We start from the raw sequence: 225,968 nt of genomic DNA, 5'->3' as shown, positions 1-225,968 counted from the left end.
CTGAAGGCCTCTCCACGGCCGAGATCGGACGGCGCCTCGGAATTTCAAAGAATGCTGTTGTCGGCAAGGCCCATCGCCTCGACCTGTCACCGCGCCCCTCGCCGATCCGCCGCACGGACCGCCCGCAAGGCGCCCAAGCACCCGCCCCGCGCGTGACCGGCCCGACGCTGGCACCGCTGCCGTCTGGCCCCCAGACGATTGCAGCCCCGACTGCGCCGGCCGCGACGACGGTATCGCCCGTGGCCATCAAGCCCGTCGCGCCGCGCCGCCTGGCGGCCGTGGCCCCGGCCGCGGTCGCCCGCGTCTCGGCCTGCTGCTGGCCGGTGGGCGAGCCCGGCAAGCCGGGCTTTCATTTCTGCGATGGCGCCGCCGTTGCCGGCAAGCCTTACTGCGCCGAGCATGCGCAGCTCGCTTATGTGAAGATCCGCGACCGCCGCGAAGACGCAGCCTGATCGCCTGCAAGGGCGGCCGTAGCGGTCGCCCTTCTCCTGCCTGACCCTTTGGGGTAACAAAGTGTAGACGCGGCGCCTCCATCGCCCGACTTCCGGTTCTGTCATTATCCGTCCTTCCGATGGAGAGACGTCCCACCAGGGTGACATGGATAATGGCTGAAAGCCTGGACTTTCTATGGGCAGACCCAGCGGCAGCCCTGCCCTCGCCCGATAGTCCGTCCTGCCCGAACTGCGGCTCCTCCCATCCGAAATCCCTGATCTGCCGCTCGCTGCCTGGCCGCGATCCCGTCTGGGCGCTGTTGCGCTGCCCGGACTGCACCGCCGGCTTCTACGAAGATCAGACCGTGAGCGATTATGCCGACGAAGGCATGACCGCCGAGTCGACAACCTATTTCTTGCAGCAGGGCGCGGCTGTCAGCATTTTCGCCGATATCCTGGCCCATATCCAAAAAGCGCCCGGCGCCGCCTATGTCGAAATCGGCTGTGGCTTCGGTTTCGGGCTCGACGTTGCGCATCATGCCATGGGCTGGTCCGCGCGCGGCATGGACCCGGCGGACCTCTCGGCCGTCGGCCGCCGCCTGCTGGGGGTCGACATCACCCCTGCCTATTTCGATCCGACGACCGTGCCGTCCGGCAGCTGCGATGTCGTTATGGCGACCGAAGTGTTGGAACATCTGCCGGACCCCGGCGGTTTCCTGCGCGAAATCCGCCGCGGCCTGAAGCCCGACGGTATTGCCGTATTGACGACGCCGGATATCGCCGCCGTGCGCCCGGCCATTGCGAAACCGGTCTTGAGCGCCACGCTGACGGTCGGGCTGCATCTGGTTCTGCAAAGCGCGGCCAGCCTCGATTTCCTGTTGCGGCAGGCGGGGTTCACGCATGTTCTGGTGCAAAGCGATGGCTGGAAGCTGACCGCTTTCGCCGCAACGACACCGCTGGCACTTCGTGAAGACAAGGCGGCCCGTCAGGCAATCGCCATCCGCTACCTGACCGAAAGAGCGGAATCCCGCAGCCAGGACGACGACCTTTATTTCGGTTTCGCCGGACGAGCGTATTTCGAAGCGGTCTCGGCCCAGGACCAGGCTGCGGCAGAGCGCGTGTGGAAAGACCTTGGCCCAAGGCTCCAGCATCGATACCAAATCGATATCGACACGATCACCTCGCCCCTTCCGCAGACGACGGAGACCGTGAGCCGCGATATTTCCGCTGTCATGCCGCTCAATCTCGCGGCCATCATGCTGGCCCGCGCCTATCAGCGACTACAGGCCGTTGAAGCCCGCGCCGGGCTTTTGCCGCGGTTTGCGGCCATCAATGCCGTTTGCGCGCCGCTCTGGTCCTGGCTGAACGCCTTGCAGATCGGCGATATGCAGACAAGACAGATCCTTTGGGTGGCGCAGGCGGAGGTAGCGCTCTGCGTGGCCGCGCAAGGACGGCGGGCTGTTCTGCCGATGATGGCGAAGCTCGCCGAGTCGCCGACCGGGTCCGGACGCGAGGCAATCGTCCGCAGGTCCATCGAATTGCTGATCCATGGCGAAAAACCCTATCTCGCAACAAAGCTTGCGCGACAGGAATCGCTTCCCCACATGCGTGTAACAGGGGACACATTGGTTACAGCTCTGTTACGCTCGTTCCTGCGGGAATTGTTTTATCGGTCGAGGCAAGCGCTTCGTGGCTGAGGAGAGGAAGATCAGCGATATATCGCCGCGAGGCGCCCTCGGGGAACCGATGACATGGCGCGTTCTGGTCAGGCGCTTCCGTGACGCCGAGAACCGGCCGCTCGCGGCGCGTAACCTGGCGCGGCATGCCTTGCGGGCTGCCTATGCCCGAATGCTGCGCCTTTATCACCCCATGCGGAGCGCCGCTCGCGAATGCTCGGTGCAGCTGCGCATCGCTGCAGCCTGGCCATTGGGCTTCCTGCATTCCACCCATCAAGTGGTGGAACGATATGACGATCCCGAACAGCTTTTGGGCGCAGATGTCGCGCTCTTCGTCCATTTTGATGCCGAGGGGCGTGTGCTGCCGGCAACGCGCGCTTTCTTGAGCGGCCTGGCGCAGACCGGCCTTTCCATCGTGTTCGTGACGAATTCCGGCTTCATCCTGGAAGAGGATAAGGCCTTCCTGCGGGAACATTGCCGGTCCATTCTGATCCGGCGCAATCTTGGCTATGATTTCGGCGCCTGGCGCGATGCCCTGGATACGCTCGGCCTGCCGCGCGCGGATACGCGGGCGGTCTATCTCGTCAATGACAGCGTCTATGGCCCCTTCACCGATCTGGCGCCGCTGCTGGCGACAATCGATTTCGACCAGGCCGATATCTGGGGCGTGACCGAAAGCTGGCAGCACCACTATCACCTGCAATCCTTCTTCCTCGCCTGCGGCGAGACCGCGATCCGCAGCCAGTCCTGGCGACGCTTCTGGGCGTCCGTCAGGCCTATCCCCTGCAAGGACTGGGTCATCCGCCATTGCGAAATCGGGTTTACGCGCGCCTTGGCGAAAGGCGGCATTACGACAGCCGCGCTTTTTCCGAACGAGTCGCTGCTGGACCGCGCCGAATTGGACCGGCTGGAACAGGTGGTCGCGGCCGACGATGAGGCCGATGGCCAGAATGCGCGGCTCAGGGCCGAGGCCGTTCACGCCGAACGCATCCTGTTCTACGCCCAGCGCGAACCGGTGCCGCTCAACCCCTCCATCGATCTCTGGCGCCAACTTCTGCAAGCCGGCTATCCCTTCCTCAAGCGCGAGTTGCTTTTGCGGAACCCGACCAGAGTGGCTGATGTCTTCGAATGGGAAGAAGTCGTCAGCCAGTCGCTGCACGCCGACCCTCAGCCCTTGGCCGACGAAATCCGGCAGTCGCTCGGCACCCGTCTGGCTGAGGTCTGGAACGACCCCGCCGGCATTCGGCCGAAGGATGCCGCCTAAAGAAGGTTACGGCGTCTGCCAGCGCGCGGCGGCACTGTCATCGGCGTTGCGTGCTTCGACCCAGATATCGGTGCCGTCCGCCAGATGCTCCTTCTTCCAGAAGGGCGCCGCGACCTTCAGCCAGTCGATGAGATAGGCGGTCGCGTCCAAAGCTGCCTGACGATGTCCGCAAGCCGTCATCACCAGTACGATCTGCCCGCCCAGCGGAATACGCCCGGTGCGATGAATGACGCGGCAGGCGGATAGCGCAAACCGCGTCTCGGCCTCGGCCGCCATGCTGGCAATCGCGCGCTCCGTCATGCCGGGATAATGTTCCAGGGTCATGGCCGTCATCGGCGCAGCCGCGCCCCCACGCACGATGCCGATGAAAGAGGCGACGGCCCCGATATCACCGGCTGCCGCGCGCAGCGCCGCCATCTCGGTGCCGAGATCGAAATCTTCCGGCCCCACGCGAATGAAGGCCATGCTCAGCCCCCGGTGATGGGTGGAAACAGGGCGATCTCGTCACCCGCGCGAATGGGCGTGGCGTCGGACGCGAAATCCTGATTGACGGCGCTGCGGATACGGGCGGTCTCGGTCAGCACCGCGGCATAGGCGCCCCCGCGTCCGCGCAGCCAGCCGAGCAGGTCGCCGACCGTCCCGATGCCCGGCGGCAGGGCGACTTCTTCCTCGGCGCAGCCCAGCCTTTCCCGCAGCCAGGCGAAATACAATAGCCGCACAACCATCATAAAACCTTCCGCGAACGGGGCTGCCGCGCCGCGGACCCGGCCATCAGTGCGGGCTGGGAACGCTGCTGATCGTCCCGTTCGGCATCACCAGCGTGCTGGTGCCATTGCCGTTCGGGATCAGGATGGCGCCGGACTGGCCATTGATCGGCGCCAGCGTCTGGTAATTGGCGGTGCCGCCGATGATCGTCGTGCTGCCCTGCGGCGTCGCGATGGCCGTGCCGAGCTTAGGCATGGTCAAAGCCGGGGGCGCTGCGGTCGCGTTCATATTCGACAGCGGCGCGGTGGTGCTCAAGGGATTGGTCACGGCCGGCGGGCGTACCGCACCACCGGATACCGGAGCCGAGGACGTGCCGCCCTGCATGCCCGGCAGCGTGCCGAGGCTGGGGATCTGGCCCGGCGTGGCCGGCACCGGACCAAGCTGCGGCGATGCGCTGCCGCTCAGGTCCATCTGCTTCTGAATATCGGCGAGCGTCGGCATCGCCGGGATGGCGGTCGGCCAGACCTGCCCGCTTTCCGGGACAAGGGTCGGCGCCAGACCGGCCTTACCGTCAGCGCGCTGCATCGACAGGCTGTCATTGCCCGTCGGCTTGTTGGGGTTGCTCGCAACCGTATGCGTCTGGCCAATGAAATGGCCGAAACCGGTGCAGCCTGAAAGGAGAAGCAGCCCGGTCAAAGCAATCCGCCGCATGAAGGTCGCATCCTTGATCTTGCCCGAGGGTAGGGCCGGTCGCGGGCCGGGCTATCCCGTCACGCTTCGCTGCCTTGATGGCATGGCTGAGGGGGAGCCATCAAGGAAGCCGCAACGGATATTCTTATGATCGACTTAGCTTCACGCCTTCAAATCGTTACGCCCGGTGCCGAGCTCGGCGTGGCGGATGCCGGCGGTCAGATAATCCCACCCCGTAATGATCGTCAGAATGGCCGAAATCCACAGAAGAACGATTCCGATCAGCCAGACCGGCAGCCATTGGATATGCAGAAGCAGCGCCGTGCCGTTGCCTGCGATCAGAAAGCCGAGCGCGCCGATCTGGAAAGTAGTCTTCCACTTGGCCAGGCGCGTCACCGGCAGGCCGATCCGGATTTCGGCCAGAAACTCCCGCAATCCGCTGACCAGAATTTCGCGGCACATGATGATGATGGCGGGATAAAGACCCCAGGGGCCAAGCCGCCCGTCGCCGGCCAGCATGATCAGCACCGCCCCGACCAGCAGCTTGTCGGCAATCGGATCGAGCATGCGACCCAGATCGGAAAACTGCTGTCGGCTGCGCGCCAGCTTGCCATCCAGATAATCGGTGATGCCGGCAAAGGCGAAAACCAGGCAGGCGGCCAGGTCGCCCGCCGGCAGCCGTAGCGACGCCAGCACGATCAGCACCGGAATCGCGGCGATGCGCGACAGGGTCAGCACATTGGGAAGGTCTGTTAGCATGCGGACCTCGAATCAAGCGGGCTTCGCCGTCAGGAAACGCCTTCCATCCGGACGCCGGGGTGAAAATGCGCATAGACGCGCTTCGCTGTCTCCCGATTAATTCCGGGTACAGCTGCGAGATCATTGAGACCCGCCTGCTTGACGCCACGGGCCGAGCCGAAATGATGCAGCAAGGCCCGTTTCCGCGCAGCGCCGATCCCCGCGATCTCGTCCAGTTCGCTGCGCGTAATGTCCCGCGACCGGCCTGACCGATGGGTGGTGATGGCGAAACGATGCGCCTCGTCCCGCAGGCGCTGCAAGAAATACAGCACCGGATCGCGCGGCGGCAGCTGAAAGGGCTCATGGCCCTCGCGGTGAAACCACTCCCGCCCGGCATTGCGGTCCGGTCCCTTGGCGATGGCGACGAGCGGAATATCGCCCACGCCCATTTCCTCCATCACCGCGCGGGCGGCCGAGAGCTGACCGGCGCCGCCATCGATGATGACCAGATCGGGCCAATGCGGGTCGTCACGATCCGCATGTTCCTTCAGCGCCCGGCCGAAACGGCGCAGCAGGACTTCGCGCATCATCCCGAAATCGTCGCCGGGAGCCACCGGCCCCTTGATGGAAAATTTGCGGTAGGCCTGTTTCATCAACCCGTCCGGCCCCGCCACAACCATGACGCCATAGGCATTGCTACCCATGATATGGCTGTTGTCGTAGGTCTCGATCCGCTCCAGCGGTGCCGGCAGGCCGAACAGTTCGGCCGTCGCGTCGAGCAGCTTGCCCTGCCCCGCCGTCTCGGCCAGCTTGCGCTCCAGGCTTTCGCGGGCATTGAGCTCGGCATGGGCGACGACGGCGCGCTTCTCGCCCCGCTGCGGCACGCTGATGGTGACGACACGACCGGCTTTCAGCGTCAGCGCCTCGGCGATCAGCGCTTCCTCTTCCAGCGGATGGTTGAGCAGCAGAAGCGGCGGCGGCGGCTTATCCTCGTAAAACTGCGCCACAAAGGCCGCGAGCACCTCGGCCAGTTCCTCGCCCTTGGTATGCAACGGATAGAAGGCGCGGTTGCCGTTGTTGTGTCCGCCACGCACGAAGAAGACCTGCACGCAGGTTTGCCCGGCGATCTGCCAGGCGGCAATGACATCGGCATCATTGAGGCTGGCGGGGTTGATGACGCCGGTGCCCTGGACATGGGACAGGCCCCGGATGCGGTCGCGGATCGTCGCCGCCCGCTCGAATTCCATGGCGGTCGAGGCCTGTTCCATCTCGGCCGCTAATTGCTGCTGGATATTGGCCGCCTTGCCGCTGAGGAAGGCTTTCGCCTGCGCCACCAGACCCGCGTAATCCTCCTTCGAGATGTGGTCGACGCAGGGGGCCGAACAGCGCTTGATCTGGAACAGCAGACAGGGCCGGCTGCGATTGGCGAAGACGCTGTCGGTGCAGGAGCGGAGCAGAAACAGCCGCTCCAGCGCCGTCAGGCTCTGATTGACCGACCAGGCGGAGGCGAAAGGCCCCCAATACGTCCCCTTCCGCGTCTGCGCGCCGCGATGCTTCACGACCTGCGGAAAGTCATGATCCTCGGCCAGCATGATCCAGGGGTAGCTCTTGTCGTCGCGCAGCACGATATTGAAGCGCGGCTTGAGGCGCTTGATGAGATTGGCCTCAAGCAGCAGCGCTTCGGCCTCGGTATGGGTGGTGACGATCTCCATCGAAATCGTCTCGGCCACCATCCGGCGCAGACGCTCCGGCAGGCGGGCGATCTGGGTATAGGAATGGACGCGCTTCTTCAGGCTGCGCGCCTTGCCGACATAGAGCGCGTCGCCCTTGCCATCCAGCATCCGGTAGACGCCGGGAACCAGCGGCATGGTCTCCAGCGTGCGCTCGATCACCGCGACGCCATTGGCAATCGAGACCGGGCGGCCCGGTGCCGGCACCGTCACGTCGACGGCCGCATCGGCAGGCACGGCCATAGGTTCGGTGTCGGGACTTTGGCTATCGCTCATCATGGTCATCTTAGCGGAAATCTTCTCCCCAAGCCGGATCACCCCTGTGGATAACACTGTGGAGCAAACTGCGGCGATCAGGGTTCTATTGGGAATCGGCCTTGAGCCGATCTGTGGATGTTTTTGCGAACGACTTCAGTAAGTTATTGATATAATTCAAATTAATACCAAAGTTCAGGATTTTGTGATCTTTGGACTGAAACGAAGCTGTAACTTTCTCCGCTTCAGGCAGCTGGTGGAAAAACCTGATCCCGCAGGCGCAGAATCTCGACCCCGGCCGATGTGGCATCCGCAAAAACTGAAAGTTTTTCAACGGATACGCGCGTGGACAACACGCGCGGATCCTGAAGGGTCAGACGCGCGATCTCCTCCGCCATCGTCTCCACCAGTTCGACATGCGCCCGGTTGATATAGGAGCGGATGCGCTGGGACAGGCCGTCGTAATCCACCACCCGCGTCACGATATCCGGCCCCACGCCACCGGGGTGGTCCAGCCCGTCATCCCGCATTTCGAAGGAGATATTGATCCGCACCGGCTGCTTGCGCCCCTTTTCGGACGCATAGACCCCGATCCGGGCCCCCAGTTGCAGATCGCGGATGAAAACCCGGCGCAGGCCGTAGGTCGGGCTCTCCGTCATTCCAGAACCTCCGTGGCCGATGCCGGCGCCCATTGCAGATGCTGCGCGCCATCCAGCGCGATCATCTGCCCGGTAAAGGACGGCATCGCGAGCACGGCGAGCGCAGTCTGGGCGACTTCCTCGGGCGAGGTGCCATGGCCCAGCGGCACGGAGGCCGCCTGGCGGTCGAAATCCGCCTGGGCTTGGCGTGGACTCGGCATCGCGGGACCAGGACCGATGCCGACGACGCGGATGCGGGGCGCGAGCGCCAGCGCCATGGTCTGGGTCAACGTCCACAGCGCCGCCTTCGACAGGGTATAGGACATGAAATGCGGGGTCAGCGACCAAACGCGCTGATCGAGCAGGTTGATGACAACACCCTTCGCGTCATCCGGCAGCGCCCGCGCCATATCCTGGATCAGCACGAAAGGCGCGCGCAGATTGGGCTCGATATGCCGGTCCCAGCTTTCGCGCGTCGCGTCATGCCATTCGTCGCGCTCGAAGGTGCTGGCATTATTGACCAGCACACCAACCGGTCCCAGCCGCTCCGTCGCCTGAGCAATCAGAGTCCCGACCTCAGCCTCCTGGCCCAGATCGGCTTGCAGTGTGATGGCGCGCACGCCCTCATCCCGCAGAGCCCTCGCCAGCTGCTCTGCCTCGTCACCGCTGGAATTATAGTGAATAGCGACCGAAAAGCCGCTCGCCGCCAAAGCTTCGGTGACAGCACGGCCAAGCCGCTTGGCGCCCCCGGTGATAAGGGCTGCACGCGGGATACGCGGATCGATGGTCATCGCTTTGTCCGTCCTGCTCCGCGGCCCGTGGGAGACTTGCCGCCACGACGGCTGTTACCACGCCGCTTCTCAGGATCGTAGCCGCCGCCGCCAGGCCCCAAAGGTTCCGGCATATAGTCCTGCCTCTGTCTCACACCACTCGACGGCGGCGGCTCGATGCCGAGTTCCAGCGCTTCCAGCCGCTTGAGTTCGTCGCGCAGTCTTGCTGCCTCCTCGAATTCCAGATCGGCGGCGGCAGCACGCATCCGCTTCTCGATTTCAGCGATGGAACTGCGCAGATCCTTGCCGACGAAATCGGAGATGCCGCCATTCTTGACCGGCGCGACCGTCACATAATCCTGCTCGAAGACGGATTCGAGCACTTCACTGATTTGCTTGCGCACCGAAATCGGCGTGATGCCATGCGCCGTGTTCCAGGCCTGCTGCTTTTCGCGGCGCCGGTCGGTTTCCCCAATCGCCGCTTCCAGGCTGCGGGTCATGTGATCGGCGTAGCAGATGACGCGGCCGTCCACATTACGCGCGGCGCGGCCGATGGTCTGGATGAGACTGGTCTGGCTACGCAGAAAGCCTTCCTTATCCGCATCCAGAATGGCGACGAGCATGCATTCGGGAATATCCAAACCCTCACGCAGCAGGTTGATGCCGATCAGCACATCGAAAACGCCCAGGCGCAGATTGCGGATGATCTCGATCCGCTCCAGCGTGTCGACGTCGGAATGCAGATAGCGCACGCGCACGCCCTGTTCCGTCAGATATTCGGTGAGGTCTTCGGCCATGCGCTTGGTCAGCGTGGTCACCAGAGACCGGCCGCCGCGATCGCGCACCAGCCGCACTTCCGCCAGCAGATCGTCGACCTGACTGCCGACAGGACGGATCTCGACCACCGGGTCGATCAGGCCCGTCGGCCGGATGACCTGCTCGGCGAAGCTGCCGCCGGTGCGCTCCATCTCCCACGGCCCCGGGGTTGCGCTAACAAAGACAGTCTGCGGACGGAAGCGTTCCCATTCATCGAAGGTCAACGGCCTATTGTCCGCGCAACTCGGCAGGCGGAAACCGAATTCGGACAGCACGGTCTTGCGCGCGGCGTCGCCACGCGACATGCCGCCGATCTGCGGCACGGTGACATGGCTTTCATCGACGATCAGCAAAGAGTTCTCGGGCAGGTATTCGAAGAATGTCGGCGGCGGGTCACCCGGCGCGCGACCCGTGAGGTAGCGCGAGTAATTCTCGATGCCCTTGCAAGACCCTGTCGTCTCCATCATCTCGATATCGAAGGTGGTGCGCTGGTTGAGGCGCTCGACTTCCAGCAGTTTGCCCTCGGCTTCCAGTTCCGCCAGCCGATCCTTCAACTCCTGCTTGATGCGGATGATGGCCTGGGTCAGCGTCGGGCGCGGCGTCACGTAATGGCTATTCGCATAGACCGTGACGGCATCGATCGTGCCGGTGACATTGCCGGTCAGCGGATCGAATTCGGAAATGCTTTCGATATCGTCGCCGAACAGCGACACGCGCCAGGCGCGGTCCTCGTAATGGCTGGGATAGATATCGACCACTTCCCCGCGCAGGCGGAAGGTGCCACGGGCGAAAGCGGCATCGTTGCGGCGATACTGCAATTCCACCAGCGCCTTGGCCAGCTTGTCACGATCGATGCTGCCGCCGACTTCCAGCTTGACCACCATCTTGGCATAGGTCTCGACCGACCCGATACCGTAGATGCAGGAGACCGAGGCGACGACAATGACGTCATTGCGCTCCAGAATGGCCTGGGTCGCGGAATGGCGCATGCGATCGATCTGCTCGTTGACCTGCGCATCCTTCTCCACATAGGTGTCGGTGCGCGGCACATAGGCTTCCGGCTGGTAGTAATCGTAGTAGCTGACGAAATACTCCACCGCATTGTCGGGGAAAAAGCTCTTCATCTCGGCATAGAGCTGCGCCGCCAGCGTCTTGTTCGGCGCCAGGATCAGCGTCGGGCGCTGAATCTTTTCGATCACCTTGGCCATGGTGAAGGTCTTGCCCGAGCCGGTGACGCCGAGCAGCACCTGGTCGCGCTCCTCGGCATCTGTGCCGGCGACCAATTGGCGAATGGCCGTGGGCTGGTCGCCGTTCGGCTCGAATTCCGAGACCACCCTGAACGGCGTCTTGGCCGGCCGTGGCGGCTGCTTCTCTGGCATGAAGGCCAAGGGAAGATCGGTAAGCGCTGTGGATCGGGTGGCTGCCTGGGACATATCGGGAACATAGTCCCTCGTGTGGCGATTTGGAAATTCGCAGTCGCTCGCGGCATGCGAGGTGCGAAATTTCCAAATCAGAGCCACACGAGCAAATATATGATTCCAGTGTGCTTTTTGAATTTGAAGTTCGCTCCAGCAGAGCCGCAACTGTTTGCGAACTTCAAATTCAGCACACTGGCAGTTAGATTATCGAGAGGGCCTAATGCGGCAAATGGCCTTGCGCATGGCAGAACCGATCAGAATCCGTCGCGCTGCCATTTCTCGATCTCGTAGCCCAGCTGGGCGCGTGAGACGCCGATATCTGACAGCATGCGCGGGTCCATGGTCGCCAATTCGCGCTTGAGGCGGTTCGCTTTGGCAAGCCGCGCATAACGGTCGCGAAATCCCTGCCACAGACGGGCGGGTGTGGCGAAAACGGAGCGGCTGGCGGTCTTTCGTCCGAGGGTGAGTGACATGGCCTTGTCCCATTCGGGGTTTGTGATGGGCTCAAGGTGATCTCGCGCGCGTAATAAGAAAAACGAATTGTTTTGATCATCTGAATCAAATATGTTGATGGCCATGCTGCGCCCCGCAACGCTCGACCCCGATCTTCTGCGTGCCTTCGTGCTGATCGCCGAGGAACGCAGTTTCACGCGCGCCGCTCAAATGGTCGGCCGCACGCAATCGGCCGTATCCATGCAGGTGCAGCGGCTGGAAGGCATTCTTGGCCAGCAATTGTTCCATCGCGGTCGCGGCGGCCAAGTCGACCAGACCCGGCACGGCCAGTTCCTGCTGGACCGTGCGCGCGAAATGCTGGCGCTGAACGACGATATCTGGCGCACCTTCCACCAGCCTTCGGTCAGTGGGCAGGTTCGCCTGGGCGTGCCGGACGACTACGCCCTGCGCTTTCTGCCGCGCGTGCTGATGCGTTTCGCGGAAGTGCATCCTGATGTCGAAGTCGATGTCGTCTGCGCTCCGTCCAAGGAGCTGATCCCCCGCCTGCGCACGGGGGAGTTGGATCTGGCGCTGGTCTCGGAAGGGGATACGGCGGCGGGCATGGGCGGCGAACCGCTCTGGACCGGGCCTCTGGTCTGGATCGGCTCGGATCGGCACGCGACGCACAAAATGGATCCGCTTCCCCTCGCCCTGTCCGATCCCAGTTGCTGCTGGCGGCTCAGCGCGATCCAGGCTCTGGAGACGACAGGACGACGGTTTCGCGTGGCCTATACGTCATCGGCGCAGACCGGCACTTTGGCGCCGGTCATGGCTGGGCTCGCCATCACCATGTCACCCGCCACGGCCTTGCCGGAAGGTGTGCGTGTTCTGGGGCCGGAGGACGGATTGCCGCCTCTCCCAAACTTTCAGGTGTTGATGCTCAGGGCGCGAGAGGCGCGGCAGCCTGTCACCGATGCCTTGGCCGATTATATTTCCGAAACTTTCGCGCGCGAGGCCGTCAAGAGCAGCCAGGCCGCGTGAAACCGCCCCTGATGGCCCTCAGCTTGAGGCGACGGAAAGCGACTTCACCAGGTCCAGCACACGGCGGCGGACGTCGGGGTCGCTGATCCGGGTGAAGGCCGTCAGCAATTCGGTCTGATCTGCGGAAAGCGGCTCGGGGCCGTCCGTCAGGCCAGCCGGTTCTTCCGCCAGAGAAAAGCTGAGACTGACGGGGGCGGCAGAGGGAAGCGGCATCGGCCGCGCCTCGAAGTCGGACAGCCCGTCGAAGAAATAATCCGGCGAGACTTTGAAGACCCGGCACAGGTCATAAAGCCGGGATGCGCCGACGCGATTGACGCCACGCTCGTATTTCTGGATTTGCTGGAAGGTCAGCTGCAAAGCATCGCCCAGCTTTTCCTGCGACATGCCGAGAGCGGTTCGGCGCAGCCGAATGCGGGCGCCGACATGAATGTCGATCGGACTTGGCGCTGACTCGCCGTCACTGCCCGCACGCTTACCCATGAGGTCTTAAGGCCAGCCGAAAAAGGGTCGAAACATATCTCGGCGCATCAGTCTCTCTGGACGGTGTGAAAAGGGCAGCAAACGAAAGGAGGCAAGGATTTTTGATCTGTCCCGCCCCTGCATCTGACGCCGAAATGCCTGAAACGTTCCATTACCCAATTTTGGTAACAGTTTAGGCTGGCCGATTCCTTAACAAAATCGGCTGTAACATGGGCAATATGCCAATGTTAGGCAAAAATTTACGTTTTGCGAAACAGCCGCCGCCGCACGCCTAACACTACGCCCAGCAGCGCGGTGCAGATGCCGAGGATGGACGGCGCCCAAAGGCCCCAATAGGCGAAAAGCGTCGGCGGCAGCCGCCCCGGCAGCGGCGCCACCAGAACCCCCTGACGGCCATGGCCGATACGCATCTCCTCGCGCCCGGAGGCATCGAAAATCGCGGAAATGCCGGTATTGGCGGCGCGCGCCAAGGGCAGGCCTTCCTCCACCGCACGCATTCGCCCGGCCGCCAGATGCTGGCGCGGGCCGCTGCTATTGCCGAACCAGGCGTCATTGGTCGCGAGCGCGATCCAGTCCGGCCGGTCGCTTTCCTTGATGATCTGTCCGGAAAAGACCGATTCGTAGCAAATGATGGGCCCAACCGGCGGAATGCCCGGCACATGCAGCGTGGTCGGTCCCGTCCCGCGGCTGAAACCCTCCCCTGGCAATATCTGCATCGGCAGCCAGGCCGGCTGATATTCACCGAAGGGCACCAGATGCCATTTGTCATAGGTCGCCAGCAGCGGCCCCGGCCCACGTACGACGCCCAGGCTGTTGTAGATCGACTGGCCATCCGCCCCGAAACGGAGCATCCCCGCAATGACCGTCACATCCGGTCCGACTGTGTCGGCGATCGCCTGACGCGCGCCAACATCGGTCTGCAACATGAAGGGCGAGGCTGTTTCCGGCCAAAGCAGCACGATGGGCAGATTATGCGGATTAGTCGCCCTTGCCTTGGCGACGGCATCGGCGCTGAGCCGCAGGTAGCGGCGGAACAAGGCTATGGCTGCCGTCCGGTCGGACGCGAATTCGGCCGTGCCGTCCCCCTGGATCACGCCGACGATGGCGGCAGGCGTTGCCGGTCTGGCGCGCGACAGGCGCAGGCCACCGACCACTGCCCAGGCGACCATCAGGGCGATAGACGCCGCGAAACCGCGCAGGCCCAGCGACGGCAGGGATGCGACGAAGACGATGCACAGCGTCAGGCCCAGCACGCCGATCCAGGCGGCGGGCTGGATCAGCACCGTGCCGATCAGGCCGGGTATGGCGACATCGGTGCCCCAAAAATTCCAGGGAAACCCGGTGAAGACGAATTGCAGCGCGAGATCGGCAATCGTCCAGGTGCCAGCCAGAACCAGCAGCCGGGGCAGGCCGGGCGGCGCGAACCAGCACAGCGCGGCCGGCACGGCAGTAAAGACGCCGACCGCCAGCGCCAGCCCCGGCACGGCGAAAGGCACCAGCCACCAGAATTGCGCCGCCTCGATCAGGATCGGCTCGGTGATCCAGTAAAGGCCCACGACATTCAAGCCAAAACCGAAGGCGAGGCCGATTACACCGGCCTGTCTCCAGCTTTTGGCCCGCCCGATCAGCCAAATGAGCCCGGGCAGGCTGACCCATAGCGCCGGAAGGAGGTAGACAGGTGGCAAGGCCAAAGCCGCCACTATCCCAAAGATCAGTGCGAGAATGAGAGTCTTGCGCATGCAAAGGCGGCTATAGATGCGGATTGACCTTGGCAAGCCGCAGCCGTGTGGCTTTGTGTAACAGTTACAGGACGTTCCGCTTTGACCACCCCCGGCTTTCTCATCCTGGCGATCGACGCCGCCGCCAGCCTCTGTTCCACGGTCCTGTGGGAAAGCACAGCCGGCGCGACAGGCGGTCAGGTACGGGCGACTGTCGAGCGCCAGGGACCGACCGGAGAAGCCGCCTATCTGCCGCGCATGGTGGCGGATCTTCTGGCGGAAGCAGGCATAGCCGCCGTCGATCTTACAGCAATCGCGGTCAATGTCGGACCCGGCAGTTTCACCGGCCTGCGCGCTAGCATCGCCTTCGCGCAAGGCTTGGCCCTGGGGCTTGGCCTGCCGGTCATCGCTGTGACCGTCGCCGAAGCGCTCCGTGAAGCCGCTGGCGTCCATGACGCGGCCATGCCGCTTTGGTGCGCACTCGACGCGCGCCAAGGCCGGCTGTTTTTGCATCAGGGCGGTGACCCGGCGGCCTGGTCCGTCACCCAATTGTCCGATCCACCTATGCCGGCCGGATCGGTCCTGCTGACGGGTGACGCCGCGACCGCGCTTGGCGCGGTCCTGGCGGATGCCGGGGTCAAAGCCGAAGTGAGCAGCGCCGCTGAAAGCCATGCAAGCGACGTCGCGCCGGCCGCGATGAAGCGGCTGGCCGGACAATTGCCGCCACTGGCCGCCGTGCCGCTTTACATCGACCCGCCACGCGCCCTTTTGCCGCGCGGCGGGCTGCGGCCGCCGCCGCAAGGCTGGAGCGCCGAAGCGTGAGCGGTCTTGCCGCCCCGATCCAGAGCGTCGGACCGGCCTATGCTGCCGTGCTGGCTGCCATCCATGCGGCGGCCTTCCCGAACGAGCCCTGGGGTGCGGCCGCCTTCCAGACCCAGCTCGAAATGCACGGCGTCGTCGGCCTGCTCGACCAGCGCGGCGGATTGCTGATGCTGCGCGTGACGGCAGACGAGGCCGACATCCTGACCATCGGCGTCCTGCCCAATCTGCGCCGGCGCGGTCTGGGCCAAGGATTGCTGCAAAAGGGCATCGCCAAGGCCCGCGAGATCGGCGCTGCCTCCATTTTCCTGGAAGTCGATCAGGGCAATCGCGCGGCCCAGGCCCTTTATGCCGCCGCCGGATTCACCGAGGTCGGCCGCCGCAAGCGCTATTACGCCAATGGCGCGGATGCGCTGGTCCTGCGCCTGGACCTCTCCCCTGCCGCATCCGCGTGACTTGCCAGCAGGCATGCCAGACGCCAGTCTTGGTGCATGCGCATTCATATCCAGAACAATCCGAAGCAACCCGAAGTCTTCAACGTCTCACCCGAACAATGGGGGGAGGCCCTGATCCGGGCCGGCAGATCGCCCACCGGCTATCAGGTCAGTTTCGGTGAGACGGACGGCGAATTCACCGCCGTCGGTCCCGATGTTGAGATCCTGATTTCTGGTCCCGGCACCATCAAGCATCTGCTGCCCGAATTGCAGCCGGACCGCGCGCCGAAGCTGAAATTCATCTTCGCGGTGGCGGCGGGCGTGGACCATATGCCGGCGGACAGAATGCCGCCCGTCCCTTATCTAAATAACCGTGGCACGCACGCCGAGAAGGCTGGCGAATTCGTCGCCATGGCGCTGCTGATGCTGGCCGCCGAGATGCCGGCGATGATCGCCGATCAGCAGAACAAGGTCTGGGGCCAGCGCTTCACGCAAGGTCTGCGCGGCCGTCGCGCGACCATCCTCGGCCTCGGCGCCATGGGCGGTGCTGCCGCCGAACAGGCCAAGCATTTCGGAATGACGGTGACAGGTCTACGCACGCGGCCCGAACCGCATCCGGCCTGCGACCGCGTTCTGCCGACCGATCAGCTCGACGCGGTACTGCCGGAGACGGATTTCCTTATCATCTCCGCGCCGCTGACGCCCGCGACGCGCAAGATTTTGAACAAGGAGCGCATCGCGCTGCTGCCGAAAGGGTCTTTCGTCATCAATATCGGCCGTGGCCCGCTGATCGACCAGGAGGCGCTTTGCGACGCACTCGACGACGGCACTCTGGCCGGTGCCGTGCTGGATGTTTTCGATCCGGAACCCGTCAAGGCGGATGACCGCGTCTGGACCACGCGCAACATGATCATGACGCCGCATGTCTCGGTCGATGATGCCGTCAGCTATATCCCGCGCTCGCTGGATATCTTCTTCGCCAATCTCGCGGCTTTCGAAACCGGCGCGCCGCTGCTGACGCCGGTCGATTTTTCGAAGGGTTACTGACGACGCGGTCTCCGGCGGTCAGCGGCCGCCGGAGACCGTGACAACCGTGCCGGTAACATAGGACGAAGCCGGAGAAATCAGCCACAGCACGGCCTGGGCGATTTCCTCGGCCTCACCGACGCGGCCCATGGGAATGCCGCTGCGCTGCGCCTGTTCGCGCATTTCGGGGGTGGTCATGTCGGTCGCCGTCATGCCCGGGGCCACGACATTCACGCGGATACCCTCGCGCGCCACCTCGTTCGACAAGCCTTTGCTGAAACTCTCGACCGCGCCCTTGGTCGCGGCATAGGGCACGACGCCGTTTAACCCGCCGAGACGGGCGGCGACGGAGGAGACATTGACGATGGAGCCGCCCTGCCCGCCTTGCGCGGTCGACATGCGGCGCACGGCTTCCTGCGCGCAATAGATGGTGCCGAAAACATTGACGGCAAAAAGCCGTTCCAAATCGGCGGGCGTCTGCTTTTCGACGCGCGCCGCGGTACCGATCAGCCCGGCATTGTTGACCAGGCCGCCAATGGGGCCGAGCGCCGCTTCGGCAGCCGTGAACATCGCAGCCACCGCGGCCGGGTCCGCGACATCGCCACCGACCGCGACGGCCTGCCCGCCCGCTGCTTTGATGTCGGAAACCACGGCCTCAGCCGCATCCGCCCGGCTGGTGTAATTCACCGCGACCGGATAGCCCTGCGCCGCGAGTTGCCGGCATATGGCGGCGCCGATGCCCCGGCTGCCACCTGTCACAAGAACGGCTGCAAGCTGGGTCATCGGAACCTCCTTTAGAGAGACGGATTAAACTTTCGCCACGTGAACCATATTGGTGCCGCCGGACTGACGGAAGGGCACGCCGGCGACGACGATGATCTTCTCGCCCGGCTGCGCCATGTTTTCCTTCCGGGCTTCCTCGCGCGCCTGATCGGTCGCTTCGGTGAAGGAATCGATTTCCTGGCCGACAACCGCATGCACGCCCCAAACGACGGCCAAGCGGCGCGCCGTCTCATCACGCGGCGTCAGGCCCAGGATCGGGCAATCGGGACGCTCGCGGGCCACGCGCAGCGCCGTCATGCCGGTATCGGTGAAGGCTGCGATGGCCGGCGCCTTGATCGTATGGGCCACCTGACGGGCAGCCGAGGCGATAGCGTCCGACGCGGACCCTTCCGGCTCCGGCCGGGCGGCGTCCGTGATCTGGCGCCAACCGGCATCCTGCTCCACGCGGGCGACGATACGGTCCATGATATTGACCGCCTCGAAGGGATACTGCCCGGCGGCGGTTTCAGCCGAAAGCATCACGGCGTCCGCGCCGTCGAACACGGCGGTCGCGACGTCGGAGGCTTCGGCGCGGGTCGGCGCCGGGGCGGTGATCATGCTTTCCAGCATCTGGGTGGCGACCACGACCGGCTTGCCCATCTGGCGGGCGGTGCGGACGATGCGCTTCTGAGCCAGCGGCACTTCCTCGGGCGGCAGTTCGACGCCGAGATCGCCACGGGCGACCATAACGGCATCGGACAGGCGGATGATCTCATCCAGATTGTCCAGCGCCTGCGGCTTTTCGATCTTGACCATGATCCAGGCGCGACCGGCGGCGATTTCCTTCGCCTCGATCACGTCTTCCGGGCGTTGCACGAAGGACAGTCCGATATAGTCGACGCCGGCTTTCAAGGCGAAGTCGAGGTCGATGCGATCCTTTTCGGTCAGCGCCGGGATCGGTAGGATGACGTCGGGGACGTTCACGCCCTTACGGTCGGACAGCGGGCCACCGAAGATGACTTCGGTTTCCAGATGATCGTCGCGCTTATGCGTCACGCGCAGGCGCAGCTTCCCGTCATCCAGCAGCAGATGGCTGTTGATGGCGGCGGCCGCGATGATTTCGGGATGCGGCAGATTGACCCGGCGGGCGTCGCCCGGCGTCGGGTTGAGGTCGAGACGGAAGGCCTGGCCGGTCTGCAAATGCACCTTGCCGCCGGCAAAACGGCCAACGCGCAGCTTCGGTCCCTGGACATCGGCCAGGATGCCGATGGGACGATCGAAGCGCTTCTCGATCTCGCGGATGGACGCGATACGCGCCGCGTGATCTTCATGGCTGCCATGGCTGAAATTCAGCCGGAAGACATCGGCGCCGGTCTGGAACAGGCGTGTGATGATTTCGGTGGTCGAGCTTGCCGGCCCGAGGGTCGCGATGATCTTCGTGCGGCGGTGGCGGCGCAGCCGCTGTGAAGCGATCGGCGTACGAGAGAGCGACATTCCGGGCGTCCCAGCTTGATGATGCGGGGCAACGGCCCCTGACTAATAAAATCCGCCCAAAAGTCGGGAGCGATCCCAAATTCTCGGCGTCGGGCGCCATCAGCCATGAGAGGGGGGCGCGAATCAACCCCCTGCGCAAGCAACCCAATGCTCGAGCTTTGCGATAATCGCAGGGCCATCCCCTTCTATGAATAATATTTTAAATCGAGCGGTCTCACCGGACCTGATGGAAATGCTGCCTTTTCGCAGGTGCAGCATCTCCGCCAGATAAGCGATCAGAGCCTTGTTCGCGGCGCCCTCCACGGGCGGCGCCAAAAGCCGTATTTGCAGTACCGGCCTGCCATCTGTCCCTTGCACGATGCCGTCGATTCCGTTGCGGCTGGCGCGCGGCACCAGGCGGACAGCCAACCGCACGCCGTCTTTGTCCAGGGCAAAAGGCATGGCCGGTTCGGTCAAAGACAAGCCTCAGTCAAAACTGCGCGCATATTGGATGAAGCCTGAACGACGCGCGACTTTATTGTAGAGCGCCTGAGCCGTGCTATTGGTTTCATGCGTATGCCAATAGACGCTTTCACAACCCGCATCTTTTGCCGCAGTGCAGCAATGATTTATCAATGCACGACCAATACCCTTTCCGCGCATCTCCGGCAGGGCGAACAGATCGTTAAGATAGCAGACGTCACCGACCGTCCAGGTATTGCGGTGATACAGGAAATGGACGAGTCCGACCGCCGTTTCACCGTTCCAGGCGAGAGCGCCGAAAACAGGCTCCCGCGCGTTCAGCATTCTGGACCATAGCGTATCGGTCACGACCTCCGGCAGGTCCACCTCATAGAAGGTTTGATAGCCGCGCCAGAGCGGCATCCAGGCGTCCCGATCCCCTGACCGCAGGGCCAGTATCTGCATTGCGCTCATCCGCTGCCGTCCTTCTCGTTGCTGCTTTTGCGAGCTTAGGGCGCGTTTGGCGGTGACTGAAGGGAAAGCATCGACAGCCAGACGAATAGTTATTATTTCTAATTCGAATTGAAATATCATGAGGCTGTCGTGGACGGAGACTGTAGCTGTGGCAGCGGGCTGAGATGGCAGCGCTGCTGCGGCTGGCGCCCCGTCGACCGCACTGGCCCGCGCGCCCTTGCCCGTTTGCAGCCCCTGACCGACGAGGCAGCGCGCCTGATCGCGGCAGGACAAAGCGCCGAGGGCGAGGCGCTGCTGCTGGATGCGCTGGACCTCGGCCCCGACCATCTGCCCGCTTTGCTGCATCTGGCGGCCCTGCGGCTGGCCCAGCAACAAGCACCGGCAGCCGAGATGCTGTGGCAGCGCGTGCTGCGGCTGACCCCCAACCATCTGGCTGCCACGCTCTCGCTCGGAACCAGTCTGCTCGGGCGTGGCAAACTGGCCGAGGCGGAAGCCCAGGCGCGCAACGCCATCCGCATCGCGCCGGAAAGCCCCGCCGCCCATAACCTGATGGGCATGATCCTGACGGAAGACAATCGCCCGCAAATCGGGGAATATCACTACCGTCGCGTGCTGGCGCTGTCGGCCGCGCGCGACCCCATCCTGCTCGCCAATCTCGCCTGGAACTTGAAGGCGCAGGGCCGGATGGAGGAAGCGCGCAGGCTGTATCGCGACTCTCTGGGCATGGCGCCGACCGTGCGGCAGACGCTGCTGGGTTTCGCGCGGCTGGAAGAGGCGGATCGGCAGTTTGACGCGGCGCGAGCCGTGCTGGACGTCAGCGATATTGCCTATCCGAACGATCCGCAGGTCCGGCTGGCGCGCGCCGTGCTTCTGGGCCGCACGGGCCAGCGGGAGGAGGCGATTGCCCTGATCGACCGTCTGGCCGAAGGCGCGGGCCTCGGTCCCGCCGAACTGCTCGAAAAAGGCAGGCTACTCGACAAGCTTGGTCGCTTTGAGGATGCCTGGGCCGCTTTCGCGGCCGGGCAAGCAGCGGGCCATGACGCTATCCGGCCAGACCTATCAGGACGCGGCGGCGGCGGGGATGATCGCGCGTCTGCTGGGATTTTTCACGGCCTCCCGCCTCAGCCTTCTGCCCAGGGCCGGCCTGCGCGCGGGCGAAGCGCAGCCGATCTTCATTCTCGGCTTCCCTCGGTCCGGCACGACGCTGGTGGAACAGAGCCTGTCGGCCCATCCCATGATCGCCGCCGGTGACGAATTGCCGCTGATCCATGACCTGACGGAGACATTGCCCCGGCTGCTGGGCAGCCCGCTGGCCTATCCCGAAGCGCTATCCGAACTCTGGATGGGCGATCAACGCGAGGGGCTGGACCTGCTGCGCGACGTCTATCTACAGCGCAGCCGGCAGATGGGCATCGGCCAGGCGCCCGGCACCCATTATTTCACCGACAAGATGCCGCTGAACGAAACCCATCTCGGCCTGATCGCGCTGATGTTTCCGGCCTCGCCGCTGATCCATGTCATCCGCCACCCGTTGGACATCATGGTTTCAGCCTTCTCGAATCATTTCACCCATGGCTTTTGCTGTGCGACGGCTTTGGAAACGGCGGCCCTGCACTACGCCCGCATCTTCGACCTCGTCGCGCATTATCGCGCGGAGATGCCGGGCATCCGCTACCGCGCCATTCGCTACGAGGACATCGTCCTGCGGCAGGAGGAAAGCCTGCGCGGCCTGTTTGACGTCATCGGGGTGGATTTCGACCCTGCCTGCCTCACCTTCCACAGCAACCGCCGCTACGCCCGCACGGCGAGCTATGCCCAGGTGACGGAGCCGCTCTATGACCGCTCGGTCGGCCGCTGGCGGCAGTATCGCCGCCATCTGGAGCCGGTCCTGCCTATTCTGGCGCCCGCCATGGCGCAGCTCGGCTACGACGTTTCCTGACCGGCTGGCCGACTAACCTGATCAAGTCATGACGGCCCCGCTTGCGCAGCATGAGGGTGAGAGGGCATCACTCTCTGCATTCAGGGTAAATTACGGCGGATTGGACGGGGTCGGACAGGCTATGCAGCGCGAATCGATGGAATTCGACACGGTGATCGTCGGCGCTGGGCCGGCAGGGCTTGCGGCGGCCATCCGCCTGAAGCAGCTGGAACCCGATGCCTCGGTCTGCGTCGTGGAAAAAGGCAGTGAGGTCGGCGCCCATATCCTGTCGGGCGCGGTCATTGAGCCGCGCGCCCTGGAAGAACTGCTGCCGAACTGGCGCGAGCTGGACAGCCCATTGCAGACGGAAGCGAAGGACGACCGCTTTTACTTCCTGACCGAGACGAAGGCCTTCCGTCTGCCGACGCCGCCGCAGATGCATAACCATGGCAATTACATCGTCTCTCTCGGCGACGTCGTGCGCTGGCTTGGCGCGCAGGCGGAAGCGCTGGGCGTCGAAATCTATCCCGGCTTCGCAGCGGCCGAGATTCTGGAAGAGAACGGCCGCATCGTCGGCATCGCGACCGGCGACATGGGCATCGGCAAAACCGGCGACGCCGGTCCCAATCATCAGCCCGGCATGGAATTGCGCGCGCCCTACACGCTCTTCGCGGAAGGATGCCGCGGCAGCCTGACGAAGCAGCTCATGGCCCGCTTCAGCCTGCGCGACGGTGTCGACCCGCAGACCTACGGCCTCGGCATCAAGGAGCTCTGGGAAATCCCGAATGCCAAGCATCAGAAGGGGTTGATTGAACATACCTTCGGCTGGCCGATGGATAACGAGACCTATGGCGGCTCCTGGCTGTACCATCTGGGCGACAATCTCGTCTCTTACGGCTTCGTCATCGGGTTGGACTACAAAAACACCTGGATCTCCCCTTTCGAGGAAATGCAGCGCCTGAAGGCGCATCCGCATGTGGCGAAGCATTTCGAGGGTGGGCGCCGCATCGCCTATGGCGCGCGCGCGCTCAGCGAAGGCGGATTGCAGTCGATTCCGCGCCTCACCTTCCCCGGCGGCGCGCTGCTGGGCGACGCCGCCGGCTTCCTCAATGTGCCCAAGATCAAGGGCACCCATGCCGCCATGAAATCCGGCATGATGGCGGCGGAAGCGGTGGCGGAAGCGCGGGCGGCGTCCAAGGCCGAACCCGCAACCTTCACCGACAAGCTGAAAGCGAGCTGGCTGCATACGGAACTGTCCGCCGTGCGCAATATCCGCCCGTCCTTTGCGAAGTTCGGCAATTTCGGTGGCTTCCTCTATTCCGCCGTCGATACCATGCTGTTCCGTGGCAAGGCGCCCTGGACCCTGCATCACACCCATAGCGACAACGAAGTGCTGCAACCGGCCTCCGAAGATCGCCGTATCGCCTATCCCAAGCCGGATGGTGTGCTGACCTTCGACCGCCTGTCCTCGGTCTTCATGAGCAATACCAACCACGAGGAAGACCAGCCGGTGCATCTGCGCCTGCGCGATGCCTCGAAATGGCTGACCGAGAATTGGGAGAAGTATCAGAGCCCGGAAAGCCGCTACTGCCCGGCCGGGGTCTATGAAGCCGTCGGCATCGCCGAAGGCCGGCCGCATCTGCAAATCAATGCGCAAAACTGCGTGCATTGCAAAACCTGCGACATCAAGGATCCGACGCAGAATATCGACTGGGCCGTGCCGGAAGGCGCCGGCGGCCCCAATTACCCCGGCGGCATGTGACCGTTTTGTCAGGAGGCGAGGCTGTGGACGACAATACCCGTATTTCGCTGGAGGCCGCCGCCTTCCGCAGCCTGATCGAGCATCTTCAGACCCGCACGGATGTGCAGAATATCGACCTGATGACGCTTGCCGGCTTTTGCCGCAATTGCCTGTCGCGCTGGTATCGGGAAGCGGCGGAGGCGCGCGGCCTGCCGCTGACGGATGCCACCGCGCGCGAGCATATCTACGGCATGCCTTATAAGGAATGGCAGGAGAAGTATCAGACGCCGGCCACGGATGCGCAGAAGGCTGCCTTCGCCGCCGCCGAGCTCAAGAAACCGTCCGCGTGACATGTTCAAACGCGAGCAAGCGCTTTGATCGGATTAACGATGACCAGTCAAGCCCGGCCTGCCGCCGCGCCGCCGTTATGGCATAATGGCCGCCGCCCGCATGGCGGATGCCAGACAATCGTGATCCGTTACCCTGATTGACCCCGGGCCGCTCGACGGGTTACGTCGCCCGCCCGGATTAGACTATCTGCATTCCAAGGAGTTCGCCCATGGCGTTCGATGCCACTGAAACCACCGACGCCGCTTCCCAGGGCAATATCGCGGCCGACCGCCTGCGCAGCATCATCGAGCGGATCGAGCGGCTGGAAGAGGAACGCAAGGCTCTCGCCAGCGATATCAAGGACATCTACGCCGAGGCGAAGTCCGCCGGCTTCGATGTGGCCGTGCTGCGCCAGCTGATCCGCATCCGCAAGCAGGAGCCGGCCGAGGTCGAGGAGCAGGAGACCCTGCTGGACGTCTATCGCCGCGCGCTGGGCATGTAAGGTCTCGGCCAGGGCGGCTGCCCTGGCCTTACCTTTCTGCCGCTCAGAGCGCCGCCAGGACCGTCTCGGCCTTGCTCGCCTCGAAGGCACCGCCTTCTTCGACGCCAAGATGGGTCACAACCCCGTTCTTGGCGATCAGCGCATAGCGCTGCGAGCGCACGCCCATGCCGCGTGCGACCAGATCCAGCTCCAGGCCCACGGCCTTCGCGAAGTCGCCCGAGCCGTCGGCCAGCATGACAACCTTGCCTTCGACGCCCTGGTCCTTGCCCCAGGCCCCCATCACGAAGGCATCGTTCACGGCGATGCAGGCGATGGTGTCGACGCCCTTGTCGAAGAAGGCCTGGGCATTTTCGACGAAGCCCGGCAGATGGCGCGCGCTGCAGGTCGGCGTGAAGGCGCCCGGCACCGCGAAGAGCACAACCGTCTTGCCAGCGAAAATCGCATTGGTCGTGGTCTGCTCGGGGCCGCCGGCCGTGGCAGCCGTGACCGTGACGTCCGGGATGGTGTCACCGACTTTGATCATGCGTGGCGTCCTTTATGGAAGAGGAGACGACAGCTCTAGTCCTGGCAGGCTGGCCTGTCACCTGCGCGGCAATTGCCCCGCCCGCTTGCGTAGGCGGGCCGAAAGGCCAAATACTGCTGCATGAGCAGACGCCCCCCATCGAAAGCCGCGACCGGGCCCGCCACCGGCCTGGCCGATAACAGCCAAGTCCCCGCTGATCTGGCGCATCGGGCAGCCGACCGTCTGGCTGGCCAGATTTTGATCGCCATGCCGAGCCTGGCCGACCCAAATTTCAATCAAACGGTCATCCTTGTCTGTGCGCATGGCGAGGACGGGGCCATGGGCCTGATCCTCAACCGCTCGGTCGAAAAGCCGAATTTCAGCGGTTTGATGAAGCAGTTGGATATTCAGCCCAATCCCCCGGCGCGCGAAATTCGGCTCTGTGCTGGTGGTCCGGTCGAGAATGTCCGCGGCTTCGTGCTGCATACCGCCGACTGGATGGCGGAGAACAGCCTGGCCGTCGACGGCGGCTATGGGCTGACCACAAGCCTTGACGTGCTGAAGGCCATCGCCGAGGGCGACGGTCCGCGACAGGGACTGCTGGCGCTCGGCTATGCCGGCTGGGGCCCTGGTCAGCTGGAGGCTGAACTCGGCGACAATGCCTGGCTATCGGTCGCGGCCGATGAGGGCCTGATCTTCGACGCCGATAATGCATCCCGCTGGCGGCGCGCCATGGGCAAGCTGCATATCGATCCCCTGCTGCTGTCGCCCACGGCCGGTCACGCCTGACAGCCCAAACGGCCGAACCATCGCCCACCACAACAAACGCCCGGCCAAACAGGCCGGGCGTTTTCTTTGAAGGCTGGTTCTTTAAAGGCTGGCAGGTTGAGTAGACCTTAGTCTGCCGAAGCGATTACTCGCTGGCGGCAGCCTTCGTACGGCGCGTGCCTTTCGGTGCCGCGTCCGTCAGCCCTGCGGCAGCCTTGGACAACGACGTCAGCAGGCTGATCAGCATATCCACCTGCTTGGGCGAAAACTCCGCCAGCAGCTGTTCCTCGCGCGCTATCGCCGCCTGGGCGATGCGGTCATGCAAGCGGCGCCCCTTCGCCGTCAGCGCGGTCGCCCGCGAGCGGCCGCTGGTGTCGCGCGACAGGACAAGGCCCTGCTCTTCCATGCGCGCGAGGCTGCGGCTGACCGCTGCCTTATCAAGGCCCGCATTCTTGCAGAGAATCGGCGACGTGATCCAAGGATCCGCAGCGAGCGCCACCAGAATATGCCATTCCGATAGCCCAATGGTGTAGTGCTTTCGATAGAAGCGCGATGCGCCGCCCTCAAGCTTGTTGGCAACTGCACGCACCAGACCCGGCACATAACGGTCAGCCGCGATCACCGGCCCCGCAGAAGCCTTGGCCGCAGCAGTCGATTCTGTCGTGCGAGACGTTTCCGCCCGCTTCGTTTTAGTCGTTTGGCGATCAACCATGAGCTATTCCCCCTCATTTTGCACTGCTCTCCCGGAAAACCGTCCGAGAGATATTAAACCGCATGACTCCCAACCTGCCGCTAGGGCGAAAGCCATCTCATCCGTTAGACCTAATCTAAGACAGTAGATCTTTGCGCTTAGCTGACACAGCAAGTGCGTGTCCCGAGAAGCCTTCATACTCGGCCAAAGCCTTTGCGTGTTGAGCGAGTACATCATAGCCGGATTTCGTTACATAACCAACAGAAGATCGTTTCATATAGTCGAAGACCGAAAGTGGCGACGCCGTGCGCGCCGCCCCACCCGTCGGCAACACCGCATTTGGCCCCAGGAGATAATTTCCAAGGGTAACCGGCGTATAAGAACCCAAGAGTACCTCGCCCGCGTTTCTGATACGTCCGAGAATAGACATTGGTTGTTCTGTCAGAATCTCCAGGTGCTCGGGCGCATAGGCGTTAACGAAATCAATCGCCTGGTCCAGATCGCGCGTCAGGACGACGCCGCCACGTGGACCGGTCAGCACCGCGCGGGAGAAAGCAACGCGCCCCGGCTCCATATCCGCCCAATGACCGGGCAGGGCCGCAATCGCTTCCTGTGCGACGCGCGCGCTGGACGTCACCAACCAGGCTGAGGAATCGGGGCCGTGTTCGGATTCAATGATCAGATCAAGGGCTGCCAAGGCACCGCTGACGCTGTCATCCGTCAGAATGATGGACTCGCTCGGCCCAGCCGGAACGCCGGGATCGATCCGCGTCGAGAGCAACCGCTTTGCGGCCACAACCCAAGGACTGCCCGGACCCACGATCTTGTTACAGCGCGGCACCGTCTCCGTGCCGAAGGCGACCGCCGCCACCCCCTGCGCGCCGCCGCACTTATAGATCTCCCGGATGCCGGCGAGCTTGGCCGCGACCAGCGTTCCGGCGTCCACCTCTCCATCGGGACCGGGCGGCGTGATGATGATCGGGCGCGCAACGCCGGCGACCACAGCAGGTACTGCGGTCATAACCGTCACGCTCGGAAAAGAGCCTTTGCCGCGCGGCACATAGCAGGCAACCGATTCGATCGGCAGAAATCGATCCCCCGCCCAGGCGCCGGGATGCATTTCCTTCAGCCACATTTCCTCGGGGCGCTGCGCTTCATGGAATCGCCTGACGGCATCAATCGCAACTTCGATTGCACGAACGACGGGCTGCGGAACTTTGTTGAAGGCATCCTCAATATCCGCATCCGTCGCGCGCAGAGATGCGAGGTCTCCCTCAACTTTGTCGAATTCCCGCGCAAAACGGCGCAGCGCGGCGTCACCCTCGGTGCGCACAGCTTCGATAATATGCGCGGCGCCATCAAGAAAGCGCGTCAGATCGGCTTCCGTGCGTGCCAAAAGCTCCGCCGGTATAGAATCGCGATCGGAGATATCGTGGAAATTAACCGGTTCCGATGTCAAACCAACCTCACTATTAAACCGAACAATGCAACCCTGGGGCTGCGCTTATCCCTCAGATTCTGTCCACTCGCCCATATCGCATTAATGCCTAATCCTAGACATGAAAGCACGGCAAGTTTTCCGCCTTAGCGCTTTTTAACCGCGTTGCGTTTCCACGTCCCTGCTCAAACAACCGAGGCAAGCTGCCATGAAATGCCCCAGCTTCTCACTTGATAACCAAACGGCCCTGGTGACAGGCGCGGCACGCGGCATCGGCCAGGCGATTGCCATAGCCCTTGCCCAGGCTGGCGCCGATGTCATTGTCGCTGCGCGTGACAGGAGCAAGCTTGATGAGACGGAATCCCTGATCGCCGCGGTCGGCGGCCGGTCGCAATCCGTCACCCTGGATGTATGCGACAACGAAAGCATCAAAACCTGTTTCGAAAAACTGTCTCCGCGACTTAACATTCTCGTCAACAACGCCGGAATCGAGGAAGTTCGCGAATCCCTGGATGTAGATCTAATACTTTGGGATAGGATTTTGCAGACCAATCTCAGGGGCAGTTTCTTTTGCGCCCAGGCGGCCGCCCGCCGGATGATCACTGAAAATGGTGAAACGCACGGTGGCAGTATTCTCAATCTTTGTTCTCTCACCTCGGAAGTCGGCATTCCGGGGGCGGTTCCATACGGTGCATCCAAAAGCGGCCTGCAAGGCATGACTCGCGCTCTCGCGGCAGAATGGGGACCAATGGGTATCCGCGTCAACGGTATCGGACCCGGGTATTTCCAGACGGCGATGACTGCGCCCTTTTACGCCGACGCCAACTGGCAAGAACGCATGCGCGGCAAAATTCCGCTCGGCCGCTTCGGTCGCATGGAGGATTTGATGGGGACCGCGGTCTTTCTCTGTTCCGATGCCGCCGCCTATATCACGGGGCAGGTACTCTATGTTGATGGCGGAACGCTCGCGGCGCTCTAGCCCATATCACGATCGAAGAAGCTTGAGGCTTCCCTCGCATATTTTCGCTATCAAAATCTCATTTCCATCATCAGCAATAATGGCGTCGTTGTTTTTAATTAATCAGATTATTGATCTGTCTACCAAAATGACGATGCCTGGGCAGAGTACGATGCCAATACAAATCTCTTTGCCCAAGCCCCTTATTGTCTGATCGCATTGACCGGAATCGGCGCTGACGGCGCATAGCCGGCCCAGGCTTGCGCCATCAGGACTCCAGGCATGACGGCGCCCAGATGCCTCCAGGCGCCGAGCAGAGGGCGTTCGCAAGCCCGCATCGTCTCCAGAACAGGTGGCGCTTGGCCCGTCGCGGGCGTCCGCGCGCGGGACAAAACGAAAAGGCCGCCCGGCGGATTGCACGGGCGGCCTTTCGGCAGATTTCGATAGGAATAGAAGGACGGTTTAGCCGGCTGTATCGGCCTCACGGTCCAAGTCCCGCACCACTTCCGGCCGATGCAGCAGGGTATTCACCTCCATCGCATAGTCGATCGAGGTATCGGCCATGAAGGAAATCTCTGGCGCCACGCGAAGACGCAGAGACTTGGCCAGCTGGCCGCGCAGGAAGGGCGCTACCCGCTTAAGCGCGGGCAGCAGCTTATCGACGTCGCTGCGCCCCAGGCGGGTGACATAGGCGGTCGCCTTGCGCAGATCGGGGCTGATACGGACTTCCGTCACGGTAATGACGATGCCGGTCAGCTCATGATCCCGAATGGTATCGCGGGCGAAGATGTCCGCCAGAAGATGGCGGACTTCTTCAGCAACGCGAAGCTGCCGTTGAGACGGAGCAGCCGAGGAACGGGATGCTGCCTTCACGCCGGCACCAGTTCCCGCTCATAGCATTCCACCATGTCGCCTTCGCGCAGGTCCTGGAAGCCCGCGAAGGACAGACCGCATTCATAGCTGCGGGCCACTTCCTTCACATCGTCCTTGAAGCGCTTGAGCTGGGACAGCTCGCCCTCGTGGATGACCACATTGTCGCGCAGCAGGCGAACGCCGGCGCCACGACGGACCACACCTTCGGTGACCATACAGCCTGCGACCTTGCCCGACTTGGTGATGTCGAAAACCTTGCGGATCTCGGCATAGCCCAGGAAGTTTTCGCGCACCTTCGGTGCCATCCGGCCACGAACCAGCTTTTCGACGTCGTCCGCCACATCATAGATGATGCTGTAGTAGCGGATATCGACGCCTTCGCGCTGGGCCAGTTCGCGCGCCTGGCTGGTCGCACGGACATTGAAGGCCACGATGACAGCGCTGGACGCCTTGGCGAGCTGGATGTCGCTTTCCGAGATCTGGCCGACACCGGCCAGCAGCACGCGCACCTTCACTTCCTCATTGGCGAGCTTGAGCACCGTCGCCTGAAGGGCTTCGGAGCTACCCTGCACATCGGCCTTGATGACGACGCCCACTTCCTTCTGCACGCCAGCCTGAATGCGAGCGAGCATCTGATCGAGCGTGCCGCGACCCGCCATGGCACCGGCAGCCGCCTTGTCGCGCAGCTTGCGCTGGCGGAATTCGGCGACTTCACGGGCACGCGGTTCGTCGTCGACGACGGTAAAGGTCTCGCCAGCGGCCGGGACCGCCGAAAGACCCAGAACTTCCACCGGCACGGAAGGACCGGCCGTCTTCACGTTCTGGCCGTTCCAGTCGATCAGCGCGCGGACACGGCCGTATTCGGCACCGGCGACGAGAATATCGCCCGTCCACAGCGTGCCTTTCTGCACCAGAACCGTCGCAACCGGGCCACGGCCGCGATCGAGTCGGCTTTCGATGACCACGCCTTCGGCGTCACGCGTCGGATTGGCCTTTAGGTCGAGAACTTCAGCCTGGACCAGAATGGCATCCTCAAGCGCCTCGAGACCGGTGCGCTTCAGCGCGGAGACGTGAATCTCCTGCGTGTCGCCGCCCAGGCTTTCGACCACGATCTCATGCTGCAACAGCTCGTTGCGCACGCGATCGGGGTTGGCACCCGGCTTATCCATCTTATTGATGGCCACGATCATCGGCACATTGGCAGCCTTGGCATGGCTGATCGCCTCGATCGTCTGCGGCATGACGCCGTCATCGGCCGCCACCACCAGCACCACGATATCGGTGACGCTCGCGCCGCGAGAACGCATGGCCGTGAAGGCCGCATGGCCCGGCGTATCGATGAAGGTGATCTTCTGGCCACGCGCCGTCGTGATCTGATAGGCGCCGATATGCTGAGTGATGCCACCCGCCTCGCCCGCCGCGACATCCGTATGCCGGAGCGCATCGAGAAGGCTGGTCTTGCCGTGATCGACATGGCCCATGATGGTCACGACCGGCGGCCGCACCATCAGATCTTCTTCGTCATCGACCTCGCCTTCGAGACCGATTTCGACATCGCTCTCGGACACGCGCTTCACGCGATGGCCGAATTCCTGAACGATCAGTTCAGCGGTATCGGCATCGATCGACTGGGTGATCGTCGCCATGACACCCATTTTCATGAGCGCCTTGACCACATCGCCGGCCCGGGCGGCCATACGGCTCGCCAGTTCCTGAACGGTGATCATTTCCGGCAGCACGACGTCGCGCACGACCTTCACCTGATCGGCACGCAGACGCTCCAGCTCGGCCTGACGGCGCTCGCGGTCACGCTGGCGGCGGACCGAGGCGATGCTGCGCACGCGCTCGTCATCACCTTCGATTGCAGCCTGAACGTTGATCTTGCCGGTACGGCGGCGATCATCCGTGCCCTTCTTGGGGGCGACGACGGGCGGCTTGCGGGCCGGCAGCACGCTGCCACCGGGACGGCGAACCGGGCGGGATTCTTCATCCTCCTCACCGGCACGGCCGGCGGGCTTCAGACGCAGAGTCTCGGCCGGAGCGCGCGGCGGTTGAGCCGGCGCACGAGCGGCAGGTGCGCCGCCTGTCGGATTCGGAACCTGACGGGCGGGAGACGGCGATGCCTGCTGGGCGCCGCCGGCCGCAACCGGACGACGCGCCGGCTGATCGTCCGCCGGCTTGCGTTCGATCTGCTCGGCAACCCGACGGTCCGCCTCTTCGGCTGCCTTGCGGCCTGCCTCTTCCTTCTCAAGACGGGCCTCTTCCTCGGCCGCCTTGCGGGCTTCTTCCTCACGGCGGCGCGCTTCTTCGGCAGCCGAGAGGATCATGATTTTTTCGCGTTCGCGGGCTTCCGCCTCTCGCTTCGCGGCGTCGCGCTTCTGATCTTCCAGCACGCGCTGGCGGATCGCGAGTTCGCTCGCGGTCAGGGCACGCCCTGTCCCACTCGAACCCTGCCGGCCACCGCCCTGAGGACGGCCACCGCCGCCGGAGGCTGCCGGACCGGGAGAAGGAGAGGCCGGCGGCGGAGCGCCAGGCGCCCTCTTTTTCCGCACTTCGACCTGTACTACCTTGGAACGGCCGTGGCTGAAGCTCTGGCGCACGGAACCCGCGTCCACGGTCCGCCCCAGTTCCAAACGACCCGCAGGTCGCAGGGACAATCTAGCCTTGCCGTCTTGGTCTTTCGTATCGCTCAATGTCATCCGCCCGGTTGATCAGCATCGGCCCTGGTGCGGCTCATACCGGCCAGGCGCTCACTCTCAGTCAGCAGCATCGTCGCCAGCCGCCCAGCTGATACCGCTATATGCACGGCGTGGTCTCGCCCGAAAATCTGCCCCAATGCCGCAGCCGGCAAGGGAGTGACGACGGGAACCACGCGTCCATTCAATAATCTGGCCCTTTCGTCGGCGCTGCCGTCAGAAGCCTGAACGACAACCGCCGCGCGATCCGCGACCAGCCACTCTCGCGCTTTGGTAAATCCACTCACGGCCTGACCAGCGCGCCGGGTCATGCCTAAAACCTCAATCACTCTTCGCTTGAGCGCTGCCTCGATGATGGACGGCAATTCGACCGGCACCAGCACCTCCGCACGTGCAGCACGTGCGAAAGCTTTTCGAGCGAGAGCGGTATCTAACACATCTCGGCGCGCGCTCAACCACATTCCCCGTCCGGGCAGCTTTGCCGAGAGGTCAGGGACAATCGTGCGGTCGGGGCCCAAAACGAATCGGATCATCACGGCCGGGGATTGGCGTTCCCGCGTCACGATGCAGCGACGGAGGGGCCCACGCTCCTCCATCATGTCCGCATCATCGTCTTCCACGTCATCGACAGGCACCGACATTTCGGCACCCATCGACTCCCGCGGACATTCGCCGGCAGGCGTCGTCAGACGATCAAGATACTCATTCTGCGTCGGGCTCAGAGCTGCCGTCCTCCGGAAACCAATGCGCCCGCGCCTGCATGATGATTTCGTTCGCCGTTTCCTCATCAAGGCCGGTGCCGACGATTTCCATCAGTTCGTCAGACGCGAGATCGGCAAGATCGTCGAGCGTCTTCACGCCCTTCTCACCGAGCGCGACCAGGGTCTGCGCGCTGAAGATTTCGAAGGACGCGACATCGTCGGTCACACCCAGCGCCACGCGCTTGTCTTCCAGCTCGCGGTCACGGCGGGTGATGAATTCCTCGGCACGGCGAATAAGTTCGCCACCGACATTCTCGTCGAACCCTTCGATGGAGGCGATTTCCTCGATCGGCGTATAGGCAAGTTCTTCCAGCGTGGTGAAGCCTTCGGTCACCAGCAGGCCAGCGATAACGTCGTCGACGTCCAGCGCCTCGACGAAGAGGCCCGAGCGGCGGCGGAATTCTTCCTGGCGGCGCTCGCTTTCCTCGGCTTCGGTCAGGATGTCGATATCCCAACGCGTCAGCTGGCTGGCGAGACGCACATTCTGGCCACGGCGGCCGATGGCCAGCGAGAGCTGGGTATCGGGCACCACAACTTCAACGCGCCCGGTTTCCTCTTCCATCACCACCTTGGTGACTTCGGCCGGCGCCAGCGCATTCACGACGAAGGTCGCGGCCTGCGGGCTCCACGGAATAATGTCGATCTTCTCGCCCTGCAGTTCCTGCACCACGGCCTGAACGCGGCTGCCGCGCATGCCGACGCAGGCGCCGACCGGATCGATCGAGGCGTCACGGCTGATCACCGCCATCTTGGCGCGGCTGCCCGGGTCACGGGCAACGGCCTTGATTTCGATGATGCCGTCATAGATTTCCGGCACCTCCTGCGCGAAGAGCTTGGCCAGGAAGCCGGGATGGGTGCGGCTGAGGAAGATCTGCGGGCCGCGCGGCTCTTCACGCACATCATAGATGAAGGCCCGGACGCGGTCGCCGTTGCGGAAGCTTTCACGCGCAATCAGCTCGTCGCGGCGCAGCAGCGCCTCGGCGCGGCCGAGATCGACCATGAGGTTGCCGTATTCGGTGCGCTTGACGACGCCGTTGACGATTTCGCCGACGCGGTCCTTGAATTCCGAGAACTGGCGGCGGCGCTCATATTCGCGCACGCGCTGCACGATGACCTGCTTCGCCGTCTGGGCCGCGATACGGCCGAAATCGATCGGCGGCAGCGGGTCGATGATGAATTCGCCGAGGCTGATCTCGGGCTTGAACTTCAGCGCGATATGCAGCGGAATCTGGGTGTCTTCGTTCTCGGCCGTCTCGACCACTTCCGTCCAGCGCGAGAGGCGCACATCGCCGGTCTTGCGGTCGATGGTGGCGCGAATGTCCTTCTCGTGCCCGTATTTCGCGCGGCCGGCCTTCTGGATCGCCTGTTCCATGGCTTCCAGAACTTCGTCGCGGTCGATGGATTTTTCACGCGCGACGGCGTCGGCAACCAATAGAAGCTCAGGACGGGCTATCGCGGTATCCATGGGCGGGGCCTCTCAGAAACGTCTAAAGCTATATCCGGCCTGGCGACATCGGCGCCGGATCGGTCGGTAAAAGCAATCAGGGCAGATCGTCAGTGCAAATCGGGCGCAGCGGACTTGGCGGTCGCTTCGATCAGCGCGTCGGTCAGAACCAGCCTGGCGGTCTTGATATCGATCAGCGGAAAAATCACTTCGCTGCCGTCTTCAAGACGAAGCCGTGCCTGCCCTTCCGTCGCACCCAGAACGACACCGGAAAAGCGACGGCGCCCATCCAGGGTCGGCACCGACATTTCCACCTTCGCGGCGTGGCCGGAAAAGCGATTCCAGTCGCGCGCCCGCGTCAGCGGCCGGTCGATGCCAGCGGAGCTTACCTCTAAAGTCCAAGCGCCGGGCACAATATCTTCAACGTCCAGCACGGCGCCGATCTGGTGACTGATCGTCTCGCAGTCTTCGACCGTGATCAGCGCACCATCGGCGCGGTCAGCCATGATCTGAACGGTGGGACGCTCGCGACCCAGCATGCGGACGCGGACCAGTTCAAAGCCCATCGCCGCAAGGCGGGGCAGGATAATATCCGCCAGACGCGCATCAAAGCCCGTGTGGTGCGGCGTGTTATCAGGGGTCATCACGACATCGGTCACAGCAAAACAGGCGGCCTTTTGGGCCACCCCCGTCCAAACCAGCGGTAAAGGGAAGAATAGCGATATAGGGGGCATGGTTCGGCGGTGCAAGCCAGAAGCGGGTTCTGCAGGGCAGACCCAGGCTCAACGCGCCCTGCACGGCTCTTGCCAAGCCTGGGCTGCCGCCGCTAAACGGCTGCCCACAAACAATAAAAAAGGCGGCCACAAGGCCACCCTTTCAGTTTCTTGGATGTTATCCCCAACTTTGCGCCGGAGTTATTGTTGCGTGAAGGATAGCCCGCAACGCAGGACCCTGCCAATGACTTTGCGCATTCTGGGCCACCGCCTCCCGCGAAGCCGCCATGCGGCGAAATCATTGCTGCTTTGCACCATTACCTTGGCCCTGGCTGTCGTTCTCGCCCCGCAAAGCCAGGCGGCGACTGAACATTTTGCCCTGACGAGCCCGACGATCCACTCCGGCTCCGTGATGCCAGATGAAAATGTCGGCCTGCGCGACGATTGTCATGGCGGCAATCGCTCGCCCGCTCTCGCCTGGTCGCACGCGCCGGAGGGCACCGCGAGCTATGCCATCAGCATGGCCGATCTGGACGCCAAAGTCGGCGTCGTCTGGCTGTGGATGATGTTCAATCTGCCGCCGACGACGACATCGCTGCCGGCGAATGCAGCGGCGGATGCGACCCTGCTGCCGGCGGGTGCCGCGCAATCGCGCAATGGATTCGATACGGTGGGCTATAGCGGCCCTTGCCCCCGCAAGGGCAAAATCCCGCATCATTATCTGATCACGGTTTGGGCGCTGAATGCCGGGCATCTGACCTTCAAAAACGGCACGCCCGCCCAGACGGTTGCGATCTTCCTGCGCCGCCACGCGCTCGGCCATGCCAGCCTGACGCCGTTTTACGGCACTCACTGACCGCATCGCACATCTAGGGTCCGTCAGAGTTAGATCGAATCATCGCAAAAGTAGTCATGCCGCGGGCGGCCCAGCCCGGCCCCCGAGCCGGGCATCCAGACCTTGTGGCGCCTAAATATGGATCGCCAGGTCAAGCCCGGCGATGACGAAGATAAGGCTGCTTCTGCTAAAACCTGACAGGCTATAGCCAAGCCGGCTTGAATTTCATAACGTAATCGTTACGTTGTGAAGGAAACGCCATGGCCGGTCGATTGCTGGCGCTGGACGGGCTGCGCGGCACACTGGCGCTTTATGTCCTCGCGGGGCATACGCTGCCTTTCCTCGCTCTGCCGCCGAGGCTGGGCGGCCTGCGCCCTGCCTTCTCCCACGGTCATGCGGCGGTCGCGCTTTTCTTCATGCTCAGCGGACTTGTCATCCTCGGTTCTGTCGAGCGGGCCTTGTCCCAGCCGCAACCGATCACGCGCTTTCTGTTGGCGCGCGCTGGCCGGTTGCTGCCGGTCTATGGCGCGGCGCTGGCTCTGGCCGTGGTCGCGCTTAGCCTGGGCAACCCTTTCACGGCCATGCCTTGGCTGCCCACCGGCAGCGCCGCGCGCGACATGATGGAAAGCGCTTGGCCGGCAGACTGGCCCTTGCATCTCGCTGGCCATGCTCTGCTGCTGCAAGGCCTTCTGCCCCCCGCGCTGCTGCCCGATGCGACGTTTTCGATTCTCGGCCCCGCGTGGAGCCTCAGCACGGAGTGGCAATTCTATGCCCTGGAGGCGCTGGCGATGGCAGCGCTGGGAGAACGGGCTACCGATCCCTGGGCTTTGCCCGCCTGGGTCATCGTGCTGCTGCTGCTGGGCGTGATCGGATTAGCCAGCGCCGACCTGCCGTCATCCTGGCAATGCGGTCGTGGTTTCCTGCCAAAGGAATCCTGGTTCTTCGCACTCGGCATCGCCAGCTTTGCGCTGCAACGCCAGCCCACCGCCGCATCGGCCCGCATCCTCATGGCCGTCACACTGGTCGCCGCCTGCGTGATGAGCGGAATTGAGACAAAACCGGCGGCGGCCCTGGCGCCTCTGGTCTGGCTCCTGTGCTTCGCCTGCCAGAGTCCGGCATCGACGCCGCCCTTCGCCCGCTCTGCGGTCGCTCTTGGATACCGGTTGCTGACCGCGCCGGTGCTGCTGTGGACAGGGCGGATATCCTACCCGCTCTATCTCAGCCACGCGCCGATGCAGCGTTTGCTGATGCTATGGCTGGCGCCCCGCGCCGAAGGCGACTGGCATCGCTTCACTTGGTCCTTTGCAGGACCGGCCATCGCGCTGCCGCTGCTGGTGGCGCTGATTCTGCATCACGGCCTGGAAAAGCCGCTGCGACTCAGACTGTCGCTTTACGCGTCAGCGTCCAATACATCGGCTGCCGGCCCTCTCTGAGCGCCTTGGCCTCATAGCGCGTCGGCGGCCAGCCGTCCGGCCGCTCCAGCGCTGGCGCCGCGACCTCGAACTGATCCTGCGCCGCCATCACCTCGGTCGTCCAATTCTGGTAGGTCGGATCGTCCGTCGCGATGCGCCAGATACCACCGGGCCGGATCACCCGCGCCGCGACCGCGATATTGGCCGGATGCACGAAGCGCCGCTTGGCATGACGCGCCTTCGGCCAAGGGTCAGGAAACATCAGGTAGAGGCGGGACAGCACGCCATCCGGCAACTGAGTCAGCAAATGCCGCGCATCCTCAGCCCAGATCCGCAGATTGGCGGGAAGGTCCGGCACAGCCTCTGTCCCGTCATCCGGCACCAGGGCCGAGAGCATCGAGCAGATACCATTCTCGAAGACTTCGCAGGCGATCAGCCCAGTCTGCGGATTGGCCTCAGCCAAGGCGCGCGCATGCTCGCCGCCGCCGAAACCGACCTCGAACCAGATTTCTTCGGGATTATTCGTAAAAGCGCGTTCCGGGGCAGCGAAAGCCGCCTCCGGCACACCCAAACGCGGCAGGACCTGCTCCATGAGCCAGACCTGCCGCGGGCGCAGGGCGTGTCCGCGCTGCCGGCCGTAAAGACGGTCCGGCTGAGGCTTCGTGTCGATCAGCGGTTGAAAGCGGACTTCAGCGCCGGGACAAGATCGGTCTTTTCCCAGGTGAAGGTGCCCTTTTCCTCGTCCGGCGTGCGGCCGAAATGGCCATAGGCAGAAGTCGGCGCATAAATCGCGCGGTTGAGGTGCAGATGCTCGCGGATACCGCGCGGCGACAGGTTCACCAGCTCGCGCAGGGTCTTTTCCAGCTTCAGTTCGTTCACGTCGCGGCCCGTGCCATGCAGATCGACATAGACGGACAGCGGATGCGACACGCCGATGGCGTAAGAGATCTGTAGCGTGCACTTCTCGGCCAGACCGGCGGCGACGACGTTCTTCGCCAGATAGCGGCAGACATAGGCGGCCGAACGGTCAACCTTGGTTGGGTCTTTGCCCGAGAAGGCGCCGCCGCCATGCGGGGCCGCACCGCCGTAGGTGTCGACGATGATCTTGCGGCCGGTCAGGCCGCAATCGCCGTCCGGACCGCCAACGACGAAGGTGCCGGTCGGGTTGATGTAGATCTCGTCCTCGGACGGCATCCAGCCTTCCGGCAGGCTCGACCGGATGATCGGCAGCAGCATGTCACGGACGCGGCCGAGGCTGACGTCAGCGTCATGCTGGGTGGAGACGACGACGGAGGTCGCGCCGACGGGCTTGCCGTCGACATAGCGCAGCGTCACCTGGCTCTTGGCGTCGGGCTGTAGGCCGGCGACCGAGATGTCCTTGTTGCGGCGCAGTTCGCTGACGCGGCGCAGGATGAGATGCGAATAATACAGCGGCGCCGGCATCAGGTCTTCGGTCTCGCGGCAGGCGTAGCCGAACATGATGCCCTGGTCGCCCGCGCCTTCGTCCTTGTTGCCGGCGGCATCGACGCCGACCGCGATATCGGCGGACTGCGCATGCAGATGCACGGCCACCTCGGCATTGCGCCAGGAGAAGCCTTCCTGATCGTAACCGATATCATGCACGGCGAGACGCGCGAGATGCGCGAGATATTCGTGCGTGACGGTGTCGGGGCCACGGGTTTCGCCGGCCAGAATGATGCGGTTGGTCGTCACCATCGTTTCGCAGGCCACGCGGGCATAGGGGTCCGCCGCCAGGAACGCGTCCAGCACGGTATCGCTGATCCGGTCGGCAACCTTATCGGGATGGCCTTCGGAAACCGATTCTGACGTGAAAAGATACTCGCCGGTGTCGCGCATAAGATGCTCCGTGCTGACAGGAGGAGAATCCTCACCGACAGGCGAGGGAGTGGCGGTTTCGCCTAAAGTGGCAGGCGGGTCAACCCTTTCGGCGCTCAGCCCAGACCTAGAACATGCTTCATGGAATAGAGGCCGGGCGCTCTGTCGCGGACCCAATGCGCTGCCCTGACAGCGCCCGTGGCGAAGGTCCTGCGATCAAAAGCCCTATGTGTAAGAACGATTTGCTCGTCGGCGCCCGCGAAGAGCAGGCTATGCTCCCCAACGATCTGCCCACCCCGCAAAGCCGCGAAGCCGATGGCCCCGGTGGGGCGGGCGCCGGTATGCCCGTCCCGCCCGCTCTGCATGACGTCGCTGAGATCGACGCGCCGGCCGGCCGCGACCGCGCGACCGATGCCGATGGCCGTGCCGGATGGCGCATCCACCTTCTGGCGGTGATGCATTTCAACGATTTCGGCATCGTATTGCTCAGCCGGCAGCGCTGCCGCCATCTGTTCAGCGAGCGCCAGAACCAGTGTCACGCCGGGCGAGAAGTTCGACGCATAGACGACAGGAATCCAGCGCGCGGCCTGGGCCACCGCCGCTTCCTCCTGCGCGGAAAGCCCGGACGTGCCCAAGATCCAGGGCGTGCCGGCCGCGATCAGCACCTCGGCATGCGCTTCCGCCAGACCGGCGCGGGTGAAGTCGATCACCACGTCGCTGGCTTCGGCCAGTGCCGCGACATTCGGGAAAAGTGGCACGAGCGATTCCGCCGGCGTCGAATACCGCGTGCCGCCGACAAGGGCGGCACCGGCCGTCGCTACCTCTTCCACCAGCATCTGACCCATCCGGCCCGAAATGCCGGCAATTCCAATTCGCAAAGACATAAAGATATAAGTATCCGTTGATCAGTACATATGCTGGCCACCGTTGATCGACAGCGTCGATCCGGTGATGAAACCGCTTTCATCCGCCGTCAGGAAGACGACGCCGCGTGCGATATCCTCGGCCTGGCCCAGGCGGCCGACGGGAATGCGCGCGATGATCTTGCCGAGCACATCTTCCGGCACCGCGCGCACCATATCCGTATCGACATAGCCGGGTGCGATGGCATTGACGGTGATGCCGAAGCGCGCGCCTTCCTGAGCCAGCGCCTTGGTGAAGCCATGGATGCCGGATTTGGCGGCGGCATAGTTGACCTGCCCATATTGGCCGGCCTGGCCGTTGATGCTGCCGATATTGACGACGCGGCCGAATTTCTTGGTCTTCATGCCGTCGAAGGTCAGTTTGCAGAGGTTGAAGCAGGATCCGAGATTGGTATCGATCACCGCATCCCACATGTCGCGCGTCATGCGCGCCATGGTGCCGTCCCGGGTAATGCCGGCATTATTGACCAGAATTTCGATAGGCCCCTGCTCGGCCGAGATCTGGGCGACCGCCGCCTCGCATTCCGCGAAATCGCCGGCATCGAATTTCAGTGTCTGGATTCCCGTGGCTGCAGAGAAAGCCTCCGCCTTTTCGACATTGCCGGCATAGCTGGCAACGACCGTGCGGCCGGCTTCCTGCAAGGCGATGCTGATGGCGGCGCCAATACCGCGCGTGCCGCCGGTTACGAGTGCAACTTTCGACATGCTATTCCCCCTCGCCTCATTTTTGGCGCCCGCCGGACGAAGGTCCACGGACGCTTCAGCCTGGAGACAAGTCTAGGCGGAAACGGCGTGGATGCCAGCCGTCATTTCGAGATCGTGGCGGACATATCAATGTGACCAGCGGCCGACATCGGCACGCTTGGCGCGATAGACGACATAAAGGGTCCAAAGGACGGGCGGAATCAGCGGCACCGGCACGATCATCGGCTTGTAATGAGACGGAACAGCCAGAAAAACCCAGGCGGCGGCGGCGCCGAACAGCGTGAACCCCCAGTAAATCAGGGTGATGGCCCAGGCCGGCAGGCCGGACCGATGGGCGATCTGAAACAGATGCCCGCGATGGGCCTGGGTGATGTTCTCGCCACGCAGCAAACGGCGCACCAGGGTGAAAGCGACATCATACAGCGCGCCGGTCAGCATCATCGGCACCAGCACGAAGGAGAGTTCTGTACTTTCGAAGCGGGAGGAGGCGACGGCCAGCATGGCCAGCACGAAGCCGCAGAACTGGCTGCCGACATCCCCCATGAAGATGCGCGCGCGGGGATAGTTGAAGGGAATGAAGCCCAACACGCCGGCGGCCAGCAAGGCCGCCGCGAAATAGGTGAACCAGCCATTGGCATGGGCCGCGAAGAGGCTAAGGAAGACGCAGGTGATGAAGGTGATGCCCGAGGCCAGCCCGTTCAGCCCGTCGATGAAATTCATCGCGTTGGTCGCGAAGAGAATCCAGAACAGCGTGAAGGGAATGGCGAAAGGCCCGACATCGACGCCGCCGATATAGGGCAGATGGTAGGCCACGACATAAAGCCCGGTCAGCACCGCCGTCAGGGCGGCGGCCACCTGGGCCGCCAATTTCACGATGAAGCGGTAGTCGTAGATATCGTCCAGCAGCGCCACGAAGGCGATGGCGAAGGCCGACAGGATCATGCCCCGGAAATACGGGTCGGCCAGGCGCGCGAACCCGGCGAAGCGGTACAGGACCAGAATGCCGACCAGATAGGCCAGCACGATGCCGACGCCGCCGAGCTTGGGCGTCGGCGCTTCATGCGCCTTGCGCCCCTCGGGGTGGTCCATGACGCCAAAGGCGATCATGGCCCGGACACCGCCGGCGGACAGAACGGCCAGGCCGGCCAGAAAGATGAGGTGAAGGAGAATGGCGTGGGGGGTCATCGGACGCGGTTCTGAACGGCGGCGGACCATGACGGAAGGCCCTGCCCAGGGCAAGACGCCAGGAGATGGCATTTTCGTCATTCTTCCCAGTATTATAAGGCGCCTGCCGGAAACGGGCGGGCGGCATGCGCATAGGAAAGCTTGCCTCTGCCCGCCGCATCCGCTAAACGCCCGCCCCTGACGTCGGCACCCCTGGAGGCCGGCGTTTTATGCATTTGCAAGGAGCGAGTTATGGCCAATTTCACGTCTATTCCGGCCGAACTGCGCGAGCGGGCAGGTAAGGGGGCAGCACGCGCGACACGCCGGGCGGGGAAAGTTCCCGCCGTTATTTACGGTGCGAAGCAAGAGCCGACCCTGATTGCCCTCGAGCCGCGCGCGGTTATCAAGGAGCTGCATCGCGGTGGCTGGCGGTCCCGCCTGTATGAAGTCGATCTCGGCACCGACAAGGCCCGTGCGCTGATCCGCGACGTTCAGTTCCACCCCGTCACCGACCAGCCCGAGCATGTCGACTTTCAGCGCCTCGCCCCCGGCGAGATGATCCGCGTTGCGGTTGCCGTGTCCTTCGAAGGCGATGCGGTTTCCCCCGGCCTGAAGCGCGGCGGTGTCCTGAACGTCGTGCGTCACACGGTTGAAGTCTATGCCGACCCGGAGACGGTGCCCGAGCATTTCGTGGCCGACCTGACCGAGCTCGACATCAACGACAACGTTCGCTACTCGGACCTCAAAGGCACCGAAGGCACGCGTCCGACCATTCTCGACCGTGACTTCGTCATCGCCAGCATCGCCTCGGTTCAGCAGAACGCGGCCGACGCCGCCGAAGACGCCGCCAAGGCCGAAGCCGCTGCCGCCGCAGCCGCCGCCAAGGGTGGCAAGGGCGCTGCCAAGCCGGCCGCGAAGAAGAAGTAAGTCACGCTACGCTAACCTGAACGGGAGCCGGGTCTTCCCATGCTGCTTTGGGTCGGACTCGGCAACCCTGAGCCAGCGATGGCTCGACAGCGCCATAATATCGGCTTCATGGCGCTGGATGTGATTGCGCACCGCCACGGCTTCACGCCGTGGCGGCCGCGTTTCAAAGGCCTATTGGCCGAGGGGCGCGTGGGCGGTCAGAAAGTGCTCGCCCTCAAGCCGATGACCTATATGAATCTCTCCGGACAATCGGTGCAGCAGGCGCTCTCCTTCTTCAAGATCGAGCCCGCTGACCTGACCGTCTTTCACGACGAACTCGACCTCATCCCCGGCAAGCTGCGCGTGAAGCGGGGCGGCGGGGCGGCCGGCCATAACGGCCTGCGCAGCATCGACCAGTTGATCGGCACGCCGGAATACGGGCGCGTGCGCCTTGGCATCGGCCATCCCGGTCACAAGGATCGCGTTCACGGCTATGTTCTGGGCGATTTCGCCAAAGCCGACCAAAGCTGGCTTTTGCCCTTCCTGGATGCCGTCGCCGATAGCGCCGGTCTTCTCGCGGACGGCGAGCCGGAAAAATTCATGACCAGCGTTTCCGAAGACATGCGGAAGGTACAGTAATGGGCTTCAATTGCGGCATCGTCGGCCTGCCCAATGTCGGCAAGTCCACGCTTTTCAACGCCCTGACGGCGACCGCCGCCGCGCAGGCCGCGAATTACCCTTTCTGCACGATCGAGCCGAATGTCGGCCGCGTCGCGGTGCCCGATAAGCGCCTGCAGCCGCTGGCCACCATCGGCAAGTCGCAGAAGATTCTGCCGACCAGCCTGGAATTCGTCGATATCGCCGGCCTCGTGCGCGGTGCCTCCAAGGGCGAGGGCCTGGGCAACCAGTTCCTGGCCAATATCCGCGAGACGGATGCCATCATCCATGTCCTGCGCTGCTTCGAGGATAGCGACATCACCCATGTCGAGGGTGACATCGACCCGGTGCGCGACGCCGAGGTGGTCGAGACCGAGCTGATGCTGGCCGATCTGGAAAGCCTGGAAAAACGCCTGAACGGCTTGCAGAAGCGGGCGCGCGGCGGCGACAAGGAAAGTGCGACCCAACTCGCTCTGGTGGAGCCGATCATCGCCGCGCTGACCGAAGGCAAGCCTGCCCGCACGGCGATCCCCCTGGCCGACCGCAAGATGGCGGAACGGCTGCAACTGCTGACCGCGAAACCTGTCCTCTATGTCTGCAATGTCGAGGAAGCCTCGGCCGCGACCGGCAATGCCTTTTCGGCGAAAGTCGCGGAGATGGCGGCGCGCAACGGCGCCGCGCATGTGGTGGTCTCCGCCGCCATCGAAGCGGAAGTCAGCCAGCTGCCGGAAGAGGATCAGGGCGAATATCTGGAAGGCCTGGGCCTGACGGAAAGCGGCCTGGCCCGCGTCATCGCCGCCGGCTACGGGCTGCTGGGCCTGGCCACCTATTTCACCGTCGGGCCGAAGGAAACGCGGGCCTGGACGATTGAAAAAGGCATGAAGGCGCCGCAGGCCGCCGGCGTCATCCATGGCGATTTCGAGCGCGGCTTCATCGCCTGCGAAACCACGGCCTATGACGACTATATCGCCTATAAGGGCGAGGCCGGCGCGCGCGAAGCCGGCAAGCTGCGCATCGAAGGCAAAGAATATGTGGTGAAGGACGGCGACGTCCTGCTGTTCCGCTTTAACGTCTAACACCCGTCATGCCCGGCCTTGTGCCGGGCACCTACCCGTCGCGGCGCCCAATCGGGTAGGTCCGCGCAACAAGTGCGCGGACGACCAATACTCAGTACAGCGTCGCCTTGGTCCGCTCCGGCAGGTCGCGGTCATAGGCCGCGCCGTCGAAGGCGCCTTGGGAAATATGCTGCAAAATCTGCCCGGCGCTCGGCAGTTTTGACCGCTCCACATGCCGCGCCGGATCCCACAGGGCCGAACGCACGAAGGCTTTCGCGCAGTGGAAATAGACGCTCTCGATCGTCACCAGGATTACCGTCTTCGGCAGCTTGCCGCCGACGGAAAATCGCGAGAGCAGTTCTTCATCGTTTGAAATAACCGCACGGCCGTTGACGCGCAGGGTCTCGCCCACGCCGGGGATGATGAACAGCAGCGATATGCGCGGATCGCGGATGATATTGCGCAGATTGTCGATGCGGTTATTGCCCGGCCGATCCGGGATCGCGAGCGTCTCGTCATCCAGAATCTGCACGAAGCCCGGCGCATCGCCCTTGGGTGAGCAATCAAGCCCCTCGGGCCCCGCCGTCGCCACCATGATCATCGGCGACGCTTCGACGAAGGCGCGGTAGTCGGGGTTGAGGCGGGGAATTTCCTTTTGTAGCGAGCGCGGATTGGCCGGTCCGTAGATCGCCTCCAAAGCCTCTATCGTCTCGATCATCGCGATGATCCTCAGGGTTCCTTGGGCGAGGTATAGGACGGATCATGCGCGAAAGGCAGCGGGGCGCCGGATCGCAAAGCCGTGAGCACGCCCGCGAAATCCGTCCTCGGCCGGAAGCCCAGGTGGCGTTCGGCGGCGGATGCGTCATAGACCCTCCCGATCGAGACCGGCAGGCGCCAGCCGCGCGCGGCATAGAGCGCCGATGCTTCCGGGTAGTAGCGGGCGATGACGGCGGCGGCGTCCCGCTTCAGCGCCTCCGCGTCTGCCCGCGCGAAGGGCGTCGGTGCGGAGATGACATAGGTGCCGAAGCCGATCTCCCCTGCTTTGTCCAAAGCCGCGACATGCGCTTCCGCCGCGTCTTCCACTGTCAGGCGCCGATGCAGGAACTCATTCGCCTTCATGTTCTCGCCCGTCAGGTCGCGATGGGTGTCGTCATCCTCGGGGAAGAAACGGCCCGTACGCAGGACGATGCAGGCCAGCCCGTGCTCCAGATGATGCAGGCGACACAGGCCCTCGGCCGCCAGCTTGGTGACGCCGTAGATATTGCGCGGTGCCAGCGGGCCAGTGCTTTCATCCAGCCAGACGGCATGGCCGGCCGTTTCCCGCCGGATGGCGTCCGAAATCATCAGCGAGGTGGTGGAGGTAAAGATGAAGCGGTCATGCCCGGCGGCGACTGCCGCTTCCAGCAAGTTCAGCGTGCCGGTAACATTGGTGTCGATAAAGGCCTGTGCCGGGTAGCGGATGATATCGGGCTTGTGCAAAGCCCCGGCATGGATCACTGCCTGGGGCAGATGCGCGGCGAAAACCCGATCGACCAGCGCGCGGTCGGCGACCGAGCCCAGCACCTGGGTGTCCGCGCCAACTGCGACATCAAGGCCAATGACCTCATGACCCAGGGCGCGCAGGCGCGGCGCCAGAAAACGGCCGAGCCAGCCGGAAGACCCCGTCAGCAGAAGGCGCATCTGTCCTCATCGGTGTTCGGGATCAGTGTTTAGGCGCCAATTGCACCCGGAAGAAAGCAAGGATGGCATGGTCCATAGCGGCATGGAATGCCACACGGTCAAAGCCTGGGCGGTCGGTGCAGACGACAGGCGCCAGTTTCGCCAGCGCGGCCCCGCAGGGTGCCAGGAAGGCAAAATGCTCCGCGCCCCTTACGCGGTGCAGATCAGGGGGGACCGGCAGGCTGTTTGCCATCGTCGCCACCTCCCCCGGCACCACGCCATCACCACCGTATTCCGAGGCCCAGATCTGCGTCGGCACGCGAATATCGGCGAGACCTGCGGGCAGAAAAATCCGGCTCAGTACAGGGTCGGCGAGGACCGCCGCGCGGATGCGCGGGTCATGCGGCAGCGGCTCCGCCAGGCGCTCGCCGGCCTTCAATTGCTGGCAGGTCTGAAGTTTGGCGTAGTCCTTGCAGATAGCCGCCAGTCTCTCCTGGTCCGGATTGCCGCCGATCAGCACAAGCCCGGTAAAGCCACCGCGCGAGAAGCCATAGAAGCCGATACGCGCCGGATCGATCAGGTCGTGGCCGGGCCAGACAGTGAGCATATAGTCGATCAGACGGCGGATATCCGCCGGGCGCTGGCGCCAGACCTGCAAGGCATCCGCCCGGCTGCGGTCCTTAATGCGGCCGCCATCCTCGGGGTGGTCGATCGCGGCGACCACGAATCCGGCATCGGCCAAAGTCTCCGCCACATCGTGATGCCCTAAGGACCAGCCGCCAACCCCATGGGAGATGACAACCAGCGGCAGATTGCGGCCCAGAACGGGACAATCCTTGGTGCCCGGAACGGTGATGCCGAAACCGACCGTCACCGCGCCCGGTTTCGCGGCGCAAGGCGTCCAGACCGCACCAGTCATGGCGGGTCCTGCGGCAGCAGGGGGGACGTCTATGAATTGCAAACCGGCCGCATGGGCGGTCAGCGGCAAGGACGCGAAGAGAAGAAGAAACAGAATACGCATGAGGGCTGATCCGGTTTGTGGCTCCGGTAATCCAAGCCAAGCCACCGGTTTTGACGACCGCGATCCGGTTTTAGGTCGTCCAAGATTGCGATCTCGGCCATAAATCCTATCCATGCCGCTGGTGCCGCTTCCCTTCGTCGTTGCCTTTCTCCTCAGCATCCTGCTGGTCCGTCTGCTGCGAGGCGATCAGGCCCGGGCAAGCCGCTGGTTTGCAACAATGGTGGGCGCCTATGCGGCGCAGGCCGTGCTTCTCGGCTTACATTGGGGATATGGGCTTCGCGGCGTGCTTCCAGCTCAGAGCATTCTGGCGGGTGGCCTGGCCCCGCTGTCCTGGCTCGGCTTCCGCAGCTTCGTGACCGTGAACCAGCGTGCTGCGCTGCACATGCTGCCGCCACTGTTGATCGCCGGCCTCTGGGTTTTCGCGCCGTGGTTCATCGATCTGGCCCTTGCCCTGATCTTCCTTGGCTATGGTATCGCGTTGCTCCGGCTCGCCTATCGTGGACCGGATGCACTCGGTCGGGCGACACTCGACGGCGCCATTTCGGTATCACATGCATTATGGGTTACCGGCTTTACGGTCATCGCCTCACCGATCGCCGACCTTGCCATCAACCTGGACCTGATGCGCGACCAAGGTCGTGATGCAGGCCTCATTTCCGGCGTATCGAGCCTGATCTCCATCGCTCTTCTTGGCTGGGTCGCGACTGTTGTCGGCAAGAGCGCTCCCGTTCTCACTTTGCCTTCCGCGCCCGAGCCATCAGCGGTGCCGGAAACAGCACCGCCGGCCGCTGGCGATATAGAGATCGTCGATGCCCTGGATGCTTTAATGCGCGAGCGCGCACCGTATCACGATCCGAATCTGAGTCTCGAGCGGCTGGCCTGGCGCATGGCTTTGCCCGCCCGCAGCCTGTCAGGCGCCATCAACCGCGCGCGGGGAATGAGCGTGTCGCAATACGTCAACCAGCACCGCGTAGCGGATGCATGCCGCTTGCTGGCTGAGACCAAAAAAACCGTCACCCATATTTTTCTCGAAGTCGGATTCCAGACGAAATCCAATTTCAACCGGGAATTCCTGCGCATCACGGGCGCAAGCCCCAGTGCCTGGCGGCAACAGGCCGACGGGTCTGCGTCACCGTCCAATGGACAGAAAAACGCGGGCTGTTAGAGAGTTGCGCGGTAGACGGGCTATGCTCCTTTGCTGCATCACAGACGCTGATCGGGAGTCGCATCTTGCCGGACACCAGCCCCGCCTCACCACGCTTCACCGCTCTGATCTTCATGGGCGTTTCCGGCAGCGGCAAATCGACCGTCGCGGGCGATGTCGCGCGGCGCGCGGGCCTGCCGATGATCGAGGGGGACGAGATGCATCCCGCTGGCAATATCGCGAAGATGAGCCAGGGCATTCCGCTGACCGACGCCGACCGCGAACCCTGGCTGGAAGCCATCGCCGCCCGGATCGACGTCTGGCGGCAGGCGGGCCAGCAGGGCGTCATCACCTGCTCCTCCCTCAAACGCGCCTATCGCGACATCCTGCGCAGCGGCCATACCGACGTGCATTTCGTCTATCTCAAGGGCAGCTACGAGCTGCTGCTGGACCGCATGCAGCACCGGAAGGGGCATTTCATGCCGGCCTCCCTGCTGCGCAGCCAGTTCGACACTCTGGAAGAGCCCGGCCCCGACGAGGCGACCGCCGTTTCGATCGACCAGCCGGAAGCGGCAATCGTGGAAGACGCGCTGAAGCAATTGAACCTGGGCTGAGGAGTATCAGCATGTCATCCAAGCGTGCCTTGATCGTCGTCGATATGCAGAATGACTTTATGCCCGGCGGGCCTTTGGGCGTGACCGGCGGGGACGAGATTATCCCCGTGATCAACCGGCTGGCCCGACGGTTCGAGAATGTGGTGCTGACACAGGACTGGCATTGCCCGGGCCATACCTCCTTCGCCTCCAGCCACGCAGGACAGGATGTCTTCGACACCTTCGACGCTTTCTATGGCCCGCAGGTGCTGTGGCCCGACCATTGCGTCATGGGCAGCAAGGGCGCCGAGTTTCACCCCCAGCTCGACATTCCCCATGCCGGTCTGATCCTGCGCAAGGGCTATCACCGCGACGTCGACAGCTATTCCGCCTTCCTGGAAGCCGACCGCAAGACCCGCACCGGGTTGGACGGCTGGCTGGCCAGCCGTGGCATCACCGAAATCGTGGTCTGCGGCGTCGCGACCGATTTCTGCGTCGGCTGGACGGCCTGCGACGCGCGGCATTTCAACCTTTCCGTCGCCATGGTGGATGAGGCCAGCCGGGGCATCGATCTGGAAGGATCTCTGGACCGCGCGCATCGAAACATGGACATCGCCGGGGTCGATATCGTAACGATATCGCAATTAGTCGACTAGGCTTGGCGGCAGGTTCGGCGGCACCGCTCAGACCGGAGTTGCTAAATTGTTCTTATTCGCGCAGAGTCCGCCGATGATCGGCTGGGGCTCGAGTCGCGGCGCCCGGATCGCTTGCTCGCCACCTGCCTAGACGATGCCCTGAGAGGGACGATTATGGAAAAGACCAAGGCTTTAGACGCGGCTCTCGTTCAGATCGAGCGGGCCTTCGGCAAGGGCTCCATCATGCGGATGGGGTCCAAGGGCACGGATGAGCAGATCGAGGTTATCCCGTCGGGCTCGCTCGGGCTTGACCTGGCACTCGGCATCGGCGGCCTGCCCCGCGGCCGCATGGTCGAGATCTACGGCCCCGAAAGCTCGGGCAAGACCACGCTGGCCCTGCATGTGATCGCCGAAGCGCAGAAGCGCGGCGGCACCTGCGCCTTCATCGACGCCGAACATGCGCTGGACCCGATCTATGCGCGCAAGCTGGGCGTGGATGTGGACAACCTGCTGATCAGCCAGCCCGATGCCGGCGAGCAGGCGCTGGAAATCGCCGATACGCTGGTCCGCTCCGGCGCGATCGACGTTCTGGTCATCGACAGCGTGGCGGCCCTGGTGCCGCGCGCCGAATTGGAAGGCGAAATGGGCGACAGCCATGTCGGCCTGCATGCCCGCCTGATGAGCCAGGCGCTGCGCAAGCTGACGGGCTCGGTTTCCAAATCCAAGACGACTTTCATCTTCCTCAACCAGATCCGTCTCAAGATCGGCGTCATGTTCGGCAATCCGGAAACGACGACGGGCGGCAATGCGCTGAAATTCTATGCCTCCATCCGCCTCGATATCCGCCGCATCGGCCAGATCAAGGAAAAGGAAGACGTCGTCGGCAACCAGACCCGCGTGAAGGTTGTGAAGAACAAGCTGGCGCCCCCCTTCCGTCAGGTTGAGTTCGACATCATGTATGGCGAGGGCATCAGCAAGATGGGCGAGCTGATCGACCTCGGCGTGAAGGCCGGCCTGGTTGAGAAGTCGGGCTCCTGGTTCAGCTTCGACAATCAGCGCATCGGCCAGGGGCGGAACAATGCCCGCCAGTTCCTGCTCGATAATTCCGCACTCGCGGAAACGCTGGAATTGAAGATTCGCGAACAGGCGGGCATCGTGGTGAATGCCATGATGACCGATCCTACGGGAGACGAGCTTGAGGCTGCAGAATGAAGCCGCGGAACCGGCTGAGCCTGAGATTCCCGTCGAGACACTGACGGACGAAGACCACGATCTGATCGCGGCGGCTCGTGCCGTTCTGGTCAAGCATTACCGGCCCTTCTGGCATATGGTCTCGGCTGCCATCCGCAGCCGGGACGGCCGCATTTGGACCGGCATCCATCTAGGTGCGACCGTCGGCCGCATGCAGATCTGCGCCGAGCCTATCGCGCTGGGCCGCGCCATTCTGGACGGCGACGGCACGATTGAAAGCGCGGTCGCCATCCGCCACCCGAAGGCCGAGGAAATCGACCAGAGCCTCGCCATCGTCTCCCCCTGCGGCGCCTGTCGGGAGATGATCCTGGACTATGACCCCGATGCCTGCGTCATCGTGCCGGGCATCATGGCGCCGATCAAAATGCCCATCCGCTCACTGCTGCCTTTGCCTTACCGGCGGTGAGGGTTTCCCGCGCCTTGACGCTTGGAAATCTGCCACGCCATGCGCGCTGGGCGCTGGCGAAGCCCTCTTCTTTACGATAGCTGAGACGGATGCGTTATTTCTCGACACGCGGCCAAGCCGAGCCGCGAGACTTCGGTGGTGTTCTGCTCGCGGGCCTCGCGGAGGATGGCGGGCTCTTCATGCCCGAAAGCTGGCCCGAGCGGTCGGCCGCCGAATGGCGCGCCTTGCGCGATCTGCCTTACGCGGAACTCGCCGCCCAGGTGATGCACCCCTTCGTCGGCGAGACGATCAGCCTGGATGTGCTGCGCGGGCTCTGCGAACGCGCCTATGCCGGCTTCAACCACCCGGCCCGCGTTCCCATGGTGCAGCTGGACAGCGGCCTTTGGGTGCAGGAGCTGTTTCACGGTCCCACCCTCGCCTTTAAAGACATGGCGCTTCAGCTTCTCGGTCAGTTGTTCGAGCATGTGCTGACCGAGCGGAACGAGACTGTCACCATCGTGGGCGCGACGTCCGGCGATACCGGCTCGGCCGCCATCGAAGCCTGCCGCGACCGCAGCCGGATCAAAATCGCTATCCTGCATCCCGAAGGCCGCACCAGCGAAGTGCAGCGCCGGCAGATGACGACCGTCGATGCCAGCAATGTCTTCAATATCGCGGTCGACGGCACCTTCGACGATTGCCAGGACATGGTGAAGGGCCTGTTTGCCGACACCGCCTTCCGTGGCGATATGAAGCTGACGGCCGTCAATTCCATCAACTGGGCGCGTATCGCGGCGCAGATTCCCTATTACGTCGCCGCCGCGCTCGCCATGGGCGCACCGGACCGCGAAGTCGCCTTCGCCGTGCCCACCGGCAATTTCGGCAATGTGCTGGCCGCCTGGGCCGCGCGCCGCATGGGGCTGCCGGTATCGAAGCTGATCATCGGCTCCAACCGCAACGACATCCTGACCCGCTTCCTGGCCGCTAATGACATGACGGCCAAGGGCGTGGCGCCCAGCCTGTCACCCAGCATGGACATTCAGGTCAGCTCCAATTTCGAGCGCTTGCTGTTCGAACTGGTCGATCGCGACCCAACCGTCACCGCGCAGCTGATGCAGGATTTCCGCAAGACCGGCCATATGCCGGTGCCCGACGCCGCCTGGAAAAAGGCGACCGCCCTGTTCCAGGGCCTGGCGCTGAGCGACGCGGAAACCTCGGCCGCCATCCGCCAGATTCATGACACGACCGGCTATCTGGCGGACCCGCATAGCGCCATCGGCATCGCCGCTGGCCAGGCGGCCAAGCTGCCGGCGCCCGCGCCGGTCATCGCCATGGCGACGGCGCATCCGGCGAAATTCCCCGATGCGGTGGAAGCCGCGACGGGCATCCGCCCTTCCCTGCCGCCGCATCTTGCCCATCTGATGACAGGCGAGGAGCGCCTGACCCGCGCGCCCAACGATCTCGCTTCCGTCGAAAGCCTGATACGTGCCTTCGTCGGCCGTAACGACCAGCTTTAAGGACTGCCCCATGAGCGACGCCATCCGCGTGGAGACTCTCCCCTCCGGCCTTACTGTCGTGACGGAAGAGATGCCGCGCGTCGAAACCGTGTCCTTCGGCGCCTATGTCGCCGCCGGCACACGGCATGAGGAAGCTGCCGAGAACGGCGTTTCCCACTTCCTGGAGCACATGGCCTTCAAGGGTACGGAAACGCGCTCGGCTGTGCAGATTGCGGAAGAGATCGAGGCGGTCGGCGGCCATATCAACGCCTATACCGCCCGCGAGCAGACTGCCTATTACGTGAAGCTGCTGAAGGAAGACATCGCGCTCGGCGCCGATATCATCGGCGACATCCTGACCCATAGCAGTTTCGAACCGGAAGAGCTGGAGCGCGAGCGCGGCGTCATCCTTCAGGAAATCGGCCAAGCGAATGATACGCCGGACGACATCATCTTCGACCATTTCCAGGAAGCCGCCTTCCCCAACCAGCCCATGGGCCGCCCGACTTTGGGCACGGAAGACGTCATCCGCTCCATGCCGCGCCACGCACTGACCAATTACATGCGCGCCCATTACGGCACGCGGAATGTCGTTGTCGCCGCCACCGGCAAGCTGAAACATGACGAGGTGGTGCGGCTGACGGAAAAGCATTTCGCCGATCTGCCGACCTCGCCGGTGCCGGGGGCTGCCCCCTCCGACTATCGCGGCGGTGAGTTCCGCGAGGCGCGCGACCTCGATCAGGTCCATATCGTGCTTGGCTTTCCGTCCGTCTCCTATACCGACCCGGATTTCTACGCATCGATGATGCTGTCGACGCTGCTGGGCGGTGGCATGTCCTCCCGCCTGTTTCAGGAAATCCGTGAAAAGCGCGGGCTGGTCTATTCCGTCTATGCCTTCACGGCCCCTGCCGCCGATTCCGGCCTTTTCGGCATCTATGCCGGAACGGGCGAGAGCGAGGCGGAGGAGCTGATGCCGGTGACGCTGGAAGAACTCCGCCGCGTGCAGCATGACGTGACCGAGGTCGAGTTGCAGCGCGCCCGCGCCCAGGCCAAGGCCAGCATCCTGATGTCGCTGGAAAGCACCGGCAGCCGCTGCGAGCAGCTGGCCCGCCAGTTGCAGGTCTATGGCCGCATCGTACCCGTGCAGGAAATGGTGGACCAGATCACCGCCGTGCGGACGGAAGACGTCTGCCGCGCCGCCGCCCGCATCTTCCGCGCCAAGCCGACCCTCGCGGTGCTTGGGCCAGGCGGCAAAGTGCCGGGCCTGCCCACCATTACGGAAACCCTCGCGGCATGAGTACCGACACCGACAAGCTCGCCGATCTTTTGGCGGTCGCCCGCAGCAAAGGCGCTGACGAAGCCGATGCCGTCTATTTCGCCGGCACCTCGCTGTCCGTCAGCCGCCGCCTCGGCAAGATCGAGCATGTCGAACGCTCGGAAGGCCGTGACCTTGGCTTGCGCGTCTTCGTGGGCGAGCGTTCCGCCATCGTCTCGGCGCCCGGCCTCGACCCGGCGAAATTCGCGGATATCGCCGAACGCGCCATTGCCATGGCGAAGCTGGTGCCGGCTGACCCGCTGAGCGGGCTGCTGGATATCGGGCCGATCCCGGCGCTGGACCTCGACATGGCCGATAGCGCCGAACCTGACGCCGCGACGCTCGGCCTGCGCGCCGGTGAAGCCGAGGATGCGGCGCTGTCCGTCGCCGGCATCACCAATAGCGAAGGCGCGGATGCCAGCTACAGCCGCAGCGAAGCGGTGCTGGTGACCAGCCGTGGCTTCGCCGGCACCTATCAGCGCACCGGCTATTCGGTCTCGGCCACCGCGCTGGCTGGCAGCGGCACCGAGATGCAGCGCGACTACGATTATACCAGCGCAGTGCATCAGGCCGATCTGGATGACCCTACGCGCATCGGCCGCAGCGCCGGCGAGCGCGCGCTGGCGCGCCTCAACCCGACGCGGCCGAAAACCGCGAAACTGCCCGTCATCTATGACCCGCGCGTCTCCCCCAGCCTCGTCGGCCATCTGGCCGGTGCGGTGAACGGTGCGGGCATCGCGCGCGGCACCAGCTTCCTGCGGGAAAAGATGGGCCAGCAGATCTTCGCGCGCGGCATCACCATTCGCGACGATCCGCATCGCGTGCGCGGCCTGCGGTCCCGCCCCTTCGACGGCGAAGGCCAGCCGACCGCGCCGCTCGACCTTATCGCCGACGGCGTGCTGATGACCTGGGTGCTGGACGGCCGCAGCGCAAAGCAACTGGGTCTGAAGACGACCGGCAATGCGGCGCGCGGCACCTCCGGCCCGCCCGGCCCTTCGACCTCGAACCTCTATCTGACGGCAGGGCAATTGAGCCCGGCCGAGCTGATAGCGGATATCAGGGAAGGGCTGTACGTCACCGAGCTGATCGGCTCCGGCATCAACGGCCTGACCGGCGATTACAGCCGGGGTGCCGCCGGCTTCATGATCCGCGACGGGCAATTGGCCGAAGCGGTGGCCGAGATCACCATCGCCGACAATCTGATCGACATGTTCGCGCGCCTGGTGCCGGCCAATGACCTGCGCTTCCTGCGCGGGACGGACGCACCGACCATCCGGATCGATGACATGATGATGGCGGGGTCTTAACCTTCCTGCCACTGGCAATGTTGGTGAGACTCACCATATCGTGAGTCTCACTGTCATGGAGTTTGTGCGCGTCATGCGCCGCTTTTTTATTCTATTCGCTGCCCTTCTACCGCTCATGGGCGGCATCGCGGTCGACCATGCCGATGCCCGTCTTGGTGGTGGCCATTCCATGGGCAGCCGCGGCAGCTTCAGCTATCGCCCGCCACGGCCGACTTCGATCGCGCCTGGGGCTGCGCCCTTTGAGCGTAGTCAGGCGCCCGCTGCCGGCTATGCCAATCGCGGCTTGGGTACAGGCGGCAATTTTGCCCAGCGCCGGCCCTTCATGACCGGGCTGCTGGGCGGCTTCATCGGTGCCGGCATCTTCGGCCTGCTGTTCGGCGGCGGCTTCATGCATATGGGCCTGGGTTTCGGCGGCCTCTTCGGCGTGCTGATCCAGCTGATCATCCTGTTCTTCATCCTCCGCTGGCTGTTCCGGCTTTTCACCCGCCGGTCCGGCCAGCCGTCCATCTTCGGCGGCGGACAGGCACCGGGCCGGCAATATGGCGGCATCGGACCAGGGCAACAGGCAATGGGACCGAGCGTGCAGCCTTTGCAACTGACCTCCGCCGACCGCCAGGCCTTCGCCCAGTGCCTCGCCTATGTGCAGCAGGCCTGGGGCGCGGGTGATCTGCGCGCCATTTCCCAGGCGGCGACGCCGGAACTGATGGGCTATTTCCAGGATCAGCTGAACACGCTCAGCCGGCAGGGCCTGCGCAACCGCGTCTCGGACGTGCAGATGGACAATATGGAATTGTCCGAAGCCTGGAGCGAGGGCGATACCGATTATGCCACCGTCGCCATGCGCTTCTCGATGATCGACGTTACCGAAGACCGCACGGGGCGGATTGTGGACGGCGATCCCAATGTCCGCGCGCTGGTCAGCGAAGTCTGGACCTTCACGCGCCGTCGCGGCAGTCACTGGATTCTGGCCGCCATCCAGCAGACGAACTGACAGCGTGTTTTCCATGGCGGTTAGGGGAAACTCTGGCCGCCATGATGGCGCAACGGCCTGATCTGCCATAAGAATTCGGCTTCGCAATCAAACGGAGCCTATCCCCATGTCCGGTTTCGGCCTCTCTCCCACCCTGCCCAAGCCCGGCAGCGCGCCCGCCGACCGCTGGGGCTGGTTCGTTGCCCTCGGCATCGTTCAGATCATCGTCGGCGTGCTGTGCTGGATCGACGTGACGGCCGCCAGCATCGCGGGCGTCGTCATCCTGGGCGTGCTGCTGCTCATCGGCGGTGTCTTCCAGATCGTCCACGCCTTTACCATGCGCGGCTGGAGTGGCTTCCTGCTCTATGTCCTGATCGGCATCCTTTATGTCATCGGCGGATTGCTGCTGATGGAAGAGCCCCTGCGCGGCTCGCTGATCATCACCATCGTCATTGCGGTGATGCTGATCGTCAGCGGGATCGCCCGTCTGATCGTGGCAGCAACGCACCGGCATATGCAGGGACTGTGGCTGGTCATTCTCAGCGGTCTCGTCAGCTTTGCGGTCGGCATCATGCTCTATGCCAGCCTGCCCTGGTCCAGCCTGTGGGTTCTGGGCACGCTGATCGCTATCGAATTGGTTTTCCACGGAATTGCCTGGCTGCAATTCGGCTTCGCGCTGAAGCGCAGCCATAGGGCGTGACCCGCTTTAACACGATACAAAATCGGTCAATGATCTAAACCCTTTCGTCATACGGGGATGTTTCCTATATCTTCGAGCTATTGAGGCGATAGGAGCTTTCCCGTCATGACGAGCAAGGGTGCGATTTCTTCCGGCGCACCGCCGGCGACCGAGACCGATGTGCTGTGGTTTCTGCCGACGCATGGCGACGGCCGCTATCTGGCGTCCGATATCGGCGCCCGCCATGTGACCATCAAATATCTGAGCCAGATCGCCCGCGCGGCCGACGAGCTCGGCTATTTCGGCGTTCTGCTGCCCACCGGCCGGTCCTGCGAAGATTCCTGGGTCGTCGCCTCTTCCATGATTCCGCTGACAGAGCGGCTGCGCTTCCTGGTCGCCGTCCGCCCCGGCCTGTCGGAACCCTCCATGACCGCGCGCATGGCCGCGACCCTGGACCGTTTGTCTGGCGGCCGCCTGCTCATCAATGTCGTTGCCGGCGGCGACCCATCCGAGTTGAAAGGCGACGGCGTCTGGCTGGACCATACGGCCCGCTACGAGGCGACGGAGGAATACCTCACCGTCTGGCGCCGTATGCTGGCGGGGGAGACCTTCGACTTCACCGGCAAGCATATCAAGGTGGAAGGCGCCAAGCTGCTGTTTCCGCCGGTACAGGCGCCGCATCCGCCGCTGTATTTCGGTGGGTCTTCCGGTCCCGGCCAAGCGGTTGCGGCGAAGCATGCCGATGTCTACCTCACCTGGGGTGAGCCGCCGGCCGAGGTTGCCGCCAAGATCGCGGATGCGCGGGAAGCCGCCGCACGCGAAGGCCGCACCATGAGCTTCGGCATCCGCCTGCATGTGGTCGTGCGCGAGACTGAGGAAGAGGCCTGGGCAGCGGCGGATGACCTCATCCGCTATGTCGATGACCACAAGGTCGAGACGGCGCAGAAGGCTTTCGCGCGTTTCGATTCGGTGGGCCAGCGCCGGATGCAGGACCTGGTGAAAGGCCGCCGCCGCGAAGATCTCATCATCAGCCCCAATCTCTGGGCGGGCGTCGGTCTGGTACGTGGCGGCGCCGGCACGGCACTCGTCGGCAATCCTCAGCAGGTCGCCGACCGGATGAAGGAATATATGGCGCTCGGCATCGACCGCTTCATCCTGTCCGGCTATCCGCATCTGGAAGAATGCTACCGCTTCGCGGAACTGGTCTTTCCGCTGCTGCCGCTGAAGAAAACGACCGGCACCGACCTGGCCGCCGCCCGCAATGCCGGGCCTTTCGGCGAGGTCATCGCGAATGTCGCGGCACCGTCACGCCTCGCGGCGGCAAGCTAAGCTTTTGGTCATCTGTGCAAGCCGCTAACGAGGCCAGACAGGTTTAGGTTTTGAATGAAGTACCTCTCCAACCGTCATGCCCGTGAAAGCGGGCATCTTCTGCGCCTCGTCGCGGTGCCAAAGTAAGAAGATCCCCGCTGTCGCGGGGATGACGCCGCTTCAATAAAAAGCTCAAACGCTCTTGTGGCGCAGAACCACCCGTTAAGCTGCGCACGACCATGAGACTGAAAAAGGCTGCCGAGGTTTCCCTCAGCAGCCTTTTTTGATTCACGGGAAACGCGGTGAGGACGATTATTCGACCTCTTCCGGTTCCTTCTCGGTGCCACCCTCTTCGCTGCCGGGGCGGCCGGCGATGGGCGCCGGTGCTTCCGTCATGTCGAAGTCGAGCTTGCCGTCCTTCATGCCAACCTTGACCGATCCACCCTTGGCAAGGCGACCGAACAGCAGCTCCTCCGCCAGAGGCTTCTTGATATATTCCTGGATCACGCGGGCCAGCGGCCGCGCGCCATACAGCTTGTCGTAGCCACGCTCGGCCAGCCATTCCTTGGCGCCGGAGGAGAGCTCGATCGTGACATTGCGGTCGGCGAGCTGCGCCTCGAGCTGCATCACGAACTTCTCGACCACACGGGCCACCACTTCCTGGCCCAGAGACGCGAAGGGAATGACCGCGTCCAGACGGTTGCGGAATTCCGGGGTGAACATGCGCTTGATGGCATCCTCATCCTCGCCTTCCCGCATGTCACGGCCGAAGCCGATTGCGGCCTTGGCCATGTCGGAGGCACCGGCATTGGTCGTCATGATCAGGATGACGTTGCGGAAATCGACCGTCTTGCCGTTGTGGTCGGTCAGCTTCCCGTGATCCATCACTTGCAGCAGGATGTTGTAGAGATCGGGATGCGCCTTCTCGATCTCATCCAGCAGCAGCACGCAATGCGGATGCTGATCGATGGCGTCCGTCAGCATGCCGCCCTGATCGAAGCCGACATAGCCCGGCGGCGCGCCGATAAGACGCGAGATGGAGTGACGCTCCATATATTCGCTCATGTCGAAGCGCACGAGTTCGATGCCGAGCACGCTGGCGAGCTGGCGGGCGACTTCCGTCTTGCCGACGCCGGTCGGACCGCTGAACAGATAATTGCCGATCGGCTTTTCCTGCTCGCGCAGCCCGGCGCGGGACAGCTTGATGGCAGCCGACAGCGCGTCGATCGCCTGATCCTGCCCGAAGACCATCGAGCGCAGGTCGCGTTCCAGATGCCGCAAGGTTTCCTTGTCATCGGCAGACACGGATTTGGGCGGAATGCGCGCGATCTTGGCGACGATCTCCTCGACATCGCGCAGCGTCACCGTCTTGCGGCGCTTATGCTCGGGCAGCAGCATCCGGCTGGCGCCGACTTCGTCGATCACGTCGATCGCCTTGTCCGGCAGCTTGCGGTCATGGATGTATTTCGCCGAGAGGTCGACGGCCGCGCGGATCGCCTCGTCCGTGTAGCGGACCTTGTGATGCTTCTCGTAGACGGTCTTCAGGCCGCGCAGGATACGTACCGCGTCGTCGGACGAGGGCTCCGGCACATCGATCTTCTGGAAACGCCGGACAAGGGCGCGATCCTTTTCGAAGTAGTTCCGGAACTCCTTATAGGTCGTGCTGCCGATGCAGCGCATCGTGCCGGCGGCCAGAGCAGGCTTCAGCAGGTTGGACGCGTCCATGGCGCCGCCGCTGGTGGCACCCGCCCCGATCACGGTGTGGATTTCATCGATGAACAAAACCGCGCCGGGCTGGGCTTCCAGCTCCGTCACCACGGCCTTCAGCCGTTCCTCGAAATCGCCGCGATAGCGGGTGCCGGCCAGCAGCGCGCCCATGTCGAGCGAGAAGATGATCGACTTGGCAAGCACTTCCGGCACGTCGCCGTCGACAATGCGCTTGGCCAGGCCTTCCGCGATGGCTGTCTTGCCGACGCCCGGGTCACCCACATAAAGCGGGTTGTTCTTGGTGCGGCGGCACAGAATCTGAATCGTGCGTTCGATCTCGTTCTCGCGCCCGATCAGCGGATCGATCTTGCCCGACTGCGCCTTCTTGTTGAGGTTGACGCAGTAGTTGGAGAGCGCGTCCTGGCCGCGGCGCGCCGTCTTCTCTTCCGGATCGGGCGTATCCGAGGCCGCAGCCTTTTCCTGGCGCGGCGCGCTTTTGCCGGGGGACTTGGCGATGCCGTGGCTGATGAAGTTGACGGCGTCCAGACGCGTCATGTCCTGCAACTGCAGGAAGTAGACGGCATGGCTTTCGCGTTCGCTGAAGAGCGCAACCAGAACATTCGCGCCGGTGACTTCATCGCGGCCGGAGGATTGCACATGAATAGCGGCGCGTTGCACCACGCGCTGGAAGCCCGCCGTGGGCTTCGGATCGCCGGGGCGGTCGGTCGCCAGACCGGCCAGATCCTTGTCGAGAAACTCCGTCAGGTCGGCGCGCAGCTTGTCGAGATCGACGCCGCAGGCGCGCAGGACGGTGGCGGCATCGGTGTCCTCGGTCAGCCCGAGAAGCAGATGCTCAAGAGTTGCGTATTCGTGTTTGCGCTCGCTGGCGAGGGAGAGCGCGCGGTGGAGAGTCTGCTCGAGGTTACGGGACAACATGCCGACGCTCCTTTTATCTAGTCGTCACTCCCATCCGAGGATCTGCCAGGGGGCCTGCCGGGACATAAGCCTAAGGAGGGCAACGGAAGTCTCTCATCTGCGTCGGGGTTTCACTTGCTCAAAAGCCCAGCGAACCGGTCGACGTAATATCCTGCACCAATAATTTGCGCAGACGCATTAACTTTTGCTCAGAGTCACTCTTTTTCGATGGTGCATTGGAGCGGGTGCTGATTCTGCCGCGCCAGGTCCATGACCTGCGTCACCTTGGTCTCGGCGACTTCATAGGTGAAGACGCCGCAAACGCCGACACCCCGCCTGTGAACATGCAGCATGATCCGAGTCGCCTCGTCGCGGGTCTTTTGAAAGAACCGCTCCAGCACGTGCACCACGAATTCCATGGGCGTGTAATCGTCATTCAGCATCAGAACTTTGTACATGGCCGGCTTGCGGGTCTTGGTGCGGCTTTTAACCACTACCCCCGTGCCGGGACCGTCCCGTCCGCCATTGCGCCTGTCGCTATCGCTCATCGCGCCTTCGCCAATCCTTCATAATCTAATACGAACCCTACTGCCGCGACCGCGCGTCACCAAGTATGCCGACCCGCCGTCACAGGCAGGTCAGGTTCGTTCAAGAACCATAGAAGCATGATGCGCCGTCGGAAAAGAGGGACATTGTTGCGCGCCACAGGGTTTTGAAGACCATCAGGGGTTGCGTTTCGCCAGCCCTGCAAGCGAAGCGGGGCTCGCTGACCTTCCTGCCAATACAAAAGGGGTCCGGACATCATGTCCGAACCCCTTTTGTCCGACGCAATTCCGGCAAAAGAGCCGGCGTATCAGACCGTCTTGCCGAACTTTTCGGCGGCCATCGTCATACGGCCGGAGATCGGCGCAATCGCCTGCTCTGCCAGTTTGAAAGAGGCATCGGTATATTTGTTGGATTCGGCGACGCTCTTTTCCATCGCGGAGCGGGCGAGACCGACCTGGAGGTCAACCGCTTCCTTGAGGGACTTCACGCTCGTCAGCGCCTTGAAGGCGGCCATGGCCTCCTCATAGGAAGACTGGGCGGAGCTGGCCATCTGCTTGGAGATGTCCTGCAGACCGGCGGACCAGATCTGACCGGACTTGATGAAAGCTTCGACATTGCCCTGGCTGAAAGCCAGCATTTCCTCGGCCGTCTTCATGGTATTCGTCATCCCTTGATTGAACTTCAGCTTCGTATCCTCGACATGCGAGGAGATTTCGGCCGCACTGTCTTTGGCGGCATCCATGACCTGTTTCACGGCCTCGTCCACAGCCTGCCGCGTTTCCTCGGCAGTCTCGGACGCTACGGCCGCCACATCTGATGCCGCGGCCTCTGCCTCATCAGGCAAGGCTTCCGTCACGGCCTGAACCGTCTCCTGCACAGGGTCACCCGCCTCTGCCGTGATCGCATTCGCGGCGGTTGATCGTCTGGCCATGCTCGACACTCCCTCGGCTTTTTCCCGAACAAGACCTTGATGGCCCTTGGACACCGGAAATTGCCCGTGTTGCGTTGCAGCATTTTCCATTTAGACCTGCTCCTGTCAGGGTTCAAGGCTTTTGTGCGCTGCACAACAATTCTTAGTCGGAACAAATGTTACGGCGGATCGTGCGTCATCTCAGATTCATCGTCTAACTATTTGCAATTCCGACAGAACTCAGCCAAAGCAGAGGCTTGATACCGAGTGGTGGCGGTATCGCTGGATAGCGGCAGGAAGCGCGTATGAATCGCAAGCAAGGGTTTTTGAAGGCTCGCCTAGCAAGGGTTGTCTTGTTGGGTTGCAGCTTGGCCATGCTTGCCGCTGGCATCGTCCCTGCGCGTGCCCAGGGGCTGCCGCCGATGAGCGCCATCCTGATCGACGCGCGCACCGGCCAGCAGCTTTACGCCCAGAATGCGAACGAGCCCCGCTACCCCGCCAGCCTGACCAAACTCATGACCCTGTATCTGCTGTTCGAGGCCCTGCGCGATCACCGCATCACCTTCGATCAGATGATGCCCGTCTCCGTCCACGCCGCTTCGGTCGAGCCGGTCAAGCTCGGCGCCCTGCCCGGCTCGCGCATCACGGTGCAGGAAGCGATCCTCGGCATGGTGACGCTGTCGGCCAATGATGCCGCGACCATCGCGGGCGAGTTTCTGGCCGGGGGCGACGAAACCCGATTCGCCGCGCTGATGACGCTGAAGGCGCATACGCTCGGCATGAACGACACGGTGTTCCGCAATGCCTCGGGCCTGCCCAACCCCAATCAGGTGACGACGGCGCATGACCTGTCGATCCTCGCCCGGCGTCTGATCATCGATTTCCCGGACGACTATCACTTTTTCTCGACCGCGAGCTTCCTGTTCCATGGCCGCGTGATCTTCAATCACGACCATCTCCTGAAATCCTATCCCGGCGCTGACGGCATGAAGACCGGCTATACCAATGCCGCCGGCCATAACCTCGTCACCAGCGCCGTGCGCGGCGGCGTCCGTCTGATCGGCGTCATCATGGCAGCCCCGTCCAATTACGCGCGCGACCGCACCATGGCCGCGATGCTGGATCAGGGCTTCGCTCAGGAACTGGGCGGCAGCGCCAAGATGGCGGCGCTTCAGGCAACGCAGGCTGCCCGCCAGGCACAGGATCAGGGGCCGGTCGTGCCCGCAACCGCACCGGTCGCGACCAGCAACCCGCGCGCCGTTGCCGCCAATGGCGGTTATGGCGGCCGCAGCGACTGGAGCCTCGATCTCGGCAGCTATAACAGCAAGGCGGCGGCCTATAAGGCACTGCGCATCGGCCAGCGCGAAGCGCGTGGCGGCGTCGTGCATCTCGCCATCGCCCGTGGCAAGACGAAGCACCCAGGCTATCATGCCTGGATCGCGTCGGTCAGCGAAGCGCATGCCCGCGCCGCCTGCATCGCCATGAATCATTACGGCCGCCCCTGCGCCCCCGTGCACCCGTCGGGTGCGCGGAGCCGCGAACTCGCCGAGCGTTAACCCGCCGCGTCTTCCGCGTTTTTCGCTGGAAAAATCACGCGCGGATTGAGCCGGCCCGCGGGATCAAGCGCTGACTTGATCCGCCGCATCAGATCCAACTCCACCCCGCCGCGCCAGCTTTGCATCATGCCGGTTTTCAGCCGGCCGACGCCGTGTTCGGCCGAAAAGCTGCCGGACAGCCGCCGCACGACCTCCCCGACCGCTTCCATCAAAGGCTCGGACTGCGCCAGAAAGGCCGCGCCGCCCGCACCTGTCGGCTGCACGAGATTGAAGTGGATATTGCCGTCGCCCAGATGGCCGAAAGGCGCGATGCGGATGCCCGGCACCAGAGCGCGGCAGGCCGCCGCCGCCGCGTCCATCAGCTCCGGCAAAGCCGCCAGCGGCACCGAAATATCGTTCTTGATCGAGGCGCCGGCGCGCTTCTGCGCTTCCGCATGTTCTTCTCGTATCTTCCAGAAAGCCAGACGCTGCGCTTCGTTCTGAGCCAGAGCCGCGTCCGTCAATTCGCCCGCTTCCAGGGCCGCGCCCAGAACATCTTCCAGCCTATCCTGCAACGCCTGCGCCGCCCCCTCAGGACCGCTGGCCGCGCAATCGACCAGGACATAATGCGCCGCCGCTTCGACCGGCCGCGCAACGCCCTCGATATGCGCCAGAACCAGATCGACCGAGCCGCCGCTCATATATTCGAAGGCATGCAGCGCACCGGCATCCCGCGCGCGCAGGCGCGCCAGCAAGGCCAGTGCCTGTTCGACGGAGGGTAAGGCGCAGAAGGCACTGGCCCGCGCCGTCACTCCGGGCTGCAACCGCAGCACGGCGGCGGTGATGATGCCGAGCGTGCCTTCCGAGCCAACGAAGACCTGCCGCAGGGCGTAGCCGGTATTGTCCTTATGAAGATGCCGCAGGCCGTGCCAGACCTGCCCATCCGCCAGCACCACTTCCAGGCCTAGGACGAGGTCGCGGGCATTGCCGAAGCGGAGCGTGTTATTGCCGCCGGCATTGGTTGCCAGCACGCCGCCGATCTGGGCGCTGCCCTCGGAACTGATGGACAGCGGCAGCAGCATCCCTTGCTCGGCCGCCATGGCTTGGGCTGCCGCCAAGGTCACCCCGGCCTCGACCGTCATGGTGAGGTCAACCGGGTCGATCGCCCGCAAGGCGCGCAAGCGCTCCAGGCTGAGCACGATCTCGGTTCCGTCCACCGAAGGCACCGCCCCGCCGACCATGGAGGTATTGCCACCCTGCGGGATAATCGCCACGCCAGCCTTGGCGCAGAGCGTCACGGCGCGCACGACCTGATCCGTGCTGCTCGGCCGGATGACCGCGAGCGGCAGCCCGGAATAAAGGCGCCGCCAGTCGCTGGAATAGCCGGCGGTCTCAGCCGGATCGGTCAGGACCGCACGATCGCCCAAGGCCGCGCGCAGATCGTCAAGCAGAGACATCACCCCAGTCTCCGTCAGGCGGCGTCGCTATGCACCCGTTCGGTCCCGGAATAGGGATCGAGCCCCAGCACGGCCGCCAGCCGGCCGAGTTTGCGAATGATGCTTTCGCCCGCGAAGACGCCGGCATCTTCGCGGAGGTTGAGGATCAGCTTGCCGCTGTCGATGATCAGTTCCGTGCTGGCCAGCAGATCGGGCGTGCCGCCCGACAGCGTATAGGCCAACTGCAAAGCGGCCCCCAGCACTTCGGCCTGCTGGACCGAGGTCATATCCAGCAGCATGCGCGCGGGCGCCAGGAAGGGCGCATCGGGCTCGGCCTCGTAGCGCATGGCGATGGCGAGAGCCAGATAGGCGCGGGCATGATGGTCGATCGCGATGCCGGGCTGGCGCAATACGCGCAAAAAGCCCTGCTCGGCCCGATATTCGGGATGATCGTGGCTGGCGATGTCCGAGAACCAGCAGGCCGCCTCGCGCAGCAGCCGCTGTTCCGGGCTTTCGCCTACCATCAGCGGCGCCGTCCAGGCGATCAGAGCGGGGGCCAGGCGCGGGTCGCGGCTGAAAAGCGTCGCCATGTCGCGGGCGGCGGCGGTGATCGGCTCGGCCGCACGCACGTCGGGCGGCAGGATATGCATCAGCCAGCCTTCGCGCAGGCCATTGGCGCTGAAGACGACGCGGGACGCGCCGGTCACGCGCAGCAGCCGCCGCAGCACAACGGCGGCGAAGGGCAGATCATCGATGCGGCGGCGCGGCAGACCGGGCAGACGTTCCAGCGCGCGGCGGCTGGCGCCGGCGACGACGCCCGCCAGGTCGCGCGCCTCGTCACGGGCAATGGTGTAGTGGTGCAGCATATTGAGCGGGTAGCTCGTCTGCGTCATGTGGATGCGCGCCAGCGCGCGGAAGGCGCCGCCGACCAGATAAAGATCCTGTCCGGCGCCATCCCCCAGCCAGGGAACCCGCGCGGTATCTTCCTCGACGATGATGCGCGCCCGCGTCAGGTCGCCGGCGGCACGGTCAGCCAGGCGGATAACCCCCAGCCGCATCGTCTCGCTTTCCACGGCGCGGCCACCGACCAGTTTGACGGCTTCCAGCGAGCCGCCGCCGATATCGAGCAGAATGCCTTCGGCGGTCGGAATGCCGCAGAGCACGCCGGCGGCGGAATAGGACGCCTCCTCCTTACCCGACAGGATGCGGATCGGCACGCCGGGCATGATGGATTGCAGCCCTGCCACGAATTCCGGGCCGTTGGAGGCATCGCGCACGGCCGCCGTCGCCAGCACTTCGAAGGGATTGGCGCCCATGGCGCGCGCCACCGCATGGTAGCGGTTCATCACCATCAGCGCCTGCTGGACGCCTTCCTCATTCAGCCGTCCGGTCTGCTGCAAGCCACGGCCGAGCCGCAGCACCGCCTTCTCGTTGAAGATGGTGACGGGATTGCGGGACAATCCCTCGAAGACCACGAGCCGGACTGAATTCGAGCCCAGATCGACGACAGCGGAGCGGGGTAAGGACAGTGGTCAGTCCCTCATGCCATGGGGTTTGCGGCCGACATGCTGTAGCAGCGCGGGGCCATGGAGGGCAGAGCCCCGGCCCGAAAGCGAGGGATTGGTCATGAAATAATTATGGGCGGAGATCGGCTTGCGGCCGCTTTGCACACGACGCCAGCTCATGTCCGGACCCAATTCCCAGGACTGCATATTGTCCTTGAGATCGACGACCATGATCTGGTCCAGGATCTGGGCATGAACCGTCGGGTTGCGGATCGGCACCAGGGTTTCGACCCGCATGTCGAGATTGCGGGCCATCCAGTCGGCACTGCTGATGAAGACCCGCGCATGCCGGTTGGGCAGTGCGTGCCCATTGGCGAAGGCTATGACGCGCGCATGTTCCAAAAAGCGCCCGACGATGGATTTCACCCGGATATTCTCGGACAGGCCCGGCACGCCCGGCCGCAGGCAGCAGATGCCGCGCACGACGCATTTCACCGAGACACCGGCGGCCGATGCCTCATACAGCAGATCGATCATCCGCTCATCGACCAGGGCATTGACCTTGAGCCAGATGCCGCTTGGCTTGCCGTCGCGCGCCGCCTGAATTTCATCCTGGATCAGATGCGTCAGCCGCTTGCGCGTGGTGAGCGGACTATAGGCGATGGCGTCCATCTTCTCGGGCTTGGCATAGCCGGTCATGAAGTTGAACAGCCGCGCCGCGTCACGCGTCAGGTCCGGATCGCAGGTGAAGAAGCTGAGATCGGTGTAAATGCGGGCCGTGATCGGGTGGTAATTGCCGGTGCCGAAATGTGCGTAGGACCGTACGCCGCCCGATTCGCGCCGCACGACCAGTGACAGCTTGGCGTGGGTCTTCAGCTCGGTAAATCCGAAGACGACCTGCACGCCGGCAGCTTCCAGCGTGCGCGACAGGCGGATATTCGCCTCCTCGTCGAAACGGGCGCGCAGTTCCACCATGGCGGTAACGGATTTACCGGCCTCCGCCGCCTCGATCAGCGCCTTGACGATCGGGCTGTCCTTGCTGGTGCGATACAGCGTCTGCTTGACCGCGACGACCGCCGGGTCCTGTGCCGCCTGACGCAGGAACTGCACCACGACGTCGAAGCTTTCGAACGGGTGATGGACGATGATGTCCTTGGCGCGGATGGCGGCGAAGCAATCCCCGCCGAAATCGCGGATGCGCTCCGGAAAACGCGGCGTATAGGGCGTGAAGAGCAGGTCCGGACGGTCGTCAACGATCAACTGCTTGAGGTCGACGGTGCCGAGAATGCCCCCTTCCTCGAAGACTTCCTCGGGCGGCGCGGCCACGGCATCGCGCACCAGCTGCTTCAGCTCCTCGGGCATCGAGGCTTGCAGCGTGAGGTTGATGGCCACACCCCGGCGGCGGCGCTTCAGCGCCGTTTCATAGGACAGAACCAGATCGGCGGCCTCATCCTCGAATTCGACATCGGTGTCGCGAATGACGCGGAACAGGCCATGAGCCTCCCGCGCATAGCCGGGGAAAAGATGTTCCAGGAACATCCCCACCACATGCTCCAGCATGACGAAGCGAATCGGCCCGCCGGCCTCGGTCGCCGGCAGGCGGATGAACCGCTCCACCTGTCCCGGCAGCGGAATCAGCGCGCGCATGACATGGCGGTCGTGGTTCGAGACCAGAAGCAGCGCCAGAACCAGGCCCATATTCGGGATGAAGGGGAAAGGATGCGCGGGGTCGACCGCCAGCGGCGTCAGCACCGGAAAGATGCGATCCATGAAGAAGGCGTCCAGCCAGGCGCGGTCGGCATCCGTCAGGGCGCCGATATCCGCGACCACCAGCCCGGCCACCGCCAGTTCCGCCCGCACCTTGTTCCAGGCGCGCTGCTGATCGGCGATCAGCCGCCGGGCGCGGGTATTGATCTGCGCCAGTTGCTGGGCCGGCGTCAGCCCGTCCGGCGAGGTTTTGACCACGCCGGCCTTGGCCTGGCCGACAAGGCCGGCCACGCGCACGGAATAGAATTCGTCGAGATTGGAGCCGCTGATGGAGATGAAGCGCAGCCGCTCCAGCAGCGGGTGGTGGCGATTCTCCGCCTCTTCCACGACACGATGATTGAAATCGAGCCAGGACAATTCGCGGTTGATGAAGCGGTCCGGCGAGTCGAGGGCGATCGTCTCAGCCACGGACGCCTCCGCGGGTTCAGGCGCGACAGGCGTCACGTCCGCAACGAGGGTGGCATTCAGCTCTGCGTCATCAGGGGTCATCATGACAGTCTAAAGTAGAACGCGATCGTTTGGGGAGTGTTCCTGAAATGACTTATTCGATAAGTCACATCCCTCCTCGGCGCCATTTTCCTCGATCGTCTCCACCAGGGACGCCGCCATGGCGCGGGTGACGCGCCCGCCGGCCGCCAGGGCCTGACGGTCCAGCCGGGCGGCGGCCTCGCGAAGCGCCGCCGGATGGCGCGGCAGGCGGGCCAGCAGCCAGTCCTGTAGGCTTTCCCCCAGTACCAATTGCCGATCGGACAGCAGCCGCGCCAGGAGCGCGCGCAGCAGCGGGTCCTCCGCCGGCTTGACGGCGACCGCCGTCATGGCGCGCAGGCGGCTGGCCAGATCCGGCAGGGTCACCCGCCAGCGGGCGGGTGGCGTACGGCCGACCAGCAGCAGCGGCCGGCGCATCTCGGCCGCCAGATTCATCAGATGCAGCAGCGTCGTCTCATCCGGCGCGGCATCGGCGTCGTCGATTGCGATGGCAGGCGAGCCGGCAAGCTCGGGCAGGCGGCGCAGCAAGGGGCCGTCCAGCAGCAGCGCGCCGTTCCGTTCCGCCCAAAGCTGAAGCAGATGCGTCTTGCCGCAGCCGGCCTCGCCGTAGAGCGCGAGGCGCCCGGCCGGCCAATGCGCCGTCCGCGCGAGCCAGGCCTGCGCCTCCTCGTTGGACGGGGCGGCAATGAAATCCTCCACGCGGAAGCGCGGAACATAGGCAAAGGGCAGAGCGAGCTGCCGTGTGGAACCATCGCCCTCGGCGGTCATGGCTTAAACCTATCGTCGCCGGGCGGCGGATCAAGATACAGAGGGCTCACCAGATACCGCCTGATCCAGAAGCGCGCCAGTACGCCCAGCGCCGCCGTCACGGGTACGGCCAGCAGGACGCCCAGGAAGCCGAAGGCGGCACCGCCCGCCAGCAGGGCGAAAATCACCAGAACGTCGTGCAATTCCACCCGATTGCCGAGCAGCCGGGGATAGATGACATAGCCCTCCAGCACCTGACCCAGCACGAAAACCGCCATCACCAGAACGACGCCGCTCCAGTCCGGGAATTGCGCGACCGCCAGGCCGAAGGAGGTCACTGCCCCGGTGATGGTGCCGACATAGGGGATGAAGGACAGCAGCCCGGCCGTCAGGCCCACGATCAGCCCGAGATCGAGTCCGACCAGGGTGAGCCCCAGCGCATAGAAGGCAGCCAGCATGAGGCAGCACAGCAATTGGCCGCGCAGCCAGGCCGACAGGATGCGGTCCACTTCCAGCACCTGTAGCCGGATGATGCCGGCATAGCGCAGCGGCAGCAGGGCGTCGGCCTTGGTGACGAGGCGCGGCCAGTCGCGCAGCAGGTAGAAGGCGGCGATCGGCGTCACCACGATCAGCGTCAGCGCATTGACGATGGCGAATCCGCCGCCGATGACCCGGCTGAGCGCGCCGACCGCGAAGGGGATCATGGCCCCGGCATGGGTCGCCACGATTTCGCGGATCTTGCTGTCCACGAAATCGGCGCCGAGGTGCTTCTGGAGATGCGACAGCGTGCCATTGGCCCAGGCCTGCACCTCGACCACATATTCCGGCACGCGCTGTAGCAGCAGACCGATCTGCGACAGGATGATGGGATAGAGCAGCAGCACGAAGGTCAACGCGCCTGCGATCAGGGCCAGAACCAGCAGCACCGCCGCCATCCAGCGCGGCAGTCCGGCGCGGGCCATGCGGGTCGCCACGGGATCGAGGAAATAGGCGATGCCGAGTGCGGCGACGAAGGGCAGCAGGATGGCCGAAAACAGGTAAAAAAACAGGGCCAGCAGCAGAAGCAGGCCGATTACAAGGGTAATGCGCTGGTTGCGGGCGGTCCGTTCCTCCTGCGCGGAACGCGGCGGCACGGCCGGCGGCAGGTGCGTCATCGGCTCTTGCCCTCTCTGGTACGCGTTCCCGCCATAGCGCTTGCGCGGAAAGCCTTGGTTGCGTCACGAAGACGGCTGTGTTTGTTTCCGCGCCTCGTCACACGACTTTCCCGAATTGTTCGGCACCGCGCCGCCCGTCGCGGCATTGCCCGAGCACAAACGCCTAGCGCATCGAGGGCCTGAATGACCATAGCGGCAAATCCCGGCAACGGCGTGACCTACGCGGACGCGGGCGTCGACATCGAAGCCGGCGACGCGCTGGTGGACGCCATCAAGCCGCTGGCCAAGGCGACCAACCGCACGGGCGTCATGGGAGGCCTCGGCGGCTTCGGCGCGCTGTTCGACCTTAAGGCCGCCGGCTTCCGCGATCCCGTTCTGATCTCCTCCACCGACGGCGTCGGCACCAAGCTGAAGATCGCCATCGACCACGGTCTGCATGACACGGTCGGCATCGACCTCGTCGCCATGTGCGTCAACGACCTCGTGGTGCAGGGCGCGGAGCCGCTGTTCTTCCTCGATTATTTCGCGACCGGCGCGTTGGATGTGGCCTCGGCGAAGCGCGTCATTGCCGGTATCGCCGAAGGCTGCCGCCTGTCGGGCTGCGCGCTGGTGGGCGGTGAGACGGCCGAGATGCCGGGCATGTATCAGGCCGGCGATTACGATCTGGCCGGCTTCACGGTTGGCGCGGCGGAGCGTGAAAACCTTCTGCCGCGTGACGTAGCGCCGGGCGACGTGGTGCTGGGCCTGGCCAGTTCCGGCGTGCATTCCAACGGTTTTTCCCTCGTCCGCCGCGTGGTGGACGTGATCGGCGCCGATATGAACGGCCCCTGCCCCTTCGCGGACGGCGGCACGCTGGCCGAAGTGCTGATGGCGCCGACGAAGCTTTATGTTCTGTCGCTGCTGGCTCTGCACAAGAAGGGCCTGCTGAAAGCGGCGGCGCATATCACGGGTGGCGGCCTGCCGGGCAATCTGCCGCGCGCCCTGCCCGAAGGCACGCTGGCGCGGATCGATGCCGGGGCCTGGGCCCTGCCGCCGGTCTTCCCTTGGCTCGCCAAAGCCGGCGGCGTCGCACCGGAAGAGATGCTGCGCGTCTTCAACTGCGGCATCGGCATGACCGTCATCGTCGCGGCTGACAAGGTCGCCGAAGCCCGCGCCATTCTGGAGGCCGAGGGCGAGCAGGTCTTCGAAATCGGCGCGATCGAAGCGGCCGATGGCGAAGCGCGGACCGAAATCGCCATTCCCGCCGGCTGGCCCGTCTGAGAATGACCGCCCGTCGCCGCGCGGCCGTGTTCATCAGCGGCCGTGGCTCGAATATGGTGTCGTTGATCGAAGCCGCCCGCGCACCGGATTTTCCGGCCGAGATCGTGCTGGTTCTGTCGAACAACCCGGATGCCGGAGGGTTGGCGACGGCGACCGCCGCCGGCATCGCGGCGGTTGCGATCGATCATCGCCCCTTCGGCAAAGACCGCGCGGGTCATGAGGCTGAGATCGACGCGGCTTTGCGGGCGGCCGGCGTCGAGATCATCTGCCTGGCCGGCTATATGCGCCTGCTGACGCCGTATCTGGTGTCGCGCTGGGACGGCCGGATGCTCAATATCCACCCGAGCCTGCTGCCCGATTTCAAAGGGCTGCACACGCATGAACGCGCCATCGAAGCTGGCGTCAGCGAAGCCGGCTGCACGGTGCATGTGGTGACGGAAGATCTGGACGCAGGCCCCATCGTCGCCCAGGCGCGGGTGCCGGTGCTGGGAGGCGACACGCCGGACGCGCTCGCCGCACGGGTGCTGGTGGAGGAACATAAGCTCTATCCCGAGGCGCTCCGGCAGTTTGCGCTGTCTCTCGCAGCACCGCAGTCGAAACCATAAACTCTGTCATGCCAGGGCTTGACCCTGGCATCCAGCAGAACCCAGGCGTTACGTCTGTTTATGGTCTGAGTTTCTGGGACGTCTGCGGCTGAGCAAGGATAGCACGCCTAAAACGCTCGCATTTTCCATTGCGTTTCTGCATCGTATTGCAATGGCTGCGTGGGTCTATATCGTTACCAATCAACGGAACGGCACGCTCTATATTGGCGTGACCGCTCACTTGGCCACGCGCATCCAACAGCACAAATCGCAAGATAAGCCTGGATTCACACAGCGACACAAGCTCACGAAGCTCGTCTATGCTGAACGGCACGATGAGATTGTGCGGGCCATACAGCGTGAGAAATCTCTGAAACGCTGGCCGCGTGATTGGAAGCTGGCGCTGATCGAAGAGCTCAATCCCGAATGGGACGATCTGTTCGGATCACTATCGATTGAAAATTGACGCCGTCGTCCCCGGGCTTGGCAAGCCGCGCTTGACCCGGGGATCCAGACTCCGAGCAAGCGTTATGCCCGGGGCCGGCTGGATGCCCGGGTCAAGCCCGGGCATGACGACTTAGAGAGCCGCGACGCAAAAAACGTCGAAACTTACGCGACGATTTCGGTCTCGGCGAAGAAGTAGGAAATCTCGGTCTTCGCATTCTCGAGGCTGTCCGAACCATGCACGGAATTCGCTTCGATGCTTTCGGCGAATTCGGCGCGGATGGTGCCGGCATCGGCCTTCTTCGGGTCGGTCGCGCCCATCAGTTCACGATTCCTGGCCATCGCATTCTCGCCCTGCAGAACCTGCAGCACGACCGGGCCGGAGATCATGAAGCTGACCAGCTCGCCGAAGAAGGAACGCTCCTTATGCACGGCGTAGAAGCCTTCGGCCTGCGCCTGGGTCAGCTGAACGCGCTTCTGGGCGACGATGGAGAGGCCGTTCTTCTCGAAGACCGCGTTGATGGCGCCGGTCAGGTTGCGGCGGGTCGCGTCGGGCTTCAGGATGGAGAAGGTGCGCTCAATAGCCATGGGACTGTCTTTCTTTTCTGGGTAAGCAAAGTCTGTGCGCGGGCGTTTAGAGGTTAAGCCTGTGGCCTGCAAGCCACGCCGTTCCTTCTGCCGCCATTTGCCGCTAGATGACCCGATATGAGCCTCCTGACCATTCGCAATCTCTCGATCTCCATCAAAGGCCGCCCGCTGCTGGAGAATGCCGACCTGACCGTCGATCCCGGACGGCGCATCGGCCTGATCGGCCGCAACGGCGCCGGCAAGTCGACGCTGATGCGGGCGATTTCCGGCGATCTGGCGGTGGACGGCGGCGATATCCGCCTCGCCAATCGTGCCAAGATGGGCGCCGTGGCGCAGGAAGCGCCGGGTGGCAGCGTCACCCCCATCGAAGTCGTGCTGGCGGCCGACAAGGAACGCACGGCCCTGCTGGCCGAGGCGGAAGCGCCGGACACCGACGCTCTGCGCCTGGCGGAAGTGCATGAACGTTTGCGGACAATCGAATCCGACAGCGCCCCGGCCCGCGCCGGCGCCATTCTCAGCGGTCTCGGCTTCAGTCTGGAACGCCAGGAAGGACCGATGAGTGCGCTCTCGGGCGGCTGGCGGATGCGCGTGGCGCTGGCCTCCGCGCTGTTCGGCAATCCGGACCTGCTGCTGCTGGACGAACCGACCAACCATCTCGACCTCGAAGCCTCGCTTTGGCTGGAAGGCTGGCTCGCGAAATTCTCTGGCGCCGCGCTGATCGTCTCGCATGATCGCGGGCTGCTGGATCGCTCGGTCGAAGCCATCGCCCATCTCGATCGCGGCAAGATCACGCTGACCACCGGCGGCTTCGCGGAATTCCTGCGCCTGCGGGCGGAACGCAGCGCCCAGCAGAAGCGCATGGCCGAAAAGGTATCGGCCGAGCGCGACCGCATTCAGGCTTTCGTGGACCGGTTCCGCGCCAAGGCCACCAAGGCCCGTCAGGCGCAAAGCCGGTTGAAGGCGCTGGAACGGCTGCCGCCCGTGGAAAACGTCATCGAGGACGCGCCGACCCGCTTCTCCTTCCCCGATCCGTCGCGCATCGCACCGCCCATTCTGACGCTGGACCGCGTCTCCATCGGCTATGGCGGCAAGCCCATCCTGCGCAATATCTCGCTCAGCCTGGATACCGATGACCGCGTGGCGCTGCTGGGCGCCAATGGCAACGGCAAGTCCACCCTCGCCAAGCTGATCGCGGGCTCGATGGAACCGCTGGCAGGCGAGATGCGCCGCGCCGCCGGGCTGAAGGTCGGCTATTTCGCCCAGGATCAGGCGGAAGCGCTGATCCCGTCGGAAACGCCGGTCGATCATATGGCCCGCGCCCTGCCGCGTGCTTTGCCGCCGCAAGTGCGCGCCCAGCTGGCGCGCTTCGGGCTGGACGCCGACCGCGCCGATACCAAGGTCTCGGAACTCTCGGGCGGCGAGAAAGGCCGCCTACTCCTGGCGCTGGCCACGCGCGATGCGCCGCATCTGCTGATTTTGGACGAACCGACCAACCATCTGGATATCGACGCCAAGGAAGCGCTGATCCGGGCGCTGGCGGATTACACCGGCGCGGTGGTCCTCATCACCCATGATCCGCATCTGGTGGAGTTGGTGGCGGACCGGCTGTGGCTGGTGGCCGATGGTGCGGCCGTGCAGTTCGACGGCGATATGGACGATTACCGGCAGCGCCTGGCCGGGCTTGCCGGCGGTCCCGCGAAGCTGGACACCGCGCCCACGCGTCAGGACGACCGGCGAGAACGCGCCGAAGCCCGCGCGGCCCTCGCTCCCTTGCGGAAAATCGCCCAGGACGCGGAAAAGCGCATCGCCAAGCTGACGGCGGATAAGGAGAAGATCGAAGGCATCCTCGCCGACCCCGGCTTTTACGAAAAGCATGGCGGGGCCGAGATTACGCGCGGACAGCAGAAGCTGGCCGCCATCGCGCGGGATATCGAAGCCGCCGAGGAAGCCTGGCTGGAAGCCCAGGGCGCGCTGGAAGAGGCTGGCTGACGCGTTTGCGCTGCAGCACTGCGCCAGTTAACGGCCGGGCTGGACCTTGCTAGTGTCGGTGTCATGGAATTCCGCTCGCTCTACGCTCACGGCTTCGCCCGTGTCGCTGCCTGCACCATCCTGAGCCGTCCGGGCGACCCGGCCGCCAATGCGCGGGCGATTTTGGACGAGGCCCAGCTCTGCCACGATGATGGCGCAGTTCTCTGCGTCTTCCCGGAGCTTTCCGTTTCGGCCTATGCCATCGACGACCTGCTGTTGCAGGACGTGCTGTTGGATGCCGTGCATGAGGCGATTGCCACGATCGTGGAGGGCAGCCGTGACCTGACGCCGATCCTGCTGGTCGGCGCACCGCTGGCCCACGGCGCGCGGCTCTATAACACCGCCGTCGTCATCCATCGCGGCCGCATCCTGGGCGTTGTACCCAAGACCCATCTGCCGAATTACCGCGAATTCTACGAAAAGCGGCATTTCGCCTCCGGCATGGGTACGGAAGGCCGCAGCATCACGCTGGGCGGGGAAGAAATTCCCTTCGGACCGGATTTGATCTTCGCGGCCGAGGATTTGCCCGGCTTCGTGCTGCATGTGGAAATCTGCGAAGACGTCTGGGTGCCGGTGCCGCCCAGCTCTCACGGCGCGCTGGCGGGGGCCACGATTCTGGCCAATCTCTCGGCCAGCAATATCACCATCGGCAAGGCCGAGACGCGGACGCAGCTGTCCATCAGCCAATCCGCCCGCTGCCACGCGGCCTATCTCTATGCCGCCGCCGGGGCCGGCGAATCGACCACCGATCTCGCCTGGGACGGTCAGGCCTCGATCTTCGAAATGGGCGAGACCCTGGCCGAAACCGAGCGCTTTCCGCTCGGCGCGCAGCGGGCGATGGCCGATGTCGATCTTGACCGGCTGCGCCAGGAACGCCTGCGCATGGGCAGTTTCGAGGACAACGGCCGTGCCATCGGCGTCGAGCCGGAACAGTTCCGGCGCATTGCGCTGACCTTGGCGCCACCCGACCGCGATCTGGGTTTGAAACGCCCGTTGCAGCGCTTTCCCTTTGTGCCGGCCGACGCCGCGCGCCTGCACCAGGATTGCTACGAGGCCTATAACATCCAGATTTCGGGTCTGGTGCAGCGCCTGCGCGGCATCGGCCTGCCGAAGATCGTCATCGGTGTCTCAGGCGGCCTCGATTCGACACAGGCGCTGATCGTCGCCGCCCGCGCCGTCGACCGGCTGGACCTGCCGCGTAGCCATATCCTGGCCTATACGATGCCGGGCTTCGCCACCAGCGACGAGACCAAGACCAATGCCATCCGCCTGATGGACAGTCTGGGCGTCACCTGGAAGGAACTCGATATCCGTCCGGCCGCGACGCAGATGCTGGCCGATATGGGCCATCCCTTCGGTCAGGGCGAACCGGTCTATGACGTCACGTTTGAGAATGTACAGGCGGGATTGCGCACCGACTATCTGTTCCGCCTTGCCAATCACCAGGGTGCCATCGTGCTCGGCACCGGCGATCTGTCGGAGCTCGCTTTGGGCTGGTGCACCTATGGCGTCGGCGACCAGATGTCCCATTACAACGTCAATGGCGGCATCCCGAAGACGCTGATCCAACACCTCATCCGCTGGGTCATCCAGTCCGGCCAGTTCCCGGAGGATGTTGGGGTGACGCTTGCCGCCATTCTGGACACGGAAATTTCACCGGAACTGGTGCCGGCTAAACCGGGCGAAAAGCCGCAGAGCACGGAAGCCAAGATCGGCCCCTATGCCTTGCAGGATTTCACACTGTTTCACGTGCTGCGCTACGGATTCCGCCCCTCCAAGATCGCGTTCCTGGCGATGATGGCCTGGGAGGATGCGGCACGCGGCGCCTGGCCGCCGGGCTTTCCGGACGACCGCCGGCCGGCCTATCCGCTGCCCGAGATCAAGCATTGGATGCGCGTCTTTCTGCAACGCTTCTTCGCCTTCAGCCAGTTCAAGCGCTCGGCCATGCCGAACGGGCCGAAGGTCAGCGCGGGGGGCAGCCTGTCCCCGCGCGGAGACTGGCGCGCACCGTCGGACGGCAATGCCAGCGCCTGGCTGCAAGAGCTGGAAACGACGGTGCCGGATAAGCCGTAAGGCTAGGCCAAGCTCTCTTGCCATAAAACGCGCGGTCTGTTGGAAGACAGGGTATGGACCAAGAATCACGATTGTCCGGCCTGCGCGTTCTCGTTCTTGAGGACGAGGCTCTGCTGGCCATGCTGCTGGAAGATGTTCTGGACGATTTCGGCTGCGTGGTCATCGGGCCGTTCAGCCAGAATGACGAAGCCCTGGCTTTCCTGGCCGCAGAGCCCGGCGGCTGCGATATGGCCATTCTGGACGTCAACGTCGCCGGCCATCGCAGCGATGCGGTCGCGGCCGTCATGGACCAGCTGGGCCTGCCTTTCGTCTTCAGCACCGGCTACGACGAATCGGGGCTGGATGAGCGCTGGCGCGACAAGCCCTGCCTGAGAAAGCCCTTCCGCCCCGCCGATGTGGAACAGCTGCTGCTGGACAGCCTGCCGGGTTAAAGCTTGCTAGACGTCATGCCCGCGCAGGCGGGCATCTTTTCCTCGTGACAGCGCCTCAGTCAGAAGATTCCCGCTTTCGCGGGAATGACGATGTTTCAATCAAACCTGTCGACCCTACTCGTCCTCGTCATGGGTGCGGCGGACCAGCACCTCGCGCTTGCCGACATGATTGGCGGGCCCCACGATCCCGTCCTTCTCCATCTGCTCGATGAGGCGCGCGGCGCGGTTGTAGCCGATCTGCAGATGGCGCTGGATGAAGCTGGTGCTGGCCTTGCCTTCGCGGGCGACAAGCGCGACGGCCTGATCGAACAGGCCCTTCTCGCCTTCGCTGGCGCCCGGCATGGCCGGACCGCCGCCACCGCCACCACCGCCCGTCTCTTCCTGCGCTTCGGTGACTTCCTCCAGATAGGCCGGTTCGCCCTGCTCGCGCAGGAAGGCCACCGCATCCTCGACCTCGCGGTCGGTCACGAAGGGACCATGCACGCGAGTAATGCGCCCGCCGCCGGCCATGTACAGCATGTCGCCCTGGCCCAGCAGCTGTTCCGATCCCTGCTCGCCCAAAATGGTGCGGCTGTCGAACTTACTGATGACCTGGAAGCTGATGCGGGTCGGGAAATTCGCCTTGATGGTGCCGGTGATGACGTCGACCGACGGCCTCTGGGTCGCCATGATGACATGGATGCCAGCGGCACGCGCCATCTGCGCCAGGCGCTGCACGGCGGCCTCGATCTCCTTGCCGGCGACCATCATGAGGTCAGCCATTTCGTCGATGACAACGACGAGGAAGGGCAGCGGCTCCAGCGCCAGGGCCTGTTCCTCGAAAATCGGCCGTCCGGTCTCGGCGTCGAAACCCGTCTGCACGCGGCGGGTGACGACCTCGCCGCGCGACTGCGCTTCCGCCACGCGCTCATTATAGCCGCCGACATTGCGGACGCTGAGCTGGCTCATGGCGCGATAGCGCCGTTCCATCTCGCGCACCGTCCATTTCAGGGCGGTCACCGCCTTGGCGGGCTCAGTGACGACGGGGGCCATCAGATGCGGAATACCGTCATAGACGGAGAGTTCCAGCATCTTCGGATCGATCAGGATCAGGCGGCATTCTTCCGGTGACAGTCGGAAGAGCAGCGACAGGATCATGGCATTGATGCCGACGGATTTGCCCGAGCCGGTGGTGCCGGCGACGAGCAGATGCGGCATCCGCGCCAAATCGACGATGACCGGCGAACCACCGATATCCTTGCCTAGGGCCAAAGGCAGCCGGCCGGCATGGCTGCCCCATTCCTCGACCGACATCAGCTCGCGCAGAAACACCGTCTCACGCTTCGCATTCGGCACTTCGATGCCGATAACGTTGCGGCCGGGCACGGTCGCGATACGCACGGCGGTGACGGAGAGGCTGCGGGCGACGTCATCGGCCAGACCGATGACGCGGGCGGAGCGGATGCCGGGCGCGGGTTCCAGCTCGTACAGCGTAACGACCGGGCCGGGACGGATTTCGACGATACTGCCCTGAACGCCGTAATCGGAGAGCACCGTCTCCAGCAGCCGCGCATTGGCCTGCAAGGCTTCCGGGGAGATGCCGACTTCATGCTGGGCCGGCGGATCCTTCAGCAGTTCGATCGGGGGCAGTTTCCAGCCGGCATGGCTGACGGGCGGGCCAGGATCGGGCCGGGCCGGGGCACGCGGCTTTTCGCGCGCCGTGCGGATGCGCGTATCGCCGGCATTGGCGGGCGCGGCGGCGGCCGCGCCAAGGCCGAAACCGGCGGCGGTCAGCTTGCCGCTCGGGGCCGTGCGGGCAGCGGCGCTCGCGATGACGGGCTCACGCCGGGCACCGGCCGGGCGATCGTCGTCATCCGGGTCCATCGGCGGCAGATTGAAGACCGGATGCGGCGAACTGTCTTCGGAAGGCTGCGACCGGCCCCAGTCGGGGCGCCCCCAATCCGGCAGGCGGGAGAACATGCCGCTGAGACGGCCGGTAATGGACGACAGGCCGAAGCCGCCGCCGCCGCGCTCTTGCTCATGGTCAGTGCTGCGCCCCTGACCGACGGAGCGCATCGAGCGCATGGAGAGCGAGGCCGCGCCCATGGCGCCGGACCGGGCGCGAGACCCGGCGGCGCGCCACTCCATGGCCGTCAGGCCGAAGCCGAAAGCCGTCAATCCGACGCCGATCAGCATCTCGATCACCCAGGCAATCGCCGCGCCCAGCGCACCGAAAGCCGAATGCGCCGATCCGATGATGACATGGCCGACGCCGTAACCCAGCGCGCCGCCCCACCCGGCGGCCAGCCAGGCAGAACTGCCGCTGCCCGGAATCGGCAGATTGGCGATGCCGCCGGCCAGCAAGGGCATGGCGGCGATCAGCGCCAGAATACGGAAGGAGATATGGGTCAGGCGCCGGTTTTCAGCGATCCGCCAGCCCCAGAGCAGCATGACCCAGACCGGCAATGTGCCGACGACGCCGAAACCCTGCCAGGACAGATCGGCGACGACCGCCCCGGTCGGACCGGCCAGATTGCGGACGACCGTGCCGGCCGTGTCGAAGGAGGCGTCGGACGGATGGTAGGAGGCAAGCGCCACGCCGAGCCCGATACCGAGGATGCCCAGCAGCAGTCCCACCAGCGAGGCCAGGCGGCGGCGCAGAACCGCCAGCATGGTCGGTGAGATAAACCGGCGGGCTTCAGCGATGGCGGCCATCGGTATCCTTTCCAGTGATGCCAGGGGGCCCCGGACAACACGAATCGAGGCCCGGCCATGGTATCAGAAGGCTGTGCCGGCGCAGGATTTTCTGCCGGCCCATATAGGAAGAGGGTCGTTCAGCCTTGCGGCCGCACTCCCCTCCCCTTCACGCAGACGACAGAGGCGACGTTCAGAAAATGCTGGCGATGCCGTGCCCGATATTGCCGAAGAAGCTCCGCTTCGGCTTACCGTCGGGACCGGTACGGGCAACCGCCGTCTGCTCCTTGGCACCGGAAGTGCCGCCGCCGACCGGGGCCACGACCTGAACCAGGGTGGGGTGGTAGATGTCGTGATGCGGCAGGCCGCAGATGTCGTAGTTCACCGGCTGGACCATCGGCTTGTCATTGGCGAAATCCAGCAGTTCCTTGGGGGTCTTCAGCGCCAGAACCTCACCGAACAGCGCCACATTCTGCTGGCAGAACAGCGTGCCCTGCTTGATGGAGGCGTCGGACTGCACATTGGCGAGCTGCGTGATGTAGTCGTCATGCTCGGCGCGCCAGCTGCGGCCGTAGTGATGCGAGAAGTAGCTGTTCAGCGCCGTGTCCTCTTTCATGAGGGTCGGGCGGAAATTCATCACGAAGCTGTTGTAGCGATCGCGCGTATCGCAGGCGAGCGCCGTCACCATGAGCTGGCTCTTGAGGCCGGCGACGTTCATCGCCGTTCCCTCAATGGGTTTCAGACAGGCGGCGGAGGCGATGCCGGGGGCAAAAACAGATGCTGCCACAAAGGCAGCGAAGAGGCGGCGCATGGTTAACTCCGGGCCAAGGATAATCGGTCTGATACGGTTACGAGATCGACAGAGCGTGTGAGGTAAAGCCTGTATTCCTCAGATTTGCAAATAAATTTGTGCGACACAGGCCTCGCATGCCGATGGTTTTCGGTCGTGAATTTTGCGCTGTACCGGGCCGCCGAAGGACTGGCAGGACAACGACAAACCGCTTATAGCCGAAGAACGGCCCCATGAACGCAGAGGTGGTTAAGATTTCTGAGGATCTCTTTCTGGACTGCGTGCCAGGGCTTTATGTCAGTGAGCTCGCAACCGACCGTCCCGGAGATAACGGCGCCGCACAGATCGTGCGAAACCGATTAAGTGCCATCGGGCTGGATGGGCTGCGGGCCCGGGCGAAAGCCGCAGAAAACGACCTCATGAGCCTGGGCGTGACCTTCACGGTCTATTCCGACGCCACCGCGATCGACCGTATCCTCCCCTTCGACTGCATTCCCCGCATCATCACCGCCGCCGAATGGCGCAAGCTGGAAACCGGCGTGCAGCAGCGGGTCGCGGCCATCAACGCCTTCCTGCATGACATCTATCACGACCGCAAAATCCTGCGGGACGGCATCGTTCCTGCCGAACTCGTGCTCGGCAATGCCAATTACCGGCCGGAAATGGAGAATTTTCCAGTCCGCTTCGGCACCTATGTCCATATCTGCGGCATCGATATCATTCGCGACCAGTTCGGCGACTTCCGCGTGCTGGAAGACAATGCCCGCACGCCCTCCGGCGTGTCCTATGTCGTCGAGAATCGCCATCTGATGCGGCGCGCCTTCCCCGACCTGCTGGCCGGCATGTCCTTGATGCCGGTGGACGACTACGGCCGCCGGCTGCGCGAGGCGCTGACCGAAATCGCGCCCGAAGGCGTGGACGACCCGCAGGTGGTCCTGCTCTCCCCCGGCATCTATAACTCCGCCTATTTCGAGCATGTCTTCCTGGCGCGCGAAATGGGCGTGCCACTGGTGGAAGGCCAGGACCTGGTCGTCGAAGACGACCGGGTCTTCATGAAAACCACCGCCGGTCTGCGCGCTGTCCATTCCATCTACCGGCGCCTGGGCGACGATTTCCTGGATCCGACCGTCTTTCGGCCGGAAAGCATGCTGGGCGTGCCGGGGCTGATCCGCGCCTGGCGGAAGGGCAATGTGGCGCTGGCGAATGCCGTCGGCACCGGCGTGGCCGACGACAAGGCGGTCTATGCCTATATGCCGCGCATCATCAAATACTACCTGGATCAGGATCCGATCCTGGCCAATGTCGAGACCAATATCTGTCGCGAAGCCGAAGGCCTGGCCTATACGCTGGCCAATCTCGACAAGCTTGTCACCAAGCCGGTCGGCGAATCGGGCGGCTACGGCATCACCATCGGGCCGCGCGCGACGAAGGAAGAGCTTGAAGCCTCCCGCGCCGCGCTGATCGCCAATCCCTCCAACTGGATCAGCCAGCCGGTCATCGGCCTGTCCACCTGCCCGACCCTGACTGACGAGGGCATCCGCGAACGCCATCTGGACCTGCGGCCCTTCGCGGTCACCGGCCGCAGCACCTGGGTTCTGCCCGGCGGCCTCTCGCGCGTGGCGCTGAAAGCCGGCAGCCTGATCGTCAATTCCTCGCAAGGCGGCGGATCGAAGGACACCTGGGTTCTGGCCGAGGAGAGCCGGCGATGACCCAGCAGATGCCGCTTCTGGCCCGCTACGCGGAAAGCCTGTTCTGGATGGCCCGCTATATGGAGCGGCTGGAGAATCTGGCCCGCCTTATCGACGTCACCCAGACCTTCGAAAGCCCGGGGCTGGAAAACGAGGCCTGGGATTCGCTCGTCCGCATCTATGCCGACGAAAGCCATTACGCCGAGACCTGCGGCGCGATCGAGCCGGATGTCGTCAAGCGCTACTATCTGCTTGAGCGGTCCAATCCGAATTCCATCGTCAGTTCGATCGAGGCGGCGCGGGTCAATGCGCGGATGCTGCGTCCGCTGATCAGCACTGAAATGTGGAAGCATCTGAACGTCTTCCATCGCGATCTGCTGCAAATCGCCGATCACGAGTTGCAGGGCGACAACCTGTCGCGCCTCTGCTCGCGCATTAAGGAAGCCGTGCAGGCCCATACCGGCATTACCGAAGGCACGCTGTTCCGCGACCAGGGCTGGCATTTCTACGAAATCGGCCGGCTGATCGAACGAGCCGACCAGACCACGCGGCTGCTGGACATCAAGTTCCATCGCATGCTGCCCAAAGGCCCCGAGGACCGGCGGCTGGAAGAACGCACGCAATGGGGCGGCGTGCTGCGCGCCGTCGCCGGCTATCACGCTTTCCGCCGCATCGCGCCGGTGGAGTTTCAGCCCAGCGATGTCGTCGCCTTCCTGCTGACCGATCCGTGCTTTCCCCGCAGCGTGCTGCTGTGCCTCAGCCAGACCGAATGGCATCTGACGCAGCTGCGCACCAGCTACGGTTTGCGCGGTACGCTGACGCCTTTGGAACAGATCGAGGATATGCGGGCAGCTTTGCTGGATCGATCGGCAGAACAGATCATTTCAATCGGTTTACATGATTTCCTGGACGGGATGCAGCGCGATTTGATCGGCCTGGCCGCCGCGACCGGCGACGCTTTCTTTCGCGACTGGAAGCCAAACTTGAAGCAAAATCAGTCGCAAAGCCAATCTTCGGCGCAACTGTAGCGGCGCTGAGGCCAAGACGGGCGCGCCAGCCGCGCGGATTACTGACGCGCAATTCACGCAAGGTTGCAGGTAAATGGCCGCCGCAAGGCGGCCATTCTCTTGTCCGGGCCGTGAAAAACCTTTTTATGACGACATGGTCCCGATCTCTCTTGATCCGCGGGCGCTGAACCTTGGTCTGGCGGGCCATGGCCCAGCGGCTTTGCGACGCTGGCAGTTGCTTGCCGCAGGCGGCGCGATGCGCGCGCTCTGCTTCGCGGACGAACCGGATGCCGCCTTGCAGGCGGAGGCCGGTGACGCTTTTCGGATCGGCCTGCCGGATGACGAAACGCTCAGCCAGCTCGATGTCCTTTGGATCGTCGGCATGCCTGACAGTGACGCGGCGGCGCTTGGCGAAAAGGCACGCCGCCACAAGGTTCTGGTCAATGTCGAGGACCGGCGCGACCATTGCAGCTTCCACAATGCCGCCGAGGTTCGTCGGGGTGATTTGCTGCTGACGGTATCGACTGACGGACGCAGTCCGGGCCTGGCCCAGCGCATCCGTGGCTTCCTGGCCCAGACCTTCGGCCCCGAATGGGGCGGCAGGCTTGAAACGCTTGGCAACCAGCGCGACGCATGGCGCAGCCAGGGCGACGACATGCCGACCCTGGCCGCCAAAACGGAAAATTTTCTGCAGCAGACAGGCTGGCTCGCAGAGCTCATGCCGCATCGAAAGTGACGATCAAGACCATGGCAAGTCTGCCCCTTCTGCCAAGCTCCGCCCCCTTCCGCCCTGAGGAGATCGCGGCGCTGAATGGCGTGATCACCAAAACCTCGCCCGAGCAGCGCGCCTGGCTGAGCGGCTTTCTGGCCGGCTTCCAAGCCGGCACGGGTGGCGCGCAAACCGCTGCCACCGCACCGCAGGCCCCGGCCAAGAAGGTGCCGCTGCTGATCCTGTTCGCGACCGAATCCGGCAATGCCGAAACGCTGGCCGCGCAGACCCGCAAGGCCGCCCAGAAGCTCGGCTTCGCCGCGAAAGTGTCCGACGTCGCCGATATCGCCCTCGCCGATATGGCGAAGGCCGAGAACGTGCTGATCATCGTCAGCACCTGGGGCGAAGGTGACCCGCCGCAGCGCGCGATGGATTTCTATAACGGTCTGCTGGCCGAGGATGCGCCGCGTTTCGACAAGACGCGCTTCAGCCTGCTGGCGCTGGGCGACCGCGCCTATGTCAATTTCTGCATGACCGGACACATCATCGACGAACGTCTGGTCGCGCTCGGCGCCAAGCGCTTCGCCCCGCTGGTCGAATGCGACGTCGATTTCGCCAAGCCCGCCGCCGGATGGATCGCGTCCACGCTCGACGTGCTGCAAAAGGAAACGGCTGACGAGCACGCTGTCATCCATGTCGATTTCGCCCGCACGGTGCCCGCCGCTGCGGAAGACGACGAAGATGCCGAGCCGCTCTACACGCGCGACCGGCCTTTCGAGGCTGAGATCAGCGAGCTGATCAATCTCAACGGCACCGGCTCCTCGGCCGAGACCTGGCACACCGAAATCTCGGTCGAAGGCTCTGGCCTGGTGCATGTGCCGGGTGACGCGCTTGGCATCGTGCCGGTGAACGATCCCGCTTTGGTCGAGGATATCCTGAGCGTCAGCGGCCTGACCGGCGATGCCGCCGTGCGCGAAGCGCTGTCGGAAGCGCAGGACATCACGACGCTGACGCGCCCGCAGGTGGAAGCCTATGCCAAGCTGACGGACAGCGCCGCGTTGAAGGCGCTGGCGGCCGACCCGAATGCCCTGACTGCCTGGTTGCAGGGCCGTCAGGTGATCGACCTGCTGGAAGCCGCCCCCGCCAAGCTGGACGCGGCGACGCTGACCGGCCTGCTGCGCCCCCTGCCCGGCCGGCTCTATTCCATCGCCTCCAGCGCGAAAGCCGCCGAGGACGAGGTGCATCTGCTGGTCTCCGCCGTGCGCTATCAGACGCATGGCCGCAAACGGTCGGGTGTCGCTTCGGTCGATATCGCCGAGCGCCGCAAGAAGGGTGGCTCGCTGAAGGTCTACCTGAAGGCGAACCCGCATTTCCGCCTGCCGGCGGACCCCAGCCGCGCCGTGATCATGATCGGGCCAGGCACGGGCGTGGCACCCTTCCGCGCCTTCATGCAGGAGCGCGAGGCGATCGGCGCGACGGGCCGCAATTGGCTGTTCTTCGGCAACCGCCATTTCACCAATGATTTCCTCTACCAGCTCGAATGGCAGGACTGGAAAAAGAGCGGTCTGCTGACGCGCATCGACACCGCCTTCTCCCGCGATCAGCGCGAAAAGGTCTATGTCCAGAACCGCATCTGGGAACAGCGCCGCGAGCTTTATCGCTGGATGCAGGACGGTGCGGCGATCTATGTCTGCGGTGATGCCAATGCCATGGCGAAGGACGTCAATCACGCCCTGATCCGCGTCATCGCCGACCAGGCCGGTATCGACGAGACCGCTGCCGCCGCCAAGCTCGACACCATCCGCCGCGATGGCCGCTATCTGCGCGACGTCTATTAATTCAACTGATTTTGGCACTTTGCTGTTATGATTGCGTCCACTCAGTTTCGAGCGGCTCGGTCATCGAGAGGAGAAAAGCATGGCGAAAGATAGGGTGATTACCTCCTATACGCTCGCTAACGGGCGGAAAATATCTGCGCTCCGCCCCGAAGTGCTCCGCACAGCAGTTGATGCCGCTATGAGAACCGCCCATGAGAAAACGGGGATTGGATCATTGTCGACCTCCATCGAACGGCGGTCGAGTGCATCAGGTGGAACCTCGGAAGTGAGACAAACGCTTGTCCCAAAGCGGTAGCAATCCGCCGTCTCATAGCCAGGCCTTTGAGAGACTGGTCGAGAATGGGCAGGACTTAACCGGCTTGCTTGCCTATGCGCTTTACAAGCAAGCCATACGGGAAGCTGCCCTTCAGGGCGCTGCCGTTCATCGCTCGGAGCACCGCAGCCCCGTTCCGGTCGAAATTACGGCCTATCGAAGCACAGCGGACAATATGCTGACGGCCTTCGCAGGCTCGATCATTGAGCAGTCTCGCGAGGACATCGAGGAAAGTGCTCGGCGCAGCTACATGGCTGCGATGGAAGAGAGACTAAACACAGAATTCCGTAAGGCAACGAACTGGCGCAGCGCAATCGCCGTGAACTTGATTGCTTGGCTGTTGTCTATTGCGATCACATTCCTGATCGCCGTCTCCGGCGTTCCGCATTGGATCGCTGTTATCGCTCATTCTGTGGGCGGCTAAGCCCACCATCCGCACCCCGCTCAGACCATAGAGATTTCGCCCGATGGCCGACATAACTGACGAAAAAAAGCCCCTTTCCCGCAATGAAGGCATCAAATCCGCCAGCCGCGGCCTGCGCGGCGGTATTGCGGAAGGCCTGACCGATGTCATCACCGGTCAGTTGGACGAAGACGATACCCAGCTGACAAAGTTCCACGGCATCTATCAGCAGGATGATCGCGACATCCGCGCCGAGCGTGGCCGCAAGAAGATGGAAAAGGCCTTCAGCTTCATGGCGCGCGTGCGCGTGCCCGGCGGCCAGATGACGCCGGCGCAGTGGCTGGCGCTGGACGATATCGCCGACGAGCGCGCCAATGGCACGCTGCGCGTGACGACGCGCCAGGCGATCCAGTTCCATGGCATCATCAAAAGCAATCTGCGGCCTGCCATCGCCACCATCAACAAGGCGCTGCTGGACACGCTGGCCGCCTGCGGCGACGTCAACCGCAACGTCATGTGCGCGGTCAACCCGTATGAAAGCGCGGTCCACGCCCAGGCGTTAAAGCTGGCGCAGGATATGAGCGATCATCTGTCGCCGCGCACCACGGCCTATCATGAGATCTGGATCGACGGCGAAAACGTCGTCGAAAGTGCCGGCAACGCGAAAGAGGAGGACGAGCCGATCTACGGCAAGACCTATCTGCCGCGTAAGTTCAAGGCGACCGTCGCGGTACCGCCGCAGAACGATGTCGACGTCTATGCCCATGACCTCTCCTTCGTTGCCGTATTGAAGGACGACACGCTGATCGGCTGGGACGTGCTGGTGGGCGGCGGCATGGGCATGACCCATGGCGAGACCGATACCTTTCCGCGCACCGCCGACGTGCTGGGCTTCTGCACGCCCGAACAGGCTGTGGATGTGGCCGAGAAGGTCGTCATCGTGCAGCGCGATTTCGGCGACCGCTCGGTGCGCAAGCACGCCCGCCTGAAATACACGATCGAGAATCGCGGCATCGACTGGTTCCGCGCCGAGGTCGAGACGCGCCTGGGCTATAAGCTTGGCCCCGTCCATGTGCCGGAGTTTAAAAGCCGGGGCGACCGCTATGGCTGGGTGCAGGGCGATAACGGCCTGTGGCATGTCACGCTGTTCCTGGAAAGCGGCCGCGTGAAGGACTGGCCCGAGAAGAAATTGCAGACCGGCATGCGGGAAATCGCGCGCATGCTGGATGGTGGCGTCATCATCCTGACACCCAACCAGAACCTGACCATCGCCAATATCTCGGCCGAGCAGAAGCCCGCCGTGGAAGCCCTGCTCGCCGAGCATAACATGGCGATCACGGCGGATAGCGGACTGCGCCGCAACTCCATGGCCTGCGTCGCCCTGCCGACCTGCGGCCTGGCGCTTGCCGAAAGCGAACGCTACATGCCGGACCTGCTGACGGCGCTGGAAAGCGAACTGGCCTTGGCCGGCCTGACGGAAGACGAAATCACCATCCGCATGACGGGCTGCCCCAATGGCTGCGCCCGGCCGTACCTGGCCGAAATCGCCTTCGTCGGCCGTGGTCCCGGCACCTATAATCTCTATCTCGGCGGCAGCCTGGAGGGTGAGCGTCTCAACAAGCTCTACCGCCAGGATATCGGCGAAGCTGCGATCCTCGCCGAACTCGGCCCGCTGCTGCGCCAATACGCGACGGAACGGAAGACGGCCGAGAGCTTCGGCGATTTCGTTATCCGCACCGGCCATATCGCGGCGACGACGGCGGGGAATAACTTCCACGCCAATCTGAAACTTGCTTGATCAATCATTGTAGACGTGTCGCCCGCGGGCTTGTCCCGCGGGTCTACCCGCTCAGGCGCCCCGACGCCGTCATGGCACCCCAGCGGGTAGATGCGCGGCATGAAGCCGCGCATGACGATCGTTTTATCGCGTGCATTCATGCTGCGCGGCATAACGGGCTTCTATGATCCTCTGCACCTGCCTCATCGTTGTCCTGGCGACAGCCGGGGTCATCATCCGCCCATGGCGCATCCCCGAAGCCATCTGGGCCGTGCTGGGTGCGCTGCTGCTGACGCTCACCGGCCTCATCCCCTGGCATGACGCCATCGCCGCTGTCGGGCGTGGTGGGGATGTCTATCTCTTCCTGATCGGCATGATGCTGCTGAGCGAAGTGGCGCGGCGGGAAGGCCTGTTCGACTGGCTGGCGGCCTTCGCCGTGCGTCATGCGCGCGGGTCGTCACGCAAACTCTTTCTGCTCATCTACGGCGTCGGCACCATCGTCACTGCCTTTCTGTCCAATGACGCGACGGCGGTGGTGATGACGCCGGCGGTTTTCGCCGCCGCCCGTGCGGCCCGCGCCGAGCCCCTGCCCTATCTGTTCGTCTGCGCCTTCATCGCCAATGCCGCGAGTTTTCTGCTGCCCATTTCCAACCCCGCCAATCTCGTTCTCTACGGCAATCACATGCCGCCGCTGCTGGCTTGGCTCGCGCATTTCCTGCTGCCCTCCGCACTTGCCATTGGTGCCACGCTCGGCGCCCTGCTGATCATCGAACGCAAGCATCTGGCCGCGCCCATCCAGTCCGAGATTCCGCAGCCCGTTCTGTCACCGGGTGGTCTCGCAGCCGCCATCGGCATTCTGCTGACGGCCGTGGTGCTGCTGACGGCCTCGGCCGCCGATAGGCCGCTCGGCCTGCCGACCGCCATTGCGGGGGGGCTGACGACCGCCTTCGTGCTGTGGCGCAAGCGTGAAGCGCCCTGGGGCGTGCTGCGCGGCGTGTCCTGGCTTGTTCTGCCCCTGGTCGCGGGGCTTTTCGTCCTGGTGGAAGGCCTGCGCCAGACCGGCGCTCTGGCCGCGCTGGCGACCTGGCTGCATCACGCGGCCGACCATTCGGTGCAGACGACCGCCTGGGGGTCCGGCATCGTCCTGGCCTTGGTCTGCAATATCATGAACAACCTGCCGGCCGGGCTGATCGCCAGTTCCACCATCGCCGCCGGCCATCTGCCGCAGAGCGTGACGGATTCCCTGCTGATCGGCGTCGATATCGGCCCCAATCTGTCCATTACCGGGTCGCTCGCGACCATCCTGTGGCTGACGGCCATCCGGCGCGAAGGTGAGGACGTGACCTTCAAAACCTTCCTTCTGCGCGGCGCCCTCGTTATGCCGCCCGCTTTGCTGCTGGCGCTCGCCGGGTTGCTGCTGCAATAGAGATTGCGATTTCACAATAAGAATGGCATTGCGTGTTCAACCGCAGAAGGCCATTCCGGATGAACCGCATGCGCGACATGCTGCCTTTTCTGGCAGCCGTCTTCATCGACCTCTTTTCCTTCGGGTTGATGTATCCGGTCATCGTCATCCTGTTCCGCGATCTGGGCGCGGCCCACGCCTATGCGCCCGCGACGCTGAACCTGCTGCTGTCGCTGACCTTCTCGCTCTTTCCGCTCGGCATGTTCTTCGGGGCTTCGCTGCTGGGCGATCTGTCGGACGCGCTCGGGCGCAGGCGAACGCTGCTGATCTGCATGACGGGGCTCGGCCTCGCCTATACGCTGATGTTCCTGGGCGTGGAGACGCGGATCGTCGGCTTCCTGCTGGCGGGCCGCCTGCTGTCCGGCCTGATGGCGGGGGCCGCGCCCATCGCCCAGGCCGCGATGATGGACCACAGCACGCCGGAGCGGCGCGGGCATGACATGTCCCGCGTCGTGCTGGTCAATTGCCTGGCGCTCGCCTCCGCGCCTGCCGCTGGCGGCGTGCTGACAGATCTCTGGCTGCCATTGCCGCTGCTGGTGACCATGGGCCTCTGCGCGGCGGTTTTCGTGCTGATCTATCACGCGCGGTTCGCGGAGGCAGCGCCCCGCGCGGCGCTGGCGCTGAGCTGGCGGCGGCCGTTCACCAATTTCGTGCTCGCCGCCCAGCATCCGCGCATTCGCTGGCTGGCGCTGGCCTTCTTCCTGTTCCAGTTCGGCTTCGCCATCTACTACGTCTATGTCATCGTGCTGATGGGCAATGTCTATCGGCTGGAACCGAGCCTGCTGGGTCTTTTCACGGGCACCATGGGCGTCGGTTTCGTCGTGGGGTCAACGCTCGGCTATCCGGTGCTGGCCAAGCTGATCCCGGGCGAGGCGCGCATCTGCGGCCTGTCGCTGATCCTGTGCGGCGTCTTCATCCTGCTCGCGGCGGATGCGGGAGAGGCCTGGCAATGGCCGCTGGTGTTCCTGGCCGCCGTCGCCAATTGCGCGGCCTATATCACGCTGCTGTCGCTGATCAGCGGCGCCGCCGCGGCGGATGCGCAGGGCTGGGCCATGGGCATCGGTTCGGCGGCCGTGGCGCTCGCCTTTTTTCTGTCCGGCCTCATCGCCAATGGGCTGACCGTCATCCCGCTGCCGGCGATCATCGCCCTCGGCGGCGCCATTGTCGTGGCAGCCGCCCTGCCGCTGTGGCGGCTGCGTCAGACGAGCGCGGCTTAGGGTCTTTCAGGTTCTCGCTCAAACGACGTCATTCCCGCGAAGGCGGGAATCTTCTCACTTTGGCACTGCGACCGGGCTTAGAAGATGACCGCTTTCGCGGGCATGACGGTTGGGGAGGCGCTTCCGTGAAAGACTGACAGAGAAGACCCTAGCCGCGACGCAGCTTGGCCGCCGTCAGCGTATTGCGCAGCAGGCAGGCGATGGTCATCGGCCCGACGCCGCCCGGCACCGGCGTGATACGCCCTGCAACCTCGACCGCCTCGGCGAAGGCGACGTCACCCACCAGCTTGGTCTTGCCGGCATCCGTCGGGATACGGTTGATGCCGACATCGATGACGGTTGCACCGGGCTTGATCCAGTCGCTGCGCACCATTTCCGGACGGCCGACGGCGGCCACCAGAATATCGGCCTCGCGGCAGACGGCTTCCAGATCCTGGGTGCGGGAATGGGCGATGGTCACGGTGCAGCTTTCGGCCAGCAGCAAAGCGGCCATCGGCTTGCCGACGATATTGGACCGGCCCAGCACCACGGCGCGGAGGCCGGACAGGTTGCCCAGTTCCGCCTTCAGCATCAGCAGGCAGCCCAGCGGCGTGCAGGGCACCAGACCCGGCAGGCCGGTCGCTAAGCGCCCGGCATTGATGACATGGAAACCGTCCACGTCCTTGTCCGGGGAAATGGCGTCCAGCACGCGGGCGCTGTTGATATGCGACGGCAGCGGCAATTGCACCAGAATGCCGTCCACCGCTTCGTCGTCATTCAGCTCGGCGATCAGGCTGAGCAGCGCCTGCTCGGTCGTCTCCACCTCCAGCCGGAATTCGAAGGATTCCATGCCGGATTCCTTCGTCGTCCTGGCCTTGTTCCGCACATAGACCTGGCTCGCTGGGTCTTCACCGACCAGCACGACGGCCAGACCCGGCGCCCGTCCGCCCGCCGCACGGATGGCGGTGACCTCGGCCGCCACCTCCGCCACGATACCGGCCGCGAAAGCCTTTCCGTCGATGATCTGTGCGGTCATGCAGCTTATTCCGAGAAGACGACGGTCTTGCCGCCATTGAGGATGACGCGACCATCCAGATGGTAGCGCACGGCCCGCGCCAGCACCCGGCGCTCGATATCGCGACCCTTGCGGACGAGATCGTCAGGCGTATCGCCATGGCTGATCCGCTCGACATCCTGCTCGATGATCGGGCCTTCGTCGAGATCGCTGGTGACGTAATGGGCCGTTGCGCCGATCAGCTTCACACCACGTTCATGTGCCTGATGGTAGGGCTTCGCGCCCTTGAAGCCGGGCAGGAAGGAGTGGTGGATATTGATGCAGCGGCCGTTCAGCTTGGCCGTCAGCCCGTCCGACAGAACCTGCATATAGCGGGCTAGCACGACGAGTTCGGTCTTGGTCTCTCGCACCAGATCCCACAGCTCCGTCTCCTGCTCCATCTTCGTCTGCTTGGTAATGGGCAGGTGATGGAAGCGGAGCCCCGCGAAATCGACGCCGGCATAGGTCTCGCGCGGGTGATTGGCGACGATGGCGGTAATCTCCATCGGCAATTCGCCGTTCCGCCAGCGATAGAGAAGATCGACCATGCAATGGTCGAACTTGGACACCAGGATCATCACGCGGCGCTTTTCGGCGCGGTCGCGCAGGGTCCATTCCATGCCGAAGCGTTCGGCTATGGCCGCGAAATCATCGCGGAAGCGCTCGGCGAAACCGGTTTCCTGGCTGTCGATCGCAAAGACCACGCGCATGAAGAAGCGCTTGCTCTGCAGATCGTCGAATTGCTGGGCTTCCAGAATATTGCCGCCGGCCTCGAACAGAAAGGTGGTGACGGCGGCAACGATACCCGGACGGTCTGGGCAAGCGATGCTGAGGACGAATTGCGTCTGAAGGCTGGATGGCGATGCCATGGCGGTCTTCCGGGTCAAAGTCAGGCAGTGGATGAGACGGGCAGGATGCGCGATCCGGCCCCATGAGCGGGTGGACGCTTGCGACCTGCGATTTGGCTTTTTGCGCCCAGGGCTATCCCACAGGCGCGGTGGTACCGGCGCCTTCTTCACCCTGCCCTGCCGCAGCATTCATCAAAGCCAGCGGATTGAGCAGATGATGATGCCGGAGCTTCGCCTGCAGATAGGCGCGGTTCACATCCGTCACATAGACGCCCGTGCGGCTGGTTTCCGCGACATCGATGCCGGATTCCTTCAGCTTGGCGATCTTGTCCGGATTGTTGGTCAGCAGCCGGATGCGGGTGACGCCGATGGCCTGCAGCATGCGCGCGCCGATCGTGTAATCCCGCGCATCCTCAGGCAGATGCAGCAGGCGGTTCGCCTCATAGGTATCTGCGCCTTGATCTTGCAGACGGTAGGCGTCGAGCTTGGCGTAAAGGCCGATGCCCCGGCCTTCCTGGCGCAAATACAGCAGCACGCCGCCTTCCTCCGCCAGCATGGCGATCGCCTCATGCAACTGCTCGCCGCAATCGCAGCGGCGGGAGGAGAAGACGTCGCCGGTCAGGCATTCGGAATGCAGCCGCACCAGGGTCGGCCGCTTAGGGTCCGGATTGCGGCCGGCGAAGCGGATGGCGATATGCTCAAGCCCGTCGAGCCCGTCGAAACCGATGAATTCGGCGGGAATACCATCCGGGCCAAGCGGGATCATCACGGAGGGTCGCGGCTTGCAGGCCATCGGCTCACCCGGTCGGGCGATGGGCTTGAGATGGGTCATGCAAGGCTTTCAGCGGCGATGTCACGCGGATAGGCACGCGACAGGATGTCATAGGTTTCCAGCACGTCGTCTTCATACTCCTGCCGCGCCAAAAATCGCAGGCGAATTGCGTCTGCCAGCCTTTCGATGCCAAGACCTTGAAGGGCCGGCAAGCCGGAATCGCCAAGCAGAATGGGCGCGCGGTGCCAGGCGAGCCGATCCACCAGCCCCGCGCGCAGCAGCGCGCCGGCCAATTGGCTGCCGCCTTCGTTCAGGATGGAGGTCAGGCCGACGCCCTTCAGGGCGCGCATCGCGGCCGTCAAATCCAGCGTTCCCCCCGCGTCACGCGCCACCGTCAGCACCGTTACCCCGTCACCCTGCAAGGCTTTCGCCCGGTCGGCCGGCGCATCTGAGGCCGCCAGCAGGATGAGCGGATGGGTGGCGGCATTGCGGACCAGCTGGCTGTCCAGCGGCGTGCGCAGGTAGCTGTCGGCCACCACGCGCCAGCGCGGCCGATCCTCGAAACCCGGCAAAGCCGAACGCAGGCCCGGATCATCCGCCAGAACCGTGCCGATGCCGACCAGGATGGCGTCATGCTCGGCGCGCATCCGCTGCACGACCTTCCGCGCCCCAGGACCGGTGATCCAGCGGCTTTCGCCACCCTTGGTCGCGATGCAGCCGTCCAGGGTCACGCCAAGCTTCACTGTGATCCAGGGCAGGCCGTGGGTCACGGTTTTGACGAAGCCCGCGACGATGGCCTGCGCGTCATGCTCCATCAGCCCGGTCTCGACCGCAATCCCCGCCGCGCGCAGCCGCGCGGTGCCGCGCCCCTGCACGCGCGGGTCCGGGTCATGCGCGAAGGCAATCACCACGCGCGCAACGCCGGCCTCGATCAGCGCATCGGCGCAGGGCGGCGTGCGGCCGTGATGCGAACAGGGTTCCAGCGTGACATAGGCGGTGGCGCCCTGCGCCGCCGCGCCGGCATCGCGCAGCGCCATGACCTCCGCATGGGGCCGGCCGCCCGGCTGGGTGGCGCCCTGTCCCACGATCCGGTCGCCCTGGGCGATGACGCAGCCGACCGCCGGATTGGGGGCGGTCGTGCCCAAAGCGCCCCGGGCGAGGTTGAGGGCGGCCATCATCATCCGCCGGTCGGTTGAGGTCCATTCGGTCATCGCGCCGGACGATCCTCTGTCGGGAAAGGAAGCGCAAGGGTCGCGCGTCCGGTCAGGAAACCCAGCAGGCCGCCGGCCAGGACATCGCCCAGGAAATGGACGGTGCCGGCGACAAGCCCAAAGGCCGTCAGGCCGACCAGCAGCGCCCAGAGCCAGCGCAGATGCGGCAAGCGCCACCACAACACGCCAGCGACAGCCGCGATTGCCGTCGTATGGCCGGACGGAAAGGACGACCAGCCTTCCCCGCCGTGAAAGGGCCAGAAGCCATAAACACCGTCATGGATCAGGGACGGATTGTGATGGGTCCAGGTTTCCGGCCAGGTGCGGCCGAAAGCCTGTTTCAGCAAATCCTTGAGCGTGATGGCGATGGTCACAGCCAGCGCGACGGCGATCCAGGTCCAGCCGCGCCCGCGCGGACGCCAGCCCCACCAGCCGGCAATGGCCGCGACAACCAGACCCGGTGCGGCGAAGCTCAATGGAATTTGGCCGATGGCGGCCAGGCCCAGAAACCAGGGGCTATGATGAAACAACCGGTGCATCAACAGCGCCAGCGGCCGGTCGATGACAAGGATGCAGACAAGGATCAGGCAAAGCAGGGTGAGCGAGAGGCCCAGGCCTCCCCTCCATCCGCGCCTCATCCCTTGTTGCGCATCAGCCGCGCCTTGTCGCGCTGCCAGTCCCGCGCCGCGACGGCATGACGCTTGTCGGCCTTCTGCCGGCCTTCGCCCAGGCCCAGCAGCACCTTCGCCCGCCCGCGATCGTTGAAATGAATTTGCAGCGGCACCAGGGTGATGCCGTTGCGGGCGACCGCCGCCGCCAACTGGTTGATCTGCTTATGTTTCAGCAAAAGCTTGCGTGGCGCGCGCGGCTCGAAGCGCGACAGCACGCCGCCCTGATATTCGGGGATATAGGCGTTGAACAGCCATAGCTCGCCGTCACGCTCGCCCGCCCAGGCTTCGGTCAGCGTGGCGCGGCCGTGGCGAAGGGACTTCACCTCCGCCCCTTTCAGCACCAGACCGGCCTCGACCGTTTCCTTGATGGCATAGTCGAAGCGCGCCTTGCGGTTCTGCGAGGCGATGCCGTGCGAAATCAGCCCTGACTTGGATTTGGATTCTTTGAGTTCGGCCATGTCAGTTGAGAAGACCGACCTCAACCAGGGCCGCGCGCACCTGATTGCGCGTCGCCTCGGTGACGGGCGCCAGCGGCAGGCGGCAATCCGGCGCGCCGAAGCCGAGCAGATGGGCCGCGTATTTCACCGGGCCGGGATTGGTTTCCACGAACATCGCGTCATGCAGCGGCAGCAGGCGCTGCTGGATGGCCATGGCCTCCGCCACGTCTCCGCGCTGCCAGGCCATATGCATTTCGGAAATCAGGCGCGGCGCCACATTGCCGGAGACGGAAATGCAGCCGACGCCGCCCGAGGCCAGATGCGCGACAGCGGTGTGATCCTCGCCCGAGAGCTGGCAGAAATCCGGCCCGCAGGCGCGCAGCGTCTGCAAGGGGCGGGCAAGATTGGCGGTCGCGTCCTTCACGCCGACGATATTCGGCAGCTTCGCCAGACGGGCCATGGTCTCGACGCTCATATCCACGACGCTGCGCGGCGGCACGTTATAGACGATGACGGGAATATCGGCGCTTTCGGCGACCGTCTTGAAATGCAGGTACAGGCCTTCCTGCGTCGGCTTGTTGTAATAGGGCGTGACAACAAGGGCGGCGGCGGCACCGGCCTTCTTGGCGTGGCGGGCGAGGTCTACCGCCTCGGCCGTGCTGTTGGACCCTGCCCCCGCGATCACCGGCACACGGCCCCCGGCGACCGCGATGGTAATCTCCACCACGCGGCGATGCTCCTCATGGCTCAGCGTCGGCGTCTCGCCCGTCGTGCCGACCGGCACCAGACCATGCGTGCCTTCCGTGATTTGCCAATCGACGAACCGCTCCAGCGCTTTTTCGTCGACAGCGCCAGCCTCGGTCATCGGCGTAATGAGGGCAACGAGCGAGCCCTTGAACATGGCGGCTATCCTTGGCTGAGCACGACGAAGGGTTGATGCGGAAAGGGCGGAACGTAGGACTGGCCGCTGTTCATCGCAAGCCATGGCAGGCCGCGCGCCGCTCGGCTGCGACATGCGGAAATGGTAGATGGCAAAAGCGTCATGCTTGCACCGTCTCTCTCGGCTTTGCGAAGCGCCGCGCATGCGCAATGATGCGCGGGATTAACCGAAGGTTTGCGGGCTTCCATGCGTCTACTTCCCCTATTGGGCTGCGCCAGCCTTCTGGCCTTCCATGTGTCCACCGCATCGGCCCAGGGCGTGCAGACGCCGATGGATGCGGTCGCCGCGCGCAATTGGGACCAGGCCAATGCCATGGCCGCGCAATATGCCGACCCGGTGGCCGTGAAACTGGTCACCTATTACCGGATGCTGACGCCCGGCCAGGCGAGTGCGGCGGAAATCCGCGCCTTCATGACGGGCAATCCGGACTGGCCGCAGCAGGCCTTGCTGGAAACGCGGTGGGAAGCCGCGCTGGTGGCAGAGCCCGATCAGGCGACTGCCTTGGCCCAGTGTCAGGCTCATATGCCGCACGGGGCGCAGGCGCTGCTGCGCTGTGCCACGGCCTTTCAGGCCGCGAGTGACGCGGCGGATGCGACGAAAGCCGTGCGCGCGGCCTGGACCGGCACCGGCATGACCGATCCCAGCGACGTCTCGGCCTTTCTCAGCCAATGGGGCAGCTTGCTGACGCCCGAGGATGAATTGCCGCGCTTCGTGGCGCTGGCGCGCATCGGCTCCCCGGCAGCGGCGGCGCAAATCAGCCGCCTGCCGGCTGGCCAGCAGACCATGGCCACAACCTGGGTGGCGCTGAATACGGCGCAGAGCGACGCTGCCACGAGCTTGCAGGCGCTGCCTGCGTCGGACCAGGAAAACCCCGGCCTGTTCCTGGCCGGCGCGCGCTATTTGCGAAAGAATGCCGGCGATCCGGTTGCTTTGCAGTTCTGGCAGGGCCATGGCTATGCCGCCTTCCAGGCCGGCGACGCCATCCAGCAACATGCGCTGTGGCATGAAGCGGCCTATCTGGCCCGCGACCTGATTTCCGACAATGACGGACAGGATGCCTATGCGCTGGTGAAGCTGATTCAGCCCAGCGCCCCTGCGGACGCCGCCGACCAGCAATTCCTGGCCGGTTTCATCGCGCTCAGGGTTTTGCACAATGCCAATAAGGCCGAGCCGTTCTTCCGCAATCTGACGACGCTGTCCGCCGCTGCCATTACCCAGTCCCGCGCGCATTACTGGCTGGGCCGGACATTGGCCGCCGAAGGCAGCACCATGCAGGCGGCGAACGAATACAAGCTGGCCGCCGCCTATCCCACGACCTTCTACGGCCAGATCGCGGCCCTTGCGCTGGGCGATACGCCGGCCGCGCTCAACGCCCGTATTATGGCGGCACCCGAACCCGCCTGGAATGCGAATGACGCGCTCGGCTTCGCCGGGCGGGAAACGGCGCGCGCCGCCGCCTTCCTGGTCGCCTGGAACCAGCCGCGCCGAGCCTATGGCTTCCTGCTCGATGTCGCCGCCATCGCGCCCGACCCAGCGGATTACGCCATGGCGGCAGAATTGGCCGTTGGGTTCCAGATTCCCTATGCCGGCGTCGGCCTCGCCCGCGTCGCCGGCCTGCACGGCACCATGCTGCTGAATGCCGGCTGGCCTATCCCCTTCCAGCCGACAGCCAATGCCGGCATCGAACCGGCCGTGACGCTCGGCCTCATCCGTCAGGAAAGCAGTTTCGATGTCGGCGCCGTCAGCCCGGCCGGCGCGTTGGGCCTGATGCAGCTGATGCCGGCAACCGCCCGGCTACAGGCGCGTCAGGACGGCACCACGGTCTCCAACTGGCAGCTGACGTCAGCGCCGGATGTGAACATGACGCTGGGCAATGCCTATTTCTCCGGCCTCATGGCGCGTTTCGACAATTGCCTGCCGCTGTCGATCGCAAGCTACAATGCGGGCCCCAATCGCGTCGACCAGTGGCTGGCGCAGAACGGCGACTTCCGCACGCCCGGCGGCCCGGATGTGCTGGACTGGATCGAAATGATCCCCTTCGACGAGACCCGCAATTACGTGCAGCGGGTGACGGAGGGCATTGCCATCTATCGCGCCCGCGAGGGCGTGGTGACGCCCTACCCGCTGGCGCAGTGGCTGCATTGAACTCGTTCTGATTGTGATTGAACCGTCCTCAACCGTCATGCCCGCGAATGCGGGCATCTTCTCGTCGCCGGTCACAGCAAAGAAGATTCCCGCTTTCGCGGGAATGACGCTGCTGCAATTTCAACTTGAAACGCTCTAGGCGGGGACTGGCGACCATGACCTTCAGCCGCATTATCGCCAGTGCCGGTGGCGCCGGGTTCTTCCCGAAAGCCCCCGGCACCGTGGGCTCGCTCGTCGGGCTCGTCCTCGGCTGCGCCATCCTGGGCCTGGCCGGGCATTGGGTACTGCTCGTATTGGCCGTCATGGCGACCATCGGCGGCATCCTGGCCATCCGCGCCGCGCAGGCGAAGGACGATCCGGGCTGGGTGGTGATCGACGAGGTCGCCGGGCAATGGCTGACCCTGCTGGGCCTGTTTCACGTCACCTGGATCGGCGCGATCGTCGCCTTCGCGCTGTTCCGACTGCTGGACATCACCAAGCCCGGACCGATCGGCTGGGCCGACCGCATGCATTCGCCCACGGGCGTGATGCTGGATGACGTGATTGCCGGCCTCATCGGCGCTGTCCTGATCCGTCTGGTGCTGCTGTGGCACCCGGCCCTTTTCGGCTGAGGAGCCGCCATGTTCCCGCATGATCTTCTGGCCGAGGCCGAAACCCTGCTGGCGGAAGCCCGCGCGCGCGGCTGGCACATCGCCACCGCCGAAAGCTGCACCGGCGGGCTGATCGCCGGGCTGCTGACGGCTATCGTCGGGTCATCCGATGTCGTGGACGGCGGTGCCGTCACCTATTCCAACGCCGCCAAGACGCGGATGCTGGGCGTGCCGGCGGAGATGATCGCGGCGCATGGCGCGGTCAGCGAGCCCGTGGCCCGCGCCATGGCGGAGGGAGCGCAAAAAACGGCCGGAACGGAACTCGCCATCGCCGTCACGGGTGTCGCGGGGCCGGGCGGCGGCACGCCAGAAAAGCCGGTCGGGCTGGTCTGGTTCGGCCTCGCCTCGCCAGTTGGAGTCGTCGCGGACCACCGGATTTTTCCGGGGGACCGGACGGCGGTACGGATGGCGACCGTGCGCCATGCGATCAGCCTATTGCGGGCGGCCCTGGACACCGGCCGCCGCTTCGCGTGAGCGGTACAGTCAGCCGGCGTTTTGCATCAGATGAATATCGGCCTGGGCCAGGACGTGCTTCGCCTTTTCCATGAAGCTTTTCAGCGCCGGAGCTTCGCCATGGGCATCAAGCGCCGCCTGATCCTGCCATTTTTCGATGACGACAATCGTATCCGCACCGAATTTGGATGTGGAATAGGCCAGATCGACCACAGGGCGGTATTCGAGGCAGCCCGGCTCGGCCCGCACATCGTCCACGACCGCGTTCAGCGCTGCCAGCAGGGACGCCCGATGGCCGATCTTGGCGGTCAAAACGGCAACCACGTGAATCATTGTCTTTCTCCATCGCTTACTCGGCCCTGCCAAACCAGCGGCCGAACAACCATGGCCTTGCCTAGCATTCCTTAAGCGACCTGTCGCCGCATGGCTCCGTGACGAATCATGATGCAGCGGTCAGACATCAGGCGAGGCTCAGCGCCTTGCCGTCCAGGTAGTCCAGCAGCGCCGCGCGATAGGGCAGCAGGCTTTTATAGCGCTCCATCTCCGGCGGCAGGCCGCGCACGGCCGAAGCAAGCTTCCCCGCCTCCCCGGCAATCTCAACCACTTGCGCCAGCGGCGTCACATGCATGCCGATACCGAAGGCGACGACACCGCTTTCCGGCAGCAGCCGGAAGGTCTGGCGCTCCACCCGCAGCCAAAGCATCTCGCCCGCATTCGCCGCCGTGATCGCGGCATTATGGCCGGCCAATCCATGACCCTTGGGCTGAAACAGGGTCGCGTCATCCATGATCGACCAGTTGAAGCGGCTGGCGAGACGCCCGGCCTTGATCGAGGCCAGGAAGCGATCGACCGGCTTGCCCAGCGCCTCCTTATAGCCCGGCACTGGCACATGAATGGCGATCATGGGCTTGCCGATCTTGTCGGCCAGACGCCAGCGGCTGGGGAAGCACAGAATGGCGGCGATCAGCACCGCGCCCTCCGGCCCCGGCTTCATCAGGCAGAAATCCTCGACCGCCCAGGGGCAGACGCTGGCCAAAGGATGCTCATCCGCATCCCAGTCCGGCCGTTTCCAGCCGGGCCGATGCGCTTCCAGATGACCCGCCAGCACGTCCCGCAATTCGGCGCAGGCGGCCTCAGACCCTGGCGTATCGGCCAGAACCTCGGCCCTACGCTCCGCCAGCAGCCGTTGACGTTCCGCAATCTGAAGCGGAGCGCGGGAATCCCATTCCAGCCAGTCCGGCTCCTGCACAGCCCCCAGTCCCATCACCATGCGCTGCTCGCCCGCCTCATAGGGCAGATAAAGCGGCGCGGGCGGCAGGACATCGTCACGCATGGGCAGCGGCTGATCCATCCAGAGGGAAATGGCAGGCGACGGAGCGATTGTCGCCCAGGGCGCGCAGCAACGGAACCTCTGCCGAGCAACGCGCCTCGGCGACCGGGCAGCGCGTGTGGAAACGGCAGCCGGAGGGCGGATTGGTGGGGCTCGGCGGCTCCCCGCGCAGGATGGTGCGGGCCTTGATATTGCCCTGCGGATCGGGCTCCGGCACCGCCGAAATCAATGCGGCGGTATAGGGATGCGCCGGCCGGTGCAGCACGCGGTCGGTCTCGCCCAGTTCCACGATGCCGCCCAGATACATGACCGCCGTGCGCGTCGCGATCTGCCGCACGACCGACAGGTCATGCGCGATGAAGACATAGGTCAGGCCAAGCTTTTCTTGCAGATCCATGAACAGGTTGACGATCTGCGCCTGCACCGACACGTCCAGTGCCGAAACCGGCTCATCCGCCACGATCAGGCTGGGTGACAACGCAATGGCGCGCGCGATGCCGATGCGCTGGCGCTGGCCGCCCGAGAATTCATGCGGAAAACGCGTGAGAAAATCCGGCGACAGATTCACCAGTTCCATCAGCTCGCGCAGCCGCGCCTGGACGTCGCTGGCGGAATGCTTGCCGTGGACGCGCAAAGGTTCGGCGATCAGATCCCCCACCCGCCTGCGCGGATTGAGGGAGGAGTAAGGGTCTTGAAAGACCATCTGCATATCGGCGCGCAGCGGGCGGAGTTCGCGCTGGCTGAGGCCCGTTATGTCGCGGTCCTTGAAGGTGATGCGCCCGTCATCGACATCGTAAAGGCGCAGCAGGCAGCGGCCGAGGGTGGACTTGCCGCAACCGGATTCGCCGACGAGCCCCACGATTTCACCGGGATAGACCTCGAGCGAGACATCGCTCAGCGCATGCAGATGCTGAATGCCGCCCGCGCGGAAACGGCTGCCGACCTTGAAGGTCTTGTGAAGGCTCTCGGCCTTCAACATGGGCTTGGAAGGGATTGTCATGCGGCTTCTCCCGCGGCGCGGATGGCCCGCTCATGCGCCCAATCGGGCATACCCTTCTCCGCCAGCCAGCAGGAGGCTTCCTGCATGCCGTTGCGGAACAGCGGCGGGCGGGAGGCGCAGGCATCCATGCGGAATTCGCAGCGCGGCTGGAACGGGCAACCGGCAGGCCGGCCCATCGGCGCCGGCGGACTGCCCGGGATGGACGGCAGGCGATGCGGCTTTTCCCCATGCATCGGCGGAATCGAATGCAGCAGACCCAGCGTATAGGGATGGGTCGGCCCGCCCAGCACATCTGGCTTGGGTCCGCGTTCCGCGATGATGCCCGAATACATGACCATGACGCGGTCGGAGACGGTGGCGACCACGCCCATGTCATGCGTGATCAACATCACCGACGACCCGAAGTCCGTGCGCAGGCGCAGCAGCAGTTCCAGAATCTGCGCCTGCACCGTCACGTCCAAGGCGGTTGTCGGCTCATCCGCGATCAGCAGTGACGGATTGCAGGACAAAGCCATGGCGATCATCGCGCGTTGGCGCAGACCGCCCGACAGCTGATGCGGAAAGCGGCCGGCGGCCTTGGCTGGGGCCGGCACGCCCATCTCTCCCAGCAGTTCCACCGCACGGGCCCGCGCGGCACGGCGGGACAAGTTTTGATGCGCGCGCAACTGCTCCTCGATCTGCCAGCCGATCGTATAGACCGGCGTCATCGCCGTCATCGGATCCTGGAAGATCATCGCGATTTCGCGGCCGCGCAGCGCGCGCATCTCCTTGGGCGAAAGCTTCAGCAGGTCGCGACCCTTATAGGTGATCGACCCGGTGATGATGGCATTGGGATCGGTGATCAGCCGCATGACGGCCAGCGAGGTCATGCTTTTGCCCGAGCCGGATTCGCCCACGATGCTCAGGATTTCGCGCTCACGCACGGTGAAGGACACGTTTTCCAGAATACGGATGATGCCGCGTTCGGACCGGAAGGAGACGCAAAGATCACGGACGTCGAGCAGCGTCCCGTCAGGATTTGCGGTCATGAGATCAGCGGGCATCGCGCACCCTCGGGTCAAGCCAGGCATAGGCGATGTCGACCACGGCATTGGCGACAACGACGAAGAAGGAGGAATACATGACCGTCGCCATGATGAAGGGCAGGTCCAGGCTTTGCAGCGCCACATAGGTCAGCCGCCCGACGCCGGGCAGGTTGAAGACGACCTCTGTCAGCAATGCGCCACCGCCGACGAGGGCGCCGAAATCCAGCCCGAACATGGAGACGAAGGTGATGAGCGAGGTGCGCAGTGCATGGCGGACCATGATCCGCCGTTCCGACAGGCCCTTGGCGCGGGCCGTGCGGATGAAATCCTCCTGATAGGCTTCCACCAGATTGGCGCGCAGCACGCGGCCATAGAGGCCGATATAGAGGATCGCGAGGGTGATCCAGGGGATCACGAGCTGCTTGAACCACATGCCGGGATTTTGGGTCAGCGGCGTATAGCCAAGGCCCGGCACCCAGCTGAACAGAAAGGTATGATGGAAGCGCGACTGGGTGATGAGATTGGCGACCGATCCGACCCAGAAGACCGGCATGGATATGCCGACAAGGCCCAGGAACATCAGCAATCGATCCGGTATGCCGCCACGGGTGGCCGCCGCGATCATGCCCATGATGATCGCGAAGACAACCCAGATGACGGCGGCGCCAAAGACGAGAGACAGCGTCACCGGCGTCGATTCGACCACCGCCGGAATCACCTTCTCGCCGCGATTGACGAAGGAGGTGAGGTCACGGGAGATGAAGAGCTTTTCCATCACCTTCACATATTGCACGGGCAGCGGCTCATCGAAGCCGAAGGAATGGCGCACCTGGGCCAGCACTTCCGGCGTCGCATTGCGGCCGGCGATGCGCGCGGCGGGGTCCGCGCCTGGTGTTGCGAAAAAGATGCCGAAGACGACGACACTGATGCCGAACATGACAAACAGCATTTCGGCCAGACGCCGAAGGATGGGAAGCAGCATCGGCGTCAGTCCTTCTTCACGCGCAGCTTGGCGCGCGGATCGAAGGCATCGCGCACGCCGTCACCGAGGAAGTTCAGCGCCAGCACGGTGATGATGATGGCCAGGCCCGGCGCGATGGCGACCATGGGCTGAGTATAGAGCAGATCCTCACCATCCAGGATGATGGTGCCCCAACTGGCATTGGGCGGCTGCACGCCGATGGACAGGAAGGAGAGCGCCGATTCCGTCAGCATATTCAGCGCCATCATCAGCGGCGCGAAGACGATCAGCGTCGTCGTCACATTGGGCAGGATGTCGCGGACCAGAATGCGGAAGGAGGGCACGCCGAGGCAGCGGGCGGCGAGCACGAAGTCGCTGCGTGTGAGCGACATCACCTGCCCGCGAATGGGCCGCGCCACATAGGGCACATAGACGATGCCGATGATCATGATCGGCAGGATCAGACTATTGGACGGAATGGTGAAAGGGCCGATCTGAATGCCCTTCGAAATGAAGACGATCGAGAGCGAAATCGCGAGCAGATAGACGGGAAAGGCCCAGAGCACGTCGAGAAGACGCGCGAGCACGGTATCCGTCAGCCCCCCGATGAAGCCCGCGATGGTGCCGATGATCGCGGCCAGCACCAGCGTCACGACGGTCGCGAAAAAGGAAATCAAAAGCGAATTCTGGCCGCCGTAGAGCATGCGGGCCGCGACGTCGCGTCCCTGGTTATCGGCGCCGAAGAAATATTGTCCGTGCCAGGTCGGGCCGATGGGTGTCACACCCAGGCCGAGACCGGCGGTATCCGCTTGCATGATATCGACCGAATTGCCGTCGAGCGTGATGGAACCGTCGAGATTCGACTGGAACGGATCGCTCTGCGACACGTATTTGGCGTAAAGCGGCGCGGCGCAGCAGGCCAGCACGATCAGCACCAGAACGATAATGGCACCAACCGCCGTGCGGTCACGGAACAGCTTGCGCAGCGCCACGCGCCAGGGGCCTTCCGGCGTTTCGGCGGCAGCGGTCTTGGGCAGGGTCGCGTCGGTCGTGGCGTCAGACATTGCGCATCGCCTCCCGCAGCGGGAAGTCAGTCAGATCATGCATAGGGTAGAGCCTCATAAGGCGGGCCGCAGCGGGCCGAAGAAAGCGGAGCGGCATGACGCCGCCCCACCTTCTGCCTGAACATCCGAACAAAGGGATGCCATAGTCGGAACAGGTCGCGGGTCGATTACTGAACCCAGACCTGGGAGTAGATCATGTGGAACTGATCGCTGAAGGTAAAGTTCTTCAGGCGAGCAGACACGAAGTCGAGCTGCTTCGGCGTGAACATCGTGGCCCAGGGTGCCTGGTCCACCAGTTCCGCGTCGATCTTGCCCCATTCGGCGTTAGCGGCCTTCTGGTCCGTCACCGCCGTGATCAGGTTCTTGTTGATCTCGGCATCGATCCCCTTGTCGCAGAAGCCCGAAATATTGATCGAGGCATCCGAACCCGGATGGAAGGAGCCGCAGGACAGCAGCACGTTGATGAAGTCAGAGGCGGCCGGATAATCTTGGTACCACTGGCTGATGCTGATCTGGACGTTGTTCTTGGTGTTCTGGATATAGGTGAACTGGATGTTGGCCGAGATCACCTTCAGCGTCGCCTTGAAGCCGAGTTCGTTCAGCACGCTGACGAGATAGGTGCCGAGCGCCGGGTCGACGTTCTGGTCATCGGCGATCACCGTCACCGGCTGGCCGATCTGGCCGGAGGCCTTCATCAGGGCCTTGGCCTTGACCATGTCAGGAGCGGACCACTTGCTGCCCGGGTTCTTGGTGTACGGGCAATAGGCCTTGTACCCGGGGAAGCCCGGCGGCAGAACCTGGCAGTTCGGCACGGCCAGACGCGGGCCGCCATAGATATTCACGGCCGACTTGCGGTTCAGCGCGTAGTTCACCGCCAGACGCGCGTCCTTGTTGTTGAAGGGCGCGATATTGACGTTCATCGGCGCGTAGTAGATCGCGAAGAGCGGATTGATATGGATGGAGTTCGGGAACTTCGAAGCCATTTCCGGCAGGCGGTCGGACGGCGGGCTGTCGAACATCCAATCCTGCTGGCCGTTCTCGATCGCCGTCACTTCGTCTTCCGGCTTGGGGCCGAAGGTGTAGTTGATGGTATCGACATAGCCGGCCGGCTGAGCGTCCTTGCTCCATTCCTTATAGTAAGGATTCCGCTTCAGAATCATGTTCTTCTGCGGATCGTAGCTGGTGATCATGTAAGGGCCGGTCGCCGGGGCCGGGCTGGTGCCCAGATCCTTGGCGGCGGTATCGGCCGGCACGATGTCGCCGAAGGGGGTCGCCAGCTTGTAGAAGAATTCGGAATCCGGCTGGGTCAGATGGAAGGTGACGGTATTGGCCGCGTCATCCGCCACGACACCGCCTGCCAGCGTGCAGGTGGCCGGGGTCTTCAAGCAGGCATCGGCACCAACGATGACATTATACCAGGAACCGGCATTCGGGTTGCTGACCTTGAAGATGCGCTGGAAGGTCGCGACCACATCGTCCGGCGTCACATCCTTGCCGTTCGAGAACTTCACGCCCTTGCGGATGGTGAAGACATAGGTCTTGCCACCGTCCTGCGGCGCCGGAATGGCGGTCGCCAGATCCGGAACCACATCGTTCGAGCTTTCGCCGGAGACGTGCTTGAAGGCGACGAGACCATCATTGGTGATGAACAGAACGGACCAGAACTGGCTCGTATAGTTGATCTGCGGGTCGATCGTGCCGGCAGCCGACGCGCCCGTCAGGTTGAGCGTGCCGCCCATGTGATCAGCCGCCTGGGCCGTCACCGCCGTGGCGGCGGCAAGGCCGCTGGCCGCAATCAGGGCCAGGGCGGAGCTATGGAGCCATCGTCGTAAAGTCATGGGTCTCTCCGGTTCTCTCGGTCGAGGGTTTGACGAAGGAAGTCTACGCGTCGAGGAAAGCGGCGACGGCCGCGAGGCACGCCTCTTTTTCCTCGACATGCGGCATGTGGCTGGAATTCTCGAAGATCGTCCAGCGGACATCGGGGATATGGTCGGCATAGGGCTGCACGCAGAGTGGCGTTGCCTCATCATACCGGCCGGAAATCAGAAACGTCGGCACAGTAATGGTGTGCAGGCGGCTTTCGATGGTCCAGTTCTTCATGCTGCCGATGACATGGAACTCGGTCGGGCCGTTCATCGTGTGATAGACGGTCGGGTCTGTCGCGATGGCGTCGAAGGTGCGGCGGACCTCGGGCGGCATCGGCACGACGCGGCAGACGTGAAGCGCGTAGAAAGCGTCGGACGCTGCCTGATACTCGGCGCTGTCGATGGTGCCGGCTTCTTCGTTGCGTGTCAGCGCATCCTGAATATCCTGCGGCATGTCGCGGCGCAGGCGGTTCGCTTCCTCCACCCAGGTCTTCAAAGATGCCGGGGAATTGGCGATGACAAGGCGACGCAGGCCTTTGGGCTGGCGGACCGCGTGCTCGGCGCCCAGCATGCCGCCCCAGGACTGGCCCAGCACGTCATAGCTGCCGGCAATGCCAAGATGAGCGGTCAGCCGGTTCAGCTCGTCGTTGAAAAGATCGACGGTCCAGAAATCACCGTCCCCTTTGCGTTCCGGCAGATGGGTCGAGCGGCCATTGCCCAGCTGGTCGTAATGGATGACCGCGCGACCGGTGGCCGCCAAATCCTTGAAGCTGTCCACATAATCATGCGTGCAGCCCGGACCGCCATGCAGGATGACCAGCGGGGTCTTGGCCGAGCCGAGATCCCCGGTGACACGATACCAAGTGCGCCCATACGGGCCTTCGACATAGCCTTCGGTGAAATCCATGGGACCTCTGTTACGCAAAAAGGCGCCCCTGTGGCGTCTGGCCGGGGTCTATGCACGTCGTCGCCATCCGGAAGCAAGACCTGTTCCACCAGCTGTCACAATTTGAGCAACGCGGCCATCCAGGATCTTTCCCCCCTGCATCGGCCGAGTGCGCTCTTATGTCCCGGTAGACGGCAACCAGATAAAGGCGAACGTTTCCATGCAAAAAAGACAGCTTGGTCAATCCGCTATCAGTATTCCCCCGCTCGTCTTCGGCGGCAATGTTTTTGGCTGGTCGGCCGACGAAGCCGTATCGTTCCGGCTGCTGGATCAGCTGGCGGAGGCCGGGCTGACTGCCATCGATACGGCCGATATGTACTCGGTTTGGGCAGATGGGCATCAAGGCGGCGAATCGGAAACGATCATTGGCAAATGGCTGGCCAGCCGTGGCGGCCGCGACACCTATACCATCATGACCAAGGTCGGCATGGACATGCCGGACGGCCGCGGCCTCTCGGCCGCCTGGATCAAGACATCGGTGGAACGCTCGCTCAAGCGCCTTCAGACGGATGTCATCGACCTGTACCAGGCCCATAAGGATGACGAAGAAACGCCGCTGGAAGAGACGCTCGGCGCTTTCGCGGCATTGATCAAGGAAGGCAAGGTCCGCGCGATCGGCGCCTCCAACTACAGCGCCCCACGTTTGGCGGAAGCCCTGAAGGTCAGCGACGCCAATGGCTTGCCGCGCTACGTGTCGCTGCAGCCACATTATAATCTGGTCGAGCGGCCGCTATTCGAGGCTGAGCTGGAGCCCCTCTGCCTTGCCGAAAATCTCGGCGTGATTCCTTACTACTCCCTCGCCGCCGGCTTCCTGACCGGCAAATACCGCAGCAAGGACGATCTGGGCAAAAGCGCCGCCCGTGGTGGCGGTGTCGCCAAATACCTGGACGGCATTGGCCCGAAAGTTCTGACGGCGCTTGACGCCGTCGCCGGTGAGACGGGTGCCACGCCGACGCAGGTGGCCTTGGCCTGGCTGATCGCCCGGCCCTCGATCACCGCGCCGATTGCCAGCGCCTCCAAGCCCGAACAGATGGGCGACCTAGTGAAAGCCTGCGCCTTGTCGCTTACCCCCAGCCAGATCGCCGCGCTGGACCAGGCAAGCGCCTAGGATAAGCGATAGCGCGCCGGCCATACGTCACGATTGCGGAACTTCTGGAATTCGGGGCCGGAATGGCGTATATATCGTGACGGTACACACGGGCATACAGCACACCTTCTGACGAAAGACCCCCGCCTGTTGGTAGCAGGCGGGGGTCCTAGTCAAGGCTAGTGGAGTTGAGCGATGGCCAGGATGACTAGAATCAAGGTCATCACCAGCATCGCAACCCGGTACACAATCTCAGGCATTTGCCTGCACCTCCTTCGGCCGCCCTGGATTAGACAGCACCGCTCATTCTCGGTGCTGTCCGAGCGGCAGGTCATGGATACAGGCCGCAGGCATGGTCTCGCCAGAGATTCCGATTTAATTTCGAAATAAAAAATCCCCGAAATCCCGCCGAAACACGGGTGCATGACGGCGTCTCGGCCAGAGTTCTTGACTCACGCGGCGGGGAAGCGCAGAAGCCCCGCGATCTAAGACGTCGCTCCGCGAGTGTTCGCGCAGCGGCGCGCTTTGTTTTGGGAAGTCGGATGTTCGAAAGCCTCTCCAATCGACTCTCCTCAGTCTTCGACCGGCTGCGTGGCCGGGGTGCGCTGAGCGAGACGGACGTTCTGGAGGCCATGCGCGAAGTGCGCCTGGCACTGCTGGAGGCCGACGTCGCCCTGCCGGTGGTGAAGGACTTCGTCACCAAGGTGCGGGACCGCGCGGTAGGCGTGGAAGTGCTGCGCGCCGTCTCCCCCGGCCAGCAGGTCATCAAGATCGTCAATGACGTCCTGATCGAACAGCTGGGCGGCGAAGGCGCCGTTCCGCTCAATATCAATGTCCCGGCCCCGGTACCCGTCCTCATGGTCGGCCTGCAGGGCTCCGGCAAAACCACGACCGCCGGCAAGATCGCGCTGATGCTCCGCACCAAGGAGCGCAAGCGCGTGCTGCTGGCCAGCCTCGATACGCAGCGCCCGGCCGCCCAGCTACAGCTGGCGCAGCTGGCCGAACGTGCCGAAGTGTCCTCGCTGCCCATCGTCCAGGGCCAGACGCCGGTGCAGATCGCCACGCGCGCCATGGATGCCGGCCGCCGCGAAGGCTTCGACATCGTTATCCTCGATACCGCCGGTCGCCTGTCGATCGACGAAGAGCTGATGGATGAGGTCAAAGCGATCCGCGCGGCCACCAACCCGGCCGAGACGCTGCTGGTGGTCGATGCCATGACCGGCCAGGACGCGGTGAATACCGCCCGCGCCTTTAACGAGGCTTTGGGCGTCACCGGCATCGTCATGACCCGCATGGACGGCGATGCCCGCGGCGGTGCCGCGCTGTCCATGCGCGCCATTACCGGCGCGCCGATCAAGCTGACGGGTTCCGGCGAAAAGCTCGACGCGATGGAGCCCTTCCATCCGGAACGTATCGCCAGCCGCATCCTGGGCATGGGCGATATCGTCAGCCTGGTCGAAAAAGCGGCCGAAACGATCGACCGCGAAGAGGCCGAAAAGCTTGCCGTCAAGATGGCGAAGGGCAAGTTCGACCTGGAAGACTATGCCAGCCAGTTAAAGCAGATCGGCAAGATGGGCTCGATCTCGGGCATCCTCGGCATGCTGCCGGGCATGGGCAAGATCAAGGAACAGCTCAACGGCGCCAATCTCGATACCAAAATCCTGAAGCGGCAGGCCGCGATCATAAGCTCGATGACCGTCGCCGAGCGCCGCGATCCCGACATCATCAAGGCCAGCCGCAAGAAGCGAATCGCGGCCGGCTGCGGCATGACGGTTCAGGAAGTGAACCAGCTTCTGAAGCAGTTCGAGCAGATGTCGACGATGATGAAGCGCATGAACAAGCTCGGCCAGAAGGGCATGATGCGCGGCGGCCTTGGCGCCCTGATGGGCGGTATGGGCGGTGGCGGCATGGGCAAGCCCGGCGGCCGGCGGCCCTTCTAAAAACAGTTTCAACCTTTGCCCCACCGGCCAGATGCCGGGCAGGCAGTACCAACCACCAGTGGAGACCGACTTACTATGTCCGTGAAGATCAGGCTGGCCCGCGCCGGCGCCCACAAGCGCCCCTTCTATCACATCGTGATCGCCGACAGCCGCAGCCCCCGCGACGGCCGTTTCATCGAGAAGGTGGGCAGCTACAACCCGATGCTGCCGGCCGACCATGCTGAGCGCGTGCGCCTGAAGGATGACCGCATCACGCATTGGCTGAGCAACGGCGCGACCGCCACCGACCGCGTTGCCCGCTTCCTGGGCAAGGCCGGCCTGGCGCCGATGCCGGCCTATACCGAGCAGCCGCAGCAGTCCGCGCCGAAGAAGAAGGCCCAGGAGCGCGCCAAGGCTGCCGCCGCCGCCGCTGCCGCCGTCTCCGGGGCTTAAGACCCTAACCGGACCGAGGCAGATCGTTCTTGTCTGACGAGCGCATCTTGATGGGCGTCATCGGCCGGCCGCACGGCGTGCGGGGGCTTGTGCATGTCCAGAGCTATACGGCCGATCCCGACGACCTCGCCGATTACGGGGTGCTGTCGGATGATCGCGGCCGTGAGTTTAAGCTCGCCTGGGAGCGGGAAGGCGTTGCTCGCCTGTTCCAGCGCGTGAACGGCCGCGACGTTCCGGTCTCCGACCGGGAAGCCGCGGCTGCGCTCACCAATACCCGCCTTTATGTGTCGCGCGACGCTTTGCCGCCGGCGGATGAGGACGAGTATTACCTGACCGATCTGATCGGTCTGAAGGCAGAGGATCAGTCCGGCCGCGTGATCGGCACCGTCGCCCTCGTCCATGACTATGGCGCGGGCACCAGCCTGGAAATCACGCTGACGCGGGGCGCCCCGCTGATCATTCCCTTCACGGCACGCGCTGTGCCGGTGGTCGATGTCCGGGGAGGCCGCATCGTGGTCGATCCGCCGGAAGCGACCGATGGGGAAGAACAGAACGGCGCAGCCCAGGGCGGAAACGCCGAGGTGGACGCATGACGTGGCATGCGACCGTCCTGACCCTGTTTCCGGAGATGTTTCCCGGTCCGCTCGGCCTGTCCTTGGCCGGGCGCGCGCGGGACGAGGGTCTCTGGAACCTGGACGCGCATGACATCCGTGCCCATGGCCTCGGCCGTCATCGCAATGTCGACGACACGCCCTTCGGCGGTGGCGCCGGCATGGTGATGCGCCCGGATGTGATCGCCGACGCCATCGCGTCCCACCGGCCAGCCGGTGATCCGCGCCCGTTGGTTTATCTGACGCCGCGCGGCCGCCTGTTTACCCAGGCGGATGCCGAGCGCTTTGCCGCCGGTCCCGGTCTGATGCTGCTCTGTGGGCGGTATGAAGGTCTGGACCAGCGGATCATCGAAGCGTCCGGTGCCGAGGAAATCAGCGTCGGCGACTATGTGCTGTCGGGTGGAGAGCCGGCTGCACTGGTGTTGCTGGACGCCTGCCTGCGTCTTCTGCCCGGCGTGATGGGTGGGGCCGAGAGCGCCGAGGAAGAAAGCTTCGCCGGCGGTCTGCTGGAATACCCGCATTATACGCGGCCGGCCGAGTGGGATGGCCGCCCCGTGCCCCCCGTTCTGCTCTCAGGCGATCATGGCGCGATCCGCGCCTGGCGCCGGACGCAGGCGGAGGACGCGACCCGATTGCGCCGCCCCGATTTATGGGCGGCCCATCTCTCCCGACGCATATCTGGGCGCCAATCCCCCCAGGACATGACTGGATCTGTTGCAACGGCCTCGGCCGGACCCTAAAAGCCGCTTTACGAGAGGATTTTTCCCATGAACCTTATTCAGACCATTGAGGCAGAGCAGGTTGCTCGCCTCGCCGCCGCCCGTGCCGTGCCGGAATTCGAAGCTGGTGACACGCTGCGCGTTTCCGTCCGCGTTGTGGAAGGCGAGCGTACCCGCACCCAGGCTTTCGAAGGCGTCTGCATCGCGCGTTCGAACAAGGGCCTGAACAGCAACTTCACCGTGCGCAAGATCAGCTACGGCGAAGGTGTTGAGCGCGTGTTCCCGCTCTATTCCCCGGCCATCGCCGAAATCGCCGTCGTCCGTCGCGGCAAGGTCCGCCGCGCGAAGCTGTATTACCTCCGTGATCGTAGCGGCAAGTCCGCCCGTATCGCCGAGCGCCCGCGTGATCTGACCGCCACCGCGAAGTCCGAGGACAAGGCGGCTAGCGCCAGCTGATTAAAAGCCGGCCTGCCCTCAGAGCAGGCCGGCCCTGACGTTCACGGTCCTGGCAGATTCGGGCGCGCTGTCCCATTAATTACCGGGCGCGCCCGTTGGCGCGTCCGGTTCTTTCCCAGAACCGAGATTTAGGAGAGTGAATATGTCTGCCATCCGCCCTCGCACGCTATTCGACAAGATCTGGGCTGATCATGTCGTCGAGCAGCTCGAGGATGGCACCGCTCTCCTTTATATCGACCGGCACCTCGTCCATGAGGTTACCAGCCCGCAGGCTTTCGAAGGCCTGCGCGCGGCTGGCCGCCGCGTTCATGCGCCCGGCAATACCATTGCGACCGTCGACCATAACGTGCCGACCAGCGGGCGCCGTGAAGGCATCAAGGAGCCGGAAAGCCGCCTGCAGGTCGAGACGTTGCAGGACAACGTGCGCGAATTCGGCGTGCCCTTCTTCGATATTCTGGATGAACGCCAGGGCATCGTGCATATCGTCGGCCCCGAGCAGGGCATCAGCCTGCCGGGCATGACCATCGTCTGCGGCGACAGCCATACCTCCACCCATGGCGCCATGGGTGCCTGGGCCGTCGGCATCGGCACCTCCGAAGTCGAGCATGTGCTGGCCACCCAGACGCTGCTGCAAAAGCCGGCCAAGAACATGCTGGTGGAAGTGAACGGCACCCTGCCCGCCGGCTGCACGGCGAAGGATGTGGTGCTCGCCATTATCGGTAAAATCGGCACCGCCGGCGGCACCGGTCATGTCATCGAATTCGCAGGCGAGGTTATCCGCAATCTCGACATGGCGGGCCGCCTGACCGTCTGCAATATGTCGATCGAGGGCGGCGCCCGCGCCGGCCTCATCGCGCCGGACGAGACCACCTTCGCCTATATCAAGGGCCGTCCCTTCGCCCCCCAGGGCGAGGATTTCGACCGCGCGGTGGCCTATTGGAAGACCCTGCCCTCCGACCCCGGCGCGCATTACGACACGGTTGTGCGGATCGACGGCGCCGAGATTCAGCCCATGGTGACATGGGGCACCAATCCCGAGGCCGTGCTGCCCATCACCGGCATCGTCCCCAACCCGGACGAAGTGCAGGACGAGGCCGAGCGCGTGCAGATGCAGCGGGCGCTGGACTATATGGGCCTGACGGCCGGCACCAAGCTGACCGACATCCCCGTCGACGTGGTTTTCATCGGCAGCTGCACCAATGCCCGCATCGAGGATATGCGCGCGGCCGCCGCCGTTGCCCGTGGCCGTCATGTGGCCCCCAATGTCCGTGCCCTCGTCGTGCCAGGCTCCGGTCTGGTCAAAACACAGGCGGAAGCGGAGGGTCTGGCCGAAGTCTTCCTGGAGGCCGGTTTCGAATGGCGTGAACCCGGCTGCTCCATGTGCCTGGCCATGAACCCGGACAAGCTGCAACCCGGCGAACGCTGCGCCAGCACGTCCAACCGCAATTTCGAGGGCCGACAGGGCAAGGGCGGGCGCACGCACCTGCTCTCCCCGGCAATGGCCGCTGCCGCTGCCGTCACCGGCCGCCTGACCGATATCCGGGAGCTTGTCTAAGATGCAGCCCTTTACCGTTCTGACCGCCATCGCGGCACCCCTGCCGATGGCCAATGTCGATACCGACCAGATCATTCCCGCGCGCTTCCTCAAGACCATCAAGCGCTCGGGCCTGGGCAAGCACCTGCTTGCCGGCCACCGCTATGACGACCAGGACCAGGAGCGGCCGGATTTCGTGCTGAACCGCGAACCCTACCGCGCCGCCGAGATCATGATCGCACATGAGAATTTCGGCTGCGGATCGTCGCGCGAACATGCGCCCTGGGCCTTGCTCGATTTCGGCATCCGCTCGGTCATCGCGCCGAGCTTCGCCGATATCTTCCACGGCAATTGCTTCAAGAACGGCATCCTGCCCGTGGTCCTGCCGCGCTCGGTCTGCGATCAGCTGATGGAGGACGCCAAGCTTGGCGCCAATGCCCGCATCACGGTCGATCTGGAGCGGCAGGTCGTTGTCCGTCCGTCCGGCGCGGAGATTCCCTTCTCCGTCGATCACTTCCGCCGCCACATGCTGCTGAACGGTCTGGATGAGATCGGCCAGACTCTGGCGCGCACGGCTGAGATCGCGACCTATGAGACGGCGCGCCACACGGCGAAGCCCTGGATGCCGTCCATCAGCCTCTGACGCCTGCCCCACCCCGGCCCATCGCGGCCGGGGTTTTCGTTGGCGCACCGCGCCATTCTTCCCGATCCGACAGAGAGGCGCACCATGCCCGCCAATAAAAAACTCCTGCTGCTGCCTGGTGACGGCATCGGCCCCGAGGTCATGCAGGAAGTGACGAAGGTTCTTGAATTCTTCGACAAGAAGCGCATCGCCAGCTTTGACATGAGCGAAGGCCTGGTCGGCGGCGCGTCCATCGACGCGACCGGCCTGCCGATCACGCCCGACGTCGTGGCCCGCGCCAAGGGCAGCGATGCGGTGCTGTTCGGCGCCGTCGGCGGCCCGAAATGGGACAAGGTCGGCTTCGACGTGCGCCCCGAGGTCGCGATCCTGACGCTGCGCCGCGAGCTTGGCCTTTTCGCCAATCTGCGCCCGGCGACGGTGCTGGACCCGCTGATCGAGGCCAGCACGCTGAAGCCCGATGTGGTGCGCGGCCTCGACATCATGATCGTGCGCGAAGCCACGGGCGGCATCTATTTCGGCGAGCCGCGCGGCATCGAAACCCTGCCGGATGGGCAGAAGCGCGGCATCAATACCGAAGTCTACACGACGAGCGAGATCGAGCGGGTGGCCCGCGTCGCCTTCGACCTCGCGCGCCAGCGCCAGGGCCGGGTCTGCAGCGTGGAGAAGGCCAATGTCATGGAGAGCGGCCTGCTGTGGCGCCAAACCGTGACGGCGCTAGGCGCGGCGGAATACGCCGATGTCGCCCTGTCCCATATGTATGCCGATAACTGCGCCATGCAGCTGGTGCGCAACCCGCGGCAGTTCGATGTCATCGTCACCGGCAATCTCTTCGGCGATCTGCTGTCCGATCTGGCCTCGATGTGCACGGGCTCTCTGGGCATGCTGCCATCGGCGACTCTCGGGGCGCCGGACAGTTCCGGCCGCCGCCTGTCGCTGTATGAGCCCATCCACGGCTCGGCCCCGGATATCGCCGGCAAAGGCGTCGCCAATCCGCTGGCCCAAACCTTCAGCCTGGCCATGCTGCTGCGCTATTCCTTCGATATGAAGGAAGAGGCGGCGCTGGTCGAAAAAGCCTGCCTGTCGGTGCTGGAACAGGGGCTGCGCACGCCGGATATCATGCAGGACGGTAAGACGCGCGTGACGACGCAGGAGATGGGGACGGCCGTTATGCGCGAGCTGGAAAGGCTGGCGGCCTGACCTGCGTCTGGTGGGGGTCTTTTTTATGACACTGGGGGTTGCAGGACCCCCGCCCTTTCGGTAAATCCCCGCCCACGGCAGTTGCACCCGTAGCTCAATTGGATAGAGCACCAGACTACGAATCTGGGGGTTAGAGGTTCGAGTCCTCTCGGGTGCGCCACCTTTCTGAAAATTTGAATGTGGCATGGCACAGCAGGGTCGATCAGACCCTGTCTATCATTGCCTTATGCAAAGGATGGCGCGGCGCGTCACGGCCATGATCTGCCGCGACGCGATACGATAGCCGCTTCAGACCTTTCGCAAAAATTCCGCGCGCAGCATGACGCCACCGGCTTCCACCGCATGGTCACCGCTGCCGACGCGAATATTCTTGAGCTTGGTTCCGACCTTCAGCACCGTCGACGCCCCTTTGACCTTGAGGTCCTTGATGACGGTGACGGTATCGCCACTGGCGAGGGCGACGCCATTGGCGTCCCGCACCACCTCGTCGCCGGCGCCCTCCTCAGCCCTCTCGAAGGGCCATTCATAGCCGCAAGTGTCGCAGACATGGTACGCACCCTGCCGATGGATCTCGGTCATTGTGCATTGGGGGCAAGCGTCGGGTTGAGTGCTCATGCGGCGGACTTAGACCTTTGGCACAGGCCCCACAATCCGCCACCGGTGACTCTTAAGGCGAAGCAGCCCGGATCGGCGGGACGCAATTGGTCCTGCCCTGCATCGCACAATCCTGCAAAGCGTCCGTCGCCCTCAGGGCCGTGATGATATGCAGGCTGATGAAGATCAGCGCCGCCAGCAGGATCAGCGCCGCCAGGATGCCACGCCCACTGACCGAATTCTCATCCGGTCCGCCATCAGGGTCAGACCGCCAGGGCAGGAACACCTGCCCGACCAGCCAGAGACAATCCAGCATCGTCAGCACCACCGACCTCCGCCCTCGCCCGATGATCGCTTGGCCGCCTAGTAAAGCGGCGGGGTGATCACCCACAACACAAGCGTCATACCATCGGATGCGCTCTCAAACCGATGTGGTGTCGTACTTTTGAAGCGGAAACTGTCTCCCTCGCGGAGCAGGAAGCTTTCCTCATCAATCCAGATCTGCATGGCGCCGCTGATGACGTAGCCGCATTCCTCGCCCTTATGGGTATAGAGCTCGTTGCCGGATTTACCGCCGGGCGCGATTTCCACCAGCAGCATTTCCAGCTCTCCCGACAGATCGGGCGTCATCAGCCATTTCGCGACGCCATTGCCGGAAAGCCGCAGCTGACGCCCCTTGCCGCGGCGGACGATGCGGCCGATTTCGGCTGGCGGCGGTGGCGTTTCCTGATGGAAGAACCGGGCCGGCGTGACGCCCAGCGCTTCGCTGAGCTGGCGTAACGAGCGGATGGACGGCGAGGTCAGCCCGCGTTCGATCTGGCTGAGCAGCCCGACCGACAGGCCGGATTTGTCGGCCAGATGCTGCAGGGAGAAGCGATTGGTTTTCCGCAGGTCGCGAATCTGCATGCCAAGCCAGAGATCAGCCGCTTCCGTCACTGAACCACCGTCCTTGCTGCCAAATCGCGCCGCCGCCAAATATCGCGCATTGTGCGGATGATTGAAATTTAAGTCAAATTTTCAATAAAATGAATAATTTTCTCCAAAATCGCACATTCCACTAAAAATAATTTTGACATTTTCAAAAGAGTGAAAGAAGCTTTTGCCGAAGGCCGGGCCAAGCCGCCTTTCGAGGAAGCGAAGAATGCGCCGCCGCAGCCCTTTTGAATATTGGGTCAATCTCCCCGCCGGCCTGATCGCTTTGACCGGCGTGCTGTTCGCGCTCGGCCTGGTTCTGGTCATGAGCCTGCGCGTCAATGACGGCGATCTTCTGGCCGCTGCCTTCACCACCAGCAATTTCACCGATGCTTTGACCGATCCCCTGTTCTTCAAGATTTTTCTGCGCTCGATCGTCATCGCCGGGCTTGCGGCGGCGGCCACCGTCGGTCTTGCCTATCCGGCCGCCTATTTCATCACCTTCTTCGGTGGCGCGCATCGCAGTCTTTGGCTGACCCTGATTACCCTTCCGTTTTGGACAAGCTATCTGCTGCGGGTTTTCGCTTGGCGTGTCATCCTGGGCTATAATGGCATTCTGAATTCCGGCCTGATGGCGATCCATTTCCCCGGCGCGCCCTTCACCAGCCTGCTCTATAATCCGAAGGCCGTGGTGATAACCCTGTCCCACGCCTATGCCGCCTTCGCCATCCTGCCGATCTATGTGAGCCTGTCGGCCATCGACAAAAAACTGGCTGAAGCCGGGCTAGACCTGGGCGCTGCGCCCTTCACCGTCTTTCGGCGCATTATCCTGCCCCTGTCTTTGCCTGGCGTGATCGCCGCCTTCGTTCTCGTCTTCGTGCCGACATTAGGTGACTACGCAACACCCATTCTGGTCGGCGGCCCGTCCAGCACCATGCTTGGCAATCTCATCCAGGACCAGTTCGGAGAGGCCGCGAACTGGCCCGGCGGCGCCGCCATGGCCGTCATCGTCATGGCGACGCTGGGCCTCGTCTACGGTCTGAGCCGCTTTGGACGCCGTCTGTGGATCAAGCGCGCATGATGGACAAGCAGCCGAGACTTCTGAAGGCCTATGCGCTTCTCTATCTGTGCTTTCTCTATGCACCGATCCTGATGCTGCCGCTGTTTTCCTTGAACAATGCGGTCGCCGTCGCTTTCCCGCTGCGGGGCTTCACGCTCCATTGGTATAAACAGTTGTTCCAAGACCGGAGCCTGCATGCAGCGCTGTTCAACAGCCTACAGGTGGCGATCATCGCCTCCGTCGCCGCGACCTCGGCCGGCACGCTGACAGCCTATGCGCTAACCCGCGGACGCGGCTTTCTGACGCGGCCTGTCACCGGCCTTGCCGTGCTGCCGCTGTTCATTCCCGGCATCATCCTCGGCATCGCCTTGCTCATGGTCGTCAATCTCATCGGCATCGGTCCGTCGCTCACCGCCGTCACCATCGGCCATATCGCCGTCTGCCTGCCTCTGACCATCGTGATCATGCGTGGCCGCTTTGCCAGCACAAGCGCGTCGATCGACGAAGCCGCGATGGACCTGGGCGCCACGCCCTGGACGACGTTCCGCCGCGTCTCCCTGCCCCTGGCTTTGCCCGGCTTCCTCTCCTGCCTGATCCTGAGCTTCACGACCTCGATCGACGAATTCATCGTCAGCTTCTTCCTAGTCGGCACGCAGGAAACCCTGCCTCTTTATATTTGGGACCATCTCCGCTTTCCGGAACAGCTGCCGCAGCTCTTAGGCCTCGGCACCCTGATCCTGATCTGCTCGGGCGCGCTTGTCCTCTGCGCCGAGTTCCTTCGCCGCCGCGGTGCGGCGCAATCCGCCTGACACCCCATTACATAAAAGGAGATTGCGTATGAGAAACATCCTCGCCCGATCCTTCCGCCGCGGATTGCTCGGCACTTTGGCGCTGGCCGGCCTCTGCACGGCGGCCCTGCTGGCGCCGCAGCGCGCGCAGGCACAGGACAAGATCACCTATTACACCTGGGACGGTTACGAGCTTCCGGCCTTCCACGAAGCCTATCTGAAGGAACATCCCGAGGGGCTGAACATCAGCGTCTTCGGCGACGATGACGAGGCTTTCGCCAAGGTCCGCGCCGGCTTCCACCCGGATATCGCGCATCCCTGCGTGGACAAGCTGCCGCAGTGGCGGAAGGCGGGCCTGCTGCAACCGATCGATACCAGCCGCATTCCGAACTGGGACAAGATCTATCCGATCTTCCGCAATATGCCGGGGGTGCAAGCAGACGGTAAAGTCTGGATGGTGCCGTGGGACTGGGGCAATACCTCCATCCTCTACCGCACCGATCTGGTGAAGAATCCCGACATGAGCTGGGGCCTGCTGTGGGACAAGGCCTATTCCGGCAAGCTTGCGACCATCGACGCCGTGCATGACACCTGGATCGTCGGCGCCATCATGGCGGGTGTCGATCCGTTCAACGAAAGTGCCGCCGATATCAAGAAGGTTTCGGCCAAGCTGCGCGAACAGCGCCCGCTCATGCGCATGTATACGACAGACATGACCTCAGTCGAACAGGCTTTGGCGTCGGGCGAGCTGGTCGCCGCCATGACCTGGAACGCCTCCTACGCCGATCTGATCAAGCAGCATGTGCCGGTCGCCTTCATGCATCCGAAGGAAAAGATGCTGACCTGGGCCTGCGGCATGGTCGTGCTGAAAGGCGCCCATGACATGGACAAGGTCTATGACTTCATCAATGCCCGCCTGGCGGACGACGCCGGCGAAGCCCTGGTGACGAACTATTCCTACGGCACCGCCAATTCGGAAGCCTATGACAAGGTGCCGGCCGACGTGAAGGCGAAGTTCGCGCTGCCGGCCGACCCTGCGACGGAGCTGAAAGACACCGTCTTCACCTCGGCGATGAAGAACCCGCAGGCGATTGCCGCGGCCTATGCCCGGGTCAAGGAAGGTGGCTGACGGCATGCTCGTTCCGTCCGCCAGCGACGCCGCGCCGATTATCGAACTGCGCGGCGTCGAAAAATTCTACGGCGCGTCACGTGCGGTTCAGACCATGGATCTGTCGGTCCGGCAGGGCGAGTTTCTCGCTCTGCTCGGCCCCTCCGGCTGCGGCAAGACGACGACGCTCCGCATGATCGCCGGCTTCGAGGCGCCGACCAAAGGCGACATTCTTCTGCACGGGCGAGACATCAAAGCGGACCCGCCCTATCGCCGGCCGGTGAATACGGTCTTCCAGGATTATGCGCTGTTTCCGCATATGACCGTCGCCGAGAATGTCGGCTTCGGCCTGTCCGTCGCGCGCCGTCCGCGCGCCGAAATCAAGACCCGTGTGACTGAGCTGCTGACCATGGTGGGCCTGGGCGACAAGGCCGGTCGCAGCCCGGCCCAGCTGTCCGGCGGCCAGCGCCAGCGCGTGGCGCTCGCCCGTGCCCTGGCGCGCGCGCCGGAAGTGCTGCTGCTGGACGAACCGCTGTCGGCGCTGGACGCCCATCTGCGCCAGCAGATGCAGATCGAGCTGAAGCAGATCCAGGCGCGGCTTGGCCTCACTTTCATCATCGTGACGCATGACCAGTCCGAAGCGCTGACGCTCGCAGACCGTATCGTCGTCATGAACCACGGCGTCATCGCGCAGATCGGCACGCCCGCAGAGCTTTACGACAGCCCCGCCTCGCCTTTCGTGGCGCGCTTTCTGGGGGCGGCGAATCTCATTCCCTGCCGCCTGGCCGAGCGCCGCGATCATGCGGTGACGCTCGCTATCGGTGGAACCAGCCTGTCGTTGGATATCGCGGGTGGCAGCGTGCCGGCCACGCAGAACCTTCTGCTCTGCGTGCGCCCCGAGCGGCTGCTGCTGTTGCCCGAGGCCAAGCCCGGTCACTCCCTCCCGGCCCGCGTGGAAAGCCGGATTTTTCTTGGTCTTGTGGAGCGGCTTCAGCTGCGCCTGCCGGATGACACGATCGTCAATCTCGATCTGCCGCATCGCGGCGCGATGCCGCCCGCTTTGGGTGAAACGATCCATCTGGGATTTGAGCCCGGCACGACCAGGCTTTTCGTCGCCGAAACCAATGACGACTCCGGCGCAGACTAGTTTGCGCTTCATTACCGTCTGTTGAGAAAAACCCAAATTCTGACGACAAATATTCAGAAAGCGCGCGGCCGGTCTAAAAATGTGAAGTCTGCGCCTATCGCTTTATCATTTCCGTAACTTGCCAAAGCGGAGCGGAGCGGCGCAATCTTGATGCTGAGGCTGGCCGTTCAAGAGCCGGCCCAGGGGGATAGGCCCATGTATCAGATCAAGGCCTTTTGGGACGCCGATAGTCGCATGTGGCATGGCGGCAGCGATGAACTGCCGCAGTTGGCCGTTCAAGCGCCGACGATGGAAGATTTGATTGCCGATGTGCGGCAGCGCATCGTGGACGTGCTGCCGATGGACCAGCACGGACATCGGCACGGTGACCCGATTGCGATTTCCTTCATCGCCAGCCGCTCGGAACACGTCCAGCGCCGCTATTGAGCGGCGCCGGAGTTTTCAGTCCAGAGAATGATGGAGCATCACGCGGCCAGCCCGCTCATATGCATGAGCACAAAGGCGATGAAGCCGCTGATGGCTGCAATGGACGCGACATAAATCCAGCGTTTGGTTGTACGCATTTCCGGCTCAGAGCTTGTTTGTCCAGATCCACACGACAGCGCCGCCGATAAAAACGGCGAGTGGCGCCAGCAGCAGCATCGTCCTGACATCCATTCAGAAATAGACCTTCTGTCAGCATCGACGCAGCCCATCGCCACATGCGGTCGGGTGTCACGACTGATCTAGTTACCTCTGAGAGCGGCGAAACCCCCATTGGGCGCATGGAAGCATGGAGTTTTCTAAAACCGCCATTCATCCGTAACAAAGCCTTGAATTAATTGATTTTTTAACCCGAAACGCGCCGGAAGCAGGGCTTCCATGTGCGGCTTTGCTTCTCCGTTCGGGGAAGCATTCTGCAACCGATAAGTCGGCGGTGGCGATCCTTAGGCACTTTAACTTCGGAGACCTGCCTTTGCCCATGCCGCAGCGTGCGTAAGCTCTTCGGACCGCTACAGTTAGGGAGGATCGCCTTGTGTTGGGCCGCCCTGCCCAAACTGGAGGAATGGCCTCTCCCGAGAGATAAGGGATCTTGGGCTGAGCCTTCAGCCTTCAACAAGCAATTCCATCTTATAACAATCATGCGGCCTGCGATCCGAACCCGTACCAAGCCGCGCCAATTGCCCTAAGCAGCGGAGAAATCTGCCAAAACCACGCAAACGCGGCCTGGAGCCACTGACCGGCCACACAGCATCGTGATGGGCCACTTGTATCTCTCGATAATGCGCAAAATTTACCGAACAGAAGACAACAGCGCCGTCTCTGACGGAAGCGCGGGAGCGCTCGGCGAAAAACCAGCCAGGCCATCTCATCAAGACGATGACAGATGCATTGCATCCAGTCGTTTCGAATGATTGACTAAAGCTGACGGAGAACGACGTCTTTGGTGAAGAGAACCGTGCGCGGCCCAAATGTCTGGTCGGGCCTATCACGCGCCAGCCGCAGGCTCCTGCTGTCCGGCGCGGTTCTTTTGCTTGCCATGACGGCCATGATCGGCTTTGCCATTGTCAGCATGCGCTATTCCACGCTCGACGAACAACGCCATGATATGGCGCGGATCAGCTTCGTCGTCGGCGACCAATTGACCAGTGGGCTTCAAGGGGTCGATCTGATCCTGACGAATCTGCGCAATGAGATTACGAATCGGCATTTAATCGACTCACGGCCGGCTCCGACGCTCCAAAATCCGCATTCGCAAATTCAAAGTGATTTACGGGATGATGCCCTTCCCCAAACCGATGGATTTGCCATCATCGACGCGCAGGGCGCCATCCTCGATCATACCCAAAACTGGCCGGCCGGAATAAAGCCTGGTCAGGATGGACGCCTAGCTTATTTGCGCACCAATAACGACGATCATATGTTCATTGGTGCGCCATTCTGGAATGATCACGCTCAGGACTGGGTGATGTATGCGGCGCATCGCATCAACGACGACCGCGGCGCCTATAAGGGAGCCGTAGTCGCCATCGTCAGCCTCGGCTATTTCCAAAATTTCTACCGCTCGCTGGTCGATCAGGATCGTTTTGCGGTAACCCTGCTCAATCGGCAGGGCATCGTCCTGGCAAGCTACCCCGTGCCGCTTGCCATTGGCCAAAGACCCGCCCGCCTGGGCAAAGTATGGGATCGGATCGTCTTCAGCGGAAACGCGCATACCTTCGATGGCCCGGGACTGACCTATCCGGGCCTCAGGCTCGTCGCCGTTCGCCCTGTCGCAGCCTATCCGGTGGTCGTGAATGTCAGCATCGCCAAATCGGCCGCGCTGGCCGCCTGGCGGACACAGGCGCTTTTGGCCCTTGCCGGTGCCCTCTGCGCCATCCTCTGCACGCTTCTTCTGCTACGCGCCGTCATGCTGCAACTGAAGCGATTGGAGCAGTCGGAAATTCTTCTGTCGGAACAATCAGCGCGCCTATCCACCACGCTCGATCACATCACCGACGGCGTCGTCATGATCGACCCCAGGGATCACGTCCTGGTCTGCAACCAGCGCGCCCTTGAACTCCTCGATCTGCCGGCCGGGCTGATGGCATCCCGCCCCGCACTTGAAACGGTCCTGGCCTATCACCGCAGCATCGGCGAGTATCCCGACGAGGCCGACGCCAATCGCCTACTGCAACAATTACGGGCCAGAATACCGAGCCTTGTCGAGCGATACCGGCCCAATGGCATCATCCTGGAGGTGCAGACGCTGCCGCTGCCGGATGGCGGGCTGATTCGCACCTATTCCGACATCACCGAGCGTCGCCGCTCCGAAGCGCGGATCCGCTATCTCGCTCACCATGATCCTTTGACCCATCTCGCCAATCGCGCCTTGTTCCGTGAGAGGCTGGAGCGCGATATCGCGCGGGCCGATGCGACCGGGCATCGGCTGGCCTTGCTGTATATCGATCTCGATCGTTTCAAATTCATCAATGACATGCGCGGCCACGAGGCCGGCGACAAACTCCTGGTCGAAGTCGGGCGCCGCATGCGCGCCATTACCAGCGCCGCTGAGACGGTGGCGCGCATGGGCGGCGACGAATTTGCCGTCATCCTGCCGCTGGATAAGACCCAGCGCAAAGCTTCCGACCTCGCGAAGGATATTCTGCTCGCCCTGCAGCGGCCGATGGACATGATCGCCTCAGGCTTCCATGTCAGCCTGTCGATCGGCATCGCGCATTATCCCGACCACGCCCGCAACGCCGAAGAATTGCTGCGCAACGCCGATATCGCGCTTTACCAGGCGAAGACAGACGGTATCGGCTTGTGGCGGGTTTTTGACGCGACCATGCAGGCGCATCAGGCCCTGCTCTTCGAGCGCGAGCAAGACCTGCGTGTGGCGCTGCGGCTCAATCAATTCACGCTGGCCTACCAGCCCATTCTGGACTCCTGGACAGGGCAGGTGGTGGGTTGCGAAGCGCTGCTGCGGTGGACCCACCCAGTCCAAGGTGCCATCCCACCGATCGACTTCGTGGGCATGATGGAAAAGCTGGGCCTGGTCGTGCCGATCGGCCGCTGGGTGCTGGAAACGGCCTGCGCGGAAGCCGTGAATTGGCCGGCAAGCACGCATGTCGCGGTCAATCTTTCACCCATTCAGATGAATGACGAGGAGCTGGTCACCGAAGTCAGAGCCATCCTCAGCCGCACCGGACTGCCGGCCAATCGGCTGACGCTGGAAGTGACCGAAACCAGTTTGCTTGAGGATAACCCGACGGTACGCCGCACCATGGACGCGCTGCGCGCTATCGGCATCCGCTTCAGCCTGGATGATTTCGGCACCGGCCATTCAGGCCTCGGCTATCTGCGCCGTTTTCCCTTCGACGGCATCAAGATCGACAAGCTTTTCGTGCAGGACATGGTGGAGCAGCCTGACGCCGCCGCCATTGTCACGGCGCTATTGGCCGTCAGCACGGCCCTGCATCTGGATGTGGTCGCCGAAGGCGTGGAGACCGCTGCCCAATATGAAGCGCTACGCCGCAAGCAATGCCAGTTCGTGCAGGGTCATTACTTCTCGAAACCGCTGCGCAACGACGAGGTCCGGCTGTTCATCGCGTCGCGCAGCCCAGCGGCGTTGCAGCTCTAGCGCTGCGCCCAGCCGCGCGGTCAGAGGCCCAGCGGCGGTTCCGGAATGCCCAGTTCCTCCCGCAGATGGCCGAAACGGTCGGGGTCCAGATAGCGTCCGTCCTCGTAAAGCAGCTTGAGCGCGGCCAGACCCGTCTGGGTGAAATAGGCGCGCTGGCCAAGGTCTTCCGGCGGCAGATCTATCAGCCCGCGCTCGATCATGGCTGCCAGCACCGGCGGAATCTTAGGCTCGCCCCGCCGCGCGCCGCTCGTCCAGAGATTGATGCGGATGCCTTTCGACAGCGACGGCCGCACGCCGAAGGCCGCCCCCAATTCGTGGCGAATGAAGCTGCGCTCTGCGGCCGTGAAAGGAACGGCGCCGGGCTCGTGTCGTTCAGTCATCAAGCGATATCACCTATCAGAAGCGCGACCAGCCCGGTCCAGCCGGTTTGGTGCGAAGCACCAAGACCGCGCCCGGTATCGCCATCGAAATATTCGTAGAACAGGGACAGATCGCGGAAATGCGGATCCGTCTGCTCCTGCTCGGATTCGCCGACCGCTGCACGGCGGCCGGTCTTGTCGGCCAGGAACAGGCCCGCCACGCGGCGGGCCAGCTCGTCGGCAATGTCGGCCAGTGTCAGCTGAATGCCCGAACCGACCGGACATTCAACTTTAAATTCATCCCCGTAATAGGCATGGAACAGCCGCAGACTATCGATGATGAGATAGTTCATCTGCGTCCAGATCGGACCGCGCCAGTTGGAATTGCCGCCGAACAGGCCGGAATGGGATTCGGCCGGCCAATAGGGTAGCGAGAATTCCTGCCCGCCCCAGGCAAAGACATAGGGTTTCTTCTCATGCGCGCGGGAGACGGAGCGCACGCCGTAGGGCGACAGAAACTCATCCTCCGCCAGCATGCGGCGCAGCAGGCATTTCATACGATGACCGCGCAACATGGAAAGCAAGGATACGCTTTGATAGCCCGGCGTCTCCCAATTTGAGACGAGCGCCGCCAGATCAGGGCGATGTTCCAGGAACCACTTCATCCGCGCGACCATTTCCGGCAGACGCGGCTGGTCCGAATGGCGCACGACTTCCACGGCGAACAGCGGAATCAGCCCGACGATGGTGCGGGCGCGGATGGGAATTTCCTGCCCGTCGCCCAGTTCCAGGCGGTCATAGAAGAACTCGTCCTGCTCGTCCCAAAGGCCGCCATGCTTGGCGGCAGCTTCAACGATATACAGGAAATGTTCAAAATATTTGATCGCCATGTCCTGATAGGAGCTGTCGACGAGCGCGACTTCGATCGATATCCGCATCAGGTTCAGCGCCGACATGGCCATCCAGGCGGTGGCATCCGACTGGCTGAGCGTGCCGCCCATCGGCACCGGCGATGACCGGTCAAAGATGCCGATATTGTCGAGGCCGAGGAATCCGCCCTGGAAAATATTGCGGCCGCCGGCATCCCGCCGGTTCACCCACCAGGTGAAATTGAGCATGAGCTTGTTCAGCATGCGTTTTAGGAAAGTGTAATCCGCGATGCCGGTCATCTCGCGGTCGATCGAAAAGACACGCCAGGTTGCCCAGGCATGGATCGGCGGATTGGCGTCGCCGAAGGCATATTCGTAAGCCGGCAGCTGGCCGTTAGGATGCATGTAATTGTCGCCGACAAGCAGCAGCAACTGCTCCTTGGCGAATTCCGGATCGATCTTCGCCAGCGGCAGACTGTGAAAGGCCAGATCCCAGGACGCGTACCACGGGTATTCCCACTTGTCCGGCATCGAGACGATATCGGCGTTATACATATGGACCCAATCGGCGTTGCGGCCCTGCCAGCGGCTTTGCGGCGGCTTGGGTTCGGCCGGGTCGCCCATCAGCCAGGCGCGCACGTCGTAATGGTAGAACTGCTTCGACCACAGCATGCCGGCGAAAGCCTGACGCTGCACGCGCCGCAGTTCCGGGTCGGTCACCTTGCCATGGACGGCATTGTAGAATTCGTCGGCCTCGGCACGGCGCGCGGCAAAGATAGCGTCGAAATCCACGAAGGCGCTTGCCGCTGCATTGTCTGCGGGGCGGAAGCGCAGGCGCAGCACCCGCTCCTCCCCGGCCGGCACCGTCATTTCATGATGGGCCGCGCATTTCGTGCCCCAGCCTTCGGCCCGCACGGAATCCGTCAGACCGCCGATGACATAATCATGAAAGCCGTCCTTGAAGGGGCCCGGCGCAGCCGGTTCATTGTAAATGCGAACGCGGTTGGTCTCATTGTCGCAGAACAGCAACTGAGCCGGCTGCCCGATATCGAGCCGCATGTCTTTCGGCATATCGGGATGCGTCGCTGACACGGCATCATCCGCCAGCCTGCGGATTTCCGGCAGGTCAGGTCGCGCCGTCCAATCCCAGATATTGCGCGCCCATAGCTGCGGCAAAACATGCAGGGGTGCCGCGTCCGGACCGCGATTGGCGATCGTCACCCGCATCAGAATATCGTCCGGCGCTGCCTTCGCATATTCGACGAAGACATCGAAATAGCGGTTCTCGGCGAAGATGCCGGTATCCGTCAGTTCGAATTCCCGATCGTCATAGCCGCGCTTGCGATTTTCCGACAGCAGCCGTTCATAAGGATAGGCGGCCTGGGGATATTTATACAGCATCCGCATGTAGGAATGCGTCGGCAGAGCGTCGATATAGTAATAGAGTTCCTTGACGTCCTCGCCGTGATTGCCTTCCTGATTGGCTAATCCGAAGAGCCGTTCTTTCAGAATAGCGTCCTGCCCGTTCCACAGGGCAAGGCCCAGGCACCAGTGCAAATTCTGGTCACCGAAGCCGGCAATGCCGTCCTCACCCCAGCGATAGGCGCGGCTGCGGGCCTGATCATGCGTGAAATAGGACCAGGAATCACCGTTCGGGCTGTAATCCTCCCGCACCGTGCCCCATTGGCGCTCGCTCAGATATGGCCCCCAGGCCCGCCAGGATTTGGAGGTACGCGTGGCGACCAGCCTTTTGCCCTCGGCAGTGGCAAAGAGCGCGGCGGGAGAAGGCGGCATGGTGACGCTCCGATCCTGTGTCCGGCAAGACCTGCTATCGCCCGGACGGCTTGGTTCCTATAACCCGCTGATGCGGATCGAGAAACAGCAGGCCAACCGGCGCTGCCCAGCGGTCTGCCCTGTTTGCCGAAGGAAAAGGCCATGAGCGCAGACCCGAACATGCTTGCCGCAACCCCGCTCTGGCCGGTGCGCGCCGTGCTGGGCGAAGGCCCGCTCTGGTCTGCCCGGCAGGAACGCGTCTTTTTCGTGGATATTCGCAGCAGCCGCATTCTGTCCTGCGATCTGACCGGCGCGGCCCAGGCCGAATGGCGGATGGAGCAGGGCCCGTGCTGGATCATTGAAACGTCACATGCCGATCGCTTCCTGGTGGGGCTGGAGCGCAGCATCGTCGTCGCTCGGCTGATCCCCGGCGAGGCCGTCGAGATCATCCATCGCTTGCCGGGCGTATTTCCGGACGGCATGCGCCTGAACGACGCCAAGGCCGGCCCTGACGGGCAGGTCTATTTCGGCAGCATGGACGATGCCGAGGCGACAGCGAACGGCCAGTTCCACGTCTTGAACACGGAAGGCCAGCTGTCCCATCTCGATCACGGCTATACCGTCACCAACGGCCCTGCCCTCAGCCCTGACGGCCGCACGCTCTATCACACCGATTCGCCCGCGCGGACGATCTATGCCTTCGACCGCCATCATGACGGCAGCCTGACGGGCAAGCGCGTTCATATCCGTTTCACGGAGGCTGACGGCTATCCGGACGGCATGACCTGCGATGCCGAGGGTGGGCTGTGGGTCTGTCATTGGGATGGCGGCCGTGTCACCCGTTTCCTGCCGGACGGCACGCGTGACCGCGCCATTACCCTTCCCGTCTCCCGCGTCACCTCCTGCGCTTTCGCGGGTCCAGGACTGGACCAGCTGGTCATCACCACAGCGGCGCATGAGCGAGAAGCGGAACCGCTGGCGGGAGCGCTGTTCCTGGCGAAACCCGGCATTCAGGGTCTGGCCGCGCATCGGGCGGCCTTCACGGGCTAGGTCAAAACCCTTATTGCTGCATCGCGGCATATCCCTGCCGCGACCAGTGACAATGAGGTTTCACGATGACCGGCTCCGCGCTCTATCGCCGGGCGGTCGTGCTTGGCTTGACGATTGCCGTCGGCGCCTTCGCGATTGACATGTATATCCCGGGCTTCGCGGCAATCGCGCGGCAGTTGCACACCGATGCCGGCACCGTGCAGCTCAGCATGACCAGCTTCTTCGTGGCGCTGGCACTGGGCCAGGTGATCTACGGCCCGGTGTCCGACACATTCGGCCGCAAGCGGCCGACCTATGTCGGACTGGTCATTTTCATCATCGCCTCGGTCGGCGCGGCATTCGCGCCCTCCATCCAGCTTCTGATCCTGTCACGCTTTTTCCAGGGACTGGGCGCGGCCGCGACCGCTGTCATTCCCATGGCCGTCGTGCGCGACGAATATACCGGGCCGGATGCCGCCCGTCTGCTGTCCCTGGCCATGCTCGCACTCAGCGTCTCGCCCATCCTGGCGCCCGTCATGGGCGGTCTGGTGGTGCAATACCTGTCCTGGCGCGTGAACTTTCTGTTTCTGATCCTGATCGCGGCCCTGGTGATCGTCATGGTCTGGCGCATGCTGCCCGAAACCCTGCCGCCAGAGCGGCGGGTCAGCGGGCGTTTGCTGAGTATCCTTGGCACCTATGTCCGGCTGCTGCGGCAGCGCATCTTCATCCTGCCGGTGCTGATCGCGGGCTGTGCGCAAAGCCTGCTTTTCGCCTTCATCTCAGGCTCACCCTTCGTCTTCGTGACGCTGCACCATCTGGCGCCGACACTCTACGGCGCGCTGTTCGCCGTTCATGCCATGGTGCTGATCGGGTTCAGCCAGTTCAACGCGCCGATGATGCGCCGTTTCGGCGCCCGCAGCCTGATGGGCTTTGCGACCGCTGCTTCCGCCTTGGCCGGGCTTCTGCTCGCTGTCCTGGTCTTCTCAGGCATGAGCCTGCTCTGGCCCTTCATCGCGCTGACCATCACGCTGTTCCTGTGCCTGGCCTTCATCATGGGGCCGGCCTTCCTGACGGCCATGGAACCCTTCGGCGCCACCGCCGGGGCGGCTGCCGCGCTCGCAGTCGGCATGGAATTCACCATGAGTTCGATAACGACGGCCCTGATGAGCGTGATTTCGGATGGCACGGCGCGGCCGATGGTGGGCTGCATCGCCGCCGTCGCCTGCTGTGGCTTCGCAATCTGGTGTGCCTTCATGAAATTGGTGCCGGCGCCCGCTCGGCTCTCTTGAAGCAGGGGCCACGCGACGCGATTTCTAAACCATCGCTATCCAGCGATGGAAAAGGGAAACGGGTCCATGTCCGGCAATCAAGACCAAGACGAAGATCGCCTGCAGCGCATTCGGGAGACAGCCTATGGGCTGTGGGAACAGGCGGGCTATCCTGAGGGCCAGGAACATGATTTCTGGCTGCGCGCCGAGGAAATCGTAGACGGCAAGGATGACAAGGATGTCGATGCCGAGAGCGCCGACAGCTTCCCGGCCAGCGATCCGCCGTCCTTCAATCCGTGAGTAAAAAAGGGCGCCCCGACCGGGCGCCCTTTTTTAAGATCAGCCCATCGTCGAGTTGAAGGCGCCGCCGTCGAGCAGCAGGTTTTGCCCGACGATATAGCCGGCATGGGCCGAGCAGAGGAAAGCGCAGGCACGGCCGAATTCCTCCGGCTCGCCGAAACGCCCCGTCGGGTTCAGCTGCGCGCGCGCCGCCATTTCATCCTCAATCGACCGGCCAGAGGCCTTGGCCGCGCCTTCCATGGTCGTGCGCAGACGGTCGGTCGTGAAGGGACCGGGCAGCAGATTGTTGATGGTCACGTTATGCTTGGCCACCTGACGGGACAGGCCGCCCACGAAGCCGGTAAGGCCCGCCCGCGCGCCATTGCTCATGCCCAGCGCCGCGATCGGCGACTTCACCGAACCTGAGGTGATATTGACGATGCGGCCGAAGCGGCGGCCGATCATGCCGTCGATCACCGCCTTCATCATGGCGATGGGCGACAGCATATTGGCGTCCAGCGCCTTCACCCAGTCATCGCGCTCCCAATTGCGGAAATCGCCCGGCGGCGGACCGCCGGCATTGTTCACCAGAATATCGGGATCGGGGCAGACGGCCAGCGCCGCCGCGCGACCGGCCTCGGTCGTGATATCGCCGGGGGCGATCTCGATGCGGCCGCCCGTTTCGTGAGCAATTGCCCGCGCCGCCTGAAGGAGCATCTCGGCATTGCGGCCCGTAATGGTCACGTCCACGCCTTCGCGGGCCAAAGCCGTCGCGCAAGCGCGCCCCAGGCCTTTGCTCGCGGCGCAAACAATCGCTCGCCGTCCTTTGAGCTCTAAATCCATGACAATACCTTCTCCAAACTGCTGTGAGACGGTATTGCTGAGGAGAAGGGTCGGCGGCAAGACCGGCCCTGACTTTGCGTGCCGGATAAAGACGGACCGTTTTGGGAGAAGTCCATGATAAAACTCAGCAATACCGCGCTGAGCGCATTGCCGCCTGGCGTCCACTGGGCGGGCTATGACCGCTCGCGCTTGAAAGCCGGCATCGTTCACTTCAGCGTGGGCAATTTCCACCGCGCCCACCAGGCCGTCTATCTGGACCGGCTGATCGCGGACGGCGGCCATGACGACTGGGCGCTGTGCGGCATCGGGCTCATGGATACGCCCGCCGAGCGGGCGAAGGCCGCCGCCTTTCCGGCACAGGACGGGCTTTACACCCTCACCGTCTGCCCGCCGCATGGCGAGCCCGAAATCCACGTCATCGGCTCCATCATCGAATATCTGTTCGCGCCGGATGATCCGGAAGCGGTTTTGGCCAAGCTGTGCGACCCCGCCATCCGCATCGTCACGATGACGCTGACGGAAGGCGGCTACAATATCGACGACGAGACCCACGAATTTAAGCTTGGCACGCCGGACATCGTCCACGACCTGGCGAACCCCACGACACCGCGCACGGCCTTCGGCTATGTCGCGGAAGCGCTCAGCCGCCGCCGCGCCGCCGGGCTGCCCGCCTTTACCGTGCAGTCCTGCGACAACCTGCGCCATAACGGCCATGTCGCCAAAACCGCTTTCATCGGTTTCGCCCGCGCGCGCGACCCGGAACTCGCCATCTGGATGGAACAGGAGGTCGATTTTCCGAACAGCATGGTGGATCGCATCACGCCCGCGACCTCGGACGCCGACCGCACGCGTCTGAATGTCGCAAGCGATATCGAGGATGAGATCCCTGTCTTCTGCGAGGATTTCATTCAATGGGTGGTGCAGGATCAGTTCCGTCTCGGCCGTCCGGCCTGGGAAAAGGTCGATGTGCAGATCACCGAGGATGTCTGGGCCTATGAGCAGATCAAGCTGCGCATGCTCAATTCCTCCCACAGCATGCTGGCCTTCCCCGGCACCAATGCCGGCTACCGGCTGGTGCATGAAACGGTAGCCGACCCGCAGATCGCGCAATTGCTGTTCGATTACTGGAACAAGGACGTTATTCCGCTGCTGCAGGCGCCCCCCGGCATGTCGCTGCAAGGCTATCGCGACAAGCTGATGGAGCGCTATTCCAACCCGGCGACGCGCGACCAGACCATTCGCATCGCGACAGACGGCGCGTCCCGCATCCCCATCTTCTCGGGCGATACCATCCGCACCATTCTGGAACAGGGTGGGGATTTCCGTCGCCTTGCCTTCCTGGTCGCCAGCTTCGCCTTCTGCCTGGGCGGCGTGGACGACAAGGGCGTGCATTTCTCAACGCCAGAACCGCGCCTGTCGGCCGCCGACCACGCGACGGCGCAAGACCCTGACCCACTGGCCTTCCTGAGCCTTTCGATCTTCGCCGGCCTGGGCATGGAGACGTCCCCGGATTTCGTGAAAACCTTTCAGGACTACCGGGAGTCGCTCGCCAGCCGAGGCACACTTGCCACGCTGAAAGACATACTTGCCGGCTAGGCCAGTATCGTTTCAGGATGAGGCCCGGGATGATGTCCCGGGCCTTTTTCGTTTCAGGGCCTGATTGCGGCTATCACCGCGCCTAAACAACCAAGAATGGCCGGCTCGCGCAGATGAAGCCGGCAAGGGAGATTGCGTCCATGAATCCATTGGGCATTCACGCCTTCGTCTGGTCCGGTGGATCGACACCGGATGACCTCAACCGGTCGCTGGATCGCTCGGTCGAGACCGGCTACAGCCTCATCGAATTCCCGCGCCTCGATCCGCAGAAATTCGACGTTCCGGCTTTCGCGAAAAGCCTGTCCGAGCGGCAGATGGGCATTGCCGTGACCATGGGCCTGTCGCCGGCGCATGATGTGTCAAGCGAGGATGCCGCGACGGTCGCGAAGGGCGAGGCCGTGCTGCGCGAAGCCGTGTCCGTCGCGCGCGATCTGGGCGCCACCAAGCTCGGCGGAATCCTGTTTTCGGCCCATGGCAAATACATGTCCATGCCGACCGCAAAGGGGCGTCAGAACAGCATCGACACACTACGCAAAGTGGCGCGCTACGCGGCCGATGCCGGGGTGACGCTGAACCTCGAAATCGTCAATCGTTTCGAGACCAATCTTTTGAACACCACCGCGCAGGGCTTGCAGTTCATCGAGGAGATCGGTGAGCCGAACGTCTATTTGCATCTCGATACCTTCCATATGAATATCGAGGAAGCGAACCCAGCGGATGCCATTCGCGCGGCCGGCGACCGGCTGGGCTATTTCCATGTCGGCGAAAGCAATCGCGGCTATCTCGGTGCCGGCAGCATCGTCTATGCGCCGCTGTTCGATGCGCTGCTCGACAATGGCTATAAGGATACAGTGACCTTCGAATCCTTTTCCTCCGCCGTCGTCGATCGTGATCTGTCGATCATCACCGCCATCTGGCGCAATACCTGGGACGACAATGTCGCCCTGGCCAAACATGCGCATGGCTTCATCACCGACCATCTGGAAAGCGCGGCCCGCCGCCGGGCGATCACCCGGACGCCCTGAACTCTAATTCCTCATATGCGCTACCTCAGCGCATATGAGGAATTATTATATCGATATCGAATTATTTATCTTGTAAATGACCCTCCGAGAGAGGGAGTCTCATGGACGGGTCAGGCAATCAATCGGTCCTTGCAAACGGCGGCGAACAGGATGATTCTACCGCCATGTCGCAAATCGCAGCCTTAACCGCCCGGGTCGATGGCTTCGATAAACGGATCGACCGCATGGAAAGCAAGCTCGATCAAGTCGATACGCGCCTGCGCGCGGTTGAAACGGGCGTCGCGACCATTTCTGCCAAAATTGATCTTCTGACCGGTCAGATCGTGGGTCGGCTGCCAACATGGTGGCAGATACCTGCGGTCATAGCCGGCACCGTCATCTTGCTCTCGGCACTGTATGCGGGAGCGAAGGCGCTGCATCTCTTCAGCTAGACTAGGGCTCCAGCGATAGGCTGATCCTGATAGCAACCGGAGAGCCAAGCTTGCTCGGAGGAAAAGAAAGATGGTGCGGACGGCGGGGATCGAACCCGCACTCCCTACTGGGAGGCAGATTTTAAGTCTGCTGCGTCTACCGGTTCCGCCACGTCCACATCCATAACGGGGTGCGACCGCCACTGGCCGCGCCCCATTTCCCCTCTTTAGCCTTGCGCGAGGCGCTTGGCGATATCCAGCCCCATCCGGACGAGATTTTCCGAAGCCTCGGGCGTGTTGAACGCGTCATGGGAGGTCAGCGTCACATTCGGCAGGGTGGTCAGCACGTCCCCCGCCGGCAGCGGTTCGGTATCGAAGACGTCCAGCGCGGCGTGGCTGATCTGGCCCGATTGCAGCGCCGCGATCATCGCTGCCGTATCGACGACGCCGGCACGGGCGGTATTGACCAGAATGGCGCCCGGCTTCATCGCCGCGATGCGCTCGGCGCTCAAGGCATGGCGCGTCTCATCCGTCAGCAGCAGATGCAGCGACAGCACGTCACTCTGCGCCAGCAGAGTCGGCAGATCGACGAATTCGACCCCCGGATAGCTGCGCGGCGTGCGATTCCAGGCGATGACGCGCATGCCGGAGCCGACCGCGATGCGGGCGACCTCGGCCGCGATGCCGCCGAAACCGTACAGGCCCAGCGTCCTGCCTGTCAGCTGAATGCCGCCGCCGCGCGGCCAGATGCCGGCCCGTACGCTACGGTCGAGGAACGAGATATTGCGCGCCGCCGCCCACATCAGGGCAATCGCGTGCTCGCCCACCGCCGTGTCGCCATAGCCGCGAATGGTATGGATTTTGATGCCCAGGCTTTCGATACCCTCGACATCCATGTAGGAGCGCGCGCCGGTGCCGAGGAAGATGACATGCTTCAGCCCCACCACCTGCGCCATCGCATCCGTCGGCAGGAACGTATGGTCGTTGAGCATGAAATCATGGCCGGAATAGAGACCAGCCATCTGCTCCGGCGCGATCACGTCATGCTCATGCACCGTCACATGCGGGTCATCCGCCCGATAGACCCTCGCGAAAACCTCAGCCAGACCGCCGCTTGCATCCGCATAGATGCCCTTCATGCCCGTCTCCCGATCAAATGACCGCGACAGGCTGATAGGTTGTGACGTTTTCGGCAAGAGGCCCGCTTTTTCTTGACTGTATTCGGGGCATGTCGCAATTCTCCCTTTGCACGTCCGGGTGATAGCGCGTTTCCTTCATGTTCAACTTCAACTCGGGAACCATGCGCCCACCCGCCTCGGCCCCTGCGCCCGAGGAAGAGTACGTGCCCGCGCCCTATGCCCATACGCCCTATGTGCCGCCGCGCTTCGCGACGCGCCCCTTCGAGGCCATGGAGGCAATCGACTATGAGGCGCCGCTGGACGCGCCGCGCCGCGCCCGCCGGGTCAAGGCCCCCAGTCCGCGCCTGATCATCCGCTTGTTGAAATGGGCCATTCTGATCGGCGTCTGGGGCGGCCTGGCCATCGCCATCCTGCTGCTGTGGTTCACCTGGGACCTGCCGAAACCCTCGGCCGGCACCGCCACCTTGCGCCGCCCGTCCCTGGTGCTGACGGATATGAACGGCAGGCTTTTCACCCATTTCGGTGATCTGTCCGGCCAGCCGCTGACGCTCAAGACCGTGCCGGCCTATCTGCCGGAAGCCGTGGTCGCGGTCGAAGACCGGCGCTTCTGGGACCATGGCGGGCTCGATTTCCTGGGCATGGCGCGCGCCACCGTGGTCGATCTTCTGGCAGGCCATGTCGTGCAGGGCGGGTCGACGCTGACCCAGCAGGTGGCCAAAACCCTGTTCCTCAGCAATGCCCGCACCTTCCGCCGCAAGATGCAGGAACTGCTGCTGACGCTGTGGCTGACGCATCACTTCACGCCGACCGAAATCCTGGAAATCTACCTGAACCGCGTCTATCTGGGCGCCGGCGCCTGGGGCATGGATGCGGCGGCGCTGACCTATTTCGGCGTGCCGGCCAGCCAGTTGAACCTGTGGCAGGCGGCGATGCTGGCCGGCCTTCCACGCGCCCCCTCCCGCTTCAATCCGCTGGCTGACCAAAGTGCGGCGACCGCGCGGACGAAGGAGGTGCTGGCCGCCATGGTCCGCTCCAACTACATCACCCAGGATCAGGCGACGGCGGCGGCCGCCGCCATCAGCTTCGCGCCACGCGCCGTCAGCGGCGACTACTGGTTCTCCTCCTGGGCGGCGCAGCAGGCCGGGCCGATGATCCCGCCGGATACCGATTCCCGACTGGCAACAACCTTCGACCCGAAATTGCAGGCCGCCGCGCAGGCCGCGTTGACCGATATTCTGGCGGGGCCAGGTGCCGCCGCGAATGCTCATCAGGGTGCCGTGGTGGTGATGGATGCCGCCACGGGGGCCGTGCGCGCCATCGTCGGCGGCTCAGGCGGCGGGCATGACTTCTTCAATCGCGCCGTGCTGGCGCGCCGCCAGGCGGGGTCAAGCTTCAAGGCCTTCGTCTGGCTGGCCGCCCTGGAAGCCGGCATGCAGCCCAACGACATGGTGCTTGACGGTCCTATCCGCATCGGCAATTGGGCGCCGCAGGATTTCGAGCGGCGCTTTCTGGGGCCAGTGACGATGACCAAAGGGCTGGCGCTGTCGCTCAATACCGTCTCCGCCCGACTGCTGATGAAGGCGGGCGGCCCGCTCGTCGTCGGTGCCGTGGCGCATCGGCTGGGCATCACCGACGCACTGCCGGACAACGCGACGCTGGCGCTGGGCACCGCCAGCGTCGGGCTGCTGGAAATGACGGGCGCCTATGCCACCTTCTTCAACGGCGGCAGACGCGTGGTGCCACACGGGATCACCGGGCTTTACGCCGACGGGCATGATCTGGTTTCCGCCCCGCCCCCGGCCACGCCCGTGATCAGCAGCGATCTGGCGGCCCAGATGCGGCAGATGCTGGGCGCAGTTGTGGCTTATGGCACCGGAGCCGCCGCCGCCGTGCCCGGCTATTTCGTCGGCGGCAAGACCGGCACCACGCAATCAAGCCGCGACGCCTGGTTCATCGGCGGCGTCGACGGCACGATCATCGGCGTCTGGATCGGCAACGACAATGATAGTCCGATGAGCCAGACAAGCACCGGCGGCACGTTGCCGGCCCAGCTCTTCCATCGCGTCGCGTTGGCGGTGACGGGGCAGTGAAGGACGCGGACAATTCTCTCGTCATCCCCGGACGGGGCCGCCCTCGGCTTGTTCCGGGGATCTACCCATCAGGGCGCCCAAACGGCGTCATGGCGCCGCAGCGGGTAGATGCGCGGCATGAAGCCGCGCATGACAAGGATAGGCTCGGCAGGCGTCTCCTTCTGACTGGATTGGCCGCACTTGGCGCGCTGCCCGCCGCCACGGCATCGGCTGCCCCGAATTTCGTGGGCGCTAGCAGAAACTTCCGCACCAGCGACGGCGTCAACCTGCATTATATCGACGCCATGCCGGCCAGCGGCGCGGGGGCCGATCATGTCATGGTCTTCATTCCCGGCTGGACCATGCCGGGCTGGATCTTCTCCCCGCAGCTCACCTATTTCGCGCGCTATTGCCGCGTCATCGCGCTGGACCCGCGCGGACAGGGCGATTCCGAAATCCCCAGCAGCGGCTATACGGCCCAGCGCCGTGGGCAGGATATCGCCGAGCTTCTGGCCGCCATCGGCGTGCCGAAAGTCGTGCTCGTCGGCTGGTCGCTCGGCGTGCTGGACAGCCTGGCCTATGTCGCGGCCCATGGCGGCGGGCGCCTGTCAGCGCTGGTGCTGATCGACAATTCGGTGGGCGAAAATCCGCCGCCGCGTGCCGAGCCCGAGCCGCGCGGCCGCTATCACCGGCCGCTGCCCTATCCGGCGCGGATGAAGGCTTTCGTGCGCGGCATGTTCCGCACGCCGCAATCGCAATCCTATCTGAACCGGCTGACCGCCACCTGCCTGATCACGCCCGAACCCGCCGCCCGCGCCCTGTTGAACTATCAGGTGCCGCGCATCTTCTGGCGCAATGCCGTCTATGCCGCGCATGTGCCGATCCTCTATGTCGTGCGGCCGCATCTGTCGGGCCAGGCCGCCAATCTTGCCGCCAATGACCCGGACGCCGAAAGCGTGGTCTTCGCCGACGCCGGCCATGCCTTGTTCGTGGATGACGCAACCCGCTTCAACACCGTGCTCGCCAATTTCCTGCGCCAGAAAGTTTGGATTTGACCTTCCTGCTGCCCCTGCTTCTTGTCTCGCTCGCCTCCACAGGCATCGAGATCGCGCTGACGCGCTACTTCGCCGTCGCCTCCTGGTCGGAATATGGCTATTGGGTCATTTCGATCGTGATGGCGGGTTTCGCCCTCAGCGGGGTCGCAACCGCGCTGCTGCGACCCTGGCTGGAACGGCATAGCGCGAAGCTCTTCGCCGTCCTGCCGGCCCTGCTGATCCTGTCGGCCGCTTTCGGCTATGCGGCGGCGATCCGCAATCCCTTCAATCCGCTGCAATTGCAGAATCCGGTCACGATCGCGCCGCAGATCCTGTTCATCGGCCTTTATTATCTTGAGCTCCTGCCGTTCTTTTTCCTGACCGGCCTTTTCATCAGCCTGTGCTTCGTCAGCGCGCCCGCACGTACCACGCGCGTCTATGCTTTCGATCTTTGCGGCGCCGGCCTGGGCGCGCTGCTGGTGCTGGGCCTGATGGCCGTGCTGCACCCTTTCAAGCTGATCCCGGCGCTGCTGCTGCCGCTGGCCGCCATGGCCTTTTTCGTGCCGCGCGGCCCCCATCGCCTCGGCGCTATTCTGGCAGCAGGGCTTTGCCTGATTGCGGCTGAAGCTTTGCTGATTGCGGGCGACGTCGCCGACTACAATCAGTTCAAGCCCATCTTTGCCCCGCTGCACACGCCGAATGCCACGATCCGCCAGCAGATCCTGTCGCCGCGCGGCGTCTATACGCTGCTGGATGATTTCACCGAGCGCGTGGATACCGACCTTTCCAACGACAGCGCCATGATGCATCTGCCGGGGCCGCCGCGCACGCTTGGCCTCTATCGTGACGGCAGCCGCATCGCCGCCGTTCCGCGCACTGCGAAGCTTGATGTCGGCTACGCGCCTGGCACGCTCGCCGCCGCGCCCTATGAATTGCTGAACCATCCGCGCGTGCTCGTCATCGGCGACGAAGGCGGCTGGGCCGCGGCGCAGGCGCTGGCACTCGGCGCAGGCAGCGTTGTGGCGGATGAGCCGGAACCTGTTTTGCGCGCGGCCTTGCAAAACCAGCCGCCGCAAGCGGGTGTCACCATCAGCGGCGAAAGCCCGCTCGCGCTCGTGTCGGACGCAAAGCCGGGCGCCTTCGACCTCATCGAACTCTCCGACAATTTCCTGGGTGCCGACCCGGCGGACGCCACCGCCTTCACCTCCGGCGCCATTGCCCGCTATCTCCCGGCGCTGAGCGACCAGGGCATGATTTCCATCCCCGTCTCGATCCGGGATTTTCCGGTCTATGCGCTGCGCATAATGGCGACCATCCGCGCCGGCCTGCTGGCCGCCGGCGTGGCCGACCCAGGGGCGCATGTCATCGCCTATCGCTCGGCCTGGAACGTCCGCATTCTGATTGCCAAGTCATCCTTCGATGCCGCGCGAATCAAGACGGTGCGCAAATTCTGCGATGACCGGTCTTTCGACGTTTCCTTCTTCCCCGGCATCAATGTCGCGGCGCTGCGGGACGATATCTATAATGACCTTCCTGCCATCTCCTTCTCCAAAGGCGAGGTCGAAAGCGGCGCCAGCGCCGATGATTCGATCGCCGATGAAGCGGTTGCCGTCATGCAGGGAAAGACCACGGATTCGGCGCGGGAATTCGATCTGCGGCCAGCAACGCTGGACCGGCCGATGTTCTACGACATCCTGCGGCTGGATCACTTGGGCACCATCCTCAAGCGGCTTGAAATCCTGCCACAGCAGGAACTGGGACCGCTGATCAATATCGCCGTGCTGGCACAGGCTTTCGTGGTCGCGCTGATCGTGCTGCTGCTGCCGCTGGCCGCGCCCCGCCGCATCGGCAGCAAACGCGCGCCCATCGGCCGCGCCTTGCTGTATTTTCCCGCGCTGGGCTTGGGCTATCTCTTCATCGAAATCGCCCTGATCGGCGAGGCCAGCCTCTATCTCGATGACGTCACCACCGCCTTCGCGCTGGTCCTGTCGGGCATGCTGATCTTCTCGGGCCTCGGCAGCATGGCCGCGACCCAGCTGCGGCTGCGCGCCGCCTGGATCGTGATCCTGGCTTTGCTGATCGTGACGCTGGCGGCGCTGCCGGCGGTGATGCTGGCCACCATCGGCTGGCCGATGCCGCTGCGCCTGATTGTTCTGCTGATTCTGCTGGCACCGCTGTCTTTGGCGCTGGGCATGCCCTTTCCCATGGGTCTGGGCGAGGCCGGCAAAGTCAGTGCCGGCTTTCTGCCCTGGGCCTGGGCGCTGAACGGCGCCTTCTCGGTCATCGCCACGCCGCTCGCCAATCTGATCGCGACCGAGCTTGGCTTCCACTGGCTGATCCTGGCGGCGATTGGGCTTTACGGCCTCGCCTGGATCAGCTTTCCGCGCACGAAGGTCGCTGCCGCCTAGTCGCGCGGCAGCGGCCGGCCCTTGGTCTCCGGCATCAGCGCCATGGCGATAACGCCGATGATGCCGGACCCGACCATGTACCAGGCCGGCGCCAGCGGGTCTCCGCTGACGCCGATCAGCCAGGCCAGCACGAATTGCGTGGTGCCGCCGAAAACCGTCACGGCAAAGGCATAGGCGGTCGAGAGGCCCGAGGCGCGAACGCTGGCCGGCAGCATTTCCGGTATCGCGACGATGACGCCAGCTGAACTCAATGACCCGAGAGCCGACATCAGGCCGGTCGTGATCAGCAGGGTGACGATGGACGGATGGCCGATCAGGAAGACGAAGGCCGGATAGATTGCGAGGACGAGCAGGATGCGCGGCGCGAGCATCACCACGCGGCGGCCGTAGCGGTCGGCCAGCCAGCCGCCGATCAGCGCGAAGATGATGGTCGTCAGGCCGCTGATCAGCGGCGCGGTAATCGCGGACGGCGCTTTCAGCTTCAGCGCCGTCTCGCCATAGGTCGTCATATAAAGACCGACATAGGTGGAGACGGTGCTGGTCATGATGGCGATCAGCCCCAGCAATAGCGGCCAGGGATGGCCGCGCAGCAGATTGCCCAGGACGCTGGCGGCGCTTTGCCGGCGGGCGCGGTCGCTGACATCCGCCGATTCCGGCAGGTTCTTCCGAATATAGAGCCCGCCAGGAATGATGATAAGACCGAGCAGCAGCGCCACCCGCCAGCCCCATTCCGTCATCGCTTCCGAAGACAGTGAATGGGCAAGGATGAAACCGACAAGACCGGCTGCAAGCAGCGCACAGCCTTGGCTCGCGATCTGCCAGGACGCCAGACGCGCCCGCCGGTCGTCCGGCGCCACCTCGATCAGATAGCTGGTCGCCGGTCCTACCTCTCCACCGAGCGCAAAGCCTTGCAGCAGGCGCGCGGCGACGACGATGACGGGCGCGGCATAGCCGATAACGGCGAAAGGTGGCGTCAGCGCCAGCATCAGCATGCCGACCGCCATCAGGCCGATGGTCAGCATCATCGCCGGCTTGCGCCCGGCATGGTCGGCGAAGGCGCCGATCACCAGCCCGCCCAGAGGCCGCGTGCAGAAACCGACGCCGAAGGTCGCGACCGAAATCAGCAGGGAGACCACCGGATCATGCGCCGGGAAGAAGCTGCGCCCGATGGCGAGGGCGAAAAACGTATAGGTCGTGAAATCGTAGAATTCGAGCGCATTGCCCAGCACGCAGGCGAAGACGGTCGCGGCTGGCAAGGGCTGTTTCCCACCCGGAATCGAGTCGGTTTGCGGCAAGGATGCTGGCATCGGTTTGACAGGCTCCAAATCTTGGCCCGGACCCGATGCCCGTGCGCCATCTCCACTTAACGCGAAACGGCCAGCCCTCAAGAGCCGGGGTCGAATCGGGGCGTTACCCCAAGATATGGAGAGGTCTTAGAGTTTATCCCCCATGATCTAGTGGAAGTTTCGAAAAGTCGTTGACCTTTGCTCGGCCCAAGGATACCCGTCGACTGTGACAACGCTATCCCGCACCCGCCCTAATCTTCGTGTCCGAGGCCGTTCTTTCATGGCCTTCGTCCTGTCGCCCGATGCGCCGCTGCGCAGCTGGCTGGCCGAACTGGACGCGCAAATCGAACGCTCGGCGACATTTTTTGCCGGGCGGCCGATCGTGGTCGACCTCTCCGGCATTCCGGACAGCGACCCCGATCTGGAAACGCTGTTCGACGAACTGCGCTCACGCGGCATTCGCGTCATCGGCGCGGAAGGTGTGGACGGGCTGACGCCGGCCGTTCAATCCGTCGGTGGCCCGCTGATCGGCGGACGGCCGCTCGGACTATATGAAGTGCCGGATGATCCGCCGGACGAACCGGCAGCACCGGAACCGACGTCGATGGTGCTGGATGAACCAGTGCGGTCCGGTCAGACGATCCTGTTTCCGCAGGGCGATCTGACCATTAACGGATCGGTCGCGTCCGGCGCCGAAATCATGGCCGGCGGATCTATTCATGTTTACGGCGTCTTGCGCGGACGGGCGATTGCTGGCGTCACCGGCAATCAGCAGGCAAGAATTTTCTGCAAGAAGCTCGACGCCGAACTGATTTCCATCGACGGCCTGTACATGACCGCCGAAGACATGGATAGTTTCCGAGGCAAGTCTATTCAGGCGCGCCTTGAAGGCTCGTCCATCATCATTACCGAGATCAGCTAATTTTCAGCTGAGCCCGGCCGACGCGCATAGGGGTAAAGGCATGTCCAAAGTTCTCGTGGTGACCTCGGGCAAGGGTGGCGTGGGCAAGACGACGTCCACGGCAGCCCTGGGCGCGGCCCTGGCTAAAGCGGGCAAGAACGTCGTCGTCGTCGATTTTGACGTCGGGTTGCGGAATCTCGACATCGTGATGGGTGCGGAACGTCGTGTCGTCTTCGACATGATCAACGTCATCCAGGGCGATGCGAAGCTGTCCCAGGCGCTGATCCGCGACAAGCGGGTGGAGACGCTGTCCATTCTCCCCGCTTCGCAGACGCGGGACAAGGATGCGCTGACCAGCGAAGGCGTCGAGAAAGTGATCGCCGAACTGCGCGAAAAGTTCGACTGGGTGATCTGTGACAGCCCGGCCGGCATCGAGCGCGGCGCGACGCTTGCCATGCATCACGCCGATGTCGCCGTTATCGTCACCAACCCCGAAGTCTCCTCCGTGCGCGACAGCGACCGCATCATCGGCCTGCTGGACAGCAAGACGGAGCGCGCGACGAAGGGCGAGCGGATCGAAAAGCACCTGCTGCTGACCCGCTACGATCCGGTCCGTGCCGCCCGTGGCGACATGCTCAAGACCGAAGACGTGCTGGAAATCCTGTCCATCCCGCTGCTCGGCATCATTCCGGAAAGCGCGGAAGTGCTGCGCGCGTCCAACCTTGGCACGCCGGTCGTTCTCGCCAATCCGGATGCCGCGCCCTCCCGCGCCTATGCCGACGCCGCCCGCCGCCTGATGGGCGAGCAGGTGCCGATGACGGTGCCGGGCGAAAAGACAGGCTTCCTCAACAAGCTGTTCGGCAGGAGGGTTGCATGAGCTTTTTCAGCTTTCTCAGCCGGAAGCCGACTGCCGCCATTGCCCGCGACCGCCTGCAGATCCTGCTGGCGCATGAACGCGGCACCATCGGCGGCAATAGCGATCTGGTCGCCATTCTGCAGGAGGAGATTTTGGCGGTGATCGCCAAGCACGTCTCCGTCGAACGCGAGAAGGTCCAGGTCAAGCTCGATCGCGGCGACAATTTCTCGACGCTGGAAATCGGGGTTGAGATTCCGCCCGGCCTCGCGGAAAAGCAGGCGGCAGCGAAACGGGCCGCTCTCCGCGCGTCCTGAGACGCGCGTGATGGGAGACGACCCGCATGTCCCTGCTGCTGGATACCGATAACTCAGCCAAGCCGCCGGTCACGACATTCGGGCCTGATTTTCCCTTCGACTATGACCGCTGGATTTCCCATCCGGCGGGTCTGGGGCGCCTGCCCGACGACCAGCTTGGGCAGGAAGTCGCCGTTATCGGCGCGGGCCTTGCCGGCATCGTCGCTGGCCATGAGCTGATGAAGCTCGGCTTCAAACCCGTCATCTACGAATCCTCGCGCATGGGCGGCCGCCTGCGGTCTGAACCCTTCAGCGGCGCCGACGGCGTTTTCGCCGAACTGGGCGGAATGCGCTTCCCCGTCTCCTCGACGGGGCTGTATCACTATATCGGCCAGGTCGGGATCGAGACGAAACCTTTTCCCAATCCGCTGGATGAAGCGACGCCGTCGACGCTGATCGACCTCGAATCCGAGCAATTCTATGTCGAGGGCGCGGGCCATGGCGCATTGCCGCCTTTGCTGCGCGAAGTGTCGGAAGCCTGGTCCGGGGCGCTGGAAGGCGGGGCCGATTTCACGGCGCTACAGGATGCCGTGCGCAAGCGCGATATCCCGGCACTGAAAGCCATCTGGAACAAGCTGGTGCCGCTCTGGGACGAACGGACATTCTACGATTTCGTCGCCTCCTCCCCCAGTTTCGCGCAGAAATCCTTCCGCCATCGCGAGGTTTTCGGTCAGGTCGGCTTCGGCACCGGCGGCTGGGACAGCGATTTTCCCAATTCCATGCTGGAAATCCTGCGTGTGGTGGTGACCGCGCAGGACGAAGGCCAACGCATGATGGTGGGCGGCGCCGAGCAATTGCCGCGCCGGCTGTGGCATCTGGCACCGACCACGCTGGCCCATTGGCCGGCCGGCACCTCCCTCGCCTCGCTCCATGCCGGAGCGCCGCGACCGGGCGTCACCCGCATCGCCCGTGACGAAGCCGGTGGCGGTATCGCCATCACCGATCGCTGGGGCGATACGCGCCGCTACAAGGCGGCCATCGTCACCTGCCATTCCTGGCTGCTGACGACGCATATCGATTGCGATGAAAGCCTGTTTTCCCAGAAGCTTTGGATGGCGCTGGACCGCACGCGCTACATGCAATCGGCCAAGACCTTCGTCATGGTCGACAAGCCCTTCTGGACCGAGCGCGACGAGACGACCGGCCGCTACAAGATGAGCATGACGCTGACGGATCGCATCACGCGCGGCACCTATCTTTTCGACAACGGACCGGACAAGCCTTCGGTCATCTGTCTGTCCTATTCCTGGATGTCGGATGCGATGAAGGTGCTGCCGCTGGATGCCGAGCGGCGGGTGCGGCTGATGCTGGGGGCCCTGCAAAAGGTCTATCCCGGCGTCGATATCGCATCGCATATCATCGGCGAACCGATCACGGTGTCGTGGGAGAGCGACCCGAATTTCCTCGGCGCCTTCAAAGGCGCGCTGCCCGGCCATTATCGTTACAATAGGCAAATGTTCTGCCATTTCATGCAGGACAGCCTGCCGCCGGCCGAACGTGGCCTGTTTCTGGCGGGTGACGGCGTTTCCTTCACACCCGGCTGGGCCGAAGGCGCGGTGCAGACAGCGCTCAATACGGTCTGGGGCGTGCTGCATCAATTCGGCGGCAAGACCCTGGCGGAGAATCCCGGGCCCGGCGATGTCTTCGATGCCATCGCACCGGTTGATCTGCCAGCGTAGACCTCTCCCCAAAGGAAAGTTTACTTAGGCTCAATCACCCCAGCCTCTATGTTGCGTGGACGATATTGCTTGAGGCTAAGCGCGCATGGACCATGGCTTTCCTTCTGTCGATGATGTGATGCCCTGTCCGGGCCGTGGGCGTGATCTGCGGCGGGTCGGCGCGCATCCCGACCATTGGTATCCGCTGGCCTGGTCGCGCGAATTGCAGCCGGGAAAAACCCTGGCCGTGCGCTTCGCGGAAAAGCCGATCGTGCTCGCCAGGCCCAAGGAGACCGGAAAGCCGGTTTTCGCGCTGGAGGATCGCTGCGCCCATCGCCAGGTGCCGCTCAGTCAGGGGCTGGTGGAAGGCTGCGCCATCCGCTGCGGCTATCACGGCTGGGCCTATGACCAGTCCGGCCAATGCACGGACGTGCCTTATCTGGGCAAGGGCAAGCTGCCCAATGGCGTGCGGTCCTATCCCTGCGTCGAAAAGGAGGGCCTCATTCTGGTCTTTCCGGGCGATCCGGCGCTGGCTGAGACCACGCCGCTGCCCGCTTTGGGGTCAGTCGCCAACCCCGCCTACAAGACCCGCCGCTTCGGCCAGATCGTGGGCTGCCATTACAGCTTCATGCATGAGAACCTGATGGACATGAACCATCAGTTCCTGCACCGCAAGCAGATGGGCCAGATGCGCCCGCGCTTTTTGGGCCAGGCCCAGGGCGAGGACTGGGTGGAGGCGCGCTACAGCTTCGCACGCACCGGGGGCAAGCAGCCTTGGGGCGAGGCCGCGATCTTCGGCCAGAAGCGCGGCACCCAGGCTGAGTTCGCGGACAAGGATGTCATGACCATCCGCACCGAATATCCCTACCAGACGCTGCGTATCCTCATGAAGGATGAGACGCCGGTGATGGACCTGTGGATCGCCTATGTGCCGCAGGATCGCGAACAACGCACCAACCGCACCTTCGGCCTGCTCTCGGTCCATAAGCCGAAGCTCGCCTTCCTGCTGAGCGCCGCCTGGCCGCTGCTGATCATCTTCACCGAGCGCATCTTCAAGGAAGACCGCGAAATCGTGGAACTGGAACAGGCGGCGCATGACGCACAGGGCGCGGACTGGAATCAGGAGGTTTTTCCGGTCATCCGCAACCTGCGCGCGCTGCTGATGGAACGCGGCACGGTCGAGGACGTGCCACTTATCGCCAGCCGTTCGCCCTTACTCGAAAGCGTGGTCGAATAGGGCGTAGCTGCCGCCGCCCGCATGGGTGCTGCGATAGGGCATATCCTTGCGGTGATTGACGCCGGAATAATGCGTGATGAGGGATTTGCGCGGCATGCGCGGAACCCTCGCCACCGATCCGCGATGCATCAGCATGCCGTGCCAGATCAGCACGTCGCCCTTCTTGCCGAGGAACGGGGTGACTGACAGGCCGGATTCCGCGATTTCGCGGTCCACCGCCGGCGTCACGAAGCGCTCGGCATATTTTTCCCAGTTATTATGGCCGGTCAGCGCCTCCTTGCGCTGCAATTCCTCGTCCGTGAGATAGGCCAGAACCTTCTCACGCCGCAGCAACGGCCAGCGATGCGAGCCCGGCAGATATTCGAAAGGCCCGCTGTCGGGATGGATATCGTCCAATGCGATCCAGACCGCCGTGTACCAGCTCGCGACATGCGGCGGGTTCAGATAATCGTCCTGATGCCAGGCACGCGCCGTGCTGATCCAGCCCGTCAGCGCCAGATGCAGCATCATCGGTTCGCCGATCAGGCTCCGCATGATCTCCATCAGCGGCGGATAAAGGGCGAGGTCGCGCAGTTCCGGCACATGCAGATAGGGCGTCGCCTTCAGCCAGCCGTGATCCGGCAGGGGCGCGCGGCGGGCGATATAGGCATCGACCAGAGGCTCGGGCAGGAAGCCCTTCAGCTCTGGTCATGCCAACTGCGCTGATGCGGTGTAAGCCTGGATAGATCGACGCCCGGCTGATCCAGCGGCGGCAGCCGTTTTGTGTCCATGGGCTCGGACAGGTCCGCGAAGCTGATCGGACGGCCATCGGGATGCGGCCCGATATAGGGCACGCGGCGCTTGAAGGCGGGTTTCGGCATCAACCGCTTAACATGACGCAGCCCTGTCCGCCGCAGCATTTGGCGCAGGCGCCATCTCAGATTAGCCACGCCTCAATCCTCCGCTTCCAGCCACACTAACCGCATTTTCCATGTGTCATCAACGGAGATCGGCCGGATTGGTCGGGAAGCTGTCAGCTGGCCGGGCGGTCAAACAGGACGTAGGTGCCGCCGCCCTCATGCTGCGCGCGGTTGGGCATGTCATGCCGGTGATTGACCCCGGAATAATGGGTGATCAGCGACTTGCGCGGCATATGCGAGATATTCGCGACCGACCCGCGATGCATCAGCGCGCCATGCCAGATCAGCACATCGCCTTTCTTGCCGAGGAATCGCCGGATCGGCAGGCCTGACTCTTCGATTTTGCGATCCACGGCCGGCGTCACGAAGCGCTCGGCGTATTTTTCCCAGGAATTATGGCCGGTCAGCTTTTCCTTGCGCTGCAATTCCTCGTCAGTGAGATGCGCCATCACCAGATCGCGGCGCAGCAACGGCCAGTGATGGGAACCGGGCAGGTATTCGAACGGCCCGCTGTCGGGGTGGATATCGTCCAGCGCGATCCAGATGGCGATATACCAGCTCGCGACATGCGGCGGATTCAAATAATCATCCTGATGCCAGGTACGGCCGCTGCTGATCCAGCCGGTCAGCGCCAGATGCAGCATCAGCGGCTCGCCGATCAGGCTTTCCATGACGGCCATGAGCGGCGGATAAAGAGCGAGATCCCGCATTTCCGGTACATCGAGATAAGGCGTGGCATAAAGCCAGCCGACGTGATCCAGTTTGGAACGGACGGCGCTATAGGCGTCGACCAGATCATCGGGCAGGAAGCCCTTCAACTCGACCACGCCATCCTGCCGCCAGCTCAACTGTTCCGGCGTCAGAAGCGTTGTATCGACATCCGGGCGGTCCAGCACCGGCAGCAGGCTTGGGTCGAGATATTCCGCGAGTTCATCGAAGCTGATGGGCTGTCCGTCCGGGCGGGGCTTGGCCGCAGGCACCGGGCGCATCCAGACCGGCGGCAGGGGTGGCGGTGGAATGGGCCGCAACCCGGTCTGATGCAAAATCTGCCGGAGTTTCGACCGCAAGGACGCCATGACGAAGACCTTCACGCTGGATCGGCGGAGCCTAGCGTCGCTGACCGGGTCTCATCAACCGTTCCGGGCGAAATCATTTCATGCTGCAACTGCGTAACGGCCCAGGCGGCAGCCTCGGCCAGGACCGCGTCCGGTTCGGCGGCGAGGCGCTGCACCTCCGGCAATAGAACCGTATCACCGCTATTGCCGATGGCGATCGCAACGTTGCGCAGGAAACGGTCGCGGCCGATGCGTTTGATGGGCGAGCCTGAGAAAAGCTGACGAAAACCGGCGTCGTCGAGGCGGGAAAGATCACGCAACGCAGGCGCCTGCAAATCGGCGCGAGCCGCCAGCTTGGCCTCCCTGCCCGTCTGCGCGAAACGGTTCCAGGGACAGACCGCGAGGCAATCATCGCAGCCATAGATGCGGTTGCCCATCGCCGCCCGGAATTCCAGAGGGATCGGCCCCTTATGCTCGATGGTGAGATAGGAAATGCAGCGCGTCGGCTGCAACCGATAGGGCGCGGTAATGGCTGCCGTCGGGCAGGCATCGATGCAGCGGTGGCAGGTGCCGCAATGGTCCTCGTGCGGCGCATCAGGTGACAGATCAAGCGTCGTGTAGATTTCACCCAGGAAAAGCCATGACCCATGCGCGCGGGAAACGAGGTTGGTATGCTTGCCCTGCCAGCCAAGCCCGGCCTGCTGCGCCAGCGGCTTTTCCATCACCGGCGCGGTATCCACGAAAACCTTGACCTGCGGTCTTTCGGCCGCCGCGCGGCTGACGATGAACTGCGCGAGGTGCTTCAGCTTTCCCTTGATGATGTCGTGATAATCCCGGTTGCGGGCATAGACCGAAATATTGCCGGCCGCCTTGTCGCCTAGCGTTGCCAGGGCATCGCCTTCGGGCGCGTAGCTCATGCCGAGCGAAATGACGCTGCGGACCTCGGGCCAAAGCCCGCGCGGACTTTCCCGGCTTTCCATCCGCTCGGCCATCCACGCCATTTCACCGTGATGGCCGGCCGCGACCAGTTCTGCCAGGCGCGCGCCGGCGCCAGGCGGCAGGTCAGCGGGCCCGAAACCGACCGCGCCGAAACCAAGATCCTGCGCTTTTGCGCGGATCGCGGCTGCTAAGGTCGGGTCATTCGGGGTTCGGGCGCTATCCTCCATGTCATCCGCGCACGTGTTGCGCGGATCGACCCGTCGCGGCGCCCGGACGGGTGGATGCACGGCATAAAGCCGTGCATGACCTTGCGGGTGTCATCCCCGGCCGCGATAGGGGGCCACGCCCTGGTCGGGCAGGAAGACGCCCTCGGGCGGCGCGCCGCTCTGCCAGAAGACGTCGATCGGAATGCCACCGCGCGGATACCAATAGGCGCCGATGCGGAACCAGCGCGGCGCCAGCAGATCGACCAGCCGCTGCGCGATCATCATGCTGCACGCCTCATGAAAGGCACCATGATTGCGGAAGCTGGTCAGGAACAGTTTCAGCGACTTGCTCTCCACCAGCCATTCGCCGGGAATATAGTCGATGACGATATGGGCGAAATCGGGCTGGCCGGTCATGGGGCAGAGCGAGGTGAATTCCGGCGCGGTGAAGCGCACGACGTAATTCTGTCCCTGGTTCGGCGCGGGCACGCGCTCCAGCACCGCATCCTCGGGCCGGTCGGCGGGCCGGGCATCCTTCCCGAGCTGGGTCAGGCCTTCGTAAATTGTCGCTTCAGCCATCGGCTTGGTCTCCTTCCGCCCAACGAGCGCGGACGGCGGCAATATAGCTGTCCAGCCGTCCTTCCAGAATGGCGGCGCGCGCACCGGCCACCACGGTCTGGTAATAGGTCAGGTTATGCCATGTCAGCAGGATCGGCCCCAGCATCTCCTCCGCCCGGAAGAGATGATGCAGATAGCCGCGCACATGGCGCTGGCAGCCGAGGCAGGTGCAGCCGGGGTCGAGCGGCCGGCCATCATCCGCGAAACGCGCATTGCGCATATTGAAGATGCCGCGCGAGGTGAAGGCGCGCCCCGTGCGGCCGGCCCGCGTCGGCATGACGCAGTCGAACATATCGATGCCGCGCGCGATGGAGCCCAGCAGGTCATCCGGCGTGCCGACGCCCATCAGGTAGCGCGGTTTGTCGGCGGGCATATGGTCCCAGGTCGCCTCGATCATGGCGAACATCATCTCCTGCCCCTCGCCCACTGCGAGACCGCCGAGCGCATAGCCCTCGAAGCCAATCTGCATCAGCGCGTCGATCGACCGGCGGCGGAGGTCGGGGAAGACCGAGCCTTGGACGATGCCGAACAAGCCGTAGCCGTCGCGCGGCACGAAGGCGTCACGGGACAGGCCGGCCCAGCGCATGGACATTTCCATGGACGATTGCGCCTGTTCTTCCGTCACCGGAAAGGGCGGGCATTCGTCCAGCACCATGGTGATGGTCGCATCCAGCTTGTGCTGAATCTGCACGGAGATTTCCGGCGTCAGCCGGTGTTTCGATCCGTCGATATGGGACTGGAAGGTAACGCCGTCCTTATCCAGCTTGCGCAGCCCCGCCAGCGACATGACCTGGAAGCCGCCGCTATCGGTCAGAATCGGGCCGGACCAGTCCATCAGCTTATGCAGCCCGCCGAAGGACGCGACCTTATCCGCGCCGGGGCGCAGCATGAGATGGTAGGTATTGCCGAGCACGATGCCCGCCCCCGTGGACCGTACGGCATCGGCCGTCATGCCCTTGACCGTCGCGGCCGTGCCCACCGGCATGAAGGTCGGCGTCGGCACGTCGCCATGCGCGGTCTTCAGCGTTCCCGCCCGGGCGTATCCGTCGGTGGCCTTGGCTTCCCATGTCAGGCTCATGCCACGCGCTCCAGCAGGGAGGCGTCGCCGTAGGAGAAGAAGCGATAGCCCTTGGCGATCGCATGATCATAGGCGCTGCGCATCCGCTCCATTCCCATAAAGGCCGAGACGAGCATGAAGAGCGTGGATTTGGGCAGGTGGAAATTGGTCATGAGCCGATCGACGATGCGGAATTGATAGCCGGGGGTGATGAAGATATCGGTGTCGCCCACGAAGGGATTCAGGGTGCCGTCCGCTGACGCCGCCGATTCCAGCAGGCGCAGGCTGGTGGTGCCAACCGCGACGACGCGGCCGCCGGCCGCCCGTGTGGCATTGATGAGATCGGCACTGTCCTGCGTCACGATGCCACGCTCGGCATGCATTTTGTGCTCGGACACGTCATCGACCCGTACCGGAAGGAAGGTGCCGACGCCGACATGCAACGTCACAGTGGCGCGTTTCACGCCGCGCGCGTCGAGCGCCGCGAGAAGATCCGGCGTGAAATGCAGCCCGGCCGTGGGTGCGGCGACCGCGCCATCGGGCTGGGCGAAAACGGTTTGATAGTCCGCCGAATCCTCGGCCGTCGGCCCGGTCGGCCGCTCGATATAAGGCGGCAGGGCCAGAGCGCCGGCCTGCTCCAATGCTGCCGAGAAAGCCGCGCCCTCCCGGTCGAAGCGCAGCGCGACGCTGCCATCGGCCCGGCGTTCGGCCACTGTCGCGGTCAGATCTGTGCCGTCAAAATCCAGCCGGTCGCCGTCACGCAGGCGCTTGGCGTTGCGCGCCAGCGCCTGCCAGGTGCCGTCGGCCAGGGGCCGGTCCAGCGTGATGCCGATCCGCGCCTCGCCACGTTTTGCCGAAAGCTGGGCCGGGATCACGCGTGTATTGTTCGCGACCAGGATATCGCCGGGCTGCAGCAGGCTCGGCAGATCCCGCACGATATGGTCGCCCAGCGTGCCAGCGGTGACATGCAGCAGCTTGGCCGCGTCGCGCGGCTTCACGGGGTGATGGGCGATCGCCCCCGGCGGCAGGTCGAAATCGAAATCGGAGAGGCGCACGGCTGATCAGTCTTCGAGGTAAGTCGCGATCTCGATGAGATTGCCGTCCGGGTCGCGGCAATAGACGGAACTCATCGGGCCGAGAGCGCCGAGGCGCGGCACCGGCCCCTTGGCCACCGTCACGCCGCAGCCGGTGAGGTGGCTGATGATGTCTTCGGTGCCGACGCCGGTGATGAAGCAGATGGAGGCCGTGCCGGGACCGGCCGATGCGCCGATATTGGTCGGGTCTTCCGCCGAGCTGTAAAGGTTGATCTTCTGGCCGCCGAATTTGAGCGCAGTGCGGCCGTCCTGACCGAATTCCTCACGCTCCATGCCCAGCACGCGCTGAAACCAGGAGGCCGCGATTTCGACATCGCTGCAGGTCAGTGAAATATGGTCGATCCGGTCGATGGTAAAACGCATGCCTCAAAGCCCTTTGATACGGGTGCCGGCAAAGCGGCCAAGTCCGGGCCATAGCGGAATAAGCCCATAGAGGGAATGTTTGCGGCGCGGGGCTGTGTTTCCTCTCGGCAAAATTGTCGCGTGGAACGCGGATGCCAGCCTATAATTGCAGGCGGTCGGCACGCAGGCACCGATGGATTTCGAGTGGGACGAAGCGAAAAGGCTCAGCAATCTCGCAAAGCACGGCCTCGACTTTGCCGATGCCTATATGCTGTTTTTGGCTTTTCATGTGCGGATAGAAGCGCGGACGACAGGAAATGAGAGACGCTGGCTTGCGATTGGGACGATCGATGGAAAGCCCATAACTGCGGTTTTCACGACGCGGCAGAGCAGCATCCGGCTCATTTCTTTCAGGAGGTCACATCATGGCGAACGACGAAAATATCGTGCGTTACACGGCCGCTGAACTCGCGGAGATGCGGGCCCGGGGTGAGACCCTATCAGACTTCGCCCGCGTCGCGGCAATGACCGATGATGAACTGGAACGAATCCTCGCGGACGATCCTGATTGGGCTGATCTATCCCCGGATTGGACGAGTGCCGTGATCGTAATGCCGGGCATCGGTGACCGGCCGCTGATGCCAATCGACCAGGACGTGGTGCAGTGGTTCCGCGACCAGGGACCGGGTTACCAGACGCGCATCAATGCCGTGCTGCGGGCCTTCGTGCAGGATCAGACGAAAAAGCGGGCCTGAAAGGCCCGCTTTGCGTCATTCCTTCGGCGGCGAGCGGCGGCGGAAGGCATCCAGGCTGACCACCTGCGGCGTCTCGGAAACCTCGGGAACAACCGGCGCGTCGTCAGGCTCCGCCTCGCCTTCGGCGTCCTCGTCGATCAGCATCTCGTCGTCATCATCCAGCGCACGCGGCTGCATGCGCAGGCCGAAGCGGACATGCGGGTCGGCGAAGCCGATAATGGCGCCGGACGGGATGACCAGGGTCGCGGGAATGCCGGAGAAGGACAGGCCGACCGTCACCACTTCGTCCTCGTCGATCTTGAGATCCCAGAACTGGTGCTGCAGGACGATGGTCATCTCTTCCGGATATTGGGCCGAAAGGCGCGACGGAATGAGAACGCCGGGATAATCGGTGCGGAAGGTCAGGTAGAAATGATGGGCGCCGGGCAGCCCGTTTTCAGCGGCGAAGGCCAGCGCACGCAGCGCCACCTGACGCTGCGCCTCTTCAAACCAGCCGTCATAGGGAAGCAGGCTCGGGGGCGGGTCGCTCGGCTCGTCTGTCACGCAATTCGTCTCCACATCAGCGGCGCCCTGCGGCCCGCCCGGCTGCGCGAACGCGGCCTCCACAGGTTCGCATAGCGCGTGCGGCCAGGGAGGGCCATAGCACCTGAGAACAACCTATCGAATTTAGGCGCTATGTTGCGTTTGAATAGGGGGCTTCTGTTGCCCGGTGCCCCCCGAACCGCGCTTGTCACTGCTTACGCAGCGATAGCGAATGCCTCATGGTTATCATTGGCATTTGTAAAATGACCCGATAACGGCGGTATCATGCCGAGCAAAAGATGTACCTTTACCGCGCGTGTCGAGCCTGTTTCGCCCCCATGAGCCCCAAGCGAGCCTGGGGTGATGGTGGAGGCGCCGGGTACTGCCCCCGGGTCCACTACGCTTATTCCGAGCACCGTTTATCGCCATATCTGGCCACAGGGCCAGCGGATCGAATATAGGGCGCGGGATGAGTGAAGAGAAGAGGCTTACCGTGAGCGCCAGCGAAGACCAGACCATCGCGATCCCCGCAGCTCCGGAGGCGACGCATACCACACTGCGGGCCACCGTGCCGGCCCTGGAAGCGCGCCTCTATCAGCCGGTGAAGCTGCTCGACCACGGATTCGTCCGCGTCATCGACTATATGGGCGACGACCATGCCATCGTGCAGGCGGCGCGCGTCTCCTACGGGCGCGGCACAAAGAAGGTGAGCGAGGATACCGGCCTCATCCGCTATCTGATGCGCCACCGACACACGACACCTTTCGAGATGTGCGACATCAAGTTCCACGTGAAGCTGCCGATCTTCGTGGCGCGACAATGGATCCGCCATCGCATGGCCAGCGTGAACGAATATTCGGCGCGCTATTCCGTCATGGACCGGGAATTCTATATCCCCGAACCCGCGCAACTCGCCGCGCAGTCCACCCTCAATCGCCAGGGCCGCGACGCGATCCTGGAAGGCGAGGAAGCCGCCCGCGTGCTGGCTTTGCTGCGGTCGGATGCCGAGCGCTCCTACGACAATTACGAATGGATGCTGAACGAGGGCAGCGCCGAGAAGCCGGCCGACCCCGAGCGGCAGGGCCTGGCCCGCGAACTGGCGCGCATGAACCTGACGCTGAATGCCTATACGCAATGGTATTGGAAGACCAATCTTCACAACCTCTTCCACTTCCTGTCGCTGCGCGCCGACAGCCACGCGCAATACGAAATCCGCGTCTATGCCGAGGCGATGCTGGATATCGTGGCGGCCTGGGTTCCCGTCGCGCATCAGGCCTTTCTGGACTACCGCATGGGGGCCACCACCTTCTCCGGTCCCATGCTGGCCGTGCTGCGCCGCATGCTGGCGGGCGAAGCGGTGACGCAGGCCGACAGCGGCCTCTCCGTCCGCGAGTGGCGGGAAATGATGGCAAGCCTCGAAACGGACAGTCCGGCCGCAACGGCCTGACGCCAGCGTGGAGGTTTCGCCACAGGGTCGTGAAACCTTCAATGCGACACGGCAAGGGTCGTTGACCCTTCGGCCGGTTTAGACCATGCAGCCTGCGCGAATGTGACGGAGGCCACCATGGCCAAGATGATCGACTCCACCAGCAACCTGCTTGGCCGCCGCGCCCTGTTGGCGGGCGCCGCCGCCGGGCTCGCCTTGCCGGCGCTCCCCGCTTTCGCGGATACGGCTGCGCCGGCGGTGACGGGCACGGAAACCGAGGGCCAGCCCTGGACGCTGGCCCGCTACACCCAGGCGATGGCCGAATCGGGTCGCCCGACCACCATTTCGCAAGGTGAATTCGACGCCATCCAGGCCCGCAAGCCGGCCGCCATGGCGCTCATCAAAAGCTATCTGACGCAGCATTTCGGCTCGGCCGACCCGGCCGTCCTGGCCGCCTTCCAGCAGGTGCCGCGCGAATACTACCACTACATGTATCAGGAGCGCCTGGCGGCACCGTCGGAAGCCTATGAGGCCCAGCCCAAGCCCTGGGCCATCGGCTGGGGCTCCGCGCTCTCGGACTATCTTGGCCAGGCCTATATGACGCAGCTGCTGGCCCCGAAGCCGGGCATGGTGTCGCTGGAAATCGGCACCGGCAGCGGCTTCCAGAGCTCGCTTCTGTCCCGCATCGTCGACCATTCCTATTCGATTGAAATCATCGAGCCCCTGGGCAAGGCGGTCTCTCATATCTTCAAGCCGCTGGGCTATGACAATGTCACTACCCGTGTCGGCGACGGCTATTACGGCTGGCCGGAGGTGAAGGGCGGGTTTGACGTCATCATCGTCACCTGCGCCGCCGAATTCGCGCCGCCGGCGCTGTTCGAGCAGCTCAAGCCGGGCGGCAAGGCCATCATTCCCATTGGCCAGCCCTTCAAGCGCGGCCAGATCCTGTATGTCTATCACAAGGACGAGAACGGGAAGATCCATTCCCGCCGCGATGTCGGCGTCTTCTTCATTCCGATGACCGGCGCCATTCAGAAGCAGCCGAAAGCGACCTGACGCGACCGGCCTGACCATGATCGGGCATAGGCAGTCGAGCCTGCGCCCGATCATTTCATTTGCGTGGCAAGATCACATTTATTGCCCGCGAAGCGTCAACCAGCCATCGACCCGGCTGGCGTTGTCAGGCAGCATCATCGCGCTAACCAGAGTTAGACACCGCCCGCCCTGCCCGAACGCGAGGAAGAGCCCGCCAGATGTCGATCCACGCTGCGCTGACGCACCGTACCAGCTACACCTATGACCGCCTGGTGAATCTGGGTCCGCAGACCATCCGGCTGCGCCCTGCGCCGCATTGCCGCACCCCGATCCTGTCCTATTCGCTGACAATCTCGCCCGAGCCGCATTTTCTGAACTGGCAGCAGGATCCGCAGGGGAATTTTCAGGCCCGCGTTGTCTTCCCCGAAAAGGTCCAGAATTTCGAGGTCCAGGTCGATCTCGTAGCCGATATGGCGACGATCAATCCCTTCGACTTTTTCATCGAGCCCGAGGCCGAGTTTTTTCCCTTCGCCTATGATCCGGTTCTGACCGAGGAACTGGCGCCCTTCCGCAAGCTGGCGCCGGCCGGCCCGGAATTGCAGCAACTGCTGGACGCGATTCCGCGCGAAAAGCAGAAGACGGTCGATTTTCTGGTCGCGATCAATCAGATGCTGGCCAGCCGCATCGCCTATATCGTGCGTATGGAGCCCGGCGTCTGGTCGCCGGAAGAGACATTGGCCAAGGCCACCGGCTCGTGCCGCGACAGTGCCTGGGTGCTGGTCCATCTGCTGCGCCATCTGGGTTTCGCGGCGCGATTCGTCTCCGGCTATCTCATTCAGCTGGTCGCCGACCAGAAGCCCGTCACCGGGCCGGAAGGTCCGACCGCCGACTTCACCGATCTGCACGCCTGGGCGGAAGTCTATCTGCCGGGCGCGGGCTGGATCGGCTTCGACGCGACCTCCGGCTTGCTGGCAGGCGAAGGCCATATTCCGCTGGCAGCCACGCCCGAACCCGCTTCCGCCGCGCCGATTTCGGGCCTGATCGAGGAATGCGAAACGAGTTTCGATTTCGAGATGAAAGTCATGCGCGTCAGCGAGACGCCGCGCACGACCAAGCCCTATGATGAGGCAACCTGGCAGGAAATCCTGCGCGCCGGGGCTCGCGTTGACCGCGCGCTGGCCGCCAATAGCGTCAGGCTGTCGATGGGCGGCGAGCCGACCTTCGTTTCGGCCTCCGATTTCGATGCCGATGAATGGACGATCGACGCGCTGGGCCCGACCAAGCGCCGCATGGCCGGCCGGCTGCTGCGCCGCCTCGCCCCGCTCTGGGCGCCGGGGGCCGCGCTGCAATACGGGCTCGGCAAGCATTATCCGGGTGAGCAATTGCCGCGCTGGGCCTTGCATTGTCATTGGCGGAAGGACGGCGAGCCGGTCTGGCTCAACCCTGGCCTGCTTGCTTCCGACGACGACACCGACAACGCAACCCCGGCGGATGCCGCGCAATTCGCGGCCCTGCTGGCTGAGCGGCTGGGCGTGGACCCGGCCCTGGTCATCCCGGCCTACGAGGACATCCACTACTTCCTGTGGCGGGAAAAGCGCCTGCCCGCGAATGTCATCGTGGAAGACGCCAAGCTGCGCGACCCGCTGGAGCGCGCGCGCCTGGCCCGCGTCTATGGCCATGGCCTGTCGTCCTCGGTCGGCTCGGTCCTGCCGCTGCGCCGCGTGGTGGATGGGGAAAATCTGCGCTGGGAAAGCGGCAAGTGGTTTTTCCGCGACGGGCCGATGTTCCTGGTCCCTGGCGATAGCCCGGTCGGCTTCCGCCTGCCGCTGGAAAGCCTGCCCTGGGCCGATCCGTCACACCTGCCTTACGAGACGGCGCGCGACCCCTTCGCGCCGGTCACCGCCCTGCCCCCGCATCCGCGCCGAGACCGGCAGTTCCGCCTTCCCGTCGATGCCGGCATTGGCAACCCCTATGGGTCTTTCGGTGCAGGGGGAAGTTATGGCGCTGCCGGCTACGGCCCCGGCAGCGCGAGTGCCAACGGCTATGGCGCGCTTCCGGGCCGGCCGGTTCTGCAAGACCCAGACTGGGACCGCGAGCGTCCGCGTGTCGGCCGGGAGGAAAGCGGGCTGGTCCGCACCGCCATGGCGATCGAAGCGCGCAACGGCATGATCCATGTCTTCTTTCCGCCGCTGTATGAGGCGGAAGACTGGATCGACCTGGCTGCCGCCATCGAGGCGACCGCCGAGGAAATGGGCCGCAAAGTCTTCCTGGAAGGCTATCAGCCGCCGTCCGATTCCCGCCTGCAAAGCTTCTCGGTCACGCCCGACCCCGGCGTCATCGAGGTGAACGTCCATCCCGCCGCGACCTGGGCCGAGCAGGTGGAACGCACCGAGCAGCTCTATGAGATCGCGCGTGAAGAAGGTCTGGCGACCGAGAAATTCATGCTCGACGGCCGCCATGTCGGCACCGGCGGCGGCAATCACGTTGTCATGGGCGGCATGGAAGTGGCCGAAAGCCCCTTCCTGCGTCGCCCCGATCTGCTGAAGTCGCTGCTCGGCTTCTGGCAGAACCATCCCAGCCTCTCCTATCTCTTCAGCGGCCTGTTCATCGGCCCGTCCTCGCAGCATCCGCGCATCGACGAGGCACGCATGGACAGTCTGAACGAGCTGGACATCGCCTTCAGCCAGGTCAGCCCCTTCAAGGAAACGCCGCCCTGGCTGACCGACCGGCTGTTCCGCAATGTCCTGGCCGATATGACCGGCAATACCCACCGGACGGAATTCTCGATCGACAAGATGTATGCGCCCGAAGGCATCGGCGGCCGCCGCGGCCTGGTCGAATTCCGCGCCTTCGAAATGCCGCCGCATGCGCAGATGTCCCTGGCTCAGGTGCTGCTGATGCGCTCGGCCATCGCCGGCTTCTGGCAGAAACCCTATGAGCGGCCGACCATCCGCTGGGGCGCGCGCCTGCATGACGAGTTCATGCTACGCCATTACGTGGAGCAGGATCTGCGCGACGCTATGCGCGACCTCGGCGATACTGGCTTTCCCATCCCAGCCGAATGGTTCGCCCCGCATGTGGAGTTTCGCTTCCCGGTCATCGGCACGACTGCCGTTCACGGCACGGAGCTGGAACTGACCTACGCGCTGGAACCCTGGCACACGCTGGCGGAAGACCCGGCGGCCGGTGGCACAGTGCGCTATGTCGACAGCTCCGCCGAACGGTTGCAGACCAAGGTGACCGGCTGGGTGGCCGAGCGCTTCATCCTGTCCTGCAACGGCATTGCCGTGCCGCTGCATGCGACCGACACTTCGGGCGAATATGTCGGCGCCGTGCGCTTCAAGGCCTGGAACCCGCCGAGCGCCCTGCACCCGACGATCAAGGCCCAGTCGCCGCTGGTCTTCGACATCTATGACCGCTGGAGCGGCCGCTCGCTTGGCGGCCTGACCCATTACGTCTCCCATCCCGGCGGCCTCAGCTACGACCGCTTTCCGGTCAATGCGAATGAGGCCGAAGCCCGCCGCCGCTCGCGCTTCAGCGTCAATCGCCATAGCGCGGGACCGATGCCGGAACCGCGCGGATGGACGGGCCGGGAACATCCCCGCAGTCTGGATTTGCGCGGCTTCGCCTGAACGGGCCATAAGCGCATCGAAACCATGACTGCGACGAGATGAACCTCTCCGGCCTCCGCGACGGCGTTGATGAGATGGTGGATGGCACGCGCCATGTCCGCCCTCATTGGCGCGCGGTGCTGGGTGGGTTGTCGATGCTGTCGGACAGCCTTGCCAACCGCCAGCGGCGGCTGGATCAGGCCTTCGAGGACGAAGGCGTCCGCAGCATCCTGCCCGGCGCGCCGGCCAGTGGCGCGGACGAGGGCGACAGCCTGTGGCGCTGCGATCCCATTCCGCTGCCGCTCGCCGCGCGGGAGTTCCAGGAACTGGAAGAGGGGCTGAGCCAGCGGGCGACCTTGTTCGAGGCCTTGCTGGGCGATGTTTACGGCGAGCAAAGGGTTTTGGCCGAGGGCCTGCTGCCACCCGCGCTGATCTTCAACAATCGCGGCTTCCTGCGCGCCTGCCATACCCAGCCGACGGCCGATCACCCCAAGCTCAATTTCTACGCCGCCGACCTCATTCGCGCGCCGGACGGCCGGTGGCGCGTGCTGAGCGACCGCACGGCGGGTGCGGCGGGTGCCGGCATGGCGCGCGAAAATCGCCGCATCCTGTCGCGCGTCGTGCCGGAGATGTTCCGCTCGGTGCAGATCCGCCCGCTGCGGCCCTTTTTCGATCTCTGGCAGGATGCGCTGGTCCAGGCCGCGCCGCCCGGCCGCGCGCATCCCAATGTCGCGCTGCTGACGCCCGGCCCCGGCAGCCCGCAATGGCTGGAACATATGCTGCTGAGCCAGGAACTGTCCTGTAGCCTGGTGGAAGGCGGCGACCTGACCATTCGCGGCGGCATCGTCTATCTCAAGATGCTCAACGGGCTGCATCGCATCGACGTCATCCTGCGGCGCATGAGCGGCCGGATGCTGGACCCGCTGGAACTCAATTCCAGCAGCCTGCTCGGCGTGCCCGGCCTGATGGACGCGGTGCGCGCCGGGACCGTGCGGGTGGTCAATCATCCTGGCTCCGGCCTGGCCGAAGCGCCGGCGATGCCGCATTTCCTGCCCGGTCTGGCCCGGCACTTCCTGGGCGAAGACCTGCTGCTGCCCAATGTCGAGACCCTGTGGCTGGGTGACGCCGCGGCGCGGGCGCGGGTCGAGGCCGAGCGGACGGAATGGCATTTCCTGCCGGCCTCGGGCGGCAGCGTCACACTGTGGCGGCCGGAAGACATGGATCCGGCCGAACGGGCCGAATTGTTCAGGAAGATCGCGGCCCAGCCGCAGGATTACGCGGCGATGCGGGCGACCTCGCCCTCTCTGGCGCCCTGCGCCCGCGGCAATGAACTGGTGCCGCAGCCCATCGTGCTGCGTCTGTTCCTGGTCAAAAGCGGCGGCCGTTGGCACGCCATGCCGGGGGGCCTGGCGCGACATCTGGAGCCGGGCCAGCCGACCGGCCAGTTGCCCGCGCGTGGCATCTCGAAAGACGTCTGGGTTCTGGCCGAGGGGATGGAAAACATCGTCGGTCCCGCCGTCGTGCCGCAGGCAAGCCTTGCCATCCGCCGCACCTTCGGCGAATTGCCCAGCCGCACGGCCGACAATATGTTCTGGCTCGGCCGCTATATCGAACGGCTGGAAACGGCGGCGCGGCTGACGCGCGGCATTATCCTGCGCCTTGGCCGCAATCCGCCGATGCCACGCGAACATCTGGAACTTCAGCTGCTGGACGCCTGTCTGGCCGCCTCGCATCTCAACGACAGCGGTGAAGCCGGCAAGAGTGCGCCGACCGCCGCCATGATCGTGGCCATGACGCGCGAAATCGGCCCCATCGGCCGGCTGCTGACCCAGGCCGGACGGCTGACCGCCCTGGTGCGCGACCGGCTGACCGGCGAGATGTATGCGGCCTTCATGCATATGCTGCGCGCCGCGACCGACGAGATCGCGGCCAGCGGCGGCAAGCTGGACGGGCTGGCCCTTGCCATGGCCAGCATTCAACGCTTTTCGACGGTCGTCTCCGGCCTTGCCGCCGAAAATATGGTGCGCGGCGGCAGCTGGCTGTTTCTGGACATGGGCCGCCGGGTGGAACGCGCCACGCTGACCGCCGACAGCCTCGCCATCGTGCTGGATCAGCCGGAACCTCGTTGGGAACTGGGCCTGCGGCTGGCTTTGGAAATCTGCGACTCGGCCATTACCTATCGCAGCCGCTATTTCACGACGCTCCAGGCAGGGCCTGTGCTGGATCTGGTGATTGCCGACGACAGCAATCCTCGTGCGCTGGCCTTCCAGTTGCAGACGCTGACGCGCCTGCTGCGCAGCATCGGTGACGGCGGCGACGAGCGTGTGACCGCGCAAGCGGAAGCCTTGCTCCAGGCGACGCAAACCATTGTCGCCGATGTCGTCGCTGGCCAGGAAAACGCGGCCGCCCTTGCGTCCGTGCCGGGCCAGTTGCGTGCGCAGGCGGACGGCATCCGCGCGCTGTCCGACCTCATCTTCCGCCGCTACTTCGCCTTGCTGCCGATGCCCCGCGCCGTCGGCGTGGAGCAGGAAGACGAAGCCCCGCTGATGCGCGGCGCGGCCTGATCGGCCCATCACCCATGCGTTTCAAACTCCGCCACACTACCAGCTACAGCTATGACGAGCAGGTCGATCTTGCGAGCCATATGCTGCATCTCAGTCCGCGCACCCTGCCCTGGCAGCAGGTCAGCGGCGTCGCCATTCATTGCGATCCGATGCCGGCCCGCACCGCTCGCGCGGTCGACCACTTCGGCAATCGCGTCGAATGGATCTTCATCGAGGAGCCGCATGACCGGCTGGAGGTGACGGCGATTTCCGAAATCGACGTCGCCTTCCCCAAATCGCCCGAACCGGAATCGACGCCACCCTGGGAACAGGTGGCGGCCGAAGCGGCGGCCGGTGGACGCGATGCCTGGGAAGCGGCCGAATTCACCTTCGCCGGTCCCCTGGTGCCCAATGACCAGGGTGCAGGCCCCTATGCGGCACAGTCCTTTCCTCCGGGACGGCCGATCCTGGCCGGGCTCATCGAACTCAATGCCCGGATCAAGCGGGATTTCGCCTTCAAGCCTTTCAGCACGACCATCACCACCTCGGTCGCCCGCGTGATGGCGCAGAGAGCCGGCGTCTGCCAGGATTTCGCTCATCTCATGATCGCGGGCCTGCGCAGCCTGGGCCTGCCGGCACGCTATACATCGGGCTATATCCGCACCTATCCGCGTCCGGGCCAGCCGCGCCGCGTCGGCGCCGATGTGTCCCATGCCTGGGTCGGCGCCTGGCTCGGCTCCGGCCTCGGCTGGGTCGACCTGGACCCGACCAACAATATCATCGTGCAAGACGAGCATGTGGTGCTGGGCTGGGGCCGGGAGTTCAGCGACGTGTCGCCCCTGCGCGGCATCATTCTCGGCGGTGGCCCGCATGGCCTCGACGTCTCGGTCGATCTTGAGCCGCTTGAGGATTGAGGACGCTTGCAAGGCAGGTTTTTGCGGGACAGGCCGCGCGATGCTGGCGCGGAACCTCAAGCCGGGGCATTCTGGCTTATGGCTGATGAATACCCATCCTCGTCCGTCGAAATGCGTGACAATGGCCCGGACCACGTTCTCTATCGCGTCGCCGTGCCGCCTGCCGCCATGCCGCCGGTGCCGCTGAAGGATTTGGAAGCCGCCTGGGAGGCTGCCCGCGCGCATTCGCTTTCCGCCAATTGGGGGGCGCAGCGCAGCTTCCGCTTTCCGACCTCGGACGGCCAGATCGCTGATTTCGACGTCATCGACCGGGATGCCCGCTGCTGGGCCGGCGCCGTGGATGACGTGGCCGATCTGGCCACGCTCGGCGGCATTTCGCTCTGCCTGCGCCTGCTGGCGCTGGTGCATATTCTGGCGACGGCCCCCTGGGCCAAACTCTATTTGTCATCGAAACGAGATGGCGCCAGGGTCGACCGTGCGCTGATGCGAGCAGCGGCGCGTGCCGACCTGACCGACGACGCCCGCTTCGATGACGCCTCCCTTCGCCGCAACCTGCCTGCGCGGTTTTCCGACCGCGACGGCGGCCAGACCTTTACTGGAGTCTCTGCATGAGCCCGTCTTCCGCTTCCCGCCGCCTCAGACAGAGCGCCGCCACCCTGGCCGTTCTGGCCCTGCCGCTGGGCCTGCTGGCCGCCTGCGCCGCAGCGCCGCAGCAGTCCCGCAGCGAGCAGTCGCAATATGACACCTGCCACCGCATCGCCGATCAGGTGGTGACGCAGGCCAATGCCGACGCGCTGGCGCAGAGCGACCCCAGCAGCTCGCCTTTTGCCGCGACCTCCACCCTGCCCAATTCGACCAACGCCTTGGCGATCGAGCATCAGCGTCAGGATGTGATGACGGATTGCATGCGCCATCTGGATACACAGCCGGCCAATGTCGGGAGCATCACCGCGACACCGCAGGCCGGGGCCACCGGCCAGCCGATCACGCCGCCGCCGGCCGATCTGGCCGAGCCCACGGGCAGCGACCTGACGAAGCCGCCGATCCTGCCGCCGGCCCAATAAGCGAGTCGATCCCGCCTGACCGGAAAGCGGCGCGCCTCGACCGTGAGGCGCGCCGCTTTTTTTTATGGAGAAAGCTGGGTCGGCTGGCCGGCGCCGGGCGCCGCCAGGGACTGGCTCTGAATAGGCCCGCTCTGCGGCAGGGGCTGCGCGCCCGGTGACGGCTGCCCATAGCCCTGCTGTCCGGCCGGATAAGGCTCAGGCCCGCCGCTGGACAAAGGCTGCGGCGCCGCCATGCCGCTATAGGCATTGCCCCCCGCCACCGGCATCGAACTGGGAACGGCCGGCGCCGGGTGACTGCGCGCCCAGAGCGGATCGCCCAGATTGACTTGCTGCGGCGTCGTATTGGTGGCCGTCAGCGCGCCAGCACCCGCACCGACAGCCGCGCCGATGACGATGCCGATCGGACCGCCGATGATGCCGATCGCGGCGCCGGTTCCGGCCCCCGTCGCGACGCCGCCGGAGGTGCGGCCCGGATTGCTCGACCCGCAGGCCGTTAAAAAACTCACCGCGACCAGGGCGAGACTAGAACTGATGGTGAGCTTGCGTGTCATGCTGACCCTTCTAAGGTTGGGATCTGCCTCTTCCCATCGTCCAATCGAGCCCCATTGTCGAGTAATCCGAATGGGATCGAACCTTTCAGGAAGTCACGCAACTCGTCGCCCGGCAAGGGCATCGCACGGAAAACGGAGGATTCGATGGCGCAATTCGACCTTAAGGGCCTGCCGCAACGCCCAGCCTGGGTGCAGGAATTTCAGGCTTTCATCATGCGGGGCAATGTTATCGACCTCGCGGTCGGTATCATCATCGGCGCGGCCTTCACTGGCATCGTCAGCAGCCTGGTGAAGGATATCCTCAACCCGATTCTGGGCCTGATCGTAGGCGGTATCGATTTCAGCAATCTGTTCCTGACGCTGAAGGGTCCGCATGCGGCGACCTTGGCCGACGCCCAGAAGGCCGGCGCCGTGACGATGAATTTCGGCCTCTTCATCAATGCCGTGATCAATTTCGTGATCGTGGCTTTCGCCATCTTCTGGCTGGTGAAGGTGATCTCCAAGCTGCACAGCAAGCCCGAGGCAGCGCCGGCCGCACCGCCCGCACCGACGCAGAGCGAATTGCTGCTGACGGAAATCCGCGATCTTCTGAAGGCTCAGGACGGTTTGGCCGCCCCGGCGGTCGTCAGCCCGAAGCTGATCGACCCGAACTGAACGGCCCCAGCTAACCGGCCAAGGCTGCCGGCGCGCTTACTGCGCGCTGGGGCCGAAGCCGACAAAGCCAGCAGCGGCATTGGGTGAGCCGGAGCCGCCGGAATAGGCCGGTGCGCTTTCGGCAAAGCTGCCGGTCTGCGTCGCGGGATGGGCCGCCACCGTCTGATAATGCTTCTGCTTGCCGGTTGTCTTGGCGGTCGCGGCAGCGGTGGCCGGCGCGCTGAAGAAGCCGACCGGCGTGTTGACGACCTTCTGGTCTTTCGAGCTCAGCCCGATCGTATTGGCCGGCGGCTCGGCCATCGGCCCCTGTGCGTCGGTAATGTCACCGCCACCGGCATGCATCAGCGTCACGAGCAGGAAGGTGATGCTATTGCGGCCGAGCGAGACGGATAGGTCGATCGGGGTCTGGCCGACCGCGTCGGTGGCGCCGAGGTCAGCGCCGCGCGACAATGCGTCACGCGCGGCCGTGAGGTCACCGCGATTGATGCTGTCGAACAGTTCGTCATTCGGCGACAGCAGGGTGGCATCGACCGTGCCCTGGTTGACCGGACCGGAACGACGGGCACCGGGCAGACCGGCGACGGATGGCTGCGACGCCGGACCGCCATTGCCACCCTGGACGACGGGCCCCATGGAATTTGGCGAAGGCAGAGCCGCCTGGGCCATGGCGTGGTGAACCGGCATGGCGGCCGTCGCGAGAAGGCCCATGAGCAAGCCGGGCACAACCCGCGTAATGATCCGACTGGTCATATCTTTATCGTCTGCTCCGTCCGGGAAAGCGGAAGCCCCAAGGGACTGTGCCGTCTTTCGCGTTATGATGGCGTCCGCTGCGGGCCTTATCAGCCGAAGGCAGGGTTCAGCCACCAAAATCCCACATTGAGATAGGCTCCATAGCAGAGCCAGAGCAGAGAAGGGAGTAACAAAGCGGCCGCAAGGCGATCCCGATACCAAAAAGCATAGGCCGTTGCAGAAGCAGTGCCGAACAGCGGCAACAGGACAACCAGCCCCGCCACCGGCGCATGCAGGCCGAAAAAGGCCGGCGCCCAAAGGGCGATGAGCGCGATTTCCCAAGCCCAGAGGCGCAATGCCGCGCGCGGGCTGAGGCGCCAGGGGTCCAAGCGCCGCCACAAGACCCAGGCGGATAGGCCCAGGCTGAGATCGGCCAACAGCCAGAACAGGGCGAAGACGGCATTAGGCGCCGTCAGGGGCGGCTGGCGCAGCGACAGATACCAATGATTCACAGCATGACCGGCGACGCCGGACGCTGCCGCCTGAACGAGCAGCGACAGTCCGACGAATCCGATCAGGCCCAGAATCTGGCTGCCACTGCCGTGACCACCGCCGGATTGCTGCGAATTACGGAAGACACACCCCTTCCCTGCTCGATGCCGACGGCAAGGAGCTTAGGGGGCGATTATGAAGCTTGGAAGACGGTCGAAGGCGGGAGCCGACCGGCGGTCAGGACAATCCGCCGTGATCGCGGGTCAGCGCAGGTTGCGGTCAGGCGCGCTGGCGGCAATCGCCGTGCCGTCGAAAGCCGGAGCGGCGGCAAACTGCACGCTCTGCGTGAACAGCGCCTTGTCGGAGCGGCGTTCTGCCACGCTGCGCAGATCCGCCGGCGCACGATCACCGAGTGCGATCTGCGGCGCCGGGCTATTGGCGGCCATCAGAGTTGCCGGTGCGCCATGCGCATAGATGAAGCCATAGGTCGGGTAGACCGAGCCATAGGTCGCGGAATGGCCGAGCGCCATGCGCACCGCCGTCCAGTCATTATTCGGAGAGACGTCGACGACCGAGATATCGGAGGAGACGCCGCCGCGCACAAAGCCGGGGCCGCCCCAATTGGCTTGGGTAATCAGGATTTCACGGCGATTGACCACTTCCTGCACGACCGCGACATGGCCAAGGCGCATGCGGCCATTGGCCCGGAAGTTTAGAACGCTGCCGGCAGCCGGGGACTGGCCGCGATCGTAGCGGCCCGCAGCCTCATTCCACCAGGTAAAGGCATTGCCGGAGAGCGATATGCCGGACACCTGCCGGGCATAGGGCACGCATTCCAGGTAACCATGGTGATAGACGCCGTCACCGTAGAGCGCGACCGTATTGCGGGTCCGCCAGATGGCGCGGGTGTACAGCTTGCCGTGGCGGCGGTAGGTATAGACCACCCGCTCCTTCATCGCATGGCCGTGCGCGCTCGCGGATGCGACGGCGGTGCCATGGTGATGGGCGTTATGGGCGACAACCGTGCGGCCGTGGGTCTTGGCGCTGGCGATATGGGTCGCATGCTTGTGCGACGCCGAAGCATGCAGATGGTGATCAACTTTTTGGGTATGCGCGAAAGCCGAGACGGTAACCAGCGATGAGCCCGCAATCAAAAACGATGCAAAAACACAGACTTTGCGGGCTAAACTCTGCATCGGTTCACGGGCCATCCGTTTAAGTGTCTTCAGCAGTTCGTGAGACCGGGGTAACGGAGCCGTGTTTCCCTGACAACCGCAGATCGACAAAAATGCATGTCAAGACGCGTTTTAGTCGAATTTCGCTACAGAGCGTGAGGTGTTTTAGGATCAAAGTCCTAAAAATTGCCTTTCCGTAGGCTGCGACATGGTTCGGGCAGCCCGGTGGCTTCTGCAACTCTTAGATTCGAGTGCAGTGCAGCAAAACGATACGAATGGGAAAAACTGGCGGAAATCCGCCCGATGCCAGGCGAGGCCTGGTCAGCACCCGCGCGGCAGGGCCGGAGCCAGGCCCGTGACGGGCGGCTCCGGGTCGCGACGATAGTTACTTACAGGCCGTAACCATGATTTCGACGAGGTGCTTGTCGTCGGCCATATTGGCTTCGACGCAAGCGCGCGCCGGGGCCAGGCCTTCCGGCAGCCAGGCCTGCCACAGCGCATTCATCGCAGGGCGGTCGCCGATGTGCTTCAGCCAGATCTGGGCGGTCAGCAGGCGGGTCTTGTCGGTGCCATGCAATTCCAGCAGCTCGTCGATCTGTGCCAGCACTTCCTCGGTCTGGCCGGTCACGTCCTTGTCCAGGTCCTGGGCGGTGCAGCCCTGGAGATAGACGAAGCCATGATATTCGACGGCGGCCGACAGGATCGGGCCGGCATTGGTGCGGAGAATCTTGCTCATGAGAAATCCTCGGAGGTGAGAACGAAGCGCGCGGCGGTTGCGTGCCCGCCCGACCTATAGCGCCCTTCCCGCTGTCTTGCGACGTGCGCTCAGACAGAAACCGGCCGTAAAACGACTGTCGGCGCGACAAGCTCGTCCTGCGCGGCGATCAGCGCGATCTCCCGCTGTCCCAGCTCGACCGTGCGGCGCAGGATGCCGAAAATGGCCGAGCCGGCCGCGCTCAGCGCGTCCGCCGCCGATTTTCCTTGCAGCGTATGGACCAGGAACAAGGCGGCGATGGCGTCACCGGCGCCATTGACCGCGATAGGCAGCAGCGGCGCGCGCAGGCGGACAAACTCACCGCCCTCGGCCGCCAGCATATCAAGATGATCGTCCGGGGTTTCCGGCGTGCGCAGGCTTGTCACCAGCACGCGGCGCGGGCCGCGCGCCTGCAATCTGGCGACCGCGTCCTTCACACCCGCCAGGGTGTCGCAGGGCAGGCCGGTGAGCTGGCGCAGTTCGAACAGATTGGGGGTCAGGATGTCTGCCGCCGGGACGATCCTGTCCCGCATCAGCTCCGCGATGCCCGGACGGACATAGACGCCGGTATCGTCATCGCCGATGACCGGGTCGGCACAATAGACGGCGCGCGGATTGGCAGCCCGAAGGCGGTCATGGGCATGCAGCACCGCTTCCGCGACCGCCGGGTCACCCAGATAGCCGGACAGCAGCGCGTCGCAACGGGGCAACACGCCACGCTCCTCGATGCCGGTCACAACCTCACGGATCAGATCCGCCGGCAGCACGCTGCCACGCCAGCTGCCGTAACCGGTGTGGTTGGAGAACTGCACCGTGTTGACGGCCCAGACCTCCGCCCCCAGCCGCTGCATGGGAAAAACGGCGGCGGCATTGCCGACATGCCCGTAGGAGACCCAGGACTGAATCGAGAGGATGTTCATGACATTCTGACTAACACGAGTTTTTGCGCCGCTTGAAAGGGTCCTGCGCCATACGCGCCATGAAGCCGCCTCATGTCGGGTTCAGCCTTGTGGTGCGATGCGGTGGCAGAATTGCACCTGCCACCCATATGCCGCCCGTCGCCGCATTATCACCCCTTCCAGCTGAGGACGTTTTCATGGCGCGCGTGCCGCTTTTGTTCCAGCCGATCAGCTTTCGCAGCGTTACCGCGCGCAACCGCATCGCGGTCTCGCCCATGTGCCAGTATTCGGCCATCGACGGCCTGCCGAACGATTGGCACGTCCAGCATCTGGGTGCCCGTGCCATGGGCGGCGCCGGCATCGTCTTTACCGAGGCGAGCGCGGTTTCGCCCCTCGGCCGCATCACGCCGAACGATCTCGGTCTCTATAATGATGCGCAGCAGGCGGCTTTCGCGCGCCTCGCCGCGCTGATCGCCCTGGGCGGCGCCATACCCGGCATCCAGATCGCCCATGCCGGCCGCAAAGCAAGCTGCACCCGCCCGTGGGAGAGCGACAGTTTTATACCGGTGGCCGAAGGCGGCTGGCAGACCCAGGCCCCGACCGCCCAAGGATTTTCCCAGACCAAGGACCGCGAGCCGCACGCCCTGACGCCGGCCGAGATCGGCACCGTCGTCGCACAATTCGCCGCCACCGCACGCCGCGCACTGGCGGCGGGCTTCAAGATCGCCGAAATCCACGCAGCCCACGGCTATCTGCTGCATTCCTTCCTGTCGCCCATCAGCAATACGCGGACCGACGCCTATGGCGGCGATGTGAACGGCCGGGCGCGGATGCTGATGGAGGTGCTGGACGCCGTGCGCGCGGTCTGGCCCGCCGAACTGCCGTTGTTTGTGCGACTGTCCTGCTCAGACTTCATCGCCGGCGGGCTGACGCCGGACGGCGATATCCTGACCATCGCCCGGATGATCGCGGCGCGCGGCGATGTCGACCTGATCGACTGCTCGGCCGGCGGCATCGCGCCCGAGCAAAAAATTCCCTCGCTCCATCCCGGCTATCAGGTGCCCTTCGCGGAAAGCCTGCGGCGGGACGCGGGGATTGCGACCGGCGCGGTGGGGCTGATCGAACAGCCCACCCATGCCGCTGAAATCATCGCCAACGGGCGGGCCGATATCGTGCTGCTCGCCCGTGCGGTGCTGGCCGACCCTGCCTGGCCCCTGCGCGCGGCGCGGCGTTTGGGGGTGGAGGTCGAACTGCCCGGTCCTTACGGCCGGGCGACGGTCCACGAATAGCAGGCGGCCGGAAACGAAGCTCACGTGGTGACTTTTCGTTTCTTTTATGAAATAAAAAGACGATCCCGCACCGGATCGCGCTTGAAGCTAGAGGATGAAAGCCGATGAAGTTCACAGCCCCCACCGCGCCGCGTCTGGCACTGGCCCTTGGGCTCGCCGCCGCCTGCGGCCTTGGCCCGGTCATCAGCACCGCCCACGCGCAGAGCACCAGCCAGCCGGCAACGCTGTCACCGGGCAGCGCGGCAGCGCCCGCACCGACCAGCCCGACGACGCCGGCCGAAGTGCCTGCTCCGTCAGCCACGCCCGCCGCGACCGACAAGGCCAGCCCCGCTCATCGCCACGGCAGTCAGGCTTTGAACACCTATCTGACGGCGCTTCATAAAGACCTGAAGATCACGCCCGACGAGGAACCGCAGTGGACGGCCTTCGCCGATACGATTCGCGATAACGCCGCCCAGCTGGGACAGGCCTATCGCGCGCGGCGCCAGCAACTGCCCACCATGGACGCGACGCAAGACCTCAGCTCCTTCATTCAGGTGGAACAGCTGCGCCTGGACGGGCTGAAGAAGAGCTCCGACGCCTTCAATACGCTTTATGCCGCGATGCCGGCGGACCAGAAGAAGGTCGCCGACGGCGTCTTCCTGTCCGACCTGCCGGGCGGCCCGCGCCATAAGGGCCCCGCCAAGGCCAAGGCCGCGCAATAAGGAACGGCGCGGCGGAGGGGCCGAGATGCCCCTCCGCCATTTCTTTAGGCGCGGGGCAGATGCGCGTGATCGCGGCTTCGGCAACCCCGCAGTTGCCATAAGCGACCGGTCCCTTTATAGGCGGCGGCTTCCGCGCTTCCGGTCGTATCGGCGGCGCCGACTGGAACGGAACCCATGAAGCCAAACATTCATCCCGACTACCACGAGATCAACATCATCATGACCGATGGGACGGAGTATAAGACCCGTTCCTGCATGGGATCCGCTGGCGACACGCTGCGCCTGGATATCGACCCGAAGTCGCATCCGGCCTGGACCGGCCAGCAGCGCATTATCGACACCGGCGGCCAGATCGCGAAGTTCAACAAGAAGTTCGCCAGCATCGGCGTCCGCAAGGGCTGATCGCGCGTCTTTCGACCGCCTGACGATTTTTTGAGAGCCGCTTCTTGAACGAGAAGCGGCTCTTTCTATTTCTGGTCTATCGGGGTGCCCAATGGGGCCTTGATGACTGAGAGTGATTGGGCCGGCCCTTTGGCGGTCCTGACATATGACCTTGCTTTATCAGGAGGTTTTCCAAATGACTCGTGACTTCACGCCCTTATTCCGTACCGCGATCGGCTTTGACCGTCTGGCCCAGATGGTCGAAGGATTGCAGGACACATCCCCCACAACCTTCCCGCCTTATAATATCGAGAAAACCGGCGAAGACGCCTATCGCGTCACCGTCGCCGTCGCCGGTTTCGCGCCGGATGATCTCGACGTTACCGTGCGGGACAATACCCTTCTCGTCTCCGGCCGCGTGCAGCAGCCGCAGGGCGAAAAAGTCGCGACGCTCTATCGCGGCATCGCCGGACGGTCTTTCGAGCGCCGCTTCGCGCTGGCCGACCATATCGTGGTCGAAGGCGCCAGCCTCGATAACGGCCTTCTGCATATCGCCCTAAAGCGCGTGGTGCCGGAGGCGCTGAAACCGCGCCGCATCGGCATTGCGACCGTCAATGCCGCACAGAAGGTCATTTCGGCTGAGCTGCCTGCGAGCGAAGCGCCGGCCCAGGCCGCGTAACTCCGCTCTCAAGCGTCAATGATGGGAAAAGGGCCGGGCAGCCGGCCCTTTTTCATGTGAAACCGGCCAAACCACCCTTCCCGCCTCACGCGACCTTGACCCGTTCCGTTTCGCTTCCACCTCATGAAAGGCTGGATAGGCATCGACCATCGCCGCCGGACGCGTCTAAGGAAGAGATCGGCGAGGGAGGGTTTGAGTCTGGTTTTTCACCTGCGAATCCGCCGGCTGCCGAAAGTGCCGCCGGCCGTATGGTTGGCCTCCGTCGTTTTCGGCCTGTCCCTCGCGTCGCCGACACGGGCCGCTGACCCGCAGCCTTATGCCGTCACCTTCACGCCGTCCGGCGACAAGGCGATCGACACGCTTGTGTCCCAGACCTCCAATCTTGCAGCGCTCCGCACCAAGGCGCCGGCCGGCCCCTTCGCGCTGGTTCTGCGTGCGCGCGGCGATGTGACGCGGCTACAGACCGTGCTGAACAGCGCCGGCTATTACGACGGCGCCGTCACCATCACCATCGACGGCAAGTCCCTCGACGATCCCAACTTGCCCCAGACCATTACCGATTACAGCGCCGCCACGCCGATCCCGATCGTCGTCACGCTGACGCGCGGGCCGCTGTTCCATTTGGGCAAGGTCGCGGTGAAGGGCGATGTGCCGGCGCCGGCGATGAGCGCCTTCCATCTTAAAAGCGGCGATACGGCGGAAGCCGCCAAAGTCATCGCGGCGGGCGCCGACCTGCAAAGCGAATTGCAAAACGAAGGCTATGCCTTCGCCAACGTCAGCACGCCCACCGCCTTTGAGAATCCTGGCGACCATACAATCGACGTCACCTATACGGTCACCACCGGGCCGCGCGTCGATATCGGGCCGATCAATCTGGCCGGGCTGAAAAACGTTCATCCGGGCTTCGTGCGGCGCGAACTGACGATCAAGGACGGCCAGCGCTATAATGCCGGCGCCATCGAGACCGCGCGGCAGAACCTCGCCGGCCTCGGCGTCTTCTCCTCCGTCCAGGCCGTGCCGGCGACGGCGGTCGGGCCGGACGGGCGTTTGCCCGTCACCTTCGTCATGCGCGAAGGCCCGCCACGCACCGTCAGCTTCACGGCCGGCTATGCGACCGATACCGGTGGCGTGCTGGGTGCCAGCTGGACGCATCACAACCTGTTCGGCAATGGCGAGACGCTGTTGCTGAGCGCGCAGGCGACGGGCCTTGGCGGGTCAAGCACCGATGGGCTCGGCTATAATGTGGGCGCGACCTATACGCTGCCCGCTTTCTTCCGGCGCGACCAGCAACTGAGCTTCAATGTCAGTGCCTTCAAGCAGGATTACACCGCCTACAAGCAGACGGGCGAGACGCTGGGCACCACCTTGACCCGTCAGCTCGACAAGCATTGGAGCCTGTCGGCTGGCCTGTCCGGCACCACGGAAGAAGTCGATCAGGAAGGGTCGGACAACCATTACCTGCTCGTCCAGCTGCCGGTGACGCTGAAATACGACAGCACCAATTCGCTGTTCGATCCGACCAAGGGCATTCGCGCCACCGCCAGCGTGACGCCGAGCGAATCGCTGCTCTCGCCGTCCGCCTTCTTCACCATCCTGCAGCTTTCTGGTTCGACCTATCTGGATCTGACCGGCAATGGCCGCAGCGTCATCGCGCTGCGCGGGTTGGTGGGCACGGTGCAGGGCGCCTCCACCTTCCAATTGCCGCCCGACCAGCGCTTCTATGCCGGCGGCAGCAGCACCATTCGCGGCTATTCCTATCAGTCGGTCGGGCCGCAATTCGCCGACGGCAATCCGATCGGCGGCACCTCCATCGATGCCGGCACCATCGAATACCGCCAGCGCTTCGGCAAAAGCTTCGGCACCGCGCTGTTCGTCGATGCCGGGCAGGTCGGTGCGACATCCGCGCCCTTCCAGGGCGGCATCAAGGTCGGCGCCGGCATCGGGCTCCGCTACTACACGCCGATCGGACCGATCCGCGTCGATTTCGCGGTGCCTGTGGTGCATGAGGAAAACAGCGGTAATTTCCAGATCTATATCGGCATCGGGCAGGCCTTCTGATGCGCGCCCCGTCAGAACAACCGCTTCCGTATCGTCCGCGCACCTGTTGCGCGGATCTACCCCACGCCGCGGCCCTACGGGTAGATGCGCGGCCTGAAGCCGCGCATGACGCAGACTGGAAGGCCGGCGCATGAGACTGCTCGGCAAGATCGCGAAATGGCTCGGCATCGCCATCGGCATTCTGCTGCTGCTGGTTCTGATCATCATAGGCGGGGTTATCGGTGCGCTACAGACCGGCGCGGGCCAGCGCTTCGTCGAGAATTTCGCCAATAAGGAAGCAGCAGGAACCGCCCGCATCACCGGCCTGTCCGGCACCGTGCCGACGAACCTGCATATCGCGAAGGTGGAGCTGCTGGACGCGGACGGCACCTGGGCGACGCTGACCGGGCTGCATCTGCAATTGCAACTGATGCCGCTGCTGCACCGCGCACTCGTCATCGACATGCTGCATGCCGATGCTATCGCCCTGATACGGCCGGAAAAAACCACGCCCCCCGCCAAGCCCGCGCCGTCCAGCGGACCGATTTCGGCCTCCATCCCGCCGCTGCCGATCAAGGTCTATCTGAACGATCTCAGCATCCCGAAGGTCAGCATCGCCCAGGCCTTCACGGGCAAGACGGCCATCGATGTCAGCATCACCGGCCATGCCCAGGTGACGGGCGAAAATGCCGGGAGCGCTCATCTGGCCATCGCCGATCTGGACGGCCAGGGCCGCTACGGCGCGGATCTGGCGCTCAATGGGCAGGCGTTGACCGCCACCCTGGCGCTGGACGAGCCCGCCCACGGCATGATCTCCCGCGTTGCTGGCCTGCCGGATCTGGGCGCGCTGCATCTGGCCGCCAAGCTGGACGGGCCGCAGAACGCGGCGCCGCTCACCCTGACCCTGTCGGCGGGCGACCTGACCGCCGCGATCAACGGCACCGTCAATATCCCGGGCGAGGCCGCCAACCTCGCCATCACGGCTCATGCCCCGGCCATGACCCCGGCGCCCGGTCTGCATTGGCAAGGCGTCGATGTCGCGCTGAAGACCAGCGGCCCCTTTGCGAAGCCGAATGCGACCGGCCATGCCAGCCTGACCGGACTGACCGCGCAGGGCATCGCGCTGAAATCGCTCGATGCCGATGTGCAGGGCAATCTCGGCGCGGTCGCGCTGAAGGCGAGCCTGGCCGGCCTTGTCGTGCCGGGCCTGCCGGCAAGCCTGCTTGGCGACACGCCGATTGCCGTGACGGCCAATGCTCGGCTGGACCAGCCGGATGAGCCGGTTCATGTCACCATCGACCATCCGATCGCCCATCTGGCACTGGCCGGCACCCTCAAACCGGCGATGAGTGCCGATGTCACGCTCGACCTTCCCGACCTCACGCCGCTGGCGGCTTTAGGTCAGCAGGATATCGCGGGCAGCGCGCATATCACCGCCCATGCGACGCGCGACGCGGCGGGCACCGATACTCAGGCGACATTGGCGGCCGATATCGCGCTGACCCGCGCTATGCCCCAGGCCATGGCGCTGACGGGCGGCAAAGTTCACCTGGCGCTTACCGCCGGGATGGCGGGCCAGACCGTGACGCTGTCAAACCTCACCCTGCATGGCGACCATATCGATCTCGGCGCCAAAGGCAGTCTTGAGCAGGCAAGCCAGACCTTGGCGCTCGACTGGACTCTCGCGCTGAGCCGGCTTGCCGATATCGCGCCGCAAGTAACAGGCTCCGTTGCCATGACCGGCCATGCCGCCGGCACCTTCAAGAACCTTGCGCTCCAGAGCGAGGTGAAAGGCACCGTCGGCACCACCCAGGGCGGAAAGGCGGTGGAACAACTGTCCGGGCCGATCGACCTGAAAGTCGATGCCACCGGCCTGCCCAATGCGCCGCAGGCCAATATCACGCTGACCGGCAAGCCGGCCGGGTCACCAGCCGATATCGCGATCAGGGCCGCCCGCAGCGCCGGCGGCGCGATGACGGCCACCATCGACCGGCTGACCTGGAAAAGCCTGTCCGGCCAGGGCGCGGTCGCGCTGGCCGCCGGCGCGACGCTGCCCACGGGCAATATCGCCATCGACCTCAAGCGGCTGGCCGATTTCCGTTTCCTGATCGCCGCCCCGCTGTCCGGCAGTCTGGCGCTGAAGCTGGACGCGCCGCCGCAGCAGGCGGCCCATCTGGTCCTGCAAGGCCGCAGCCTCGCCTTCGGCACGAATAGGGTCGCCGCCGTCGACCTGACCGGCGATGTCCGCAATCCGACGGCCGCGCCGGATATCGATGCCCGCGTGAAACTCAGCGGCATCGACGCCGCCAGCATCCGCGGCAATGCGACCGTCACCGCCAAGGGCCCGCTTTCCGCTCTGGCGCTGACGCTGGATGCGACACTGCCCGATTTGCAGGGCGCGCCGGCCAGCGCCCAGACTCGCGCGACGCTGGATCTGCCCCATCAGCGTGTGGCGCTGGCAGCGCTGACGGCCGCCTGGCATGGCGAGACGCTGCGGCTGCTGGCGCCCGCCCATGTCGATTTCGGCAGCAAGATGGACGTCGATCGCCTGCGCATCGCCCTCGGCACGGCAACCGTCGACGCGGCGGGCAGCATCAGCCCGCGCCTGAACCTGCATGTCGCTTTGGCCAATGTGACACCGGCTTTGATCAAGCCCTTCGCGCCGACGCTTCAGGTCGCGGGGCGGATCGACGCGGACGCACGCCTGTCCGGCACCATGGCCGCGCCCAGCGGAACGGTGACGCTGAAAGGCACCGGCTTGCGGGAGACGGTGGGGCCGGCGGCCTCCCTGCCGCCCGCGACCATCGACGCGAAAGCCAATCTTTCCGGCAAGTCCGCGCGCGTTCAAGTGCAGTTGGCGGCGGGATCGGCCAGCCATGTGACGCTATCCGGCACGGCACCGCTATCCATGACCGGCGCACTGGACATGGCGCTGAACGGCCAGTTGGACCTCGCATTGATCAATCCGATCATGGAAGCCTCCGGCCAGCAGGTGGCTGGCAAGCTGAACCTCGCGCTGCGCGCCTCGGGCAGCGCCAAGGTGCCGCAGATCGCGGGCTCAGTCGCACTCGCCGGTGGGCGTTTCCAGGATTATGCCCAGGGGCTGACGTTATCCGCCATCACCGCCCATATCCGGGCGGAGGGCCAGCAACTGGTCATCGACAGCTTCACCGCCCAGGCTGGCAGCGGCAAGATCGCCATCGGCGGCACGGTCGGCGCGCTGGCTCCGACAATCCCGATCAACCTGACCGTCACGGCCGATAACGCCGATCCGGTGCAGAGCGACCTGCTGACCGCGCATTTCGACACGCAGATCCATGTTTCGGGTGCCGTGACGAGCGGCATGACCGCCGCCGGCACGATTCGCATCCGTCGCGCCGATATCAATATCCCCAGCAACCTGCCGCCCAGCGTCGCCGTGCTGCATGTTATCCGGCCCGGTGACAAGCCAACCCCGCCGGCAGGCCCGGGGCTGCCGATCAACCTGGACCTGACCTTGATCGCGCCGCGCGCCGTCTTCATTCGCGGCGACGGGCTGGAAGCGGAGCTGGGCGGCAAGCTGCATCTGGGCGGCTCGCTGGCCGCGCTGAAGCCGTCCGGCCATTTCGATATGATCCGGGGCCAGTTTTCGCTGCTGACGACGACGCTGAACTTCGCGACCGGCCAGGTTGGGTTCGACGGCGGCGACATCACCGACCCCTCGATCAATTTCCAGGCGGTGACGGATAGCGGCAACTACACCTGCACCCTGGCGGTGACGGGCTATGCCAGCGCCCCCAAGATCAGCCTGAGTTCCAGCCCCAGTCTTCCGCAGGACGAAATCCTGTCGCAGATCCTGTTCAAGACCAGCACGACCAGCCTGAGCCCATTCCAGCTGGCTGAAATCGCGTCAGCGCTGGCCTCTCTGGCCGGGGTGAATACGGGCGGCACCGCCGGCATCCTGGGCAGCGTGCGCAAGGGCCTGGGGCTTGATACCTTGTCCATCGGCAGCGGCATGGGCAATCCGACCGGCGCCACCACCACGACGCAGACGAAGACAGAAAGCGCGCCGACGCTGCAGGCCGGGCGCTATGTCGCGCCGGGCGTCTATGTCGGCGCGGCGCAAGGCACCAGCGGCGGGGCGAACAGCACGGCCGCCCAGGTGCAGATCGATATCGCGAAGGGACTGAAGCTTCAGACGCAGGTCGGCGGCGACAGCAACGGCGTCGGCGTCACCTATCAGTTCAACTATTGAGACTAGCCCCTCACCCGATTGCGCAAGAGCGTCTAAGATTTGGACTGAAGCACTTCCCCATCCGTCATACCCGCGAAAGCGGGTATCTTCTACGCCCCGTCGCAGTGCCAAAGGGAGAAGATTCCCGCCTGCGCGGGAATGACGCCGTTTCACCAAAACCTGAAACGAACTGACTGTCACCCGACCAACAAAAAACCCCCGGGCTTTGGCCTGGGGGTTTTTGTCGGAAAGATCTGATGGAGGCCGCTTCCGTGGAAGCCGCGTCCGTCCGGCTTAGTTGGTGCCGGTCACTTTCTCATGGGTTGCCGCCGGGCCTTTCTTGGTGCCGCCGCGGACGTAATCGTAATGCTTGCCGTACATCTTGTGATGGGCGCGCTTGTGGGTCTTGGCATGCGGCTTCTTGTCGACGGACGGGCCGCCCACCGGAACCGAGTTATTCGCACCCTGGCCGGAGCTCGTCACCGGATTGGTGGTGGTGATGGACGCCTTGGGGTTCGGCGGCGGCACGGACGAGTTGTCGGCCTGGGCGAAGGCTGCCGCGGGAGCCAGGGCTAGACCCAGAACGATCGCGAGAGAGGGTTTAAGGATACGCATCAATAACATTCCTGTTGAAATGGAGGACATGCGGTCTGGTTCGGCTCTACCGTGGAAGAGATTGTCTCCCTGGTCAGGCATATCGCCCATATTCCCGTAACAACTCAAGGGATTTTGAGCGTCGGTTGTCTACTTAAATCATGATCTTACAGCAGGCACAGTTCGCGGAGCGCGAGACGGAGGCTGGGTGGCAGATCGCTCCCCGCCTCGCCGGGGTCACCGAGGTCAGGCGGCGCCTCGTTCCGGTTGAGATATCGCCATCCCTGGAACGCCTTCAGGGGGCGTGGCTGGACCAGAACCAGGGCCGGATCGAGCACCAGAGCCGTGGCAGTGCTGCCGTCCTCATAATGATCAGATTGAATGTCCAGAAGGGCCTGGCGGCATTGGACCATGCCGGCAATGACCCAGTAGATGGAGCCGCCGTCCAGAAGCTCGTCCCGCCGCTTCGGCATATGCCGCGTGCGATGCCGCAGCGGCGGGTCGGACAGGGCCCGGTCCCGCTGGGCGGCGCGCAGATGATCGACATCCCGGATGCCAACGCTGAGTTTGATGAGATGGACCATGGCCAACCCGATTAAGCCAAGCGGAACCGATTCGACACCTGCGGCGAAGGGGGTTCAGAACGGCCAAACGCGATCTTGTCATCATGCGACGCTTGACAGTCTCCCCCCTGCCTCTGCGAAGCTGCATAGGAGGAATAGGAGTCGACAAGCCTCATTGCGCTTGACCCTAAGATTGCGGAAAGCGATTGCTCCGATGCCACCGGCGATGCCGGTCGGCTGGACAGGATCTTTCGCCCTATGAGCCTCCCGGAATTCCGCTTGACCGCCGCCAACGCCGCCCCTGTGACGACCGACCATAAACCGCTGCGCCGCCTCCATATGATCACCTGGGGCTGCCAGATGAATGTCTATGACAGTGGGAAAATGTCGGATGTGCTGGCGCCGCTGGGCTATGGCCCGGCCGAAAGCCCGGCGGACGCCGATATGGTCATCCTCAATACCTGCCATATCCGGGAACGCGCGACGGACAAGGTCTTTTCCGAACTCGGGCGCCTGCGGGTGATCAAGGAAACACGCGCGGCCGAAGGCAAGCAGACCATCCTGGCGGTGGCCGGTTGCGTGGCGCAGGCGGAAGGCGCCTTCATCACCGAACGCGCGCCCTATGTGGATATCGTGCTGGGGCCGCAGACCTATCACCGCTTGCCGGAAATGGTCGCCCGCGCCCATCGCGCCGCCGGCCCGGTGATCGAGACCGATTTTCCGGTCGAGCAGAAATTCGACTTCCTGCCCGAGACTGCGCCCAGCGCGGAGCGCGCCGTGACGGCCTTCCTGACGATCCAGGAAGGCTGCGATAAATTCTGTTCCTTCTGCGTGGTGCCCTATACGCGCGGCGCGGAAGCCAGCCGCCCGGCGGCGGCCGTGATCGCCGAGGCAAAACATCTGGTCGCGCGGGGCGCCCGCGAAATCACGCTGCTCGGCCAGAATGTGAATGCCTATCACGGTGCCGGCGCGGACGGACGGGACTGGGGCCTGGCCCGCCTTGCCTATGCGCTGGCCGACATCCCCGGTCTGGATCGCATCCGCTACACGACGTCCCATCCCCGCGACATGGATGACGACCTGATCGCCGCTCATGCCGATCTGCCGGCGCTGATGCCCTTCCTGCACCTGCCGGTGCAATCGGGCTCGGACCGGATACTGGCCGCCATGAACCGCCGTCATACCGCTGACGACTATCGCCGGCTGATCGAAAAGCTTCGCACGGCGCGGCCCGACATGGCTTTCTCGTCGGATTTCATCGTCGGCCATCCGGGGGAGACGGCGGCCGATTTCGAGGCCACTATGCAACTCGTCCGCGATATCGGATTCGCCCAGGCCTATAGTTTCAAATATTCGCCCCGCCCCGGCACGCCGGCGGCGGGCAGCCCCGGCATGGTGGCCGAACCCGAAAAGGATGGCCGTCTGGCCGAATTGCAGGCTCTCATCCGCGCGCAGCAGGATGATTTCAATGCCCGCACCGTGGGGCTGGAGATCCCGGTGCTGGTGACCGGCGCTGGCCGCCATGCCGGCCAGATCAACGGTCGCTCGCCTTATCTCCAGGCCGTGCATATGGATGGCCCGGTCTCCCTCACGGGACAGGTCGTGCCCGTGAAAGTTCAAGGTCTTATGACGAATTCGCTTACCGCTACCCTCATCAATGCCTCTCCCACACAGGAGCGAGCCAGCGCTTGACCCAGATCTCGGCTGACGAACGGTCGAACACCAATCCACTCCAGGGCAAGGGCGCGCCGCCCGCCCTGGGACGATCGGTGACCTTGCAGTTTGGGAACAACGCCTTGTTATCGCAGTTGCTGGGCGACCATGACCGGCATCTGATCCGTATCGAACAGGCGCTGGGCATCCGCCTGGCCTGTCGCGGCAACCGCATCGCCATCACCGGCGACGAGGCCGGAATCGAGACGGCGCAAGCAACGCTGAACGGCCTGTATGAGCGGCTGGAGCGTGGCCATAAGCTGAGCAGCAGCGATGTCGATGCCGCCATCAAGCTGAATACGCGAAGCGCCGAACCGCGCCTGCCGCTGGCGGATCTGCCGGCCATCCGCACCCGCAAGGGCGCCATCCAGCCGCGCAGCCAGGCCCAGGCCGGCTATATGGAAATGCTGGCCCGCAACGAAATGGTCTTCGGCGTCGGCCCGGCCGGCACCGGCAAGACCTATCTGGCGGTGGCCCAGGCCGTCGCCATGCTGCAGACCGGGCAGGTGGACCGCATCATTCTCTCCCGCCCGGCCGTGGAAGCGGGCGAGCGTCTGGGCTTTCTGCCCGGCGACATGAAGGAAAAGGTCGATCCCTATCTGCGTCCGCTCTATGACGCACTGAATGACATGATGCCGGGCGATCAGCTTGCCCGTCGTATGGCGGCCGGCGAAATCGAAGTGGCGCCGCTGGCCTTCATGCGTGGGCGCACCCTCTCCCATGCTTTTGCCATTCTGGACGAGGCGCAGAATACCACGTCCATGCAGATGAAAATGTTCCTGACCCGCATGGGCGAGGGAACCCGGATGGTGATAACCGGAGATCCGACCCAGGTGGACTTGCCGCCCGGTATCGGCTCCGGCCTTGTCGATGCGCTGGCGACCGTCGAGGGCGTCCAGGGCATCGGCGTCACGCGATTCGGACAACAGGATGTCGTGCGTCACCCGCTGGTGGCACGCATCGTCGCAGCCTATGACCAGCGAGCAACGGCCGAGAGGGACGTCGTGCGGGATGCACGGCGCCACCGGCCCCGTGAGAGTGAAAGTGGAACCTCCAAGTAGTTACAAGGCACCCGGCGCCGACCCTGTGATCATCGTCGAAGATCAGGGCTGGCGCCGGTTTGTGCCACGACTGGAGGAGCGGGTTCTCCGCTCCATCCGGGTCGCCCAGACCACCGTCCCCGACGTGGTCGTGGATACCGTTGTCCTCACCGATGACCGGACCGTCCGCCAGCTCAATGCGCGGCATCGCGGCCGTAACAAGCCGACCAATGTGCTGACCTTCGAGCCTGCGGGCTTCGGCGTGGGCGGCGAGTTGGTGCTGGCCTTGGGCGTCGTGCGCCGGGAAGCCGCCGCCGAGCGCAAAACGCCGGCCCAGCATCTGGCCCATCTGCTGGTCCATGGCGTGCTGCATCTGGACGGTGAAGACCATCACCATCCCGGCGACGCCCGCCGGATGGAGATGGCGGAAAGTCGTATCCTCAGCCAACTCCGCGTGCCCAACCCCTGGAGGGCGGCACGATGAGCAGCCATAACGAATCCTTCTTCAGCCGCATCCTGTCGATTCTCGGCCGCCGTGGGAACGAGCAGACGCTGCGCCAGTCGATCGCCGATCTGGTGGAGGAAGCCGGCACCAATCCGCAGGGACAGGGCGACGAATTGCCCGAGCTTGACCGGCAGGAGCGCCTGCTGATCGGCAATATCCTGCGGCTGCGGGGCACCATGGCCAATGACGTCATGGTCCCGCGCGCCGATATCGTGGCGTTGCGGGTCGATCTGACCCTGGACGAGACCTTGCAGCGCCTGCGGGAGGAGCAGCATTCCCGCCTGCCGATCTATCGCAGCGAGCTCGATGATATCGTCGGCATGGTCCATATCAAGGACGTCTTCGCCTATATCGGCCGGCCGGAGGAGTTTTCACTCGAAAAGCTGGTGCGTAAACCGCTGATGGTGGCGCCCCAAGCGCCGGTGCTGGACCTGCTGGTGCAGATGCGGCAGGCCCGTGTGCATATGGCGCTGGTCATCGACGAATATGGCGGCGTCGACGGGCTGGTGACCATCGAGGATCTGGTCGAGACGATCGTCGGCGATATCGACGATGAGCATGACGATATCGAGGCGCCGCTGATGACCGAGCGGCCGGACGGGACGCTGGATATCGCGGCGCGGCTGCCGATCGAGGATTTCGAGGAAAAGATCGGGCCGGTGCTGACGCCGGAGGAGCGCGCCTCCTCCATCGATACCGTGGGCGGTCTGATCTTCACGCTCGCGGGCCGCGTGCCCGCTCAGAACGAGATCATCACGCATCCGAGTTCCGGGGCTGAATTCCAGGTGCTGGATGCCGACGCCCGGCATATCCATACCGTACGCGTCACGCCGCCGCCCCCCAAGAACGAGACGGAAGGCGCCGCCGCCGCGGCGTAACCCCCAAAGATGCGCCTGTATGACATGCGGGCGCATCTGCGACCGGGGCCGGGACTTGCGATCGGCATGGTGGTGATGTCCTCCCTGCTCTATTCGCTGGGCTACGCCATCACCAAGCAGCTGATCGAAACCTGGCATTTCGATCCCATGCAGCTTTTCCTGCTGCGCTCGCTTCTTGTGCTGGCGGGACTGGCCGCCCTGCCGCTCGTCGGACGCAAGCCGCCGACGCTGGCCCGCATTCTGCGCCCGCCGCAGGCCTGGACGCAGCGCGGGGCCGCAACGGCGCTCGTCGTTTCCGCCCTGCTCGCCATGATCGGCTATGCTAATCTGCCGGTGACGACGGCGACCGCCTTCAGCTTCACGGCGCCGCTTCTGCTCACCGCCATGGCGGCGATCTTTCTGGGCGAGCGTGTGCCTGCCATCCGCTGGTGCGCGGTGGCGCTCGGCTTCCTGGGCGTACTAGTCATCGTGCATCCCTGGGCCAGTGGCCGGCATGAGGACGGGCATCTGATCGGCGTCCTGGCCGCCTTCGGCTCGGCCGTCCTCTATGCCGTGCAGCAGATGCTGCTGCGCCGCGCCCGCGACACCAGCACGACCAGCGACGTGGTGGCGCAAGCGGCCATGATCGGCATTCTTCTCTTCGCGGCTTTCATGCCCTTCGTGTGGAAAGCCGTGCCGCTGGCCGCGATAACGCTGATTGTGCTCGCGACCGTGACGCAGACGGGTGGCCTGCTGACCATCGCCGTTGCCATCCGCATGGGCGAGGTTTCGAAGCTTGCCCCCTGGCAATATGGCGGCATGGTCTGGGCCATGCTTCTGGACCTGTTCATGTTCGGCCATGTGCCGGGCATGGTGGCGCTGATCGGCGCCGTGATGATCGTGGCGGGCGGCCTGCTGTCGCAGGTTAAACTGCGGCGGCCCTTTGCGATGAGAAAGGTGGAGTTACCGCGATGAATTCGATTTTCGTGCAGATCAAATGCGAGTTGGGCCGGGCCTATCAGGTGGCCGCGCAATTGGCCGATGAATTCGAGAATGCGTCCCAGATCTATTCGACCTCGGGGCATTGGGATCTGCTGGTGCAATTCCGCCTGGATGACGGCCTCGACCCCGGCTTGTTCGTAAACGAACATTTGCACCGCGTGCCGGGGATCAAGGACACCTATACCATCATGGTCTTCGACGCCTTCACCCCCAGCGGCGGCTGACGCGTTACGCCGCCTTGGCGATCATCCCATGCGGGTCGATGACATATTTACGGGCCGCGCCCGCATCGAAAGCCTCATAGCCCTGGGGCGCGTCTTCCAGCCCGATCACCGTCGCATTGACGATATCGGCGATATTGACGCGGTCGTAGAGGATCGCCTGCATCAGCATGCGGTTGTAGCGCAGCACCGGCGTCTGGCCCGTATGCAGGCTATGGGCCTTCGACCAGCCCTTGCCGAAACGCAGTGAAAGACTGCCTTCCTTCGCCGCCGCGTCCACCGCGCCCGGATCGGCGGTGACGTAGAGGCCCGGAATGCCGATGCTGCCGGCCGCCCGCGTGATGTCCATCATCTGGTTCAGAACCACCGCCGGCTGCTCGCCGCCGGAATGGCCGCGCGCCTCGAAGCCCACGGCGTCGATCGCCGAATCGACCTCCGGCACGCCGACGACATCGGCGATCATCTCACCCAGCCGGTCATGCTTGGAAAGATCGATCGGCTCGAAGCCCATCTTCTTGGCATGGGCCAGACGCTCGGGATTGAAATCGCCGATCATCGTCACCGCCGCGCCCAGCAGTCGGGCGCCGGCTGCTGCGGCCATCCCCACGGGGCCGGCACCCGCAACATAGACTGTGGAACCAACGCCGACCTTGGCCGAAACCGCGCCATGGAAGCCGGTCGGAAAGATATCCGTCAGCATGGTCAGGTCACGGATTTTGGCCATGGCCCGCGCCTTGTCCGGGAACTTCATCAGATTGAAATCGGCATAGGGCACCATGACGTAGCGCGCCTGCCCGCCGATCCAGCCGCCCATATCGACATAGCCGTAGGCGCCGCCGGGCCGCCCGTCATTCACCGTCAGGCAGACGCCGGTATCGCCGCCGCGACAGGTGCGGCACCGGCCGCAAGCGACATTGAAGGGCACGGAGACGAGATCGCCCTTCGCGACCATCTCCACGTCCCGCCCGGTCTCGATGATCTCACCGGTGATTTCATGGCCCAGCACCAGCCCGGCTGGCGCCGTGGTGCGGCCACGCACCATATGCTGGTCCGAACCGCAGATATTGGTCGCGACGATCTTCAGGATCGCCGCATGTTCGATCCGCCGTCCGTCCGGCGCTTCCAGCTTGGGGTCAGGAATATCCTGCACTTCGACATGTTTGGGGCCGAGATAGACGACGCCGCGATTGCCGCTCATGGCTTTGCTTCCCTTTCGGCCGATCTTCTCACCCGGGCGATCTGCCCGGCGGGATGGCCTGACGGTTAGCGTCGCGCGAACCGGCCGCCGCTTCAATCACCCCTGCGACATGGGAGCAGCAGATACCGGCCACATTTTCGCGCGCAGGGTTGCCGCAGGCCGGGCTTGGTGCGAATTTGCCGCAAGACCATTCCCAGAAGATCTCAAGAGGACCGTCATGGCAAAAATCCCGGTGAAGACCCCCGTCGTCGAACTCGACGGCGATGAGATGACCCGAATCATCTGGGGCTTCATCAAGGAGAAGCTCATCGTTCCCTATCTCGATATCGACCTGAAATATTATGACCTCGGGATCGAGTATCGCGACCAGACGGACGATCAGGTGACGGTCGATGCCGCCAATGCCATCAAACAGTACGGCGTCGGCGTGAAATGCGCGACCATCACCCCGGACGAAGCCCGCGTGACGGAATTCGGCCTGAAAAAGATGTGGCGCAGCCCGAACGGCACCATCCGCAACATCCTGGACGGCACCATCTTCCGCGAGCCGATCATCTGCTCCAACGTGCCGCGCCTGGTGCCGCATTGGAACGAGCCGATCGTCGTCGGCCGCCATGCCTATGGCGATATCTATCGCGCCGCTGAGACCAAGATCCCCGGCCCGGGCCGCGTGACCCTGAATTATGTGCCGGCCGACGGCTCAGCGCCGCTGGAACTGGAAGTGCATGACTTCAAGGGTCCGGGCGTGGCGCTGGGCATCCACAATACCCTCGCCTCCATCCAGGGCTTCGCCCGCGCCAGCTTCAACTACGGCCTGGCCCGCAAATATCCGGTCTATCTCTCGACCAAGAACACGATCCTCAAAGCCTATGACGGCATGTTCAAGGATGCCTTCCAGGAAATCTTCGACGCCGAGTTCAAGGCCGAATTCGACAAGCTGGGCATCACCTACGAACATCGCCTGATCGACGACATGGTGGCCTCCGCGCTGAAGTGGAACGGCGGCTATGTCTGGGCCTGCAAGAACTATGACGGCGACGTTGAAAGCGACATCGTGGCCCAGGGTTTTGGTTCCCTTGGCCTGATGACCTCTGTGCTGCTCGATCCGTCCGGCTCGGTCGTGGAAAGCGAAGCCGCGCATGGCACGGTGACACGCCATTACCGCGAACACCAGAAAGGTCGCCCGACCAGCACGAACCCGATCGCCAGTGTTTTCGCCTGGACGCGCGGACTGATCTATCGCGGCCGCTTCGACAATACGCCGGACGTCACCGCCTTCGCCGAGACGCTGGAACGCGTCTGCGTCGAGACGGTGGAATCGGGCTTCATGACGAAGGATCTTGCCGTCCTCATCGCGAAGGACCAGCCCTTCCTGACGACGCAGGACTTCCTGGCCAAGATCGACGACAATCTGAAGCTTGCGATGGCGAAGGCCTAACCAGCTCTCGCTTTCTGCCCTGCGCCTACCCATCTCCCCTTTCGGGCTTCCGGAAGGGGAGATTTTTTATGCCGCGCCGCAAAAGCTATTCGGCTGGATTGGCGGGGCTAAGCCTTGCCTGGACGGTGCCGCAGGTCATGACCCTGCGACTGGCCAAGATCGCGCGTGGCGGCAAGCGCGGCACGGCCGAATCCCAGCTGATGGTTTCCGAAAAGATCGCCGCCGCGATAGAGGCACAATCCATCATGGCGCGGTCGCTGCTGATGGGGCAGCCCGAAAAGGGCGCCAACGCAGTGACGAAACTTTATGCCCGCAAGGTCGCGGCCAATCGGCGCCGTCTGAGCAAGGGCTGACAGCAGACCGAATGTCATCGCATGGTCATGGCGCGGCCTCTCTTCCGCGCTGAGGGCAGGCCCATCTTCTCGTCAACAAATGATGGGAGGCGCACTTGGCCCATAAGAGCAAGTCGAAGAACAAGCACGGCGGTGACGATGGTGGCGACGGTCAAGGCCAGCCGCCCACGGGCTCATCAGGCACAGCGCAATCGTCCCCGAGCTATGCCCAGCCGGTGCCAGGCGCCGACCCGACCGAATTCGCCATCCATCACCCGACCGATAACGCCGCCTATGCCAAGATCGACTCGCTCAATAAGGAACACAAGCTGCGGCCGCTGGCCTTTCCGGCGCCGCGCGGCGGGACGGAACCGCGCCTGACGCTGGCCGATATCTACGGCGCCGGGGGTAGCGCCGCTGAACAGGCGATCACGCAATCCGGCCAGCTTGTTTTCCATGCCGTTGGCGATACCGGCAGCACGCGCGGCCCGGAAAGCCAGAGCGAGGTCGCGGACAAGATGGTCAGCGATTTCAACGAGACCGAGGCGAAGGACGTGCCGAAATTCTTCCTCCACCTCGGCGACGTCATCTATAATTTCGGCGAGGCCGAATATTATTACGACCAGTTTTACGACCCGTATCGCGGCTATCCGGCACCGATTGTGGCCCTGGCCGGCAATCATGACGGCATGGTCGTACCTGGCTCCGGCGCCACAACCCTCGCCGCCTTCCTGGACAATTTCTGCGCCGAGGATTTCCATCGTACGGCGGATTCGGGCGGCCTGCTGCGCACAGCACAGATTCAGCCGGGCGTCTTCTACACCTTCGAGGCGCCCTTCCTGCGCTGCTTCGTGCTCTATTCCAACACGCTGGAAGATCCGGGTGTCATATCATCGGAAGACGGCACCTGGCCCGAAATCGGCGACAGCCAGCTCGCCTTTCTGGAAGCTGCGCTGACCCGCGCGAAGCACGAAAAATTCGCCGGCGCCATCATCATCGCCCATCACCACCCGGCCTATACGGCAGGCACCCTCCATGGCTGGAGCATCACGCTGCGGGAAGAAGTGGATGCGATCTGCGACAAGGTCGGGCTCTGGCCGCATGCCGTGCTGTCGGGCCATGCCCATAACTATCAGCGCTTCACGCGCCTGCATGGGGATATGCAGATTCCCTATATTATTGCCGGCAATGGCGGGCATGCCGTCGCCAAGCTGTCGCGCAAGGAGCAGTTGCCGCTGCGCGCGCCGACCAAGCTGCAAATGCCGAAAGGCGACAAGGATCAGGTGATCCTGGAAAGCTATGACGACCAGGATTACGGCTATCTGCGCATCGTGGTGACTGAGACGCAGCTGCGCATGGAATACCACCCGGCCAGCGATGGAGAGACGGCGAAGACGCCGGACGATACCGTCGTGATCGATCTGGCGACCTACAAGATCGCGCCGCTGATTTCCTAACCCCGAACGGCAGGCACAAAAAAGCCCGCGTCCTTTCAGACGCGGGCTTTTTCTATCGCCGGGGCGCGAAGGCTATTCTTCGTGCCAGGACCGGCCGTCACGCTCCAGCAGAGCGACGGAGGCGGAAGGCCCCCAGGTGCCGGCGCGATAGGTCTTCGGGAATTCGCCCGAGGACATCCAGGCATCCATGATCGGATCGACCCAGCGCCAGGCGGCTTCCACTTCGTCACCGCGCATGAACAGCGTCTGGTTGCCGCGCACGACATCCATGATCAGCCGCTCATAGGCATCGGGGCTGCGCACCGAGAAGGCCTTGGCGAAGCTCATGTCCAGCGGAACATGCTGCAGGCGCATACCGCCCGGACCCGGATCCTTGATCATCAGCCACAGCTTGACGCCCTCATCAGGCTGCACGCGGATGACGAGGCGATTGGCCTGCAACTGCCCGGCGCTGTCGTCGAAGACGCTATGCGGAATCGGCCGGAACTGGACGACGATTTCCGACACGCGCGAGGGCAGGCGCTTGCCGGTGCGGAGATAGAAGGGGACGCCGGCCCAGCGCCAATTGCCGACCTCGGCCTTCAGGGCGACGAAGGTCTCGGTCATGCTGGTCGGGCGTTCCAGCTCTTCCAGATAGCCGCGCACCGGACCCTTGGTCGAAGCGCCGGCCGTATACTGGCCGCGCACCGTATTCTGCGCGACCTGGGCCGGATTCATCGGCTTGAGGGAGTGCAGAACCTTGAGCTTCTCATCGCGCACGCTGTCGGCGTCGAGCGAAGTCGGCACTTCCATCGCCGTCAGGCAGAGCAGCTGCATGATGTGATTCTGGATCATGTCGCGCATCGCGCCGGCCGTATCGTAATAGCCGGCCCGGCTTTCCAGGCCCACTTCTTCGGCGACCGTGATCTGCACGTGATCGATATAGCGCGCGTTCCAGACCGGCTCGAACAGGGAGTTGGCGAAGCGCAGAGCCATGAGGTTCTGCACCGTTTCCTTCCCGAGGTAATGGTCGATGCGATAGACGCTCGATTCCGGGAAGATCTTGCCAACCGAAGCGTTCAGCTCCTGGGCGGATTCAAGATCATGGCCGAGCGGCTTTTCGATCACCACGCGGCTCTTTTCGGTGATCAGCCCATGGGCGTTGATCTGCTCGCAGATCGGCCCGAAGATATTCGGCGCGGTCGAGAGATAGAAGACGCGGATGCGGTCCTTCTCCTCGTTCAGGCGCTTGGCGAGATCGCCCCAGCCGTCCGAGCCGGTGGCGTCCATCGACACATAGCCGACGCGAGCGACGAAACGCTCCAGCACCTCGGCGTCGATATCGGCCTTCGGCACGAAGCTTTCGATCGCCTCGCGGGCGGTCTTCTGGAATTCGTCGTCCGTGACCTTGCGGCGGGACGTGCCGATGATGCGCGCCTCGGCCGGCAGCTGGCCGTCACGGTCACGCTGATAGAGGGCAGGCAGTAGTTTGCGGCGAGAGAGATCTCCCGAACCGCCGAAGATGACGAAATCAAACGGATCGACGGCAATGATGCGTGCGACCATGCGACAGGGCTCCTTTTCAGGCGAGGCCCCACCATACGCGAGCGTGAGAAATTGGCTAGAACCCTGGCCTTCGCATTTGCACCATAAGCGCTGCGCGAGAGACGCTTGACGGCGCGGGCAGGCTGGCGTCAACCCGAAGCATGACCGTTTCATCACCATTGCCGCAAACCGAGACCGTCAGCGCGCGCTACCGCGATCTGGACCTGTGGGACAGCCCGACCGCGCTGGAAACCCTGTGGGAAGGGCAGATGGCAGCCATGGCGGCGCTGCGCCCGGCCCTGCCCGCCCTGGCGACGGCGGCGGATGCCGCCGCTGCGCGGCTGAGTGCAGGCGAAGGCCGGCTGATCTATGCCGGAGCCGGCACCTCCGGCCGACTGGCCGCGCTGGACGCGGCCGAATTGCCGCCGACCTTTGACTGGCCCTATGCGCGGACGCATCTCGTCATCGCCGGCGGAACACAGAGCCTGCTGCGCGCGGCCGAGGGGGCGGAGGACAATGCCGATGCCGCCCGCGCCGAGATTGCGGCGGCGGGCATCAGCCCAAACGATGTGCTGATCGCGCTGGCCGCCAGCGGCACCACGCCCTTCGCCATTGCCGCCGTCGAGACGGCGCGGGCCGCCGGCGCGCTGACCATCGGCATCGCCAATAGCCCCGGTGCGCCGCTGCTGGCCGCCAGCGAACACGCCCTGCTGCTCGCGACCGGTGCGGAAGCCATCGCGGGGTCTACGCGCATGAAGGCCGGCACCGCCCAGAAGGCGGCGCTCACCTTGCTGTCGACCCAGATCATGCTGCTTCTGGGCCGCATCTATGAAGGCCGCATGGTCGAGATGCGGCCGACCAATATCAAGCTCCTGGCCCGCGCCCAGCGGATGGTGACCGACCTGACAGGCTGCCCGGTCGAGGAGGCCGCCGCGCAACTGGAGGCGGCCCAAGGCCGGATCAAAACCGCCGTTCTGATGATCCTGCGCGGCATCGACGCGGCCCAGGCCGAAGCACTGCTTTCCCGCCATGCCGGAATCCTTCGCGCAGCCTTGGCGGAAGGACGCGAAACTCCGCTATAGGCAATCGACCTTCAAACCTGCCCCGCTTTCGGGGCAGCCATGTCAGGGAAACGACGATGACCGAGACCCAAAAGGGCGCGGATATCCGCATCGAGCATGACGCGCTGGGCGATGTCCCCGTGCCCAGCAACCGCCTTTGGGGCGCCCAGACCGAGCGCTCCATCCACAATTTCCCGATCGGACGGGATAATTTCAAATGGTCGCGGCCCGTCATCCGCGCTTTCGGCATCCTCAAGAAATCGGCCGCGCTGGCCAATGGCGAGCTGGGCGAATTGCCGCCCGAAAAGGTCGCGCTGATCGTGCAGGCAGCGGAAGAGGTGATCGAGGGCCAATGGGATGACGAATTCCCGCTCGTCGTCTTCCAGACCGGCTCCGGCACGCAGAGCAATATGAACGCGAATGAAGTGATCGCGAATCGCGCCATTCAAATCGCGGGCGGGGTGCTGGGCTCCAAGAAGCCGATCAACCCGAATGACGACGTCAATCGCGGCCAGTCCTCCAACGATACCTTCCCGACGGCGATGTATATCGCGGCGGTCGAAGTGATTGCCGGCAAGCTGCTGCCCGCCATCACCGTGCTGCACGATACGCTGGATGCCAAGGCGACAGAATTCGCCCATGTCATTATGATCGGGCGGACGCATTTGCAGGATGCGACACCGATCACGCTCGGCCAGGCGATCGGCGGCTGGGTGGCGCAGCTGGATGAAGCCGCCCGCGCCATCAAGGAAAGCCTGCCCTGGCTGATGGAGCTGGCCATCGGCGGCACCGCCGTCGGCACCGGCCTCAATGCCCATCCGAAATTCGGCGACACGGCGGCCCGCCATATTTCGGAAGTGACCGGTCATCCCTTCGTCTCCGCGCCCAATAAATTCGCGGCCCTTTCAGCCCATGACGCCATGTCCCATGCCAGCGGCACGCTGCGCACCCTGGCCGGCGCCCTGATGAAGATCGCCAACGATGTCCGCTGGCATGCCAGCGGCCCGCGCGCCGGACTGGCCGAAATCCACATCCCCGAGAACGAGCCGGGTTCGTCCATCATGCCGGGCAAGATCAACCCGACGCAGTGCGAATCGATGACGATGGTGGCCGTGCAGGTCTATGGCAACGACGCCGCCGTGGCCTTCGCCGCATCCCAGGGCAATTTCCAGCTCAACGTCTACAAGCCTGTCATGCTGTATAATGTCATGCAGTCTGCGACGATCCTGAGCGAGAGCATGCTGGCTTTCGAAGAGCATTGCGCGCGCGGCATCGAGCCGAATTACGAGCGGCTGAAGCATAACCTGGAAAGCTCGCTGATGCTGGTGACCGCGTTGAATCGTCACATCGGCTATGAAAAGTCGGCCCAGATCGCGCTGAAGGCGCATCGCGAGAATAGCAGCCTGAAGGAATCGGCCCTTTCGCTCGGCTTCGTGACGGAAGCGGAGTTCGACGCCTGGGTAAAGCCGGAAGACATGCTGGGGCCGACCGCCGCCAAGTAAGCGACGGGGCCGCAGGCATTTAAAAAGGCCGCTCCGGTTTTCCGGGCGGCCTTTTTTCTGTCAACGCGGCCGGCAGAAGTCAGTTATGGAGGTTGTTGTAGCGCACCCAGCCTTTGACCGTGCCGTCCGAAGTCTGCATCTGCATCTGGATCGAGGGCTCGCGCATGCCGTCTGCCTGGATACCGACCAGTGCCGCAGATTCGCCATTTGTTACCATCGTGCAATCACCAGGACTGCCAGCCGAGTAGTTTTCCAGCGATTGTTCGGAGGGGCAGATGGCGGCGGCACCGCGTATGAAAATCGGCTTGCCGAGATCGAGCGTATGATGGCCGACAGATATCGTCTGACCATTGATGAAATAGGCCGCCATGCCGGCCGGCGGCGGCGTTTCCCCGGTCAGGATTGCCGTCACCACCCCGCCGGCGATGACGAACATCAACGCGCCTAGCAGGGATTTGCGCGCAAGCGAATTCTCGCGCGGCGCTGAATTGCCAAACTGGCCGGGGGCATGAAAGTCGGGATCGCCGCTCACACTCTGTCCGCTCACAACCTGATACTTCGCTCTCGGGGCGCCTGCGCCACCCACCATTTAATGCCAAATCGCGACCGAAATCATCGGCGCGACTCACTATATCGCCGCTTTCCTGACAGGCCGAAGCCGCAAATAGGGCGGGATGTGACACGAAATGTGAAGGTGGGCCGCCCGCGCTCAGGCAGTCTCCGTCACAGCCGGTAGGCTGTCTTCGCCAGCCGATAGGCCAGATCATGCGCAAGGTCTTTTGCCTCATCCTCGTCAAGCCGATGTTCCGCGACAAGCCCCGCCAAAAACGCGCAATCAACACGGCGCGCCATGTCATGCCGCGCCGGAATCGAAAGATACGCCCTAGTATCGTCATTGAAGCCGACGGTATTCGCGAAGCCCGCGGTTTCGGTCGCGATCGTGCGGAAGCGCTTCATCCCTTCGGGACTGTCGAAAAACCACCAGGGCGGCCCCAGCCGCAGGCAGGGGTAGTGGCCGGCAAGCGGCGCCAATTCCCGCCCGTAGCTGGTCTCGTCCAGCGTGAACAGGATCAGCGTCAGGCCAGGATTATTGCCCAGCTTGTCCAGCAGCGGCTTCAAGGCCCGCACATAATCCGTGGGCGATGGGATATCGGCCCCCATATCCGGCCCGAAGCCGTGGAAGATGCTGGGATTGTGGTTGCGGACGGAACCGGGATGCAGTTGCATCACCAACCCGTCGTCGATGCTCATGCCCGCCATCTCGGTCAGCATCTGCGCCCGGAACAGTTCAGCCTCGGCTGCCGTCACGCCGCCCCGCAGCACGCGCGCGAACAGGCGTTCGGCCTCAATCTGCGGCAGGTCAGCCGTCTGTGCCGTCGGGTGGCCGTGGTCTGTCGCGGTGGCCCCCATCGTCTTGAAAAAGGCGCGCCGGGCGCGATGCGCCGCCAGATAGCCCTGCCAGGTCGTGGCCTCGCCGGTCATCGCCAGAAGCTGGGCGACATTCCCGGCAAAGCCTTCACGCTCGGGATCGACCGTGAAATCCGGCCGGTAGGTCGGCACCACGCGGCCGTCCCAGCCCGAGGCGCGGAGCGCCGCATGATCGTCGAGCGCGCTGAGGGCGCTGTCGGTGGTCGCGATGACTTCCAGATTGAAACGCTTGTAAAGGGCGCGGGGGCGGAAGGCATCCTGGGCAAGGTGATCTGCGATGCTGTCGTACAGCCGGTCGGCATTGGCCGCGCTGAGGCGTTCGGTGATGCCGAACAGGTCTTCCAGCGGCTGCTCGAACCAGAGCCGTGTCGGCGTCCCCTGGAACAGGTGGAAATGGCCGGCAAAGATGCGCCAGATCGCGCGGCTGTCGGTTTCCACCGGCGCGCCATCCCGGCGGGGTATTCCCAGCGATTCAAGCGGCACGCCCTGGGAATACAGCATGCGGAAAATATAGTGGTCCGGCTTGACGAAAAGCGTCGCGGGGTCCGGGAAGGCCGCATCTTCGCTGTACCAGCGCGGGTCGGTATGGCCATGGGGCGAGATGATCGGCAATGCCGCGACCGTCTCATACAGCCGCCGCGCAATCTTGCGGGTGGCGGGATCGCTGGGAAAAAGCCTATCTGGATTGAGTGCCATCGTCGCGTGGTCCCGATTTATCTGCTGCCGGAGGGCGCTTTCGCGACGCTCTCTTCTTTCGAAGGAAAGATTGAAATTGATATATCAGTATGTCAAGTAACGCCGACCAGACGCTGCCACCCGCCGTGACCGAGGCGATTGCGACGACGCCACAGGCGCCACGCGTGACAGCGGCCGTCGCGATCTATCGGCAGTTGCATGCGGCGATCCTGCGCAACGACCTGGCGCCCGGAACCGCCTTGCAGGACAAGGTGCTGAGTGCCGAGTTCTCCGTCAGCCGCACGCCGGTGCGCGAGGCGCTGATTCGCCTGGCCGAAGACGGGCTGGTGGATATCTTTCCGCAATCCGGTACCTTCGTCTCCCGCATCAAGGCCGATGCGATCCCGGAAGTGCTGGATATCCGGCAGGCTTTGGAATGCCTGGCCGTCAAGCGTGCCACCGCCTCGGCTCACCCAACCGATATTGCCCGGCTGGACAAAATTCTGGCGCGGCAATCCATACTGGCAGAGGCCGGCGATATGATGCCGTTTCATGATGCCGACGAGCTTTTCCATGAAACGATCGGCCTGATCGCGGAACGCCCCGGCCTCTGGACCCTGGTCAAGCAGGTGAAAGCCCAGATCGACCGCACCAGGATGCTGACGCTGCCGGCGCCAGGCCGCATGGCGCAAGTGGTGGCCGAGCATCGCGCCATTCGCGATGCGATTGCCGCCGGGGACGCGGCCAGTGCGCAAACCGCGATGACAGTGCATCTGCACAGGGTCATCCCCGATCTGGCCCGGCTGCGCGGCGAATTTCCGGCCTATTTCACCTGATGGCGGCCAGGTTGACGCGCCGCGTGATGCTGGCTGGGCTGACGGCAGCGGTCAACTGCCCCGCCCCCGTTCGCGCCGCTGGCGGACGTGAGATCATACCGGTTTGGCCTGGCATGCCGCCGGGCGGCTCTGGCCCTTCAGGGCCAGAGCGTGTCAGCGCGCGCGGCGCCATCAGCCATATCGCGACACCGCATCTGCGCCTCTATCGCCCGGAAAATCCCAATGGCGCCGCCGTTTTGATCGCGGCCGGCGGCGGCTACCGGCATATCGAAATGGGAACGGAGGGCGCGCCCGCCGCGCATTGGCTGGCGGCGCGCGGCATCACCGCTTTCGCCCTGCTCTATCGCCTGCCGGATGAAGGATGGTCGGCCGGACCCGACGCGCCATTGCAGGATGCGCAGCGGGCGATACGCGTCATTCGCGCCGCCAGTGTTGGTCTTGGCCTGAACGGCCGGGTCGGCGTTCTGGGCTTCTCCTCCGGCGGCCATTTGATGGGCATGGCCGCGACGCGGTTTGGTGACGAAACCTATGCGCCGGTGGACCAAGCCGACCGGCTCTCAGCCCGGCCGAACAATGCCGCGCTGATCTATCCGATCATCACGCTCGACCCGCCCTATGACGGCACGTCGACGCGACGCGTTCTGATCGGCGATAACCCGACGCAGGCGGCGCGGGCCGAATGGTCCGTGCAGACCGGCGTGCGGCGTGACTGTCCGCCGGTCTTTATGGTTCAGGCTCAGGACGACCCGATTTCCAACCCGGAAAATTCGCAGATCATGCAGCAGGCCTGCGACGCTGCCGGCGTGCCGGTGGAGCGGCATCTGCTGCGCACCGGCGGCCATGGTTTCGACATGGGCAGAACCGGCAGCGACACCGGACTATGGCCCGGCTGGTATCAGGCCTGGCTGAAGCGCCAAGGGATGTTTCAAATCACCGGTTAGTCACACCGTCAGAAATCGACCCCAAGCGGACCGTTAAACCCTGATTGCCGCGGTTAAAAAGCCGACTCTTTCCAGATGAACATTGTCTTGTAGAATCGCGGCTGGAGGTTAACCTGAGGAGATGTGCTTTGAGTGCTGATACAAACGACACCGGCGGCAACAAATCCTTTATCGTGATCGTGACGCCGCGCGCTCGTCCCGATAAAGTCGACTCTGCCCGACATGCGCTTGAGGCGATAGCCGAACCAACTCGTGCAAATCCGGATTGCTACGAATTCCGGATATTTCAGGATAAAAATGATCTCCAATCCTTTACCCTGATTGAACGTTGGGTCAGCCTTGACGCCGTCCTCGTCCATGGGAGACGAGATTACATGGCTGAGTATATGGCTTTAAAAGATGACATCTTTGAAACGCCGCCACGAGGCAAATTTTTTCACGAACTCAGCACCGCGCGTTCCGATGATTAGGTCGTCTTGCGACCCAAGTGAGACAGTCAGAAGTCGCGCTTACCTAATTAATAGCGGACCTAGCAGTTTTCTAATGTTCTGACCTTCTACTTGAGGACCGCCGCCACGAATTTAGGAGGGTAAAGCAAATTTCGTGATGAATCACCAGGGTCGTAGAGCACTAAGGGGTTGGCTCGGATTGTCAGCATCAATGGATCTATATACCCGGGGGAAAAAGTGCTCATTACCGGAAGTCCGCTGCAAGTATTCTCTTCAAGCCCGCCGTCGCGGTCTCGGAACTGATACACAAGGCGCAATGACTTGCCATAGCGACTGCTGATTTCATTTTCTTCGATTATCTTTGCAGGTGCCAAGGTGCCCCACTTCATCAAACGAACTTCTTTTCTATACCTAAGGCCAATCACCGCCAAATAAGGGAATGAAAAAGCGATTCCGAGCAGACCGCCGGTCATGAGGATCTGAGCATACTGACTCCAGTCACTGGATCCGGTGTTTTCATAAAAAAGATAAGCTATCACAATTCCAATGAAAAAAACGGGAGTAGCAAAAATCCAAAAAGCCGACTGGATCGCTGTCCGCCATTCGAGCGTTGAGCTATAAGATCGTGGATGTGGCTGATCCATCTCCTCGGGTAAGTACCAATCATTATCCAGCATAGGCCTTCGCTCAGGCCGCGCTGATGCGGCCGCTAATTGAGGGCAATTATTCCGCATGCAGCAGCTTTATGAAAGCTGTAAACTGAAATCGACCCGACTTTGCTTCTGATGGGATATCTGAATGCTCCAAGATCGGAAATGGTGCAGGTGCTGAAGAATGACAATCGCAATAGTATCGATATTGACTATCGAATTGCCTGGCTTAGCTCGCCTTCAAAGCGGCATTCACTGATAGTGCCGTTTGGCCGCGTCTTCAGCGCGACCGTCCAGAAACTACCTGGCTCGTCAAAAATAAATCTTATTAAACTTCCCATTATAGATGCCATTCGCACTTACGAATGTAAGAGTTACATTAATCCTGAAGTAACCCGACCACGAAAGGAAACTTCCGGATTAACCATCTAACATAACACGTCCTATGATGGCAGCTACAACGGGAACCTTAATATATCTTTGTTCCCGTTTAGATGAGTGACGGGTTCATTCGACCATCTTGGCAGCATTGAATAATCCTGGACATACTCTCCAGGTTTTCCGAAGAGATTCTCCAAAGTTGCAACGTCATAGCTATTGTGTGGCTCTGGAAAATGCAAACGAGATCTGGCTTCGATATTGTCTGGCAGTCTCGTCCACTTACCTATGTCGAACCTGATACGCTTATACCCCAGTAAGGGCTCCGTTTGGTGTTCGAAAGTTTCCTCGAGGCCGGACGGCAGAGCACGAAATTTTCCCGGTGAAGCGCTCATCCAGGGAACCTTGGTCGCTCCCGATATCGCCTTAATATGATCATCGACGAAAAATGCGTCTTCGAAAATGAGCTTGCTTTCGAAAGCCCGCTTTAGATTTTCGATAACATCTAGCGCCGATTTTGGCTGTAAGAACAGTCCATTAATTCTTGCTGTAAATGGACGTTCATCGACCAGCGCGGGCGCGAGAAGAGCGCTGGCACGACGTTTGAGCATATCCTTATCGCGTATCTCTTCACGTTGATGTGGAGACAATGAAATGCCAATCATCATCGTTTCTGAGCCATCAGAATCTATAGTGGAGGTCCGAAATGTGCCGCCTGCGAAGTGCTCACCTTTACCGGATATGAAACGCCGAGGCTTTTCAGAAGCTATTTCACTCTCCTGATCGAGCACCGATTTGAGGCCTTTGCTTTCAATATTATCCTCGGCACTCATTTCCAGACTTCCTCAATAAAATCAACGGGAATTTGCGGCTGAAACGGCATGTTCATAGTGCTCAAATGATTTAACTCAGGCATTCAGAGGTGATAAGGCGTCTGTTCTGCGGAAAACCCAATTCAACCTGGTGTTCCGGCATTGTCTGATCGAAAGTATAAAGGCTTCTAGGTCCGCTCGGGCTCATTTGTGCTTATAAGCCGTAATTCCGCTTCCCCCCCCCGTCTCGGACAATCACCTGATCACTTGGACTGTCACTTACCGCCTCACACTGGCCGCGAGCGGCACCTCCAAGGAATCGCCAACCACGGTGGATGACACAAAATCGAGGAAGGCGCGCACCTTGGCCGGCGGCCGGTGGCGCGACGGATGATAGACATGGAGCGGAAAGCGCTCCTCGTTCCAGTCCGGAAAAAGCTCGATCAGCCGGCCGCTGTCCAGAAGTGGGCCCATGCCCAGCATCATCGGCTGCGCGATGCCCAGCCCAGCCAGGCAGGCGGAGACTGCCGTTGTCGCATCATCCAGAATAAGCCGCCCATGGACTTTCACGGGCAGAATGCCGCCGTCGCGGTGAAATTCCCATTCGAAGGGCCGGCCGGTGACAGGGTCGCGGAACAGCAGGCATTCATGGGCAGGGGTGCCGAGATCCTCGGGATGCGCGGGCCGGCCGTAGCGCGCGATATAGGATGGCGCCGCGCAGGTCATGATGCGCGTTTCCAAAAGTTTGCGGGTGATGAGGCCGGATGGCTCAGGCTCCCCGAAGCGCACCGCCGCGTCAAAACCGTCTGAGACGAGATCGCCCAGCCGGTCCCGCACGACGACATCCAGTTCCAGCCTGGGATAGGCATCCAGAAAAGCCTGCAAATGCGGCACCAGAAGCAGAGAGGCGAACCACGGGTCGCAATTGATGCGCAGCCGCCCCTGCACCGCCTGCGCCTCCCCGGCTGCCGCGCGCGTCGCTTCCTCCATCGCTGCCACCAAGGGCGCGAGGTCCGCGACAAGGCGTCGCCCGGCGGCGGTCAGCGACGTCGCACGGGGATTGCGATCGAACAGGCGTAAATCCAGCCGCGCTTCCAGCCGGCCGATGGCGCGGCTGACGCCGGAGGGCGTCAGTCCCAAGACCTCCGCCGCGCGGGCGAAACTGCCGGTCTCTGCCACCGCCATCAGCGTGCCGACGCCGCTCAGCAGACGGCCATCAAAATTCATCGTGATTTACAGTCATCTTTAGGCTGACGAAGATGCGCTAACGTCATGCAATGTCCAGCCCCTAAAACCCGTCTCACGGCGGGTTCACCGCCAAAAGGGACAGACAATGACGTTGCAAGACAAAACCGTGGTCGTGCTGGGCGGAACATCGGGTATCGGTTTCGCCATCGCTGAAGGCGTGGCGGCGGCTGGCGGCCGCCCGATTATCGTTTCCCGCGCCCAGGCCAATCTGGACGCGGCTCTGGCTCGTCTGCCCGCTGCCGCCGCAGGCCATGCGGTCGATTTGACCGACGAGGCCGCCGTCGCTGGCCTGTTCGAGCAGATCGGTACGTTGGATCACCTGGCCTATACGGCCGGTGAAAGCCTGATGCTGGGCGCGATTGCCGAGATGGAGCTCACGGCCGCGCGCCGCTTCATGGAAACCCGTTTCTGGGGTGCCATCGCCGCTGCCAAACATGCAGCACCCCGCATCCGGCCGGGTGGGTCGATCGTCTTCAGCTCCGGCATCGCGGGCGCCCGTCCGCCGCAGGGCGGTTGGGCCATGGGCGCCAGCATCTGCGCCGGCATGGAGGGGCTGACGCGGGCACTGGCTGTGGAACTGGCCCCCACGCGCGTCAATCTCGTCTCGCCCGGCTTCATCCGCACGCCGCTATGGCGGGATATTCCCGAAGCCGACCGCGAGGCGCTGTTCACCTCCGTCGGCGCCAAGCTGCCGGTCGGCCGCGTCGGCGAGCCGGGCGAATTGGCGGAAGCCTATCTGTTCCTGATGCAGGCCGGATTCACGACCGGCCATGTGCTGGTCGCCGATGGCGGCGGCCTGCTGGTTTAGGATTTGTTGAGTGAATTGGAACCAACTTTGAAACACGTCATCCCGGCCTTGAGCCGGGATCTTCTTACTTGGGCGTCACGGCAAAGCGTAGAAGATGCCCGCTTTTGCGGGCATGACGGTGAGGAAGGCGCTTCAATTGAAACCGAAACGATCTAGCCTTCAGGACAAAACGGGTCCTCGTCGCGCGGCCAATAGCGCGGCGAGCGGCGCGTATAGGGAATGCGGCCGAAATCCTGGCTCAGCGCGCCGGGTGACGAGGCGTACAGCACGTCACCCGCAATCGGCGCGAAACCGGCATGGAAATGCTGGTTCGATTTCACCACCAGAATACGCTGGGTTGCCGGGTCAAGCCCCAGCGCCACCATCGCCTCAGGGTGGAAACTCTGCGTGCGCAGACTGCATAGAATGATATTGATGCCCTGGCTCTCCACCCAGGCGCAGGCACCGAGCGAGACCGGCGCATCGCCGAACCGCTGATAGACCTCATCGGCCAAAGCCTTGATCGTGACAGGCAGATCGACCGGCGCGCCGGAACTCACGCCGCATTTGCCGCCGATGCGCAGGTCCAGGCTGGCGCCAAGCCCCGCCTCCTGACAGAAGCGCACGGCCATCGGATCCCATAGATAGCCGATGGTGATGCGCTCGATATGCCGGTCCAAAGCGGCTTGCAGAAAAAACGTGGCATCGCCCGGCGCGCCGCCGCCGGGATTATCCGCGACATCGGCGATGACGATGGGCAGGCCCGGTTTGTCTTCGGCCAGTTCCAGCGCCACTTCCAAAGCCGCATCGCATGTCAGGCAATGAGGCAGAACCTCCTTGCGCAGCGCGAAAAAGGCTTCGCCGTAATGGCGCGCGGCGGCAGCCGCCTTTTCAGTGTCACCATCAGCGACCGCCAGCAGCTTGACGCCGACATCAGGAACATCCGCCCAGGGAAAGCCGTGAATGAGGGACAGCGACAGAATGCCGCCCTGCCCTTCGCCTTTCGCCAGATGATCGACGAAGTCGCGCATCGGCTTGGCCGTGGGGCGGAACATGCCGACCATGCGGCAGTCATATACCGCCATCACCGGCCTGCTGCGCCCGGCAGCGGCATCGGCGATCAGCGTGAACAGGTCATCGGCGCGGACCGGAATATCGACATGCGGATATTCCTTATAGGTCAGCAGAACCGTCGCGGCCTGGACCATGGCATCGGTCAGATGGCAATGCAGATCAAGCTCGACGCCGATTGGCACATCGGGGCCGACGATGGCGCGCACTCGGCTGAGGATCTCGCCCTCACAATCCTCATAGCCGTCCGCGACCATGGCGCCATGCAAGGCGAGCAGCACGACATCAGGCTTTGCTACCTCAAGGTCGTGCAGAATTTCGTCGCGAAAGCCTTCGAAGACAGGCCGCGTCGTGATGCCGCCCGGCTCGGCAAAGGCGCAGAGGCTTTCCGCCACATCCCAGCCCAAAGCCTCCGCCCGGCACCGCCAGACATAAAGCTGCGCCGAGCAGTAGTTCTCAGGCTGACTCGTCGCATCGCCATGGGCGACGAAGCCCTCCGCGAAAGCCTGCGCGCCGGTCGGCAATGGGGCGAATGTGTTGGTCTCGGTATCGAGGGCAGCGATGAAAAGTTTCATGCCACCGTGGATAGCAGCGCCTCCGCCAGGGCGGGAAGTGTGTGTTGCCGTGTCATGCCCGGATTCTCATGCTCAAGCAGCCAGGCCTTGCGCGGCAAGCCGCCGCCATAGCCGGTGAGCGCGGAACTGGCGCCGATGACGCGATGGCAGGGCACGACGATGGCGATAGGGTTGGCACCATTGGCAGCCCCCACGGCACGGGACGCATTCGGCCGGCCGATACGGGCAGCGAGCTTGCCATAGCCCATGGTCTCGCCAGCCGGGATATCGCGCAAAGCCGACCAGATCTGGCGCTGGAAATCCGTGCCGCCGGTCGCCGTCTTGACCTTGTTGATGGCGCGAAAGTCGCCCGCGAAATAGCGGTCCAGTGGCGCGCGCAAGCTTTTCGGCGCGGCTGCGGGCTGCAAGGCGACCGCACCGTAATGCAGCGACAGCAGCCGGCGCATCCGCATTTCATAGTCATGGAAATCGAGGGCGCGCAGAACGTCGCCTTCGAAGACCAGAAAAATCTCCCCGACCGGGGACGGGATACGATCAATCGACAAGAGCATCTTTTTTCTCCTTGCCCGTCTTCGCGGGTGGAACCGTGTTCAAAGCCTGCAACCAGAGATGAATGGCGGCATAGGCTCGCCAGGGCCGCCAGCTTTCGGATCGCGCTTCCAGCGCTTTGGCCGAAAGCCCGCCCAAAACGCGCTGCATGCCGACATCCTGCGCCGGAAAGGCATCGGGCTCCCGCAAGGCGAAGAGCGCGATGCAATGCGCCGTCCAGGGGCCGATGCCGGCGACCGCCGTCAATCGGCCGATGGTCTGGTCAAGATCGCCGCCGGGCGCCAGCAGATCGGGATTCTCAGCTTCCGCGCGGGCAAGGTTGATGATGGCCGCTGCCCGCGCGCGCGGCATGTTGAGGTCGAGGCTGAGATGATCGGCAACCGCGACCAGACGCTCCGGCGATGGAAACAGACCGGTCAAGCCGGGAATGCCGGTCTCGATCGCCGTGCCGTAGCGCGTCACCACCTCGGCCGCCAACCGGCGACCGGCAGCCACACTGACCTGCTGGCCCAGGATGACGCGCACGGCGCATTCGAAGGCGTCCCAGGCACCGGGCACGCGCATGCCCGGCCGAGCGGCGACCCAGGGGGCGAGGGCGGCGTCGGTCGCCAGATGCGCATCGATCAGCCCAGTATCGGCGGCGAGATCGAACAGCGCGCGCAGACGCGCCACGATCTCAGGCAGATAGGCCAGTTTCGGAAAATCGATGCGCGCCGTCAGGCTGTCACCCGTCCCGGGTGACACGACAACGGTGCCATGATGACCGCCGAGCGTAATCAGCCGGGCATAGCTTTGCGGCGTCACCGCTTCCACGCCCGGAATGGCATGGGCGGCAAGGGCCGTGATGACACCATCCCAGTCATAGGGCGCGCGATAGGGCAGGCTGAGTGCGAAGCTGCGATCTGCCTGCGGCTTGGCTAAGCGGCGGCGCATCTGGCTGGGCGGCTGGCCATAGAGATCCTGGAAAACATGATTGAAGCGGCGCAGGCTGCCGAAACCGCTGGCCAGTGCCACATCGGTCAGCGGCAAATCCGTTTCCATCACCAATTGCCGGGCCAGCAGATGCCGCCGCGTTTCCGCCACCTGTTTCGGGCTGGCGCCCAGATGCTCGGCAAACAGACGGCGCAGATGCCGCTCGCTCACACCCAATTTGCGCGACAGGCGGGGTCCATCCGTTGCATAGCCCAGCGCGATCAGCGCCATGGCGCGTTCGACGAGCGGATTGGCCGGTGCCGTATTTGGTGCGCGTTCCGGCCGGCAGCGCAGGCAGGAGCGGAAGCCTGCCACCTCCGCCGCCGCCGCGCTGGGATAGAAGGTGCAGTTCTGTTCTTTGGGGGTCTGCGCCGGGCAGATCGGGCGGCAATAGATGCCGGTGGTGCGCACGGCCGTGAAAAAGCGGCCGTCGAATCGTGCGTCGCGGGTCGTCAGCGCCCGGTAGCAGATGGCGGGATCGAGCTTTTCCGCAACAGGAGGATTGGCTGTGAACATGACGGGATCATGCCACGCAACCGCCCCTGCCGCTCGCCGTTTTCGGACATGACCGTCCGCACGCGGTCATGCCTGACGGGTAACAGCCTTGGCTTGCGGCTGACGGCCGCTCCAGAAACCCGCGAGAAGCGAGCCGGAAATATTATGCCAGACCGAGAAAATGGCACCCGGCAGCGCGGCGAGGGGCGTGAAATAGAGCTTGCCCAGGGTCGCGGCCAGACCGGAATTCTGCATGCCGACTTCGAAAGCAAGCGTCCGGCAGATGCTTTCGTCGAAGCCGAGCAGACGGCCGCCCCAATAGCCGCCTAGATAGCCTGTTCCGTTATGCAGCAGCACGGCCAGGAAGACGATCGGCCCGACGGTCGCGATGGCGCCGGCCGTTCCGGCCACGACCGCCGCGATGATGAGCAGGATGCAGACCATGGAAACCAGCGGCAGGATCGGCTCGACCTTCCGCACCGCCTTATGCGCTACGACATTGACGAAGACGCCAAGGGCGACGGGGATCAGCACGATGCGCACAATGCTTTCCAGCAGGCCCCAGGTATTCACGGCAATGCCGTGGGAAACATAGAGGCGCACCAGCAGTGGCGTCGCGATGACGCCGACGATGGTGGAAACGGCACTGATCGTCACTGACAAGGCAACGTCGCCGCCCGCCAGATAGACCATGACGGTGGAGGATGTGCCGGAGGCGACCGAACCCACCAGGATCATGCCGACCGCCAGTTCCGGCGGCAGGCTGAGGATCTTGGCGATGACGAAGGCCGCGAGCGGCATGATGATGTAATGCAGAACCAGCCCGGCAATCACTGGCCCCGGCTCGCGCGCCACGCGGCGGAAATCGCCCGGCGTCAGTGTCACGCCCATGGCGAACATGATCAGACCCAGCAACAGCGTCACCCAGGGCAGAAGGCTTTTGAAGGTCGGCGGAACCAGGAAGGCGGCGACCGCGATCAGGATGGCCCAGAGAGGGAACAGGCGGGTGACGACACGCATCAGGCGATTCTCCGGTCGTGAGCCAGACTTCAGGACCGAAGCGACGCACGGGCAGGGTCAGAAAGAATGTGTCGCCTAGCGTCTTTCGTTCAGGTCGAAAATTGCCGAAATTGCCTGCCTGCTGTCCGTTTAGTGATGGTGGTGCGCGTGCTCGTCCATTGCGGGCAGCTTCGCCCGGCCGCCGCCGCAGCAATGGCGCGGCGCCATCCGCATCGGATTGCGCTTCGCCAGCACAAGGGCGCCGACGGCCACCAGTCCGAACAGGAGATTGAGGACGAAGGTATAGTTGATGGAAAAGTGCGCCATCATGGCGGCGGCATGCGGGTTGCGCGCCGGAATCCAGCCCAGACCGTTAAAGGCCAGATCCATGATCAGGGCTGCGATCACCATGGTCGCGTAGAAAACGCCACCGATATAGGCCGCCATCTTCCAGCCATAGGTCCGCCGATAGACATCCAGCAGCGGCAGCACAATCAGATCAGCGAAGAGAAAGGCCAGCACGCCGCCGAAGCTGACGCCCGATCCCCAGAGGATCGCGGCCATGGGCACATTGCCGATGGAGCAGACGAAGGACAGCATGGCGACGATGGGCCCCAGCAGCGCGTTGGCCGGTACCTGAATCCAGGGGCTCGCCCCTTTGACAAAAAGGAACTGCCAAACGCCGTCGGGCACAAAAGCGCCCAAGATGCCTGCGATGACGAAGCCGAGCACGATATCCTTCCACAGCATCCGCCAATCCATGACGAAGCTATGGGAGGCGTGAACCCAGGTCTCCCGGCGGCCGAGCTTCTGCCAGACGCTGCCCGGAGCCTCCGCCATCGCGCCATGATCATGGCCATGGCCCCCGGCTTCGGGGAAGCGCCGCGCCGCTTCCACCAGCTGCGCCGGATAGGTGAGCTTCACCAGCAGCGCGAGGATGCCGATCAGCACCACGCCGCCAATCCACTCGCCGGCCATAAACTGCCAGCCCATCAACAGTAGCAGCACCACGCCGAGTTCAATGACGAGATTGGTGGACGCGAAAAGGAAGGCGAGGCTCGGCACCAGCGCGGCCCCGCGCTTGAATAAAGTGCGGCTGACAGCAGCGGAGGCATAGGAGCAGCTGGAACTGGCCGCACCCGCCAATGTGGCCAGGATGATTTCCTTCGGCCCGTTGCGGCCCAGCGCCTTCTGCATCCCCTGTTTGGAGACGAGGGTCTGCAATAGCGCGGAAATGGCGAAACCGAGCACCAGGCTCCATCCCACCTGCCAGACCATGCCAATGATCAGCATCGCGGCCCGGCCCAAATCGTTCAGAAAAGCACTCACACCCGTCACTCCCGCTTAGCGGCCCTGACGGGGGAGGATAAGGCTTCCCACTATGGGAAGGTCCAGCGCTTATTCCGGTCGCTGGCGGTCAGGCAGCCATGCTGCGGGCGAAGTGGTCGGCGTTGCGGATCGCATCCTCTGAAACCGTCATTCGTGCAGTATCCAGGTCGTAGCGCAATTGCAGGTTCAGCCAGAATTCCGGGGATGTCGCGAAAGCATGACCGAGCAAGATCGCGGTTTCGCCTGTGATCCGCCTTGTTCCGTTGATGATGGCCGTAACGCGATTGGTCGGAATGCCCAGGTTTTGCGCCAGCTTATTGGCGCTGACGCCATGCGGCTCCAGAAATTCTTCCTTCAGAATTTCACCCGGATGGATCAGCAAGGCCTTGTCCATCACCGCGCCTCCTTCAGTGGTAATCGACAATTTCAACGTCCGTGGCACCGTCCCGGTCCCACACGAAGCAGAGCCGGTATTGGTCGTTCACGCGGATAGCGTGCTGGCCCGCACGATCCCGCTTAAGCGCTTCGAGCCGATTTCCGGGCGGTGAACGGAGATCGTCCAGGCTTTTGGCTGCATCCAGCATGAGCAATTTCCGGCGCGCCACGCGCTCAAACGCTTTCCAGGCCGGATCCCGGACTGGCCATCGAACAGATCCCGCAAAGATTTCGAGCGAAAACTCTTGATCATGCCATTGAGAAAAATAGTAAATTTTACGCCTTACGTCAAACGTAAAATTTGCCGCACTTGCCCCGATTAGAGCGTTTCCAGCTTTCACTGAAACGACGTCATTCCCGCGAAAGCGGGAATCCTCTCCCTTTGGCATTGTAACAGGGCATAGAAGATGCCCGCTTTCGCGGGCATGACGGTTGCGGAAGCGCTTCAGCCCAAAATTGAAACGCTCAGCCTTTCAATGCACTCACGCCGACGAGGTCAGCCAGCACCGGAAAAATCTCGGGCGCACCGGCGGCCAGGGGATGGCCGGTCCACATGCCGTCATGGGCCAGGAAATCGCTGACCGTGCCGCCCGCCGCTTCGATGATGCAAAGCGCGGCCAGGCAATCCCAGGAATTGATATGCTGCTCGACATAGCCAAGCAGACGGCCGGCGGCGACATCGCACAGCATCAGCGCGCCGGACCCGTTGCGGAAGAACATGCCGCCCTTGTTGAGCAGCGCTTCCAGGATCGGCAGGAATTTGGCGGGCGGAATGCGGGCGGAATGGCCCATGCCGGTCAGCCCGTCGGTGATCTTGGCATTCGGCCGCACATGGATCGGCTTGCCGTTCAGCGTGGCACCCTGGCCGCGACGGCCAATGAAAATCTCCTGCCGCGCGGGCGCGGCCACGAAGCCGAGTTCCGTGCGGCCGTCGAGCACGAAGGCGATGGAGACGCACCAGTTCGGCATATTGCTGACGAAAGGCTGCGTACCGTCGATAGGGTCCACCACCCAGATGCCGCGCGCCCCCTCAACCGCGTCCGTGCGGCCGGTTTCCTCGCCCAGAAACGCATCTTCCGGAAAGGCGTCGCGCAGCCGGTCCCGGATCAGGATTTCGGTATTGAGATCGGCCTCGCTCGCCATGTCCTGCGGGCCTTTGCTTTTGATCGTCAGCGTGCCGAGGCTCTGGAAATAGCCCAGCGCAAGGGCTGACGCCTCCTCCACCAGACGGGTGCCGAAGGCGAAGCGGGAATCGAGATCGAAATTAGCCATTTTTTCTCTTTCGTGGAAGAAGCGGATCGGCGGTCGGACGCTCAGCGCCATAGCCAGGCGGCGCCGCGCACGCCGCTGCTGTCACCATGCTTGGCCCGGCGGATCGGCGTGTCGAAAACGGTGGAAAAGGTATAGCGCGCCAGCACCGGCGGCAGGTCACGATACAATTCATCGACATTCGACATGCCGCCGCCCATGACGAAAATATCGGGGTCGAGCGCGTTGACGACCAGCGACAGGCCGCGCGCCACGCGATCGACATAGCGCTGCCAGATCAATCCGGACAGGCGGTCGCCCCGGCGCATGGCCTCGATAATGCCCGGCGAGGTGATCGTATCGGGGTCGATATCGGGCGGCGCGTGGCGCAGGTAATCGGTGCGGAAGGCGCGGCCGGAGACCCAGGTCTCCATACAGCCATGCTTGCCGCAATAGCAGGGCGTGCCGGGCAGTTCCGTCAGGTTCGGCATGGGCAGTGGATTATGGCCCCATTCGCCGGCGCTGTTATTCGGCCCGTGATGGGCGCGGCCGCCAACCGCGATTCCGGCCCCCGCGCCCGTGCCGAGAATGACCGCGAAAACGACATTGAAGCCGGCGCCGGCCCCATCCACGGCTTCGGACGCCGCCAGACAATCGGCGTCATTCTCGACCCTGATCTCCCGCCCCAGCACGCGCTTCAGATCGGCTTCGACCGGCCGGCCGAGCAGCCAGGTGGAGCTGGCGCCCTTGCCCAGACGCGATTTCGGTTCCAGCGAGCCAGGAATGCCGATGCCGAGCGTACCGGTGCCGCCGGCAGCCGCCTCCAGCCGCTTCACCAGACTGGCGATCAGCGTCAGGCAGCCGTCATAGTCATGACGCGGCGTCTCGGCACGGAGCCGGGCGATCTCGGCGCCGTCCGGCGTCATGGCGATGCCTTCGATCTTGGTGCCGCCCCAATCGATGCCGATCAGCATAGCCATCTATCCCCTGCCATCGGGCGCATCTTGGTCGTGCGCCTCGTCTACGGTCACTTATGCCGCTCCCCTCGACACCTGTCATCTCACGGGACTGAAAGGGATGATGCTTGAGGCGGGGAACCCCATCCGCTAGGCACGCGCATGGCCAAGACCCTGTTTCTCCCCAATGCCACCATCCACCTGCACCAGCATGACCTGCCGCCCGATGTCGATCTGGGACCGTCGGTTGCCGTGGATACCGAAACCATGGGCCTGAACCCCATGCGGGACCGGCTATGCCTGATCCAGCTTTCGGCGGGTGACGGACAGGCGCATCTGGTGCAACTGATCCCGGAATCCCTTGGCGGCCGGGGCTATGACTGCCCCAATCTGAAAGCGGCGCTGGCTGACCCCGCCCGCCAGAAGCTGATGCATTTCGCGCGGTTCGATGTAGCGATCCTGTTCCACGCGCTGGGCATCCGCGCGACCCCCGTGGTCTGCACCAAAATCGCGGCCAAGCTGGTGCGAACCTTCACCGAGCGCCACGGCCTGCGCGACCTCTGCCGCGAGTTGCTGGGCGTCGATATTTCCAAGCAGCAGCAGACCAGCGACTGGGGCAATCCTGAACTGAGCCCCGAGCAACTGGCCTATGCGGCCTCGGACGTGCTGCACCTGCACGCGCTCTGGGCGCGGCTGGAAGCCCTGCTGATCCGCGAAAACCGGCGGGATATCGCGCAAGCCTGCTTCGACTTCCTGCCGGCCCGCTGCGAGCTGGACCTGCTCGGCTATGACATGCCGGATATCTTCGCCCATCAGGGCTGAGCTGCGACACGCTCGCAACCGGCGCCGGCTGTGGTAAACTGCGGCGTCTATTAGGATCGGGACCAGGGCAATGATCGACCTCGATTATCAGGCTTTCGACGCAACGCCGGTGGCGAGCGACCCCTATACCCATATCGTGGTCGAGAATTTCGTGAAGGCGGACTCTCTCGCTGCCGTGGTTCAGGAATTGCCCAAGCTCAGCAAGGGCGGCTCCTTCCCCATCGATTCCCTGCGCTTCGGTCCGCATGCCAAGGAACTGATGGAAGCGCTGGAAGGCCCGCGCTTCCGCGCGGCGGTCGCGAAAAAATTCGGCCTCGACCTCGACGGCGCGCCCACCATGGTGACGCTGCGCGGCGCCTCGCGCGAAAAGGACGGCCGCATCCATTGCGACAGCACAACCAAGCGCGTGACGATCCTGCTGTATCTGAATCCTGAGACGGAAGCCTGGGCGCGGCGCGAAGGCTGCCTGCGCCTGCTGCGTGGCCCGGACGATATCGAGGATTACGTGCGCGAAGTGCCGCCGGTGAACGGCACGCTGCTGGTCTTCCCGAACGGCCCGACCACGTGGCATGGCCATAAGCAGTTCGTCGGCCAGCGCTATGTCATCCAGCTCAATTACATGACGACTGATTCGATCGCGCGGTCCGAAATGCGCCGCCACAAGGTTTCGGCCTTCATCAAGCGCCTGACCTCCTCCGCCGCCTGATCCCGAAACAGTCCCGCTACTCTCCTGCGACGCGGGTGAGGCGGTAGCCGGCGCCCGGCTCGCCGTCGCCCAGGATATCGGCCAGCGATTGCAGGATGGACGGCGCCGTCGTCATGAACAGCCAGGGCGGGTTGACGATTAGCAGCCCGCTGCCGTTCAACCGGTCCACGTCCACCGGCTCGCGCAGCAGCACCTCGGCCGCCACGACATCGCGGATGCCGGCCTCGGCCAGCGCGGTGTGGAAGGCGCGTACCGGACCGCGATGCTTGATGGGATACCAAGCAGCGAAAACCCCGCCGGGAAAGCGCTCATAGCCCTCTCGCAGCGCCTGGGTGAGTGCCGCGAATTCATCCGTCTTCTCGTAAGGCGGGTCGATCAGAACGAGCCCTCGCCGCTCCTTCGGCGGCAGAAAGGCGCGGATTGCCTCATAGCCGTCGCGCAGATGCACGGCGACCTGCGGATTGGCGCGGAAATGCCGGCGCAGCATCGCCTGATCCTCAGGATGCAATTCACAGGCGATCAGCCGGTCCTGCGGCCGCAGCACAGCCTCCACCAGCGCGGGAGACCCTGGATAGAGGCCAAGCCGGTCGACCATATCCAGATAGTCGATAATGCCGTCGGGCAGCTTAACGCCCCGGCGGCCCCGCGCGTCCCGCAGCCGGCCGATGCCGGTCTGCCACTCTCCTGTCCGGGTCGCCTCCGGTCCGGACAGGTCATAATGGCCGATACCGGCATGGGTATCGAGCGTCAGGAACCCGGCCTCCTTCCGCCCCAGCGCCCGCAGGAGCCAGAGAAAAAGGACATGTTTCATGCAGTCGGCGAAATTGCCGGCATGGAAGGCGTGGCGGTAGTTCACGGCGATCGAAAACCTTGTGGCGTGAGATTAGAGACGGGCGCTGTCGGTTTTGGTTTCGACTACCGGCAGCTCAACCAGCCGCGCGACGATCGCCTCCACGCTTTCCAACACCTCGAAGAAGTCGCGCGCATGGGCCGGCACGAAGCCCATTTCGGCATAGCTGTCGACCATATCCGCGAAGATCGTGCCCCAGCCCTCGATGTCGCAGACCAGGAGCGGCTTGGCATGCAGGTCGAGCTGCCGCCAGGTGATCATCTCGAATGTCTCGTCCAGCGTGCCGAGCCCGCCCGGCAGGGTCACGAAGGCGTCCGACATGTCGAACATCCGGCGCTTGCGGCTATGCATGCTGTCGGTGACGATCATCTCGGTCACTTTTGTATGGGCCACTTCGCGGCGCGCCAGAAAATCCGGAATGACGCCGATCACCTGTCCGCCAGCCGCCAATGCGCCGTCAGCCACTGCTCCCATCATGCCGATGCTGCCGCCGCCGAAAATGACGGTTATGCCCGCCCGCGCCAATTGCTCGCCCAGGGCCGTCGCCATTTCCCGGAAGACCGGGCTGCTGCCTGAAGACGCACCGCCGAAAACTGTAACCGCTTTGATCGCCGGCATTCCGTTCGTCCTTTGCAACAGGTTGACCCTATAGGTGACTGACCATGAAGGAAGCGGCACCGCAACCGCCAAAACGCGCGGGTGGCGGCGGGCAGCCTGACGGCACGCCGGAATGCGCGTCATGCCATCGTCATATAGGCGTCCTTCCGCGCGACTTTCCCCTGCGCTTTCCACGCGAAAACGTGATAGAAACATCCTTAATCGCTAATGGATTCGGCTGAGCGGCAGGATAGATCGCCCATGACTGAGGCTACAGGTAACGCGCCCCATAACGCACCCGGCTCATCGGACAGGCCCGGCCGCCATATGGGCGGCATCGGGCTGGCCGCGCTCTGCGTTCTGGGCGCCGGCGCGCTGTATCTGTACGAAAATCATGGCCAGCTCTACCCGCAGGCCCCTGCGCCCGTCGTGACGGCAGCCGCGCCGCCGGCCTCTGCCCCCGCGAAACCGGCCCAGAGCATGGCAATCACGGCCATGCCCGCGCCTGTTCAGACGCCGGCCGCCGCCAATGCCGCCGCGCCCAGCGTGGATGTGGTGCGGGTCGACAAGGACGGCGACCTCGTCATGGCCGGCCGTGCAGCACCAGGCGAAAAGCTGACCATCCAGAACGGCGATACCACGCTCGGCACCGTGACCGCCGATGATGACGGACAGTGGGTCTTCCTGCCCGAAGCGACATTGCCGGCCGGCGTCCAGCAGCTTTCGGTCAGCGGCACGGCGGCCCGCGCCGGGGATGCTTCGGCCAAAACGACCGTATTGCTCAGCCTGCCCGCCGGCGGCGGCACCGCAGGCACGGCCGCCGCCCAGAATGCGGGGCCGCTGGTCGTGCTCTCCCAGGGCAATGCACCGCCGCGACTGCTGATCGGCCCCGCCGGTCATTCCGGCCCGGTCGGCCTCGATATCGTGCAATATGACGAGCAAGGCCGCATCCGCTTCACGGGCCATGCCCGGCCCGGCCGCGCCGTGCGGCTTTACGTGAACAACAAGCCGATCGGCGATGCGACAGCGGATGCGAAGGGCACCTGGACCCTGACCCCGCCGCAGGATCTCAAGCCCGGCCTGTACAGCCTGCGCACAGACGAATTGACGTCAGCCGGCCGCGTTGCTGCCCGCAGCGAAGTGCCTTTCGCCCGCGCCAGCCTTGCCCAATCCCTCGCCGCCGGCCAATCCGTGGTGCAGCCCGGGGACTGCCTCTGGACCATCGCACGGCAGAATTACGGCCACGGCGTTCAGTACACCGCGATATTCGTCAAGAACATGGATCAGATCCGCGACCCCGATAAAATCTATCCGGGCCAGGTTTTTCATATGCCCAGCCAGGACGAAGCGTCCCATGCCCCGGATATGTCGAGCGTCAGGAAAATGAAGCGGAGCGAGACAAACCAGGGGTAGACCTGTTAACAGGCGCGCATCATGGCGCATCCTAGTCCCTTCAAATACGTCTTCTCCCCGCCGCACCCGGCCGCCCGCCCCTTCCTCGCGATCGGCGCGGCGGTGGTGTTGATCGGCCTTATCTTCGCGAGCTGGCTCGCCTGGATCGGCGTTCTGTTCCTCATCTTCTGCCTCTATTTCTTCCGCGATCCGGAGCGTTTTCCGCCCGCGCGGCAGAATGTGCTGCTGGCCCCGGCTGACGGCCATGTGACGAGCGTGGCCCTGGCCGTGCCGCCCTCCGAACTCGGCCTGGGCGCCCTGCCCCGCTGGCGCGTCGCGATTTTCCTCTCGGTGCTGGACGTCCACGTCAACCGCATGCCGGCCGACGGCACGGTGACGCGCATCGCCTATCGCCACGGCAAATTCGTCAGCGCCAATCTGGACAAGGCGTCCGACGAGAACGAGCGCAATGCACTGGCCATTCGCCTGGAAGACGGGCGTGAGATTGCGGTGGTGCAGATTGCGGGCCTTATCGCCCGCCGCATCCTGTGCGACGTCAAGGAAGGCGACCATGTTCAGGCCGGTGGCCGCTTCGGCATCATCCGCTTCGGCAGCCGCACCGATCTTTATCTTCCGGCCGGCGTGCTGCCCCTGGTGACCGAGGGCCAGACGATGATCGGCGGTGAGACCGTAATCGCCGATATCAGCGGCCCCCCCGTGGTCGAGATCGACCCGCTGGCGGAAAGCTTCGAAGACGAGATCACGCCCGAAATCACCGAGCCGGAGATTACCGTGCTGGATCCGCTGGGTGAGATGCATTCGACCGCTATCGAGCCGAGTGCGGTGACACCGCCCTCAGGCCTGATCGAACCGGAAAAGCTGTGAGCGATCTGCGGGCCCCCGGCTCGCCGGACGGCCGTATCTGGCCGGTTCGGCGCCGGCGCCGCTTGAAGCGGCCGGCCCACCGCCCGCGCTACAAAGGCCCGTCCTTCAACCGCGTTCTGCCGAATGTCCTGACCATGCTCGGCCTTTGCGCCGGCCTGACGGGCATCCGGTTTTCGCTCGACGGTCAGTTCGACGCCGCCGTGATCGCCATCATGGTCGCTGCCGTCATCGACGGGCTGGACGGTCGCATCGCCCGCTTGCTGAAGGGCACGTCGCGTTTCGGCGCGGAATTCGACAGTCTCGCCGATTTCCTGTGCTTCGGCGTAGCCCCGGCCTTTCTGCTTTATCTGTGGTCGCTGCACCGGCTGGGGGGCGTCGGCTTCATTCCGTCGCTGATGTTCGCCGTCTGCATGGCGCTGCGCCTGGCGCGCTTCAATGCAGCGCTCGATTCGGCCCCCGCGCCGAAATATACCGCCGGCTTCTTTACCGGCGTGCCGGCCCCGGCGGGTGCGCTTGTGGCTTTGTTCCCGATCTTCCTCGGCCTCGAATCCCGCTTGGTCGGGATGCAATGGCTGGATACGCTGTCGCATAACCCGGCGGTCGTGGCCCTGGTGCTGATCGGAACAGCCCTGCTGCTGGTCTCCACCTTGCCGGTCTGGAGCTTCAAGAATTTCAAGGTGCCGGCCCCGGCCGTGCTGCCGATTCTGCTCGGCACCGGCGTCTATGCCGCCTTCATGCTGGCCGAGCCCTGGGCAGCCCTTGCTCTGGCCGGCGTCATCTATGTGGGCATGCTACCCTTCTCCACGCGCAGCTTCCGCCGCCTGCGCGGCGAGGCCGAGGCCATGCGTATGGGCGAGGATGCGGAAACGGACGAGACCGAGACAACTGCCGCCTGACCGGGCCTTGCGGCCGTCAGGCGGTCATATTGGAAATCGGCGACGGCGCGAAAACCTGCGCCGTTGGGGATAGGAACAGGCCCCGGCTGCGCATCAGATGCGTGCGCATGCCCTCCGCCGCCGCATCTTCGTCATGAGCGATGATGGCATTGAGAATGATGCGGTGTTCTTCCAGCGTCACCGTCTCATGGCCCTTCCACAGCAGCAGGCTGGCGTGGAACTGGCTCAGCCAGTGCAGCATGGCGCGGCTGACCGCTTCCAGCACGCCATTGCGCGAAATCGCCGCGATCGTGGTGTGAAAGTCCATATCCGCCGCGACAAAGCGGCCTGAATCCTTGTCCAGGAACGCCGCCTGGGTCGCGAGAGCGGCCTCAAGCCTGACAATATCCTGCGCATCAGCCAGGCGCGCTGCTTCGCGCACCATGCCGATTTCGAAGAAAATACGCGCGTCCTGCAACTGCGACAGAGAGCCCGGCTGCGTCATCAGAATATGCCGGGCGGAATGTTCGATCTGGCCGATGACATCGGCTGCCGTCGGCTGGGAGACGCGCGCCCGCTCGCCATGGGTGATGACGATCAGGCCCAGCTTTTCAAGCCGCTGCATCGCCTCCCGGATCGCCGGCCGGCCGACCCCATAGGCTGCCATCAATTCCCGTTCGGACGGGATATGGGCATTGGGCGCATAGAGACCGGTTTCGATCTCCTTCAGCAGGCGGTCGAAGACCTCATCCGACAGCTTGCGGCGAACAATCTTGCGGACCGGAAGCGTGTCCCGCCGCCGCGCCGGCGCCGCTGCCTCTTCCTTGGCCGAAATTGTCACGCCTTTTGCCATTCTGTGGCCACCGATTCCATCACTGTGTACCGCTCTGCCTAGCCAATGGTCTGACCGATCGCAACCGCCGGCCCAAACGGGTGTCAGGAGGCGAGAGTCACGATGCTGCCGCTCTCGGCGGACTGGTAAGCCGCCATGACCAGCGCATAGGTTCGCAGGTTGTCGGTGCCCGAGGTTTCCGGTGCCGCCCCCTTCCGCCAGCTGTCCACCCAATGGCGCTGCAGGTTGAGCACGCTCTCCTGCAAAACGTGCCAGGGCTTTTGCGTCCAGGACAGGGTTTCCGGCTCAACATTTTCTTCCGTGACTTCGCCATGCGAGGTCACCCGCAGCCGGTAGCCTTCCAGCAGTTCGATGGTGCCATGCTCGCCCTCGATCCGCAGCAGGGTCTGCGGAAAGGGCTCGGGCAGACGGCGGCTGGCATAGCTGCAATCGACGACGCTGACACCGCCGCCGACATGACGGATGAGGCTGGTTGCCACATCCTCGCCTGCGATCTTCGGATTGATATGCTGGGTCTGGCAGTACAGCGTCTCGGCCTCCCCCATGATGGATCGGCAGACATCCAGGATATGGATGCCAAGGTCGATCAGGATGAAGCGCTTCTCGGTCGCAAGGTAAGGCTGGCCGGAAAAGACATCATAGCCACTGCGGAAGGAGGCCTGGCAGTAATGGGGGCGGCCGATGCGGCCCTCGGCCAGCACCCGGCGGGCCGCCAGAATAGGCGACTGGAAACGGAAATTCTCATGCACCATCAAGCGCACGCCGGCTTTCGCGCAGGTATCCACGATTGTCTGGCAATCCGCGAAACTGGGCGCCAAGGGCTTCTGCACGATGACATGCACGCCGCGCGCCGCCGCCATTTCAACCAAAGCCAGATGCGTCTGCATCGTCGTCGCGATATCGACGAAATCCAGCTTTTCGGCCGCGAACATTTCCGCCGCATCGGTATAGGCGCGGGCTGCGCCGAAACTCTGCTTTGCCGCTTCTGCCTTGGCCGCGTCGCGGTCGCAGACGGCGACGATCTCGACCTCAGGGATCGAGGCCCAGGAATGGAGATGGTTCTGCGCAAAAAAGCCGCAGCCAATCAGAGCCATACGGAGCTTGGTTTCAGTCGTCATTTTTAGTTTTTATCCTCCCTGATCAGTCAGGCGCCGTTCAGTCCGGCACTTGCTGCCACACCGTATCGAAACCGTCTATGCGCAAGCGCCCGCCTTCAGGCAAAACGGCCTCGGCGGCTTCGTGATGAAGATTGGCAATGCAATAGGTGACACCCGCCGCGCCGGTCAGGCGCAGACCGCACAAGCGAGACTGACCGGGCCAGGACAGAATGGCGATACGGCCACCCTGAAATTCTGCCAGATGCTTGAACACAGCGGCGGCCGGTGCCGGCTGGCCTTCCGCGTTGATCAAACCACGCTGCCCCTGCGCTTCGAAGAAGGATATCGTCTCGACCGCGTCATCGGCATAGCCTGCCAGCATGCCGAGCATCCAGGCGGCGGCGATGGTCTGTGCCTGACGCGGATCGGGGTCAGCCGGACGGGCGCGGCCTTCCGCCGTCGTCGCATTCGGGTTGAAGCGTGCGCCCAGCGTATGCGGCCCGATCTGGAAGCGCTGCTCAGGAAACTTCGCGCACGCCGTGCGCAGGATATCGCCCAGCGGCCCGATGGATTCGCCGATCGTGTCGTCGGTCGAGCCGTGATAGGTCGGTGTCGAAGTCCAGGTCAGGTAATCGGCGCTCTCGGGCCAAGCGGTGCCGCGATTGAGCTCGGTAAAAAACGCACCGGTGCCCGCACCGAGCGGCAGAGCCGGCAGAATGCGCCTTGCGGCTTCGATCAAAGCGGCATCGGCATCCCAAAGCGACACGCCTATGACATCGCGCCCGGCCAGAAGCGGGGCCAGCGTGCCGAGAGCGACGGTAACCGCTTCAGCCGAAGCACGGCGGATATCAAGCCGGATGGTCCCCGGTACCGCCTTCAGAATAAGGCGCGTCTGCACCAGCAAGGGGTCGCGCGCCAGATCGATTTCGATTGCCGTGAAGCCTGGGGTCAGCGCGCGGATCGCATCGCTCAAGCCTGTGGTGGACGCGCCGGGCGAGACGCCGATGCCGAGGCGCGGCATGGCGGTCTCTCGCAAAATCACCGGTGCGGCGGAGACAGCCGACGATGCCGGCGCGACCGCGGTGAAAGACAGCTCAACGCGCTGCTGCTCGGGCGCGGCCGTGGTGATGCGATAGGGAAAGGGTTTGGACAGCGGCCGGGAATAGGTTTTGTAAGACGCATCGGTCCAGTTGCGCTGGTCTTCGGTCTCGAAGACTTCGCCATCGAAGCGCAGGCGCAGCGCATGGCCAGCGGCGGTCGTATAGTCCATCCCCGCCACGGCCATGAACGGCTGATGCGGTGAGACGAGATCGGGGAAATGCGTCTGGTCTATTGTGCCGTCATCATGGGTAACGGCAATTGGCTGCGCCCGCGCGGCATCCAGGCTGTGCAGAATGACGAAGCCGGCGCGCGTCGTCGGGAAGCCATCCACGCTCGTGCAGTCACAAACGGCGGAAAGCCCCTGCGGGGTCATTGTCCAGACCAGGGACCAGTCCAGCGCGCCATCTGCGGCGTCGATCCGCCCTGCGACACGGACCGTGATCTTGTCGTCGGTCTTTTCGATCTGCGGATCAGCCTGGAGCGTGTAGGTGCCCCAATGCTGATCGCGCACAACGAAGCCGATGCCACGAAACACTTCCTCGCCCGGCAGCGCGATGGCGCGCAGAAAGCTGCCATTCGCATCCATATAGGCGACGAGGTCGCCGATCTGGAGCCGCTGACAGGGCGTGGAGAGTGCCGTCATGGCAGCTTGGATCAGGCGTTGCAGATGTCTTTGACGGACTGGAGAACGGCTTCCTTGTTGAAGACGCGCTCCAGCCAGCCGTCACGGAAGATCTGCGGCTTCGCCTGGTTGATGGCGTGGATCGCGCCATCCGAGAACTTGCCTTCCTTGAAGACGCCGAAAGCGATGGACAGGCCGATATTGATGTGGCCGAGCATGAAATCGGTCGCGGCTTCGCGGTCGATACCGTGCTTCACGACTTCATCCACCGCTTCCTTCATGGCGAGGCAGAGGGTGATGCCAACCGTCTCGGACAGGGCGGGCTCAAGGAAGGCGATGCCTTCCAGGGTGCAGCGATGAGCCTTCATCACCGGCTTGTAGATATTGCGGGCCACTTCCTCGCAGAGCGCGTAATGCTCTTCCGGACCCTGGATCAGCGCGCAGACGATATGCTGCTTCGCGGAGATGCCGCCGAAGAAGTCATTCTTCGCCGCCATGTCGGTCTCGTCGTTGAAGATCGGCGGATGGCAGGGATGGGTCACGAAATAGGTGACGTCGTCGCGCACCGGCATTTCACCGGCATAGGGAGAGGCCGCATCGAGCACGATGAGCGCGGTGCCGGGGCGAACTTTGTCGATGATCGAGTGAGCGATCTTGCCAATCAGACGATCCGGCACGGCCATCAGAACGACATCGGCCTGGGCCAGCGCCACGTCCATATCGACGCAATCGACGCCGATGGCGGCCTTCAGGCGCTCACGGCCGACATCGGACACTTC

At 63.9% G+C, this 225,968-nt stretch carries 217 protein-coding genes, 2 tRNA genes, 1 other RNA gene and 1 pseudogene (2 of these 221 running past the window's edge); 114 read left to right on the top strand and 107 right to left on the bottom strand.

Going from position 1 to position 225,968, the window contains the following annotated elements; translation table 11 throughout:
• From ASILVAE211_RS01605 to ASILVAE211_RS01595, 3 genes are all read left to right on the top strand, one after another.
• Positions 1-452, top strand: the 3' portion of a protein-coding gene (locus tag ASILVAE211_RS01605) for a GcrA family cell cycle regulator (RefSeq protein WP_227319534.1). Its footprint begins 46 nt before the window's first position; the window shows 452 of its 498 coding nt (coding positions 47-498); its start codon lies beyond the left edge, outside the window; it ends in the stop codon at positions 450-452.
• 152 nt (positions 453-604) lie between these two features.
• Positions 605-2,128 (top strand): class I SAM-dependent methyltransferase, encoded by a 1,524-nt coding sequence (locus ASILVAE211_RS01600; protein ID WP_227319533.1) that lies wholly within the window; start codon positions 605-607, stop codon positions 2,126-2,128.
• A gap of 49 nt (positions 2,129-2,177) precedes the next feature.
• Positions 2,178-3,371, top strand: a complete 1,194-nt coding sequence (locus tag ASILVAE211_RS01595; RefSeq protein WP_227319532.1) for a rhamnan synthesis F family protein — start codon at positions 2,178-2,180, stop codon at positions 3,369-3,371.
• A gap of 6 nt (positions 3,372-3,377) precedes the next feature.
• Here ASILVAE211_RS01595 and ASILVAE211_RS01590 read toward each other — a convergent pair whose 3' ends face one another.
• The 9 genes from ASILVAE211_RS01590 to ASILVAE211_RS01550 all read right to left on the bottom strand — a co-directional run bounded on the left by ASILVAE211_RS01590 (position 3,378) and on the right by ASILVAE211_RS01550 (position 11,709).
• Positions 3,378-3,836 carry a molybdenum cofactor biosynthesis protein MoaE gene (locus ASILVAE211_RS01590; RefSeq protein ID WP_227319531.1) on the bottom strand — a complete coding sequence of 153 codons (459 nt, stop codon included), beginning with the start codon at positions 3,834-3,836 and terminating at the stop codon, positions 3,378-3,380.
• A 2-nt stretch (positions 3,837-3,838) separates the two neighbouring features.
• The gene (moaD, locus tag ASILVAE211_RS01585; protein ID WP_264478636.1) at positions 3,839-4,099 is read right to left on the bottom strand and encodes a molybdopterin converting factor subunit 1; all 261 of its coding nucleotides are present in this window, start codon (positions 4,097-4,099) and stop codon (positions 3,839-3,841) included.
• Positions 4,100-4,142: 43 nt separating this feature from the next.
• Positions 4,143-4,787: a hypothetical protein gene (locus ASILVAE211_RS01580; RefSeq protein ID WP_227319530.1), complete on the bottom strand. Its 645-nt coding sequence runs from the start codon at positions 4,785-4,787 to the stop codon at positions 4,143-4,145.
• Between the two features lie 141 nt (positions 4,788-4,928).
• Complete coding sequence (gene pgsA, locus ASILVAE211_RS01575) at positions 4,929-5,525, bottom strand: CDP-diacylglycerol--glycerol-3-phosphate 3-phosphatidyltransferase (RefSeq protein ID WP_227319529.1); 597 nt, start codon at positions 5,523-5,525, stop codon at positions 4,929-4,931.
• A 29-nt stretch (positions 5,526-5,554) separates the two neighbouring features.
• Positions 5,555-7,510: an excinuclease ABC subunit UvrC gene (uvrC, locus tag ASILVAE211_RS01570; protein ID WP_264478635.1), complete on the bottom strand. Its 1,956-nt coding sequence runs from the start codon at positions 7,508-7,510 to the stop codon at positions 5,555-5,557.
• A 224-nt stretch (positions 7,511-7,734) separates the two neighbouring features.
• The gene (locus ASILVAE211_RS01565; protein WP_227319528.1) at positions 7,735-8,148 is read right to left on the bottom strand and encodes a dihydroneopterin aldolase; all 414 of its coding nucleotides are present in this window, start codon (positions 8,146-8,148) and stop codon (positions 7,735-7,737) included.
• The gene (locus tag ASILVAE211_RS01560) at positions 8,145-8,918 is read right to left on the bottom strand and encodes an SDR family oxidoreductase (protein WP_227319527.1); all 774 of its coding nucleotides are present in this window, start codon (positions 8,916-8,918) and stop codon (positions 8,145-8,147) included. Before ASILVAE211_RS01560 ends, ASILVAE211_RS01565 begins: the two co-directional genes overlap by 4 nt.
• Positions 8,915-11,146 carry an excinuclease ABC subunit UvrB gene (uvrB, locus tag ASILVAE211_RS01555; protein ID WP_319799525.1) on the bottom strand — a complete coding sequence of 744 codons (2,232 nt, stop codon included), beginning with the start codon at positions 11,144-11,146 and terminating at the stop codon, positions 8,915-8,917. Before uvrB ends, ASILVAE211_RS01560 begins: the two co-directional genes overlap by 4 nt.
• 239 nt (positions 11,147-11,385) lie before the next feature.
• On the bottom strand, positions 11,386-11,709 hold the full coding sequence (locus ASILVAE211_RS01550) for a DUF1127 domain-containing protein (RefSeq protein ID WP_227319526.1): 324 nt from the start codon (positions 11,707-11,709) through the stop codon (positions 11,386-11,388).
• Between ASILVAE211_RS01550 and ASILVAE211_RS01545 the strand changes: the two genes are divergently transcribed.
• Complete coding sequence (locus ASILVAE211_RS01545; RefSeq protein WP_227319525.1) at positions 11,708-12,604, top strand: LysR substrate-binding domain-containing protein; 897 nt, start codon at positions 11,708-11,710, stop codon at positions 12,602-12,604. The two genes, ASILVAE211_RS01550 and ASILVAE211_RS01545, sit on opposite strands and share 2 nt — an antisense overlap.
• Positions 12,605-12,622: 18 nt before the next feature.
• Here the strand turns inward: ASILVAE211_RS01545 and ASILVAE211_RS01540 are convergent, their stop codons facing one another.
• Both ASILVAE211_RS01540 and lnt read right to left on the bottom strand, forming a co-directional pair.
• Positions 12,623-13,084: a helix-turn-helix domain-containing protein gene (locus tag ASILVAE211_RS01540; RefSeq protein ID WP_227319524.1), complete on the bottom strand. Its 462-nt coding sequence runs from the start codon at positions 13,082-13,084 to the stop codon at positions 12,623-12,625.
• Between the two features lie 239 nt (positions 13,085-13,323).
• Positions 13,324-14,823 (bottom strand): apolipoprotein N-acyltransferase, encoded by a 1,500-nt coding sequence (gene lnt / locus ASILVAE211_RS01535; RefSeq protein WP_227319523.1) that lies wholly within the window; start codon positions 14,821-14,823, stop codon positions 13,324-13,326.
• Between the two features lie 81 nt (positions 14,824-14,904).
• Between lnt and tsaB the strand changes: the two genes are divergently transcribed.
• The 3 genes from tsaB to ASILVAE211_RS01520 are packed head-to-tail and all read left to right on the top strand — an operon-like array spanning position 14,905 to position 17,102.
• Positions 14,905-15,624 (top strand): tRNA (adenosine(37)-N6)-threonylcarbamoyltransferase complex dimerization subunit type 1 TsaB, encoded by a 720-nt coding sequence (tsaB, locus tag ASILVAE211_RS01530; protein WP_227319522.1) that lies wholly within the window; start codon positions 14,905-14,907, stop codon positions 15,622-15,624.
• Positions 15,621-16,076 (top strand): ribosomal protein S18-alanine N-acetyltransferase, encoded by a 456-nt coding sequence (rimI, locus tag ASILVAE211_RS01525; RefSeq protein ID WP_227319521.1) that lies wholly within the window; start codon positions 15,621-15,623, stop codon positions 16,074-16,076. The genes tsaB and rimI overlap by 4 nt, the downstream gene beginning before the upstream one ends.
• Before the next feature lie 36 nt (positions 16,077-16,112).
• Positions 16,113-17,102, top strand: a complete 990-nt coding sequence (locus ASILVAE211_RS01520; protein WP_227319520.1) for a D-2-hydroxyacid dehydrogenase — start codon at positions 16,113-16,115, stop codon at positions 17,100-17,102.
• A gap of 18 nt (positions 17,103-17,120) precedes the next feature.
• Here the strand turns inward: ASILVAE211_RS01520 and ASILVAE211_RS01515 are convergent, their stop codons facing one another.
• The 4 genes from ASILVAE211_RS01515 to ASILVAE211_RS01500 all read right to left on the bottom strand — a co-directional run bounded on the left by ASILVAE211_RS01515 (position 17,121) and on the right by ASILVAE211_RS01500 (position 20,372).
• Positions 17,121-17,864 carry an SDR family NAD(P)-dependent oxidoreductase gene (locus ASILVAE211_RS01515; RefSeq protein WP_227319519.1) on the bottom strand — a complete coding sequence of 248 codons (744 nt, stop codon included), beginning with the start codon at positions 17,862-17,864 and terminating at the stop codon, positions 17,121-17,123.
• A 24-nt stretch (positions 17,865-17,888) separates the two neighbouring features.
• Positions 17,889-19,337, bottom strand: coding sequence for a pyruvate kinase (gene pyk / locus ASILVAE211_RS01510; RefSeq protein WP_227319518.1), 1,449 nt, complete (start codon positions 19,335-19,337; stop codon positions 17,889-17,891).
• A gap of 123 nt (positions 19,338-19,460) precedes the next feature.
• On the bottom strand, positions 19,461-19,793 hold the full coding sequence (locus ASILVAE211_RS01505) for a DUF167 family protein (protein ID WP_227319517.1): 333 nt from the start codon (positions 19,791-19,793) through the stop codon (positions 19,461-19,463).
• Between the two features lie 9 nt (positions 19,794-19,802).
• A complete protein-coding gene (locus ASILVAE211_RS01500; RefSeq protein WP_227319516.1) occupies positions 19,803-20,372 on the bottom strand; it encodes a GNAT family N-acetyltransferase in 570 nt (189 codons plus the stop codon).
• 9 nt (positions 20,373-20,381) lie between these two features.
• On the opposite strand from ASILVAE211_RS01500, the gene ASILVAE211_RS01495 reads away from it, so the two are divergent.
• From ASILVAE211_RS01495 to ASILVAE211_RS01475, 5 genes are all read left to right on the top strand, one after another.
• Entirely contained in the window at positions 20,382-21,503 is a 1,122-nt protein-coding gene (locus ASILVAE211_RS01495) for a tetratricopeptide repeat protein (protein WP_227319515.1), read from the top strand.
• Positions 21,460-22,191: a sulfotransferase family protein gene (locus ASILVAE211_RS01490; RefSeq protein ID WP_319799524.1), complete on the top strand. Its 732-nt coding sequence runs from the start codon at positions 21,460-21,462 to the stop codon at positions 22,189-22,191. The genes ASILVAE211_RS01495 and ASILVAE211_RS01490 overlap by 44 nt, the downstream gene beginning before the upstream one ends.
• A gap of 121 nt (positions 22,192-22,312) precedes the next feature.
• On the top strand, positions 22,313-23,932 hold the full coding sequence (locus tag ASILVAE211_RS01485; protein WP_227319514.1) for an electron transfer flavoprotein-ubiquinone oxidoreductase: 1,620 nt from the start codon (positions 22,313-22,315) through the stop codon (positions 23,930-23,932).
• A 23-nt stretch (positions 23,933-23,955) separates the two neighbouring features.
• Positions 23,956-24,261, top strand: a complete 306-nt coding sequence (locus ASILVAE211_RS01480) for a DUF1244 domain-containing protein (RefSeq protein WP_227319513.1) — start codon at positions 23,956-23,958, stop codon at positions 24,259-24,261.
• Between the two features lie 209 nt (positions 24,262-24,470).
• Positions 24,471-24,743, top strand: a complete 273-nt coding sequence (locus ASILVAE211_RS01475; RefSeq protein ID WP_227319512.1) for a DUF2312 domain-containing protein — start codon at positions 24,471-24,473, stop codon at positions 24,741-24,743.
• Between the two features lie 43 nt (positions 24,744-24,786).
• Here ASILVAE211_RS01475 and ASILVAE211_RS01470 read toward each other — a convergent pair whose 3' ends face one another.
• Positions 24,787-25,266: a peroxiredoxin gene (locus ASILVAE211_RS01470; protein WP_227319511.1), complete on the bottom strand. Its 480-nt coding sequence runs from the start codon at positions 25,264-25,266 to the stop codon at positions 24,787-24,789.
• Positions 25,267-25,386: 120 nt separating this feature from the next.
• Between ASILVAE211_RS01470 and ASILVAE211_RS01465 the strand changes: the two genes are divergently transcribed.
• Positions 25,387-26,034, top strand: coding sequence for a YqgE/AlgH family protein (locus tag ASILVAE211_RS01465; protein WP_227319510.1), 648 nt, complete (start codon positions 25,387-25,389; stop codon positions 26,032-26,034).
• A 124-nt stretch (positions 26,035-26,158) separates the two neighbouring features.
• Here ASILVAE211_RS01465 and ASILVAE211_RS01460 read toward each other — a convergent pair whose 3' ends face one another.
• Both ASILVAE211_RS01460 and hisD read right to left on the bottom strand, forming a co-directional pair.
• On the bottom strand, positions 26,159-26,725 hold the full coding sequence (locus tag ASILVAE211_RS01460; RefSeq protein WP_227319509.1) for a MarR family winged helix-turn-helix transcriptional regulator: 567 nt from the start codon (positions 26,723-26,725) through the stop codon (positions 26,159-26,161).
• Between the two features lie 115 nt (positions 26,726-26,840).
• Positions 26,841-28,100: a histidinol dehydrogenase gene (gene hisD, locus ASILVAE211_RS01455; protein ID WP_227319508.1), complete on the bottom strand. Its 1,260-nt coding sequence runs from the start codon at positions 28,098-28,100 to the stop codon at positions 26,841-26,843.
• Positions 28,101-28,350: 250 nt separating this feature from the next.
• Between hisD and ASILVAE211_RS01450 the strand changes: the two genes are divergently transcribed.
• The gene (locus ASILVAE211_RS01450; protein ID WP_227319507.1) at positions 28,351-29,121 is read left to right on the top strand and encodes an SDR family NAD(P)-dependent oxidoreductase; all 771 of its coding nucleotides are present in this window, start codon (positions 28,351-28,353) and stop codon (positions 29,119-29,121) included.
• A 441-nt stretch (positions 29,122-29,562) separates the two neighbouring features.
• Here ASILVAE211_RS01450 and rbfA read toward each other — a convergent pair whose 3' ends face one another.
• The 5 genes from rbfA to rimP form a co-directional block, all read right to left on the bottom strand.
• Positions 29,563-29,973, bottom strand: a complete 411-nt coding sequence (rbfA, locus tag ASILVAE211_RS01445; RefSeq protein ID WP_227319506.1) for a 30S ribosome-binding factor RbfA — start codon at positions 29,971-29,973, stop codon at positions 29,563-29,565.
• Positions 29,970-32,666 (bottom strand): translation initiation factor IF-2, encoded by a 2,697-nt coding sequence (gene infB / locus ASILVAE211_RS01440; protein ID WP_227319505.1) that lies wholly within the window; start codon positions 32,664-32,666, stop codon positions 29,970-29,972. The genes rbfA and infB overlap by 4 nt, the downstream gene beginning before the upstream one ends.
• Positions 32,667-32,668: 2 nt before the next feature.
• Positions 32,669-33,322, bottom strand: a complete 654-nt coding sequence (locus ASILVAE211_RS01435) for an RNA-binding protein (protein ID WP_227319504.1) — start codon at positions 33,320-33,322, stop codon at positions 32,669-32,671.
• A gap of 49 nt (positions 33,323-33,371) precedes the next feature.
• Complete coding sequence (nusA, locus tag ASILVAE211_RS01430) at positions 33,372-34,895, bottom strand: transcription termination factor NusA (protein ID WP_227319503.1); 1,524 nt, start codon at positions 34,893-34,895, stop codon at positions 33,372-33,374.
• 89 nt (positions 34,896-34,984) lie between these two features.
• A complete protein-coding gene (rimP, locus tag ASILVAE211_RS01425) occupies positions 34,985-35,518 on the bottom strand; it encodes a ribosome maturation factor RimP (RefSeq protein WP_227319502.1) in 534 nt (177 codons plus the stop codon).
• 313 nt (positions 35,519-35,831) lie between these two features.
• Between rimP and ASILVAE211_RS01420 the strand changes: the two genes are divergently transcribed.
• Positions 35,832-36,443 carry a YbhB/YbcL family Raf kinase inhibitor-like protein gene (locus ASILVAE211_RS01420; protein WP_227319501.1) on the top strand — a complete coding sequence of 204 codons (612 nt, stop codon included), beginning with the start codon at positions 35,832-35,834 and terminating at the stop codon, positions 36,441-36,443.
• 239 nt (positions 36,444-36,682) lie between these two features.
• A complete protein-coding gene (locus ASILVAE211_RS01415; protein WP_227319500.1) occupies positions 36,683-37,855 on the top strand; it encodes an acyltransferase family protein in 1,173 nt (390 codons plus the stop codon).
• Here the strand turns inward: ASILVAE211_RS01415 and trmB are convergent.
• From trmB to ASILVAE211_RS01390, 5 genes are all read right to left on the bottom strand, one after another.
• Positions 37,800-38,426 (bottom strand): tRNA (guanine(46)-N(7))-methyltransferase TrmB, encoded by a 627-nt coding sequence (gene trmB / locus ASILVAE211_RS01410; protein ID WP_319799523.1) that lies wholly within the window; start codon positions 38,424-38,426, stop codon positions 37,800-37,802. The genes ASILVAE211_RS01415 and trmB overlap by 56 nt on opposite strands.
• Positions 38,427-38,503: 77 nt before the next feature.
• Entirely contained in the window at positions 38,504-39,691 is a 1,188-nt protein-coding gene (metK, locus tag ASILVAE211_RS01405; protein WP_227319499.1) for a methionine adenosyltransferase, read from the bottom strand.
• Between the two features lie 95 nt (positions 39,692-39,786).
• On the bottom strand, positions 39,787-40,548 hold the full coding sequence (gene dapB, locus ASILVAE211_RS01400; RefSeq protein ID WP_227320102.1) for a 4-hydroxy-tetrahydrodipicolinate reductase: 762 nt from the start codon (positions 40,546-40,548) through the stop codon (positions 39,787-39,789).
• 27 nt (positions 40,549-40,575) lie between these two features.
• Positions 40,576-41,298 carry an acetoacetyl-CoA reductase gene (phbB, locus tag ASILVAE211_RS01395; protein ID WP_227319498.1) on the bottom strand — a complete coding sequence of 241 codons (723 nt, stop codon included), beginning with the start codon at positions 41,296-41,298 and terminating at the stop codon, positions 40,576-40,578.
• Between the two features lie 126 nt (positions 41,299-41,424).
• Positions 41,425-42,483, bottom strand: coding sequence for a glycosyltransferase family 4 protein (locus ASILVAE211_RS01390; RefSeq protein ID WP_227319497.1), 1,059 nt, complete (start codon positions 42,481-42,483; stop codon positions 41,425-41,427).
• Positions 42,484-42,714: 231 nt separating this feature from the next.
• On the opposite strand from ASILVAE211_RS01390, the gene ASILVAE211_RS01385 reads away from it, so the two are divergent.
• Genes ASILVAE211_RS01385 through ychF form a run of 3 tightly spaced genes read left to right on the top strand, consistent with a single transcriptional unit; the run spans position 42,715 to position 45,101 of the window.
• Positions 42,715-43,389: a 50S ribosomal protein L25/general stress protein Ctc gene (locus tag ASILVAE211_RS01385; RefSeq protein ID WP_227319496.1), complete on the top strand. Its 675-nt coding sequence runs from the start codon at positions 42,715-42,717 to the stop codon at positions 43,387-43,389.
• 39 nt (positions 43,390-43,428) lie between these two features.
• A complete protein-coding gene (pth, locus tag ASILVAE211_RS01380; RefSeq protein ID WP_227319495.1) occupies positions 43,429-44,007 on the top strand; it encodes an aminoacyl-tRNA hydrolase in 579 nt (192 codons plus the stop codon).
• Positions 44,007-45,101 carry a redox-regulated ATPase YchF gene (ychF, locus tag ASILVAE211_RS01375; RefSeq protein ID WP_227319494.1) on the top strand — a complete coding sequence of 365 codons (1,095 nt, stop codon included), beginning with the start codon at positions 44,007-44,009 and terminating at the stop codon, positions 45,099-45,101. The genes pth and ychF overlap by 1 nt, the downstream gene beginning before the upstream one ends.
• A 91-nt stretch (positions 45,102-45,192) precedes the next feature.
• On the opposite strand, the gene ASILVAE211_RS01370 is transcribed toward ychF, so the two are convergent.
• From ASILVAE211_RS01370 to ASILVAE211_RS01360, 3 genes are read right to left on the bottom strand one after another with little or no spacing between them, the layout of a single operon-like run.
• Positions 45,193-45,798 carry a pyridoxamine 5'-phosphate oxidase family protein gene (locus tag ASILVAE211_RS01370; protein ID WP_227319493.1) on the bottom strand — a complete coding sequence of 202 codons (606 nt, stop codon included), beginning with the start codon at positions 45,796-45,798 and terminating at the stop codon, positions 45,193-45,195.
• A gap of 11 nt (positions 45,799-45,809) precedes the next feature.
• Positions 45,810-46,760, bottom strand: coding sequence for an NAD-dependent epimerase/dehydratase family protein (locus ASILVAE211_RS01365; RefSeq protein ID WP_227319492.1), 951 nt, complete (start codon positions 46,758-46,760; stop codon positions 45,810-45,812).
• A gap of 22 nt (positions 46,761-46,782) precedes the next feature.
• On the bottom strand, positions 46,783-47,760 hold the full coding sequence (locus ASILVAE211_RS01360; protein ID WP_227319491.1) for an alpha/beta hydrolase family protein: 978 nt from the start codon (positions 47,758-47,760) through the stop codon (positions 46,783-46,785).
• A gap of 220 nt (positions 47,761-47,980) precedes the next feature.
• Here ASILVAE211_RS01360 and ASILVAE211_RS26265 point away from each other — a divergent pair, with 220 nt between their 5' ends.
• The 11 genes from ASILVAE211_RS26265 (at position 47,981) to ssuD (ending at position 58,864) form a co-directional block, all read left to right on the top strand.
• Complete coding sequence (locus ASILVAE211_RS26265) at positions 47,981-48,925, top strand: helix-turn-helix domain-containing protein (RefSeq protein WP_227319490.1); 945 nt, start codon at positions 47,981-47,983, stop codon at positions 48,923-48,925.
• 65 nt (positions 48,926-48,990) lie between these two features.
• The gene (locus ASILVAE211_RS01350; protein ID WP_227319489.1) at positions 48,991-49,518 is read left to right on the top strand and encodes a gluconokinase; all 528 of its coding nucleotides are present in this window, start codon (positions 48,991-48,993) and stop codon (positions 49,516-49,518) included.
• Positions 49,519-49,529: 11 nt separating this feature from the next.
• Positions 49,530-50,153 (top strand): bifunctional nicotinamidase/pyrazinamidase, encoded by a 624-nt coding sequence (pncA, locus tag ASILVAE211_RS01345; protein WP_227319488.1) that lies wholly within the window; start codon positions 49,530-49,532, stop codon positions 50,151-50,153.
• A 153-nt stretch (positions 50,154-50,306) separates the two neighbouring features.
• Positions 50,307-51,344, top strand: coding sequence for a recombinase RecA (recA, locus tag ASILVAE211_RS01340; RefSeq protein WP_227319487.1), 1,038 nt, complete (start codon positions 50,307-50,309; stop codon positions 51,342-51,344).
• On the top strand, positions 51,328-51,789 hold the full coding sequence (locus ASILVAE211_RS01335) for a cytidine deaminase (RefSeq protein WP_227319486.1): 462 nt from the start codon (positions 51,328-51,330) through the stop codon (positions 51,787-51,789). The genes recA and ASILVAE211_RS01335 overlap by 17 nt, the downstream gene beginning before the upstream one ends.
• 89 nt (positions 51,790-51,878) lie before the next feature.
• Positions 51,879-53,285, top strand: coding sequence for a threonine synthase (thrC, locus tag ASILVAE211_RS01330; protein WP_227319485.1), 1,407 nt, complete (start codon positions 51,879-51,881; stop codon positions 53,283-53,285).
• Between the two features lie 10 nt (positions 53,286-53,295).
• A complete protein-coding gene (locus tag ASILVAE211_RS01325; RefSeq protein ID WP_227319484.1) occupies positions 53,296-54,561 on the top strand; it encodes a M16 family metallopeptidase in 1,266 nt (421 codons plus the stop codon).
• Positions 54,558-55,886 (top strand): TldD/PmbA family protein, encoded by a 1,329-nt coding sequence (locus ASILVAE211_RS01320; protein WP_227319483.1) that lies wholly within the window; start codon positions 54,558-54,560, stop codon positions 55,884-55,886. Before ASILVAE211_RS01325 ends, ASILVAE211_RS01320 begins: the two co-directional genes overlap by 4 nt.
• A 73-nt stretch (positions 55,887-55,959) precedes the next feature.
• Positions 55,960-56,877, top strand: a complete 918-nt coding sequence (locus ASILVAE211_RS01315) for a Tim44 domain-containing protein (RefSeq protein WP_227319482.1) — start codon at positions 55,960-55,962, stop codon at positions 56,875-56,877.
• 106 nt (positions 56,878-56,983) lie between these two features.
• Entirely contained in the window at positions 56,984-57,556 is a 573-nt protein-coding gene (locus ASILVAE211_RS01310) for an HdeD family acid-resistance protein (RefSeq protein ID WP_227319481.1), read from the top strand.
• Between the two features lie 105 nt (positions 57,557-57,661).
• Entirely contained in the window at positions 57,662-58,864 is a 1,203-nt protein-coding gene (ssuD, locus tag ASILVAE211_RS01305; RefSeq protein ID WP_227319480.1) for an FMNH2-dependent alkanesulfonate monooxygenase, read from the top strand.
• Positions 58,865-59,155: 291 nt separating this feature from the next.
• On the opposite strand, the gene clpA is transcribed toward ssuD, so the two are convergent.
• The 3 genes from clpA to ASILVAE211_RS01290 form a co-directional block, all read right to left on the bottom strand.
• Positions 59,156-61,486 carry an ATP-dependent Clp protease ATP-binding subunit ClpA gene (gene clpA, locus ASILVAE211_RS01300; RefSeq protein WP_227319479.1) on the bottom strand — a complete coding sequence of 777 codons (2,331 nt, stop codon included), beginning with the start codon at positions 61,484-61,486 and terminating at the stop codon, positions 59,156-59,158.
• A 194-nt stretch (positions 61,487-61,680) separates the two neighbouring features.
• Complete coding sequence (gene clpS, locus ASILVAE211_RS01295; protein WP_227305784.1) at positions 61,681-62,013, bottom strand: ATP-dependent Clp protease adapter ClpS; 333 nt, start codon at positions 62,011-62,013, stop codon at positions 61,681-61,683.
• A gap of 305 nt (positions 62,014-62,318) precedes the next feature.
• On the bottom strand, positions 62,319-62,942 hold the full coding sequence (locus ASILVAE211_RS01290; protein ID WP_227319478.1) for a phasin family protein: 624 nt from the start codon (positions 62,940-62,942) through the stop codon (positions 62,319-62,321).
• Positions 62,943-63,295: 353 nt separating this feature from the next.
• Between ASILVAE211_RS01290 and ASILVAE211_RS01285 the strand changes: the two genes are divergently transcribed.
• Positions 63,296-64,477, top strand: coding sequence for a D-alanyl-D-alanine carboxypeptidase family protein (locus tag ASILVAE211_RS01285; protein WP_227320101.1), 1,182 nt, complete (start codon positions 63,296-63,298; stop codon positions 64,475-64,477).
• Here the strand turns inward: ASILVAE211_RS01285 and ASILVAE211_RS01280 are convergent.
• From ASILVAE211_RS01280 to ASILVAE211_RS01260, 5 genes are read right to left on the bottom strand one after another with little or no spacing between them, the layout of a single operon-like run.
• The gene (locus ASILVAE211_RS01280) at positions 64,474-65,913 is read right to left on the bottom strand and encodes an FAD-binding oxidoreductase (RefSeq protein WP_227319477.1); all 1,440 of its coding nucleotides are present in this window, start codon (positions 65,911-65,913) and stop codon (positions 64,474-64,476) included. The two genes, ASILVAE211_RS01285 and ASILVAE211_RS01280, sit on opposite strands and share 4 nt — an antisense overlap.
• A gap of 14 nt (positions 65,914-65,927) precedes the next feature.
• Positions 65,928-67,367, bottom strand: coding sequence for a Ppx/GppA phosphatase family protein (locus ASILVAE211_RS01275; RefSeq protein ID WP_227319476.1), 1,440 nt, complete (start codon positions 67,365-67,367; stop codon positions 65,928-65,930).
• 57 nt (positions 67,368-67,424) lie between these two features.
• Positions 67,425-69,653 carry an RNA degradosome polyphosphate kinase gene (locus ASILVAE211_RS01270; RefSeq protein ID WP_227319475.1) on the bottom strand — a complete coding sequence of 743 codons (2,229 nt, stop codon included), beginning with the start codon at positions 69,651-69,653 and terminating at the stop codon, positions 67,425-67,427.
• 9 nt (positions 69,654-69,662) lie between these two features.
• Complete coding sequence (locus ASILVAE211_RS01265) at positions 69,663-70,418, bottom strand: DnaA ATPase domain-containing protein (protein ID WP_227319474.1); 756 nt, start codon at positions 70,416-70,418, stop codon at positions 69,663-69,665.
• Positions 70,415-71,551, bottom strand: a complete 1,137-nt coding sequence (locus ASILVAE211_RS01260; protein ID WP_227319473.1) for an AI-2E family transporter — start codon at positions 71,549-71,551, stop codon at positions 70,415-70,417. The genes ASILVAE211_RS01265 and ASILVAE211_RS01260 overlap by 4 nt, the downstream gene beginning before the upstream one ends.
• Positions 71,552-71,734: 183 nt before the next feature.
• Between ASILVAE211_RS01260 and purM the strand changes: the two genes are divergently transcribed.
• The 3 genes from purM (at position 71,735) to ASILVAE211_RS01245 (ending at position 73,861) form a co-directional block, all read left to right on the top strand.
• Complete coding sequence (purM, locus tag ASILVAE211_RS01255; protein ID WP_227319472.1) at positions 71,735-72,811, top strand: phosphoribosylformylglycinamidine cyclo-ligase; 1,077 nt, start codon at positions 71,735-71,737, stop codon at positions 72,809-72,811.
• Between the two features lie 2 nt (positions 72,812-72,813).
• On the top strand, positions 72,814-73,416 hold the full coding sequence (gene purN / locus ASILVAE211_RS01250; RefSeq protein WP_227319471.1) for a phosphoribosylglycinamide formyltransferase: 603 nt from the start codon (positions 72,814-72,816) through the stop codon (positions 73,414-73,416).
• A 151-nt stretch (positions 73,417-73,567) separates the two neighbouring features.
• Positions 73,568-73,861, top strand: coding sequence for a GIY-YIG nuclease family protein (locus ASILVAE211_RS01245; protein WP_227319470.1), 294 nt, complete (start codon positions 73,568-73,570; stop codon positions 73,859-73,861).
• Between the two features lie 143 nt (positions 73,862-74,004).
• Here ASILVAE211_RS01245 and ndk read toward each other — a convergent pair whose 3' ends face one another.
• On the bottom strand, positions 74,005-74,427 hold the full coding sequence (gene ndk, locus ASILVAE211_RS01240; protein ID WP_227319469.1) for a nucleoside-diphosphate kinase: 423 nt from the start codon (positions 74,425-74,427) through the stop codon (positions 74,005-74,007).
• 117 nt (positions 74,428-74,544) lie between these two features.
• On the opposite strand from ndk, the gene ASILVAE211_RS01235 reads away from it, so the two are divergent.
• The 3 genes from ASILVAE211_RS01235 (at position 74,545) to ASILVAE211_RS01225 (ending at position 78,959) form a co-directional block, all read left to right on the top strand.
• Complete coding sequence (locus ASILVAE211_RS01235; protein WP_227319468.1) at positions 74,545-76,416, top strand: ABC-F family ATP-binding cassette domain-containing protein; 1,872 nt, start codon at positions 74,545-74,547, stop codon at positions 76,414-76,416.
• Between the two features lie 63 nt (positions 76,417-76,479).
• Complete coding sequence (locus ASILVAE211_RS01230; protein WP_227319467.1) at positions 76,480-78,528, top strand: NAD(+) synthase; 2,049 nt, start codon at positions 76,480-76,482, stop codon at positions 78,526-78,528.
• Between the two features lie 53 nt (positions 78,529-78,581).
• Complete coding sequence (locus tag ASILVAE211_RS01225) at positions 78,582-78,959, top strand: response regulator (protein ID WP_227319466.1); 378 nt, start codon at positions 78,582-78,584, stop codon at positions 78,957-78,959.
• Positions 78,960-79,073: 114 nt separating this feature from the next.
• Here ASILVAE211_RS01225 and ASILVAE211_RS01220 read toward each other — a convergent pair whose 3' ends face one another.
• Both ASILVAE211_RS01220 and ASILVAE211_RS01215 read right to left on the bottom strand, forming a co-directional pair.
• The gene (locus tag ASILVAE211_RS01220; RefSeq protein WP_227319465.1) at positions 79,074-81,653 is read right to left on the bottom strand and encodes a DNA translocase FtsK; all 2,580 of its coding nucleotides are present in this window, start codon (positions 81,651-81,653) and stop codon (positions 79,074-79,076) included.
• Positions 81,654-81,825: 172 nt separating this feature from the next.
• On the bottom strand, positions 81,826-82,443 hold the full coding sequence (locus ASILVAE211_RS01215; protein ID WP_227319464.1) for a hypothetical protein: 618 nt from the start codon (positions 82,441-82,443) through the stop codon (positions 81,826-81,828).
• 260 nt (positions 82,444-82,703) lie between these two features.
• On the opposite strand from ASILVAE211_RS01215, the gene ASILVAE211_RS01210 reads away from it, so the two are divergent.
• From ASILVAE211_RS01210 to ASILVAE211_RS01175, 8 genes are all read left to right on the top strand, one after another.
• The gene (locus ASILVAE211_RS01210) at positions 82,704-84,131 is read left to right on the top strand and encodes a circularly permuted type 2 ATP-grasp protein (protein WP_456304483.1); all 1,428 of its coding nucleotides are present in this window, start codon (positions 82,704-82,706) and stop codon (positions 84,129-84,131) included.
• Complete coding sequence (locus ASILVAE211_RS01205; protein WP_227319462.1) at positions 84,128-85,138, top strand: alpha-E domain-containing protein; 1,011 nt, start codon at positions 84,128-84,130, stop codon at positions 85,136-85,138. Before ASILVAE211_RS01210 ends, ASILVAE211_RS01205 begins: the two co-directional genes overlap by 4 nt.
• A gap of 133 nt (positions 85,139-85,271) precedes the next feature.
• Positions 85,272-85,853 (top strand): precorrin-2 dehydrogenase/sirohydrochlorin ferrochelatase family protein, encoded by a 582-nt coding sequence (locus tag ASILVAE211_RS01200; protein WP_227319461.1) that lies wholly within the window; start codon positions 85,272-85,274, stop codon positions 85,851-85,853.
• An 11-nt stretch (positions 85,854-85,864) separates the two neighbouring features.
• The gene (locus ASILVAE211_RS01195) at positions 85,865-87,664 is read left to right on the top strand and encodes a diflavin oxidoreductase (RefSeq protein ID WP_227319460.1); all 1,800 of its coding nucleotides are present in this window, start codon (positions 85,865-85,867) and stop codon (positions 87,662-87,664) included.
• A gap of 278 nt (positions 87,665-87,942) precedes the next feature.
• Positions 87,943-88,401 carry a hypothetical protein gene (locus ASILVAE211_RS01190; protein WP_227319459.1) on the top strand — a complete coding sequence of 153 codons (459 nt, stop codon included), beginning with the start codon at positions 87,943-87,945 and terminating at the stop codon, positions 88,399-88,401.
• A 43-nt stretch (positions 88,402-88,444) separates the two neighbouring features.
• On the top strand, positions 88,445-90,178 hold the full coding sequence (locus ASILVAE211_RS01185) for an NADPH-dependent assimilatory sulfite reductase hemoprotein subunit (RefSeq protein ID WP_227319458.1): 1,734 nt from the start codon (positions 88,445-88,447) through the stop codon (positions 90,176-90,178).
• 163 nt (positions 90,179-90,341) lie between these two features.
• On the top strand, positions 90,342-91,583 hold the full coding sequence (locus tag ASILVAE211_RS01180; RefSeq protein WP_227319457.1) for an arsenic transporter: 1,242 nt from the start codon (positions 90,342-90,344) through the stop codon (positions 91,581-91,583).
• A 68-nt stretch (positions 91,584-91,651) separates the two neighbouring features.
• A complete protein-coding gene (locus ASILVAE211_RS01175) occupies positions 91,652-92,839 on the top strand; it encodes an MFS transporter (protein ID WP_227319456.1) in 1,188 nt (395 codons plus the stop codon).
• 148 nt (positions 92,840-92,987) lie between these two features.
• Here ASILVAE211_RS01175 and folD read toward each other — a convergent pair whose 3' ends face one another.
• From folD to dapA, 7 genes are all read right to left on the bottom strand, one after another.
• The gene (gene folD / locus ASILVAE211_RS01170) at positions 92,988-93,854 is read right to left on the bottom strand and encodes a bifunctional methylenetetrahydrofolate dehydrogenase/methenyltetrahydrofolate cyclohydrolase FolD (RefSeq protein WP_227319455.1); all 867 of its coding nucleotides are present in this window, start codon (positions 93,852-93,854) and stop codon (positions 92,988-92,990) included.
• A 5-nt stretch (positions 93,855-93,859) separates the two neighbouring features.
• The gene (gene purU, locus ASILVAE211_RS01165; RefSeq protein WP_227319454.1) at positions 93,860-94,741 is read right to left on the bottom strand and encodes a formyltetrahydrofolate deformylase; all 882 of its coding nucleotides are present in this window, start codon (positions 94,739-94,741) and stop codon (positions 93,860-93,862) included.
• Positions 94,742-94,853: 112 nt separating this feature from the next.
• On the bottom strand, positions 94,854-95,552 hold the full coding sequence (locus ASILVAE211_RS01160; protein WP_227319453.1) for a GTP cyclohydrolase II: 699 nt from the start codon (positions 95,550-95,552) through the stop codon (positions 94,854-94,856).
• Positions 95,549-96,703 carry a bifunctional diaminohydroxyphosphoribosylaminopyrimidine deaminase/5-amino-6-(5-phosphoribosylamino)uracil reductase RibD gene (gene ribD / locus ASILVAE211_RS01155; RefSeq protein ID WP_227319452.1) on the bottom strand — a complete coding sequence of 385 codons (1,155 nt, stop codon included), beginning with the start codon at positions 96,701-96,703 and terminating at the stop codon, positions 95,549-95,551. The genes ASILVAE211_RS01160 and ribD overlap by 4 nt, the downstream gene beginning before the upstream one ends.
• A complete protein-coding gene (locus ASILVAE211_RS01150) occupies positions 96,700-97,341 on the bottom strand; it encodes a phosphatase PAP2 family protein (RefSeq protein WP_227319451.1) in 642 nt (213 codons plus the stop codon). Before ASILVAE211_RS01150 ends, ribD begins: the two co-directional genes overlap by 4 nt.
• Positions 97,338-97,832 (bottom strand): SsrA-binding protein SmpB, encoded by a 495-nt coding sequence (smpB, locus tag ASILVAE211_RS01145; protein WP_227319450.1) that lies wholly within the window; start codon positions 97,830-97,832, stop codon positions 97,338-97,340. Before smpB ends, ASILVAE211_RS01150 begins: the two co-directional genes overlap by 4 nt.
• A gap of 1 nt (position 97,833) precedes the next feature.
• Complete coding sequence (dapA, locus tag ASILVAE211_RS01140) at positions 97,834-98,712, bottom strand: 4-hydroxy-tetrahydrodipicolinate synthase (RefSeq protein WP_227319449.1); 879 nt, start codon at positions 98,710-98,712, stop codon at positions 97,834-97,836.
• 225 nt (positions 98,713-98,937) lie between these two features.
• Here dapA and ASILVAE211_RS01135 point away from each other — a divergent pair, with 225 nt between their 5' ends.
• From ASILVAE211_RS01135 to ASILVAE211_RS01125, 3 genes are all read left to right on the top strand, one after another.
• Positions 98,938-100,896, top strand: a complete 1,959-nt coding sequence (locus ASILVAE211_RS01135; protein WP_227319448.1) for a lytic transglycosylase domain-containing protein — start codon at positions 98,938-98,940, stop codon at positions 100,894-100,896.
• A 155-nt stretch (positions 100,897-101,051) separates the two neighbouring features.
• The gene (locus tag ASILVAE211_RS01130) at positions 101,052-101,507 is read left to right on the top strand and encodes a phosphatidylglycerophosphatase A family protein (protein ID WP_227319447.1); all 456 of its coding nucleotides are present in this window, start codon (positions 101,052-101,054) and stop codon (positions 101,505-101,507) included.
• Between the two features lie 9 nt (positions 101,508-101,516).
• On the top strand, positions 101,517-102,020 hold the full coding sequence (locus tag ASILVAE211_RS01125; RefSeq protein WP_227319446.1) for a CinA family protein: 504 nt from the start codon (positions 101,517-101,519) through the stop codon (positions 102,018-102,020).
• A 9-nt stretch (positions 102,021-102,029) separates the two neighbouring features.
• On the opposite strand, the gene ASILVAE211_RS01120 is transcribed toward ASILVAE211_RS01125, so the two are convergent.
• The 8 genes from ASILVAE211_RS01120 to ASILVAE211_RS01085 form a co-directional block, all read right to left on the bottom strand.
• Complete coding sequence (locus ASILVAE211_RS01120) at positions 102,030-102,332, bottom strand: putative quinol monooxygenase (RefSeq protein WP_227319445.1); 303 nt, start codon at positions 102,330-102,332, stop codon at positions 102,030-102,032.
• Between the two features lie 127 nt (positions 102,333-102,459).
• Complete coding sequence (locus tag ASILVAE211_RS01115; protein WP_227319444.1) at positions 102,460-103,332, bottom strand: heme-dependent oxidative N-demethylase family protein; 873 nt, start codon at positions 103,330-103,332, stop codon at positions 102,460-102,462.
• Positions 103,325-104,329, bottom strand: a complete 1,005-nt coding sequence (locus ASILVAE211_RS01110; protein WP_227319443.1) for an ABC transporter ATP-binding protein — start codon at positions 104,327-104,329, stop codon at positions 103,325-103,327. Before ASILVAE211_RS01110 ends, ASILVAE211_RS01115 begins: the two co-directional genes overlap by 8 nt.
• Positions 104,326-105,372: an ABC transporter ATP-binding protein gene (locus ASILVAE211_RS01105; RefSeq protein WP_227319442.1), complete on the bottom strand. Its 1,047-nt coding sequence runs from the start codon at positions 105,370-105,372 to the stop codon at positions 104,326-104,328. Before ASILVAE211_RS01105 ends, ASILVAE211_RS01110 begins: the two co-directional genes overlap by 4 nt.
• Positions 105,362-106,336 (bottom strand): ABC transporter permease, encoded by a 975-nt coding sequence (locus ASILVAE211_RS01100; RefSeq protein WP_227319441.1) that lies wholly within the window; start codon positions 106,334-106,336, stop codon positions 105,362-105,364. Before ASILVAE211_RS01100 ends, ASILVAE211_RS01105 begins: the two co-directional genes overlap by 11 nt.
• Before the next feature lie 5 nt (positions 106,337-106,341).
• Positions 106,342-107,379 (bottom strand): ABC transporter permease, encoded by a 1,038-nt coding sequence (locus ASILVAE211_RS01095; RefSeq protein ID WP_227319440.1) that lies wholly within the window; start codon positions 107,377-107,379, stop codon positions 106,342-106,344.
• A 167-nt stretch (positions 107,380-107,546) separates the two neighbouring features.
• Positions 107,547-109,217 carry an ABC transporter substrate-binding protein gene (locus tag ASILVAE211_RS01090; protein ID WP_227319439.1) on the bottom strand — a complete coding sequence of 557 codons (1,671 nt, stop codon included), beginning with the start codon at positions 109,215-109,217 and terminating at the stop codon, positions 107,547-107,549.
• Positions 109,218-109,260: 43 nt separating this feature from the next.
• Positions 109,261-110,151 (bottom strand): proline iminopeptidase-family hydrolase, encoded by an 891-nt coding sequence (locus ASILVAE211_RS01085; protein WP_227319438.1) that lies wholly within the window; start codon positions 110,149-110,151, stop codon positions 109,261-109,263.
• A 199-nt stretch (positions 110,152-110,350) separates the two neighbouring features.
• Here ASILVAE211_RS01085 and ASILVAE211_RS01080 point away from each other — a divergent pair, with 199 nt between their 5' ends.
• The 10 genes from ASILVAE211_RS01080 to ASILVAE211_RS01035 all read left to right on the top strand — a co-directional run bounded on the left by ASILVAE211_RS01080 (position 110,351) and on the right by ASILVAE211_RS01035 (position 118,969).
• Positions 110,351-111,298: an aldo/keto reductase gene (locus ASILVAE211_RS01080; protein ID WP_227319437.1), complete on the top strand. Its 948-nt coding sequence runs from the start codon at positions 110,351-110,353 to the stop codon at positions 111,296-111,298.
• Between the two features lie 521 nt (positions 111,299-111,819).
• Positions 111,820-113,217, top strand: coding sequence for a signal recognition particle protein (gene ffh, locus ASILVAE211_RS01075; RefSeq protein ID WP_227319436.1), 1,398 nt, complete (start codon positions 111,820-111,822; stop codon positions 113,215-113,217).
• A gap of 75 nt (positions 113,218-113,292) precedes the next feature.
• Positions 113,293-113,649 carry a 30S ribosomal protein S16 gene (gene rpsP / locus ASILVAE211_RS01070; protein ID WP_227319435.1) on the top strand — a complete coding sequence of 119 codons (357 nt, stop codon included), beginning with the start codon at positions 113,293-113,295 and terminating at the stop codon, positions 113,647-113,649.
• A gap of 29 nt (positions 113,650-113,678) precedes the next feature.
• Positions 113,679-114,242, top strand: a complete 564-nt coding sequence (rimM, locus tag ASILVAE211_RS01065; RefSeq protein ID WP_227319434.1) for a ribosome maturation factor RimM — start codon at positions 113,679-113,681, stop codon at positions 114,240-114,242.
• Positions 114,239-115,000 carry a tRNA (guanosine(37)-N1)-methyltransferase TrmD gene (gene trmD / locus ASILVAE211_RS01060; RefSeq protein ID WP_227319433.1) on the top strand — a complete coding sequence of 254 codons (762 nt, stop codon included), beginning with the start codon at positions 114,239-114,241 and terminating at the stop codon, positions 114,998-115,000. The genes rimM and trmD overlap by 4 nt, the downstream gene beginning before the upstream one ends.
• 27 nt (positions 115,001-115,027) lie before the next feature.
• Entirely contained in the window at positions 115,028-115,435 is a 408-nt protein-coding gene (gene rplS, locus ASILVAE211_RS01055; RefSeq protein WP_227319432.1) for a 50S ribosomal protein L19, read from the top strand.
• A gap of 142 nt (positions 115,436-115,577) precedes the next feature.
• Positions 115,578-116,990: a 3-isopropylmalate dehydratase large subunit gene (leuC, locus tag ASILVAE211_RS01050; RefSeq protein ID WP_264478634.1), complete on the top strand. Its 1,413-nt coding sequence runs from the start codon at positions 115,578-115,580 to the stop codon at positions 116,988-116,990.
• A gap of 1 nt (position 116,991) precedes the next feature.
• Entirely contained in the window at positions 116,992-117,612 is a 621-nt protein-coding gene (gene leuD, locus ASILVAE211_RS01045; RefSeq protein ID WP_227319431.1) for a 3-isopropylmalate dehydratase small subunit, read from the top strand.
• A gap of 84 nt (positions 117,613-117,696) precedes the next feature.
• Positions 117,697-118,809: a 3-isopropylmalate dehydrogenase gene (leuB, locus tag ASILVAE211_RS01040; RefSeq protein ID WP_227319430.1), complete on the top strand. Its 1,113-nt coding sequence runs from the start codon at positions 117,697-117,699 to the stop codon at positions 118,807-118,809.
• 83 nt (positions 118,810-118,892) lie between these two features.
• A tRNA-Arg gene (locus ASILVAE211_RS01035) sits at positions 118,893-118,969 on the top strand.
• 128 nt (positions 118,970-119,097) lie between these two features.
• Here ASILVAE211_RS01035 and ASILVAE211_RS01030 read toward each other — a convergent pair.
• The 3 genes from ASILVAE211_RS01030 to ASILVAE211_RS01020 are packed head-to-tail and all read right to left on the bottom strand — an operon-like array spanning position 119,098 to position 120,339.
• On the bottom strand, positions 119,098-119,424 hold the full coding sequence (locus tag ASILVAE211_RS01030; RefSeq protein WP_227319429.1) for a zinc ribbon domain-containing protein YjdM: 327 nt from the start codon (positions 119,422-119,424) through the stop codon (positions 119,098-119,100).
• A gap of 52 nt (positions 119,425-119,476) precedes the next feature.
• Entirely contained in the window at positions 119,477-119,728 is a 252-nt protein-coding gene (locus tag ASILVAE211_RS01025; protein WP_227319428.1) for a hypothetical protein, read from the bottom strand.
• 38 nt (positions 119,729-119,766) lie between these two features.
• Positions 119,767-120,339 carry a cupin domain-containing protein gene (locus ASILVAE211_RS01020; protein ID WP_227319427.1) on the bottom strand — a complete coding sequence of 191 codons (573 nt, stop codon included), beginning with the start codon at positions 120,337-120,339 and terminating at the stop codon, positions 119,767-119,769.
• 205 nt (positions 120,340-120,544) lie between these two features.
• Between ASILVAE211_RS01020 and ASILVAE211_RS01015 the strand changes: the two genes are divergently transcribed.
• From ASILVAE211_RS01015 to ASILVAE211_RS00995, 5 genes are all read left to right on the top strand, one after another.
• On the top strand, positions 120,545-121,396 hold the full coding sequence (locus tag ASILVAE211_RS01015; RefSeq protein ID WP_227319426.1) for an ABC transporter permease: 852 nt from the start codon (positions 120,545-120,547) through the stop codon (positions 121,394-121,396).
• Positions 121,393-122,184: an ABC transporter permease gene (locus ASILVAE211_RS01010; RefSeq protein WP_227319425.1), complete on the top strand. Its 792-nt coding sequence runs from the start codon at positions 121,393-121,395 to the stop codon at positions 122,182-122,184. The genes ASILVAE211_RS01015 and ASILVAE211_RS01010 overlap by 4 nt, the downstream gene beginning before the upstream one ends.
• A gap of 28 nt (positions 122,185-122,212) precedes the next feature.
• A complete protein-coding gene (locus ASILVAE211_RS01005) occupies positions 122,213-123,292 on the top strand; it encodes an extracellular solute-binding protein (RefSeq protein ID WP_227319424.1) in 1,080 nt (359 codons plus the stop codon).
• Between the two features lie 4 nt (positions 123,293-123,296).
• Positions 123,297-124,418: an ABC transporter ATP-binding protein gene (locus tag ASILVAE211_RS01000; protein ID WP_227319423.1), complete on the top strand. Its 1,122-nt coding sequence runs from the start codon at positions 123,297-123,299 to the stop codon at positions 124,416-124,418.
• Positions 124,419-124,613: 195 nt separating this feature from the next.
• A complete protein-coding gene (locus tag ASILVAE211_RS00995) occupies positions 124,614-124,844 on the top strand; it encodes a DUF1902 domain-containing protein (protein WP_227319422.1) in 231 nt (76 codons plus the stop codon).
• A 1,042-nt stretch (positions 124,845-125,886) separates the two neighbouring features.
• Here ASILVAE211_RS00995 and ASILVAE211_RS00990 read toward each other — a convergent pair.
• Positions 125,887-126,108 carry a hypothetical protein gene (locus ASILVAE211_RS00990; protein ID WP_227319421.1) on the bottom strand — a complete coding sequence of 74 codons (222 nt, stop codon included), beginning with the start codon at positions 126,106-126,108 and terminating at the stop codon, positions 125,887-125,889.
• A gap of 186 nt (positions 126,109-126,294) precedes the next feature.
• On the opposite strand from ASILVAE211_RS00990, the gene ASILVAE211_RS00985 reads away from it, so the two are divergent.
• Complete coding sequence (locus ASILVAE211_RS00985; protein ID WP_227319420.1) at positions 126,295-128,520, top strand: bifunctional diguanylate cyclase/phosphodiesterase; 2,226 nt, start codon at positions 126,295-126,297, stop codon at positions 128,518-128,520.
• A gap of 20 nt (positions 128,521-128,540) precedes the next feature.
• Here the strand turns inward: ASILVAE211_RS00985 and ASILVAE211_RS00980 are convergent, their stop codons facing one another.
• Both ASILVAE211_RS00980 and ASILVAE211_RS00975 read right to left on the bottom strand, forming a co-directional pair.
• Complete coding sequence (locus ASILVAE211_RS00980; protein ID WP_227319419.1) at positions 128,541-128,900, bottom strand: hypothetical protein; 360 nt, start codon at positions 128,898-128,900, stop codon at positions 128,541-128,543.
• Complete coding sequence (locus tag ASILVAE211_RS00975; protein ID WP_227319418.1) at positions 128,900-131,542, bottom strand: MGH1-like glycoside hydrolase domain-containing protein; 2,643 nt, start codon at positions 131,540-131,542, stop codon at positions 128,900-128,902. Before ASILVAE211_RS00975 ends, ASILVAE211_RS00980 begins: the two co-directional genes overlap by 1 nt.
• Positions 131,543-131,683: 141 nt before the next feature.
• Between ASILVAE211_RS00975 and ASILVAE211_RS00970 the strand changes: the two genes are divergently transcribed.
• From ASILVAE211_RS00970 to ASILVAE211_RS00960, 3 genes are all read left to right on the top strand, one after another.
• Complete coding sequence (locus ASILVAE211_RS00970; protein WP_227319417.1) at positions 131,684-132,571, top strand: SMP-30/gluconolactonase/LRE family protein; 888 nt, start codon at positions 131,684-131,686, stop codon at positions 132,569-132,571.
• Between the two features lie 65 nt (positions 132,572-132,636).
• Positions 132,637-133,839 (top strand): multidrug effflux MFS transporter, encoded by a 1,203-nt coding sequence (locus ASILVAE211_RS00965; protein ID WP_227319416.1) that lies wholly within the window; start codon positions 132,637-132,639, stop codon positions 133,837-133,839.
• 66 nt (positions 133,840-133,905) lie between these two features.
• Entirely contained in the window at positions 133,906-134,118 is a 213-nt protein-coding gene (locus ASILVAE211_RS00960) for a DUF2934 domain-containing protein (protein ID WP_227319415.1), read from the top strand.
• A gap of 39 nt (positions 134,119-134,157) precedes the next feature.
• On the opposite strand, the gene ASILVAE211_RS00955 is transcribed toward ASILVAE211_RS00960, so the two are convergent.
• A complete protein-coding gene (locus ASILVAE211_RS00955) occupies positions 134,158-134,940 on the bottom strand; it encodes an SDR family oxidoreductase (protein ID WP_227319414.1) in 783 nt (260 codons plus the stop codon).
• A gap of 114 nt (positions 134,941-135,054) precedes the next feature.
• On the opposite strand from ASILVAE211_RS00955, the gene ASILVAE211_RS00950 reads away from it, so the two are divergent.
• The 3 genes from ASILVAE211_RS00950 to ASILVAE211_RS00940 all read left to right on the top strand — a co-directional run bounded on the left by ASILVAE211_RS00950 (position 135,055) and on the right by ASILVAE211_RS00940 (position 137,992).
• Complete coding sequence (locus tag ASILVAE211_RS00950) at positions 135,055-136,536, top strand: mannitol dehydrogenase family protein (protein ID WP_227319413.1); 1,482 nt, start codon at positions 135,055-135,057, stop codon at positions 136,534-136,536.
• A 140-nt stretch (positions 136,537-136,676) separates the two neighbouring features.
• Complete coding sequence (locus ASILVAE211_RS00945; RefSeq protein WP_227319412.1) at positions 136,677-137,561, top strand: sugar phosphate isomerase/epimerase family protein; 885 nt, start codon at positions 136,677-136,679, stop codon at positions 137,559-137,561.
• Positions 137,562-137,662: 101 nt separating this feature from the next.
• Entirely contained in the window at positions 137,663-137,992 is a 330-nt protein-coding gene (locus ASILVAE211_RS00940) for a hypothetical protein (RefSeq protein ID WP_227319411.1), read from the top strand.
• Positions 137,993-138,063: 71 nt separating this feature from the next.
• Here ASILVAE211_RS00940 and ASILVAE211_RS00935 read toward each other — a convergent pair.
• Positions 138,064-138,150 (bottom strand) — tRNA-Leu (locus ASILVAE211_RS00935).
• 48 nt (positions 138,151-138,198) lie between these two features.
• Positions 138,199-139,110, bottom strand: a complete 912-nt coding sequence (locus ASILVAE211_RS00930; protein WP_227319410.1) for a 2-hydroxyacid dehydrogenase — start codon at positions 139,108-139,110, stop codon at positions 138,199-138,201.
• Positions 139,111-139,313: 203 nt separating this feature from the next.
• Between ASILVAE211_RS00930 and ASILVAE211_RS00925 the strand changes: the two genes are divergently transcribed.
• The 3 genes from ASILVAE211_RS00925 to ASILVAE211_RS00915 all read left to right on the top strand — a co-directional run bounded on the left by ASILVAE211_RS00925 (position 139,314) and on the right by ASILVAE211_RS00915 (position 144,621).
• Positions 139,314-141,200, top strand: coding sequence for a transglycosylase domain-containing protein (locus tag ASILVAE211_RS00925; protein ID WP_227319409.1), 1,887 nt, complete (start codon positions 139,314-139,316; stop codon positions 141,198-141,200).
• Between the two features lie 89 nt (positions 141,201-141,289).
• Positions 141,290-142,234, top strand: a complete 945-nt coding sequence (locus ASILVAE211_RS00920) for an alpha/beta fold hydrolase (RefSeq protein ID WP_227319408.1) — start codon at positions 141,290-141,292, stop codon at positions 142,232-142,234.
• Positions 142,231-144,621 (top strand): hypothetical protein, encoded by a 2,391-nt coding sequence (locus ASILVAE211_RS00915; protein ID WP_227319407.1) that lies wholly within the window; start codon positions 142,231-142,233, stop codon positions 144,619-144,621. Before ASILVAE211_RS00920 ends, ASILVAE211_RS00915 begins: the two co-directional genes overlap by 4 nt.
• Here ASILVAE211_RS00915 and ASILVAE211_RS00910 read toward each other — a convergent pair.
• On the bottom strand, positions 144,618-145,877 hold the full coding sequence (locus tag ASILVAE211_RS00910) for an MFS transporter (protein WP_227319406.1): 1,260 nt from the start codon (positions 145,875-145,877) through the stop codon (positions 144,618-144,620). The two genes, ASILVAE211_RS00915 and ASILVAE211_RS00910, sit on opposite strands and share 4 nt — an antisense overlap.
• Before the next feature lie 256 nt (positions 145,878-146,133).
• Between ASILVAE211_RS00910 and minC the strand changes: the two genes are divergently transcribed.
• The 5 genes from minC to ASILVAE211_RS00885 all read left to right on the top strand — a co-directional run bounded on the left by minC (position 146,134) and on the right by ASILVAE211_RS00885 (position 150,912).
• A complete protein-coding gene (gene minC, locus ASILVAE211_RS00905) occupies positions 146,134-146,829 on the top strand; it encodes a septum site-determining protein MinC (protein WP_319799522.1) in 696 nt (231 codons plus the stop codon).
• A gap of 40 nt (positions 146,830-146,869) precedes the next feature.
• Positions 146,870-147,685, top strand: coding sequence for a septum site-determining protein MinD (minD, locus tag ASILVAE211_RS00900; protein WP_227319404.1), 816 nt, complete (start codon positions 146,870-146,872; stop codon positions 147,683-147,685).
• Complete coding sequence (minE, locus tag ASILVAE211_RS00895) at positions 147,682-147,978, top strand: cell division topological specificity factor MinE (protein ID WP_227319403.1); 297 nt, start codon at positions 147,682-147,684, stop codon at positions 147,976-147,978. The genes minD and minE overlap by 4 nt, the downstream gene beginning before the upstream one ends.
• Before the next feature lie 26 nt (positions 147,979-148,004).
• A complete protein-coding gene (locus ASILVAE211_RS00890; RefSeq protein WP_227319402.1) occupies positions 148,005-149,696 on the top strand; it encodes a flavin monoamine oxidase family protein in 1,692 nt (563 codons plus the stop codon).
• An 85-nt stretch (positions 149,697-149,781) separates the two neighbouring features.
• Complete coding sequence (locus ASILVAE211_RS00885) at positions 149,782-150,912, top strand: aromatic ring-hydroxylating oxygenase subunit alpha (RefSeq protein WP_227319401.1); 1,131 nt, start codon at positions 149,782-149,784, stop codon at positions 150,910-150,912.
• Here the strand turns inward: ASILVAE211_RS00885 and ASILVAE211_RS00880 are convergent.
• The 8 genes from ASILVAE211_RS00880 to ASILVAE211_RS00845 all read right to left on the bottom strand — a co-directional run bounded on the left by ASILVAE211_RS00880 (position 150,889) and on the right by ASILVAE211_RS00845 (position 157,143).
• A complete protein-coding gene (locus ASILVAE211_RS00880) occupies positions 150,889-151,494 on the bottom strand; it encodes a phytanoyl-CoA dioxygenase family protein (protein WP_227319400.1) in 606 nt (201 codons plus the stop codon). The genes ASILVAE211_RS00885 and ASILVAE211_RS00880 overlap by 24 nt on opposite strands.
• A 95-nt stretch (positions 151,495-151,589) precedes the next feature.
• Entirely contained in the window at positions 151,590-151,841 is a 252-nt protein-coding gene (locus ASILVAE211_RS00875; protein WP_227319399.1) for a hypothetical protein, read from the bottom strand.
• Positions 151,842-151,924: 83 nt separating this feature from the next.
• The gene (locus tag ASILVAE211_RS00870; RefSeq protein WP_227319398.1) at positions 151,925-152,887 is read right to left on the bottom strand and encodes a phytanoyl-CoA dioxygenase family protein; all 963 of its coding nucleotides are present in this window, start codon (positions 152,885-152,887) and stop codon (positions 151,925-151,927) included.
• Positions 152,888-152,898: 11 nt separating this feature from the next.
• Positions 152,899-154,032, bottom strand: coding sequence for a tRNA epoxyqueuosine(34) reductase QueG (gene queG, locus ASILVAE211_RS00865; protein ID WP_227319397.1), 1,134 nt, complete (start codon positions 154,030-154,032; stop codon positions 152,899-152,901).
• 90 nt (positions 154,033-154,122) lie between these two features.
• A complete protein-coding gene (gene queF, locus ASILVAE211_RS00860) occupies positions 154,123-154,590 on the bottom strand; it encodes a preQ(1) synthase (protein WP_227319396.1) in 468 nt (155 codons plus the stop codon).
• The gene (tgt, locus tag ASILVAE211_RS00855; RefSeq protein WP_227319395.1) at positions 154,583-155,707 is read right to left on the bottom strand and encodes a tRNA guanosine(34) transglycosylase Tgt; all 1,125 of its coding nucleotides are present in this window, start codon (positions 155,705-155,707) and stop codon (positions 154,583-154,585) included. Before tgt ends, queF begins: the two co-directional genes overlap by 8 nt.
• A complete protein-coding gene (gene queA / locus ASILVAE211_RS00850) occupies positions 155,704-156,741 on the bottom strand; it encodes a tRNA preQ1(34) S-adenosylmethionine ribosyltransferase-isomerase QueA (RefSeq protein ID WP_227319394.1) in 1,038 nt (345 codons plus the stop codon). The genes tgt and queA overlap by 4 nt, the downstream gene beginning before the upstream one ends.
• Positions 156,742-156,747: 6 nt before the next feature.
• Entirely contained in the window at positions 156,748-157,143 is a 396-nt protein-coding gene (locus ASILVAE211_RS00845) for a VOC family protein (protein ID WP_227319393.1), read from the bottom strand.
• 145 nt (positions 157,144-157,288) lie between these two features.
• On the opposite strand from ASILVAE211_RS00845, the gene ASILVAE211_RS00840 reads away from it, so the two are divergent.
• Together ASILVAE211_RS00840 and ASILVAE211_RS00835 are read left to right on the top strand one after the other, a co-directional pair.
• Positions 157,289-157,588: a BrnT family toxin gene (locus ASILVAE211_RS00840; protein WP_227319392.1), complete on the top strand. Its 300-nt coding sequence runs from the start codon at positions 157,289-157,291 to the stop codon at positions 157,586-157,588.
• Complete coding sequence (locus ASILVAE211_RS00835) at positions 157,548-157,877, top strand: BrnA antitoxin family protein (RefSeq protein ID WP_227319391.1); 330 nt, start codon at positions 157,548-157,550, stop codon at positions 157,875-157,877. The genes ASILVAE211_RS00840 and ASILVAE211_RS00835 overlap by 41 nt, the downstream gene beginning before the upstream one ends.
• Positions 157,878-157,892: 15 nt before the next feature.
• Here the strand turns inward: ASILVAE211_RS00835 and ASILVAE211_RS00830 are convergent, their stop codons facing one another.
• Together ASILVAE211_RS00830 and ssrA are read right to left on the bottom strand one after the other, a co-directional pair.
• Complete coding sequence (locus ASILVAE211_RS00830; RefSeq protein WP_227319390.1) at positions 157,893-158,420, bottom strand: SspB family protein; 528 nt, start codon at positions 158,418-158,420, stop codon at positions 157,893-157,895.
• Between the two features lie 144 nt (positions 158,421-158,564).
• Positions 158,565-158,886, bottom strand: a transfer-messenger RNA (tmRNA) gene (ssrA, locus tag ASILVAE211_RS00825).
• 6 nt (positions 158,887-158,892) lie between these two features.
• Here ssrA and thyX point away from each other — a divergent pair.
• The 7 genes from thyX (at position 158,893) to ASILVAE211_RS00790 (ending at position 168,992) form a co-directional block, all read left to right on the top strand.
• The gene (gene thyX / locus ASILVAE211_RS00820) at positions 158,893-159,846 is read left to right on the top strand and encodes an FAD-dependent thymidylate synthase (protein WP_227319389.1); all 954 of its coding nucleotides are present in this window, start codon (positions 158,893-158,895) and stop codon (positions 159,844-159,846) included.
• A gap of 117 nt (positions 159,847-159,963) precedes the next feature.
• Positions 159,964-160,881, top strand: coding sequence for a protein-L-isoaspartate O-methyltransferase family protein (locus ASILVAE211_RS00815; RefSeq protein ID WP_227319388.1), 918 nt, complete (start codon positions 159,964-159,966; stop codon positions 160,879-160,881).
• Between the two features lie 197 nt (positions 160,882-161,078).
• Positions 161,079-164,492: a transglutaminase family protein gene (locus ASILVAE211_RS00810; protein WP_227319387.1), complete on the top strand. Its 3,414-nt coding sequence runs from the start codon at positions 161,079-161,081 to the stop codon at positions 164,490-164,492.
• A gap of 38 nt (positions 164,493-164,530) precedes the next feature.
• Positions 164,531-167,035, top strand: a complete 2,505-nt coding sequence (locus ASILVAE211_RS00805; RefSeq protein ID WP_227319386.1) for a circularly permuted type 2 ATP-grasp protein — start codon at positions 164,531-164,533, stop codon at positions 167,033-167,035.
• A gap of 14 nt (positions 167,036-167,049) precedes the next feature.
• On the top strand, positions 167,050-167,928 hold the full coding sequence (locus ASILVAE211_RS00800) for a transglutaminase family protein (protein WP_227319385.1): 879 nt from the start codon (positions 167,050-167,052) through the stop codon (positions 167,926-167,928).
• A gap of 78 nt (positions 167,929-168,006) precedes the next feature.
• A complete protein-coding gene (locus ASILVAE211_RS00795) occupies positions 168,007-168,540 on the top strand; it encodes a hypothetical protein (protein WP_227319384.1) in 534 nt (177 codons plus the stop codon).
• A complete protein-coding gene (locus ASILVAE211_RS00790; protein WP_227319383.1) occupies positions 168,537-168,992 on the top strand; it encodes a hypothetical protein in 456 nt (151 codons plus the stop codon). Before ASILVAE211_RS00795 ends, ASILVAE211_RS00790 begins: the two co-directional genes overlap by 4 nt.
• A 62-nt stretch (positions 168,993-169,054) precedes the next feature.
• Here the strand turns inward: ASILVAE211_RS00790 and ASILVAE211_RS00785 are convergent, their stop codons facing one another.
• Positions 169,055-169,543, bottom strand: coding sequence for a hypothetical protein (locus tag ASILVAE211_RS00785; protein ID WP_227319382.1), 489 nt, complete (start codon positions 169,541-169,543; stop codon positions 169,055-169,057).
• A gap of 144 nt (positions 169,544-169,687) precedes the next feature.
• Here ASILVAE211_RS00785 and mscL point away from each other — a divergent pair, with 144 nt between their 5' ends.
• Positions 169,688-170,197 carry a large-conductance mechanosensitive channel protein MscL gene (gene mscL / locus ASILVAE211_RS00780; RefSeq protein WP_227319381.1) on the top strand — a complete coding sequence of 170 codons (510 nt, stop codon included), beginning with the start codon at positions 169,688-169,690 and terminating at the stop codon, positions 170,195-170,197.
• Positions 170,198-170,233: 36 nt separating this feature from the next.
• Here mscL and ASILVAE211_RS00775 read toward each other — a convergent pair whose 3' ends face one another.
• From ASILVAE211_RS00775 to pdxY, 5 genes are all read right to left on the bottom strand, one after another.
• On the bottom strand, positions 170,234-170,947 hold the full coding sequence (locus tag ASILVAE211_RS00775) for a hypothetical protein (protein ID WP_227319380.1): 714 nt from the start codon (positions 170,945-170,947) through the stop codon (positions 170,234-170,236).
• A gap of 89 nt (positions 170,948-171,036) precedes the next feature.
• Positions 171,037-171,480, bottom strand: coding sequence for a TspO/MBR family protein (locus ASILVAE211_RS00770; RefSeq protein WP_227320099.1), 444 nt, complete (start codon positions 171,478-171,480; stop codon positions 171,037-171,039).
• Between the two features lie 201 nt (positions 171,481-171,681).
• Positions 171,682-172,629 (bottom strand): CHAP domain-containing protein, encoded by a 948-nt coding sequence (locus ASILVAE211_RS00765; RefSeq protein WP_227319379.1) that lies wholly within the window; start codon positions 172,627-172,629, stop codon positions 171,682-171,684.
• 349 nt (positions 172,630-172,978) lie between these two features.
• The gene (locus ASILVAE211_RS00760; RefSeq protein ID WP_227319378.1) at positions 172,979-173,329 is read right to left on the bottom strand and encodes a RidA family protein; all 351 of its coding nucleotides are present in this window, start codon (positions 173,327-173,329) and stop codon (positions 172,979-172,981) included.
• Positions 173,330-173,418: 89 nt separating this feature from the next.
• A complete protein-coding gene (pdxY, locus tag ASILVAE211_RS00755; RefSeq protein ID WP_227319377.1) occupies positions 173,419-174,267 on the bottom strand; it encodes a pyridoxal kinase PdxY in 849 nt (282 codons plus the stop codon).
• Positions 174,268-174,443: 176 nt separating this feature from the next.
• Here pdxY and ASILVAE211_RS00750 point away from each other — a divergent pair, with 176 nt between their 5' ends.
• From ASILVAE211_RS00750 to ASILVAE211_RS00725, 6 genes are all read left to right on the top strand, one after another.
• Positions 174,444-175,535, top strand: coding sequence for an NADH:flavin oxidoreductase/NADH oxidase (locus tag ASILVAE211_RS00750; RefSeq protein ID WP_227319376.1), 1,092 nt, complete (start codon positions 174,444-174,446; stop codon positions 175,533-175,535).
• A 104-nt stretch (positions 175,536-175,639) separates the two neighbouring features.
• The gene (locus tag ASILVAE211_RS00745) at positions 175,640-176,239 is read left to right on the top strand and encodes a Spy/CpxP family protein refolding chaperone (RefSeq protein ID WP_227319375.1); all 600 of its coding nucleotides are present in this window, start codon (positions 175,640-175,642) and stop codon (positions 176,237-176,239) included.
• A 174-nt stretch (positions 176,240-176,413) separates the two neighbouring features.
• A complete protein-coding gene (gene rpmE, locus ASILVAE211_RS00740; protein ID WP_227319374.1) occupies positions 176,414-176,641 on the top strand; it encodes a 50S ribosomal protein L31 in 228 nt (75 codons plus the stop codon).
• Positions 176,642-176,816: 175 nt separating this feature from the next.
• Positions 176,817-177,299, top strand: coding sequence for an Hsp20 family protein (locus ASILVAE211_RS00735; protein ID WP_227319373.1), 483 nt, complete (start codon positions 176,817-176,819; stop codon positions 177,297-177,299).
• A 192-nt stretch (positions 177,300-177,491) separates the two neighbouring features.
• Complete coding sequence (locus ASILVAE211_RS00730; protein WP_227319372.1) at positions 177,492-179,357, top strand: autotransporter assembly complex protein TamA; 1,866 nt, start codon at positions 177,492-177,494, stop codon at positions 179,355-179,357.
• Positions 179,358-179,487: 130 nt separating this feature from the next.
• Entirely contained in the window at positions 179,488-183,570 is a 4,083-nt protein-coding gene (locus ASILVAE211_RS00725) for a translocation/assembly module TamB domain-containing protein (RefSeq protein ID WP_227319371.1), read from the top strand.
• Between the two features lie 273 nt (positions 183,571-183,843).
• Here the strand turns inward: ASILVAE211_RS00725 and ASILVAE211_RS00720 are convergent, their stop codons facing one another.
• Both ASILVAE211_RS00720 and ASILVAE211_RS00715 read right to left on the bottom strand, forming a co-directional pair.
• Entirely contained in the window at positions 183,844-184,164 is a 321-nt protein-coding gene (locus ASILVAE211_RS00720; RefSeq protein ID WP_227319370.1) for a hypothetical protein, read from the bottom strand.
• A gap of 146 nt (positions 184,165-184,310) precedes the next feature.
• Positions 184,311-184,727, bottom strand: a complete 417-nt coding sequence (locus tag ASILVAE211_RS00715) for a DUF1489 family protein (RefSeq protein ID WP_227319369.1) — start codon at positions 184,725-184,727, stop codon at positions 184,311-184,313.
• A 318-nt stretch (positions 184,728-185,045) separates the two neighbouring features.
• On the opposite strand from ASILVAE211_RS00715, the gene miaB reads away from it, so the two are divergent.
• Genes miaB through ASILVAE211_RS00685 form a run of 6 tightly spaced genes read left to right on the top strand, consistent with a single transcriptional unit; the run spans position 185,046 to position 190,047 of the window.
• Positions 185,046-186,398: a tRNA (N6-isopentenyl adenosine(37)-C2)-methylthiotransferase MiaB gene (gene miaB / locus ASILVAE211_RS00710; protein WP_227320098.1), complete on the top strand. Its 1,353-nt coding sequence runs from the start codon at positions 185,046-185,048 to the stop codon at positions 186,396-186,398.
• A 5-nt stretch (positions 186,399-186,403) separates the two neighbouring features.
• Complete coding sequence (locus tag ASILVAE211_RS00705) at positions 186,404-187,480, top strand: PhoH family protein (protein WP_406566008.1); 1,077 nt, start codon at positions 186,404-186,406, stop codon at positions 187,478-187,480.
• Positions 187,464-187,943 (top strand): rRNA maturation RNase YbeY, encoded by a 480-nt coding sequence (gene ybeY, locus ASILVAE211_RS00700; RefSeq protein WP_227319368.1) that lies wholly within the window; start codon positions 187,464-187,466, stop codon positions 187,941-187,943. The genes ASILVAE211_RS00705 and ybeY overlap by 17 nt, the downstream gene beginning before the upstream one ends.
• On the top strand, positions 187,940-188,842 hold the full coding sequence (locus ASILVAE211_RS00695) for a hemolysin family protein (protein WP_227319367.1): 903 nt from the start codon (positions 187,940-187,942) through the stop codon (positions 188,840-188,842). The genes ybeY and ASILVAE211_RS00695 overlap by 4 nt, the downstream gene beginning before the upstream one ends.
• A 9-nt stretch (positions 188,843-188,851) precedes the next feature.
• A complete protein-coding gene (locus ASILVAE211_RS00690; RefSeq protein ID WP_227319366.1) occupies positions 188,852-189,796 on the top strand; it encodes a DMT family transporter in 945 nt (314 codons plus the stop codon).
• Positions 189,793-190,047: an Lrp/AsnC ligand binding domain-containing protein gene (locus ASILVAE211_RS00685; protein WP_227319365.1), complete on the top strand. Its 255-nt coding sequence runs from the start codon at positions 189,793-189,795 to the stop codon at positions 190,045-190,047. The genes ASILVAE211_RS00690 and ASILVAE211_RS00685 overlap by 4 nt, the downstream gene beginning before the upstream one ends.
• Positions 190,048-190,051: 4 nt before the next feature.
• Here ASILVAE211_RS00685 and fdhA read toward each other — a convergent pair whose 3' ends face one another.
• Positions 190,052-191,242 carry a formaldehyde dehydrogenase, glutathione-independent gene (gene fdhA, locus ASILVAE211_RS00680; RefSeq protein WP_227319364.1) on the bottom strand — a complete coding sequence of 397 codons (1,191 nt, stop codon included), beginning with the start codon at positions 191,240-191,242 and terminating at the stop codon, positions 190,052-190,054.
• Positions 191,243-191,459: 217 nt separating this feature from the next.
• Between fdhA and ASILVAE211_RS00675 the strand changes: the two genes are divergently transcribed.
• From ASILVAE211_RS00675 to ASILVAE211_RS00665, 3 genes are all read left to right on the top strand, one after another.
• Entirely contained in the window at positions 191,460-192,680 is a 1,221-nt protein-coding gene (locus tag ASILVAE211_RS00675) for an NADP-dependent isocitrate dehydrogenase (protein WP_227319363.1), read from the top strand.
• 68 nt (positions 192,681-192,748) lie between these two features.
• Positions 192,749-193,033, top strand: a complete 285-nt coding sequence (locus tag ASILVAE211_RS00670) for a hypothetical protein (RefSeq protein ID WP_227319362.1) — start codon at positions 192,749-192,751, stop codon at positions 193,031-193,033.
• A 95-nt stretch (positions 193,034-193,128) separates the two neighbouring features.
• Positions 193,129-194,469 (top strand): metallophosphoesterase family protein, encoded by a 1,341-nt coding sequence (locus ASILVAE211_RS00665; protein WP_227319361.1) that lies wholly within the window; start codon positions 193,129-193,131, stop codon positions 194,467-194,469.
• A 72-nt stretch (positions 194,470-194,541) separates the two neighbouring features.
• On the opposite strand, the gene zwf is transcribed toward ASILVAE211_RS00665, so the two are convergent.
• Positions 194,542-196,014 carry a glucose-6-phosphate dehydrogenase gene (zwf, locus tag ASILVAE211_RS00660; protein WP_227319360.1) on the bottom strand — a complete coding sequence of 491 codons (1,473 nt, stop codon included), beginning with the start codon at positions 196,012-196,014 and terminating at the stop codon, positions 194,542-194,544.
• Positions 196,015-196,154: 140 nt separating this feature from the next.
• Here zwf and ASILVAE211_RS00655 point away from each other — a divergent pair, with 140 nt between their 5' ends.
• Both ASILVAE211_RS00655 and fumC read left to right on the top strand, forming a co-directional pair.
• Complete coding sequence (locus ASILVAE211_RS00655) at positions 196,155-197,075, top strand: N-acetylmuramic acid 6-phosphate etherase (protein ID WP_227319359.1); 921 nt, start codon at positions 196,155-196,157, stop codon at positions 197,073-197,075.
• Positions 197,076-197,131: 56 nt separating this feature from the next.
• Positions 197,132-198,556: a class II fumarate hydratase gene (gene fumC / locus ASILVAE211_RS00650; protein ID WP_227319358.1), complete on the top strand. Its 1,425-nt coding sequence runs from the start codon at positions 197,132-197,134 to the stop codon at positions 198,554-198,556.
• A 79-nt stretch (positions 198,557-198,635) separates the two neighbouring features.
• Here fumC and ASILVAE211_RS00645 read toward each other — a convergent pair whose 3' ends face one another.
• Together ASILVAE211_RS00645 and uxaC are read right to left on the bottom strand one after the other, a co-directional pair.
• Positions 198,636-199,088, bottom strand: coding sequence for a hypothetical protein (locus ASILVAE211_RS00645; protein ID WP_227319357.1), 453 nt, complete (start codon positions 199,086-199,088; stop codon positions 198,636-198,638).
• Positions 199,089-199,279: 191 nt separating this feature from the next.
• The gene (gene uxaC, locus ASILVAE211_RS00640; RefSeq protein ID WP_227319356.1) at positions 199,280-200,680 is read right to left on the bottom strand and encodes a glucuronate isomerase; all 1,401 of its coding nucleotides are present in this window, start codon (positions 200,678-200,680) and stop codon (positions 199,280-199,282) included.
• 89 nt (positions 200,681-200,769) lie between these two features.
• Between uxaC and ASILVAE211_RS00635 the strand changes: the two genes are divergently transcribed.
• The 3 genes from ASILVAE211_RS00635 to ASILVAE211_RS00625 all read left to right on the top strand — a co-directional run bounded on the left by ASILVAE211_RS00635 (position 200,770) and on the right by ASILVAE211_RS00625 (position 202,906).
• The gene (locus tag ASILVAE211_RS00635) at positions 200,770-201,495 is read left to right on the top strand and encodes a GntR family transcriptional regulator (RefSeq protein ID WP_227319355.1); all 726 of its coding nucleotides are present in this window, start codon (positions 200,770-200,772) and stop codon (positions 201,493-201,495) included.
• Positions 201,495-202,436 carry an alpha/beta hydrolase gene (locus tag ASILVAE211_RS00630; protein WP_227319354.1) on the top strand — a complete coding sequence of 314 codons (942 nt, stop codon included), beginning with the start codon at positions 201,495-201,497 and terminating at the stop codon, positions 202,434-202,436. The genes ASILVAE211_RS00635 and ASILVAE211_RS00630 overlap by 1 nt, the downstream gene beginning before the upstream one ends.
• Positions 202,437-202,564: 128 nt before the next feature.
• Entirely contained in the window at positions 202,565-202,906 is a 342-nt protein-coding gene (locus ASILVAE211_RS00625; RefSeq protein WP_227319353.1) for a putative quinol monooxygenase, read from the top strand.
• Between the two features lie 86 nt (positions 202,907-202,992).
• On the opposite strand, the gene ASILVAE211_RS00620 is transcribed toward ASILVAE211_RS00625, so the two are convergent.
• From ASILVAE211_RS00620 to ASILVAE211_RS00610, 3 genes are all read right to left on the bottom strand, one after another.
• Positions 202,993-203,562 carry a hypothetical protein gene (locus tag ASILVAE211_RS00620; protein ID WP_227319352.1) on the bottom strand — a complete coding sequence of 190 codons (570 nt, stop codon included), beginning with the start codon at positions 203,560-203,562 and terminating at the stop codon, positions 202,993-202,995.
• A gap of 428 nt (positions 203,563-203,990) precedes the next feature.
• Positions 203,991-204,746 carry a hypothetical protein gene (locus ASILVAE211_RS00615; protein ID WP_227319351.1) on the bottom strand — a complete coding sequence of 252 codons (756 nt, stop codon included), beginning with the start codon at positions 204,744-204,746 and terminating at the stop codon, positions 203,991-203,993.
• Between the two features lie 258 nt (positions 204,747-205,004).
• Positions 205,005-205,952 carry a LysR family transcriptional regulator gene (locus ASILVAE211_RS00610; protein WP_227319350.1) on the bottom strand — a complete coding sequence of 316 codons (948 nt, stop codon included), beginning with the start codon at positions 205,950-205,952 and terminating at the stop codon, positions 205,005-205,007.
• 106 nt (positions 205,953-206,058) lie between these two features.
• Here ASILVAE211_RS00610 and ASILVAE211_RS00605 point away from each other — a divergent pair, with 106 nt between their 5' ends.
• A complete protein-coding gene (locus tag ASILVAE211_RS00605; protein ID WP_227319349.1) occupies positions 206,059-206,781 on the top strand; it encodes an SDR family oxidoreductase in 723 nt (240 codons plus the stop codon).
• A 152-nt stretch (positions 206,782-206,933) separates the two neighbouring features.
• Here ASILVAE211_RS00605 and ASILVAE211_RS00600 read toward each other — a convergent pair whose 3' ends face one another.
• The 9 genes from ASILVAE211_RS00600 to ASILVAE211_RS00560 all read right to left on the bottom strand — a co-directional run bounded on the left by ASILVAE211_RS00600 (position 206,934) and on the right by ASILVAE211_RS00560 (position 215,413).
• Positions 206,934-208,406, bottom strand: coding sequence for a M81 family metallopeptidase (locus ASILVAE211_RS00600; protein WP_227319348.1), 1,473 nt, complete (start codon positions 208,404-208,406; stop codon positions 206,934-206,936).
• The gene (locus ASILVAE211_RS00595) at positions 208,403-208,957 is read right to left on the bottom strand and encodes a methylated-DNA--[protein]-cysteine S-methyltransferase (protein WP_227319347.1); all 555 of its coding nucleotides are present in this window, start codon (positions 208,955-208,957) and stop codon (positions 208,403-208,405) included. The genes ASILVAE211_RS00600 and ASILVAE211_RS00595 overlap by 4 nt, the downstream gene beginning before the upstream one ends.
• Positions 208,941-210,443 (bottom strand): DNA-3-methyladenine glycosylase 2, encoded by a 1,503-nt coding sequence (locus tag ASILVAE211_RS00590; protein ID WP_227319346.1) that lies wholly within the window; start codon positions 210,441-210,443, stop codon positions 208,941-208,943. The genes ASILVAE211_RS00595 and ASILVAE211_RS00590 overlap by 17 nt, the downstream gene beginning before the upstream one ends.
• Positions 210,444-210,509: 66 nt before the next feature.
• The gene (gene panS, locus ASILVAE211_RS00585; protein ID WP_319799521.1) at positions 210,510-211,442 is read right to left on the bottom strand and encodes a ketopantoate/pantoate/pantothenate transporter PanS; all 933 of its coding nucleotides are present in this window, start codon (positions 211,440-211,442) and stop codon (positions 210,510-210,512) included.
• A gap of 129 nt (positions 211,443-211,571) precedes the next feature.
• Positions 211,572-212,750 carry a permease gene (locus ASILVAE211_RS00580; RefSeq protein ID WP_227319345.1) on the bottom strand — a complete coding sequence of 393 codons (1,179 nt, stop codon included), beginning with the start codon at positions 212,748-212,750 and terminating at the stop codon, positions 211,572-211,574.
• An 88-nt stretch (positions 212,751-212,838) separates the two neighbouring features.
• The gene (locus tag ASILVAE211_RS00575; protein WP_227319344.1) at positions 212,839-213,144 is read right to left on the bottom strand and encodes a HigA family addiction module antitoxin; all 306 of its coding nucleotides are present in this window, start codon (positions 213,142-213,144) and stop codon (positions 212,839-212,841) included.
• A 13-nt stretch (positions 213,145-213,157) separates the two neighbouring features.
• Positions 213,158-213,574 carry a type II toxin-antitoxin system RelE/ParE family toxin gene (locus ASILVAE211_RS26435; protein ID WP_456304479.1) on the bottom strand — a complete coding sequence of 139 codons (417 nt, stop codon included), beginning with the start codon at positions 213,572-213,574 and terminating at the stop codon, positions 213,158-213,160.
• Positions 213,575-213,650: 76 nt separating this feature from the next.
• The gene (locus ASILVAE211_RS00565) at positions 213,651-214,457 is read right to left on the bottom strand and encodes an inositol monophosphatase family protein (RefSeq protein WP_227319343.1); all 807 of its coding nucleotides are present in this window, start codon (positions 214,455-214,457) and stop codon (positions 213,651-213,653) included.
• 41 nt (positions 214,458-214,498) lie between these two features.
• Positions 214,499-215,413: an ROK family protein gene (locus ASILVAE211_RS00560; protein ID WP_227319342.1), complete on the bottom strand. Its 915-nt coding sequence runs from the start codon at positions 215,411-215,413 to the stop codon at positions 214,499-214,501.
• A 138-nt stretch (positions 215,414-215,551) separates the two neighbouring features.
• Here ASILVAE211_RS00560 and ASILVAE211_RS00555 point away from each other — a divergent pair, with 138 nt between their 5' ends.
• Complete coding sequence (locus ASILVAE211_RS00555) at positions 215,552-216,211, top strand: ribonuclease D (RefSeq protein ID WP_227319341.1); 660 nt, start codon at positions 215,552-215,554, stop codon at positions 216,209-216,211.
• A 70-nt stretch (positions 216,212-216,281) separates the two neighbouring features.
• A complete protein-coding gene (locus tag ASILVAE211_RS00550; RefSeq protein WP_227319340.1) occupies positions 216,282-216,917 on the top strand; it encodes a 2OG-Fe(II) oxygenase family protein in 636 nt (211 codons plus the stop codon).
• A 16-nt stretch (positions 216,918-216,933) separates the two neighbouring features.
• Here the strand turns inward: ASILVAE211_RS00550 and ASILVAE211_RS00545 are convergent, their stop codons facing one another.
• Both ASILVAE211_RS00545 and ASILVAE211_RS00540 read right to left on the bottom strand, forming a co-directional pair.
• On the bottom strand, positions 216,934-217,773 hold the full coding sequence (locus ASILVAE211_RS00545; RefSeq protein ID WP_227319339.1) for a 23S rRNA (adenine(2030)-N(6))-methyltransferase RlmJ: 840 nt from the start codon (positions 217,771-217,773) through the stop codon (positions 216,934-216,936).
• A gap of 27 nt (positions 217,774-217,800) precedes the next feature.
• Complete coding sequence (locus ASILVAE211_RS00540; RefSeq protein WP_227319338.1) at positions 217,801-218,385, bottom strand: LOG family protein; 585 nt, start codon at positions 218,383-218,385, stop codon at positions 217,801-217,803.
• A 240-nt stretch (positions 218,386-218,625) separates the two neighbouring features.
• Here ASILVAE211_RS00540 and ASILVAE211_RS00535 point away from each other — a divergent pair, with 240 nt between their 5' ends.
• From ASILVAE211_RS00535 to ASILVAE211_RS00525, 3 genes and pseudogenes are all read left to right on the top strand, one after another.
• Positions 218,626-219,777, top strand: coding sequence for an Ig-like domain-containing protein (locus tag ASILVAE211_RS00535; RefSeq protein ID WP_227319337.1), 1,152 nt, complete (start codon positions 218,626-218,628; stop codon positions 219,775-219,777).
• Positions 219,778-219,798: 21 nt separating this feature from the next.
• Positions 219,799-220,461: pseudogene (locus tag ASILVAE211_RS00530) on the top strand (phosphatidylserine decarboxylase); the annotation flags it as partial.
• A gap of 185 nt (positions 220,462-220,646) precedes the next feature.
• A complete protein-coding gene (locus ASILVAE211_RS00525) occupies positions 220,647-221,537 on the top strand; it encodes a CDP-alcohol phosphatidyltransferase family protein (protein ID WP_406566007.1) in 891 nt (296 codons plus the stop codon).
• A 16-nt stretch (positions 221,538-221,553) separates the two neighbouring features.
• On the opposite strand, the gene nanR is transcribed toward ASILVAE211_RS00525, so the two are convergent.
• From nanR to ASILVAE211_RS00505, 4 genes are all read right to left on the bottom strand, one after another.
• Positions 221,554-222,357, bottom strand: a complete 804-nt coding sequence (gene nanR / locus ASILVAE211_RS00520; protein ID WP_227319335.1) for a transcriptional regulator NanR — start codon at positions 222,355-222,357, stop codon at positions 221,554-221,556.
• Positions 222,358-222,452: 95 nt separating this feature from the next.
• Complete coding sequence (locus tag ASILVAE211_RS00515; RefSeq protein ID WP_227319334.1) at positions 222,453-223,487, bottom strand: Gfo/Idh/MocA family protein; 1,035 nt, start codon at positions 223,485-223,487, stop codon at positions 222,453-222,455.
• A 37-nt stretch (positions 223,488-223,524) separates the two neighbouring features.
• Positions 223,525-225,210 (bottom strand): hypothetical protein, encoded by a 1,686-nt coding sequence (locus tag ASILVAE211_RS00510; RefSeq protein WP_227319333.1) that lies wholly within the window; start codon positions 225,208-225,210, stop codon positions 223,525-223,527.
• Positions 225,211-225,221: 11 nt separating this feature from the next.
• A protein-coding gene (locus ASILVAE211_RS00505) for a phosphogluconate dehydrogenase C-terminal domain-containing protein (RefSeq protein WP_227319332.1) crosses the window boundary here: on the bottom strand, positions 225,222-225,968 show its 3' portion. The gene runs 93 nt beyond the window's last position; the window shows 747 of its 840 coding nt (coding positions 94-840); its start codon lies beyond the right edge, outside the window; its stop codon occupies positions 225,222-225,224.

Source organism: Acidisoma silvae, assembly GCF_020618775.1.
Classification (GTDB): Bacteria; Pseudomonadota; Alphaproteobacteria; order Acetobacterales; family Acetobacteraceae; genus Acidisoma; species Acidisoma silvae.
This window is presented reverse-complemented; position numbering and strand designations above follow the sequence as displayed.

Bases quoted from the DNA above. Each gene is read 5' to 3' on its own strand.
- ASILVAE211_RS01600 (WP_227319533.1), top strand. From the start codon at position 605: ATGGCTGAAAGCCTGGACTTTCTATGGGCAGACCCAGCGGCAGCCCTG.
- ASILVAE211_RS01595 (WP_227319532.1), top strand. From the start codon at position 2,178: ATGACATGGCGCGTTCTGGTCAGGCGCTTCCGTGACGCCGAGAACCGG.
- ASILVAE211_RS01590 (WP_227319531.1), bottom strand. From the start codon at position 3,836: ATGGCCTTCATTCGCGTGGGGCCGGAAGATTTCGATCTCGGCACCGAG.
- moaD (WP_264478636.1), bottom strand. From the start codon at position 4,099: ATGATGGTTGTGCGGCTATTGTATTTCGCCTGGCTGCGGGAAAGGCTG.
- ASILVAE211_RS01580 (WP_227319530.1), bottom strand. From the start codon at position 4,787: ATGCGGCGGATTGCTTTGACCGGGCTGCTTCTCCTTTCAGGCTGCACC.
- pgsA (WP_227319529.1), bottom strand. From the start codon at position 5,525: ATGCTAACAGACCTTCCCAATGTGCTGACCCTGTCGCGCATCGCCGCG.
- uvrC (WP_264478635.1), bottom strand. From the start codon at position 7,510: ATGAGCGATAGCCAAAGTCCCGACACCGAACCTATGGCCGTGCCTGCC.
- ASILVAE211_RS01565 (WP_227319528.1), bottom strand. From the start codon at position 8,148: ATGACGGAGAGCCCGACCTACGGCCTGCGCCGGGTTTTCATCCGCGAT.
- ASILVAE211_RS01560 (WP_227319527.1), bottom strand. From the start codon at position 8,918: ATGACCATCGATCCGCGTATCCCGCGTGCAGCCCTTATCACCGGGGGC.
- uvrB (WP_319799525.1), bottom strand. From the start codon at position 11,146: ATGTCCCAGGCAGCCACCCGATCCACAGCGCTTACCGATCTTCCCTTG.
- ASILVAE211_RS01545 (WP_227319525.1), top strand. From the start codon at position 11,708: ATGCTGCGCCCCGCAACGCTCGACCCCGATCTTCTGCGTGCCTTCGTG.
- ASILVAE211_RS01550 (WP_227319526.1), bottom strand. From the start codon at position 11,709: ATGGCCATCAACATATTTGATTCAGATGATCAAAACAATTCGTTTTTC.
- ASILVAE211_RS01540 (WP_227319524.1), bottom strand. From the start codon at position 13,084: ATGGGTAAGCGTGCGGGCAGTGACGGCGAGTCAGCGCCAAGTCCGATC.
- lnt (WP_227319523.1), bottom strand. From the start codon at position 14,823: ATGCGCAAGACTCTCATTCTCGCACTGATCTTTGGGATAGTGGCGGCT.
- ASILVAE211_RS01520 (WP_227319520.1), top strand. From the start codon at position 16,113: ATGCGCATTCATATCCAGAACAATCCGAAGCAACCCGAAGTCTTCAAC.
- ASILVAE211_RS01515 (WP_227319519.1), bottom strand. From the start codon at position 17,864: ATGACCCAGCTTGCAGCCGTTCTTGTGACAGGTGGCAGCCGGGGCATC.
- pyk (WP_227319518.1), bottom strand. From the start codon at position 19,337: ATGTCGCTCTCTCGTACGCCGATCGCTTCACAGCGGCTGCGCCGCCAC.
- ASILVAE211_RS01500 (WP_227319516.1), bottom strand. From the start codon at position 20,372: ATGATATTTCAATTCGAATTAGAAATAATAACTATTCGTCTGGCTGTC.
- ASILVAE211_RS01485 (WP_227319514.1), top strand. From the start codon at position 22,313: ATGCAGCGCGAATCGATGGAATTCGACACGGTGATCGTCGGCGCTGGG.
- ASILVAE211_RS01475 (WP_227319512.1), top strand. From the start codon at position 24,471: ATGGCGTTCGATGCCACTGAAACCACCGACGCCGCTTCCCAGGGCAAT.
- ASILVAE211_RS01470 (WP_227319511.1), bottom strand. From the start codon at position 25,266: ATGATCAAAGTCGGTGACACCATCCCGGACGTCACGGTCACGGCTGCC.
- ASILVAE211_RS01465 (WP_227319510.1), top strand. From the start codon at position 25,387: ATGAGCAGACGCCCCCCATCGAAAGCCGCGACCGGGCCCGCCACCGGC.
- ASILVAE211_RS01460 (WP_227319509.1), bottom strand. From the start codon at position 26,725: ATGGTTGATCGCCAAACGACTAAAACGAAGCGGGCGGAAACGTCTCGC.
- ASILVAE211_RS01450 (WP_227319507.1), top strand. From the start codon at position 28,351: ATGAAATGCCCCAGCTTCTCACTTGATAACCAAACGGCCCTGGTGACA.
- ASILVAE211_RS01435 (WP_227319504.1), bottom strand. From the start codon at position 33,322: ATGGGTGCCGAAATGTCGGTGCCTGTCGATGACGTGGAAGACGATGAT.
- nusA (WP_227319503.1), bottom strand. From the start codon at position 34,895: ATGGATACCGCGATAGCCCGTCCTGAGCTTCTATTGGTTGCCGACGCC.
- rimP (WP_227319502.1), bottom strand. From the start codon at position 35,518: ATGACCCCTGATAACACGCCGCACCACACGGGCTTTGATGCGCGTCTG.
- ASILVAE211_RS01420 (WP_227319501.1), top strand. From the start codon at position 35,832: ATGACTTTGCGCATTCTGGGCCACCGCCTCCCGCGAAGCCGCCATGCG.
- ASILVAE211_RS01415 (WP_227319500.1), top strand. From the start codon at position 36,683: ATGGCCGGTCGATTGCTGGCGCTGGACGGGCTGCGCGGCACACTGGCG.
- trmB (WP_319799523.1), bottom strand. From the start codon at position 38,426: ATGGAGCAGGTCCTGCCGCGTTTGGGTGTGCCGGAGGCGGCTTTCGCT.
- metK (WP_227319499.1), bottom strand. From the start codon at position 39,691: ATGCGCGACACCGGCGAGTATCTTTTCACGTCAGAATCGGTTTCCGAA.
- phbB (WP_227319498.1), bottom strand. From the start codon at position 41,298: ATGTCGAAAGTTGCACTCGTAACCGGCGGCACGCGCGGTATTGGCGCC.
- ASILVAE211_RS01390 (WP_227319497.1), bottom strand. From the start codon at position 42,483: ATGACCCCCCACGCCATTCTCCTTCACCTCATCTTTCTGGCCGGCCTG.
- ASILVAE211_RS01385 (WP_227319496.1), top strand. From the start codon at position 42,715: ATGGCCAATTTCACGTCTATTCCGGCCGAACTGCGCGAGCGGGCAGGT.
- pth (WP_227319495.1), top strand. From the start codon at position 43,429: ATGCTGCTTTGGGTCGGACTCGGCAACCCTGAGCCAGCGATGGCTCGA.
- ychF (WP_227319494.1), top strand. From the start codon at position 44,007: ATGGGCTTCAATTGCGGCATCGTCGGCCTGCCCAATGTCGGCAAGTCC.
- ASILVAE211_RS01370 (WP_227319493.1), bottom strand. From the start codon at position 45,798: ATGATCGAGACGATAGAGGCTTTGGAGGCGATCTACGGACCGGCCAAT.
- ASILVAE211_RS01365 (WP_227319492.1), bottom strand. From the start codon at position 46,760: ATGCGCCTTCTGCTGACGGGGTCTTCCGGCTGGCTCGGCCGTTTTCTG.
- ASILVAE211_RS01360 (WP_227319491.1), bottom strand. From the start codon at position 47,760: ATGCGTATTCTGTTTCTTCTTCTCTTCGCGTCCTTGCCGCTGACCGCC.
- pncA (WP_227319488.1), top strand. From the start codon at position 49,530: ATGTCATCCAAGCGTGCCTTGATCGTCGTCGATATGCAGAATGACTTT.
- recA (WP_227319487.1), top strand. From the start codon at position 50,307: ATGGAAAAGACCAAGGCTTTAGACGCGGCTCTCGTTCAGATCGAGCGG.
- thrC (WP_227319485.1), top strand. From the start codon at position 51,879: ATGCGTTATTTCTCGACACGCGGCCAAGCCGAGCCGCGAGACTTCGGT.
- ASILVAE211_RS01325 (WP_227319484.1), top strand. From the start codon at position 53,296: ATGAGCGACGCCATCCGCGTGGAGACTCTCCCCTCCGGCCTTACTGTC.
- ASILVAE211_RS01320 (WP_227319483.1), top strand. From the start codon at position 54,558: ATGAGTACCGACACCGACAAGCTCGCCGATCTTTTGGCGGTCGCCCGC.
- ASILVAE211_RS01315 (WP_227319482.1), top strand. From the start codon at position 55,960: ATGCGCCGCTTTTTTATTCTATTCGCTGCCCTTCTACCGCTCATGGGC.
- ASILVAE211_RS01310 (WP_227319481.1), top strand. From the start codon at position 56,984: ATGTCCGGTTTCGGCCTCTCTCCCACCCTGCCCAAGCCCGGCAGCGCG.
- ssuD (WP_227319480.1), top strand. From the start codon at position 57,662: ATGACGAGCAAGGGTGCGATTTCTTCCGGCGCACCGCCGGCGACCGAG.
- clpA (WP_227319479.1), bottom strand. From the start codon at position 61,486: ATGTTGTCCCGTAACCTCGAGCAGACTCTCCACCGCGCGCTCTCCCTC.
- clpS (WP_227305784.1), bottom strand. From the start codon at position 62,013: ATGAGCGATAGCGACAGGCGCAATGGCGGACGGGACGGTCCCGGCACG.
- ASILVAE211_RS01290 (WP_227319478.1), bottom strand. From the start codon at position 62,942: ATGGCCAGACGATCAACCGCCGCGAATGCGATCACGGCAGAGGCGGGT.
- ASILVAE211_RS01285 (WP_227320101.1), top strand. From the start codon at position 63,296: ATGCTTGCCGCTGGCATCGTCCCTGCGCGTGCCCAGGGGCTGCCGCCG.
- ASILVAE211_RS01280 (WP_227319477.1), bottom strand. From the start codon at position 65,913: ATGTCTCTGCTTGACGATCTGCGCGCGGCCTTGGGCGATCGTGCGGTC.
- ASILVAE211_RS01270 (WP_227319475.1), bottom strand. From the start codon at position 69,653: ATGACCCCTGATGACGCAGAGCTGAATGCCACCCTCGTTGCGGACGTG.
- ASILVAE211_RS01265 (WP_227319474.1), bottom strand. From the start codon at position 70,418: ATGACCGCCGAGGGCGATGGTTCCACACGGCAGCTCGCTCTGCCCTTT.
- ASILVAE211_RS01260 (WP_227319473.1), bottom strand. From the start codon at position 71,551: ATGACGCACCTGCCGCCGGCCGTGCCGCCGCGTTCCGCGCAGGAGGAA.
- purM (WP_227319472.1), top strand. From the start codon at position 71,735: ATGACCATAGCGGCAAATCCCGGCAACGGCGTGACCTACGCGGACGCG.
- purN (WP_227319471.1), top strand. From the start codon at position 72,814: ATGACCGCCCGTCGCCGCGCGGCCGTGTTCATCAGCGGCCGTGGCTCG.
- ASILVAE211_RS01245 (WP_227319470.1), top strand. From the start codon at position 73,568: ATGGCTGCGTGGGTCTATATCGTTACCAATCAACGGAACGGCACGCTC.
- ndk (WP_227319469.1), bottom strand. From the start codon at position 74,427: ATGGCTATTGAGCGCACCTTCTCCATCCTGAAGCCCGACGCGACCCGC.
- ASILVAE211_RS01235 (WP_227319468.1), top strand. From the start codon at position 74,545: ATGAGCCTCCTGACCATTCGCAATCTCTCGATCTCCATCAAAGGCCGC.
- ASILVAE211_RS01230 (WP_227319467.1), top strand. From the start codon at position 76,480: ATGGAATTCCGCTCGCTCTACGCTCACGGCTTCGCCCGTGTCGCTGCC.
- ASILVAE211_RS01225 (WP_227319466.1), top strand. From the start codon at position 78,582: ATGGACCAAGAATCACGATTGTCCGGCCTGCGCGTTCTCGTTCTTGAG.
- ASILVAE211_RS01220 (WP_227319465.1), bottom strand. From the start codon at position 81,653: ATGGCCGCCATCGCTGAAGCCCGCCGGTTTATCTCACCGACCATGCTG.
- ASILVAE211_RS01215 (WP_227319464.1), bottom strand. From the start codon at position 82,443: ATGCGCCGCCTCTTCGCTGCCTTTGTGGCAGCATCTGTTTTTGCCCCC.
- ASILVAE211_RS01205 (WP_227319462.1), top strand. From the start codon at position 84,128: ATGACCCAGCAGATGCCGCTTCTGGCCCGCTACGCGGAAAGCCTGTTC.
- ASILVAE211_RS01200 (WP_227319461.1), top strand. From the start codon at position 85,272: ATGGTCCCGATCTCTCTTGATCCGCGGGCGCTGAACCTTGGTCTGGCG.
- ASILVAE211_RS01195 (WP_227319460.1), top strand. From the start codon at position 85,865: ATGGCAAGTCTGCCCCTTCTGCCAAGCTCCGCCCCCTTCCGCCCTGAG.
- ASILVAE211_RS01185 (WP_227319458.1), top strand. From the start codon at position 88,445: ATGGCCGACATAACTGACGAAAAAAAGCCCCTTTCCCGCAATGAAGGC.
- ASILVAE211_RS01180 (WP_227319457.1), top strand. From the start codon at position 90,342: ATGATCCTCTGCACCTGCCTCATCGTTGTCCTGGCGACAGCCGGGGTC.
- ASILVAE211_RS01175 (WP_227319456.1), top strand. From the start codon at position 91,652: ATGCGCGACATGCTGCCTTTTCTGGCAGCCGTCTTCATCGACCTCTTT.
- folD (WP_227319455.1), bottom strand. From the start codon at position 93,854: ATGACCGCACAGATCATCGACGGAAAGGCTTTCGCGGCCGGTATCGTG.
- purU (WP_227319454.1), bottom strand. From the start codon at position 94,741: ATGGCATCGCCATCCAGCCTTCAGACGCAATTCGTCCTCAGCATCGCT.
- ASILVAE211_RS01160 (WP_227319453.1), bottom strand. From the start codon at position 95,552: ATGACCCATCTCAAGCCCATCGCCCGACCGGGTGAGCCGATGGCCTGC.
- ribD (WP_227319452.1), bottom strand. From the start codon at position 96,703: ATGACCGAATGGACCTCAACCGACCGGCGGATGATGATGGCCGCCCTC.
- ASILVAE211_RS01150 (WP_227319451.1), bottom strand. From the start codon at position 97,341: ATGAGGCGCGGATGGAGGGGAGGCCTGGGCCTCTCGCTCACCCTGCTT.
- smpB (WP_227319450.1), bottom strand. From the start codon at position 97,832: ATGGCCGAACTCAAAGAATCCAAATCCAAGTCAGGGCTGATTTCGCAC.
- dapA (WP_227319449.1), bottom strand. From the start codon at position 98,712: ATGTTCAAGGGCTCGCTCGTTGCCCTCATTACGCCGATGACCGAGGCT.
- ASILVAE211_RS01135 (WP_227319448.1), top strand. From the start codon at position 98,938: ATGCGTCTACTTCCCCTATTGGGCTGCGCCAGCCTTCTGGCCTTCCAT.
- ASILVAE211_RS01130 (WP_227319447.1), top strand. From the start codon at position 101,052: ATGACCTTCAGCCGCATTATCGCCAGTGCCGGTGGCGCCGGGTTCTTC.
- ASILVAE211_RS01125 (WP_227319446.1), top strand. From the start codon at position 101,517: ATGTTCCCGCATGATCTTCTGGCCGAGGCCGAAACCCTGCTGGCGGAA.
- ASILVAE211_RS01120 (WP_227319445.1), bottom strand. From the start codon at position 102,332: ATGATTCACGTGGTTGCCGTTTTGACCGCCAAGATCGGCCATCGGGCG.
- ASILVAE211_RS01115 (WP_227319444.1), bottom strand. From the start codon at position 103,332: ATGCGTGACGATGTCCTGCCGCCCGCGCCGCTTTATCTGCCCTATGAG.
- ASILVAE211_RS01110 (WP_227319443.1), bottom strand. From the start codon at position 104,329: ATGACAATCCCTTCCAAGCCCATGTTGAAGGCCGAGAGCCTTCACAAG.
- ASILVAE211_RS01105 (WP_227319442.1), bottom strand. From the start codon at position 105,372: ATGCCCGCTGATCTCATGACCGCAAATCCTGACGGGACGCTGCTCGAC.
- ASILVAE211_RS01100 (WP_227319441.1), bottom strand. From the start codon at position 106,336: ATGCTGCTTCCCATCCTTCGGCGTCTGGCCGAAATGCTGTTTGTCATG.
- ASILVAE211_RS01095 (WP_227319440.1), bottom strand. From the start codon at position 107,379: ATGTCTGACGCCACGACCGACGCGACCCTGCCCAAGACCGCTGCCGCC.
- ASILVAE211_RS01090 (WP_227319439.1), bottom strand. From the start codon at position 109,217: ATGACTTTACGACGATGGCTCCATAGCTCCGCCCTGGCCCTGATTGCG.
- ASILVAE211_RS01085 (WP_227319438.1), bottom strand. From the start codon at position 110,151: ATGGATTTCACCGAAGGCTATGTCGAAGGCCCGTATGGGCGCACTTGG.
- ASILVAE211_RS01080 (WP_227319437.1), top strand. From the start codon at position 110,351: ATGCAAAAAAGACAGCTTGGTCAATCCGCTATCAGTATTCCCCCGCTC.
- ffh (WP_227319436.1), top strand. From the start codon at position 111,820: ATGTTCGAAAGCCTCTCCAATCGACTCTCCTCAGTCTTCGACCGGCTG.
- rpsP (WP_227319435.1), top strand. From the start codon at position 113,293: ATGTCCGTGAAGATCAGGCTGGCCCGCGCCGGCGCCCACAAGCGCCCC.
- trmD (WP_227319433.1), top strand. From the start codon at position 114,239: ATGACGTGGCATGCGACCGTCCTGACCCTGTTTCCGGAGATGTTTCCC.
- rplS (WP_227319432.1), top strand. From the start codon at position 115,028: ATGAACCTTATTCAGACCATTGAGGCAGAGCAGGTTGCTCGCCTCGCC.
- leuC (WP_264478634.1), top strand. From the start codon at position 115,578: ATGTCTGCCATCCGCCCTCGCACGCTATTCGACAAGATCTGGGCTGAT.
- leuD (WP_227319431.1), top strand. From the start codon at position 116,992: ATGCAGCCCTTTACCGTTCTGACCGCCATCGCGGCACCCCTGCCGATG.
- leuB (WP_227319430.1), top strand. From the start codon at position 117,697: ATGCCCGCCAATAAAAAACTCCTGCTGCTGCCTGGTGACGGCATCGGC.
- ASILVAE211_RS01030 (WP_227319429.1), bottom strand. From the start codon at position 119,424: ATGAGCACTCAACCCGACGCTTGCCCCCAATGCACAATGACCGAGATC.
- ASILVAE211_RS01015 (WP_227319426.1), top strand. From the start codon at position 120,545: ATGCGCCGCCGCAGCCCTTTTGAATATTGGGTCAATCTCCCCGCCGGC.
- ASILVAE211_RS01010 (WP_227319425.1), top strand. From the start codon at position 121,393: ATGATGGACAAGCAGCCGAGACTTCTGAAGGCCTATGCGCTTCTCTAT.
- ASILVAE211_RS01005 (WP_227319424.1), top strand. From the start codon at position 122,213: ATGAGAAACATCCTCGCCCGATCCTTCCGCCGCGGATTGCTCGGCACT.
- ASILVAE211_RS01000 (WP_227319423.1), top strand. From the start codon at position 123,297: ATGCTCGTTCCGTCCGCCAGCGACGCCGCGCCGATTATCGAACTGCGC.
- ASILVAE211_RS00995 (WP_227319422.1), top strand. From the start codon at position 124,614: ATGTATCAGATCAAGGCCTTTTGGGACGCCGATAGTCGCATGTGGCAT.
- ASILVAE211_RS00990 (WP_227319421.1), bottom strand. From the start codon at position 126,108: ATGCCGATTCGTAATCTCATTGCGCAGATTCGTCAGGATCAGATCGAC.
- ASILVAE211_RS00980 (WP_227319419.1), bottom strand. From the start codon at position 128,900: ATGACTGAACGACACGAGCCCGGCGCCGTTCCTTTCACGGCCGCAGAG.
- ASILVAE211_RS00975 (WP_227319418.1), bottom strand. From the start codon at position 131,542: ATGCCGCCTTCTCCCGCCGCGCTCTTTGCCACTGCCGAGGGCAAAAGG.
- ASILVAE211_RS00970 (WP_227319417.1), top strand. From the start codon at position 131,684: ATGAGCGCAGACCCGAACATGCTTGCCGCAACCCCGCTCTGGCCGGTG.
- ASILVAE211_RS00965 (WP_227319416.1), top strand. From the start codon at position 132,637: ATGACCGGCTCCGCGCTCTATCGCCGGGCGGTCGTGCTTGGCTTGACG.
- ASILVAE211_RS00960 (WP_227319415.1), top strand. From the start codon at position 133,906: ATGTCCGGCAATCAAGACCAAGACGAAGATCGCCTGCAGCGCATTCGG.
- ASILVAE211_RS00955 (WP_227319414.1), bottom strand. From the start codon at position 134,940: ATGGATTTAGAGCTCAAAGGACGGCGAGCGATTGTTTGCGCCGCGAGC.
- ASILVAE211_RS00950 (WP_227319413.1), top strand. From the start codon at position 135,055: ATGATAAAACTCAGCAATACCGCGCTGAGCGCATTGCCGCCTGGCGTC.
- ASILVAE211_RS00945 (WP_227319412.1), top strand. From the start codon at position 136,677: ATGAATCCATTGGGCATTCACGCCTTCGTCTGGTCCGGTGGATCGACA.
- ASILVAE211_RS00940 (WP_227319411.1), top strand. From the start codon at position 137,663: ATGGACGGGTCAGGCAATCAATCGGTCCTTGCAAACGGCGGCGAACAG.
- ASILVAE211_RS00930 (WP_227319410.1), bottom strand. From the start codon at position 139,110: ATGAAGGGCATCTATGCGGATGCAAGCGGCGGTCTGGCTGAGGTTTTC.
- ASILVAE211_RS00920 (WP_227319408.1), top strand. From the start codon at position 141,290: ATGGCGCCGCAGCGGGTAGATGCGCGGCATGAAGCCGCGCATGACAAG.
- minD (WP_227319404.1), top strand. From the start codon at position 146,870: ATGTCCAAAGTTCTCGTGGTGACCTCGGGCAAGGGTGGCGTGGGCAAG.
- minE (WP_227319403.1), top strand. From the start codon at position 147,682: ATGAGCTTTTTCAGCTTTCTCAGCCGGAAGCCGACTGCCGCCATTGCC.
- ASILVAE211_RS00890 (WP_227319402.1), top strand. From the start codon at position 148,005: ATGTCCCTGCTGCTGGATACCGATAACTCAGCCAAGCCGCCGGTCACG.
- ASILVAE211_RS00885 (WP_227319401.1), top strand. From the start codon at position 149,782: ATGGACCATGGCTTTCCTTCTGTCGATGATGTGATGCCCTGTCCGGGC.
- ASILVAE211_RS00870 (WP_227319398.1), bottom strand. From the start codon at position 152,887: ATGGCGTCCTTGCGGTCGAAACTCCGGCAGATTTTGCATCAGACCGGG.
- queG (WP_227319397.1), bottom strand. From the start codon at position 154,032: ATGGAGGATAGCGCCCGAACCCCGAATGACCCGACCTTAGCAGCCGCG.
- queF (WP_227319396.1), bottom strand. From the start codon at position 154,590: ATGGCTGAAGCGACAATTTACGAAGGCCTGACCCAGCTCGGGAAGGAT.
- tgt (WP_227319395.1), bottom strand. From the start codon at position 155,707: ATGAGCCTGACATGGGAAGCCAAGGCCACCGACGGATACGCCCGGGCG.
- ASILVAE211_RS00845 (WP_227319393.1), bottom strand. From the start codon at position 157,143: ATGCGTTTTACCATCGACCGGATCGACCATATTTCACTGACCTGCAGC.
- ASILVAE211_RS00835 (WP_227319391.1), top strand. From the start codon at position 157,548: ATGGCGAACGACGAAAATATCGTGCGTTACACGGCCGCTGAACTCGCG.
- ASILVAE211_RS00815 (WP_227319388.1), top strand. From the start codon at position 159,964: ATGGCCAAGATGATCGACTCCACCAGCAACCTGCTTGGCCGCCGCGCC.
- ASILVAE211_RS00810 (WP_227319387.1), top strand. From the start codon at position 161,079: ATGTCGATCCACGCTGCGCTGACGCACCGTACCAGCTACACCTATGAC.
- ASILVAE211_RS00805 (WP_227319386.1), top strand. From the start codon at position 164,531: ATGAACCTCTCCGGCCTCCGCGACGGCGTTGATGAGATGGTGGATGGC.
- ASILVAE211_RS00800 (WP_227319385.1), top strand. From the start codon at position 167,050: ATGCGTTTCAAACTCCGCCACACTACCAGCTACAGCTATGACGAGCAG.
- ASILVAE211_RS00795 (WP_227319384.1), top strand. From the start codon at position 168,007: ATGGCTGATGAATACCCATCCTCGTCCGTCGAAATGCGTGACAATGGC.
- ASILVAE211_RS00790 (WP_227319383.1), top strand. From the start codon at position 168,537: ATGAGCCCGTCTTCCGCTTCCCGCCGCCTCAGACAGAGCGCCGCCACC.
- ASILVAE211_RS00785 (WP_227319382.1), bottom strand. From the start codon at position 169,543: ATGACACGCAAGCTCACCATCAGTTCTAGTCTCGCCCTGGTCGCGGTG.
- mscL (WP_227319381.1), top strand. From the start codon at position 169,688: ATGGCGCAATTCGACCTTAAGGGCCTGCCGCAACGCCCAGCCTGGGTG.
- ASILVAE211_RS00775 (WP_227319380.1), bottom strand. From the start codon at position 170,947: ATGACCAGTCGGATCATTACGCGGGTTGTGCCCGGCTTGCTCATGGGC.
- ASILVAE211_RS00765 (WP_227319379.1), bottom strand. From the start codon at position 172,629: ATGGCCCGTGAACCGATGCAGAGTTTAGCCCGCAAAGTCTGTGTTTTT.
- ASILVAE211_RS00760 (WP_227319378.1), bottom strand. From the start codon at position 173,329: ATGAGCAAGATTCTCCGCACCAATGCCGGCCCGATCCTGTCGGCCGCC.
- pdxY (WP_227319377.1), bottom strand. From the start codon at position 174,267: ATGAACATCCTCTCGATTCAGTCCTGGGTCTCCTACGGGCATGTCGGC.
- ASILVAE211_RS00750 (WP_227319376.1), top strand. From the start codon at position 174,444: ATGGCGCGCGTGCCGCTTTTGTTCCAGCCGATCAGCTTTCGCAGCGTT.
- ASILVAE211_RS00745 (WP_227319375.1), top strand. From the start codon at position 175,640: ATGAAGTTCACAGCCCCCACCGCGCCGCGTCTGGCACTGGCCCTTGGG.
- rpmE (WP_227319374.1), top strand. From the start codon at position 176,414: ATGAAGCCAAACATTCATCCCGACTACCACGAGATCAACATCATCATG.
- ASILVAE211_RS00735 (WP_227319373.1), top strand. From the start codon at position 176,817: ATGACTCGTGACTTCACGCCCTTATTCCGTACCGCGATCGGCTTTGAC.
- ASILVAE211_RS00725 (WP_227319371.1), top strand. From the start codon at position 179,488: ATGAGACTGCTCGGCAAGATCGCGAAATGGCTCGGCATCGCCATCGGC.
- ASILVAE211_RS00720 (WP_227319370.1), bottom strand. From the start codon at position 184,164: ATGCGTATCCTTAAACCCTCTCTCGCGATCGTTCTGGGTCTAGCCCTG.
- ASILVAE211_RS00715 (WP_227319369.1), bottom strand. From the start codon at position 184,727: ATGGTCCATCTCATCAAACTCAGCGTTGGCATCCGGGATGTCGATCAT.
- miaB (WP_227320098.1), top strand. From the start codon at position 185,046: ATGATCACCTGGGGCTGCCAGATGAATGTCTATGACAGTGGGAAAATG.
- ASILVAE211_RS00695 (WP_227319367.1), top strand. From the start codon at position 187,940: ATGAGCAGCCATAACGAATCCTTCTTCAGCCGCATCCTGTCGATTCTC.
- ASILVAE211_RS00690 (WP_227319366.1), top strand. From the start codon at position 188,852: ATGCGCCTGTATGACATGCGGGCGCATCTGCGACCGGGGCCGGGACTT.
- ASILVAE211_RS00685 (WP_227319365.1), top strand. From the start codon at position 189,793: ATGAATTCGATTTTCGTGCAGATCAAATGCGAGTTGGGCCGGGCCTAT.
- fdhA (WP_227319364.1), bottom strand. From the start codon at position 191,242: ATGAGCGGCAATCGCGGCGTCGTCTATCTCGGCCCCAAACATGTCGAA.
- ASILVAE211_RS00675 (WP_227319363.1), top strand. From the start codon at position 191,460: ATGGCAAAAATCCCGGTGAAGACCCCCGTCGTCGAACTCGACGGCGAT.
- ASILVAE211_RS00670 (WP_227319362.1), top strand. From the start codon at position 192,749: ATGCCGCGCCGCAAAAGCTATTCGGCTGGATTGGCGGGGCTAAGCCTT.
- zwf (WP_227319360.1), bottom strand. From the start codon at position 196,014: ATGGTCGCACGCATCATTGCCGTCGATCCGTTTGATTTCGTCATCTTC.
- ASILVAE211_RS00655 (WP_227319359.1), top strand. From the start codon at position 196,155: ATGACCGTTTCATCACCATTGCCGCAAACCGAGACCGTCAGCGCGCGC.
- fumC (WP_227319358.1), top strand. From the start codon at position 197,132: ATGACCGAGACCCAAAAGGGCGCGGATATCCGCATCGAGCATGACGCG.
- uxaC (WP_227319356.1), bottom strand. From the start codon at position 200,680: ATGGCACTCAATCCAGATAGGCTTTTTCCCAGCGATCCCGCCACCCGC.
- ASILVAE211_RS00635 (WP_227319355.1), top strand. From the start codon at position 200,770: ATGTCAAGTAACGCCGACCAGACGCTGCCACCCGCCGTGACCGAGGCG.
- ASILVAE211_RS00630 (WP_227319354.1), top strand. From the start codon at position 201,495: ATGGCGGCCAGGTTGACGCGCCGCGTGATGCTGGCTGGGCTGACGGCA.
- ASILVAE211_RS00620 (WP_227319352.1), bottom strand. From the start codon at position 203,562: ATGCTGGATAATGATTGGTACTTACCCGAGGAGATGGATCAGCCACAT.
- ASILVAE211_RS00615 (WP_227319351.1), bottom strand. From the start codon at position 204,746: ATGAGTGCCGAGGATAATATTGAAAGCAAAGGCCTCAAATCGGTGCTC.
- ASILVAE211_RS00610 (WP_227319350.1), bottom strand. From the start codon at position 205,952: ATGAATTTTGATGGCCGTCTGCTGAGCGGCGTCGGCACGCTGATGGCG.
- ASILVAE211_RS00605 (WP_227319349.1), top strand. From the start codon at position 206,059: ATGACGTTGCAAGACAAAACCGTGGTCGTGCTGGGCGGAACATCGGGT.
- ASILVAE211_RS00600 (WP_227319348.1), bottom strand. From the start codon at position 208,406: ATGAAACTTTTCATCGCTGCCCTCGATACCGAGACCAACACATTCGCC.
- ASILVAE211_RS00595 (WP_227319347.1), bottom strand. From the start codon at position 208,957: ATGCTCTTGTCGATTGATCGTATCCCGTCCCCGGTCGGGGAGATTTTT.
- ASILVAE211_RS00590 (WP_227319346.1), bottom strand. From the start codon at position 210,443: ATGTTCACAGCCAATCCTCCTGTTGCGGAAAAGCTCGATCCCGCCATC.
- panS (WP_319799521.1), bottom strand. From the start codon at position 211,442: ATGCGTGTCGTCACCCGCCTGTTCCCTCTCTGGGCCATCCTGATCGCG.
- ASILVAE211_RS00575 (WP_227319344.1), bottom strand. From the start codon at position 213,144: ATGGACAAGGCCTTGCTGATCCATCCGGGTGAAATTCTGAAGGAAGAA.
- ASILVAE211_RS26435 (WP_456304479.1), bottom strand. From the start codon at position 213,574: ATGCCAAAGGGAGAGGATTCCCGCTTTCGCGGGAATGACGTCGTTTCA.
- ASILVAE211_RS00565 (WP_227319343.1), bottom strand. From the start codon at position 214,457: ATGGCTAATTTCGATCTCGATTCCCGCTTCGCCTTCGGCACCCGTCTG.
- ASILVAE211_RS00560 (WP_227319342.1), bottom strand. From the start codon at position 215,413: ATGGCTATGCTGATCGGCATCGATTGGGGCGGCACCAAGATCGAAGGC.
- ASILVAE211_RS00555 (WP_227319341.1), top strand. From the start codon at position 215,552: ATGGCCAAGACCCTGTTTCTCCCCAATGCCACCATCCACCTGCACCAG.
- ASILVAE211_RS00550 (WP_227319340.1), top strand. From the start codon at position 216,282: ATGATCGACCTCGATTATCAGGCTTTCGACGCAACGCCGGTGGCGAGC.
- ASILVAE211_RS00540 (WP_227319338.1), bottom strand. From the start codon at position 218,385: ATGCCGGCGATCAAAGCGGTTACAGTTTTCGGCGGTGCGTCTTCAGGC.
- ASILVAE211_RS00535 (WP_227319337.1), top strand. From the start codon at position 218,626: ATGACTGAGGCTACAGGTAACGCGCCCCATAACGCACCCGGCTCATCG.
- ASILVAE211_RS00515 (WP_227319334.1), bottom strand. From the start codon at position 223,487: ATGACGACTGAAACCAAGCTCCGTATGGCTCTGATTGGCTGCGGCTTT.
- ASILVAE211_RS00510 (WP_227319333.1), bottom strand. From the start codon at position 225,210: ATGACGGCACTCTCCACGCCCTGTCAGCGGCTCCAGATCGGCGACCTC.